The 230,686-nt window shown below is 57.9% G+C and carries 203 protein-coding genes, 1 tRNA gene and 1 pseudogene (2 of these 205 running past the window's edge); 78 read left to right on the forward strand and 127 right to left on the reverse strand.

Annotation, left to right across the window (positions count from 1 at the left end; genetic code table 11):
• A protein-coding gene (locus RBB49_RS09685; RefSeq protein WP_306142541.1) for a bifunctional diguanylate cyclase/phosphodiesterase crosses the window boundary here: on the forward strand, window positions 1-1,342 show its 3' portion. 686 nt of this gene lie to the left of the window's left edge; only the last 1,342 of its 2,028 coding nucleotides appear in the window; its start codon lies off the left edge, out of view; the stop codon is at window positions 1,340-1,342.
• A 38-nt stretch (window positions 1,343-1,380) separates the two neighbouring features.
• Here the strand turns inward: RBB49_RS09685 and RBB49_RS09690 are convergent, their stop codons facing one another.
• From RBB49_RS09690 to RBB49_RS09720, 7 genes are all read right to left on the reverse strand, one after another.
• The gene (locus RBB49_RS09690; protein ID WP_306142542.1) at window positions 1,381-3,012 is read right to left on the reverse strand and encodes an ABC transporter ATP-binding protein; all 1,632 of its coding nucleotides are present in this window, start codon (window positions 3,010-3,012) and stop codon (window positions 1,381-1,383) included.
• Window positions 3,005-4,216, reverse strand: coding sequence for an ABC transporter permease (locus tag RBB49_RS09695; protein ID WP_306142543.1), 1,212 nt, complete (start codon window positions 4,214-4,216; stop codon window positions 3,005-3,007). The genes RBB49_RS09690 and RBB49_RS09695 overlap by 8 nt, the downstream gene beginning before the upstream one ends.
• 3 nt (window positions 4,217-4,219) lie before the next feature.
• Window positions 4,220-5,341: a microcin C ABC transporter permease YejB gene (locus RBB49_RS09700; protein ID WP_306142544.1), complete on the reverse strand. Its 1,122-nt coding sequence runs from the start codon at window positions 5,339-5,341 to the stop codon at window positions 4,220-4,222.
• A 64-nt stretch (window positions 5,342-5,405) separates the two neighbouring features.
• Window positions 5,406-7,286, reverse strand: coding sequence for an extracellular solute-binding protein (locus RBB49_RS09705; RefSeq protein ID WP_306142545.1), 1,881 nt, complete (start codon window positions 7,284-7,286; stop codon window positions 5,406-5,408).
• Window positions 7,283-9,142 (reverse strand): extracellular solute-binding protein, encoded by a 1,860-nt coding sequence (locus tag RBB49_RS09710; RefSeq protein ID WP_306142546.1) that lies wholly within the window; start codon window positions 9,140-9,142, stop codon window positions 7,283-7,285. Before RBB49_RS09710 ends, RBB49_RS09705 begins: the two co-directional genes overlap by 4 nt.
• Window positions 9,143-9,277: 135 nt before the next feature.
• On the reverse strand, window positions 9,278-10,663 hold the full coding sequence (locus RBB49_RS09715; RefSeq protein WP_306142547.1) for a diguanylate cyclase: 1,386 nt from the start codon (window positions 10,661-10,663) through the stop codon (window positions 9,278-9,280).
• A 190-nt stretch (window positions 10,664-10,853) separates the two neighbouring features.
• Complete coding sequence (locus RBB49_RS09720; RefSeq protein ID WP_306142548.1) at window positions 10,854-11,405, reverse strand: cytochrome c family protein; 552 nt, start codon at window positions 11,403-11,405, stop codon at window positions 10,854-10,856.
• Window positions 11,406-11,589: 184 nt separating this feature from the next.
• Between RBB49_RS09720 and RBB49_RS09725 the strand changes: the two genes are divergently transcribed.
• Genes RBB49_RS09725 through RBB49_RS09735 form a run of 3 tightly spaced genes read left to right on the forward strand, consistent with a single transcriptional unit; the run spans window position 11,590 to window position 14,287 of the window.
• On the forward strand, window positions 11,590-12,333 hold the full coding sequence (locus RBB49_RS09725) for a 3-deoxy-manno-octulosonate cytidylyltransferase (RefSeq protein WP_306142549.1): 744 nt from the start codon (window positions 11,590-11,592) through the stop codon (window positions 12,331-12,333).
• Window positions 12,334-12,362: 29 nt separating this feature from the next.
• On the forward strand, window positions 12,363-13,253 hold the full coding sequence (locus tag RBB49_RS09730) for a prephenate dehydratase (RefSeq protein WP_306142550.1): 891 nt from the start codon (window positions 12,363-12,365) through the stop codon (window positions 13,251-13,253).
• Between the two features lie 32 nt (window positions 13,254-13,285).
• On the forward strand, window positions 13,286-14,287 hold the full coding sequence (locus tag RBB49_RS09735; protein WP_306142551.1) for an adenosine kinase: 1,002 nt from the start codon (window positions 13,286-13,288) through the stop codon (window positions 14,285-14,287).
• Window positions 14,288-14,344: 57 nt separating this feature from the next.
• On the opposite strand, the gene RBB49_RS09740 is transcribed toward RBB49_RS09735, so the two are convergent.
• From RBB49_RS09740 to RBB49_RS09760, 5 genes are all read right to left on the reverse strand, one after another.
• Window positions 14,345-14,965 carry a 2,3-bisphosphoglycerate-dependent phosphoglycerate mutase gene (locus RBB49_RS09740; RefSeq protein WP_306142552.1) on the reverse strand — a complete coding sequence of 207 codons (621 nt, stop codon included), beginning with the start codon at window positions 14,963-14,965 and terminating at the stop codon, window positions 14,345-14,347.
• A gap of 26 nt (window positions 14,966-14,991) precedes the next feature.
• The gene (gene dapB / locus RBB49_RS09745) at window positions 14,992-15,804 is read right to left on the reverse strand and encodes a 4-hydroxy-tetrahydrodipicolinate reductase (protein ID WP_306142553.1); all 813 of its coding nucleotides are present in this window, start codon (window positions 15,802-15,804) and stop codon (window positions 14,992-14,994) included.
• Between the two features lie 182 nt (window positions 15,805-15,986).
• Window positions 15,987-18,113: a polyribonucleotide nucleotidyltransferase gene (pnp, locus tag RBB49_RS09750; protein ID WP_306142554.1), complete on the reverse strand. Its 2,127-nt coding sequence runs from the start codon at window positions 18,111-18,113 to the stop codon at window positions 15,987-15,989.
• 337 nt (window positions 18,114-18,450) lie between these two features.
• Window positions 18,451-18,720 carry a 30S ribosomal protein S15 gene (gene rpsO, locus RBB49_RS09755; protein WP_306142555.1) on the reverse strand — a complete coding sequence of 90 codons (270 nt, stop codon included), beginning with the start codon at window positions 18,718-18,720 and terminating at the stop codon, window positions 18,451-18,453.
• Between the two features lie 244 nt (window positions 18,721-18,964).
• Window positions 18,965-19,318, reverse strand: coding sequence for a helix-turn-helix domain-containing protein (locus RBB49_RS09760; protein WP_306142556.1), 354 nt, complete (start codon window positions 19,316-19,318; stop codon window positions 18,965-18,967).
• 131 nt (window positions 19,319-19,449) lie between these two features.
• On the opposite strand from RBB49_RS09760, the gene RBB49_RS09765 reads away from it, so the two are divergent.
• Window positions 19,450-20,115, forward strand: a complete 666-nt coding sequence (locus RBB49_RS09765; RefSeq protein ID WP_306142557.1) for a phosphatase PAP2 family protein — start codon at window positions 19,450-19,452, stop codon at window positions 20,113-20,115.
• On the opposite strand, the gene truB is transcribed toward RBB49_RS09765, so the two are convergent.
• The 27 genes from truB to dnaK form a co-directional block, all read right to left on the reverse strand.
• A complete protein-coding gene (gene truB / locus RBB49_RS09770) occupies window positions 20,106-21,050 on the reverse strand; it encodes a tRNA pseudouridine(55) synthase TruB (protein ID WP_306142558.1) in 945 nt (314 codons plus the stop codon). The genes RBB49_RS09765 and truB overlap by 10 nt on opposite strands.
• A 196-nt stretch (window positions 21,051-21,246) precedes the next feature.
• A complete protein-coding gene (gene rbfA / locus RBB49_RS09775; RefSeq protein WP_306142559.1) occupies window positions 21,247-21,660 on the reverse strand; it encodes a 30S ribosome-binding factor RbfA in 414 nt (137 codons plus the stop codon).
• 102 nt (window positions 21,661-21,762) lie between these two features.
• Window positions 21,763-24,477 (reverse strand): translation initiation factor IF-2, encoded by a 2,715-nt coding sequence (infB, locus tag RBB49_RS09780; RefSeq protein ID WP_306142560.1) that lies wholly within the window; start codon window positions 24,475-24,477, stop codon window positions 21,763-21,765.
• A 29-nt stretch (window positions 24,478-24,506) separates the two neighbouring features.
• On the reverse strand, window positions 24,507-25,142 hold the full coding sequence (locus tag RBB49_RS09785; RefSeq protein WP_306142561.1) for an RNA-binding protein: 636 nt from the start codon (window positions 25,140-25,142) through the stop codon (window positions 24,507-24,509).
• A 90-nt stretch (window positions 25,143-25,232) separates the two neighbouring features.
• On the reverse strand, window positions 25,233-26,888 hold the full coding sequence (gene nusA / locus RBB49_RS09790) for a transcription termination factor NusA (RefSeq protein ID WP_306142562.1): 1,656 nt from the start codon (window positions 26,886-26,888) through the stop codon (window positions 25,233-25,235).
• Between the two features lie 71 nt (window positions 26,889-26,959).
• A complete protein-coding gene (gene rimP / locus RBB49_RS09795; RefSeq protein ID WP_306142563.1) occupies window positions 26,960-27,553 on the reverse strand; it encodes a ribosome maturation factor RimP in 594 nt (197 codons plus the stop codon).
• 288 nt (window positions 27,554-27,841) lie between these two features.
• Window positions 27,842-28,528, reverse strand: a complete 687-nt coding sequence (locus RBB49_RS09800; RefSeq protein ID WP_306142564.1) for a tRNA (guanosine(46)-N(7))-methyltransferase TrmB — start codon at window positions 28,526-28,528, stop codon at window positions 27,842-27,844.
• 88 nt (window positions 28,529-28,616) lie between these two features.
• Window positions 28,617-29,789, reverse strand: coding sequence for a methionine adenosyltransferase (metK, locus tag RBB49_RS09805; protein WP_306142565.1), 1,173 nt, complete (start codon window positions 29,787-29,789; stop codon window positions 28,617-28,619).
• 112 nt (window positions 29,790-29,901) lie between these two features.
• The gene (locus RBB49_RS09810) at window positions 29,902-30,306 is read right to left on the reverse strand and encodes a helix-turn-helix domain-containing protein (protein ID WP_306142566.1); all 405 of its coding nucleotides are present in this window, start codon (window positions 30,304-30,306) and stop codon (window positions 29,902-29,904) included.
• Window positions 30,307-30,496: 190 nt separating this feature from the next.
• Window positions 30,497-32,113, reverse strand: coding sequence for an apolipoprotein N-acyltransferase (lnt, locus tag RBB49_RS09815; protein ID WP_306142568.1), 1,617 nt, complete (start codon window positions 32,111-32,113; stop codon window positions 30,497-30,499).
• Window positions 32,114-32,458: 345 nt separating this feature from the next.
• Complete coding sequence (locus tag RBB49_RS09820) at window positions 32,459-33,655, reverse strand: hemolysin family protein (RefSeq protein WP_336623413.1); 1,197 nt, start codon at window positions 33,653-33,655, stop codon at window positions 32,459-32,461.
• A 39-nt stretch (window positions 33,656-33,694) separates the two neighbouring features.
• On the reverse strand, window positions 33,695-34,198 hold the full coding sequence (ybeY, locus tag RBB49_RS09825) for an rRNA maturation RNase YbeY (RefSeq protein WP_306142775.1): 504 nt from the start codon (window positions 34,196-34,198) through the stop codon (window positions 33,695-33,697).
• 23 nt (window positions 34,199-34,221) lie between these two features.
• The gene (locus RBB49_RS09830) at window positions 34,222-35,337 is read right to left on the reverse strand and encodes a PhoH family protein (protein ID WP_306142571.1); all 1,116 of its coding nucleotides are present in this window, start codon (window positions 35,335-35,337) and stop codon (window positions 34,222-34,224) included.
• Window positions 35,338-35,349: 12 nt separating this feature from the next.
• Complete coding sequence (gene miaB, locus RBB49_RS09835) at window positions 35,350-36,822, reverse strand: tRNA (N6-isopentenyl adenosine(37)-C2)-methylthiotransferase MiaB (protein ID WP_306142572.1); 1,473 nt, start codon at window positions 36,820-36,822, stop codon at window positions 35,350-35,352.
• Window positions 36,823-36,949: 127 nt separating this feature from the next.
• Entirely contained in the window at window positions 36,950-37,834 is an 885-nt protein-coding gene (locus RBB49_RS09840; protein WP_306142573.1) for a 1-acyl-sn-glycerol-3-phosphate acyltransferase, read from the reverse strand.
• Window positions 37,815-38,264: a Fur family transcriptional regulator gene (locus RBB49_RS09845; protein ID WP_306142574.1), complete on the reverse strand. Its 450-nt coding sequence runs from the start codon at window positions 38,262-38,264 to the stop codon at window positions 37,815-37,817. The genes RBB49_RS09840 and RBB49_RS09845 overlap by 20 nt, the downstream gene beginning before the upstream one ends.
• Before the next feature lie 45 nt (window positions 38,265-38,309).
• Window positions 38,310-38,798: a ribosomal protein S18-alanine N-acetyltransferase gene (gene rimI / locus RBB49_RS09850; RefSeq protein ID WP_306142575.1), complete on the reverse strand. Its 489-nt coding sequence runs from the start codon at window positions 38,796-38,798 to the stop codon at window positions 38,310-38,312.
• Window positions 38,795-39,472, reverse strand: a complete 678-nt coding sequence (gene tsaB / locus RBB49_RS09855) for a tRNA (adenosine(37)-N6)-threonylcarbamoyltransferase complex dimerization subunit type 1 TsaB (RefSeq protein ID WP_306142576.1) — start codon at window positions 39,470-39,472, stop codon at window positions 38,795-38,797. The genes rimI and tsaB overlap by 4 nt, the downstream gene beginning before the upstream one ends.
• A gap of 151 nt (window positions 39,473-39,623) precedes the next feature.
• Window positions 39,624-40,181 carry a NifU family protein gene (locus RBB49_RS09860; RefSeq protein ID WP_306142577.1) on the reverse strand — a complete coding sequence of 186 codons (558 nt, stop codon included), beginning with the start codon at window positions 40,179-40,181 and terminating at the stop codon, window positions 39,624-39,626.
• Between the two features lie 189 nt (window positions 40,182-40,370).
• Entirely contained in the window at window positions 40,371-40,865 is a 495-nt protein-coding gene (locus RBB49_RS09865) for a universal stress protein (protein WP_306142578.1), read from the reverse strand.
• A gap of 68 nt (window positions 40,866-40,933) precedes the next feature.
• A complete protein-coding gene (hslU, locus tag RBB49_RS09870; protein WP_306142579.1) occupies window positions 40,934-42,238 on the reverse strand; it encodes an ATP-dependent protease ATPase subunit HslU in 1,305 nt (434 codons plus the stop codon).
• 3 nt (window positions 42,239-42,241) lie between these two features.
• Window positions 42,242-42,760 carry a GNAT family N-acetyltransferase gene (locus tag RBB49_RS09875; RefSeq protein WP_306142580.1) on the reverse strand — a complete coding sequence of 173 codons (519 nt, stop codon included), beginning with the start codon at window positions 42,758-42,760 and terminating at the stop codon, window positions 42,242-42,244.
• A 6-nt stretch (window positions 42,761-42,766) separates the two neighbouring features.
• Window positions 42,767-43,327, reverse strand: a complete 561-nt coding sequence (hslV, locus tag RBB49_RS09880; protein ID WP_306142581.1) for an ATP-dependent protease subunit HslV — start codon at window positions 43,325-43,327, stop codon at window positions 42,767-42,769.
• 125 nt (window positions 43,328-43,452) lie between these two features.
• The gene (locus RBB49_RS09885) at window positions 43,453-44,034 is read right to left on the reverse strand and encodes an NADPH-dependent FMN reductase (protein ID WP_306142582.1); all 582 of its coding nucleotides are present in this window, start codon (window positions 44,032-44,034) and stop codon (window positions 43,453-43,455) included.
• Window positions 44,035-44,310: 276 nt separating this feature from the next.
• Entirely contained in the window at window positions 44,311-44,973 is a 663-nt protein-coding gene (locus tag RBB49_RS09890; RefSeq protein ID WP_306142583.1) for a class I SAM-dependent methyltransferase, read from the reverse strand.
• Between the two features lie 80 nt (window positions 44,974-45,053).
• Complete coding sequence (dnaJ, locus tag RBB49_RS09895) at window positions 45,054-46,181, reverse strand: molecular chaperone DnaJ (RefSeq protein WP_306142584.1); 1,128 nt, start codon at window positions 46,179-46,181, stop codon at window positions 45,054-45,056.
• Between the two features lie 164 nt (window positions 46,182-46,345).
• Window positions 46,346-48,268: a molecular chaperone DnaK gene (gene dnaK / locus RBB49_RS09900; RefSeq protein ID WP_306142585.1), complete on the reverse strand. Its 1,923-nt coding sequence runs from the start codon at window positions 48,266-48,268 to the stop codon at window positions 46,346-46,348.
• A gap of 336 nt (window positions 48,269-48,604) precedes the next feature.
• Here dnaK and RBB49_RS09905 point away from each other — a divergent pair, with 336 nt between their 5' ends.
• Both RBB49_RS09905 and RBB49_RS09910 read left to right on the forward strand, forming a co-directional pair.
• Window positions 48,605-49,420: a hypothetical protein gene (locus RBB49_RS09905; RefSeq protein ID WP_306142586.1), complete on the forward strand. Its 816-nt coding sequence runs from the start codon at window positions 48,605-48,607 to the stop codon at window positions 49,418-49,420.
• A gap of 22 nt (window positions 49,421-49,442) precedes the next feature.
• Window positions 49,443-50,069: an alpha-ketoglutarate-dependent dioxygenase AlkB gene (locus tag RBB49_RS09910; RefSeq protein ID WP_306142776.1), complete on the forward strand. Its 627-nt coding sequence runs from the start codon at window positions 49,443-49,445 to the stop codon at window positions 50,067-50,069.
• Between the two features lie 40 nt (window positions 50,070-50,109).
• On the opposite strand, the gene ubiB is transcribed toward RBB49_RS09910, so the two are convergent.
• Both ubiB and ubiE read right to left on the reverse strand, forming a co-directional pair.
• On the reverse strand, window positions 50,110-51,684 hold the full coding sequence (ubiB, locus tag RBB49_RS09915; RefSeq protein ID WP_306142587.1) for a 2-polyprenylphenol 6-hydroxylase: 1,575 nt from the start codon (window positions 51,682-51,684) through the stop codon (window positions 50,110-50,112).
• Between the two features lie 3 nt (window positions 51,685-51,687).
• Window positions 51,688-52,437 (reverse strand): bifunctional demethylmenaquinone methyltransferase/2-methoxy-6-polyprenyl-1,4-benzoquinol methylase UbiE, encoded by a 750-nt coding sequence (gene ubiE, locus RBB49_RS09920; RefSeq protein WP_306142777.1) that lies wholly within the window; start codon window positions 52,435-52,437, stop codon window positions 51,688-51,690.
• 214 nt (window positions 52,438-52,651) lie between these two features.
• Between ubiE and mutM the strand changes: the two genes are divergently transcribed.
• The 11 genes from mutM (at window position 52,652) to RBB49_RS09975 (ending at window position 64,856) form a co-directional block, all read left to right on the forward strand.
• On the forward strand, window positions 52,652-53,545 hold the full coding sequence (gene mutM / locus RBB49_RS09925; RefSeq protein WP_306142588.1) for a bifunctional DNA-formamidopyrimidine glycosylase/DNA-(apurinic or apyrimidinic site) lyase: 894 nt from the start codon (window positions 52,652-52,654) through the stop codon (window positions 53,543-53,545).
• Between the two features lie 114 nt (window positions 53,546-53,659).
• Window positions 53,660-54,433 (forward strand): enoyl-CoA hydratase, encoded by a 774-nt coding sequence (locus RBB49_RS09930; protein ID WP_306142589.1) that lies wholly within the window; start codon window positions 53,660-53,662, stop codon window positions 54,431-54,433.
• A gap of 176 nt (window positions 54,434-54,609) precedes the next feature.
• On the forward strand, window positions 54,610-54,876 hold the full coding sequence (rpsT, locus tag RBB49_RS09935) for a 30S ribosomal protein S20 (protein ID WP_306142591.1): 267 nt from the start codon (window positions 54,610-54,612) through the stop codon (window positions 54,874-54,876).
• A gap of 646 nt (window positions 54,877-55,522) precedes the next feature.
• The gene (locus RBB49_RS09940; protein WP_306142592.1) at window positions 55,523-55,963 is read left to right on the forward strand and encodes a rhodanese-like domain-containing protein; all 441 of its coding nucleotides are present in this window, start codon (window positions 55,523-55,525) and stop codon (window positions 55,961-55,963) included.
• Window positions 55,964-56,116: 153 nt separating this feature from the next.
• Entirely contained in the window at window positions 56,117-57,592 is a 1,476-nt protein-coding gene (dnaA, locus tag RBB49_RS09945; protein ID WP_306142594.1) for a chromosomal replication initiator protein DnaA, read from the forward strand.
• A gap of 169 nt (window positions 57,593-57,761) precedes the next feature.
• The gene (gene dnaN / locus RBB49_RS09950) at window positions 57,762-58,880 is read left to right on the forward strand and encodes a DNA polymerase III subunit beta (RefSeq protein ID WP_306142595.1); all 1,119 of its coding nucleotides are present in this window, start codon (window positions 57,762-57,764) and stop codon (window positions 58,878-58,880) included.
• Window positions 58,881-58,908: 28 nt separating this feature from the next.
• On the forward strand, window positions 58,909-60,057 hold the full coding sequence (gene recF, locus RBB49_RS09955; protein ID WP_306142596.1) for a DNA replication/repair protein RecF: 1,149 nt from the start codon (window positions 58,909-58,911) through the stop codon (window positions 60,055-60,057).
• 132 nt (window positions 60,058-60,189) lie between these two features.
• Entirely contained in the window at window positions 60,190-62,643 is a 2,454-nt protein-coding gene (gene gyrB, locus RBB49_RS09960; protein WP_306142597.1) for a DNA topoisomerase (ATP-hydrolyzing) subunit B, read from the forward strand.
• Window positions 62,644-63,077: 434 nt separating this feature from the next.
• Window positions 63,078-63,443, forward strand: a complete 366-nt coding sequence (locus RBB49_RS09965) for a hypothetical protein (RefSeq protein ID WP_306142598.1) — start codon at window positions 63,078-63,080, stop codon at window positions 63,441-63,443.
• A gap of 54 nt (window positions 63,444-63,497) precedes the next feature.
• The gene (locus RBB49_RS09970; protein WP_306142599.1) at window positions 63,498-64,229 is read left to right on the forward strand and encodes a HupE/UreJ family protein; all 732 of its coding nucleotides are present in this window, start codon (window positions 63,498-63,500) and stop codon (window positions 64,227-64,229) included.
• Window positions 64,230-64,241: 12 nt separating this feature from the next.
• Window positions 64,242-64,856, forward strand: a complete 615-nt coding sequence (locus RBB49_RS09975) for a transmembrane anchor protein (RefSeq protein ID WP_306142600.1) — start codon at window positions 64,242-64,244, stop codon at window positions 64,854-64,856.
• Window positions 64,857-64,926: 70 nt separating this feature from the next.
• Here the strand turns inward: RBB49_RS09975 and dmeF are convergent, their stop codons facing one another.
• The 4 genes from dmeF to RBB49_RS09995 all read right to left on the reverse strand — a co-directional run bounded on the left by dmeF (window position 64,927) and on the right by RBB49_RS09995 (window position 71,155).
• Complete coding sequence (dmeF, locus tag RBB49_RS09980) at window positions 64,927-65,952, reverse strand: CDF family Co(II)/Ni(II) efflux transporter DmeF (protein WP_306142601.1); 1,026 nt, start codon at window positions 65,950-65,952, stop codon at window positions 64,927-64,929.
• A gap of 327 nt (window positions 65,953-66,279) precedes the next feature.
• A complete protein-coding gene (locus RBB49_RS09985) occupies window positions 66,280-68,184 on the reverse strand; it encodes a caspase family protein (protein ID WP_306142602.1) in 1,905 nt (634 codons plus the stop codon).
• Window positions 68,185-68,384: 200 nt separating this feature from the next.
• Complete coding sequence (rrtA, locus tag RBB49_RS09990) at window positions 68,385-69,029, reverse strand: rhombosortase (RefSeq protein ID WP_306142603.1); 645 nt, start codon at window positions 69,027-69,029, stop codon at window positions 68,385-68,387.
• Window positions 69,029-71,155: a VIT and VWA domain-containing protein gene (locus RBB49_RS09995; RefSeq protein WP_306142604.1), complete on the reverse strand. Its 2,127-nt coding sequence runs from the start codon at window positions 71,153-71,155 to the stop codon at window positions 69,029-69,031. The genes rrtA and RBB49_RS09995 overlap by 1 nt, the downstream gene beginning before the upstream one ends.
• A gap of 138 nt (window positions 71,156-71,293) precedes the next feature.
• Between RBB49_RS09995 and RBB49_RS10000 the strand changes: the two genes are divergently transcribed.
• Window positions 71,294-71,890 (forward strand): TetR/AcrR family transcriptional regulator, encoded by a 597-nt coding sequence (locus RBB49_RS10000; protein ID WP_306142605.1) that lies wholly within the window; start codon window positions 71,294-71,296, stop codon window positions 71,888-71,890.
• Window positions 71,891-72,097: 207 nt separating this feature from the next.
• Here the strand turns inward: RBB49_RS10000 and RBB49_RS10005 are convergent, their stop codons facing one another.
• The 8 genes from RBB49_RS10005 to RBB49_RS10040 all read right to left on the reverse strand — a co-directional run bounded on the left by RBB49_RS10005 (window position 72,098) and on the right by RBB49_RS10040 (window position 81,495).
• Window positions 72,098-73,153 carry an ABC transporter ATP-binding protein gene (locus tag RBB49_RS10005; protein ID WP_306142606.1) on the reverse strand — a complete coding sequence of 352 codons (1,056 nt, stop codon included), beginning with the start codon at window positions 73,151-73,153 and terminating at the stop codon, window positions 72,098-72,100.
• An 18-nt stretch (window positions 73,154-73,171) separates the two neighbouring features.
• Window positions 73,172-74,014 (reverse strand): carbohydrate ABC transporter permease, encoded by an 843-nt coding sequence (locus tag RBB49_RS10010; RefSeq protein WP_306142607.1) that lies wholly within the window; start codon window positions 74,012-74,014, stop codon window positions 73,172-73,174.
• 8 nt (window positions 74,015-74,022) lie between these two features.
• A complete protein-coding gene (locus RBB49_RS10015; RefSeq protein ID WP_306142778.1) occupies window positions 74,023-74,886 on the reverse strand; it encodes a carbohydrate ABC transporter permease in 864 nt (287 codons plus the stop codon).
• Window positions 74,887-74,948: 62 nt separating this feature from the next.
• The gene (locus tag RBB49_RS10020; protein WP_306142608.1) at window positions 74,949-76,205 is read right to left on the reverse strand and encodes a sugar ABC transporter substrate-binding protein; all 1,257 of its coding nucleotides are present in this window, start codon (window positions 76,203-76,205) and stop codon (window positions 74,949-74,951) included.
• A gap of 37 nt (window positions 76,206-76,242) precedes the next feature.
• Complete coding sequence (locus RBB49_RS10025) at window positions 76,243-77,412, reverse strand: aminotransferase class I/II-fold pyridoxal phosphate-dependent enzyme (protein WP_306142609.1); 1,170 nt, start codon at window positions 77,410-77,412, stop codon at window positions 76,243-76,245.
• Window positions 77,405-78,133 carry a FadR/GntR family transcriptional regulator gene (locus RBB49_RS10030; protein WP_306142610.1) on the reverse strand — a complete coding sequence of 243 codons (729 nt, stop codon included), beginning with the start codon at window positions 78,131-78,133 and terminating at the stop codon, window positions 77,405-77,407. The genes RBB49_RS10025 and RBB49_RS10030 overlap by 8 nt, the downstream gene beginning before the upstream one ends.
• A 280-nt stretch (window positions 78,134-78,413) precedes the next feature.
• Window positions 78,414-79,208 (reverse strand): LuxR family transcriptional regulator, encoded by a 795-nt coding sequence (locus RBB49_RS10035; RefSeq protein WP_306142611.1) that lies wholly within the window; start codon window positions 79,206-79,208, stop codon window positions 78,414-78,416.
• A gap of 238 nt (window positions 79,209-79,446) precedes the next feature.
• Window positions 79,447-81,495, reverse strand: coding sequence for an EAL domain-containing protein (locus RBB49_RS10040; RefSeq protein WP_306142612.1), 2,049 nt, complete (start codon window positions 81,493-81,495; stop codon window positions 79,447-79,449).
• A gap of 392 nt (window positions 81,496-81,887) precedes the next feature.
• On the opposite strand from RBB49_RS10040, the gene RBB49_RS10045 reads away from it, so the two are divergent.
• Window positions 81,888-82,304, forward strand: a complete 417-nt coding sequence (locus RBB49_RS10045; RefSeq protein ID WP_306142613.1) for a septal ring lytic transglycosylase RlpA family protein — start codon at window positions 81,888-81,890, stop codon at window positions 82,302-82,304.
• 344 nt (window positions 82,305-82,648) lie between these two features.
• Here the strand turns inward: RBB49_RS10045 and RBB49_RS10050 are convergent, their stop codons facing one another.
• Entirely contained in the window at window positions 82,649-84,232 is a 1,584-nt protein-coding gene (locus RBB49_RS10050) for a cryptochrome/photolyase family protein (RefSeq protein WP_306142614.1), read from the reverse strand.
• A 298-nt stretch (window positions 84,233-84,530) separates the two neighbouring features.
• Between RBB49_RS10050 and RBB49_RS10055 the strand changes: the two genes are divergently transcribed.
• Both RBB49_RS10055 and RBB49_RS10060 read left to right on the forward strand, forming a co-directional pair.
• Window positions 84,531-84,607 (forward strand) — tRNA-Arg (locus tag RBB49_RS10055).
• Window positions 84,608-84,709: 102 nt separating this feature from the next.
• The gene (locus RBB49_RS10060; RefSeq protein WP_306142615.1) at window positions 84,710-85,777 is read left to right on the forward strand and encodes a tyrosine-type recombinase/integrase; all 1,068 of its coding nucleotides are present in this window, start codon (window positions 84,710-84,712) and stop codon (window positions 85,775-85,777) included.
• 79 nt (window positions 85,778-85,856) lie between these two features.
• Here RBB49_RS10060 and RBB49_RS10065 read toward each other — a convergent pair whose 3' ends face one another.
• The 7 genes from RBB49_RS10065 to RBB49_RS10095 form a co-directional block, all read right to left on the reverse strand.
• On the reverse strand, window positions 85,857-86,210 hold the full coding sequence (locus RBB49_RS10065) for an AlpA family transcriptional regulator (RefSeq protein WP_306142616.1): 354 nt from the start codon (window positions 86,208-86,210) through the stop codon (window positions 85,857-85,859).
• 1,283 nt (window positions 86,211-87,493) lie between these two features.
• Entirely contained in the window at window positions 87,494-87,907 is a 414-nt protein-coding gene (locus RBB49_RS10070; protein WP_306142617.1) for a hypothetical protein, read from the reverse strand.
• Window positions 87,908-87,978: 71 nt separating this feature from the next.
• The gene (locus RBB49_RS10075; RefSeq protein WP_306142618.1) at window positions 87,979-89,688 is read right to left on the reverse strand and encodes a hypothetical protein; all 1,710 of its coding nucleotides are present in this window, start codon (window positions 89,686-89,688) and stop codon (window positions 87,979-87,981) included.
• Entirely contained in the window at window positions 89,654-90,247 is a 594-nt protein-coding gene (locus RBB49_RS10080; RefSeq protein ID WP_306142619.1) for a hypothetical protein, read from the reverse strand. The genes RBB49_RS10075 and RBB49_RS10080 overlap by 35 nt, the downstream gene beginning before the upstream one ends.
• A gap of 287 nt (window positions 90,248-90,534) precedes the next feature.
• Window positions 90,535-91,488, reverse strand: coding sequence for a pentapeptide repeat-containing protein (locus RBB49_RS10085; protein ID WP_306142620.1), 954 nt, complete (start codon window positions 91,486-91,488; stop codon window positions 90,535-90,537).
• Window positions 91,466-91,858 carry a type II toxin-antitoxin system HigA family antitoxin gene (locus tag RBB49_RS10090; protein ID WP_306142621.1) on the reverse strand — a complete coding sequence of 131 codons (393 nt, stop codon included), beginning with the start codon at window positions 91,856-91,858 and terminating at the stop codon, window positions 91,466-91,468. The genes RBB49_RS10085 and RBB49_RS10090 overlap by 23 nt, the downstream gene beginning before the upstream one ends.
• 1,316 nt (window positions 91,859-93,174) lie before the next feature.
• Complete coding sequence (locus tag RBB49_RS10095; RefSeq protein ID WP_306142622.1) at window positions 93,175-93,804, reverse strand: hypothetical protein; 630 nt, start codon at window positions 93,802-93,804, stop codon at window positions 93,175-93,177.
• A 209-nt stretch (window positions 93,805-94,013) separates the two neighbouring features.
• Between RBB49_RS10095 and RBB49_RS10100 the strand changes: the two genes are divergently transcribed.
• Complete coding sequence (locus tag RBB49_RS10100; RefSeq protein WP_306142623.1) at window positions 94,014-95,372, forward strand: hypothetical protein; 1,359 nt, start codon at window positions 94,014-94,016, stop codon at window positions 95,370-95,372.
• Between the two features lie 156 nt (window positions 95,373-95,528).
• Here RBB49_RS10100 and RBB49_RS10105 read toward each other — a convergent pair whose 3' ends face one another.
• On the reverse strand, window positions 95,529-96,233 hold the full coding sequence (locus tag RBB49_RS10105; RefSeq protein WP_336623415.1) for a recombinase family protein: 705 nt from the start codon (window positions 96,231-96,233) through the stop codon (window positions 95,529-95,531).
• Between the two features lie 147 nt (window positions 96,234-96,380).
• On the reverse strand, window positions 96,381-96,836 hold the full coding sequence (locus RBB49_RS10110; RefSeq protein ID WP_306142624.1) for a hypothetical protein: 456 nt from the start codon (window positions 96,834-96,836) through the stop codon (window positions 96,381-96,383).
• Between the two features lie 104 nt (window positions 96,837-96,940).
• Here RBB49_RS10110 and RBB49_RS10115 point away from each other — a divergent pair, with 104 nt between their 5' ends.
• From RBB49_RS10115 to RBB49_RS10130, 4 genes are all read left to right on the forward strand, one after another.
• Complete coding sequence (locus tag RBB49_RS10115) at window positions 96,941-98,311, forward strand: exonuclease domain-containing protein (RefSeq protein WP_306142626.1); 1,371 nt, start codon at window positions 96,941-96,943, stop codon at window positions 98,309-98,311.
• Between the two features lie 345 nt (window positions 98,312-98,656).
• Window positions 98,657-99,334 (forward strand): VWA domain-containing protein, encoded by a 678-nt coding sequence (locus tag RBB49_RS10120; protein ID WP_306142627.1) that lies wholly within the window; start codon window positions 98,657-98,659, stop codon window positions 99,332-99,334.
• 4 nt (window positions 99,335-99,338) lie between these two features.
• Window positions 99,339-100,085, forward strand: a complete 747-nt coding sequence (locus tag RBB49_RS10125; RefSeq protein ID WP_306142628.1) for a PP2C family serine/threonine-protein phosphatase — start codon at window positions 99,339-99,341, stop codon at window positions 100,083-100,085.
• A gap of 2 nt (window positions 100,086-100,087) precedes the next feature.
• Window positions 100,088-102,265 (forward strand): helix-hairpin-helix domain-containing protein, encoded by a 2,178-nt coding sequence (locus tag RBB49_RS10130; RefSeq protein WP_306142629.1) that lies wholly within the window; start codon window positions 100,088-100,090, stop codon window positions 102,263-102,265.
• Window positions 102,266-102,563: 298 nt separating this feature from the next.
• On the opposite strand, the gene RBB49_RS10135 is transcribed toward RBB49_RS10130, so the two are convergent.
• Window positions 102,564-105,569, reverse strand: a complete 3,006-nt coding sequence (locus RBB49_RS10135) for a hypothetical protein (protein WP_306142630.1) — start codon at window positions 105,567-105,569, stop codon at window positions 102,564-102,566.
• 161 nt (window positions 105,570-105,730) lie between these two features.
• On the opposite strand from RBB49_RS10135, the gene RBB49_RS10140 reads away from it, so the two are divergent.
• Window positions 105,731-105,904 carry a hypothetical protein gene (locus tag RBB49_RS10140; RefSeq protein ID WP_306142631.1) on the forward strand — a complete coding sequence of 58 codons (174 nt, stop codon included), beginning with the start codon at window positions 105,731-105,733 and terminating at the stop codon, window positions 105,902-105,904.
• Between the two features lie 204 nt (window positions 105,905-106,108).
• Here the strand turns inward: RBB49_RS10140 and RBB49_RS10145 are convergent, their stop codons facing one another.
• The 4 genes from RBB49_RS10145 to RBB49_RS10160 form a co-directional block, all read right to left on the reverse strand.
• Entirely contained in the window at window positions 106,109-106,525 is a 417-nt protein-coding gene (locus tag RBB49_RS10145) for a hypothetical protein (protein ID WP_306142633.1), read from the reverse strand.
• 570 nt (window positions 106,526-107,095) lie between these two features.
• Window positions 107,096-107,227, reverse strand: a complete 132-nt coding sequence (locus RBB49_RS10150) for a hypothetical protein (protein WP_306142635.1) — start codon at window positions 107,225-107,227, stop codon at window positions 107,096-107,098.
• 117 nt (window positions 107,228-107,344) lie between these two features.
• Entirely contained in the window at window positions 107,345-108,277 is a 933-nt protein-coding gene (locus tag RBB49_RS10155; protein WP_306142636.1) for a hypothetical protein, read from the reverse strand.
• Between the two features lie 98 nt (window positions 108,278-108,375).
• Window positions 108,376-108,591 (reverse strand): helix-turn-helix domain-containing protein, encoded by a 216-nt coding sequence (locus tag RBB49_RS10160; protein WP_306142638.1) that lies wholly within the window; start codon window positions 108,589-108,591, stop codon window positions 108,376-108,378.
• A gap of 51 nt (window positions 108,592-108,642) precedes the next feature.
• Between RBB49_RS10160 and RBB49_RS10165 the strand changes: the two genes are divergently transcribed.
• Together RBB49_RS10165 and RBB49_RS10170 are read left to right on the forward strand one after the other, a co-directional pair.
• The gene (locus RBB49_RS10165) at window positions 108,643-109,128 is read left to right on the forward strand and encodes a helix-turn-helix domain-containing protein (protein ID WP_306142639.1); all 486 of its coding nucleotides are present in this window, start codon (window positions 108,643-108,645) and stop codon (window positions 109,126-109,128) included.
• Between the two features lie 229 nt (window positions 109,129-109,357).
• Window positions 109,358-109,921, forward strand: a complete 564-nt coding sequence (locus RBB49_RS10170) for a hypothetical protein (RefSeq protein WP_306142640.1) — start codon at window positions 109,358-109,360, stop codon at window positions 109,919-109,921.
• Between the two features lie 163 nt (window positions 109,922-110,084).
• On the opposite strand, the gene RBB49_RS28390 is transcribed toward RBB49_RS10170, so the two are convergent.
• Window positions 110,085-110,501 carry a thermonuclease family protein gene (locus tag RBB49_RS28390; protein WP_369293623.1) on the reverse strand — a complete coding sequence of 139 codons (417 nt, stop codon included), beginning with the start codon at window positions 110,499-110,501 and terminating at the stop codon, window positions 110,085-110,087.
• 248 nt (window positions 110,502-110,749) lie between these two features.
• Between RBB49_RS28390 and RBB49_RS28395 the strand changes: the two genes are divergently transcribed.
• Together RBB49_RS28395 and RBB49_RS10175 are read left to right on the forward strand one after the other, a co-directional pair.
• On the forward strand, window positions 110,750-110,830 hold the full coding sequence (locus RBB49_RS28395) for an excalibur calcium-binding domain-containing protein (protein WP_369293624.1): 81 nt from the start codon (window positions 110,750-110,752) through the stop codon (window positions 110,828-110,830).
• 768 nt (window positions 110,831-111,598) lie between these two features.
• Window positions 111,599-112,165 carry a hypothetical protein gene (locus RBB49_RS10175; RefSeq protein ID WP_306142641.1) on the forward strand — a complete coding sequence of 189 codons (567 nt, stop codon included), beginning with the start codon at window positions 111,599-111,601 and terminating at the stop codon, window positions 112,163-112,165.
• Between the two features lie 58 nt (window positions 112,166-112,223).
• Here RBB49_RS10175 and RBB49_RS10180 read toward each other — a convergent pair whose 3' ends face one another.
• From RBB49_RS10180 to RBB49_RS10240, 13 genes are all read right to left on the reverse strand, one after another.
• Entirely contained in the window at window positions 112,224-112,850 is a 627-nt protein-coding gene (locus RBB49_RS10180; protein ID WP_306142642.1) for a LysE family translocator, read from the reverse strand.
• Between the two features lie 118 nt (window positions 112,851-112,968).
• Window positions 112,969-113,880: a plasmid partitioning protein RepB C-terminal domain-containing protein gene (locus RBB49_RS10185; protein ID WP_306142643.1), complete on the reverse strand. Its 912-nt coding sequence runs from the start codon at window positions 113,878-113,880 to the stop codon at window positions 112,969-112,971.
• Window positions 113,877-114,764, reverse strand: coding sequence for a ParB/RepB/Spo0J family partition protein (locus RBB49_RS10190; RefSeq protein WP_306142644.1), 888 nt, complete (start codon window positions 114,762-114,764; stop codon window positions 113,877-113,879). The genes RBB49_RS10185 and RBB49_RS10190 overlap by 4 nt, the downstream gene beginning before the upstream one ends.
• Window positions 114,764-116,365 carry a recombinase family protein gene (locus RBB49_RS10195; RefSeq protein ID WP_306142645.1) on the reverse strand — a complete coding sequence of 534 codons (1,602 nt, stop codon included), beginning with the start codon at window positions 116,363-116,365 and terminating at the stop codon, window positions 114,764-114,766. The genes RBB49_RS10190 and RBB49_RS10195 overlap by 1 nt, the downstream gene beginning before the upstream one ends.
• Before the next feature lie 1,132 nt (window positions 116,366-117,497).
• Complete coding sequence (locus tag RBB49_RS10200) at window positions 117,498-118,025, reverse strand: 2,4'-dihydroxyacetophenone dioxygenase family protein (RefSeq protein WP_306142648.1); 528 nt, start codon at window positions 118,023-118,025, stop codon at window positions 117,498-117,500.
• A gap of 31 nt (window positions 118,026-118,056) precedes the next feature.
• On the reverse strand, window positions 118,057-118,758 hold the full coding sequence (locus RBB49_RS10205; protein ID WP_306142650.1) for an SDR family NAD(P)-dependent oxidoreductase: 702 nt from the start codon (window positions 118,756-118,758) through the stop codon (window positions 118,057-118,059).
• Complete coding sequence (locus tag RBB49_RS10210; protein WP_306142651.1) at window positions 118,755-119,678, reverse strand: sugar kinase; 924 nt, start codon at window positions 119,676-119,678, stop codon at window positions 118,755-118,757. Before RBB49_RS10210 ends, RBB49_RS10205 begins: the two co-directional genes overlap by 4 nt.
• A 61-nt stretch (window positions 119,679-119,739) precedes the next feature.
• Window positions 119,740-120,948, reverse strand: a complete 1,209-nt coding sequence (locus tag RBB49_RS10215) for an L-dopachrome tautomerase-related protein (RefSeq protein ID WP_306142652.1) — start codon at window positions 120,946-120,948, stop codon at window positions 119,740-119,742.
• A gap of 25 nt (window positions 120,949-120,973) precedes the next feature.
• On the reverse strand, window positions 120,974-121,624 hold the full coding sequence (locus RBB49_RS10220; protein ID WP_306142653.1) for an RraA family protein: 651 nt from the start codon (window positions 121,622-121,624) through the stop codon (window positions 120,974-120,976).
• A gap of 59 nt (window positions 121,625-121,683) precedes the next feature.
• Entirely contained in the window at window positions 121,684-122,676 is a 993-nt protein-coding gene (locus RBB49_RS10225) for a C-terminal binding protein (protein WP_306142654.1), read from the reverse strand.
• Window position 122,677: 1 nt separating this feature from the next.
• Window positions 122,678-123,691: a DctP family TRAP transporter solute-binding subunit gene (locus RBB49_RS10230; RefSeq protein ID WP_306142655.1), complete on the reverse strand. Its 1,014-nt coding sequence runs from the start codon at window positions 123,689-123,691 to the stop codon at window positions 122,678-122,680.
• A 17-nt stretch (window positions 123,692-123,708) separates the two neighbouring features.
• Window positions 123,709-124,995 (reverse strand): TRAP transporter large permease, encoded by a 1,287-nt coding sequence (locus tag RBB49_RS10235; RefSeq protein WP_306142656.1) that lies wholly within the window; start codon window positions 124,993-124,995, stop codon window positions 123,709-123,711.
• Window positions 124,995-125,501: a TRAP transporter small permease gene (locus tag RBB49_RS10240; protein WP_306142657.1), complete on the reverse strand. Its 507-nt coding sequence runs from the start codon at window positions 125,499-125,501 to the stop codon at window positions 124,995-124,997. Before RBB49_RS10240 ends, RBB49_RS10235 begins: the two co-directional genes overlap by 1 nt.
• Window positions 125,502-125,664: 163 nt before the next feature.
• On the opposite strand from RBB49_RS10240, the gene RBB49_RS10245 reads away from it, so the two are divergent.
• A complete protein-coding gene (locus RBB49_RS10245; RefSeq protein WP_306142658.1) occupies window positions 125,665-126,309 on the forward strand; it encodes a GntR family transcriptional regulator in 645 nt (214 codons plus the stop codon).
• Window positions 126,310-126,377: 68 nt separating this feature from the next.
• Here the strand turns inward: RBB49_RS10245 and RBB49_RS10250 are convergent, their stop codons facing one another.
• The 6 genes from RBB49_RS10250 to RBB49_RS10275 form a co-directional block, all read right to left on the reverse strand.
• Window positions 126,378-126,866, reverse strand: a complete 489-nt coding sequence (locus RBB49_RS10250) for a universal stress protein (RefSeq protein ID WP_306142660.1) — start codon at window positions 126,864-126,866, stop codon at window positions 126,378-126,380.
• A gap of 167 nt (window positions 126,867-127,033) precedes the next feature.
• Window positions 127,034-128,263, reverse strand: coding sequence for a M24 family metallopeptidase (locus RBB49_RS10255; protein WP_306142662.1), 1,230 nt, complete (start codon window positions 128,261-128,263; stop codon window positions 127,034-127,036).
• A gap of 203 nt (window positions 128,264-128,466) precedes the next feature.
• Window positions 128,467-129,321, reverse strand: coding sequence for an ABC transporter permease (locus RBB49_RS10260; RefSeq protein WP_306142663.1), 855 nt, complete (start codon window positions 129,319-129,321; stop codon window positions 128,467-128,469).
• A gap of 9 nt (window positions 129,322-129,330) precedes the next feature.
• Window positions 129,331-130,596: an ABC transporter permease gene (locus RBB49_RS10265; protein ID WP_306142664.1), complete on the reverse strand. Its 1,266-nt coding sequence runs from the start codon at window positions 130,594-130,596 to the stop codon at window positions 129,331-129,333.
• A gap of 69 nt (window positions 130,597-130,665) precedes the next feature.
• The gene (locus RBB49_RS10270) at window positions 130,666-131,766 is read right to left on the reverse strand and encodes an extracellular solute-binding protein (RefSeq protein ID WP_306142665.1); all 1,101 of its coding nucleotides are present in this window, start codon (window positions 131,764-131,766) and stop codon (window positions 130,666-130,668) included.
• Window positions 131,767-131,846: 80 nt separating this feature from the next.
• On the reverse strand, window positions 131,847-132,941 hold the full coding sequence (locus tag RBB49_RS10275; protein ID WP_306142666.1) for an ABC transporter ATP-binding protein: 1,095 nt from the start codon (window positions 132,939-132,941) through the stop codon (window positions 131,847-131,849).
• Window positions 132,942-133,432: 491 nt separating this feature from the next.
• On the opposite strand from RBB49_RS10275, the gene RBB49_RS10280 reads away from it, so the two are divergent.
• From RBB49_RS10280 to RBB49_RS10295, 4 genes are all read left to right on the forward strand, one after another.
• Window positions 133,433-134,311: a helix-turn-helix transcriptional regulator gene (locus RBB49_RS10280; RefSeq protein WP_306142667.1), complete on the forward strand. Its 879-nt coding sequence runs from the start codon at window positions 133,433-133,435 to the stop codon at window positions 134,309-134,311.
• Between the two features lie 19 nt (window positions 134,312-134,330).
• Window positions 134,331-134,795 (forward strand): tRNA (N6-threonylcarbamoyladenosine(37)-N6)-methyltransferase TrmO, encoded by a 465-nt coding sequence (gene tsaA, locus RBB49_RS10285; RefSeq protein ID WP_306142668.1) that lies wholly within the window; start codon window positions 134,331-134,333, stop codon window positions 134,793-134,795.
• 125 nt (window positions 134,796-134,920) lie between these two features.
• Window positions 134,921-137,032, forward strand: a complete 2,112-nt coding sequence (locus RBB49_RS10290) for a 3-hydroxyacyl-CoA dehydrogenase NAD-binding domain-containing protein (protein ID WP_306142669.1) — start codon at window positions 134,921-134,923, stop codon at window positions 137,030-137,032.
• Between the two features lie 92 nt (window positions 137,033-137,124).
• Window positions 137,125-138,687: a hypothetical protein gene (locus tag RBB49_RS10295; RefSeq protein WP_306142670.1), complete on the forward strand. Its 1,563-nt coding sequence runs from the start codon at window positions 137,125-137,127 to the stop codon at window positions 138,685-138,687.
• A 324-nt stretch (window positions 138,688-139,011) separates the two neighbouring features.
• On the opposite strand, the gene RBB49_RS10300 is transcribed toward RBB49_RS10295, so the two are convergent.
• From RBB49_RS10300 to RBB49_RS10325, 6 genes are all read right to left on the reverse strand, one after another.
• Window positions 139,012-140,040 carry a phosphotransferase family protein gene (locus tag RBB49_RS10300; protein WP_306142671.1) on the reverse strand — a complete coding sequence of 343 codons (1,029 nt, stop codon included), beginning with the start codon at window positions 140,038-140,040 and terminating at the stop codon, window positions 139,012-139,014.
• Window positions 140,041-140,228: 188 nt separating this feature from the next.
• A complete protein-coding gene (locus tag RBB49_RS10305; protein ID WP_306142672.1) occupies window positions 140,229-141,464 on the reverse strand; it encodes an acyl-CoA dehydrogenase family protein in 1,236 nt (411 codons plus the stop codon).
• 9 nt (window positions 141,465-141,473) lie between these two features.
• The gene (locus RBB49_RS10310; RefSeq protein WP_306142673.1) at window positions 141,474-142,457 is read right to left on the reverse strand and encodes a nitronate monooxygenase family protein; all 984 of its coding nucleotides are present in this window, start codon (window positions 142,455-142,457) and stop codon (window positions 141,474-141,476) included.
• Window positions 142,451-142,930: a MaoC family dehydratase gene (locus RBB49_RS10315; protein WP_306142780.1), complete on the reverse strand. Its 480-nt coding sequence runs from the start codon at window positions 142,928-142,930 to the stop codon at window positions 142,451-142,453. Before RBB49_RS10315 ends, RBB49_RS10310 begins: the two co-directional genes overlap by 7 nt.
• A 20-nt stretch (window positions 142,931-142,950) precedes the next feature.
• Window positions 142,951-143,772: an SDR family NAD(P)-dependent oxidoreductase gene (locus RBB49_RS10320; RefSeq protein ID WP_306142674.1), complete on the reverse strand. Its 822-nt coding sequence runs from the start codon at window positions 143,770-143,772 to the stop codon at window positions 142,951-142,953.
• Window positions 143,769-145,391, reverse strand: coding sequence for a long-chain fatty acid--CoA ligase (locus RBB49_RS10325; RefSeq protein ID WP_306142675.1), 1,623 nt, complete (start codon window positions 145,389-145,391; stop codon window positions 143,769-143,771). The genes RBB49_RS10320 and RBB49_RS10325 overlap by 4 nt, the downstream gene beginning before the upstream one ends.
• A 204-nt stretch (window positions 145,392-145,595) precedes the next feature.
• Here RBB49_RS10325 and RBB49_RS10330 point away from each other — a divergent pair, with 204 nt between their 5' ends.
• From RBB49_RS10330 to RBB49_RS10355, 6 genes are all read left to right on the forward strand, one after another.
• Window positions 145,596-146,543 (forward strand): glycosyltransferase family 2 protein, encoded by a 948-nt coding sequence (locus RBB49_RS10330; protein ID WP_306142676.1) that lies wholly within the window; start codon window positions 145,596-145,598, stop codon window positions 146,541-146,543.
• Window positions 146,533-147,597, forward strand: a complete 1,065-nt coding sequence (locus tag RBB49_RS10335; protein WP_306142677.1) for a glycosyltransferase — start codon at window positions 146,533-146,535, stop codon at window positions 147,595-147,597. The genes RBB49_RS10330 and RBB49_RS10335 overlap by 11 nt, the downstream gene beginning before the upstream one ends.
• 8 nt (window positions 147,598-147,605) lie before the next feature.
• A complete protein-coding gene (locus RBB49_RS10340; protein WP_306142678.1) occupies window positions 147,606-148,541 on the forward strand; it encodes a hypothetical protein in 936 nt (311 codons plus the stop codon).
• A 219-nt stretch (window positions 148,542-148,760) separates the two neighbouring features.
• Window positions 148,761-149,759, forward strand: a complete 999-nt coding sequence (gene pseB / locus RBB49_RS10345) for a UDP-N-acetylglucosamine 4,6-dehydratase (inverting) (RefSeq protein WP_306142679.1) — start codon at window positions 148,761-148,763, stop codon at window positions 149,757-149,759.
• A complete protein-coding gene (gene pseC / locus RBB49_RS10350) occupies window positions 149,759-150,925 on the forward strand; it encodes a UDP-4-amino-4,6-dideoxy-N-acetyl-beta-L-altrosamine transaminase (protein ID WP_306142680.1) in 1,167 nt (388 codons plus the stop codon). Before pseB ends, pseC begins: the two co-directional genes overlap by 1 nt.
• Window positions 150,909-151,886 carry an aldo/keto reductase gene (locus tag RBB49_RS10355; protein WP_306142681.1) on the forward strand — a complete coding sequence of 326 codons (978 nt, stop codon included), beginning with the start codon at window positions 150,909-150,911 and terminating at the stop codon, window positions 151,884-151,886. Before pseC ends, RBB49_RS10355 begins: the two co-directional genes overlap by 17 nt.
• A 31-nt stretch (window positions 151,887-151,917) precedes the next feature.
• On the opposite strand, the gene RBB49_RS10360 is transcribed toward RBB49_RS10355, so the two are convergent.
• The 6 genes from RBB49_RS10360 to RBB49_RS10385 all read right to left on the reverse strand — a co-directional run bounded on the left by RBB49_RS10360 (window position 151,918) and on the right by RBB49_RS10385 (window position 159,532).
• A complete protein-coding gene (locus RBB49_RS10360) occupies window positions 151,918-153,279 on the reverse strand; it encodes a surface carbohydrate biosynthesis protein (RefSeq protein ID WP_306142682.1) in 1,362 nt (453 codons plus the stop codon).
• A gap of 199 nt (window positions 153,280-153,478) precedes the next feature.
• On the reverse strand, window positions 153,479-154,546 hold the full coding sequence (gene pseI, locus RBB49_RS10365) for a pseudaminic acid synthase (RefSeq protein ID WP_306142683.1): 1,068 nt from the start codon (window positions 154,544-154,546) through the stop codon (window positions 153,479-153,481).
• Window positions 154,543-155,244, reverse strand: coding sequence for a methionyl-tRNA formyltransferase (locus tag RBB49_RS10370; RefSeq protein WP_306142684.1), 702 nt, complete (start codon window positions 155,242-155,244; stop codon window positions 154,543-154,545). The genes pseI and RBB49_RS10370 overlap by 4 nt, the downstream gene beginning before the upstream one ends.
• A gap of 6 nt (window positions 155,245-155,250) precedes the next feature.
• On the reverse strand, window positions 155,251-156,810 hold the full coding sequence (pseG, locus tag RBB49_RS10375) for a UDP-2,4-diacetamido-2,4,6-trideoxy-beta-L-altropyranose hydrolase (protein WP_306142685.1): 1,560 nt from the start codon (window positions 156,808-156,810) through the stop codon (window positions 155,251-155,253).
• Window positions 156,810-157,502, reverse strand: coding sequence for a PIG-L deacetylase family protein (locus tag RBB49_RS10380; RefSeq protein ID WP_306142686.1), 693 nt, complete (start codon window positions 157,500-157,502; stop codon window positions 156,810-156,812). Before RBB49_RS10380 ends, pseG begins: the two co-directional genes overlap by 1 nt.
• Before the next feature lie 2 nt (window positions 157,503-157,504).
• Window positions 157,505-159,532 (reverse strand): aminotransferase class III-fold pyridoxal phosphate-dependent enzyme, encoded by a 2,028-nt coding sequence (locus tag RBB49_RS10385; protein ID WP_306142687.1) that lies wholly within the window; start codon window positions 159,530-159,532, stop codon window positions 157,505-157,507.
• Window positions 159,533-160,185: 653 nt separating this feature from the next.
• Between RBB49_RS10385 and RBB49_RS10390 the strand changes: the two genes are divergently transcribed.
• Window positions 160,186-161,964: a hypothetical protein gene (locus RBB49_RS10390; protein ID WP_306142688.1), complete on the forward strand. Its 1,779-nt coding sequence runs from the start codon at window positions 160,186-160,188 to the stop codon at window positions 161,962-161,964.
• A 159-nt stretch (window positions 161,965-162,123) separates the two neighbouring features.
• On the opposite strand, the gene RBB49_RS10395 is transcribed toward RBB49_RS10390, so the two are convergent.
• Complete coding sequence (locus RBB49_RS10395; RefSeq protein ID WP_306142689.1) at window positions 162,124-162,750, reverse strand: GNAT family N-acetyltransferase; 627 nt, start codon at window positions 162,748-162,750, stop codon at window positions 162,124-162,126.
• Between the two features lie 156 nt (window positions 162,751-162,906).
• Here RBB49_RS10395 and wecB point away from each other — a divergent pair, with 156 nt between their 5' ends.
• The 6 genes and pseudogenes from wecB (at window position 162,907) to RBB49_RS10425 (ending at window position 167,281) form a co-directional block, all read left to right on the forward strand.
• On the forward strand, window positions 162,907-164,106 hold the full coding sequence (gene wecB / locus RBB49_RS10400; RefSeq protein ID WP_306142690.1) for a non-hydrolyzing UDP-N-acetylglucosamine 2-epimerase: 1,200 nt from the start codon (window positions 162,907-162,909) through the stop codon (window positions 164,104-164,106).
• Between the two features lie 134 nt (window positions 164,107-164,240).
• Window positions 164,241-165,590: a nucleotide sugar dehydrogenase gene (locus RBB49_RS10405; RefSeq protein WP_306142692.1), complete on the forward strand. Its 1,350-nt coding sequence runs from the start codon at window positions 164,241-164,243 to the stop codon at window positions 165,588-165,590.
• A 184-nt stretch (window positions 165,591-165,774) separates the two neighbouring features.
• Window positions 165,775-165,960, forward strand: a pseudogene (locus RBB49_RS10410) (Gfo/Idh/MocA family oxidoreductase); the annotation flags it as partial.
• A complete protein-coding gene (locus RBB49_RS10415; RefSeq protein WP_306142781.1) occupies window positions 165,946-166,575 on the forward strand; it encodes a Gfo/Idh/MocA family oxidoreductase in 630 nt (209 codons plus the stop codon). The pseudogene RBB49_RS10410 and the gene RBB49_RS10415, both read left to right, overlap by 15 nt.
• Window positions 166,562-166,795 (forward strand): hypothetical protein, encoded by a 234-nt coding sequence (locus tag RBB49_RS10420; protein WP_306142694.1) that lies wholly within the window; start codon window positions 166,562-166,564, stop codon window positions 166,793-166,795. Before RBB49_RS10415 ends, RBB49_RS10420 begins: the two co-directional genes overlap by 14 nt.
• Before the next feature lie 6 nt (window positions 166,796-166,801).
• Complete coding sequence (locus RBB49_RS10425; RefSeq protein ID WP_306142695.1) at window positions 166,802-167,281, forward strand: SGNH hydrolase domain-containing protein; 480 nt, start codon at window positions 166,802-166,804, stop codon at window positions 167,279-167,281.
• Window positions 167,282-167,287: 6 nt separating this feature from the next.
• On the opposite strand, the gene RBB49_RS10430 is transcribed toward RBB49_RS10425, so the two are convergent.
• From RBB49_RS10430 to RBB49_RS10450, 5 genes are read right to left on the reverse strand one after another with little or no spacing between them, the layout of a single operon-like run.
• Window positions 167,288-168,085, reverse strand: coding sequence for an FkbM family methyltransferase (locus RBB49_RS10430; protein WP_306142696.1), 798 nt, complete (start codon window positions 168,083-168,085; stop codon window positions 167,288-167,290).
• Window positions 168,069-169,178, reverse strand: a complete 1,110-nt coding sequence (locus RBB49_RS10435) for a glycosyltransferase family 2 protein (RefSeq protein ID WP_306142697.1) — start codon at window positions 169,176-169,178, stop codon at window positions 168,069-168,071. The genes RBB49_RS10430 and RBB49_RS10435 overlap by 17 nt, the downstream gene beginning before the upstream one ends.
• Entirely contained in the window at window positions 169,175-169,993 is an 819-nt protein-coding gene (locus RBB49_RS10440) for a sulfotransferase family 2 domain-containing protein (RefSeq protein ID WP_306142698.1), read from the reverse strand. Before RBB49_RS10440 ends, RBB49_RS10435 begins: the two co-directional genes overlap by 4 nt.
• Complete coding sequence (gene yegS, locus RBB49_RS10445; RefSeq protein ID WP_306142699.1) at window positions 169,990-170,907, reverse strand: lipid kinase YegS; 918 nt, start codon at window positions 170,905-170,907, stop codon at window positions 169,990-169,992. Before yegS ends, RBB49_RS10440 begins: the two co-directional genes overlap by 4 nt.
• A 35-nt stretch (window positions 170,908-170,942) precedes the next feature.
• Window positions 170,943-171,866, reverse strand: a complete 924-nt coding sequence (locus RBB49_RS10450; RefSeq protein WP_306142700.1) for a LysR substrate-binding domain-containing protein — start codon at window positions 171,864-171,866, stop codon at window positions 170,943-170,945.
• 174 nt (window positions 171,867-172,040) lie between these two features.
• Here RBB49_RS10450 and RBB49_RS10455 point away from each other — a divergent pair, with 174 nt between their 5' ends.
• Entirely contained in the window at window positions 172,041-173,258 is a 1,218-nt protein-coding gene (locus tag RBB49_RS10455) for an acyl-CoA dehydrogenase (RefSeq protein WP_306142701.1), read from the forward strand.
• A gap of 84 nt (window positions 173,259-173,342) precedes the next feature.
• Here RBB49_RS10455 and RBB49_RS10460 read toward each other — a convergent pair whose 3' ends face one another.
• Entirely contained in the window at window positions 173,343-174,404 is a 1,062-nt protein-coding gene (locus RBB49_RS10460) for an N-formylglutamate amidohydrolase (protein ID WP_306142702.1), read from the reverse strand.
• Between the two features lie 389 nt (window positions 174,405-174,793).
• Here RBB49_RS10460 and RBB49_RS10465 point away from each other — a divergent pair, with 389 nt between their 5' ends.
• Window positions 174,794-175,972 (forward strand): alanine--glyoxylate aminotransferase family protein, encoded by a 1,179-nt coding sequence (locus tag RBB49_RS10465; RefSeq protein WP_306142703.1) that lies wholly within the window; start codon window positions 174,794-174,796, stop codon window positions 175,970-175,972.
• A gap of 22 nt (window positions 175,973-175,994) precedes the next feature.
• Here the strand turns inward: RBB49_RS10465 and pap are convergent, their stop codons facing one another.
• The gene (pap, locus tag RBB49_RS10470; RefSeq protein ID WP_306142704.1) at window positions 175,995-177,461 is read right to left on the reverse strand and encodes a polyphosphate:AMP phosphotransferase; all 1,467 of its coding nucleotides are present in this window, start codon (window positions 177,459-177,461) and stop codon (window positions 175,995-175,997) included.
• A 236-nt stretch (window positions 177,462-177,697) separates the two neighbouring features.
• Here pap and RBB49_RS10475 point away from each other — a divergent pair, with 236 nt between their 5' ends.
• The 4 genes from RBB49_RS10475 (at window position 177,698) to RBB49_RS10490 (ending at window position 181,698) form a co-directional block, all read left to right on the forward strand.
• Window positions 177,698-179,746, forward strand: a complete 2,049-nt coding sequence (locus RBB49_RS10475; protein ID WP_306142705.1) for a bifunctional DedA family/phosphatase PAP2 family protein — start codon at window positions 177,698-177,700, stop codon at window positions 179,744-179,746.
• Between the two features lie 164 nt (window positions 179,747-179,910).
• Entirely contained in the window at window positions 179,911-180,339 is a 429-nt protein-coding gene (locus RBB49_RS10480; RefSeq protein WP_306142706.1) for a YeeE/YedE family protein, read from the forward strand.
• A gap of 1 nt (window position 180,340) precedes the next feature.
• Window positions 180,341-180,793, forward strand: coding sequence for a DUF6691 family protein (locus tag RBB49_RS10485; protein WP_306142707.1), 453 nt, complete (start codon window positions 180,341-180,343; stop codon window positions 180,791-180,793).
• Between the two features lie 11 nt (window positions 180,794-180,804).
• Entirely contained in the window at window positions 180,805-181,698 is an 894-nt protein-coding gene (locus RBB49_RS10490) for an MBL fold metallo-hydrolase (RefSeq protein WP_306142708.1), read from the forward strand.
• Between the two features lie 49 nt (window positions 181,699-181,747).
• On the opposite strand, the gene RBB49_RS10495 is transcribed toward RBB49_RS10490, so the two are convergent.
• On the reverse strand, window positions 181,748-182,233 hold the full coding sequence (locus RBB49_RS10495; protein ID WP_306142709.1) for a hypothetical protein: 486 nt from the start codon (window positions 182,231-182,233) through the stop codon (window positions 181,748-181,750).
• 130 nt (window positions 182,234-182,363) lie between these two features.
• Here RBB49_RS10495 and RBB49_RS10500 point away from each other — a divergent pair, with 130 nt between their 5' ends.
• From RBB49_RS10500 to RBB49_RS10510, 3 genes are all read left to right on the forward strand, one after another.
• A complete protein-coding gene (locus RBB49_RS10500; protein WP_306142710.1) occupies window positions 182,364-182,873 on the forward strand; it encodes an MmcB family DNA repair protein in 510 nt (169 codons plus the stop codon).
• Window positions 182,874-182,964: 91 nt separating this feature from the next.
• Window positions 182,965-184,524, forward strand: a complete 1,560-nt coding sequence (locus RBB49_RS10505) for a deoxyribodipyrimidine photo-lyase (RefSeq protein ID WP_306142711.1) — start codon at window positions 182,965-182,967, stop codon at window positions 184,522-184,524.
• Complete coding sequence (locus tag RBB49_RS10510) at window positions 184,521-184,682, forward strand: DUF2256 domain-containing protein (RefSeq protein WP_306142712.1); 162 nt, start codon at window positions 184,521-184,523, stop codon at window positions 184,680-184,682. Before RBB49_RS10505 ends, RBB49_RS10510 begins: the two co-directional genes overlap by 4 nt.
• A gap of 589 nt (window positions 184,683-185,271) precedes the next feature.
• Here the strand turns inward: RBB49_RS10510 and xylA are convergent.
• From xylA to xylF, 5 genes are all read right to left on the reverse strand, one after another.
• Complete coding sequence (gene xylA, locus RBB49_RS10515) at window positions 185,272-186,591, reverse strand: xylose isomerase (RefSeq protein WP_306142713.1); 1,320 nt, start codon at window positions 186,589-186,591, stop codon at window positions 185,272-185,274.
• A 10-nt stretch (window positions 186,592-186,601) separates the two neighbouring features.
• Window positions 186,602-188,053: a xylulokinase gene (gene xylB, locus RBB49_RS10520; protein ID WP_306142714.1), complete on the reverse strand. Its 1,452-nt coding sequence runs from the start codon at window positions 188,051-188,053 to the stop codon at window positions 186,602-186,604.
• A 113-nt stretch (window positions 188,054-188,166) separates the two neighbouring features.
• Entirely contained in the window at window positions 188,167-188,934 is a 768-nt protein-coding gene (locus RBB49_RS10525; RefSeq protein ID WP_306142782.1) for an ATP-binding cassette domain-containing protein, read from the reverse strand.
• A gap of 24 nt (window positions 188,935-188,958) precedes the next feature.
• On the reverse strand, window positions 188,959-190,254 hold the full coding sequence (locus tag RBB49_RS10530; protein ID WP_306142717.1) for a sugar ABC transporter permease: 1,296 nt from the start codon (window positions 190,252-190,254) through the stop codon (window positions 188,959-188,961).
• 125 nt (window positions 190,255-190,379) lie between these two features.
• A complete protein-coding gene (gene xylF / locus RBB49_RS10535) occupies window positions 190,380-191,411 on the reverse strand; it encodes a D-xylose ABC transporter substrate-binding protein (RefSeq protein ID WP_306142718.1) in 1,032 nt (343 codons plus the stop codon).
• A 268-nt stretch (window positions 191,412-191,679) separates the two neighbouring features.
• Between xylF and RBB49_RS10540 the strand changes: the two genes are divergently transcribed.
• The 8 genes from RBB49_RS10540 to RBB49_RS10575 all read left to right on the forward strand — a co-directional run bounded on the left by RBB49_RS10540 (window position 191,680) and on the right by RBB49_RS10575 (window position 201,574).
• Window positions 191,680-192,945, forward strand: coding sequence for an ROK family transcriptional regulator (locus RBB49_RS10540; protein ID WP_306142719.1), 1,266 nt, complete (start codon window positions 191,680-191,682; stop codon window positions 192,943-192,945).
• Window positions 192,942-194,369, forward strand: a complete 1,428-nt coding sequence (locus RBB49_RS10545; RefSeq protein ID WP_306142720.1) for a di-heme oxidoredictase family protein — start codon at window positions 192,942-192,944, stop codon at window positions 194,367-194,369. The genes RBB49_RS10540 and RBB49_RS10545 overlap by 4 nt, the downstream gene beginning before the upstream one ends.
• Entirely contained in the window at window positions 194,366-196,030 is a 1,665-nt protein-coding gene (locus RBB49_RS10550; protein ID WP_336623414.1) for a CRTAC1 family protein, read from the forward strand. Before RBB49_RS10545 ends, RBB49_RS10550 begins: the two co-directional genes overlap by 4 nt.
• A gap of 33 nt (window positions 196,031-196,063) precedes the next feature.
• Window positions 196,064-196,540 carry a cupin domain-containing protein gene (locus RBB49_RS10555; protein ID WP_306142721.1) on the forward strand — a complete coding sequence of 159 codons (477 nt, stop codon included), beginning with the start codon at window positions 196,064-196,066 and terminating at the stop codon, window positions 196,538-196,540.
• A 175-nt stretch (window positions 196,541-196,715) separates the two neighbouring features.
• Window positions 196,716-196,988 carry a hypothetical protein gene (locus RBB49_RS10560; RefSeq protein WP_306142722.1) on the forward strand — a complete coding sequence of 91 codons (273 nt, stop codon included), beginning with the start codon at window positions 196,716-196,718 and terminating at the stop codon, window positions 196,986-196,988.
• A gap of 249 nt (window positions 196,989-197,237) precedes the next feature.
• On the forward strand, window positions 197,238-198,587 hold the full coding sequence (locus RBB49_RS10565) for an NAD(P)-dependent oxidoreductase (protein WP_306142723.1): 1,350 nt from the start codon (window positions 197,238-197,240) through the stop codon (window positions 198,585-198,587).
• Between the two features lie 36 nt (window positions 198,588-198,623).
• Window positions 198,624-199,937 carry an NAD-dependent dihydropyrimidine dehydrogenase subunit PreA gene (preA, locus tag RBB49_RS10570; protein ID WP_306142724.1) on the forward strand — a complete coding sequence of 438 codons (1,314 nt, stop codon included), beginning with the start codon at window positions 198,624-198,626 and terminating at the stop codon, window positions 199,935-199,937.
• 125 nt (window positions 199,938-200,062) lie between these two features.
• Entirely contained in the window at window positions 200,063-201,574 is a 1,512-nt protein-coding gene (locus RBB49_RS10575) for a BCCT family transporter (RefSeq protein ID WP_306142725.1), read from the forward strand.
• Between the two features lie 100 nt (window positions 201,575-201,674).
• Here the strand turns inward: RBB49_RS10575 and RBB49_RS10580 are convergent, their stop codons facing one another.
• The 10 genes from RBB49_RS10580 to RBB49_RS10625 form a co-directional block, all read right to left on the reverse strand.
• Window positions 201,675-202,154: a DUF2269 domain-containing protein gene (locus tag RBB49_RS10580; RefSeq protein WP_306142726.1), complete on the reverse strand. Its 480-nt coding sequence runs from the start codon at window positions 202,152-202,154 to the stop codon at window positions 201,675-201,677.
• Window positions 202,154-203,452: an SDR family oxidoreductase gene (locus tag RBB49_RS10585; RefSeq protein WP_306142727.1), complete on the reverse strand. Its 1,299-nt coding sequence runs from the start codon at window positions 203,450-203,452 to the stop codon at window positions 202,154-202,156. Before RBB49_RS10585 ends, RBB49_RS10580 begins: the two co-directional genes overlap by 1 nt.
• A gap of 124 nt (window positions 203,453-203,576) precedes the next feature.
• A complete protein-coding gene (locus tag RBB49_RS10590; protein ID WP_306142728.1) occupies window positions 203,577-204,572 on the reverse strand; it encodes an ABC transporter substrate-binding protein in 996 nt (331 codons plus the stop codon).
• A 317-nt stretch (window positions 204,573-204,889) separates the two neighbouring features.
• Window positions 204,890-206,731, reverse strand: coding sequence for a V-type ATP synthase subunit A (locus RBB49_RS10595; protein WP_306142729.1), 1,842 nt, complete (start codon window positions 206,729-206,731; stop codon window positions 204,890-204,892).
• Complete coding sequence (locus RBB49_RS10600) at window positions 206,731-207,474, reverse strand: hypothetical protein (RefSeq protein WP_306142730.1); 744 nt, start codon at window positions 207,472-207,474, stop codon at window positions 206,731-206,733. The genes RBB49_RS10595 and RBB49_RS10600 overlap by 1 nt, the downstream gene beginning before the upstream one ends.
• A 2-nt stretch (window positions 207,475-207,476) precedes the next feature.
• Window positions 207,477-208,178: a hypothetical protein gene (locus RBB49_RS10605; protein WP_306142731.1), complete on the reverse strand. Its 702-nt coding sequence runs from the start codon at window positions 208,176-208,178 to the stop codon at window positions 207,477-207,479.
• Window positions 208,179-208,187: 9 nt separating this feature from the next.
• Window positions 208,188-208,637, reverse strand: a complete 450-nt coding sequence (locus tag RBB49_RS10610; RefSeq protein WP_306142732.1) for an ATP synthase subunit C — start codon at window positions 208,635-208,637, stop codon at window positions 208,188-208,190.
• The gene (locus RBB49_RS10615) at window positions 208,634-210,427 is read right to left on the reverse strand and encodes a V-type ATP synthase subunit I (protein ID WP_306142733.1); all 1,794 of its coding nucleotides are present in this window, start codon (window positions 210,425-210,427) and stop codon (window positions 208,634-208,636) included. Before RBB49_RS10615 ends, RBB49_RS10610 begins: the two co-directional genes overlap by 4 nt.
• Window positions 210,424-211,047, reverse strand: coding sequence for a V-type ATP synthase subunit D (locus RBB49_RS10620; protein WP_306142734.1), 624 nt, complete (start codon window positions 211,045-211,047; stop codon window positions 210,424-210,426). Before RBB49_RS10620 ends, RBB49_RS10615 begins: the two co-directional genes overlap by 4 nt.
• Complete coding sequence (locus RBB49_RS10625) at window positions 211,047-212,417, reverse strand: V-type ATP synthase subunit B (protein ID WP_306142735.1); 1,371 nt, start codon at window positions 212,415-212,417, stop codon at window positions 211,047-211,049. Before RBB49_RS10625 ends, RBB49_RS10620 begins: the two co-directional genes overlap by 1 nt.
• A 669-nt stretch (window positions 212,418-213,086) precedes the next feature.
• Between RBB49_RS10625 and RBB49_RS10630 the strand changes: the two genes are divergently transcribed.
• Window positions 213,087-214,874, forward strand: coding sequence for an ethylbenzene dehydrogenase-related protein (locus tag RBB49_RS10630; protein WP_306142736.1), 1,788 nt, complete (start codon window positions 213,087-213,089; stop codon window positions 214,872-214,874).
• A gap of 30 nt (window positions 214,875-214,904) precedes the next feature.
• A complete protein-coding gene (locus tag RBB49_RS10635; protein ID WP_306142737.1) occupies window positions 214,905-215,921 on the forward strand; it encodes a 2Fe-2S iron-sulfur cluster-binding protein in 1,017 nt (338 codons plus the stop codon).
• A gap of 65 nt (window positions 215,922-215,986) precedes the next feature.
• Here the strand turns inward: RBB49_RS10635 and RBB49_RS10640 are convergent, their stop codons facing one another.
• From RBB49_RS10640 to RBB49_RS10650, 3 genes are all read right to left on the reverse strand, one after another.
• A complete protein-coding gene (locus tag RBB49_RS10640; RefSeq protein WP_306142738.1) occupies window positions 215,987-218,878 on the reverse strand; it encodes an EAL domain-containing protein in 2,892 nt (963 codons plus the stop codon).
• Between the two features lie 14 nt (window positions 218,879-218,892).
• The gene (locus RBB49_RS10645) at window positions 218,893-219,696 is read right to left on the reverse strand and encodes a PstS family phosphate ABC transporter substrate-binding protein (RefSeq protein ID WP_306142739.1); all 804 of its coding nucleotides are present in this window, start codon (window positions 219,694-219,696) and stop codon (window positions 218,893-218,895) included.
• A gap of 375 nt (window positions 219,697-220,071) precedes the next feature.
• Entirely contained in the window at window positions 220,072-221,178 is a 1,107-nt protein-coding gene (locus RBB49_RS10650) for a LacI family DNA-binding transcriptional regulator (protein WP_306142740.1), read from the reverse strand.
• A 135-nt stretch (window positions 221,179-221,313) separates the two neighbouring features.
• On the opposite strand from RBB49_RS10650, the gene RBB49_RS10655 reads away from it, so the two are divergent.
• The 9 genes from RBB49_RS10655 to RBB49_RS10695 all read left to right on the forward strand — a co-directional run.
• Window positions 221,314-222,546: an ABC transporter substrate-binding protein gene (locus RBB49_RS10655; RefSeq protein WP_306142741.1), complete on the forward strand. Its 1,233-nt coding sequence runs from the start codon at window positions 221,314-221,316 to the stop codon at window positions 222,544-222,546.
• Window positions 222,547-222,681: 135 nt separating this feature from the next.
• Window positions 222,682-223,575: a carbohydrate ABC transporter permease gene (locus RBB49_RS10660; RefSeq protein ID WP_306142742.1), complete on the forward strand. Its 894-nt coding sequence runs from the start codon at window positions 222,682-222,684 to the stop codon at window positions 223,573-223,575.
• Between the two features lie 49 nt (window positions 223,576-223,624).
• Window positions 223,625-224,506: a carbohydrate ABC transporter permease gene (locus RBB49_RS10665; protein WP_306142785.1), complete on the forward strand. Its 882-nt coding sequence runs from the start codon at window positions 223,625-223,627 to the stop codon at window positions 224,504-224,506.
• Window positions 224,507-224,517: 11 nt separating this feature from the next.
• On the forward strand, window positions 224,518-225,612 hold the full coding sequence (locus tag RBB49_RS10670) for an ABC transporter ATP-binding protein (RefSeq protein ID WP_306142743.1): 1,095 nt from the start codon (window positions 224,518-224,520) through the stop codon (window positions 225,610-225,612).
• 31 nt (window positions 225,613-225,643) lie between these two features.
• The gene (locus RBB49_RS10675; protein ID WP_306142744.1) at window positions 225,644-226,390 is read left to right on the forward strand and encodes a sugar phosphate isomerase/epimerase; all 747 of its coding nucleotides are present in this window, start codon (window positions 225,644-225,646) and stop codon (window positions 226,388-226,390) included.
• Window positions 226,391-226,399: 9 nt separating this feature from the next.
• Window positions 226,400-227,521 (forward strand): Gfo/Idh/MocA family protein, encoded by a 1,122-nt coding sequence (locus RBB49_RS10680; RefSeq protein WP_306142745.1) that lies wholly within the window; start codon window positions 226,400-226,402, stop codon window positions 227,519-227,521.
• Window positions 227,522-227,532: 11 nt separating this feature from the next.
• The gene (gene mgrA / locus RBB49_RS10685; RefSeq protein WP_306142746.1) at window positions 227,533-228,579 is read left to right on the forward strand and encodes an L-glyceraldehyde 3-phosphate reductase; all 1,047 of its coding nucleotides are present in this window, start codon (window positions 227,533-227,535) and stop codon (window positions 228,577-228,579) included.
• On the forward strand, window positions 228,576-230,168 hold the full coding sequence (locus RBB49_RS10690) for a glycoside hydrolase family 43 protein (protein WP_306142747.1): 1,593 nt from the start codon (window positions 228,576-228,578) through the stop codon (window positions 230,166-230,168). The genes mgrA and RBB49_RS10690 overlap by 4 nt, the downstream gene beginning before the upstream one ends.
• 45 nt (window positions 230,169-230,213) lie before the next feature.
• Window positions 230,214-230,686, forward strand: partial view of a sugar phosphate isomerase/epimerase gene (locus tag RBB49_RS10695; protein ID WP_306142748.1) — the 5' portion only. 583 nt of this gene lie beyond the right edge of the window; 473 of the gene's 1,056 nt are visible here — the first part of the coding sequence; the start codon lies at window positions 230,214-230,216; its stop codon lies off the right edge, out of view.

Consider the following 230,686-nt stretch of genomic DNA (forward strand, 5'->3'; position numbering starts at 1 on the left):
GCAAAGGGAAGCCGAGGCCCATTCCAATTTCGTGCTTTCGCACGATTCCCTGACCGGCCTTGCGCGACGCTCGGTGTTCATGGACAGGCTGAAGGAATTGTGCGCCGGAGATCATGAGGCGGCCTTCTTTGTCGCCCTGATCGATCTTGATGAATTCAAGACAATCAACGACACCATGGGCCATGATGCCGGTGATGCATTGCTGGTCGCGGTCGGGACGAGGCTTAAACAGATTTCCATCGAAGGCGGCGGGCTGGCAGCCCGTCTGGGCGGCGACGAATTTGCGATGATCATGCCGCAGTCGGCGACATACCCGACCATGCATGCGCTCGGGTCAAGGCTCGTCGAATTCATCGGGTGCCAGGTCACGCACAATGGCTGCGCCATTCAGCCCAGTTCCTCCGTCGGTCTTTGCGTGTGTGTGCCCGGACGCATCCATGAGATTTCCGGATTGTTGAAACATACCGATGCGGCGCTTTACGCCGCAAAAAACGGCGGCAAGAACCGGTTCTGCCAGTTCAATGAAAGCATTCTTCAGGACCTGAAACGCCGGTCGCTTATCACCTCGGCGCTTCCACAGGCTATCAAACGCGACGAACTGGATGTCGTCTTTCAGCCCAAAGTCTGCCTTTCAAGCGGGAATCCTGTCGAATTCGAGACGCTGGCGCGCTGGAACCTGAACTCAAAGTCCGTGTGCCCAAGCGAATTTGTCCGGATCGCGGAGGAGACCGGCACCATTCTTGAGCTGGACCTTGCAACGCTCATGAACGGCGCACGCTTCGCTGTCGCGGCATCTTCCCGGACAGGTGCACCCGTGCGGATCAGTTCAAACATTTCCGCGCTCGGTTTCAGGACGCCTCACATCGCCGAGAAGATCGTCACCTGTGTGCGTCAAGCCAACCTTGCACCAGACCGTGTCACGATCGAAGTCACCGAGAGCGCTCTTGTCGAGAATATCGCATCGGCAAACGAAAGCCTGAGCAGCCTGCGCGCGAACGGTATCCGCGTTGCCCTGGACGATTTCGGCGCTGGCTACTCGTCCCTGCGGTACCTGCAACAACTGGTTTTCGACGAAATCAAGATCGACCGGTCCTTCCTTCAAGACATCGCGCAAGACAGTGAAAAGCATTTCCTGTTCGTCAAGATCGTGGAAATGGCGAAGGGTCTGAAGAAGGAAGTGGTCGTTGAGGGAATTGAAAGTCAGGCCCAGCTGAACCTGGCCGTTTCAACCGGCGCAGATCTCGGCCAGGGCTACTTTTTCTCAGAACCCCTGACCGAGACCGCCGCCCTTGCATATACCCAGCGCCTTGCCGACAAGCGTGCCGGTTCGAGGGCGGGCTGAATTTCCCGGGAAACGCAGGCAACGCTCCGCCCGAAAAATCAGGCGTTCACAACGCCTTCCGGTGCTGTTTCCAGACGGAAGGCCGCCGCCATCAAAGCTCGGGTATAGTCGGTCTTCGGTGCGTCGAATATCTGCTCGGAAGACCCGGATTCCACGACCTTGCCCTGCCGCATCACGATCACTTCATTTGCGAGCGCCCGCACCACCTTGAGATCGTGCGAGATAAACAGGTAGGCAAGCCCGTGCGCCTTCTGCAGATCCCGCAGGAGATCGACCACCTGGGCCTGCACGCTCATGTCAAGCGCGGAGGTCGGTTCGTCGAGCATGACGAATTTGGGTTCCAGAACCATTGCGCGCGCGATCGAGATGCGCTGACGCTGGCCGCCTGAAAACTCGTGCGGATACCGGTGCCGCATACCGGCCTCCAGCCCCACTTCAACAAGCGCCTGGGCGACTTTCCGATCCCTGTCCTCATAGGACATTTCCGGAAAATGGACCTGCAGCCCTTCACCGACAATGTCGGCAACGGACATGCGTGGCGACAAGGCACCGAAGGGATCCTGGAAAACGATCTGCATGTCGCGGCGCAGAGGCTTCATCTGCTTCCACGAGTTCTGCTGGATCTCGTCACCGTTGAACGAAATCCGGCCGGTCGACGAGATCATGCGCAGGATCGCAAGGCCCAGCGTTGTTTTGCCCGATCCGCTTTCGCCGACGATACCCAGTGTCTGACCCTGCCGGACCTCGATATCAATGCCGTCAACGGCCTTGATGTGATCGACTGTCTTGCGCAACAGGCCCCGCTTGACCGGGAACCAGACCTTCAGATCCTCCGCCTGCACAACAACCGGCTTCGACTTGTCCGTCTCCGGCGGCTCTCCCTTGGGCTCGGCGGCCAGAAGATGCTTGGTGTAGTCGTGCTGGGGATTGTCGAAGATTTCCGCAACCGGTCCATGTTCGACAATCTTGCCGTCCGTCATTACGCAGACACGGTCGGCGAACTTGCGCACAATTCCGAGATCGTGGGTGATGAACAGCATGGCCATGCCCTGCTGGCGCTGCAGCTTCTTCAAGAGCTCCAGGATCTGCGCCTGCACGGTCACGTCGAGCGCGGTCGTCGGTTCGTCGGCAATCAGAAGATCGGGTTCGTTGGCGAGTGCCATTGCGATCATGACACGCTGGCGCTGACCGCCAGACAACTGGTGCGGATAGGATTTGAGCCTTGTTTCCGCTTCGCGGATGCCGACCTGATTAAGCAGTTCCAGCACCCGCTGACGGGCCTGCGAATCTCCCATGCCCCGGTGAATTCGAAGAACTTCGGAAATCTGCTTTTCAACCGTGTGCAGCGGATTGAGCGAGGTCATCGGTTCCTGAAAGATCATCGAGACTTCATTGCCGCGGATCTTGCGCAACTCGTTGTCGCTTGCCTTCAGAAGGTCCTGGCCATTCATCAGGATTTCGCCCGTGGGGTGGGAGGCGGCCGGATAGGGCAGAAGTTTCAGGATCGAAAGCGCGGAAACGGATTTGCCGGAGCCACTCTCGCCAACGAGAGCGATTGTTTCGCCCTTGTCGATATCGAAAGAGATCCTGTCGACTGCGAGCGACTGACCTTTGCCCTGGGCGAAGGCGACCGACAGGTCCTTGACGGAAATAAGCGTGCGATCAGCCATTTGCGCCTCCCTGCGCAAGGCTCTTGCGCGGATCGAAGGCATCCCGGACCCCTTCACCGATGAAGATCAGCAGGCTGAGCATGATCGACAGCACGAAAAAGCCGGTGAGGCCAAGCCAGGGTGCCTGAAGATTGTTTTTGCCTTGGGCAAGAAGCTCGCCAAGCGAAGCGGACCCCGGCGGCAGTCCGAAGCCGAGAAAGTCGAGCGCCGTGAGCGTTGAAATCGAGCCATTCAGAATGAAAGGCATGAAGGTCAACGTTGCCACCATCGCGTTGGGCAGCAGATGCCGCCACATGATCACCGGGTTCGAGACGCCAAGGGCCCGCGCAGCAGATATGTATTCAAAATTCCGGCCGCGCAGAAACTCCGCGCGCACGACCCCCACAAGGGTCACCCAGGAGAATGCCAGCAAGATCCCGAACAAGGTCCAGAAGCCAGGCACCAGGAACGAGGACACGATCAGGATGAGGTAGAGCGTCGGCACCGCTGTCCAGATCTCGATGAACCGCTGGAACACGAGATCGACCCAGCCGCCGTAGTAGCCCTGAACCGCACCGGCGGCAATACCGATGACAGAAGACGCCAGCGTAAGCGCCAGGCCGAACAGCACCGAAATGCGGAACCCGTAGACCGTTCTGGCCAGCACATCGCGACCCTGGTCATCGGTTCCAAGCCAGTTCCAGTTGCCGACCACACAATTCGGGTCATCCGTCCCAAGCGGGTATCGGGCGCATCGCGTTTCCTTGTCCATGGTCCATGAGGGCGGTGCCGGCGCCGTCACCGGTATCTCACGGTTCACGGTCCTGTAGGAATAACGCAACGGCGGCCAGATCATCCAGCCGTGCTCGTTGATCAGGTCCTGAATGTAAGGGTCGCGATAGTCGGTCACCGGAAATGCGAGCGGGTCGTCATTGAACCTGTCTTCAGGATAGTCGACCAACGCGGGGACAAGCAGATCTCCCTTGAAGGAGATCAGGATGGGCCGGTCGTTGGTTAGGAATTCGGCCATCAAGGCCAGTACGAACAAGACGAGGAAGATCCAGAAGGACCAGTAGCCGCGCCGGTTGGCCTTGAAGTTTTCAAGGCGTCTCCGGTTGATCGGCGTTAGGCGCAGCTTTCTCGGCGGCGGAGCGGTTTCTTCCGGCAGCGGGTTGTAGACATCATAGCCAGCCCGTTCCAGATCGTTTTCAAGGCGGGAATCCATGCCTCAGACCTCCCGGCTTTCGAAGTCGATCCGTGGATCGATCCAGGTATAGGTCAGGTCCGAAATCAGGTTCACCAGCAGGCCCATGAGCGAGAAGATGTAGAGTGTGGCAAAAACAACTGCGTAGTCCCGATTGATGACAGATTCGAAGCCGAGCAAACCAAGACCGTCGAGCGAGAAAATCGTCTCGATCAGCAGCGATCCGGCGAAGAAGGACGAAATGAACGCACCCGGGAAACCCGCGACCACGATCAGCATAGCATTGCGGAAAACGTGACCGTACAGAACCTGGTGTTCCGTGAGTCCCTTGGATCTTGCGGTAACGACGTATTGTTTGCGGATCTCGTCGAGGAACGAGTTCTTGGTGAGCAGGGTCGTCGTTGCGAAAGCCGAGAGCACCATGGCCGTGAGCGGAAGCGCCAGGTGCCAGAAGTAATCTGCGATCCGCGCCGGCCAGGACAGGTCCGCCCAGTTGTCGGAAGTCAGACCGCGCAATGGAAACAAATCCCAGAAAGACCCTCCCGCGAACAGGACTATGAGCAACACAGCGAACAGGAAGCCGGGGATCGCGTAGGCGACGATGATGATACCGGATGTCCAGATATCGAACCTGCTGCCGTCCCTGACCGCCTTCCGTATCCCGAGCGGAATGGAAATCAGGTAGGAGATCAGGGTCATCCAGAGTCCGAGCGAGATCGAGACCGGCAGCTTCTCCTTGATGAGATCGATAATGCGGATGTCCCGGAAATAGCTTTCGCCAAAATCGAACCGGGCATAGTTCCAGAGCATGGCCAGGAACCGTTCGAGCGGCGGCCTGTCAAACCCGAACTGAGCCTCCAGTTCCTTGATGAACTCCGGATCGAGCCCCTGTGCGCCGCGATATTTGGACGTGACGCCGTCGGCCGCCGACCCGCTGCCGCCGGACGCGTCGTTGCCGGCACCGGCGAAATCGCCACCACCGCCGCTGATGCGGGAAGTCGCCGAAACATCGGTTCCCTGAAGCTGGGCAATAACCCTTTCAACCGGACCGCCGGGTGCAAACTGGATAATGACGAAGTTTATGGCCATGATCCCGACAAGGGTCGGTATCATCAGCAACAAACGGCGTAGGATATAGGCGCCCATGGGGTTATTTCGTTCCCTTTTTCTTTGGACTTATGAAGCGCACAGAACTTGCCACATTCAGAATCTAACCGGCTTTGCCGATTTTTTCCGCTTTTTCCTGGTCAATCCACCAGAGATCTTCCACCGGAAAGAAATAACGCGGCGTGACCTCCGGGTGTCCGAACATGTCCCATACCGCAACGTTATGCACAGGTTTAAACCACTGCGGCACCCAGTAATGGCCTGATCGGAGAACCCGATCGAGCGCACGTGCGGCCACAACCATTTCCGCACGGGTGTCGGCTTCCAGGGCCTTGTCGATCAACGCATCGACAACGGGGTCGGAAATTCCGGCGATATTAAAGGTTCCCGGCGTGCCCGCAGCCTCGGAGCCCCAGGACGTCCGGATGGACTCAGAAAGGGTTGCGTTCAGCGAATACCGGCGCGAACAAATGTCGAAGTCGTAGTCGTTCAGCCGCGACTGATACTGCGCCGCGTCGACGAGCCTGAAGGACGCATCGATCCCGAGCCTCTGAAGGTTCTTGAGGTAGGGATTGATAATGCGTTCAAACGCTTTTGTGTTGTTCAGGAATTCAATTGCAAAAGGCCTGCCGTCCGGCCCGAGCAACTTGCCGCCGCTTCGCGTGAAGCCTGCGTCCTGAAGCAACGCGCTCGCCTGGCGCAAGAGCGAGCGGTCCGCTCCCGACCCGTCGCTGACCGGTTGAAGGTAGGCTGTTTCGAAGACGCTTTCGGAAAGTTGGCTGCGATAGGGCTCAAGCAATGCCAGCTCATCATCGCCCGGCATCCCCTCGGCCTTCATGTCGGAGTTTTCGAAAAAGGACTCGGTCCTCTGATAAAGATCGTAGAACAGGTTCTTGTTCGACCACTCGAAATCGAATGCGTAACTGAGCGCGCGGCGAACGCGCGGGTCCTTGAACTTTTCGCGCCGCGTGTTGATGAACCAGCCCTGCGCACCAGAGGGACGCCCGTCCGGAAATTCCTTCTTGACCACGCGCTTGTCCTGCACCGCCGGGAAGTTGTATTCCGTCGCCCAGATCTTGGACGAGAACTCCTCCCGGTAGGTCATTTCCCCTTTCTTGAAGGCCTCAAAACCGATCTGGCGTTCTCGAAAGAATTCCACGCGCACAACGTCAAAGTTCTTTTGTCCCTTCAGGACCGGCAGGTCGTTGCCCCAATAGTCCTGCACGCGGTGATATTCGACAAAACGCCCGACGGCGTGCCTGCCAACCTTGAAGGGGCCGGAGGAAAGCGGTGAGGTCAGGGTGCTCTGCTTGAAGTCATAGGCGGTGTAATAGCGCTTGGAAAAAATCGGCAATCCGGCAACAAGAAGCGGCAATTGCCGGGACTGCTTGCCGGAGAATTGAAGCGCCACACGGTACTCGTCCAGAATTTCCGCGTCCTCAAGTTCCTGGATGTTCTGGCTGATCTGCGGATGTCCATCTCCCTTGAGAAGCATCAGCGAAAAGGCGACATCCTCCGCTGTCAGCTTCGACCCGTCGTGGAAGCGCGCTTCGGGCCGCAGGTTGAACGTATAGGTGTTGCCGTCCTCGGAGACTTCCACCGTTTCGGCCAGCAGACCGTACATGGCGTCCGGTTCGTCATAGGCACGCACCATCAGCGTGTCGAAGCACAGTTCCATGCGCGGCGGTGCATCACCCTTCAAGATGAAGGAATTGAAGGTGTTATAGGTCAGCGTGTTCTGATTGTAGTACCAGTAGGGAGCCTGGAAAATGAAGGTTCCGCCCTTCGGTGCGTCCGGGTTGGCATAGTCGAAATGCGTGAAATCGGGTCCGTATTTGAGATCGCCGAAGACCGAAAGTCCGTGCCGGGGACTTCCGGCGGACGCATGCGCGGTTCCGTGGACCAGAGGCAGCGAGGCCGTCACTGCCGCGGCTCCGGTCAGCTTGAGCAATTGCCTGCGCGAGGGGGTCGTGAACACGCTCATTGAATTGCCTTCGTTTCTTGCGCGAGTTTTTCGTCGTACCACCAGATGTCCGGAAACCCGGTGCTGAATTCCGGCATCTCCTCCGGATGCGCAAACCGGTTCCAGCGCGCCGTGCGCGTTTCGTCGGTATAGAATTGCGGAACGACAAAGTGATTCCAAAGAAGCACCCTGTCGAGCGCGTGGGTGGCCGCCACGAGCGTTTCCCGGTCCTCCGCAAAAATGACCTTGTCGATCAGTTTGTCGATCGCCGGGTTCTTGATGCCCATGTAGTTGGCGGAACTGGGATTGTCCGCGGCCTCGGATCCCCAGTATTCGCGTTGTTCGTTGCCGGGCGAGAGGGACTGTCCGATTGCCAGCGTCACCGCGTCAAAGTCGCGGCTTCGGATGCGATTGATGAATTGCGACGCATCGATCAGGCGAAGGACGGGCTTTATACCGATGGTTTCCAGGTTCTTGGCATAAGGCAGAAGCGTGCGTTCACTTGCCTTGTCCCGATAAATAAACTCGATCTCAAGTTGCTCGCCCGTCGCAGTGTTTATCATCTTGCGATCCTTGAGTTCATAGCCGGCATTGCGAAGCAGCTTGACTGCTTCCCGCAGGTTGGTGCGGACATTTCGCTGATTGCCGCCGACCGGGTTCTTGAATTCTTCGGTGAAGACCTCCGGGGGGACCATGTCCCTGACCTCCTCCAGAATCTCAAGTTCCCTGCCCTCCGGCAGCCCCGATGACGCGAGTTCGGTTCCGGCGAAATAGGAGTTGACCCGCTTCAACAGATTGGCGGAGACAATTTCGTTCGTTGTCTCGAAATCGAAGGCATAGTTCAACGCCCTGCGAAGATCCGGGTTCTGAAACTTGTCCCGGCGCAGGTTCAAAAAGAATCCCTGCATGACGCCCGATGACTTGTCGGGGAAAATTTCCTTGACCACACGGCCATCCTCGATGGCGGGGAAATTGTAGCGTTTCGCCCACTGGCTGGAACTGCGCTCCACGTGATAGTCGTATTGATCACCCTTGAAGGCTTCAAACCGAACGGCGTCGTCCAGAAACGAGATGTACCGGATTTCGTCAAAGTTACCGGTGCCGACCCGGATCGGCAGATCCTTGCCCCAGTAGTCGTCCACCCTTTCATAGGTCACATTTCTGTTCGGGGAGAAGTCCTTGATGCGATACTGGCCGGAGCCGAGTGGCGGTTCCAGCGTGCCTCGAGAGATATCCCGTTTTTCGCCTTTCTCGTTCGTTCCTTCCCACCAGTGTTTGGGCATGATGTACAGCTGGCCCATGATCTTGGGCAATTCACGGTTTCCGACGGAATCAAACGTGAACCGGACAGCATTCTCCCCGACCGCTTCAACGTCCGTGACGTTCTGATAGTAGAATTTTCGCTGAGGATTGAGCTCAATCGACTTCTCGAAGGACCACACTACGTCGTCAACCGTAACCGGCTTGCCGTCGTGCCACTTGGCATTCGGATTGAGACGGTACTCGACCCAGGAATAATCATCTGGAAACCGGACAGCATCTGCCAGTGTGCCATACTGGGCACTGATGTCGTCCTCGTCCAGCGAAGGCTCCATCAGGCTTTCGTAGATGTTGAAGATACCCGGGGCCGGATTTCCCTTGGTCAAGATAAAGTTGAACGTATCGAAACCGCCACTCGTGGCGAGCCTTACCGTCCCTCCTTTAGGAGCTTCGGGGTTCACATAATCGAAATGGACGGCGTCGGCGCCGTAGCCCGGCGTTCCGTTCAAGGCCGAGGCGTGCTGCCATTCAGGCTCTGCTGCTTCGGCCAGACTTGCCGGTATCGCTGCAAAAGAAACTACGCTTGCATATCCGACCGCTGCGGCCAGGGTATTCATTAGACGCCGTGCAAACACTATCGGTTTCTCCGTCCCGTTTCTGTTCCCCAGACCCGGATTTATAGGGTTACTTTGGAAACAGTGTAGGGATGAGCCGATCAAACGTCACGTGCTGGATGCCATTATGACAGAAATTTAACCGGCCTGGGGAACACCGCCCTTTGGCAGATTCGGCGCTGCCTGCTTCGATCTGGCCTTCTGTGCATACATGCGCCCGTCAGCGATACGCAACAGATCGCTTATCGTTGCGGCATCCATCGGATAGCTGGCGCTGCCAATGCTCGCCCGGATATCGATATGCGTCCCTGAAAACTCAAAGACGGCATTCACACGTTCCGCCAGCCGGGCCGTAAAGGTTTCCTTTTCCGCCTGGCGCATGCTTCCCGGGGTCAGCACGATGAACTCATCGCCACCCACACGCGCCACCGTATCGTATTCCCGTGTCTGGTTCTGAAGCCGCTGCCCGATCTCGATCAGAAGCTGGTCGCCAACGGAATGGCCATAATTGTCGTTCACCGGTTTGAACGCATCCAGATCGAGATAGAAGATCTCGAAACCGACACCGGAACGCTCGCACATGGCCGCCAGTTGCTGCATGCGCTCTTCAAGCAACCGCCTGTTGGCAAGCCCGGTCAGGGGATCGTGCAACGCAATCGATCGCGCGCGGTAAATCTCACTGATGAGCAGGAACGTCATGACACTGAAAACAAGCGCGAGAACACTGCCGACAAACTGCGTGATCCAAACTTGCTTGCCGGCGCTTTGCCAGCCGCCTTCCGGATAGGCCAGGAGTTCCCATGCCACGGCGCCCGGCAACACAAGCGGAACAGCGACCGGATCGCTCTCTTCAGGGATTTCGCTGCCATACAGCAAGGTTTCTGTTGAGCCGCCATCCGCCCTGGAAACCACGGAAACCCGTAAATCGTCCTGCACTGGCAGAATTCCTGCAAAAGACAGGAGCTTGTCTTCGTCCATCACAAGCGTCGCCACGCCCCAGTAACTGCGTTCGGCCAGAGGCTGGCTCGTGAATCCTGCCGGATAAACAGGAATGCGGATCAGCAGCGCCCGTCCGCCCTGCACAAGGTCGACCGGCCCCGAAATAACGATTTCCCGCGACCGCATCGCCTGTTCCACTGCGGGCCACTGTGCGGCATTTGACCGGTAGTCCAGACCGATCGCCGACTCGTTCGACGCGAGCGGATAAACGGCCTGCAGAACGTTTCCGGGCGCAATGCCTATCGACCGGATACTGGAATTTGTTTCAAGCAGTTCGGTCGCGATGTTGCGAAAGTCATCAGGTTCGAACGGATCGCCCTGAAATTCACCCAGAAAATCTCTCAGTCCCAGCCCGTGAGCGACCGCTCGGCTGATTTCCAGCTCCAGCTTCGCGCGGATGTCGCTCAACTCGGCGATAACGTCGCTCTTGTGGTGATAGACAAGCTCACCACGCACAAGCAGCCCGACGTAGCCCGTCAGGGCGATCCCGACAAAAAAGCAAAAAACGGCCGCAATGGAAGCCACCCAGGTCCCACTCGCCTTTAAAACAGATTTTAGATTCGGCCGTCTGCCCATTTGGATCCTGCCAGACGTCAACCCAACGTCTTCCTACAACGGAACCCAACCTTCGTTAATTTTTCATATAGCAACAAAAAAGCCGGGCTGGACAACCCGGCTCTTTTACCAATGAATCTGGTGTTACCGACCGCTGCGATCACTCGGCAGGCAGGGGCTTCGGTGCTCCGGACTGTTCGCGCATGTAAGCGATCATGTTCGCGCGCTCCTCGGGACGGCGCAGGCCGGCAAAGCCCATGGACGTGCCGTCGATGTATTTCTTGGGAGCGGCCAGGAAGTTGTCGAGCGCTTCGTAGGTCCACTCCGGATTTTCTTCGCCGTATGCCGACATCGCGGACGAGTAGCGGAAGCCGTCATGGCCACCGGGCTTGCGACCGACGACATCCCACAGCGCCGGACCGGACTTGTTTGCACCGCCATCATCGAAGGAATGGCAGGCCGCGCATTTCTTGGCGACATTGGCACCGTCCGAGGCAGATGCCGCAAGCAAGCGCTCGGAGATCGGAACAACATCCGGCTCCGCTTCCACGGTCGACGTCGCATCCTGTGCGGCTTCCACCACGATTTCATAACCGGGCTTACCGGGAATCGTCGGTTGGAAAATGACGTCGGAAACAATTCCAACACCCATGGTCAGAATCAGAACCATAAGTACCGCACCAGCGGCCTTGTTCAGTGTGAAGGAATCCATTCTCTCCGGCTCCAAGCTCATACGCGCGCAGGCTCCCGAAACACGGGACCCTTATCAGCTTTATGTAATTTCGCCGGAACCTACAAATTTTTTGACCTTGCTGTCCATAGCTTTAAAAGGGCAATTGATATGACAAACGGACGCGGCGGGCATTTTTTCCGAAAAAAATGCTCTGAGCCTCCAAATGGAGACACGATTGACAGCAGCACTGGTCATAATTCCCGCCCGCCTGGCAGCGACTCGCCTGCCGAACAAGGTGCTGGCGGACATATGCGGAAAGCCGATGATCGTCCGCGTCATGGAACAGGCGCAGGAAGCCGATATCGGCCCGGTTGCGGTTGCCTGCGACGACGTCACCATTGCCGAAGCCGTCAAGGATCATGGCGGACAGGCTGTGCTGACCCGCAAGGACCATGTCTCCGGCTCCGACCGCATTCACGAAGCCGCCCGCAGTCTCGATCCGGACAACCGCTATGATGTCGTGCTCAACGTTCAGGGCGACGTGCCCCAGATCGAGCCGGACGCCATCCGGGCAGCCTTTTCGCCTCTTCAGATCGCGGACGTGTCGATCGGCACGATCATGACGGAGATCACCCGTCCGGAGTTCCGCGATGATCCGAGCTTCGTGAAGGCGGTCACAACACCGAACGGTCACGGACATCACCGGGCGCTCTATTTCACACGGGCGACCGCTCCTACCGGAGACGGGCCGCTCTACCAGCATATCGGCATCTATGCCTATCGCAGGCGAGCGCTTGAGCGTTTCGTTGAGATGCCGCCTTCGCCGCTGGAGCTGCGCGAGAAACTCGAACAGCTGCGTGCGCTCGAAGCAGGCATGCGAATCGACATTTCCATCATTGACAGCGCCCCCATGGACGTGAACACACCTGAAGACCTGGAGCGGGCCCGCGCCGCGCTCCTGACCTGATGACCCCAACCGCCAGAACGCGAAAGACCATGACCGACAGAAAGAGAATTGTATTCCAGGGTGAAAATGGGGCGAACTCCCATATGGCCTGCAGAAGTGTCTACCCGGACTACGAGGCCATTCCCTGCGCGACATTCGAGGATTGTTTTTCGGCAATGGCGGACGGGTCGGCTGACCTTGCCATGATCCCCATCGAAAACTCCGTCGCCGGACGCGTCGCCGACATTCACCACCTGCTGCCCAAGTCCGATCTGCACATCATCGGCGAATATTTCATGCCCATCCGGTTTCAGCTGATGGCGCCCAAAGGTGCGTCCATCGACAAACTGGAGAAAGTGCAGAGCCATATCCATGCGCTCGGACAATGCCGCAACATCATCCGCGAACTCGGCCTGACGGCAGTGGTCGGCGGCGATACCGCCGGATCGGCGCGCCAGGTTGCCGACCTGAACGACCCGACCGTGGCTGCCTTCGCCCCGGAAATGGCCGCTGAAATCTATGGGCTCGACATTCTGCGCAGGGACGTGGAAGACGCCGCGCACAACACCACACGTTTCGTTATCCTCTCCAGGGAAAAGATGGAGGCCGCACACAACGGTCAGCCTGTCATCTCGACCTTCATTTTTCGCGTCCGCAACGTTCCGGCAGCGCTCTACAAGGCCCTCGGTGGATTTGCCACCAACGGCGTCAACATGACCAAGCTGGAATCCTATCAGCTGGAAGGCCAGTTCTTTGCGTCGATGTTCTATGCCGATGTCGAAGGCCACCCGGACGATCCGGCCGTCGGCCTCGCGCTTGAAGAACTCGCCTTCTTTTGCGCGGAACTGAACATTCTGGGCGTTTACAGGGCCAGCCCGTTCCGGGACAAGATCAAGGAACCGGAAGCCAACCGCGCGTTGCGCCCGAACCCGCATTCCTGACCCATCAGCAGCTTTCGCATTCAGAGGAATTCATGACCGAAACGAGATTTGATGCGCTTTGCATCGGCAACGCGATTTGCGACGTCTTTGCGCATGTCGAAGAGGACTTCCTGGTCCGCGAAAACCTTGTCAAAGGGTCGATGCGCCTGATCGACACGGACGAGGCCGTGAGGCTTTTCGACAAGATGGGGCAGACCGTCCGCATCTCCGGCGGCAGTGCGGGCAATACCGCGGCAGGCATTGCCTCGCTCGGAGGGAACCCTGCCTATTTCGGCAAGGTTGCCGAAGACGAACTGGGCGACAGCTACTCCCACGACATGAACGGCACGGGCGTCTATTTCAACACGCCGCGCCTCGTGGATGGCAATCCGACCGCGCGCTCCATGATCCTGATCACGCCGGACGGCGAGAGGACGATGAATACCTATCTCGGCGCCTGCGTTGAATTCGGTACCGGCGATGTCGACGAAGATGTCGTGGCGGCTTCTGCTGTCACCTACATGGAAGGCTATCTTTGGGATCCGGAGGAAGCGAAAAAAGCCTTCCTGAAGGCTGCCGAAGTCGCCCACGCCAATGGACGGAAAGTGGCGATTACCTTGTCGGATTCCTTCTGCGTCGACCGCTACCGGAGCGAATTTCAGGGGCTTTTGAAAGACAAGGTCGTGGACCTGATGTTCGCCAACGAGCACGAACTCAAGGCGCTTTACGAGACGGCGGATCTTGACACGGCCATTTCCGCGGCGCGGGACTCCGGCGCCCTGACCGCGCTGACGCTCGGCGAGAACGGAGCAATGGCGTTCGACAGCAACGAAACGGTCAAGGTTTCTGCGCAGGCCGTCAGCAATGTCGTTGACCTGACGGGTGCCGGCGATCTGTTCGCGTCCGGTTTCCTGTTCGGTCTGGCGCGCGAATACAAGCTCGGCGATGCTGCCGAACTCGGCTGCCTGTGCGCCGCCAACGTCATCAGCCATGTCGGTGCACGTCCGGAAAAACCGCTCAAGAACATCGCGGCGCAAAGCGGATTTGAAATCTGATCCAAAACAAAAAAGGCGGTCATGACGACCGCCTTTTTCCTTGAGACACTCGATTGCCTAGTCGGCGAGGTCCTGAACGCTGACCACGCCACCATTTTCGTCGAGACGGTAGACGATCGGCGTGCCCGTCCCCAGTTCCCGCTTCAGGATTTCCTCAGGGGTCAGGTCTTCCAGTTCCATGATCAAGGACCGGAGAGAATTGCCGTGCGCGGAAACCAGCGTGCGCTTGCCTTCCATGACCCGGGGCAGGATTTCCTGCTTGTAGTAAGGCAGCACCCGTTCCGCCGTCATCTTCAGGCTTTCGCCACCCGGTGGCGGCACGTCGTAGGACCGGCGCCAGATATGGACCTGTTCCTCGCCGAATTCCTGCCGGGCCTGGTCCTTGTTCATGCCGGTCAGATCGCCGTAGTCGCGCTCGTTCAGGGCCTGATCCTGAAGTGTTTCCAGGTCGGCCTGCCCGAGTTCGTCCAGGATGATGCCAAGGGTCTTTTGCGCACGTGACAGATCGGACGTGAACGCGATGTCGAACTCAAGCTTGAGATCTCTGAGCTGCTGGCCGGCCCGGTGTGCTTCCGCGACGCCCTGCTCGGTCAAGCCCGGATCCTTCCAGCCCGTGAACAGGTTCTTCAAATTCCATTCGCTCTGTCCATGCCGGACAAGCACAAGAAGGCGTTCCATGCCGTTCTCCTTAAACTGCGCAATCATTATGCGTTGAGGCCGAGCACGTCGGCCATCGAGTAAAACCCCGGTTTCTGGTCGTATCCCCAGAGCGCTGCCTTGACAGCGCCGCGGGCAAAAAGCTGGCGATCCTCCGCACGGTGAACCAGCTCTATGCGCTCGCCCTCGCCTGCGAACACCACCGAGTGCTCGCCAATTACCGATCCGCCGCGCAACGTGGCAAAACCGATGTCACCGGTCTTGCGGGGATCCATGATGCCGTCACGCGCACGCACCGCGTGGGAATTGAGGTCGATCCCGCGTCCCTCGGCAGCGGCCTGCCCAAGCAAAAGCGCCGTGCCGGATGGTGCGTCAACCTTGTGTTTGTGATGCATTTCAACGACTTCGATGTCGAAGTCCGAATCAAGGGCGGCAGCGGCGACGCGCACAAGGCTCGCCAGCAGGTTGACCCCGAGGCTCATGTTGCCGGACTTCACGATGCGTGCGTGGCGCGCGGCCGCCTTCAGCGGCTCGTCTTCGCCTTCGGCCCATCCGGTCGTTCCGATCACGTGAACGATCCGCGCCTGCGCGGCCAGTTCCGCAAACCAGAGACTGGCCGCCGGAGCGGTGAAATCCAGGACGCCGTCCGAACTGGCAAAGGCCGTCAGGGGATCATCCGTCACGGGAACGCCAAGCGGTCCGACACCGGCCAGTTCCCCTGCATCCTGGCCCAGAAACTCAGAACCCTCGCGTTCGATTGCGGCGACGACGGTTGCCCCGTCCTTCTCTGTCACGGCCTTTGTCAGCGCGCGGCCCATCCGGCCCCCGGCACCAACGACAACCAAGCGCATTTGCCCCATGTCGATCCTTTCATCCGATGTTCGAACGCGGGTATAGCAGCTTCCGCACCGGAGGCAAATCTGCGCGCCGGCATCTCCTGCCGTTCATCGGGACGTTTGTCCGGCAGCGCCGGTCACACCAAAACAAAACGCGCGAAAGACAGGGTCCTTCGCGCGTTTTCCGTTTCGAGATCGGGCCGGGTTTATTCGGCGCTTTCCTTCTCGATTTCCTTGCCGGTTTCCTGGTCGACCACTTTCATGGACAGGCGAACCTTGCCGCGCTCGTCAAAGCCCATGAGCTTGACCCAGACCTTGTCGCCTTCCTTGACGACGTCGGTCACCTTGCCGACCTTGCGCGGAGCCAGCTGCGAGATATGCACCAGGCCGTCCTTTGCGCCGAAGAAGTTGACGAAGGCACCGAAGTCGACGCACTTGACGACCGTTCCTTCGTAGATGACGCCGACTTCAGGCTCAGCCGCAATGGAGTTGATCCAGTTGACGGCTGCCTTGATCGCCTTGCCGTCGGAAGAAGCGATCTTGACCGTGCCGTCGTCCTCGATGTTGACCTTGGCACCGGTCTTTTCCACGATTTCGCGGATGACCTTGCCGCCCGAACCGATGACTTCACGGATCTTGTCGACCGGGATCTTCATCATTTCGATGCGCGGTGCGTGTTCGCCCAGTTCCGAGCGTGCTTCGGTGATGGCTTTCGCCATCTCGCCCAGAATGTGGATGCGGCCGCCCTTCGCCTGTTCCAGAGCGACCTTCATGATCTCTTCGGTAATACCGTCGATCTTGATGTCCATCTGAAGCGAGGTGATGCCGCCTTCGGTACCGGCAACCTTGAAGTCCATGTCGCCGAGGTGGTCTTCGTCGCCAAGGATGTCGGAGAGAACCGCGAAGCGCTCACCTTCCTTGATCAGACCCATCGCGATACCCGCAACCGGAGCCTTCAGCGGCACACCGGCATCCATAAGCGCCAGAGAGGTGCCACAGACGGTCGCCATGGAGGAGGAACCGTTGGATTCGGTGATCTCGGAGACAACGCGGAGCGTGTACGGGAAATCGTGGTGCTGCGGCAGCATCGGGTTGATCGCACGCCAGGCCAGCTTGCCGTGGCCGATCTCGCGCCGTCCGGGGGAGCCCATGCGTCCGGTTTCACCGACGGAATAAGGCGGGAAGTTGTAGTGCAGCATGAAGTGGGACTTCACCGTGCCTTCCAGCAGATCGATGAACTGTTCGTCTTCGCCTGTTCCCAGCGTAGCAACCACAAGACCCTGCGTCTCGCCGCGGGTGAACAGCGAGGAGCCGTGCGCGCGCGGCAGGATGCCGACTTCCGAAGAGATTGCACGGACGGTGGACAGATCACGTCCGTCGATGCGCGTGCCGGTGTCGAGGATGCCACCGCGAACAATTTCGGCTTCCAGTTTCTTGAACTGCTCGCCGAGGACGTTGGCTTCCGGAGCCTCGCCTTCCGCCGCGTTGGTGATCAGCGCTTCGACAACCTTTGCCTTGGCGACATCAACCGCGTTCTTGCGGTCGGTCTTGGAAGTGATCTTGTAGGCCGCAGACAGCTCTTCGCCAGCCAGGGACTTGACCTGATCAAAAAGCGCGGAATGATCCGGAATGGACAGTTCGCGCGGTTCCTTCGCAGCGGTCTCGGCCAGCTTGATGATCGCGTCGATCACGGTCTGGAAGCCCTTGTGACCGAACATCACCGCGCCGAGCATGATGTCTTCGTCCAGTTCCTTGGCTTCCGACTCCACCATCAGAACCGCATCGTTCGTGCCTGCAACAACGAGATCGAGCGCGCTTTCCGGCATGTCATCGACGGCCGGGTTCAAAACGTATTCGCCGTCGATGTAACCGACGCGTGCGCCGCCGATCGGGCCCATGAAGGGAACGCCGGACAGCGTCAGGGCAGCAGAGGCCGCGACCATTGCCAGGATGTCCGGAGCGTTTTCCATGTCATGGGACAGGACGGTGATCACGACCTGGGTGTCGTTCTTGTAGCCATCGGCAAAGAGCGGGCGGATCGGCCGGTCGATCAGACGGGAGGTGAGCGTCTCATGCTCCGACGGGCGGCCTTCGCGCTTGAAATAACCGCCCGGGATCTTACCGGCGGCAAACGCCTTTTCCTGGTAGTTCACGGTGAGCGGGAAAAAATCCTGTCCGGGCCGCGGCTCCTTTGCCGAGACAACGGTCGCCAGAACCTTGGTTTCGCCGTAGGTCGCCATGACGGCGCCGTCGGCTTGGCGAGCAACCTTGCCCGTTTCGAGCACGAGCGGCCGTCCGCCCCACTCGACTTCTACACGATGAATATCAAACATCATCTGTCCTTACGTAGTCGCCCACCCGCCGTTGCACTCCTTGCAACGCCATCGGACAGGCACATTCCCGGTCGGCCCCGGATGGGCCGGTTACCGGCGGACAGGTCACGGGCAAGACAACGGGCTGCTTTCCGTAGATCGGAACCGAAAGAAGCCGGCAATCCTGCCCCATGACTTGTCACGAGGTTTCTATAGAGTGTTTGCCATCAAATGGGAACGCACTCTATCAATGCGCGTTTGCGGGCCGTCAAACCGTCCATTTTAGGCATACGGCCGAAGACGCCCATAAGCAAAACGCGGCGGGAACCAGCCCACCGCGTTTCGTTTGTTCAAGACCTTAGCGGCGGATACCCAGACGCTCGATCAGCGTCTTGTAGCGCTCTTCGCTCTTGCCGCGCGTGTAGTCCAGAAGGGACCGGCGCTGCGCAACCATTTTCAGAAGACCGCGGCGGGAGTGGTTGTCCTTGCCATGGCCCTTGAAATGTTCGGTCAGGTTGTTGATGCGCTCTGTGAGGATCGCCACCTGGACTTCCGGAGAGCCGGTGTCGCCTTCCTTGGTCGCAAATTCCTTGATGAGCTCAGCTTTACGCTCTGCAGTAATCGACATCGCTCTTTCCTTTCAAAGAGGGGGGTCCGTTGACCGGACGCGTTGATGTGCCGGAGACCGGCCTGATCCGGATGTTTCCAGAGCCGAGATGTCGTTCAGCAAAGGATCCTTCCGGACGAATTGGGCCTCAGTGCCCAATGGCGGCGGTATATGGCAGAAAACAAAGGCAAAAGCCAGCGGAATCTTTCAGATGTTCGCCGGTAGACCATCGTCCGCTCCGGCTTCGAACCTTCTGCATTTCCAATCAGGACCGGCCCGTCTCTTCCGATGTATATATGTTCGCCTCGCCCCACGCCTTCATGGCCTCGATCACGGGCAGGACCGATCGTCCCTTATCAGTGAGTGCGTAGTCGACACGCGGCGGGACTTGCGGATAGACGGTCCGCGTCACCAGCCCGTCCGCCTCCAGTTCGCGCAATTGCTTGGTCAGCATCTGTTTGGTGACGTTCGGAATCGCCCGCTGCAGCGCACCAAAGCGGTCAACGCCGTTCACGATGCAGAAGATGATCACCGGTTTCCATTTCCCGCCAATCACCGAAAGGCACAGGGTGACGGGGCATTGCGCATCCGGATCGGGTGCCAATGGTATGATTTTCATGACTATCTCTATTTCTTGTGACTAGTTGCCACAAGGGAAGTTATGGCCATACTGCAAGGCCATCGTCAACCGATGGAGAAACTTCCCTGTTTGTCCGACCTTCAGACCTTGCACGCAAGGGCTCAGCCAGTATGCTTGCTAGCAAAAAAGCACCGTCTCTCGGGCGGCTTCTTCACATAGGACTGCTCAATCCCTGGCTGCCAATAAGTGTTGTTCTGTCCGCAGGCGTGACAGTCCTCCTCGCGAAAACAGGCGTTGATGCTGCCGTAAACCAGCTTGCGCGGCTTCAAGACCCGACGTTTTCCATTGCGTGGTCGGCTTTCCCGATGCTGGCAGGTTTTGCGGCTCCGGTGCTGATGCCGCTCGTTTGTGCCATGCGCGGGCACAAGGAAACCGCCAAGGCGACGCTGGCAGCCTTTTTGGTTGCGCTCATCGCCGTGTCGGTGCTGAAGGCGCTGACATCGAGAGTACATCCGGAAGCCCTCGTTCCGGTTTCCGTCCTGGCAAAGTCCCAGACCTTCAGTTTCGGCTTCTTTCAGTCCGGGCTCATGAGCGTCGTCGAGGGATGGCCATCCGGCCATGTTGCCACCAATGCAGCGGGCGCAATCGTGTTGGCGAGGCGGACAAACCATGCCCTAATTGCGCATTCATGCTGGATCTGGCTCGCATGGGTCGCCCTGGCCACCACGTTCGGGATCAGCGGTGATGTCCATTGGCTCTCGGATTCGCTGGCGGGGCTTCTCATCGCCTTTGCCGTCGCCTTGCCTCTTGCCCGGGCAGAAACACTTCAAAGATGAAACACCCGTGTCGGCTGGAAACGGCCCTTGTCGATCGATCCGATCGCAACAGGCACGTTCGCATGGCTGGCGAAAGCGACCTGTGAATTCAGAGGAGCCTCCCGGCCGCGCAGAAGTATCGCCATGCCCTTGCGAATCTTGGCCGCGTCCTCCAGCGAAACGGACACTTCGACCAGGGCATCCATCGCCTCGCGCACGGGCAGGACGAACTCCTCGACAAGTGCCTCGACGGCATCGCCTTCGTCCAGTTCCTCTGCAGCGCCGAGTATCTCGTCGAGGTCGACAAGGTCCTCTTCTCCGAACGGACCGACCAGAAGGCGGCGCAGTTCCGTCACATGGCCGCAGGTGCCGAGGCGGCGCCCGAGATCGCGTGCCAGGGCGCGTACATAGGTGCCCTTGCCGCACTCCGCCTCGAAGACGGCGCGATCCGCATCCGGGCAGTCCACCAGCTCCAGACGGTGAACGTCGATCGGACGCGCTGCCAGTTCCACCTCTTCGCCGTCCCTTGCAAGATCATAGGCGCGCTCTCCCGCGACCTTGATCGCGGAGAATTTCGGCGGTACCTGCATGATCGTGCCGGTGAAGTCGGCAAGAACGGCCGCGACGGCATCCGCATCGGGTCTGACGTCCGATGTCGCGATCACATCGCCCTCGGTGTCGTCAGTGTTTGTTTCCGCACCCCAGGTGACCTCGAACCGGTAAACCTTGCGCCCGTCCATCACGAAGGGAACGGTCTTGGTGGCTTCACCAAAGGCGACCGGTAACAGGCCGGATGCGCGCGGATCAAGCGTGCCGGCGTGGCCGACCTTCTGCGGCGAAAAGATCCGCTTGATCTTGCCAAGTGCCTCGTTGGAGGTGATCCCGTAGGGCTTGTCGAGAACAAGCCAGCCGTTGATGGCGTTCTTCTTCCGCTTGATCTGTTTCTGGCGTGCCATATCGAATTCGTTTGTTGAACAGCCAAGCTGGTGGATCTGTTACCACCCGCTTGTCACCCCGGTTCGAGCATCGCGAGAGACCGGGGTCCAGTAGTCCCGGTCTTCGCGACGTGTCAAAATTTCAAGTCAATGACTACTGGATCCCTGCCTGCGCAGGGATGACAAACAAAGAGTTTCAGTTGCGCTGCTGCCAAAATCAGTCCTCGCGGTTCTCATCCTTGCCGAGATCGCGCGAGACACCCGGCGAATGGAGCAGCGTGCCGATGCGGTCGTCGTCGTCGAAGCGGGTATCCAGAACGAAACGCAGATCCGGCATGTATTTCATGGTCAGACGCCGGGACACCTGTCCGCGCAGATACTTTGCGCTTCGGTTGAGCGCTTTTTCGACCCGTTCCGCATTCTTGCCGCCAAGCGGCATGACGAGGCAGGTCGCAAGCCTGAGGTCCGGCGTCATGCGGACTTCCGGAATGGTAACGATGGCACCATCCAGATCGGGGTCCGAAAACTCGCCGCGTGTGAAGATGTCGGACAGTTCCTTGCGCACCGTTTCGCCGACCTTCAACTGGCGCTGCGACGGTCCACGGCTGTCCTGAGCATTGTGTCTAGCCATTTGTGTTCCTGACCAGGGTCATCGTTGACCCTGAAAGTGGCAGCGCCGGCGCGATCCATCAGAATCCCGCCGGCGCTTCTGCCTGTATGTCTGTTCCGGCGGTTAGAGCGACCTTGCGATCTGCTCGACGCGGAAGCATTCGATGATGTCTCCGGGACGCATGTCCTGGTACTTGACGAAGTTCATGCCGCATTCCTGGCCGGATTCGACGGTCTTGACCTCGTCCTTGAAGCGCTTGAGCGTTCCGAGTTCGCCCTCGTGGATCACGACGTCGTCGCGGATCAGGCGCACATTCGCGCCGCGTTCCACGACCCCTTCGGTAACCAGACAGCCCGCGACCTTGCCGACCTTCGAGATGTGGAAGATCTCCTTGATCTCCGCATTTCCAAGGAAGGTTTCGCGGCGTTCGGGCGAAAGCAGGCCGGACATGGCCGCCTTGATGTCGTCGACCAGATCGTAGATCACGTTGTAGTAGCGGATCTCGATGCCGTCGCGGGACGCTGCCTCACGGGCCTGCTTGTTGGCGCGCACGTTAAAGCCCAGGATCGGGGCGTTGGACGCCGCCGCCAGCGTGATATCGCTTTCGGTGATGCCGCCGACACCCGACAGAAGGATGCGTGCGCCGACTTCGTCGGTACCCAGCTCGTTGAGCGCATGCGCAATGGCTTCCGCCGATCCCTGCACGTCCGCCTTCAGCACCAGCGGGAATTCCTTGCGGCCGGTTTCCTGCAGGCGGTTCATCATCTGCTCGAGCGACCCGCGCGCACCGGAAGCGACCACGGAGGCCTTCTCGCGGATCTGGCGCTGGCGGTAGTCCGTGATCTCACGGGCACGTGCCTCGTTGTCGACAACGGCAACAAGGTCACCGGCTGCAGGTGTTCCCTGGAACCCGAGAACCTCGACCGGTTTGGCCGGCCCGGCTTCCTTCACCTGATTGCCGTTTTCATCGAGCATCGCACGCACGCGGCCCCACTCGGACCCGGCGACCAGAATGTCACCCGGCTTGAGCGTCCCTTTCTGGACCAGAACGGTCGCAACCGGTCCGCGTCCGCGGTCGAGCTGTGCCTCGATGACGATGCCTTCGGCGGTCCGGTCCGGATTCGCCTTGAGCTCGAGAACCTCGGCCTGCAGCAGGATCATTTCCAGCAGCTTGTCGAGATTGGTGCCGTTGAGCGCGGAGACTTCCACGTCGATGACATCGCCACCCATGGATTCCGTCACGAGTTCTTCGCTCAGAAGCTCTGTGCGCACCCGGTTCGGATCAGCGCCCGGCTTGTCGGTCTTGTTGATCGCAACGATAATCGGAGCATCGGCCGCCTTGGCATGCGCGATCGCCTCTTTCGTCTGCGGCATGACGCCGTCATCGGCGGCAACAACAAGGATCACGATGTCGGTCGACTTGGCGCCGCGTGCCCGCATCTGCGAGAACGCCGCGTGGCCGGGCGTATCGATGAAGGTGATCTTCTGGCCGTCCTGATCGATCTGGTAGGCACCGATATGCTGGGTGATGCCCCCGGCTTCACCGGAGACCACCTTGGATTTGCGGATCGCGTCCAGAAGGGAGGTCTTGCCGTGATCGACGTGACCCATGATCGTCACCACCGGAGGGCGCGGCTGCAGCGATGCGGCGTCGTCTTCCGTGGTGAAGAGTCCCTCTTCAACATCGGCCTCGGAAACACGCTTGACCGTGTGTCCCATTTCCTCGGCAATCAGCTCCGCCGTGTCGGCATCGATAACGTCGTTGATCTTGAGCATCTGACCCTGCTTCATGAGAAGCTTGATCACGTCGACCGCGCGCTCTGCCATTCGGTTGGCGAGTTCCTGGATCGTGATCGCCTCGGGGAGGGTCACTTCGCGCGAAATCTTTTCACGCACGACCTGCTGCTGACCGCGCTTGGCCTTTTCCTGGCGGCGGCGCATGGAAGCCAGCGAACGTGCACGCTGCCCGTCGTCGCCGCCGGTTGCAGCGGAAATGGTCAGCTTCGAGCGGCGGCGGTCTTCGCCGGCCCGCGGACGCGCTGTCGGTGTCGGAGCCTGTTTCGGCCGCTTGACGGCCCTCAGACCCTTGTTTGAACGGTCTTCTTCGGCTGCCGGCTGCTGCTCGGGTTTGGCGCGCGGTGCCGGTGGAGCGGCCCGTTTGCCCATATCATCGAGATTGCGCGGCTTGCCTGCATTGGAAGCCGCAGCCCTGCGCGCCGGTTGCCGGTCTTCGGCAGGTGCAACATCGGCTCCGGCCTCCGGCCCGGCTGCGGCCTTGCTTTCCGCTGCCTTTGCATTTTCCTCGGCGAGGCGCGCCTCTTCGGCTTCGCGCTTGGCGCGCTCCTCGGCTTCGACCTTCGCGCGCGCTTCTTCGTCAGCCTTGCGCTGAGCGGCTTCGGCGGCCATGCGCTTTTCGTCTTCGACGCGCTGCTTGCGCTCCTCGACTTCCCGCTCCTTGGCCATCTGAAGCGCTGCGGCCCTTGCCGCCGCTTCTTCCTTGGTCAGGGTGCGCAGGACGTTGCCATTGCCCTTCTGACGCTGTCCGGAAGCTGCCCGGCGCGCCTGCTTTGCGGCTTGCGGATCAGGCTGCTGCGGCTTGCGCGGTGCTTCAGCCGGGCGGTCAAGGCGCTGTGTGGTCGGAGCCGGGGCTTCGGCTTTCGGTTCCTGCCCCGGAATAACAACACGGCGTTTCTTCTTCTCCACGACAACGGCTTTCGACCGGCCATGCGAGAAGGATTGCCGAACAGTTCCCTGATCGCCCCCGCCCCGCTTTAGGCCAAGCGTCTTGCCACGCTCAACGCTGATTGTCTTGTCGCCTGGATTTTTCGTATCGCTCATATTGCCTTCAGTCCTGCGCAACCGCCCTGCTATGCGTTGCTCTTTTCGTCACTTGCAGCGGAATAACCGCGAAAACGCTCCATGTCACGCACTCGTGCAAGAAAGTTTTCGCTCGCATGCCCCGCAAGCAGTGCAGCATGTATCACATTTGACCGGCCCAATGCCAAATCCAATTGGGTCGAATCGAACAAACGGACGATTTGGCACCCGTTTGCCAGTTCTTTGTTCCCGGCAACCACCGCTGCCAGTTTTCGCACCCCGTCCCCGGCAGCATCCGAGGCGTGGATCAGCCCGAGGACGGTGTCCCGCCGCAGGGCCGCTTCAACTTTCGCGTAGCCGGTCACAAGTTCACCGGCCTTGCGCGTCAGGGACAGCGCCTGAAGCGCCGACCTTTCAAAGAGCGCATCGACACGCTCCGAAAGACCCGGTTCCACCAGGGCCTCATCTTTGAACCCCCGGCCGAACACCTTCTTCCTGTTCTTTTCAGCAGCGGCGACAGTTTCTGCCGTTGCCGTTACCCAAACGCCGCGTCCCGGCAGCGTCCTCTTCAGGTCCGGCACCACCTGACCTTCCGGATCAAGCACGAACCGTATCAGCGAGCTTACGGGCCGAACCTCCCTGGTCACGGCACATTGCCGCTCGGTTGGTTCATTCTTCCTTGGCACGCTGCCACTCCTTCAAACCGACCGAACTTCATCAGACCGCAGTCGATGATCCTTCGCCCGGTCCCTGTTGCCGGAAGGCTACTGCCGTCCTCAGCCGTTCAGAATAGCACCGGCAGGCACTTCCTGTTCGGCCACTTCCTCAACTGCTTCAACGTCTTCCTCAACCTCTTCGGCCTCGGCGGACATGGCAGCAAGCTCTTCTTCCGTGATCCAGCCAGCTGCGAGCCGCGCCGCCATCACCACGTTTTCCGCTTCCGCGCGCGAGACATCAAATCCGGTCAACGCGCCGTCGAACCGCTTGGTCTCGCCGTCCTTGCGCTCGGTCCAGCCGACAAGGTCGTCGGCCGCGCAACCGGCAAGGTCTTCCATGGACTTGATATCGTCCTTGCCCAGCGCAACAAGCATCGCCGTGGTCAGGCCGTCAATGGCCCTCAGGTCATCGGACACACCAAGCTCGATCCGCTCCTCGTCAAGCTTTGCCTCCAGTTCGCCGAGGTAGTCGCGGGCGCGCGCCTGGATTTCAACGGCAGTTTCGTCGTCAAAGCCCTCGATCATGGAGATCTCCTCGATCTCCACGTAGGCAACTTCCTCAACAGAGGTGAAGCCCTCGGTCGCCAGCAACTGGCCGACCATTTCGTCCACGTTGAGCGCTTCCATGAAGAGCTGCGAGCGTTCCAGGAATTCCTTCTGGCGACGATCCGATTCTTCCTGCTCGGTCATGATGTCGATGGCCCAGCCGGTCAGCTGGGACGCAAGCCGCACATTCTGACCGCGGCGGCCGATCGCAAGCGACAGTTGGTCATCGGGAACGACAACTTCAATACGTTCCGCATCCTCATCAAGAACAACCTTGGCCACTTCGGCCGGCTGCAAGGCGTTGACGATGAAGGTCGCCGCTTCCTCGTTCCACGGGATGATGTCGATCTTTTCGCCCTGGAGTTCACCGACAACGGCCTGAACACGGCTGCCGCGCATACCAACGCAGGCGCCGACCGGGTCGATGGAGGTATCCTTTGAAATCACCGCGATCTTCGCGCGTGACCCCGGATCCCTGGCAACCGACTTGATTTCGATCACGCCGTCGTAGATTTCGGGCACTTCCTGCGCGAACAACTTGGCCATGAACTGGGGATGCGTGCGGGACAGAAAGATCTGCGGTCCGCGCTGTTCCCGGCGAACGTCGTAGATGAACGCCCGGATGCGGTCACCGGTCCGGAATATCTCGCGCGGGATCAACTCATCCCGCCGCACAATGCCTTCGCCGCGCCCCAGATCGACAATCACGTTGCCGTATTCGGCGCGTTTGACGACACCGTTGATGACCTCGCCAACACGATCCTTGTATTCCTCGTACTGGCGGTCGCGCTCGGCCTCGCGCACTTTCTGCACGATGACCTGTTTCGCGGATTGCGCGGCGATGCGGCCGAAATCGAGCGGCGGCAGCGGCTCGGCGATAAAGTCGCCAAGGCTTGCTTCCGGATTGCGCGCCTGGGCATCCTCAAGCGAAATTTCTGTCGAAACGTTCTCCACGACCTCCACGACCTGAAGCAGGCGCTGCAGGCGGATCTCGCCGGTTTTCGGATTGATCTCGGCACGTACTTCGGTTTCGGTGCCGTAGCGGGAGCGGGCAGCTTTCTGAATTGCGTCTTCCATCGCATTGATCACGATCATCCGGTCAATGGATTTTTCCCGGGCGACCGCATCAGCAATTTGCAGCAGTTCCAGCCGGTTTGCGCTGATTGCCATTTTCCACTCCTCTTGCGCCAGGTTCAGGTCCTGGTTTTTGGCGCGTGTCCATTCGCCGCCGAGCCGGAGGCTCAGTTGGGCGTGTTGTCCTGTGTCAGGCCTTCTTCCTGGCTTCTTGCTGCGAGAGCAGCTTTTTCCGCCTGAAGAGCCGCGGTTATCAAATCATCCGTGAGAACGAGCTTGGCTTCGCCGATGTTTTCCAGCGGCAACGACACCGTGTCGCTTTCGCCCGCGGGAACATCGGGAAGCCGTACCTTCGCGTTGCCGTTGTCGGTCCCGAGCAATGTTCCCCTGAACCGTTTGCGACCCTCCAGCATCACGGCCATGTCCACCTTGAGCTCGTGACCAGCCCAGCGGTCGAAATCGCCTGCACGCACCAGAGGGCGGTCGATGCCGGGTGACGAGACTTCCAGATGGTAGGCCCGGTTGATCGGGTCTTCCACATCCAGCGCCGGGGAGACGGTACGGCTGATCGTTTCACAATCTTCGACGGTCATCGTGCCGTCCGGGCGTTCTGCCATGATCTGCAACGTGCATCCGTTTGCAGCGCTGATCTTGGTGCGCACAAGACGATAGCCGAGATCCTCGATCACCGGCTCAACAATTGCGGCAACGCGGGCATCCAGGCCCTGTTCCGTAACTATTCTTGGTTCGTGTGCGCTCACACTTGGCTCCTGTTAAACCGTTTCCGGTCTTTCATCTCGGACGCGCCCGATTGTCGGTCTACATAAGGCTATCCTGCTTGGGTCTTTTGCCTCCGGCCCGGTACCTAAACAAAAAAGAGCGGGTCCCCGTCGGGCCCACTCTCAAATGCTCTGATAAAGCCGTTTGAGGTGAAACACCGGCTGTATAACGCCAAAGGCAGTCTGAGCGCAAGTGTCCGATCTCAAATCCGCAAAAGAACTTGGCCCGGAAAGCCGGGACGGCCGCGCAAGACCCGCTCACAAAGGCGTTCAGATCCGGCGGAAGGTGAGGTACCTGCCCGTACGTCCCTCGCGAATTGCCTTGGCCTCATAACGCGTCCCGGGCCAGCCCTGCCACGGTGTTTTCCAGTCGGCCGCCGTCTCGGCCAGCCATTCGAACCGGGCATGGTCGCGGCAGTGGCGCAGCGTCCAGTCGATATAGGTGTCGATATCGCTGGCAAACCGGAACTCGCTGCCAGGTTTCAGCACCCTTGCGTACCGGTCGAGATTGTCTTCATTGATGAAGCGCCGCTTCCAGTGCCGTTTCTTCGGCCAGGGATCCGGGTAGAGCTGGTAGGCAAGGTCCAGCGATGCCTGCGGAAGCCAGTCAAGAACATTGACGGCGTCGTCGTCGTAAAGGCGCACATTCGCCAAGCCTTCGTCAACGACGGCCGCAACCGCCTTCGCCATGCTGCCGACGAACGGCTCCACACCGATGAACCCCGTTTGCGGGTTGGTGCGGGCCCGGTGCAGCAAATGCTCGCCCCCGCCGAATCCGACCTCAAGGCAAACCTCGGTCACATCCCCTTCAAACAGGTCCTTCGTGTCCGCAGGAGCTGGCGAGCCGAGATCAAGCGCCAGACGGGGCAGCTCGTTCTCCATCAGCGCTTCACGGCGCGGGCTCAAAGGTTTGCCCTTGCGGCGGCCGAAAAAGGAACCTTCGTATCGATCGGTCATCGTTGCAGCAGCGGTGTCTTTACATGCACAAGACCGCCGGTTCGGGACCGGCGGCCTGAAATTTCAAACAGTAACGGACTGCCCGAACTTACCCGGCGAGCGGGCGCAGCGCGTCGACAAGATCCGTTTTTTCCCAGGTGAAGCCGCCGTCGGCATCCGGCTGACGCCCAAAGTGACCATAAGCAGCGGTCCGCTCGTAGATCGCGTTGTTCAGCTTCAGGTGTTCACGAATCCCGCGCGGGCTCAGGCCCATGACATCCCGAAGCGTGGTCTCCAATCTGGCTTCATCGCACCGACCGGTGCCGTGCAGATCGACATAGACCGACAGCGGCTCTGAGACGCCGATTGCGTAGGACAGCTGGATGGTGCAGCGGTCGGCCAGATCGGCCGCGACAACATTCTTCGCCAGATAGCGCGCGGCGTAAGCTGCGGACCGGTCAACCTTGGTGGGGTCCTTGCCGGAAAACGCACCGCCGCCATGGGGCGCTGCTCCGCCATACGTGTCGACGATGATCTTGCGCCCTGTGAGGCCGGCATCGCCGTCCGGGCCGCCGATCACAAAGGCGCCGGTGGGATTGACGTGCCACTCCGTCTCGCCGGTGATCCAGCCGTCGGGAAGCGCCGTGCGGATGTAAGGCTCGACAATGCGGCGAACGTCTTCCGATGTCAGAGCCGGATCCAGATGCTGGGTCGACAGAACGATCGACGTCGCCGCGACGGGTACGCCGTTTTCGTAGCGGACGGTGACCTGGCTTTTTGCATCCGGACCGAGAACCGGCTCCTTGCCGGATTTACGGGCATCGGCGAGCAGGCTCAGAATCTTGTGCGAATACAGGATCGGTGCCGGCATCAGTTCTTCGGTTTCCCGGCATGCATAGCCGAACATGATCCCCTGATCGCCTGCGCCTTCATCCTTGTTGCCACCTGCATCGACGCCCTGGGCGATATGGGCCGACTGACCATGAAGATGCACGGCAATATCGCAGTTTTCCCAATGAAAACCGTCCTGCTCATAGCCGATATCCTTGATGGCCATGCGCGCCAGATGGGCAATGTACTCATTGGTAATGCCTGCCGGGCCGCGGGTCTCGCCGGCAATCACGACACGATTGGTGGTGGCCAGCGTTTCGCAGGCCACGCGGGCTTCGGGCATTTCACGAAGATAAGCATCGACAACCGCATCGGAGATTCGGTCGCACACCTTGTCCGGATGTCCTTCTGAAACGGATTCGGACGTGAAAAGGTAGTTCTGACGTGCCATTGGCGATCGTCCTTCTGGGAATGAATATGAATGAAGCGGCGAATAAGTTCGCCGCTTCGAGTGCATCAATCTTTGAAGTTTTTCGTCACGTCAAGCGTGTTGTGCAAATTTGTTATTCATCGCCGGACAGAGAACGAACCAGATCAACGATCCGGCGTCTGACTTTGGGGTCTTCGATTCGCACGAATGCCTTGTTCAATGAAAGGCCCTCCGACGATGACAGGAAATCGACGACATAGGATGTCGGCTGTGTTTCGCCAAAGCCCTCTGCCTCTTCAGGCGTGCCCGGTGCGTCCTCGAAGAAGAAGGAAACCGGAACTTTCAGTATCGTCGCAATATGCTGCAACCGGCTGGCACCGATCCGGTTCGTGCCTTTTTCGTATTTCTGGATTTGCTGAAAGGTGATGCCGAGGCTTTCACCCAGTTTTTCCTGACTCATTCCAAGCATCATTCGCCTCAGGCGAACACGGCTACCAACGTGTATATCGATCGGATTTGGAGACTTTTTACTGGGCATGTACGTCGCTCTTTCTTCTTCTTGCGGCGAATGTCCGCTCATATCAGATCGTACAAGCTCCCTTAGATCCTCCCACAAGATCCAAGAGACTGAAGCAAGCCCGCAACCCCTAGCTTGTACATGAATCAGTCTTCAATCGACTGTTTCACGGTTGTATCACACTTCGATCACTCAACTCAAACAAAATTTATCAATCATAACGCGAGTGGCGGTTGTATTTTGCGAAAATTGCAAATCCGACAAGTGTTATTGAAATAATCAGTATCGGCACATCGCCAGAAACCTCATAGATAGTTGTGCCTAGTTGGCCCGGAAGGCCTGCATCTACGACACCTCGTTCAAAAACTGTCAATTCTTCGACAACGGCGCCATATCCATCTACGACAGCGGAAATGCCCGTATTTGCTGCCCTTACGAGCGGCAGTCCCGTTTCAATCGCGCGCATCCGCGCCTGTGCAAAGTGCTGGAACGGCCCTGGCGTGCGCCCGAACCATGCATCGTTGGTCACGTTCAACAAGAAGGAGGGTTCATCGGGCGTTGCAGAAACGACGCCTGGGAAAATCGCCTCATAGCAAATCAATGGTAGAAAACTGAAATCGTTGGTGGTGGAGAGTACACGCTGATGATAGCCGGCCTCAAATCCCTCAATCGGACCGGCAAGATTGGTAAAGCCGATGTTTTCCAAAAGAGCCTTGAAGGGGACATACTCGCCGAACGGTACGAGGCGTACCTTGTCATAAACACCCTTGACCGTGCCGTCGCTCCCCACGACGTAAACGCTGTTGAAGTACTCGGGTCCGGATGCGCCCGCTTCTAGTCTCACCGCCCCGGTCACAAGTTCGGTATCGGCGCCCAATGTCTGCCCGATGCGAAAGAGAGCGCCGGGCTCCTGTGTCAGGAGGAAGGGCAACGCCGATTCGGGCCAGACAACCAGCCTTTGCTGGCCGACACGCGCGTTGCCGCCGAGAGGCGCTTCAGTCATGTCGAGATAGGTCTGAAAAATCTCGTCCCTGAGTTCGGGCCGCCACTTGTCCTTTTGATCGATCGAGGGCTGTACGATCCTGATATCCAGGCTTGTATATTCGACGTCCGCCGTCGCGACCCGGTATATCCCGAAAGCGGAAACGGCAACGAAGGCAACGGCCGCGAGAGACACTGCGCGCACCTTTTGGCCAACCGGTTTTGCGTCGGCGAGCAATGCGGGCGCAGAGCAAATGGCGACGACGAGAAAGGTCAACCCGTAGATACCAACAAGACTCGCGGATTGCGCCAGGACCAGGCTGTCGGAAACGCCGTATCCGAAGGCATTCCAGGGGAACCCGGTCAACACGTGCCCCCTGACCCAGTCGGCAAGCGTCAAGCAGGCGGCGAGCAGCAGAATCCTGCGAAACTGATCCGTCCAGAACATGGCGGCAAGCGCGACACCGAGCGCTGTAAACAGGGCCAGTCCCGCCGGCATGGCGAGCACGGCAAACGGCAACAACCAGGCAAAGCGATCCGCCTCGACCAGGAACGCCGCCCCGATCCACCAGAGTCCTGCGAGAAAATACCCGAATCCGAAAAGCCAGCCGAGAACGAAACCTGTTCGAAAGCGCACGCCGTTGCGCCTTGCATCCGCTTCCAGAGCGCCATCCAGGATCCAGACAAAACACGGGAAAGTTATCAAAAGAACAGGGGATATCCCGAAAGGGGGAAGCGACAAGGCGCTGAGCGCTCCCAGGAGGATCGCCAGGAACCGGCGCTGCGACCCCCAGGCCAACAGGAACGTGTTCGGCAGAAAAGACAGTCGTTGTGTGAACCAGTGCATTGAATCCGAATCCCCAGGTGAGGACTGGAGATTCGACGGCTCACCGTGGGCCGGTCAAGTACAATTATGCAGGAACGGCCTAGGTGATGGACTCATAAATGAGACTGAAATGGCATGCGAAATGGCGAAATCCCGTTAGGAAGGGTGTGCGGAGCGGGCTGACTGCCCGGTCAAGCACCCTGACGCCACGGGGCGAAGCCATTTCCATGTCCTTCGGATTTGACCGGCTTGCGCCTCCTCCGCGTTGCGAAAGGCTTGAAAATGAAACACATTTCCTTCGCTTCCGCACCTTGACGAGAAGCAAGCCGCCTCAAACCCTTTCGGCCTCATTTATGAGTGCATCACCTAGCCTTCCAGCGTTGCCTGCTGTTCAGGCGCAGTATCTGCAGGCCCCGTCTGGGCGCTTTCCGCTTGTCCCGAACCGGGCTTTTTGGTTCGGCGGCGCAATTCCTGCGGGCGGGCTTCGGCACGCTTACGGCGGATCTTGAGACGTTTGATGCGCCTTGGATCGGCATCCATGACTTCAAACTCGAACCCCGGGACTTCGTCCGGGACGTACAGGAGCTCTCCTCGAACCGGGACCCGGCCAACCGCTACATATAGAAGTCCGCCGAGTGTATCGACGTCTTCCGATATCTCGCCGCCGGACAGTTTCGTTCCGAGAACCTCATCCAGGTCTTCGAGCGGTAGCCGCGGATCAGCTATCCAGACACCTTCGCCTGCAGTTGCGAGCATTTCCTCTTCGTCTTCATCGTGCTCGTCCTCAATGTCCCCCACCACTTCTTCCACCAGATCTTCCAGCGAAACGAGGCCGTCAGTGCCGCCATATTCGTCAATCACGAGCGCCATCTGGATCCGGCCAGCCTGCATCTTTGCCATGAGATCCGTTGCAGGCATGGACGGCGGTACGAACAGGAGGTTCCGCAGAAGGTCCGTCTCCTTCAATGTGACCGACAGATCAACACAGGACAGATCCAGGTTCTGTGTGTTGTGGCCCTTTCGAGCTGCGGCAGCTTGTTGAGGTTCAATTTCCGCGTTTGAAGCGTCAGTATTTTCCACAGTGGTTGTAAGGTCACGTTTTACACCCTGCTCGGCAATGAAAGCCATGAGGTCCTTGATGTGGACCATGCCGCGCGGATCGTCGAGCGAATCCTCGTACACGGGCATGCGGGAATGACCGCTCTTTTGGAACAGCTCCATCAACCGGCTAAGACTGGTATCCAGGTCAACCGCGTCAATGTCCGCACGCGGAATCATGACGTCATCCACGCGCAGTTCTCTCAGGCGCAGGATGTTTCCGAGCAAAAGACGCTCTTCGGGCGAGAAGGCCGTGTCGCCACTGCCATCCCTCGCCAGTTCATCTTCAAGATTTTCACGAAGGCTCGAAGACTGGCGCCCCAAGCGCAATACGCGTTTGAGATTTTCGAGAAAGGCCGCAGTGCGCTGCGGCTTCGTCTGTTGCGGATCTTCTCCGTCGGAAGACTGCCCGGAACTTGCGGTCTTGGACTCGCCCTCCGGACTTTGCGGTTCAACTGCGCTCATCATTTATCAATACAAGAACTTTGTGCCCCATGATGCCACCTAATTGCCTTCGACCACAAGAGGACTGCCAGCATAAGGATCATCAATGCTTAACGATGCAAGTATGGTTTTCTCAAGACCTTCCATCAACTCGGCCTCTTCATCCGTCTGATGATCATAGTCGAAAAGGTGAAGCAACCCATGAACAGTCAGATGGGAAAGATGGTCGGAGAAATCAACTCCCATGTCGCGTGCCTCGGATGAGATCGTCTCGAAGCCGAAGACAATGTCGCCCAGAAGCGGACCATACCTGTCGTCAACCGGGTCACTTCCGGGAAAGGAAAGTACATTAGTCGGTTTGTCCTTGTCTCTCCACTCCCCGTTCAGCTTGCGGATCGACGCGTCGTTGGTGAACAGCAGCGAGAGTTCACTGTTGTCCATGACCTGCAACTTTCCCTTCGATAGGGTCGCGCGGATTGCCGTTTCAGCCAGACGTGCCAACTCTTCCTCAGCCGGCCAGTCTCCTGCTTCCAGGGTCACATCGATCACAAATCCATCGGGCAGGGCAGAGGTCATATCCGGCTGTCTCAGGAGGTTGCCGCCTTGCGCGGTCCCGTAGCGGGTTCCTCGCGCTGCCGCTCGGCATAGCGCCGCTCCCGTGCCTCGGATTCCTGGCGGGATGCGTTGTCATAGGCGGTCACGATCCGTCCAACGAGTTCGTGGCGCACGACGTCGGTTTCGTTGAAGCGGACATGGGCAACCGCCGGTATGTCGGTCAACAGGCCCAGCGCCTCGCGCAATCCGGACTTCTGGCCCGCCGGCAGGTCGATCTGGCTCGGGTCCCCCGTCACGATCATCTTCGAGCCCTCGCCAAGACGCGTCAGGAACATCTTCATCTGCATGGACGTCGTGTTCTGCGCTTCATCGAGAAGAACCACGGCATTGGAGAGCGTCCGCCCGCGCATGAATGCCAGGGGTGCGACCTCGATCATCCCGGACTGGAGGCCCCTGTCCACCTTTTCCGCCGGCATCATCTCGTAGAGCGCGTCGTAGATCGGGCGCAGGTAGGGATCGACCTTGTCCTTCATTTCACCGGGCAGAAACCCGAGACGCTCGCCGGCTTCAACCGCCGGACGCGACAGGATCAGGCGCGCGACATCACCGCGCTCCAGGAGAGCGGCGGCGTAGGCGACGGCCAGAAAGGTCTTGCCGGTGCCGGCCGGGCCGGTTCCGAAAATGAGGTCGGCCCTGTCCATCGACCGGATATAGGCGTCCTGGGTCGGCGTACGCGCGACGATCGTCTTGCGGCGCGTGGCGATCTGCGCAAAAGCCAGCCGTGACTTCGGCTCAAGGGTCGGCAACGGCAACTGGGCTTCGGCGGCTGCGGCCATGCGCAATGCCCCGTCCACGTCTCCCGGGTGCACTTCCTGACCCTGAAGAAGCCGCTGATAGAGAGCTTCAAGCGCATTCCTGGCCTGCGAGCACCCGGCCTGCGAGCCTTTCAGGGTGACCTGATTTCCGCGGGCGATGGCATCGATCCCCAGCCGCTGCTCGATCAGGGCAAGGTTCTGGTCGAACTGGCCGAAGAGATCGCCAATCAGCCGATTGTCCTCGAACGCGAGGACGACGTGGGTTGCATCGGATGCCGGGGCAGCGGCTTGATCAGACTGTTTGCGTGAGGAAGAAGTACTCTCGCGCGTCAAATGACGTCTCCTTTAAGCCATCGCAGCCGTAACCGGCCGCGGATTTTCATGGCTATTCTGCCTGTCTATGATTTGTCCGAACAGCGAATTAGACCCGATCTTGACGATTTCCACCGCTTGTATGCTGCCGATGAGAGCTTCCGGTGCATCCAGTTGCACCGGCTGCAGCCAGGGCGACTTGCCAACAAGCTGGCCTTCATTGCGGCCCTTCTTTTCCAGAAGAACGTCGCAAACCATTCCCAGCCGGGTTTCGTTAAAGGTTTTCTGCTGGGCGCTCACGAGCGCCTGAAGCTCTGCAAGCCGCGCGGACTTGACCTCCTCCGGAACCTGGTTTTCCATCGTCGCACCCGGCGTGCCCGGGCGCTGACTGTACTTGAAAGAAAACGCAGAGCCGTAGCCGACGCGCCTGATCAGGTCCATCGTGTCCTCGAAATCCCGATCCGTCTCGTCCGGGAAACCGACGATGAAATCGCCCGACAGGGCAATCTCCGGAGAAGCGTCCCTGATCCGGTCGATCAAACGGAAGTAATCGTCCCGGGTATGCCGGCGGTTCATCGCTTTCAGGATCTTGTCGGATCCGGATTGCACCGGCAGGTGCAGGTACGGCATCAGGCTCTTCAGGTCCCGGTGCGCGTCGATCAGATCGTCATCCATGTCGCGTGGATGGCTGGTGGTGTAGCGAAGCCGGTCCAGCCCGTCGATCTCCGAAAGCCGGCGCAACAGCCGGCCGAGACCCCAGCTCGATCCGTCCGTAGCTTCTCCATGATAGGCGTTTACGTTCTGCCCCAGCAGCGTGACTTCGCGCACACCCGCCGCAGCCATGCGTTCGGCCTCCGACAGGATCTGCTCGACGGAACGCGATACTTCCGCCCCCCGGGTGTAGGGCACGACACAGAACGTACAGAACTTGTCACAGCCTTCCTGAACCGTCAGGAAGGCAGAAGGTGCGCGTTTCAGGACCTGGGTTTGTGCACGTTCGGACAGGTGCCCGAATTTTGCATCGATGTCGAATTCGGTCTCGACAACCTTCTCGCCCGACCGTGCCTTGTCCAGAAGTCCGGGCAACTGGTGATAACTCTGCGGTCCGACCACGAGATCGACGATCGGCGCACGCCTCGATATTTCTTCGCCTTCCGCCTGAGCGACACAGCCCGCGACGCCGACCATCATGTCCTTGCCGGACTTTGCGCGCTCTTCCTTGACCTTGCGGATACGCCCAAGCTCGGAATAGACCTTTTCGGCTGCCTTTTCTCGAATGTGGCAGGTATTGAGGATCACGAGGTCGGCATCTTCAAGCGTGTTGGTGGCCTCAAAGCCCTCCGGCCCCAAAACGTCGGTCATGCGCTCGCTGTCATAGACATTCATCTGGCAACCATAGGTGCGGACAAACACCTTGCGTGTGTTGCCACCGGCAGCCGGTCTGGCGCTGTTTTCGGAAACGGTGTTTCCGTTGGTTTCCTGATCTTGTTCAGGGCGGCTTGTCATTCGCTTCTCGTCGCCTCGCTCACGCGGCAGATATGTCCAGGTGGTCTTTTGTCCGGGCTTCTCGCCCGGCCGCCGGCCAGCTTAACGGAGCTGACGCAGCCTTAACAGGACTGCCGTATAACGGCATTCAATTTCCGGCGCCAGCATTAACGGGTTTTTCGTCGTTTGAGAAGAACACAGGCTCTTCAGCCGCATCCGCTTCTATTCTCTCAACCGGCTTCTGCAGCAGGGAGGCGATCGTCAGAGCGCGCACCTCATACTCCAGTTCCCTGGTCAGGGCCTTGCGGTCGGTGTCCTTGTCAACGAGGACAGGCTCCCCCCAGGTCACAATGACGTCCAGCGCGCCACGTGTGAAAATTCCCCACAAATGGCCCGGCAACTCCATGTCGCCGTACCAGGCGACGTGAGGGCGATGCGCACGCCCCATGGGAAGACCATAGAAACCCTGATAGGCGAGCGAGAGCGGCTGAACCCAGACAGTCGCCCCGTCCTCCTCACCAAGCGCACGGGTTGCGGCACCCAGCAGGGCGGAGCGGAACGGCAGGACACAATTGCCATCGTTCGAGGTGCCTTCCGCAAACAGCACCATCGCATCTCCGGCGGCCATGCGCTCGGCGATCTCATCTGCCGCCTGACCCGTTTCCGTTCGCCTGGTCCGGTTCACGAATACGGTGCGCTGCAGCCTGGCCAGAAGGCCGAAGACCGGCCAGCCCGAGACCTCGGACTTGGCAATGAAAGACAGCGGGATCAGCGACCCCAGCACCGTGATGTCGACCCAGGATGCATGATTTGCGGTGATGAGCAGCGGTCTGTCCCTGGCCGGCTGCCCGATCTGACGGACCTTTATGCCAACGAGACGGCTCGCGATCCTGTGCCAGATCCGGGGCAGGGTTTCCTGGCTGCGAAGACCGAATTTGATCGACACCCACTGAAGCGGTATCAGGACCAGCGAGACAAGCGTGAGAACGGCAATGATGCAGACGGCCTTGACCTCAGCCATCGCCTTTTTCATCCCGGGATGGCTCCAGCGGAACGCCATATAGCTCGAGCCGGTGATCAACAAGTTTGTAGCCGAGCTTTCTGGCGATGAATTCCTGCAGGGCCTCGATTTCCTCGTTGCGGAATTCGATGACCTGACCGCTGCGCAGATCAATCAGATGATCATGATGTTCGTCAGGCACGGTTTCGTAGCGCGAGCGTCCGTCCCTGAAGTCGTGCCGTTCGATCATGCCGGCATCTTCGAACAGCTTCACCGTACGATATACGGTGGAAATCGAAATGCCCGGATCAATTGCGACCGAGCGGCGGTAGAGTTCTTCAACGTCGGGATGCTCGTCGGATGCTGCCTCGATCACCGTTGCGATGACGCGGCGCTGTTCGGTCATGCGCATGCCCTTTGCAACACACATTTCCGCCAGCGTTGTTTGCCGCTCGTCCGTCATTTCGTCGCCGCCTGATGATTGATCGGATTTTTCGTAGCACAGCGCTTAACGAAGATCGATCCGCATGACAAGCGCTGTCCCGTCACCTTCGCTGCCGCCGTAGTATCCCTTCCGCTGTCCAACCTCCCGGAAACCCAGCCCCCTGTAAAGCAGAAGTGCGGCCTCGTTGGATGCATCGACTTCCAGAAACAGATGGCTGCACCTGTCCGCGTAGAGCCGGAACAGACCCGCCTCCATCAGTTTCTTTCCGATCCCGCGGCCGCGTTGCCGCGGGTGAACCGCAACCGTGATCACCTCGGCTTCGTCAGCTGCCGTGCGCAGGATGAGAAAACCGAGCGGCGCACGCGTGCCGTACGGGCTGGCGCGGCGGGCAACGAGAATCGTAACGCCGTCCTGCGCCTTCATCCGGGCAAGTTCCTCGGCATTCCATTTGTTGGGAAACGAAGCAGCGTGGATTTCGGCAATCTTCGGCAGATCTTCGTCCAGCGCCACTTCCACGACCGGCGGCTGGGTCCAGAACCACCAGAAACTCATTGCCGTTCAATCCTTCCCCTGGTCTGCGGTGTCGCATCGGGCGGCCGCAGGTAAAGCGGCGATGGTGAAGCCGTGACCGGATCGGCCAGAAGTCCGAGTTCCGCAACATCCCGAATTCCGGGAAACCCCGCCCGGGAGATGATCTGCTCGCCCGGCAGGTCAAGCTCCGACGCGACGCGTTCTGCCGCCGAGCCCGCCAACCTTATGCATTTCGGCATGGTGGCCGCAAGATCGGAGATCGTGCGAACGGAGGCCTCGCCGGTTTTCTCGCCGGACGAATCGAATTCCTGGCAATAGACTTCGTCGCCCTTTCCCGTGAGCGCGACCAGAAGCGGCGCGCCTCCGTCCCTGGGAGCGGACGCCCGCGCAATCGCCGCAAGCGTTGTGATTCCCACAACCGGCTTGCCGAGAACGAGACCGAAGCCGCGCGCCACGGCCAGGCCGACACGAAGACCTGTGAAGCTGCCTGGACCGATTGTCACGACGACACGGTCAAGATCGGAAAAAGCGGTGGATGTTTCGGCCATGACTTCGCCGATCATGTCCATCAGACGCTCCGCATGACCCCGGCCGATTTCTTCGCCGAAGGCCTCAAAGCAGGCACTGTCGCTGCCGTCGTCAAGAACCGCGGCAGCGCAATTGGCCAGAGCTGTATCGATCGCCAGTACACGCATACCCAATGCACCTAACCCGCCCCAAGAGCGAAGTCGAGCCGAGCTTTGGACCTAATCCCAATTGCGGGCTTGCGTTGTGCCAGGATTGCTGAAACACAAATAAAAAACCCGGCTTAAGAGCCGGGTCTTTGATATTATAGGGAAATTCGGTTCAGATCGGACGAACTTCCTCAACTTCCGGCACGAAATGGCGCAGCAGGTTCTGAATACCGTGCTGTAGTGTCGCAGTGGAGGACGGGCAGCCGGCGCAGGCGCCGCGCATCGACAGATAGACAATGCCTTCCTTGAAGCCCTTGAAGGTGATGTCACCGCCATCCTGCGCCACCGCCGGGCGCACACGCGTTTCCAGCAGCTCCTTGATCGTCTTCACCGTGTCCTCAGTGCCTTCATCAAAGAACTCGCCTTCCTCGATGTCCTCGACCTGGCCCGCTGCCATGACCGGCTGACCGGACATGAACTGCTCCATGATCACGCCGAGAATGGCGGGTTTCATGTGTTGCCAGTCCGTGTCGTCCTTGGTCACGGTTACGAAATCATGGCCGAAGAAAACCGCGGCCACTCCCGGCACATCAAACAGTCGCTCGGCCAGGGGCGATGCACCGGCATCCGCCTTGGACCGGAAATCATAGGTTCCTTCCTGCAGGACAACGCGGCCCGGGAGGAATTTAAGCGTGGCCGGATTCGGCGTCGCTTCGGTCTGAATGAACATTTTTCTTGTCCTTGCGTTTCAACAACGCGTCCGTTTCGACAGATGCCCTGCGCCTCAACCTCATCGCAAAACACCGATAGGTTCTTTTAACCCATCCGGAGTCAGTTTGGAATAGTTAAAAACTAGATAGGTCTTCAACACGCGGGATCAAGTTCAGGCGTCACTTTTTCACCGCGAGACCGGTTTCCATCAGGCAAGCGCCGCGATCGAATCGTCGTCCAGATTTCCGGGAACGATCGTGACCGGTATGGGGAACGTTCCTGCCGACTTGCCCGCGATGGAAGAGACCAGCGGTCCCGGTCCTTCCGAACCGGTGCTCGCGGCAAGCACAAGAATCGCGATATCCGCATCGGCCTCGATCAACTCGAGGATTTCTTCGGATTTCGAGCCTTCCCGAACGACCGTCTCCGGTTCCGTTCTTGCCACCGAGCGCACGCGTTCGGCTGTTTTTGCGAGCGTTGCTTCAGCCTCTTCCAGCGCTTCAGCGCGCATGATGTCTTCGACGCCAAGCCAGTGCTGGAAGTCTCCCGGTGCAATCACAAAGCAAAGCGTCACGACACCGCCGGTCCGTGCTGCCCGTTTCGCCGCATAGACAATTGCCCTGTCGCACTCGGGCGTTTCGTCGACCACGACCAGAAACTTCCGGCGATGGCCTTCCTCGTTGCTTTTCCGAATAGCTACCATGGCTGCATGCTGCCACTCGTGCGCGCGCATCGCAAGCGGTGAAATACCCGCTTGCGACAAAGGCCCGTTTACAGAATGAATTTCGAGAGGTCGACGTTCTTGGCAAGATCGCCAATATTTTCCTTCACGAAATCAGCTGTAATTTCAACAGTTTCACCCGAACGATCGGGTGCCGTAAAGGAAATCTCATCGAGAATGCGTTCCATCACGGTCTGAAGACGGCGCGCGCCGATGTTTTCAACAGAAGCGTTGAGATCAACGGCAACGGATGCAATTTCGTCAATGGCATCGTCGGTGAAGGCAAGCGTGACCTCTTCGGTTTCCATGAGTGCCACATATTGCTTGATCAGGCTGGCTTCCGGCTCCGTCAGGATTGCCTTGAAGTCATCCTTGTTCAGCGCCCTGAGCTCGACGCGGATCGGCAGCCGGCCCTGCAATTCGGGCAGAAGGTCCGACGGTTTCGCGACGTGAAACGCGCCGGAGGCGATGAACAGAATGTGGTCCGTCTTGACCGGACCGTGTTTCGTGGACACCACCGTGCCCTCGATCAAGGGGAGCAGGTCCCGCTGTACGCCCTCGCGCGACACATCCGCGCCGGCCCGGCCTTCGCGTGCACAGATCTTGTCGATCTCGTCCAGGAAGACAATGCCCGAGTTCTCGACAAGCGCAATCGCCTCTTCGACAACCTTGTCCTCATCGAGCAGCTTGTCCGATTCCTCGTTGATCAGCAGCTGGTAGCTGTCACTCACGGTCGTCCGCTTGGTCTTGGTCTGGCCGCCGAAGGCCTTGCCGAGAAGATCGGACATGTTCATGACGCCGACACTTGCGCCGGGCATGCCCGGCAGGTCGAAACTCGGCATCTGCGCCTGGGCGCGGACTTCAACCTCGATTTCCTTGTCGTCCATCTCGCCTTCGCGCAGTTTCGCGCGGAAACTTTCGCGGGTTGCCGGGCTTGCGTTTGCCCCGACCAGCGCATCCAGGACACGCTCCTCGGCGAGAACGTGCGCCTTGGCCTTGACCTCTTCGCGCTTCTTGTCGCGGATCAGGGTAATGCCGGCTTCCACAAGGTCGCGAACAATCTGTTCGACGTCGCGGCCGACATAGCCGACCTCCGTGAACTTCGTTGCCTCGACCTTGGTAAAGGGCGCGTTCGCCAGTTTCGCGAGGCGGCGCGATATTTCCGTTTTGCCAACGCCGGTCGGGCCGATCATGAGGATGTTCTTGGGCAGAACTTCCTCACGCATCTGTCCCTGCAGTTGCTGACGGCGCCAACGGTTGCGAAGGGCAATCGCGACGGCGCGCTTTGCGTCCTTCTGGCCGACAATGTAGCGATCGAGTTCAGAAACGATCTCACGCGGAGAAAAATCCGTCATTTTTTATGACATGCCTTCCGTGTTCTTGAATTCCATTAACAAGCTGTCGCCGGTTTTTCCGACAAGTTCGGGGATCACTTCAAACCCGGCCTTGCGGTAACACCCGACTGCACGTTCATTGGCCGGATCCGGATCGATCAGGATACGGCTGTAACCTTCCTCAAGGAGCATCCGGACAAAGGCCCGCAACGCGTCCGTTCCCAAACCGGCCGACAGATCTTCCTGCAATCCGATCGACAGGTCCACGCCGACAGCTTCTTCCGGCAACAGCGCCAGCCAGGGATACTCAGCGGCATAATCCGTATTCTGCTGGTCCTTTATGAACCAGACCTGGATGAACCCCTTGTCGCTGCCGTCCTTCTGAAAGATGTAGGGGCGCGTCGTGTCGCGTCCCTGCACCATGTCCTCGATGTACCGCAGTTCCGTCGCCGGGTCGCCCCACCACTTGCGCCAGTGCGGCCCTTCCAGCCAGCCAGCCAGCAACGAAAGGTCTTCCTCCAGAACGGGTCGGAACGAAATCACGGCTGTCTATCCGGCCGTATCGAGCGTTTCCACCGTGATGCTTTCATTGGTGTAAACGCAGATCTCGGCTGCCACCGCCATCGCCTTTCGGGCGATCGTCTCGGCGTCATAGTCCGTATCGGCCAGTGCCCGGCCCGCCGCCAGGGCGTAGTTGCCCCCGGAACCGATACCCATCACGCCGCCTTCCGGTTCCAGCACATCGCCGGTCCCGGTCAGGACAAGTGAGACGTTCTTGTCGGCTACCAGCATCATCGCTTCCAGGCGGCGCAGATAGCGGTCCGTCCGCCAGTCCTTGGCCAGTTCGACACAGGCGCGCATCAGCTGGCCCGGGTATTGTTCCAGTTTCGCTTCCAGGCGCTCGAACAAGGTGAAGGCGTCGGCAGTCGCACCCGCAAATCCGGCGATCACTTCGCCCTTTGCAAGCGGCCGCACCTTGCGTGCGGAGTGCTTGATGACCGTCTGGCCGAGTGACACCTGGCCATCACCGGCGATCACCACCTTGCCGCCCTTGCGCACCATCATGATCGTCGTCCCGTGCCACTGGGCCGGTTCGCGCGTTTCGCTCATTCATTCCTCTTGGGTTTGTTAAGCTTCTTCGTTGTTTTCAATGCTGCCGCCCTATGTAGGCGGCCTTTTGGTCTTTTCCAAGAAATCAATTCATCTCAACGGAGGCCGCTCTCTTCCGGGAGACATCAGAGCGAATGCGATATTTCCACTCTGGTCATTCTCAGGAGTGCTTCGATAAGCTTGTCGAGCTGGCCGCTGACCCGGTCCTCGGTCAACTCGTCCTTGTCGTCAAAGGCAACCGAGGCCTTGGGCACGGACACCATCTGCGGCAGCACGAATGCACCCAGCCCCACTTCCAGGATGGTACGCATGCCGATGAGACCACGCAGGCCCCCAAAGCCACCGGGCGACGCAGCACCAAGAGCGAACACCTTGTTCCTGTAGGGCTCGCCAGGCTCCTTGACGCGGCTGATCCAGTCGAGCGTGTTTTTCAGGAGCGGCGTGATGCCGGCATTGTATTCCGGGCACGCGAGAAACACCCCGTCGTGGCCGACAAAGAGACGATGCAGCCGTTTGGCATTTTCAGGCACGCCGTTGTCCGCCTCGTGATCGCCGTCATAGATCGGCAGCGGGTATTCCTTGAGCGAAAGATGCGTCACATCGGCATCGAGGATCGACAACCGCTTTGCGACCAGCGCCGCCAGCTTGGTGTTGTGTGACCCGCCGCGGACCGAACCTGAACAGACAATTATCCTCGGATTGCGCATCAAGAGACCCTTTTCGAACAGGAGTGGCCTAGGAGACCACCTTGATATGGCAAACCGTGAGCGCTTATCCAGCCTTTCCACCCGAAAAGCTGCCGCAAAGGGCGCGCATTGCGCCACCTCGGCATTTTGCGGACCCGATCGCCGTGGTCTTCGCCCATTTCGGCAAGCAGCTCCGCCTGCAACTGTTTCATGCAGTCGACAAGGCGGCTCAGGCAAGCCATGTCGATGGTGCCGATCGCAATCGGGGTGCGGTGCCGAAAACCAGCGTTGGTGTGCTCAATGCCCTTTTCTGTACACCCAGACGCGCGCAGGGGGCAGGTTTTTCCAGATCCATTCCGATGTATGGACGGACACGGCCCGGCTTTCGGGCGTAACGGGCATGACGAGGCCGTAGGAAAACTGAATGAACGGAGCACCGGGTTTCAGCAAAGTCAGTGCTTCCCTCAAGAGTTTCCTGCGAACAGCCTCCGGGCGGGTGAGCAGCGGAAGGGAAGACACGATGCCATCAAGCGAATGACCGGTGTGTTTCTCGTCTGAAAGAAAGCCTCCAGCGGAGCTGAGCGTTTCTTCAAGTGCGTAGGCATCGCCCTGCAGGACCGGGAGGCCCGGGTACCGGTGGCTCAGCATTTCGCAGAATTCGGCGCTGTACTCAATCAGGTTCAGTTGGCCGTGCGAAAAACCGCGTTCGAACAACGCCCGTGTCACCGCACCGGTTCCCGGTCCGAGTTCGACGACGCGCGTGTGTGGGCGGGGGACAAGATAGGACGCCATTTTCGCGGCAAGGTCGGGACCAGACGGAGCAACAGCCCCGGTTCTCAGGGGGTTTTGCGCCCAGGACCGTATGAATTTCATTTCGTCGAGGACCCTGGCACGAACGGCAGCAGCCTTGTCCAGTTTCTCGCGAAGACGCTCAACATGAATACTGTTGCGTTTCAGCATGTTACCTCACCGACCCCCAGAATCGGAATATAGAGCTGCCGGTAGGGAATTGCTATAGACAGGCGCACGGAATGCGTCGGTCAGGTGCCCAGGTTGTCGATAAAGTCCTTCACCTTGGAGAAAAACCCTGCGGATTCCGGGTGGTTTTCGCCCGAAGATTCTTTCTCGAATTCCGCAAGAAGTTCTCTCTGCCGGCGCGTCAGGTTTGTCGGTGTCTCGACCGTGACCTGAATGTACATGTCGCCATGCTGGCTGGACCGCATCACCGGCATGCCCTTGCCGCGCAGACGGAACTGCTTTCCGGTCTGCGTTCCTTCCGGAACCTTCACGCGGCTCGTGCTGCCCTGAACGGTCGGAACGTCGAACTGGCCGCCAAGGGTTGCGGTCGACATGGAGATCGGAACACGGCAGTAAAGGTCCGCCCCGTCGCGCTGGAACAGGTCATGCGGCTTGATGGAGAGGAAGATATAGAGATCGCCCGCGGGGCCGCCGCGCACGCCAGCTTCGCCTTCTCCGGCAAGGCGGATGCGGGTGCCGTCCTCGATGCCGGCGGGAATGTTTACCGACAGGGTCCGTTCCTGTGTTTTCCGGCCGGTGCCGCTGCAACTTTCGCAAGGGTCGGTGATCACCTGTCCCTTGCCCTGACATGTCGGACAGGTGCGTTCCAGCGTGAAGAAGCCCTGTGCCGCGCGCACCCGGCCGGAGCCGCCGCAGGTCCGGCAGGTCGTCGGGCTTGTACCCGGTTTGGCACCGGACCCGGAACAGGTGTCGCAGGTGACGCTGGTCGGCACCTCGATCTCGACCGTCTTTCCGGTAAAGGCATCTTCCAGGGTGATGTCCAGATTGTAGCGCAGGTCGGCGCCGCGTTCCCGGCCGCCGGACCGGCGGCCGCCTCCCATGCCGAAGAATTCTTCGAAGATATCGGACATGGTGGATGAGAAGTCGTGTGCACCGGCACCGCCGCCGCCGCCAAAACCGCCATTTTCAAAAGCTGCATGACCGAAGCGGTCATAAGCGGCACGTTTCTGACCGTCCTTCAGGGTGTCGTAGGCTTCGTTGACTTCCTTGAACCTGGCTTCGGCCTCGCCGTCACCGGGGTTCCTGTCGGGGTGATACTGCATTGCCATCTTGCGGTAAGCGCTCTTCAGCGCTTTTTCGTCCGCGTCGCGTGATACGCCCAGCACCTCATAGAAATCACGTTTGGACATCAAGATCTCTCGGTCTTGTTGTTGCGCCGATGGCTGCCAGGATCATTGCGGCGCCAATTACGGCGAAAGCGCCGGACACGAGCGTCCGAAATATCGGACAGACCTGCGACCGGCGCCAAAATTGAACAGCCAGCCGGAGCACCGGCTGGCTGCTGTTTCGTGGTTTAAGCGGACTTCTTGTCGTCTTCGTCTTTGACTTCTTCGAAATCCGCGTCGACAACGTCGTCTTCGGCTTCAGAGGCTGCTTCCTCGCTGCCTCCGTCTTCCGCCTCGGCGTCGGCCTGGGCTGCCTGATACATGGCCTCGCCCAACTTCATCGATGCTTCGGCGAGCGCCTGCGTCTTGGCCTTGATGTCTTCAAGGTCTTCGCCTTCAAGCGCGGACTTCAGGGCTGCAAGAGCGCTTTCGATCGCAGACTTGTCCTCTTCGGAAACCTTGTCGCCGTAATCCGAAAGCGACTTCTCGGTGGAGTGCACGAGAGACTCGCCCTGGTTCTTGGCTTCAACCAGTTCCTTGCGCTTCTTGTCTTCATCCGCGTGCGATTCAGCATCCTTGATCATCTGATCGATGTCGCTGTCGCTGAGACCACCGGAGGCCTGGATACGGATCTGCTGTTCCTTGCCGGTGCCCTTGTCCTTGGCGGACACGTTGACGATACCGTTGGCATCGATGTCGAAGGTGACCTCGATCTGCGGCACGCCGCGCGGCGCCGGGGGGAGACCGACCAGGTCGAACTGGCCGAGGACCTTGTTGTCCGCCGCCATTTCACGCTCACCCTGGAAGACCCGGATCGTCACTGCCGTCTGGTTGTCTTCAGCGGTAGAAAACACCTGGCTCTTCTTGGTCGGGATCGTCGTGTTGCGGTCGATCAGGCGGGTGAAGACACCACCAAGCGTCTCGATACCCAGCGACAGCGGGGTCACGTCGAGAAGCAGAACGTCCTTGACGTCGCCCTGCAGGACACCGGCCTGGATCGCTGCGCCCATGGCGACAACTTCATCCGGGTTCACACCCTTGTGCGGGTCCTTGCCGAAGAAGGTCTTCACGGTTTCCTGGATCTTCGGCATACGGGTCATGCCGCCGACCAGAACCACTTCGTCGATTTCACCGGCAGCAAGACCTGCGTCTTTCAGGGCCGCTTTCATCGGGGCAATGGTCCGTTTGACCAGATCTTCCACGAGCGACTCGAACTTTGCACGGGTCAGCTTGAGCGTCAGGTGTTTCGGACCCGATGCATCGGCCGTGATGAAGGGCAGGTTGATTTCAGTCTGGGACGAGGACGACAGTTCGATCTTGGCCTTTTCCGCAGCTTCCTTCAGACGCTGCAGAGCAAGCTTGTCGTTTTTCAGATCGATGCCCTGGTCCTTCTTGAATTCGGCCGCGAGATAGTCGACCAGAACCATGTCGAAGTCTTCACCACCGAGGAAGGTGTCGCCGTTGGTGGACTTCACTTCGAAGACACCGTCGCCGATTTCCAGGATGGAGACGTCGAACGTGCCACCACCAAGGTCGTAAACCGCGATGGTCTTGCCGTCGTTCTTTTCCAGACCGTAGGCAAGCGCTGCCGCAGTCGGCTCGTTGATGATGCGCAGAACCTCAAGACCGGCGATCTTGCCGGCATCCTTGGTGGCCTGACGCTGGGCGTCGTTGAAATACGCCGGAACGGTGATGACCGCCTGGGTCACCGTTTCACCGAGATAGCTCTCGGCCGTTTCCTTCATCTTCTGCAGGATGAAGGCGGAGACCTGCGACGGCGAATACTTGTCGCCGTTGGCTTCCACCCACGCGTCGCCGTTGTCGGCCTTGACGATTTCGAACGGGACGAGCTTCTTGTCCTTGTCAACCGTCGGGTCGTCATAGCGGCGCCCGATCAGGCGCTTGACAGCGAACAGCGTGTTTGTGGGATTTGTAACCGCCTGGCGCTTCGCGGGCTGGCCAACCAACCGCTCACCGTCGTCGGAGAACGCCACCATCGAAGGTGTGGTGCGCGCGCCTTCTGCGTTTTCGATAACTTTGGAATCCTTGCCGTCCATGACGGCGACGCACGAGTTGGTCGTGCCGAGGTCGATACCAATGACCTTTGCCATATGTGCCTCTCTTTCTAGCAAACCGGATAGACCCATGAAGGCGTCAGTCCGGCTCCTCTCACTTGGGTTCCGGGAGGTCCCGGACAATGCGCCAGAGCGAATGCTCGGGATTTGGCGCAAAGCTTGACCGCTATATAGGTGGATGAAACATTACCTGCAAGACATGTGAGCGATGACAATGCCCTGTGCTGGTGGATAAATCCGCCGGATGGTTACTTCGCGTGCCCAGATCGCAATCAGGCACCTCCATCCATGTGTTCCGTCCCGGTTTGCAATTGGTTCAGCCTTTCGCCCTAAGGTCGCGGTGAAGACCCTTACCGCTCCCGAGGAGGCCCCGTGCAAGACCCTGAGCTGTGGAAGCGCATAAGCGAATGTCATCCCGACGATGTGGAAGCCGATTTTCCGTTCTCAAAGCGCCTTGCGCGGGACAACCGCTGGACCCATGACTTTGCCCTGAACGTGATCAAAGAATATCAGCGCTTTGCTTATCTCTGCCGGCTGAAGTCCGGCATGGTGACGCCGAGCGACGAGGTTGACCAGGCCTGGCACCTGCACCTGACATATACGCGTCATTACTGGGGCGCATTCAAAGACGCGCTGGGTGGCGCTCTGCACCACATGCCGACCAAGGGTGGCGCCGGACAGGCTGCCCTCTTCCGGGAGGCCTATGAGAAATCCCTGGATCTCTACCGGACTGAATTCGGCTCAGAGCCGCCGGCCGATATCTGGCCGCCCGCCGACATCCGCTTCGGCAAGGCCCCCCACTTTCAGCGGATCAACACGCAGGATGTCTGGATCCTTCAAAAACCGGCCGCGCCGCGATGGGTTTTGCGAATTGCCCGGCAATTGAGATCCGTTCCCGCGCGTGCCTATGGTGCGCTTGTCTCCCTTATTGCGCTTCTGTTCGGCACCGGGCTCGCCTTTGCCCATGGCCAGCCGGCCGGCGACACTTTTCTCGAGAAGATGCGCAACATGGTCTGGCACTGGGCGAGCGAGCACACCGCATGGTTCGTGATCGCGATCGTCGTCCTCATCATCGCGATCCGGGCCATTCTCAACAAGGCATCGGGAAATGCGTCCGGCTGCGGCGCAGGCTGCGGTGCCGGAGATGGCGGCGGCGGTGGGTCCGGCTGCGGAGGCTGCGGCGACTGAGGAACTCCTGTATGAAGACAGCATGCAGGATATTCCGATCAATGGCCTGACCGGCCTTTCCTATCTCCCGGGTTATTTCGACCGCGAAGTGCAGCAAGATCTTCTTGAAGAGATCCGCGCGCTTGTCGCGGACGCCCCACTCTATCAGCCCGTGATGCCGAAGACGGGCAAACCGTTCTCGGTCCGGATGAGCAATTGCGGACCGCTTGGCTGGGTCTCGGATATCAACGGCTACCGCTATCAATCCACGCACCCGGACACCGGAGAAGCGTGGCCTGATATACCACCCGTTCTGATGTCACTTTGGCGCGATCTGGCGCCACAGGCGCCACTTCCCGAAGCCTGCCTGATCAATTTTTACGAGACGGGAGCAAAGATGGGGCTGCATCAGGACCGGGACGAAAAAACCTTCGACGCGCCGGTCGTATCGGTCTCTCTCGGCGACACGGCAACCTTCCGGGTCGGCGGGCTCAAGCGAAACGATCCGACCAGATCCTTCCGCCTGCAATCCGGCGACGTTGTGGTTCTGGGCGGCGATGCCCGCCTCGCCTTTCACGGCATCGACCGGGTTCTGAAAGGAACGTCCACGCTGTTGAAGAACGGCGGACGGATCAACCTGACCCTGAGGCGGGTGACGCGGCCGGCTTGACGACGCCTGCCCTGCATCCGGTTATCCGGCGGTTTACCGCTCAGATCGCGAGATAGGTCAGAACCAGCGCGCAGGCGGCAATCACCCAGAGGGCAACACGTCCGGAGCGTGTGTGCCGCGCTTCCGCCCGGCCGATGGCCTCTGCGGTCTGGGCGTCGAAACGCAATCCGTCACGGGTCATGTTTTCCAGGGCCTCGGACATGTGGCCGATCCGATCAGCAAAGATCGGCAGGTCGTTCGCGGCTCTTGTGAGCGCGGACACGACATCGCCGGCATCGCGCAGCTTGCCAACCGGTCCCAGATGTTCCTTGATCCAGTTGCCGACAACCGGCTCGGCCGTCCGCCACATGTCGAGATTCGGATTGAGCGAACGCGCCACCCCTTCGACCACGACCATGGTTTTCTGCAGCATGATCAACTGCGTCTGGGTGCGCATATCGAACAGCTCGGTCACCTCGAACAGCTGGGTCAAAAGCCGCGCCATGGAAATCTCGCTGGCGTCATGACCGTGAATGGGCTCGCCGATCGCCCGGATCGCCTGAGCGAACATGTCGACGTCCTGGTTTGACGGGACATAACCGGCCTCGAAATGCACCTCCGCAACGCGCCGGTAATCGCGCGTGATGAAGCCGAACAGGATCTCGGCCAGGAACCTGCGCTCGCGCTTGTTCAGCCGGCCGGTGATGCCGAAATCAACCGCGACCAGCGTGCCGTCTTCCTGAACGAACAGATTGCCCTGATGCATATCGGCATGAAAGAAGCCGTCGCGCAGGGTATGACGAAGGAAACTCTGGATCACGGCGGCACCCAGTGCCTCCAGGTCATGACCGTCCTCGATCAGGCCGTCGACATCCGACATCTTGCGGCCGTCGATCCATTCCATCGTCAGGACGCCCTTTGCCGTTTCCAGCCATTCCACGGAGGGAACGCGAAAACCCGGGTCGTTTGCCGTGTTTTCCGCCATTTCCGAAAGCGCCGCCGCTTCCAGGCGGAAGTCCATCTCGATGGCGACCGACTGGGCAAGCGTGTCGACCACAGCGACCGGACGCAGGCGGCGGGAGGGCGCGTGAAAGCGTTCGGCAAGACGCGCGACAAGATAGTAGCTTTCCAGATCTCGCTGGAACCGTCGCGAGACGCCGGGCCGCAACACCTTGACCGCAACCTTCTTCCGCGTGCCGTCGCTGCGTTGGATGACAGCGGGATGCACCTGCGCAATGGATGCGGCCGCAACGGCCTCGCCGAACTCGGCAAAAATCTCGTCAACCGGATGCCCGAGCTGTTCGGCAATCGCCGCCCTGGCGTCCTCGTGATCGAAGGCGGGCAACCGGTCCTGCAGCGCGGAGAGTTCGCGCGCAGCGTCCTTGCCGACGACATCGGCGCGTGTCGCCAGGAACTGGCCCAGTTTCACATAAGACGGGCCCAGCTTGTTGAGCGCATCCGACAGGCGAAGCTCGGCGCTCTTGTCCTTGACGGCACGCCGTTCAAGCAGGCGCGCAAGTGCGATACCCAGACGTGGTCCAGGCGGCAGGTCCGGCAGGGAGACCAGGCCGAAAACGCCCTCGCGCGCCATCACGAACCCGGCCCGCACGAGGCGGAAGAAAGGCATCACCGGCATAAGTCAGAATTTCCAGCCGTGATGCAGGGCCGCGATACCGCCTGAGTAGTTCCGGTATCCGACGCGCTCGAAACCGGCATCCCGGATCATGTCCGCAAACCTTTCCTGGCTTGGAAACTTTCGGATCGATTCAACAAGATACTGATAAGGGTCGGCATCGCCGGTCACCCATCTGCCGATCGGCGGGATCGCGTTGAAGGAGAAGGCGTCATAGACCTTGTCGAGACCCGGCACGTCGACCTCGGAGAACTCAAGGCAGAGGAACCGTCCGCCGCGTTTGAGAACCCGGCGGGCCTCGCGCAGCGCCCTGGGAATGTCCGGCACGTTGCGGATCCCGAACGCGATCGTGTAGGCATCGAAGCATTTGTCCGGAAAGGGGAGCTCTTCGGCATTGCCCTGAGAAAAGGTGATCAGGTCCTCAAGTCCCGCCTTTGCGGCCCGGTCCCGCCCGACGGACAACATGGAGTCGTTGATGTCGCAGACGACGGCAGTCACGGCCTCGTTCGACTTGCGCACGACGCGGGTGGCAATGTCACCCGTCCCTCCGGCCACGTCCAGCAGGCGCCAGCCTGACTGCGGCGTCTTCGGCGGTGCCAGATAGGACACCATTGCGTCTTTCCAGACCCTGTGAAATCCGCCGGACATCAGATCGTTCATCAGGTCGTAGCGTTCCGCCACCTTGTGAAAGACATCGTCGACCAACAGCTGCTTCTGCCCTTCGGCGACCTTGGAAAACCCGAAGCTGGTCGGCATGTCCTCCGGCGACCGGCCGGGGCCTCCCGCTTGCCTGTTAGCCTGTTGCGTCATGAATGCGCCTCCTGGCGGGTGCTGTCTCGAATTTGCTTCAAATCGCGCCGGACAATAGTACAAGCACTTAACAAGCGCTATCTTTCCCGGACACGAAAAGCCATTTGCCGCAGGGCTATAGCGCGCAACAGACGAAGACACCAGTGGGAGACATTCGCAAATGCCCGAATTGCCGGAGGTCGAAACGGTCAAACGGGGTCTGGCGCCAACCTTCGAAGGGGCTCAGATCGTGTCGGTCGACCAGAATCGACCGGATCTCAGATTTGCGTTTCCGGACGGGTTCGTGTCCCGCCTCACCGGGCAAACCGTCTCCGCGCTGTCCCGGCGCTCGAAATATCTGCTTGCGGATATCGACAGCGGCGACGTCCTGGTCATGCATCTTGGCATGTCAGGGTCGTTCCGGATTGAAAACGGTGTCCTGGACGAAACGCCCGGAGCCTTCGAACACGCGCGAAACAGGGATACCAAGCACGATCACGTGGTGTTTCACCTGGAAGGCCCGACCCGCGAGCGCGCGCGCATCATCTATAATGACCCGCGCAGATTTGGTTTCATGGATCTTGTTCCGCGCGAACACCTGGCCGACCACCCCCTGTTCCGGGATCTCGGGCTGGAGCCGCTCGGCAACGACCTGAGCGGCGATGCGCTGGCACGGCTGTTCAAGTACCGGAAGACACCGTTGAAGGCCGCCCTTCTCAATCAGAAACTCATTGCAGGCCTCGGCAACATATATGTGTGTGAGGCGCTGTGGCGCAGCGGGCTGAGCCCGCTCCGGCCCGCCGGATCGCTTGTGACAAAAACCGGCAAACCCACTAAAAAGGCAAACCTTCTTGCGGCCAACATCCGGGAAACGCTGCACGACGCCATCAAGGCAGGCGGCTCTTCCCTGCGCGATCATGCCCGGACCGACGGGACGCTCGGGTATTTCCAGCACTCCTTTGCCGTTTACGGCCGCGAGGGGGAGCCCTGCCGGACCAACGGCTGCAGGGGCACCGTCAGCCGTATCGTCCAGTCCAACCGCTCGACGTTCCACTGCCCGTCCTGCCAGACCTGACCAGCGCAAACGCGCGCGCAACCTTCCACCTTTTGCCAACCTTGCCAGACCGGCCCCGGGTCGGTTAGGCATGTCGCGTAACACTGACAGGTGCTGGCACTGGGAGCAGGCGAAATGGGATACAAGAACATCCGTGTCGAAAAACGTGGCAAGGTCGGCCTTATCACGCTCGACAGGCCGAAAGCCTTGAATGCGCTGAATTCGGAACTGATTGCCGAACTTGGTACCGCACTCGACGGCTTCGATGAGGACGAACGCATCGGCTGCGTTGTCGTTACCGGCTCGGAAAAAGCCTTTGCCGCCGGCGCCGATATCAAGGAAATGCTGCCGCACGACTTCTCGTCCGCCTATCAGACAGACCTGATCACGCCGTTCGACCGGGTGTCGCGGAACCGCAAACCGATCATCGCCGCCGTTGCCGGATATGCACTTGGCGGGGGATGCGAACTGGCGATGCTGTGCGATTTCATCATTGCGGCCGATACAGCAAAGTTTGGCCAGCCCGAGATTACGCTGGGTGTGATCCCCGGTGCCGGCGGCACACAGCGGCTGACGCGCTTCGTCGGCAAGTCGAAGGCCATGGAAATGGTGCTGACGGGACGCATGATGGACGCCGAGGAAGCTGAACGCAGCGGCCTCGTCAGCCGGATCGTTCCGGCAGATGACCTCCTGGAGGAGGCGCTGAAGGTGGCCGAGAAAATCGCCGAGTTTTCTCTGCCCGTCGTCATGATGGCAAAGGAAAGCGTCGACCGGGCCTACGAAACAACGCTTTCGGAAGGCGTCCGCTTCGAACGCCGTGTCTTCCAGGCGATGTTTGCACTTGAGGATCAGAAAGAGGGAATGACCGCGTTTTCGGAGAAGCGCGCGCCCCAGTTCCGCAACAAATAATCTTGGCAGTTGCCTGGATAAAGCCGTTGACGGCGGCTCAAAGCGCGATTATAAGCAGCGCCCAATCGGTGGCGGTCTTCCGCCGCCTTTGTTTTTTGATCGGGTCTTAACGCCGATGCGCTTGGATCCCGATCGCCACCGGACACTAGTCCCAATTACCGATCAGGATTGAGCCCATGGCCAACACACCATCGGCCAAGAAGGCGGCCCGCAAGATTGCCCGCCGGACGGCCACGAACAAAGCACGCCGCAGCCGTGTGCGCACCTACCTGCGCCAGGTTGAAGAAGCAATCGCTTCCGGCGACCAGGCAGCGGCAAGCGAAGCCTTCAAGGCAGCCCAGCCGGAAATCATGCGCGCCGCATCCAAGGGCGTCATGCACGCCAATACGGCGTCCCGGAAGGTTTCCAGGCTCAACGCTCGCATCAAGGCACTCAGCGCCTGAATCGCAGCGTCATCAGAGCGTTAAAAAGACCCGGCAGCGATGCCGGGTTTTTTTTAGCCATGCAATTTTGTGGATGACTTCTTTTTGCATTTTTCGCGTTCCCTATCGTGAATTTTACCAGCCAACACGCTGACATAAAAATTTGTTTTTAATCAATATGTTACAGACATGTAGGAATCAGAAAACTCAATCGAACCGGATTCGATACGAGTCAATAGATCCTATTTGAAAATTTTTTTGAAATGGCGGTTTTTGGATTGTGACAGTGCGCTCAAGGGCAAAAAGTTATTGCCGCAAAAAGCATTTGCCGCTTCACCCACAACAGGCAAAAAATCTCTGACGTTGGGGCAAAATCGAGGCTTTTCCGGAAATCGTCAAAAGTCGCTGTTGCCCCCTCTGAATCCGTCTGTATATTAGGGACACGGCTGGCGACGAAGACCAGCATTGAACGTAAAAACGGTGCTTGGAACGAACATGAATAAGTCTAAACGATGTATAGCTGAGCACGCGGTTTCCAGATCGTGGATTGGATACATGTATGTATTCGATTCACAGGGTTCTTAGTTCATTTCCGAACTGACTCTCAACTTCGACATTGTTGGCAATACTTTAAGTCGATAGCACTTTGCTATCGGAGGGGGCATCTTTGCAAAGCGTGGGTGGTTACGCTGGAAACGTAACGTCGCAAGAGGCGTTTGACGCACTCTCCGGGCATGCTGATGCAGTACTCGTTGACGTGCGCACGCAGGCCGAATGGTCCTTTGTCGGCGTGCCGGATCTCCGCCCGATCGAGAAGGAAGCGATGCTGGTGGAGTGGCAGAGCTTTCCCTCTTCCGGGCCGAATCCCGGGTTCGCAAATGCAGTCGCGAACCACCTTTCGAAAAAAGGGCTTGACCTGAACGCCCCAATCTATTTCTTGTGCCGCTCCGGTGCCCGGAGCCAGGCGGCAGCAATAGCCCTGACCCAAGCCGGGTACACACAGTGTTTCAACATCTCTGACGGGTTTGAAGGGCCGCTGGACGCGGATCGTCATCGCGGCACACAGTCCGGCTGGAAGGCCGCCGGGTTGCCCTGGATTCAGAGTTAGTTTCCCTTCGATATGACGGGAAGCGGCGGCAGGCGTGAAACTGCCGCCAACGAAATAACCGTCCCAAAAGGGACAAAATAAGGCTGCAAAAGCAGCAAGGCGTCGAAGATCGGCTGTGGCGGACCGGTCTTCATGAAACAGGAGGCAAATGATATGCAGGTTCAGGAGGCCGGTGGCTCCGAACATTGGAAGCGGGTAAAGAAACAGCTTCGCGCCGAATTGGGCGATGACGTTTTTACCAGCTGGTTTGCACGCGTGGACCTTGAGGAACACCAGGACGGCACGGTGCGGCTGTCTGTTCCGACCCGGTTCCTGAAGCAATGGATTCAAAACAACTACAATGACCAGCTTATGGGTCTTTGGCAGCGTGAATGCGACAACGTTCATCGCATTGAGCTGACGGTGCGGGGCGCGATCCGCCCCCGGCAGACCCCGGTTGCACAGCCAGGCCTGGCGGCTCCGAGCGGTGTCAAAGCCATCAGTGCCGACGGCCGGGCAGACACGCTCGGCGACGCGTCGCAGGTGACGCGCGCTCAAGCGGCGACAGCGGCGCTTGGACGCGGCGACACCAGTGCCGACAGTGCGCGCGACGTGCTGCAGGGCGCTGCGCTTGACCCGAAATACACGTTCGAAACATTTGTCGAGGGCGAGTCGAACAATCTGGCTCTCGCGGCGGCACGGCAGGTCGCCGCCGGCGGCACCGTCACGTTCAACCCGCTTTATCTTCATGCGTCAGTCGGGCTTGGCAAAACCCACCTGATGCAGGCGGTCGCCGCCAAGGCGCGGGCGAACGGACACAAGGTGCTTTACCTCACGGCCGAACACTTCATGTACAAGTTCGTGGCGGCGCTGAAATCCCAGTCGGCACTGGCCTTCAAGGACACGTTGCGCACGATCGACCTGCTGCTGATCGACGACATGCAGTTCCTGCACGGAAAGCAGGTCCAGCAGGAGTTCTGCCATACTCTCAATGCGCTCATTGACGGCGCCCGGCAGGTCATCGTGGCTGCCGACCGTGCACCTTCCGAGCTCGACACCCTAGACGACCGCGTGCGGTCCCGCCTCTCGGGCGGCCTGGTTGTCGGCATACAGGAGCCGGATTTCACGCTTCGCCGCAACATCCTGCTTTCCCGCGTCGAGACAGCGCAAAAATCCTATCCGCAATTCGCCGTGCCCGACAGCGTTCTGGACTATGTCGCCCGCCACGTTGCGTCCTCCGGCCGGGACCTTGAAGGCGCGCTCAACCGCCTGATCGCGCATAACCAGCTGACCAATCAGCCGATCACGCAGGAAATGGCTGAAATGACCCTGCGCGACCTGGTGCGGTCCAGCGAACCGCGCCGCGTCAAGATCGAGGACATCCAGCGCGTCGTCTCCAAGCATTACAACGTTACCAAGGCAGATCTCCTGTCCGCCCGCCGCACCCGGACGATCGTGCGTCCGCGGCAGATCGCCATGTATCTGGCAAAGGTGATGACCCCCCGGTCGCTGCCCGAAATCGGACGCCGGTTCGGAAACAGGGACCACACAACGGTGCTTCACGCGGTGCGCAAGATCGAGGAACTGGCGCGGGCGGACTATGCCCTGGCCCAGGAGCTCGAGCTGCTGAAACGCATGCTGGACGCCTGACCGCATCACTGCACGATTTTCAGTCGAAATCGGGGGCGTTCCGCGTGGACGCCCCCTTGCTTTTGACGACGGTTAAGGGCAGTGTCTTCCCCCCGCTCCCGGTGGGAGCGCACATGTCCAGATTGGTCGGGCGAATTGGCCCGACATTTCACGAGCACGGAAGAAGCGTATGAAAGCGACCCTCGAGCGGACCGATCTCCTCAAGTCCCTGACGCACGTTCACCGGGTGGTCGAGCGGCGTAACACCATTCCCATCCTGTCCAACGTCCTCCTGCGCGCCGACGGAAACGCGATCAATCTCAAGGCGACCGACCTGGATCTCGAGATTGTCGAATCCGTACCGGCCATGGTTGAAATGCCCGGCGCGACGACTGTTCCCGCTCACATGTTCTACGACATCGTCCGCAAGCTGCCGGAGGGGTCGCAGGTTGTCCTTGAGACCACGGGCGACAACGCGACGCTGGAAATACGGGCGGGCCGTTCGAAATTCACGCTGCAGATGCTGCCGGAGACCGATTTCCCGGACCTGACCGCCGGCGACTTCAGCCACGGCTTCGCGCTCGGTGCGGCCGATATCCGCAAGCTGATCGACACCACGCAATTCGCGATCTCGACCGAGGAAACCCGGTATTATCTCAACGGGATCTACCTGCACACCGTCGATGCCGCAAACGGCCAGCAGTTTCGCGCCGTGGCGACAGACGGGCACCGTCTGGCGCAGGCCGAAGTCATCGCTCCGCAGGGCGCTTCCGGGATGCCCGGGATCATCGTGCCGCGGAAGACGGTCGGCGAAATGCAGAAACTGCTGGAAGACCCGGAAGCGAACGTTCAGATCGAACTGTCGGAAACCAAGATCCGGATCACCACCGGGTCCATTATCCTCACGTCGAAGCTGATCGACGGCACGTTTCCGGACTACGGGCGGGTCATTCCGCAGAACAACGACAAGGAAATGCGGGTCGACCGGGACGAGTTCAAGGAGGCGGTCGATCGTGTTTCGACGATTTCCTCCGAGCGCGGGCGCGCAGTCAAACTGTCGCTCGACGAAGGCCGGATGGTCCTGACCGTCAACAACCCGGATTCGGGCAGCGCAACCGAGGAACTGGCGGTCGAATACGACGCAGAGCCGCTCGAAATCGGCTTCAATTCCCGCTACCTGCTCGACATCGCAAATCAGCTTGGCAGCGACACAGCCCTGTTCCGCCTTGCCGATTCAGGTTCGCCGACACTGATCCAGGACAATACGGTCGAAGACTGCCTGTTCGTCCTCATGCCAATGCGTGTCTGATCCCGGGAACGGAAGCGGAAGCTGAACGATGAGCGCATTCAGGACGGCGAGAGTGACACGCCTGTCCCTGACCGACTTCCGCAACCATGAAAGACTGTCGCTTGATGTCGCCTCGACCATGGTTGCGCTTGTCGGTGCCAACGGGGCCGGCAAAACCAACGTGCTGGAAGCCGTCTCCTTTCTGACAGCAGGCCGCGGCCTGCGCCGCGCAACGCTCGCGGACATTGCCCGGACCCCGGGTCCGGGCAGTTGGAGCGTTGTCGCGACAGTTGAACTCGACGGACTGGAAACGAAGCTTGGCACAGGACTTGTCGAAGGCGCGAGCGGACGGAAGGTCCGCATTGACGGCGAGGATGTGCGCGGCTCGGAGACGCTGCTGGACTATGTGCGCGTGCTCTGGCTGGTGCCCGCCATGGACGGCCTTTTCACCGGCCCGGGCTCGGACCGGCGCCGGTTCCTCGACCGGCTGACGCTGTCGGTCGACCCCGGCCACGGGCGCCGGGTCAGCAACTTTGAAACGGCCTTGCGCCAGAGGAACAAGCTCCTGGAACAGGGGGGGACGGAGACTTTCCTCACGGCCCTGGAACAGCAGGTCGCGGAGCTGGGCACGGCCGTCTCCATCGCCCGCCAGGAAACGGTTGATCTTCTGGCCCAGACGGTTGCCGAGCAGAAAACGCAGAGCCAACCGTTTCCGCACGCTTCGCTTGACCTGGACGGGGCGTTCGAGCGCGACACGGCCGGAATGAACGCGGCGGACCGTGAAGAGCATTACCGCGCTTTGCTGGCAAACGGGCGGGCAAGAGACCGCGCGGCCGGACGCACGCTCAACGGCCCGCATCTCAGCGACCTCAAGGTCCGTCATGCGGCCAAGGACATGCCCGCCGCGCTCGCCTCCACGGGAGAACAGAAGGCACTCCTGATCGGGCTGATCCTCGCCCATTGCGAACTCACCGCAAAGGTCAGCGGCATGACGCCCCTTCTGCTCCTTGACGAGGTCGCCGCGCATCTCGATCCGGACAGGCGGGCGGCCCTCTTTTCCAAGCTCGTCCTGCTGGGCGGGCAGGTCTTCATGACGGGCACCGACCAGTCCCTCTTCGAAGCCCTGCCGGCGGAGGCCCAGATCCTTGAAATCGGCAGTGGCGAAGCCCGGCAGATCACACCTGCTCCAACCTCATAAAACCGCCTGAATCTTGTGGTTTTCCACCATAATCGTTTCGCTGGCTTCACCATGGGCCGCGTGCGGTTGAACACCCCGGGGAACCCCGTATAACGGGGTGATAACAGACAAACCGATTGGTGATTGATTCGCATGAGCGACACGTCCACGTCAGAGCCTATTCCGACCCCTGAAACCGACAACGGTGCCGAATATGGAGCGGACTCCATCAAGGTCCTCAAGGGGCTTGATGCAGTGCGCAAGCGCCCGGGCATGTATATCGGCGACACGGATGACGGATCCGGCCTGCACCACATGGTCTACGAGGTGGTCGACAACGCCATCGACGAAGCGCTGGCCGGGCATGCCGACCACGTGACGGTGACGCTCAACCCGGACGGTTCCGTGACCGTGTCCGACAACGGCCGCGGCATCCCGACCGACCTTCACCCCGAAGAGGGCGTGTCAGCAGCCGAGGTCATCATGACCCAGTTGCACGCGGGCGGGAAGTTCGACCAGAATTCCTACAAGGTTTCCGGCGGTCTGCACGGTGTCGGCGTTTCGGTGGTGAACGCGCTCTCGACCCGGCTCGATCTCAGGATCTGGCGCGACGACAAAGAACATTTCATGAGTTTCGCCCATGGCGAGGCACAGGGATCGCTTGCAGTGGTCGGACCGGCCAACGGCAAGAAGGGGACGGAAGTCACGTTCCTGCCTTCGCCCGAAACCTTCAGCAAGACGGAATTCGATTTCAACACGCTTGAGCACCGCCTGCGCGAACTGGCGTTTCTGAACTCCGGTGCGCGCATCATCCTGACGGACAAGCGCGGCGTTGAAGATGTTGTCGAGGAACTCTTTTACGAGGGCGGTCTCGAGGCTTTCGTGCGCTATCTCGACCGGGCCAAGCACCCGCTGATCGAAGACCCGATCACGATGAAGGCCGAGAAGGACGGCATCACCGTGGAAGCGGCCATGTGGTGGAACGACAGCTACCATGAGCAGGTTCTGTGTTTTACCAACAACATTCCGCAGCGCGATGGCGGCACGCACCTTGCCGGGTTTCGCGCAGCCTTGACGCGCCAGGTGACCGGCTATGCGGAAGCGACCGGCCTGATGAAAAAGGAAAAGGTCTCGCTGTCCGGCGACGACTGCCGCGAAGGCCTGACCTGCGTCCTCTCCGTGAAGGTGCCCGATCCCAAATTCTCCTCGCAGACCAAGGACAAGCTGGTTTCCTCGGAGGTCCGGCCCGTTGTGGAGAACCTGATCGCGCAGACGCTCAATGACTGGCTGGAAGAAAACCCGGCTCCGGCCAAGGCGATTGTCTCCAAGGTCGTCGAGGCGGCCTCGGCACGCGAGGCGGCCCGCAAGGCGCGCGAACTGACGCGGCGCAAGGGAGCGCTCGACGTTGCTTCCCTGCCCGGCAAACTCGCGGACTGCCAGGAACGGGATGCGTCCAAGGCCGAACTCTTCCTGGTGGAGGGTGACTCGGCGGGCGGCTCGGCCAAGCAGGGCCGGCACAGGGAAAACCAGGCAGTGCTGCCGCTGCGCGGCAAGATCCTCAACGTGGAACGCGCCCGCTTCGACAAGATGCTTTCCTCCAACGAAATCGGCACGCTGATCACCGCGCTCGGCACCGGGATCGGCAAGGAAGAGTTCAATATCGAGAAGCTTCGCTACCACAAGATCATCATCATGACCGATGCGGATGTCGACGGCGCCCACATCCGGACGCTGCTGCTGACCTTCTTCTTCCGGCAGATGCCCGAACTCATCGACAACGGCTATGTCTATATCGCGCAGCCGCCGCTCTACAAGGTGAAGCGCGGCCAGTCCGAGCAATACCTCAAGGATCAGCCCGCCCTGGAAGACTACCTGATCGCGCAGGGCCTCGACGAGGCATCGCTCACGCTTGCAAACGGTGAGGTCCGCACGGGGCAGGATCTTCACAACGTCGTTGAAGGCGCGCGCAAGATCGCCGAAATCTTCGACGGCCTGCATTCACGCTATAATCGCGATGTCGTCGAGCAGGCCGCTATCGCGGGTGCGTTGAATACCGAAATCCTGAACGACCGTGCCAAGGCCGAAGAGGCTGCCGCCTATATCGCCCGCCGCATGGACATCCTTGCCGATGAATTCGAACGCGGCTGGACAGGCGTTGCCCAGGACGACGGCAGCCTGGTCTTCCGGCGCACGGTGCGCGGTGTCGAGGAAGCCGCGACGATCGACGCGGCTTTGCTCGACAGCGCCGATGCACGCAGGCTCGCCGCCTATGCGGACCATCTCAACGAGGTTTACGGCAAGGCGGCGGTGCTGCGCCGCAAGGACGTGCCGACCGAGATCCGCGGCCCCAGGGCCCTGCTCGATCATGTCTACAGCTTCGGCCAGAAGGGCATTTCGCTGCAGCGCTACAAGGGTCTGGGAGAAATGAACCCGGAACAGCTCTGGGAAACGACACTCGACCCGAATGTCCGCTCCCTGCTTCAGGTGAAAATCAAGGAGGCGGACGACGCCGACGACATCTTCACCAAGCTTATGGGCGACGAAGTGGAGCCGCGCCGGGAATTCATCCAGGACAACGCGCTGAGCGTGGCGAACCTGGATATCTGATCCTTGTCGGGAAGCGCATAAAGTTTCGCCGCGCGCGTAAAATTTCGCGAGGCGGCGAAGCGGTTTCCATCTGAATTCATAAATTAAAATAACTCAGGCGGAAACAAACACCCTGCCTAAATTGCCGCGGCATGAGTTTCCCCTCGACAAGGATCGAGATTTCGGATTTCCAATCGATCCGGAAATCGGGCTCCTGCCAATGCACGCTGTTCGCTGAACAAGCGCCGGGTTCGGCCCGAAGCGGGCCTTGAACCCTCCGTCAACGGACACCCGTTTGCGCCGCATTCCGATCTTTGAGAGCAACTTTGCCTAGTCTTGAAAGCCCTTGGGTCTTGCAAACGCCTGTCGTTTGGCCATATTTCGCGTTCACTAAGAGATGCTTGTTGTGCAGCTGATTCAATCGCTGACATCCCGGGATGAACAGGAAACGGTTTTTGGTCCGATTGACGGTGACAAAGAAGCTGGTCTGGCGAAGGTTCCTGACGGGCGTTGTTTGCATGTGCTTGTGTGTCTGGACCACTGTTCCGTCCGCGTCTCATACGCCGAAGATCCTGGAAACCGTCCAGGAACATCTCCAGTTGATTGAAGACCACGGCCATTCCCACGGGTTCGAAATCGATCTGCTTTGGGCCATGCACGGCCATCAGCACGACCTTGCGGACCATGACCACAACACTGCCGTGCTGGTGAAGTCCGGCCCGAAATCACCGCATGTGTTTGATACCTCGTCCTGGCGGCTGCCTGTCAGCGACGCGAAATCCGCGCTCACATCCCCGCCGAAACGTCCTCCAAGGGGCTAACAGATCGCCCGGTTCGGGCTCGCCAGAAATCTGTTACTCACTTGGAAGGACCTAATGAAGTCTTGTTCAATCACGGGGCACACCAGGCTGTCGCACGCCTTTGCTGTCGCCCTTTCACTCCTGCTTCTGTGTTTTGCCGCAGGCATCCAGACAGCTGCCGCGCATGATGTAACCCCGGGCGACGCGGGCTACATCCAGGAGATCTGGGGTGTTCACATCATCCCGTTCATCTATCTCGGGGCCAAGCACATGGTCACCGGATATGACCACATTCTGTTCCTGTTGGGGGTCGTCTTCTTTCTCTACAAGATGAAGGATGTGGCCATTTATGTGAGCCTTTTTGCACTCGGCCATTCAATCACCATGCTGCTCGGCGTGTGGTATGGCTGGGGCATCAACGCCTACATCATTGATGCAATCATCGGCCTGTCAGTGGTCTACAAGGCGCTCGACAACCTCGGCGCCTTCCAGACATGGCTGGGTTTCCAGCCGAACACCAAGGCCGCAACGTTCATCTTCGGATTGTTCCACGGGACAGGCCTAGCCTCCAAGATTCTGGAATACAAGATCTCGCCGGATGGCCTCCTGGCCAATCTGCTCGCCTTCAACGTCGGCGTTGAGGTTGGACAGCTTCTCGCCCTGTTCGTGATCCTCATTGTCATGGGATACTGGCGTAAAAGCCCAAACTTCATGCATCAGGCCAAGATCGCGAATATCATCATGGTTTTCCTCGGCGTGCTGCTGACCTATCAGCAGATCGCCGGTTACATCGCCAGCACGGCATGATTGGAGAGAGCAATGTACAACGCACCCCAACCCAAACTCGAAGACCTGCCGAGCAACCGGCAGCTCCGCCGCATGTCGATCATTGCCGCCATCGGTGCCACTGCGATTGGCGTCATGGTCTACCTCCCTGCTGAATATGGCATCGACCCGACGGGCGTCGGCAATATTCTCGGTCTCACCGAAATGGGTGAGATCAAGCAACAACTGGCGGACGAAGCGGCCGAAGACGAAAAGCTGCATGGCGCGGAAGGTTCGTCGTCGCTCATTGACGATGTCTTTGGCCTGTTCGTCTCGACAGCACACGCGCAAGGGGCGTGGACCGACGAGGTGACCTTCACGCTTGAACCCGGTGCCTACACCGAAATCAAGGCCACCATGGAGAAAGGCGCGACGCTGACCTACGCATGGACGGCCGAAGGCGGACGGATCAACTTTGATCTGCACGCCCATGCAGGCGGCGAGAATGTCACCTACGAAAAAGGCCGCGGCCAGACCTCCGGCGAAGGCAGCTTCGAGACACCCTTCGCAGGGGACCATGGCTGGTTCTGGCGGAACCGCGACAAGACAGCAGTCTCGGTGACGCTGAAGCTGCGCGGCGACTACAGCGGCATCGTTCGTAGCGACTAGGGACAATGCCACGCGCCTGTTTCGGCGGATGCGTGGCACATCCCTGATTTGTTCGAATGTGTTGAGGCCGTCAGGCCGCCTGCCGTAACGCCCCGCAGCGGTGCACTTCCAGGCTGACATGCACGATGCCAAGGTTGTCCGGGATCAGAGCCTTGTAATGGCTCGGGCTCTGGGGATTGTCACTGACAATCACGATCTCGGCGGCATACTGGCTTTGCCCGATTGACCAAACGTGAATATCAGCGATCCGGTCGCTGTCATCGGCGAGCAGGGATTTGCGCAGTTTCTCGACCTTCGGTTCCTCCGCCTGCCAGTCCAGCAGCACCTTCGCCGACATGCGCAGCAGCCCCAGGGACCAGTGAGCCACCAGTGCAGCCCCGATGATACCCATGATCGGGTCCAGCCATGCGGCACCGGCATATTTGCCCGCCAGCAATGCGATGATCGCGAGCAAGGATGTCAGCGCGTCGGCGAGGACATGAAGGTAAGCAGCCCTCAGATTATGATCCTTGTGGAGTTCAGAGGCCGTCTCATCTTCATCGTGATGATGGTGGTGGTGGTCATGCCCATGGTGGTGATGGTCGTGATGATGCCCATGCCCGTGTCCGTGTCCGTGATCGTGATCGTGATGATGATGAGGCGTAGAAGCTAGGAGCCAGGCGCTCGCGCCGTTTACGGCAAGACCCAGCACAGCCACGAGGATCGCCTGGTCGAAGCTGATCGCGACCGGATTGAAAAGGCGTTCACCGCTTTCCACTGCCATCACGACAGCAAACCCGCCAAGGAGTATGGCGCTTGCAAACGCCGCCAGGCTGTTGACCTTCCCTGTTCCGAACGAGAACCGCCGGTCACTTGCATGCCGCCGGGCATAAACATAAGCGGCGACGCTGATCCCCAGGGCAGCGGCATGGCTTGCCATGTGAAGACCGTCTGCCAGCAACGCCATGGAGCCGTAGTAAAGCCCGGCAATAATCTCCACGACCATGAAGACGGCTGTCACAAGCACGATGATCAGCGTCCGCCGTTCACCCGGGCGCGCCTTGTCCTGCCCGAAAACATGGTCGTGGGTCCAGGACGACATGTCGTGTTTGTGCATTTGAGATTTCTCCCGTGATTCGTTCGAACAAGGCTATGACGACGCCAATCCCACGCCACTTCAGGCGATCTGGAGATCCCTAGCACAAAAGCGGGAAACCTGCCCTTCTGAACGAAGTACGAAGCCGACATCCGCATGCACCGCACCCAATGCCCGCTCCCTGCCCACCCTGTGAATTCGATGCCTTGCACGACCGGCCCTTTTCCGCGCTGGCGAGACGTTTTGCGCGCCGGTGTGTTGCTCACCTCAAGGGTGGACCAACGATGCCGGAGCGTAAAACGGCCGGACCAAACGAGCGAGGCAACATCTTCTTGGATTTCGCGTGGCTTACTGATCCGCGTATTGAAAAAGCGCCTGAAGCGACCGGTCCCCGATTTTGCCGTCAATTTTACCCTGATAGGTTCCGGCCGCTTTCAGCCGGCGTTGAACCGCCTTGTTGAAAGAAAGCGGGTAGTCTGCCGACCTGGTCAGAAACCAGTATTCCGCCTCTATCCTGCCACCGGACCTGAGCGCCTTCATGAGCCAATCGACGGCGATCTCTTTCTGCTCGCTCTTGAAAGTGCCGTTCAGGTATTGAAGGGCCAGTTCCCGCATCGCGATCACGTCGTCTGCCGCTGCGGCCTGTTCAAGCAACTGCCGGGCCCGCTCGGTGTCTTTGTCTCCACCGCGCCCTTCAAGATACATCCATGCGAGATTGGTTGCCGCGATACCGGAATCGTCCGAATTCAGCGCGCGCAGGTACCAGAAACGGGCCTTGTCATCATTCCGGTCAACGCCTTCGCCCCTGTCATAGGCCCCGGCGACGTAAAACGCCGCCTCCGGATTTCCGGCCTCGGCCGCCTTTTGAAACCACTGGAAGGCCTTGATCTCATCATAGTCGACGAGATTTCCTTCGGTATACAAATGTGCAAGGTGGTTCATGGCTTCGGCATTGCCCCGGCTGGCGGACTTGTTGAGTAACCGCAGCGATTCTTCCGGCTGCCATTCAACGCCCTTGCCGAGTTCATAGGCAACGGCCAGCTCGATCATGGCATTCGTGTTGTTGAGTTCCGCGGATTGCCTGTATTGGCGTGCAGCCTCGGGTTCATTGCCGGCGCGATCGAGAACCTTGCCGTAGAGCAATCGGAGCAAGGCAGAGTTTGGAAAAAGCGCCACCGCGTCATAGCAGGCCTGCTCCGCGCCATCGGGCACACCAAGCCCCAGGTCAGTGTCTTCAACGATCAGGCACGCTTTGACCGATGACGACCTTGACTGGAGGGCCTTGGCATCCTGGTTGTCTGAAACGGAGGGATGCCTGTGACCAAGGGTCCTGTTCAGGAGTTCCAGAGCAGCTTTCGCGAACTGGCCGTTCGGATAGCGTTCCAGGTAGAGGCGGACTTCGTCCGGATTGTCGCCGTATCTGACGGCTTCCCAAAGGGCTTGTTCGCTCGACGCAAGTTCCACCGGGCCCCGATCGGCCGGCCTGAAGGTGAAATCCACGACCAAAGACGAGTTTTCCCAGGGGATTTGCGCGCCTTCGGTGGTTTCAATCACATCTGTCCTGACCCGCCTCAGCATGCGAGCAACATCCAGATTGGGTGTGGAGATATGGTTCAGTAGCGCCTTGGTGAAAGGGCTGTTTCCGTCCGTCCCGTCAAGCGCGACATTTCCGGGCTCCGTCGCATAGGCGATCAAGGTTCCAGGTCCGGAATCAACCCGGGCGAGGCCTTGTCCGACCTCAACCGATCTCGTGCCCATCGAGCGGGCGAGACCTGCCGTGAACGGGTTGTTGCGGCAGGCGTCGAGCAGAATGATCCTGGTTTTTGCCGAACCTTCCATCTGTTTCAAAAGCGACTTGACGGCGATCAGTTCAACATTGATGTCGCTCTCTTCCTGGAGATTGGCATCCGCCGGCACCAGATAGTTTTCGCCGGCCACCTGAATACCGTGTCCGGCATAGAAGAACAGCGCAACATCAGCCCCTTCAAGAGACCTGGAAAATGTCCGGATCGCTTCCTGAAATCCGGAACGCTGCAGGTTTTCCTCCAGATGAACTTCAAAATCGAGATTTCGCAGGGCTTCGCCCAGTTTCCGGGCGTCATTGACCGGATTTTCCAGCGCTCCCGCCCAGGTATACGCCCCGTTCCCGACGATCAGAGCAACACGCTTTTCGGCATGCGCGGAAATTGTGAAAAGCAGGAATATGAAAAAAAAGCACAGGGATCGTAACGCGTTGCCGCTCCTGAAAAACACTCGACCACTCCTTCGGAAAGGCTTCGTTGATAATTTCTACAAACAAGTGCGCTGGCGAAATCAAGTTCTCGAGCGCTGCTGCCACAGCAAGCCGGAGGGCCAGCGTTACGATTTAAGCTTCTTTACTTTAGGGAAGCAAGATTGCGGCTGGTCCCGCTGATCGGACAGGACCGGTGTGCGGGCCTCCGTTCCCGGCGCGCTCACTCCGTCCGGGCAGCACCGGCATAAGACCGGCTCAGTCTGCGCCGCGTTTTTTCAGACAAATCGAAGACAAGAAGCAGCATACCCGCGGCGATGCCAGTCAGGTGCGCTCCAACATGAGGTGGCCACTCAAGACCGCTGGAAAAGACAGAGCCAAACAAAGCCTCATATCCGGTCTTTGCGGCCAGGAGAAAGAGGCCTAAAAGCCATAGCCGGCTGCGTGTTTCGCGCCACATCGCAATCATCGTGACCACGAAGAGGGCATTCAGGATTGCCGACAGGCCGCAATAGAACTGCGTCTTGGGATCCCCAAAAAACAGGGCGCAAGAAATCAGGCCCGCGGAAAAAACGAAGCATCCCCAGAACAGCCTGCACGCACCACCGTGCGGAGACGTCTCATAGAGCAACCCAAGCGCGATCAGGGCCCCGGCATTCATGACCAGATGCTGGTGGTCGAGGTGAGCGAAGTGGCCCGTCGCCAAACGCCAGAATTCTCCGTTTGCTATGAGCTCCCGATCATAGATGAAGGCCTCGGGTTGTCCGCCGAACACGGCGAAGAGCACCAGGCTTGCCGCAGCCAGGGCGACGGAAACCCATGGCAGCCGTGAGCCGCCATGGGTGAAAGAGGGAAGAATGCCGGTCATCATGCAGCCCGGCGGCGCATCTTGAGACCGAAGGTCAACGCAGACAGTGCCAGCAACAGCCCCAGGATACCCAGCGATCCGGAGCCACCGCCACCCGAATGGCTTGGCTGGTTCCCCTTGAACATCGGCTTGTTCGTGTCCACGCGGGTCGATTTTACCGGTTTCGCCTTCCGTTGCTGCCGGGCAGCCTGTTCAGTGGCAAGACGCTTTTTGTTGGTCTGGTCAATCGCAAGTTCTTCAAACCGCGCCTCCTCGACGATCAGCATCGAGGTGTAGGGCGACAGAATACCGTATTCCTTGGATGTATCGACAATGGACGTCTTGAGGTCCGGGCTCGGGCCAAGAAGAGCGATCGTTTGCATGTCATGTTCGATTTGCGCATAGCCCCACATGCGTTCGATTTCGGGGTTGCGGTCAGCTGTTTCGGGAAAGGTGAAACTGGTTTCGTAGCTGACAGGCGCGCCTGAGATTTCGCCGGTCAGCCTGAGCGAAGCCTCGCCATTTCCCCAATAGTGGCCAAAGAGAACCAGTTGCTCACCGCGATAGAGCGACGGATTGTTGCGCCGCCTGATATCGTTGATGCGCAGGGAACCTTCCTTGTTCGTCAGATCCAGTTTCAGGCCGTGGAGCGCTTCGTGCGTGACCTTAGAAGTTGCCTGCAGCAGGGTGCCGACAATGTCGTCAGAATTTGAAACCCTGACAGCGAAGCCGCCTGAAGCATCTGTCATCGGTTGAAGCAAGGGCGCATTGGCACTGTTGCCCATGATCGCGGTGAACAGGCGGACATCTTTTTGCTGCGTCAGTTCCAGAAATTTCCTGGTTTCCGTGGTGCCTACATTTGCAACACCATCAGTCACCAGAACGATGGCGCTTGTCCGGTCGGAATCCAGGGCATCGAGACCTTCCTTGAGCCCGGCATAAAGGTTGGTGCTGCCACCCGATTGCACGCCGCGGATACGATCCAGCACCTGTTTCACCTTTTCGGGGGATGCGGGGGTAAAGCCGTTTGTCAGCTCATCTGTTCCGTCGTTGAAAAAGATGATCCGGAAGCGGTCTTCGGGCCTGAGCTTGCCGAGCGCCTTCGCGACGCCTTCACTCAGCGTTGCGATCTTGCCCCCCATGGACCCGGACCGGTCCAGAACAAAAACCCAGTCGCGCCCTTCGGTAATGGGCTGCAGATCCATGCCGGGCGTCAAGGTCAACATGAAGGTCCCGCGTCCGGAGGGGTCCGCCCTGTAAGGCACCAGATCAACGCGCGCCGGCTGATCCTGCGCTTGCCGCCAATAAACGACGATGTCCTGATCCAGCGTCACCGGGGTCCGAAGTGCCGATGCCGGGTTTTCGCCGATGCCGGCGTCCTCGATGGCGGACACGCCTTGCGAACCCGGATCCGCAACCGGCGCCAGATCATCGGCCAATTCGGAATTGCTCATGTGAACACGCCAGCTGCCATCCTGCTCCTGAGCAATTCGAGCGCCCGGATGCCTGGGCAGGCGAACGGCATCGACCGGATAGTCGGTCCTCAGGTGCAAATCAAAACTGAACGTTCCCGTGACGGTTTGCTTGGCAGTCCAGAAGGCGAGCTTTTCTTCGTCAACGCCACCGTCCTCGAGCGGATAGAGGTACCGCCCAATTCCCGTGTCGAGTTTTGCAGGTTGGATATAAGTGAACCGGATATCAACATTGTCGTTGCCGCGCACAGGCCAGACACTGATGTCAAAGGTCTTGTAGTCATCCTGCTCCGCAACGCCCGTGTTCCGGCCTGCCTGTTTCTCGCTTTGATAGATCTGGCGCGCCTTTTCCTTCTCGACGACCTCGGCCGTTACCGGCTGTCCGTCAATCCAGTAGGTAAACTCGGACACAGCCGCCTTGTGCGGGACCGGAAACGAATAGGTCGCTTCCTTGTCGCTCGCATGCGGGTTGCTGAAGGTTTGGTTGACCGTGGTCATCACGTATCCGTCTTCCACCACCACGCTCACCTTGTGCGTGAGAAGATCCAGCGACTGCGATTGATCAGATGGGGTGAGAAGGCCAACAGCATTTGCCGGCGTTACAGCCGAAACGCTCAGGCAGAGCCCTGCAGCAAATGCCGATGCGGCACACCAGTCTCTTGAGATCCGAACCATTTTGAATGCTCCCGTTCGTGAGGACTAGAAGTGAAAAACTGATAATTGATCAGTGCTCATTTAAATAAATTGATCGCCGATCAATTTCAAGATAAAATATGAACAGTGTTCATTTTTTGCTGTTTTCCGGAGAAGTGCATGGCCCGGCGGTCCGATCACACGCGGGAGGAATTGTGGCGACTTGCTATCGACGCATCAAAGAAAATTGTTGAAATTGAGGGGCTTAGAGGCCTTCGCGCTCGGCAGATCGCACGAGACATCGGCTACACGATTGGAACCTTGTACAATCTGTTTGACGATCTCGATGACCTCATCATGCATATGAATGGGGAAACCCTGGATCAGCTCATGGAGGAATGTTCAAAGGTCGAACTCACGCAAGACCCGAATATGGACCTTGAGCGACTGGTGCATTGCTACCTGAACTTCACGCATGAGAACGCAAAACTCTGGAACGCTGTTTTTGAGCATAAACTGCCCGAGGGCCGGCCCGTACCAGACTGGTTTTCGGACAAGGTTTCCAGGCTTCTCCACCTGATCGAGTGCGCGCTTGCGCCCATTTTGACAGGGCGAAGCGATGCTGAAATTCACCAGCATGCGCGCATTTTGTGGATGAGCCTTTTCGGCATGACGGTCCTTGAGGGTTCAGGCCGGCTGCAGGAAGGTGAAACGTCGTTGACGCTGGCAAGGACGTTGATCAAGACCTATGTCCACGGCTTGCAAAGAGAACCGTAAGCGATGTGAGCGATCGCTTCACACCTGTTGTTTGAATTCGGTGCATCCTGAAACAGAACGCGGATCCATCGGAAAGGAATGCAGCCGGCACCCGCTGAGCCAACTTCCGCCCGGTTGCGGTTCAGATGCAGACGGTGAGCCCGTCAGGACGGCTTGCACCAATCGGCAATCGCCGGTTTTCTTATGCCATTTCCAGAACGTCTTGTCTTAAAGCCGTTGGCCTTCAACTCCGAACAGATGTGACTTTTCCAGATCGACCGCGATATTGACGGCCTCCCCGGCCCTGAGCGGATAATGCCCGTGCTGGCGAACCAGAACCGGCCCGACACCGGGCACGTTTGCGTGGATGTTGGTATCCGACCCCAGATGTTCCACAAGTTCGGCAACGCCTTTCATGTGGGCGGCGTCTTCCGCGACAACATCAAGATGTTCCGGACGCACGCCGAGCTCATGTGCCCGGCGCCGTTCCTGTTCGGACCCGACCTTCAGCAGGGTTCCGTCCTTAAGCTTTACGCCGTTCTCCGCCTGATCGATGCCAAGAATATTCATTGTCGGCGAGCCGATGAATTGCGCCACGAACTTGTTGGACGGCCGCTCGTAGAGATCAAGCGGTGTTCCCACCTGCTGGATGTCGCCGGCATTCAGGACAACGATCCGGTCCGCCAGCGTCAGGGCTTCAACCTGGTCGTGGGTGACGTAGATCATGGTCGCGTTCAGCCGCTGGTGGAGACGCGCGATTTCAAGGCGCATTTCCACGCGCAAGGCCGCGTCGAGGTTGGACAGTGGCTCATCGAACAGGAACGCGCTCGGGTCGCGGACAATCGCCCGTCCCATCGCCACCCTCTGACGCTGGCCACCCGACAGGGCCCGGGGAAGACGTTCGGTCAGGGAAGACAGGCCGAGTGTTCTCGCGGCATCGGCGATCTTCCGGCTGCGTTCCTCTTTCTGCGCCTTGCGGATCTCAAGCGAAAAGCCCATGTTGCGCGCGACATCCATATGCGGATAAAGCGCATAGGACTGAAACACCATTGCCATGTCCCGGTCGCGCGGGGGCACCTCGTTCATGCGACGGCCGTCGACCTGAAACTCCCCGCCGGTGATCGGTTCAAGCCCTGCAATCATGCGCAGAAGTGTCGACTTGCCGCAGCCGGACGGTCCGACCAGGACAATGAATTCTCCGTCCTCGATCGTCAGGTTGACGTCCCTCAGGACCTCGACCGAACCGTAGGATTTGGCGATATTGTTCAACTCGATGCGTGCCACATCGTCCTCCCTGGGGTGTCAGCCCTTCACGGCTCCGGTTGTCAGGCCCTGGACCAGGTACCGCTGGATAAAGATGAAGAAGAGACAGGACGGCACCAGCGCGAGCACGCCCGCAGCCATCATCTGCCCCCAGTCCACGGAGAACTTGGACACGAAGGTCAAGAGCCCCACGGGGAATGTCATTGCGTCGTTGGAGTTGATCAGCATCAGTGCGAACAGGAGTTCGCTCCAGGCCGCTGTAAAGATGAAGCCGAGCGTTGCCCCCAGTCCCGGCAGCGTCAGCGGCAGCACGATCTTGCGCAAGGCCTCGAAACGCGTGCAGCCGTCGATCATGCCCGCCTCTTCAAGATCCTTCGGGATGCCGTCAAAGAAGGACTGCATCAGGAAGGTTGCAAACGGGATGTTGAAGGCGGTGTAGACGATGATGAGGCTCGTCAGCGAATTGAGCAGGCCGAGCGTTGCGACGATCTTGTAGATCGGTGCGATGATCATCAGCAGGGGAAACATCTGCGTGATCAGCATGAGCGCGATGATCAGCCGCTTGCCGCGGAAGTCGAACCTGGAAAAGGCGTAGCCCGCGGCAGCCGCGATCATCGTGGTGATCGCGGCGGTCCCGAGCGACACGATCAGGCTGTTGCGGAAATAGGCGACAAAGTCCGTTTGCAACAGGACCGTCTGAAAGTTTTCAAACGTGAACCTGCTCGGAACGAGTGCCGTGCCTTCGCTGAATATCAGCTTGTCGGGGGTGACCGCGATCTTGGCGAGCCAGTAGAGCGGAAACAGGGCAAAGGCAACGTAAAGCGCCAGGGCAAGGTACTTTCCGGCGACCGCCCACGGCGATGTCTGACGCAGAGCATTCATGGCGGCCCTCAGATCTTGACGAGCTTGCGGCGGAGGACGAGCAGGACGGCCGCGTAGATCAACAGCAGGCCAAGCAGCGCAACCGCAATCGCGGAGGCATAACCGAAATCGAGTTTCCTGAACGCGGTCGTGAAGATGTAGGTGGACAGGATCTGCGTCGAGTTGGCGGGCCCGCCGCCCGTCATGACGAAGATCAGATCCGCGAAATTCGCAATCCAGATCGTGCGCAGCATCACGGTGATGGCAATCATCGGCGCAAGAAACGGCAGTGTGATCTTGGTGAACATCTGCCAGGCCGATGCCCCGTCAATCTCCGCGGCTTCATAAAGTTCACCGGGGATTGACTGCAGGGCCGCCAGGAGCGTGATCGCGAAAAACGGAATGCCGAACCAGACATTTGCGGTGATCGGCCCCCACATCGCCAGATTTGGATCACCGAGAATGTTGAACGGTTCGGACAGGATGCCGAGCGCGGCCAGCCAATGCGGCAGGGGCCCGATCGTCGGATTGAACAGCCATGCCCAGGTCAGCGCGGACAGGAATGTCGGCACGGCCCAGGGCAGGAACACCAGCGCCTGGACAAGCCGCTTGCCATGGAAACGGGTGTTCAGCAGAAGCGCCAGCCCGAGCCCCAGGAAAAACTGGAAGGTGATCGAACCGAGCGTCCACCAGAATGTGTTTGTCAGGGCCAGCCAGAATTTCCTGTCGCTCCAAAGCGCCTGGAAATTCTCAAAGCCGACCCAGCCGGTCTGAAACGGACGCAGCAGGTTGACCGCCTGAAAGGCATAGGAAATGCCGATGACCAGTGGAACCAGCATCACCAGGGCAATCACGATGACGGCCGGCGACAGGTAGAGGTAGGGCTCCACCATGTAACGGAGGTAAAAGGAACCGCGCGCCCGGTTGTCCCCGGGCGCGTTGTCAGCCTGAGCTGTCATTGAGCTGCTTTCCAACGGCCGTATTCATCGGTCAGGAATTCAGCCCATTGATCGGCGACTTCCTGCGCACTGATCTGGCCAAGCAGAGCTTCCTGGCTGGTTTCCAGTGCGATGGAATCCGCGAAATAGCCGAACTGTTCCAGATAGGTCGGCATGACGGTCGGAATGTACTGCTCGCCATTGAGCGTCTCGAACCAGCCGGCGAACTGCTCCGTCTTGAAGTGCGGGTCCTGTTCCGCGCCTTCGTGGATCGGAATGACACCGACGCGCTTTGCCCAGGTCTTGTTGGCTTCCGGATTGGAAAGATGCGCGATCAGTTTCCAGGAAAGATCCTCGTCCTTCGTGGTGTCGAACATCGCCCATCCGGCAAACCCGATGGTCGGGAACGCCTTGCCGCCCGGACCGACCGGCATGGGAACGACCGCAAAGTCTTCCGCGTCCATGCGTTCGGCCACGGCAATCAGCGCGTCGGGATCCTGATCAAGGAACGCACAGGTGCCGGAATAGAACCCTGCCACGATCTCGTTGAAACCCCAGCTCACCGCATCCTTGGGAGCATAGCCGTTCTGGTAAAGATCGATCAGGAACTGGATGCCTTCGACCGACCCCGGCTGGTTCAGAGTGCTCTTGCCTTCTTCGTCGAAGAAGGTGTTGTCGCCGTTCATGGTCGCCGCCATCATGATCCAGCCGTTCAGACCACCCGGACCGCCGCGCAGGCAATAGCCGTATTTGCCGTCGAGTTCGGAGACCGCCCTGGACGCCGCCATGAATTCTTCCATGGTCTTCGGCGGTCCTTCGACACCCGCTTCCTCAAGCAGCTTCTTGTTGTAGAACAGAGCGCGCAGATAGAAGCCATACGGGATCATCCGTACGGTCTTGCCGTCGGTCTGCCTGCCCATGTCGATGGTCTTCTGGGTCAGCGTGTTGCCGTGCTCCCAACCGGCAATCTTGTCGTTCAGATTGACCAGCCTGTCCTTGTAGATGCCCGCCCAGCGATCCGGCATTTCAACGACGTCGGGAATGTCGCCGCCGGCAACCATGGTCGCGAATTTCTCGAACGCCTGGCCCCAGGGCAGTGACACGATTTCCACTTCCGTGCCGGGATTTGCCGCTTCGAATTCGTCCACCAGTCCCTGCAGGACCTGCGTACGTTCCGGGCTGGTGATCACTTCCACCAGCTTCAATGTTTCAGCATGAGCTGACGTTGCCGCCAGAACAGCTAACGCACTGAGTGCGCTCAACAGCTTTTTCATCTCTCCACCTCTTTTGAGTTCAGTTGTTAGGCACGCCTTATTTTTCTTTGGCGCTTAGACTGAGAGCCGCATCAAAGTCAGCCCAAAGGTCGATGGGATCTTCGAGGCCGAGACTCAGCCGGACGATCCGGCCCGAAACCCCGAAGCGTTGCAGGGAGTTCTCTTCCCCGGATTGGTTGAGTGCGATTTGCGTCGGCAGGACCAGGCTTTCAAACCCGCCCCAGCTGACGCCGAGCCGGAACAGCTTCAAAGCATCCGCGAAATCCGGAATGCTGACGCTGTCATCAAGCTCGACGGAGAGCAGCCCGGACCTTCCGGTCAGCCCCGGCACCGTGTTGGGGCCCGGAGACCGAACCTTTTTGACGAGTCGATGTCCGGAGAGGTTGTCAACGAACCGGTCCGCCGCCGACTGATGCTGCCGCATGCGCGCGCCGAGTGTCCGCAGTCCCCGGGTCAGCAGAAAGGCCTCGAAGGGTGCGAGTTTGCCGCCGAGAAGGGAGAGAGACAGATCACGGATCTTTCCGATCAGTTCGCCACTTGAAATGACGACACCTGCGACCGTATCGGAGTGCCCCGAGAGATATTTCGACGCCGAATGAAGAACGATATCGACGCCCAGCGTCAGCGGACGCTGAAAGACCGGGGTCGCCCAGGAATTGTCGATCACCGTGAGCGTCCCGTGCCGTCTGGCGTGGGCAGCAACCCGTGGAAGATCCATTGCCTCAAAGACAACCGTGTTCGGACTTTCAAGATAGGCGAGCCTGACCCCGTCAAGCAGATCCGGATCATTCTCGAAATCCGCGACCGGATGATAGGTGATCTCCACCCCGAAAGGTCTCAGCAGGCGCTCGAAGAACCTGTAGGCGTCCGGATAGACATGCTCGACGCAGGCGATGCGGTCACCCGGCCTGACCAGCGCCAGCACGGTGGAGGAAATTGCCGCCATCCCGGATGCAAAACCGACCGCCGCCTCGCCTTCCTCCGCGGCGGCAATCATGCCCTCGAAGGCCGCGACCGTCGGGTTCTGAACCCGGCTGTACAGGGGATCATCGGAGCGTCCGGCCATCCGGTCTTCGAATGCCTTGTAGCTGTCGAACGCGAACAGGGACGTCTGCACGATCGGCGGGACAACCGCTCCTCCCGCCCCTTCGGCAACGCTCGCAAGCAGGGTTTCGATCGAATAGTCGCCGGGGCGCCGTTCAGTCATTGCATGCCTCGGCGATTTGCAGGGTTTCGGCACACACCATGTCGATGATGCGTTCCGTGAACTCGACCGCCCGGTCCTCGTCGCCGGCAATGACGGCATCGGCCAGCGGCCTGTGCAGCGGGATTGAATCCTGACCCAGATGCGGCTTGCCGAAGGGCGTTTCGTATATGTCGTGAAAGCACTTCAGGATCTGGTCGATAATCTGTTCGAAGAGCGGGTTTCCGGTCGCTGCATGGATCGCCTTGTGAAAGCGATGGTCGGCGGGGCGCCAGTCTTCTCCGGCCTCATAAACGGCAATCAGTTCGGCGGCGCGCGCATTGATCACCCGGCGCTGGTCCGTCGTCGCGAGCCGCGTCGCCAGGCGAACGGCCTCGATCTCGAGCGGGCGGCGAACCTGCTGCATCCGGATCAGGCTTTCGGCTTCATGCTTGATCGTCAACGCCACCCGCAGGGTGTTGCGGGACATTTCGCCAATCAGCCTGGTTCCTGCGCCCTTGTTCCGGCTGACGACACCCATGCTCTCCCAGGTTTTCAGCGTTTCGCGGATGGTCGATCTGCCGAAGCCCAGCCGGCGCACCAGTTCCAGTTCCGGAGGCAGCCGGTCGCCGACCTGAAGGCCCTCGTCCTCGATCAGCTTGATGAGCGCGTGGGGCACGTCCCGGGGCTCTTCAGCGGACTGGTCTTCGGAAGCGCGTTTTTTGACCGGAGTTTTTTCCACCATGGACCGATGTCGACCTTTCCCTTGTCTGACCGAACCATATCACTTTGTCTGACATTGTAAACATTATGTCTGACAAAGTTTCAATCTGGAAGGGAGACGCGTTCTGACGCACCAGGCTTTCAGGATACGGAACGCTTGAGGAAGCACGGCAAAGGAGTGACGCCGTTTCGCGGCCCGGCGTGCAACCTTGTGCGTAGGCACAAGACAGGGTTGAACCCCTGTCCGGTCATGCTCGGCAGGCAGTGGCCGCGGCACCTACGGCCTGGCCATCTGTTTGCGATCAGGTGAGATTGCCTTCGGGAAGATTCCCCCTTAGGCGGGCTTTTGCTTCCGTGGCTTTCGGCGCGATCAGGCCGCGTTCATAGGCGATTGCGACGATGTGGGTCTTGTTGGTCGCATTCAGCTTCCGGGAAATGGAGGCAAAATAACCTGCAATCGTCGTTTCGGAGACGCCCAGGACCAATCCGCATTCGAGATTGGTCTTGCCGACAGCCGCCAGTTCGACGCACTCGATCTCGCGGGGCGTCAGGTCTTTGGTTTTCCAGTTCGCCGCCAGAAGCAGATGAAGGTGGCCGAAGGCATAGTGGCACAGGAGATGAAGCATCGCCGTTTCCCCGCTTGTCGGCAGAGGCCGCTCGCCCATGAAGGCAATGGCGCCTTTCCGGCCGACATTGTCGTAGCATGGCAGGAAGACGCCGCGCGGCACCTTGTGCTTCACGAAAAGCTCCCTGATGAACTCCGTTTGCTCTTCAGGCCGTTGCAACGGCAGGTGTTCAACGTCGTACTCAACCGGCTTCCGGTCCTTGCGCAAAGCCGCCATGACCGGGCTGTTTTCCAGCAATCTGTGCCGGTCATACTCTGCAACGAGGTCGGCGGATACGTTGGTTGCAACGAAGGCGGACCGGATCAGGCGATCCTGCTCGTCCGGCAGAAACACCACACCATAGTTGGTAAAGTCCAGGGCGGTTGCCGTTTCCTTCAGCAGGGAGAAGAGCTCATGCGGCGTTTCCAGACGGGTCACCCTCTCGTAGCAAGAGACGATAAACTCCGAGTGTTTGCACAAATTTTCCGGCATGCCAGCCCCGGTTCACGATACAACCCATTTGCAACTGATACATGTATTTCCCGATGACTTGAATCTGCAAAAATACCCTCAGTATTTTTACAAGACCATGCGGAATTGCGGCCCCTTCTTGCAGCAAGTTCAATTCGCCATAGAAAAGAACGTCTTACGGAAAATCAAAAAAAGACATGCGCGCCGTGCGTTGGCGCGTGGCATGAAAGTTAAAGCACTTGTGCCTCGGCAGCACAAATCAGCATCGGATTTCGATCCAGGGGGCCGGGCGCCCGAAATGGAACCCCTGTGCCGCCTCGATGTCCAGCGTGCGGAGCAGCCCGGCCTGGGCAGGCGTCTCGATGTGTTTTGCAACCACCTTCATTCCCAGCTTGCGCGCCGCCCCGATCAGACCGCTCAGGATCGCCGCCCTGGCGGGCTCGCGAAGCACCTGACGCGTCAGGCCGGCCTCCAGCTTCAGCCACTCGACGCGCATGCCGGGCAAGCGCGACAGCACCGGCCAGTGTCCGGCAAAGTCGTCAATGGCCGTCTGACATCCGAACTCTGAAACGAAACCGAAAAAGGATTCCACGGTCGACGGCTCCCGCAGGAAGTCCTTTTCCGCAATCTCCAGGCACAAGCGCGACGCCAGCAGCGGATTGACCGACAGGCGGCTGTGCAGGCTGTCGCGGAAACCCGGATCACGCGCGGATTCCGCAGAGACATTCATGGTCAAAAGAGACCTGTTGGCACTGCGTTCGGCCGCATCAAGCACCCTGTCGAGGGTCCAGGCATCGACCTGGGCGATGAATCCCGACCGTTCGGCCGCGGAAATCCAGGCGCGTGAGGACAACCCCTTCGCGCGCTCACCCTGAAGGCGCAACAACACCTCGTGCCCGCAGATCTCATTGGTCTTAAGCGACACGATCGGCATGGCGTAGAGAACCAGCTCCTTGCCGCAGAAGCTCTCCGGCTCCGGCAAGTTGTCCTGTTCCTCCAGTTCGTTGGCCGCGTCGCCCGCATCGTCCGCGCATAACTGAACCGATCGTCCTCCACCACGCTTGCCACGCAGGCAAGCCGTGTCGGCAAGAGCCAGCAATGCGCTGGCATCCTTGTTTTTCTGCAACGTCTCGCTGTCGGCATAGGCAACGCCGACAGATCCGGAGATGGTGAAGACACGGTCCTTGATTTCAAGCCGGATCCTGCCGAACCCTTCCAGGATCCTTTCGGCATATTCGTGGGCGGTTTCCCGGCTCGTGACCGGCAACATCGCCGCAAATTCATCACCACCGATCCGGGCGACCGTTCCCAGTTCGCCAAGTGTCAGCTTCAGGCAGGATGCAACACGCAACAACATGTCGTCGCCCGCGTCATGCCCACCCAGATCATTGACTTTCTTGAACTCGTCAAGGTCGATGTAGTAGACGGCCAGACCAGTCTCGCCGTCTGCGCGGATGTGCGCCAGCTCGCGTTTCAGTGCGCGCGTGAAGGCACGCCGGTTTTCCAGCCCTGTGAGGGGGTCCTCATATGCAAGACGCTTGTTCTCCGCAATTTCGGCGGGATTTTCGACGTTTCGCCTGACGATGGCCATACAGGCGATTTCATCCGGGCTGCCATCATGGCCGCCCGGCAATGCGATCAGCCTGACCTCGCTGACCTGCGACCCGCCGGGGGACATGTCGCGCGAAGATGCTGCCGTTTCGGGAATGTGCAATGTGTGGGGAAGTGACTGCCGCGCCTCTTCAAGCGCCTGCTTCAAGCCATCCAGATCCTGCGCGCCGCCCGTTTTCTCCAGCAGCGTCAGCGCCATGTCCTCATGGCTCTCGGCGCCGGCAAAATAAAGTATCTCGTCTGGAAAATGCGCAAGAACGCTGCTGTCGGAGACCTCACGCCCCACCGTTTTCTCTGGTTCTGATGCGTTGACGCCTGACGGGTTAAAGGTGCCGTGCCACTGCTCCTGACCCTCGTTTGCGGTCTCGAACTGGACCAGGACCGCCTCGCGACCCTTTTGGAGAAAGACATGGGAGGTGCACATGAAATGACTGCAAAAAACCGCTCCCGACCTGAGCCTTACTTCCCCGCTTATTTCTGCCGGCAATCCGCCAAAGGCAACCGCCAGCACCCGTTCGAAGCGCGCGCTGCTTTCGTCCGACATAAAGTCCTGAAACCGGCCGGGCACGCCCGAAAGACCCCGCAGTTGGAGGCCGTTTTCAAACGCCTTGTTGCAGGCCAGGATGCCGCCATCCCTTGCGACATAGGCAGCCGCAAAGGGCAACACTTCCAACAGCGAAGTGTGAAAGGCGGACAATATTTTGCTCTGCGAGAGACCGGAATGATCCTTCCGGTCTGCCGCCAACCGATGGCTGATTTGCACCAGACAACCCTTTCAACAATGTCTTTTACACTGACGCCTTCTGAAATACTCGTGCGTCACCCCTGAAAATTATTACCACAGTTTAACCGTTAAACTTGCCTAAGCAAAACAACTCACAGATCTTAAAAATTTTATGGTTAATATTAATTTTACCAATAACTTTCAAATTTATTTCAAATTTATATTTCTCTCTACTCGTATTATCCTAAATTGCTGAATTTGCCTTATTTTGATCACTGCTTTGACGTAGGGGAACGCGCCGGCGGGCCGAGAGCCCGATTTACAAATTCGTAAAAAATAATTCCGGCGACAGGACGAGGTTTGCCATGTTTACCATTTCTGCACGGGTCTTGCGCCCGCTGGTTGCGCTGAGTGTTGCCTCACCGCTGCTTCTTTTTTCCACCTCCGCACAGGCAAATGATGCCTTTCAGCAATGCGGAAAAGCCTCCTGGTACAAACTGGGGGGAACCACGGCCAGCGGAGAGCGCGCCAACCCTCAGGGCCTCACGGCTGCGCACCGGACGTTGCCGTTTGGCACTCTGGTCGACGTGACCAACCTGTCGAATGGCAAGACGGTCACGGTTCGGATCAATGACCGCGGCCCGTTTGCAAAAGGCCGCGTGATCGATGTGACCCTGGCGGCGGCCAAGCAGCTCGGTTTCGTACAAAAGGGCATTACGAAGGTGCGCGTAACCGGTGCCGACGCGCCGAATAGCGCCATTCCTAAGCAGAAATGCCAGTGAGAACGTGTGATTGGCGTGTTTCCGACAGTGCCGGACCGCTCTGGATTTGACAACAAGACCACGCTAGCCATCTGAAAAATAATGGATTTTTTCCTGTCCCGGAGCATCACTGCCCGACTCAGTATGAATAACGATCAGTCGCATTAGAGTGAATCAAAAAATAAAATATTTTACGGTAATGACATTACATTGAGATGTCGCTAGAGTTGCCGCCGTGGTCGATGGGGCCACGTGCACAGTAACTTTATTCGCGCAGTCTCACGGCTGCGCGTTTTTTTTGTCTGCCCCGAAAAACTGGCGCTTGCCTGGCTTTCGACCGGCTTGCCGGGTGAGCCGGAAAAGCCCTAGAGGCGTTCATTGCGGTCGAGCCTGCCAAGAAATGCCGCGGCGCTCTCCCGATAGGCCTGCTTCTTGTCCGGTGCCATCCTGTTCCAGGTGGCATAGGGCTGCCCCAACCTGGGGTTTCCTTTCAGGACATCGTGATTGCGGTCCAGAAAATCCCAGTAGAGCGCGTTGAAGGGACACGCACCTTTTTCCGTCTTGAGACGAACGTCGTAGGAACAGGTCGCGCAGTGGTCCGACATCTTGTTGATGTAGTTGCCGCCGGACACATACGGCTTGGAGGCAAGCAGCCCGCCATCGGCGAACTGGCTCATGCCGACCGTGTTGGGAAGCTCGACCCATTCATACGCATCCGCATAAACGGCCAGGTACCATTCATGCACTTCGTGCGGATCGATGCCGGCCAGAAGGGCAAAATTTCCGGTGACCATCAGGCGCTGGATATGGTGTGCATAGGCCTCCTCGATCGTCTGACCGATCGCTTCGGAAAGACAGCGCATATCCGTCTCGCCGGTCCAGTAGAACCTGGGCAGCTGGCGTGACGCACCGAACGCGTTGGAGGCGGCATAGTCCGGCATTTTCAGCCAGTAGATCCCGCGCACATATTCCCGCCAGCCGAGAATCTGGCGAATGTAACCCTCGGCCGCATTCAGCGGCGCCCTGCCCTGCCGCCACGCCGCCTCGACCTTGCGGCAGAGATCGAGCGGGTCCAGAAGGCCGGCATTGAGATAGGCGGAGATGACCGAGTGATAGAGGAATTTCTCGCCGGTCAGCATCGCATCCTGGTAGGTGCCGAAATCGGCGAGTGCGTCTTCCAGAAAGCGGTCAAAGGCAGCCTCGGCATCGCGCCGGGTGACCGCGAACCAGAAGGGCTCAAGCGTGCCGATGTGATCGGCAAAGCGCGTTTCGACCAGTTCAATGACCTCACGGGTGATCTCATCCGGTGACCAACGTGCCGGCTGCGGCATGAACAGATCCCCGCGTGCGGGCTTGCGGTTGTCGGCGTCATAGTTCCATTTGCCGCCGGCCGGCTTGCCAGCGTCCATCAGAAGACCGGTCTTCAGGCGCATCTCCCGGTAGAAATGCTCCATCCGCAATTGCTTGCGCCCCGCGGCCCAGACCCTGAAACCGGCTTGTGAAACAATGAAGCGCGTGTCTTCGCGCGTCTCGACCGGAACACCTGTCAGCGATTGCCAGGAGGCGATGTCCTCCCGAACGCGCCACTCGCCCGGCTCGGTGACGACAACCATCCCGGGCTCTGTCTTGGCGCAGGCCCGCGCGACCTCGGCGCGGAAACTGCCCGTGTTGGCATCATCGTCTAGCTTGACATAGTCCACCTGCCAGCCGTCTTCGCGCAGCTCCTGTGCAAAATGGCGCATGGCGGAGAACAGGAACGCGATCTTCTTCTTGTGGTGGCGGACATAAGTCGCCTCTTCGCGCACCTCCACCATCAGGATGCGGTCGAGATCCCTGTCGGCGCCGCGCAGGCTGGAAATGCTGGGGGTCAGCTGGTCGCCCAGAATGGGAATGAGATGCCGGCAGCCGGTCTCCGTCGTCATGTGCGCCCGGGGTTTTGAAACGGTCATGCCTCCTATACGCACCGACGCGCCGTTGCTATCACATGGCACGCTGCTCCAGACGAAATTTCTGCGCCAGCCAGCGCGGGTCTGCACGAGATCGCACAGTTTCGGACAAACCTGGCAAACCCCGGCAAATAGGGACCAACCCGGGTAAGCCCGGGCAAAGCCGCATGCCGCTGTGCACCCGAGCCGGTCCGTGCCTCATTATATCTTGTCGGATTTTCCAAAAAGCCGTTGCCCGCGCGAAGCGGATCTTGTATCAGAACGCTCTATCCACCGCGCACCTTGCTCGCGCGCATGGCACGCACCCGTAGCTCAGCTGGATAGAGCGCTGCCCTCCGAAGGCAGAGGCCAGAGGTTCGAATCCTCTCGGGTGCGCCAGATTTTTCCAATTTTTACAGGTTGTTATAGCTTCCACTCAAACCTAGATTACTTGGCTGGCCTACTAATGGCACACATTTGGCACAGTTAAAGGTAAGAGTATTGGCAACCATCAGACAAAAGGCACCGGGCCAGTGGCACGTCCAAATCAGAAAGCGCGGGTTCCCAACACAGACACAAACATTTCGCACCAAGCGAGACGCTCAAAACTGGGCCAATGAAATTGAGACCGAGATTTATCGCGGACGTTTTCGAGATCAACGAGTAGGAAGAGCGCTCACCTTTGGTGCTTTGATAAACATCTATCTGGATGAAGTAACGGATCATCGCCCTAGTGAGGCGTCAAAAGTTTCCGAGCGTTTGCGACTTGAACGCTTCCTAAGAGAGGAACGTAAGCTTTGCGCATACGATGTCAGACATCTACAGCCAGAGCATTTCGACGAATACAAAAAACAACGTTTGAACGCCCCCTCTCCTCGAAAAGGGCGCAAAAAAATTTCGGCCAGTACCGTTAAGCGCGAACTCACTCTTCTCAAACGCGTTATCGACTACAAGAAACGGGAACTTGGCATTCAGATTAATCCGGTCAACACCACCGATGTGGCGCGACCAGCGGTAAATGATGAGCGTGATGTTCGATTGGAACGCGCACAAATCCGCCGCTTGTTAGAAGAGTGCTATGCAGCGAGAAACAAGTTTCTTGGCCCTTTCGTAGAACTCGCGCTGGAAACCGGTTCTCGCCGAAGCAACTTACTTCGCTTGAAGTGGGACGATCTCGACCTCGCCAAGAGAAAGATCACTCTTCGAGCCATCAAGAATAGTCGAAGCCCGGAAGAAATCAAAGATCATGTTACAGGTTTATCACCAAGAGCAATAGAGATCCTTGAGTCTCTACCCAAAACTGATGCTTTCGTTTTCCCGGTTAGTAGTGACTCAATCCGAAAGGCTTTTGAGCGAGCCAGAGAGCGAGCAGGTGTCCCCCACTTCTGGCTACATGACACGCGGCACGAACGAATTTCAAATCTTATCGAAGAAGGATGGTCCATCGTTCAAGTAATGGCATTAACGGGCCATAGGGACGTAAAATCGCTTAAACGATACGCAAACCTGCAACCAAATTTCATTGCAGATGAACTGGAAAAGTTGCATTCGCGCCGTGCTTCTGAGTAGTTAGGTTAATTCTTTCGCAATGCTATCGTTTACTTAGCAGCAACGGTGCGACTTCAGATTCTGGAAAGCCTAAGTCGCATCATTCTGCTAATTGTTGGGCAGACAATTCATCAACATACCTTCTCATTGCTTCTTGCGTAAAACAAGTACGCTTGCCGCGCTTAACGGGTTTCGGTCCCTGACCTTTGTGAACCAAGTCTCGCAAGGCTTGTTCGGACATTGAAAGAAGCTTAGCAGCTTCGGAGAAATTCAATAGCATACGCTCATTTAACGGTACGTCGTTTGTGCCCGTATTGGAATGGTGTCTTGAATCGCAAATCCATGTTGGTAGCTGATCATTTCCTACAAGATACGTTACTTTTAACTTGCCTTGCGATGCCGCCAATATTGTTCTAGGGTCAAGACAGGGATAATAAAACTCATTTTTATACATCTACATTACTCCAGTATTATTCACTTTGACATGTAGATTATACTGACCACAATTCAACAAAGTTCGAAAGCATATTTCAACGCTAGGTAAACCGTGGTGCTGGGAGAGTGGACCGTGATAAAGGCGTTGATGTCTTCGTCGCTCCACGCAATGTGACCTGCGCTATTTGTCTTTATGTTCTTCACCAATCGAGTCGGATTGCGATCATGCAAACCATAATCGATCACGAATTCGAAGACTTGCCTTAGCACATTCTGCATTCCATTCGCCGCTTCTGGCCTATCAAGCATCTCATCTCAGCGCATCAATAAGTGCTTCGGCTCAAGACTTTTGAATGGCTTGTCACCATCGTTGTTTCGCTCAAAGAAGCGGTCGAGGATTTGTCTTCATACACACCTGGTACGCGTTGCATGGGAACGAAAAGCGGCGGACTAGCAATATTGCGCTACCAACGCTCTGAGCATTTCGAGCCTGGCCTTTTTTGGCGTTTCTTCCGGCTCGGGACCTTTCAGGCGCCCATGCGTGCTAGCCGATAGCCTTCCAGAAACTCCGGGGAGCATTCAGGCCCTCGGAGCCGAAGTTTGCGGCCATTGCGACGGTAATTTAGGCGAACATTGCCATGTCTGTCACATTCACTTCAATTCAGTTTTCATGGCGGCCCTCAGTTGTCCCAGGGGTTGCCATCATTGGGAGCTGAAAGATGATCCAACGTCTTATCAAGCGCATTGATATCCGAGACGGTCCGGAACCATAAGCGGATTGAGGCGGGCATGATCTTGTCTTTGCTCAGCGTGTCGAACATAGACGCACTTACGCGAATGTATTGGGCCACTTTGGTTCTGGAGAGTCCTCGTCGAGGTCCGGAGGGCTTTGAGGACTGGGCTGATGCGTCGCTCATCCGGCCAGGCTTTGTTGGCATCAGCAAGACTGGAAACAGCCTGGGTAAAGACCGTATCGGAAGTGCCTTTGGGGAAAGTGTAACGAGATGGTGTCAATCAAAGCCTCCTTTAAGGCCCTAACCGTGGTTACCACCCGTCTTCAGGGAGAAGCCCAATCATTGGGATATCGTATTTCAAATAGACGTAGATGGGACAGTTTTGGAATTCAACACACTGGGGCGAAATCTCGCAAAGACATTCACTATGTCAAAAGAATAAACGGAGAAAGCTATAGTTTTTCATGAGATTTACTCTTGGTGCCTCATAAAAAAGTGCATTTGGCTGGATCATCGTGATGTGGCTTTTCACAATTACTAAATTCGATAAGCCACGGACCGAGGACGATCAAAAACTGCTTTTCAACACCGGCCATGCCAAGTGAAATGAAGCAATGGATGTTGCCGCATAAAACACTGTAGCCATGCTAACAATTCTCGGTAGAAGCCAGACATGCACAACCTGCTTAATGCCTGATTCTTCGCCTAAGACCTTGAGGCTTGACGCAAGTTCGCGGCTTTGAAATACACCCCAAAAGGAAATGATTGCAAATCCAGCGCCCAAACCACCAGGCACAAGCAACGCAGGAGCGATTTTTTCAAAGTCTGCTTCTGAACCGAGTGCGTAACTGATCATGCCGCCGGAAATTGCTGCGAAAAGAGTTGTCGCCTCGATCATCAGCCGGACATAGAAGCGCCACAGATCGACCAGCCGCCAATATTCATCATAGAGGCGATCGGTCTCGCCGTGTAGTCGTGACACTCTTGGCTCCTTGTCTGGGAACGCTATCGCAGGTTTCATTCTTTGCACAGAAAGCCATCGTTTTTCCGACTTCAATCAGGTTGGGGAAATGGAAGAAACCAAGTCCTGCAAAACCTGTAATGCAGAAAGCGCAACACCTCGGGCAAACCACGCTGTGGGTAGAAGATAATAAAGGCCAGAAGCACGACGGGATCGTCGCGCAGCTGATCGGGTATGTTTGGGGTCATCGTTTCCGATGCATCGCGTTGCAATTTGCTCCACTCATATCTATGAGGCAATTGCTTGGATAGATTCTTGCCGTTGTCCGCTCGCCAAAGTCCGTATTCCCATTTTTGCGCCGGAACAAAGCTGTTGTGCATCAATCGAGTCATGTCTGGCCAAACTGACTTGGCGCGTGACTTTAAATTTGTCCGAACGAAGCAGTGCAGCAAACCTTCCGCAAAGTAGGAAGACTTTGATTGGACCTCGCTCGCCAAGTTTTTAGAACTTGAGCCTAGCACTCCAATCAACTGAGAACGGATGCAGTCCTCAAGGTTATGATAAGGGGAAGGCGCATACCCACCTTCAAATTTCAAGTTTTGAGCGGTTATCCATTGTATTATGGCCAAAAACTCCAAATTCGGCTGGTTTGTCGCATCTCTCATACGCCACGCTACCACATTGGCAAATACCTGTGGTATTGCGGCTTCTCCCCAAATCTCTAGCCTCGTTACACCGTGTTTCGTTAGCAACGAAATGGTTCGTTTCTGTTCTTCACGCAGACAGACGCTAGGTACATCCTGCTTCTCGTCAATTCTGAGAAGCGACAGCAGAGAGAGTGTTTTCAGCGCCCTAGCGTTCCAGAGAATTCTGTCTGAAATGCTACCTCCTTGTAAATATACTTGGTTCAGGTCTTTTTTTTCGTCCTCTGAACCCGCTTCGAGATTTTCAATTCTTTCTCTAACCTCTTCAAGTAGGTCGATTATGGAGGAAAACATCGCTATCCGAGCGGTTTCATAAGCTCTTAAACTGTCCCCTACTAGTTTATAGCCGTATCGATCCAAAGCACAGGCGTATGCAGCCAAGAGTGAAACCCAAGCTGCAACAACAGCGTTGTGGTTTGAGGAACTGACGTAGTTTCTGATGGCAAAGGAAACAAACAGCGACGCTGCAAGCATTGATCTCACAAAAGCGGGTTTCTTCGTGCTGCTTCGCTTTTTGGATATTGCCAGAATTCGGTCAAGTGATTTCGATATTAATGCGAGGTCGGGCTGATCCTTTCCATCAACATTGTACATTCGAATAAGATTCTCGTGCACAGAGAAGTCGTCTGGCCAGAAATTTCCCGAATGAGCTATTGCCCAGCGCAGCAACTGACCACGGGATAATATCTTCAACCGTGTGTTTGTATGAAAACCACGGAATTCAAGGTCCTGATTTATATCATCAATTGTACGTTGGACTTCTTCTTCAACTTCACCATTTGTTACCAAATAGCACCGATGGGGCGTTCCTGGCACTCCTGGGTAGGTTATGCGTTGCTCAATCAGTTCAGTCAGTTGTGGTCGAATTTCGCGGAACTGCGATTGGGTCAACCGACTACCCGGGTTCCCCTTTAACTGAAAACAACAGGGCACGCCGTCCGGTCCAACAGTGATAACGTCTTTGCCAAACTCTATTGGCATGTGTCGCGTAGAATGAATTACGGTATGGCCTTCACCGACCAACATCTGAAGGAACGCCGCTTGGTAACCCCGTTCACCAATACTATCCAACCAATGTTCGATTAGCTTCTCTATCACGCCATTCCAGCCTCTTCTTCTCGATGATTTCCTTCTGCTTCCTTTCGAACTCGGGTCTCTTGGGATCGCTCATCAACTCTTCAATCTTAGGTCTCATAGAAGGGCTAATCACCATTGTTGGCATGCTCGGCTTTCCGTCTTCATCAAAGTCAATTTGAACTTTTTCGAGAGCCTCCAGTATCGTCTCAAACGAAAGTGGATTTCCTTTCCAATCAATAATATTGCCCGTTTTCTTTGTTGTTTGATCAATCACCTCAAAGAACATCGTTGCCTGATGGCTAGCCAACGCTTCCGCAACAGGAACAAAGTACTTAAGGATTTCATCGAAAGTCGAATACAGAATTTTGTTCGAAGGAATTCTTGATGTTGCTGAGAACTCACGAAAATCGGTATCGTCATTTTCTCCATCCGGACGAATTATGGCTGACTGATCTCCTTCAAATACCCGGTGTCGGGGAACTTCACCTATTCCTGGAGACCTGACCTTGGTTTCATGTTCGACGAATCTACTGACCAATTCTTCGATTTCATTTTCTAGCTGCGGAATAGTTTCTTGCACTATCTTGCCTTCTAATCACTGTAACAAGCTGGACTAAGTGTGTTAAGTTGAGAATATACTTTTAGTTGTGAAAAGTCAGCATGCCTTTGGGAGCAAACTGGGCATGACTGTTGGGACGTGACGCCTCGCTTAACTTTGTTTTTTTTAGGCTGCAATACATCGCAACAAGATCGTCCTATCGGCACTAGAGGCAGTCTCCCAATTCCTTGGCTCCAGCTTCTCGAAATCGATCGTTTCTGATGCGCTCGAAAAACTCTTTTCAATGCCGATGAAATAAGAAAGCTGATCTATTTTTTTGGTAGTAGGACAGTCTGATCTACCAAACCCCACATGTTGAATAGAAAAAGCCCAAGCATGCCATACTTGGCTATCTGAACGAATATGGAGATAAGGTGCAGATTTCTGTAACCTAAAAGGCCACCAAATCTAGGTGTTATTCTCGACCGATCTTCCGACAGTGCAAGCGAAGCGACTTTCATCGTTAGTAGAAAGCGGACACAGTTGTAGATTATGGAATAAAATATGAATGCTGTGGCAATCCAGCCTTCACGATAGCCTAAAAGCACCTGCCATACCGCGTATTCTGTACACAAAGAGCCTTCTTGGCCGCATAGGGCGTTGTTTCCCAAATTTGCGAGATAGTAGTTCATTGCCAGGCTTGCATAAGCTTCAGCGAGCAAACTGAGCATAAAGATAATTGGGGGGAACAGTGAAAGTAATAGTCTTAAACCCGTATACTCAAAGCGGAGCGAAGTCCATTTGTCAATTCTATCGCCTGAAAATACTGCGCCGTAAACACTTGTCTGATCGGGTGTAAAATTAACAGCATCCCCCAAATCAGCACGATCAAAAACTGAAAAGCTAAGTTTTGCATTGGTGAATATACTTTTGTAGAATTTCGCACCAGTAGCCGTAACTCGCTCCATATTTGCGCCTGTAAAGTCCGCAGAGGTAGCGTCAGCACCGTCTAATTCGGCACCAAAAAGATCGCAACTATCAATAAATGAGCAACCAATCAGGGTTGATTTAATAAACTTCGTCTGCCGAAATATACATCGTTCGAAAGTCAACCCGGAGATAACAGCGCCAGTGAAATCTACGCTTGAGAAGTCACATTCGCTGAAAGTCGCTTCCTCAGGTGCCTTGGTTTCTTTAAGGTCTTCACCTCTGAAACTGAGGCCGCTTACTGTTCCAGTAGCGGCCTCAAAACTAGACTTATTAGCCTTGGGCTTGTCGCTCATCGTCTTGCGTCCGAGTTCCAAAAAGGACTTCGAAAGGAATCTGTAACTCGGTGTGGAACGCTCTCATTGCGCTAAGGGTTAAGGGACGCCTTCCCTGCAAAAACTCTGTGATGCGTCCGCGTCCAATGCCAGTTCGACGCGCCAAATCAATCCGTCTCAGCTCGCGCTGCTCCATTCGGAATATGATTGCTTCGACAGGGCTCGCTTCGGGTATTGGAAAAGCTTTCTCTTCGTAGTCCTCGATTAGCAAGGCCAGCGCATCCATGAGCGCTGTGTCTTCTTCTCGATCCGCAATGATTAGAGCTTCGAGACGCCGCAGAGCTTTTGCGTGCTGCTCTGCATTCTCGATCACATGGACAACGGAAGTCATATCAATTCACCTGTTGTACGATCAGCTGGCCATTTCCCTTGAAGCCGACAATAGCGTCTATCGAGCTGCCTGATGCTCGTAATGGGAAGTTCCAGTGAATGTGGTCTTGGCTGCTTGCATTAGCGAAACTGGCTATCACATCACCTGGACCGAGCCAGCTTGCACTACGCACGATGCTGAGCCATGCTCGTAGCTCTCGTGCCTTCGAAGAATTCGGAGAGACATTAATCACTCCTTGGATCAAGTTTGTTCCTGTCACTCTCATTATATAGCATGCTCCCATCGCGGGATCAAGAAAAAGTTCCCATTTTGGGATCAAAACACTAAATTGATGAAAGACCCCCTGTTCCCTCGGCATGAAAATAAGGACTTTTTCAAGTCAATCAACCACTGCGTTTAGCAGACGAAATCTCCACCAAACCGAGGAAACTCCAGGATGGTTATGTGATGGACCTAAAGACTGGGGGTGCTGAATAAGGCTCTACAGCAACTGCGTATTACGTTATTAAGACTTTATTTATATTACTGCATCTAATTTGTAAGAATGAGCAAAACGGTTATCTCTGTCCGACTGTCAGAAGAACGACTTAGCGATCTGGACAGCATTTGCAGCCAACTTAAAACAAATCGATCTCAGGCGATTGATATGGCTATTCGACTGTTGCCAAACTTAATTGGTGAAAACAGCGAATTCGTTTATCGGCCGTATTGGGAAGTGGGAAAAAACAAGGAGAAATGACGTTATCAAACTTAAAAAAACCATTAGCACTCATAGTAACAACGTGCTGAAAAATTGCTGTTCACTTTCATAAAGGCAGCGAAATAGACTCGCGAGTCAGCGAGAGACGAGCTACGTTGACTTTGTAAGTGATTCGTTTGATTCGGTTTTTCTTAGGATCGTTCGGCGAAGCGCCTACAAAACAACGGGAGACTACCTCCACGACCAAGCTTCGGTAGTCCCCCTAAATGCATCAAACCATCGATTCGAAAGGCTTGACTATGAAGGACACTAACAGTTTTCCACGAACATGTAAGCCAGAACTTCCTAAAAATGCTTTGGAATTTGAGCATGTAGGATGGGGGCGTTTCAAAGGACGTGCCCAAGGTGTAGTGGCTGTTTCTGGCCTTGTCGGGGTGATATTAGCGATTTGTAGTTTGATATATATTGCAACAACTTAGTTTTCTGCAATATATGGAGATAAAAAATGTATAATGTAATTACTCAAGTGTAATTTTAACGAATTACACTTGAGTAATCAGAATTTCATCTTACCATACAATACAGAAAACACAGTACCATTCTCTGAATCCTAAGATCACCAAAGACTCGGAAGGAAATTAGCAATAACGGCTTGAGAGATGTCTAGTGTCGGCATCGCGAGCAAAAAGAAGCCAATAGAGCCGGTAACGAGTGACACACAGCGCGCTACACGGTGTGTGTGCATTTCTCCCGTCCACCACTCTCGTGCGAGGAAGCTGATGTAATCGCCACGCTGTGAGAACATTTGCGAGCGAACATCTGGCCGATATCCGGAAACCAAAGGTTTTTTTGCACGGGTCTGGCCTTGCACTATCCAAAATAACGAAAGCCTTGGCTGCCAGTGATCCGATAGTACATCTCGCTCCATTCTCGAAAGCTCATGAACACTGTAGCGCTCAGTTACCCGGGCTGAAAATTCAATATCCCCCTTCGCAAGCTTCAATATTTCCGGAGAAAATACTCGGAAAATGAAGTTTGAAATCATCAAAAGCAAACTACCGATGAAAACCAGCTTCATTTTCGTCAAGCTAGTTAGAAAAAATGGTGTGGATGCGTCTGATTCTGCTCCTGCTATCATCCTAAAAGACGAAATTTCTGCAAATTGATCATTAAAAAGTATAATGTAACCAACTAAAGGAATTAGCATAATGACTTTTGTTAAGTCATTATTAGCAATTAATTCCACCGATTGCCACTGAGTATACTTCCAATCAGAATGAAAATGAATCAAGGTTTTCTATACCTCTGTGCTGGCCGCTTCTGATCAACAATCGATCCGCGACATGTTGCTTTGATTCGCGCGTTGGTTTCCAGAAATAATTTTAATGTAAGCTTGACGAACTGAGGCCGTGAATGTCTATTTGAGAAAATCAATTATAGGTTGAGTATTCTTGAATGACATACAATCTGCCGGACTATTTGAGCCAAGGCGAAGCGGCGCGTTTGTTCCCTGTTCTATCAACTACTTCAAAGGAAGGTCGCACAACATCAATTGTGCTGGCCTGCATGGTTCAGATTGAGGAACTGGGAGCCGCGCTCCTACACTCTATTGGTCAAAAGCGTGGAAAGCGTGCTCAAGTACAAGCGTACACTGAAGTCGTTTTCAAGAACCAATCCAAGACGGCCAAGGATCGCCCGGATGGGCTCATCCTTCTCAAAGTCGGCTCCCGGGAATGGAGAGCTTTGGTTGAAACAAAGGTCGGGAACAATGCCCTCGATGCCGATCAGATTGAAAGATACCGAGCTTTAGCAAAAGACAACGATATCGACTGCGTTATCACGATATCCAATCAGTTTGCGACTACACCTACCGCACACCCCGTAGAAGAAGTCAGGAAAAGCAGATCTAAGCTGCCCGTATACCATTGGTCCTGGATGCACGTGGTCACTACTGCGGAGTTGCTGATCAGAAATGAACAGGTCAAGGACCCCGACCAACTATTGCTGCTGAATGAATTGCGGCGTTTCCTTAATCACGAAAGCGCTGGCGTGCAAGGCTTCCATAAGATGCCCAAAGAGTGGGGAGATCTCAATAAACTGGTGTCATCTGGCGGGGTAATACCTGCGCGTTCTCCCGAAGCACAGGTTGTGCTTGACGCCTGGCATCAGGAAACTCGTGATCTTTCTCTCATTCTCAGTCGCTTGGTTGAAACATCCGTAAGTGAAAAACTTCCACGAAAACACATCAATGATCCGGGGCAACGCAAGAGAGACGAACTGCTAACGCTCCGCGAGCGAAACCAACTTCGGTGCACGTTGGATGTTCCAAATACTGCTTCCCCAATCGAGGTCACAGCGGATCTGAAGCGCAGATGCGTTGACGTTGGAATGACCTTGCGTGCTCCAGAAGACAAGAAGTCAACAAAAGCACGCCTTAATTGGCTCTTGCGTCAGATAAAGGTCGATAATGTGGAAGGGCTTCACATACGCTTGCTTTGGCCTGGCGCTAGTGAACCAACCCAGCACTTAGTCGCGGATTTGCGTGAAGACATTGAAATCTGCCAAGAAGGCAAGAACCACCTGGTTGCTCACGGGTTCCATGTCTTCTTATCAAAACGCCTAGGTGGGCGCTTTACTCAACAAGTCAACTTCATTTCCGATTTGGAGGAAATCGTCCCAATGTTTTACGGCGAAATAGGTGCGAACCTGTCCGTTTGGAAGAAAGCCGCGCCACGGATAAATCAGGAAAAACCAACCGCTGAGGACGTGTCGATAGATGCGATTGCAGAAGATGCGGAAGAATTCGTAAACTGACTTCAGCGGTTAAAGGGGTTCTCTTCAACCAAACCAACGAGTGCGAGCCGTTGTAGAAATCTTGTCCGATAAATGGATTGGTTGATAACGCTCAATGCGAACCAACCGTTCCTACGTGCATACCTGCTACGATTCCGCGATGAAAAACTAGGAGTTTTAAAGTCCCCAACGCAACAACGCTTGTTCAACGCCCTCAGCATCATCCCTGATCCGCATTACAGCTTGCCGGGATAAACCAACCTGCCGCGCAATCGCACTTATGTTTATGCCGCTTGAAAGCAGGCCGTTGACCGTCCTGACAGATTGTCTATCGAATGTTGGTTTCCGTCCGGGATATTTTCGCGGATCATTTTTTGCAGCTTTGATACCGGCCTTCTGAGCAACCTTCTGAGCCTCCGCCTGAGCTTCTGCGGTTGCAGCCAAGAAACCGATCAAAGCATCGCGTACAGCCTGTTGAACGGGATCGTCCGTGGCACCGTCGAATTTCATATTGTTGATGATCGTATGGATGGTCACGCCGGATCGGATGAACTGTCTGATCACGTCCGTCACGTCTTCATAATTCCGACCCAGGCGATCAACCCATCGAACGACCAAGTGATCGCCATGACGAAGCTTATCAAATAAACGGCGGCCTTCGGGCCGATCTAGAAGTTTGTGCTGAATTCCGGATACGCCATGATCGGCGATGATTTCATCGAAAACGAAACCGGCTGCTTCAGCCTGTTCAACCTGATGATCCAGGACTTGTTCGATGGTCGATACGCGTGCGTAGAAGAATGTCGCTATGGAAGCCTCCGAGATGTCATTAAGGGTATTGTTATCTAATACCGAGTCGGTTGAACGATTACTACCCTTGATGACACCGTTTTCGGAGAATTATCCGGAACTGCTACCTGTCAGTTACGGTATAGCCATATGGACAAGCGGAGGTGTGGTTTGGTTTGTTTGAGCCGCGCGTCGAGCCACCCCGATGTGAACCGTGTCTCTTGTGCGGATATCAAAAAATCACGCTAACTCGTCTGCCAAAGGGGAATTCCAAAACACCTCGTTTTGATCGGTAAACTTGTCCGCACCATCAACCGGTTCTCCCCAAAGCCTGGACCCGAGTTGAATCATTAACTCGCCCAAGCCAATGCCACGATATGGTCTTCCAACCGATAAGCGCTCCGCAATAACCTGGCCGCAGTATTCCGAAAAGGCCGCCATCGCCGCAGGAATGTGCGGATTATCAGCATCTAAAATAACGATCTCCCACCAGCCGTTGCGTGCTGCATCTGAATAACTGCGAACATCGTGGTTAGGAGTCAGCCAGTGATCGACTGGCATGTCGCCTGGGAAATAGCTGGAGGTTACAATGTACGGATGTTCCATTGGATCGAACACTGTGTTTGATGGCTTCAATGCCTCATTTATTTGTCGCCGGATATTTTTGATCTTCTTGGCTGTAATTTTTTGGGACATGAACAAAACTCCTCTTTCATAAGTATTTAGGGAAAGAGGTCAGACTCGTGCGCACCCGCCAATTTGCTGGACGAGTCGGCGGAGACCATCACTGGGAGAGCAGTATGAGTTTTGCTTTCTATGATTTTGAAACAACAGGAACGAGTCCTGCATTCGATCAGCCAACACAGTTTGCTGCGATCTTGACGAATGATGATCTTGAACCTTTGAAGCGCATCGATGTTCGATGCCGTTTGTCACCGCACATTCTTCCTGCACCTTGGGCGTTAGCGGTCACAGGTGTGACGCCGGATATACTAACCAATCCGAATTTGCCGACGTGGTTCGAGTTTGTTCAGACGCTTTCGGCTTTGATCAACCAATGGGGGCCAGCAACCTGGACCGGATACAACAACATCACTTTCGATGAAGAAGTGCTGCGCCAGTCGCTGTATCAAAACCTGCATCCGTCGTCGTACCTGACCCAGATGGGGGGCAATGACCGCCTTGATGTCATGAAGTTGGTTTACGCCACCTGGAACTTGGAACCGGATGCATTGGTTTGGCCCACGGATGATAGTGGTCGGCAATCCTTCAAGCTCGATCAAATGGCCCCTGCAAATGGATTTGCGCATCACGATGCCCACAATGCCCTCGGAGATGTTGAAGCGACCATATATATTGCCAGCCTGATCCGCGATCGTGCTCCTGATGTCTGGGAACAATCACTTCGAAACCGGTCCAAACAAAAGGTATCGGAACTGCTACAAAGCGGTCACCCGCTACGTCTGATTGAACGCTTTGGTGCTACTCCACCGCGATCCTACATCGGCGCTTATGCAGGCAGCAGTACATCGAATCCAAACTCCGTTGGTTTCCTCGATCTTGATCAGGTTGACCCAAGTGAACTGCTTCTGGCTGATGACGATGTGATCGTTAAAGCAGTGGACAGGACGCCCAAGCTAGTCAGGACTGTAGCGGTGAACAAAGTACCGAATCTGTTCGAGATGGATCAGATTGATCCTGTGATCACGAATCGCGCCATGCGATTGGCGGAAATGACCGATCTACGCGAACGCATCGGCAACGCAATAGCCGCCAGGTTCGCCAACAGAGAAGCCCCTGTCCATGTTGAAGAGCAAATCTACGCAGAATTTTACAGCTCGACGGATCAGCGGCTATTAAAACATTTCCAGACGACATCATGGGAAGAGCGCGTTGATGTTTTAACACGACTAAACGATCAACGTGCACGGCAACTTGGTCGGCGATTGATCTTCTTGAATCGTCCCGACTTGCTGGACGCAGCTATGGTCAAGAGTATGGCGGTAGCAATTCGAGACCGTTGGGAAACTCTCGACGATGTTCCATGGACGACGTTTTCTGAAGTTGAAAAGCAGTTATTCGAGATTGAGGAAGCTGGTGCCATGACCACAGAAGAAGTTGGACGATTGCGTGCCTACTTCGACAATTTACGTGAAGGGAGACGCAACTAAACCCTACAAACATGACAAGTGCATGATCAAGTTGTCATATCAGCGCTGCGAAGAAAGGCGGGTTCAAGTTCATCCAAAACGTTGTTGCGATGCGCTCAACTTAAAGCTCGGGCGACCCCCGGAACTTTATTGTATTTGCTCGAATGCTAGTATGATGCCGAAAGCTGGCTAGGTAGAGTTGGGGTCACAACTCACGACGGAATTGCCCAACGGGTACTTTGTAGACCTTGACGATGTTTCTCGACAAAAGGACACCGAAGTACCGAATTGAAGGTTGCTTCGAAAAAATATATACCTATAGTTGTAAATCTAGCTAATTGACAGTTCTCACACTTAGAGAAAACCATGGATGAATTCGAGCAACAACCGTTCAGCGATGCGGAATTTGCGGAAAATCCGGAACAGCGTTGCCCGGTAATTCTGCTACTGGACACCTCTTATTCAATGAGTGGCGCGCCAATATCAGAATTGAACGAAGGTCTGGCCACCTTTCGGCAGGAACTTATGAACGATCCCATGGCCGCAAAACGCGTGGAATTGGCAATGGTCACTTTTGGGCCAGTGGAGATTAAGTCCGACTTCGTTACTGTGGATCATTTCTATCCTGAAACGCTGATTGCGGACAATGCGACCCCAATGGGCGAAGCTATTGTAACGGGGCTCGACATGCTCCGACAACGCAAGGACCGCTACCGCGAGAACGGTGTCAAATACTACCGACCATGGGTATTTCTAATTACCGATGGTGCTCCGACCGACGCTTGGCAGGAAGCGAAGCAGCGCATCCACCAAGGCGAAGAGCGTAAGGAATTCATGTTTTATGCCGTGGGGGTGGAGCAGGCTGACATGAATGTGCTTGGCCAGATTGCCACCCGTCAACCGCTCAAGTTAAAAGGGCTGGCTTTCAAGGAGTTGTTCCAGTGGCTCTCCAGTTCGCTTAGCGCTGTATCGCAGTCCAACCCCGGCGATGCCGTTCCGCTCGACAACCCGACTGCCCCGGATGGTTGGGCCGTAGCGGGTTGATCCTATGGAATGGCGGTGGGCGTCAGCGTCCGTAATCGGGACGTCGCACATGCGAAATGGTGACAGACTGCAAGATGCCTACGCCGTTGCCGAAATTAGCGATGGCGGCATACTTGCTGTGGTTTCGGATGGTGCGGGCAGTGCGATGTTCGGCGCATATGGCGCGTGGCTCACTTGCCGTTTTCTCTCCGTTCGATTTCGAGAATGGGTACGCGCCAATCCAGACCTGCCATCCGATGAAGAATTAGCGGACTGGATAGATGAACTTCGGGACCGAATATCAGCGATAGCAACCCAGCGTGAATCTACGTCTCGACAATTCGCTGCAACACTGGCGGCAATCGCTATCACGTCAGATGAAACTGTCACGATGCACATTGGCGATAGCGCTGTTGTGGGGCGGAAAGGCAACGAATGGGATGTGCTGTGCTGGCCTGAGAACGGCGAGTATGCGTCAAGCACCTACTTCGTCACTGACGATCCGGAGCCGCGCCTGAGGATCAGCCGCCGCCCTCGTGAACACGACGCATTCGCTCTATTCTCCGATGGTGTTGGCGATCTGGCCTTGTCGCATCTGGAACAGAACGCGCATCCCCGGTTCTTTGATCCTATGTTCCGCCCGGTTGATTCTGCATCGGGCGAGGGACGGCTTGTCGAGCTATCGGCGAAGCTGGCCACATACCTCGCTGGACCTTCGGTCTGCGAACGCACCGATGATGACAAGACGCTCATCCTCATATCCGGGGGCTGACCGTGCAAGAAATCGTAATCGGCAAGGATCAGTTTTCGATTGGAGAATTGATCGGCAAGGGTGGCGAGGGAGAAGTCTTCACCATCAAAGGTCGATCTGGGCAAGCTGTCAAAATATATAACTCTAGCCTGCGCACCCAACGTGAAGACAAGGTGCGGGCGATGGTGAGCGAAGGCCTTGCCGTGAAGACCGACCTTGTAGCGTACCCAGGCGAAGTGGTGACAGACCGTCGCGGCAACTTTGTGGGCTTCGTTATGCGTCTGGTGTCAGGCTATCGCCCGTTGCATGAGCTCTACACCCCGAAGTCTCGCCAGCGCCATTTCCCGATAGCGGATTATCGGTTCATCGTGCATGTGGCAATCAACGTCGTGCGCGCTGTTGGGAAGGTGCACCAGACCGGTTGTGTCATAGGCGACTTGAACCATTCCGGTGTCCTAGTGGCTCAGGATGGGACTGTTGCCCTAATTGACGCGGATAGCTTCCAATTCAGCCTGAACGGCAAGTCCTATCCCTGTGTCGTTGGGGTTCCTGATTTCACACCGCCCGAGTTGCACCGGAAGAACCTCGCATCCGTTCGGCGCATCATAGAACACGACAACTTTGGCCTCGCGGTTGCGATCTTCCACCTTTTGTTCATGGGCCGTCACCCCTATGCCGGTCGTTACAACGGCCCAGACATTTCCATGGGCGACGCCATTGCTCAAAACCGGTTCGCCTTTTCGCTCGCCCGCCGAGCAGCAACACAAACGGCCCCACCACCGGGTGCGCCGACGCTCGACACATTCCCGGATGTTGTCGCCCGTGCATTCGAGAACGCATTTGGGCTGACACCAGGCGCGCGTCCGAGTACGCTGGACTGGATTCACGCACTAAAGACGCTCGAAGGCTCACTGAGCCGCTGTAGCAAAGTCAAGACGCACTACTACCCCAGCGCTGCCGGGGGGTGCGTCTGGTGCAAGCTGACGTCCAATAGCGGCTTTGACATGTTCCCGGATCTGACCGCAGCGGAACCAAGTATCCCGACCGATCCGCGGGGCACGGAACAGGCAATCCGGGAGATTCAGGCCTTTCGCGTCCCGACGGCTGCGGACTTGCTGCACTTAGCGGCTGCGCCGCGTAGTGCCAGCAATGCGTTGCGCGAAGCTAGGAGCGGTAAACGGGGACGGGCGCTCTTGGGTTTACTCTTGATGGGCGGTGCAGTTGCAGGGTTCTTCTACGCCGCCCCCGTGTGGTTTTTATGGATCGGACTGGCAATCTGGGGGTGGGTAACCTTCTCTGATCGTGAAGTTGAAAGCAGCCCATTTTATCAGGCCTTCAAAGATGCCGATGGACGGGTACAGCGCGAGCTTGATGGTTTTGTGCAGCGCAACGGCATGACCGAGGTTCTGCGGGTGTACAGCAATTTGGACGCAGCAATCTCCACTTATAAGGGCCATGACGATGCGTTTGCCCGTGAAATCATGGTGTTGAAGTCCAACCGGGAATCTCGCCAACGGCAGGCCTATCTCGACAAGTTCTCCATCCGGCGGGCGAATATCTCCGGTATCGGTCCAGCGAAAACGGCAACGTTGATCTCTTTTGGGATCGAGACCGCCGCCGACGTGCACCGCTCTGCCGTTCTACGAGTGCCGGGGTTTGGTGACGTGATGACCAGCAAACTAGTGTCTTGGCGACGCGGACATGAGAGCCGGTTTAAATATGACAGGACGCCAAATGCTCAGGATGTCGCAGATGAAAGGGCATTGCGCGGGCGGTTCACGGCAGAAAAGGCAAAGTTGGAATCCACTATCCGTAACGGGCTGGCTACCCTAAGGAGCGCCAAAACCCGACTGGACGCATTGCCAGCAAAAGCGAGAAGCGACAGATCACTGACCGACGCGCTGACGGCCCGAGCTCAAGCCGAACAAGACCTGCGCGATTTGGGGGTATCGGTTCCGGCTTCCAATGTGGCACTGACCTTAACACAAGCATCACGATCTGTGCCACAACCGCCTAACCCACCCCGCGCTAACACGCCAACGCCGCAGTCGCCACGCGTGACGGTTTTGTCAGGCAAACCAAGCTGTCCGCGTTGTGGTGCCTCCATGATACGCAGAAAAGCGCGGCGAGGTCGGAATGCAGGCGGACAATTCTGGGGTTGTTCTCGGTATCCGCATTGCAAGGGCACACGCAACATCTGATCGGAATTCACGTTAGGTGGATGAACGGACGCAAACATCTGGAGCAGACTTGGTGTGTGTTGCATAAACGTTAGCAAAGCCAAAATTTGGCCAAACCAATACCGACAGGGGGGAAAAAAGCGAAGCCTAATAGTAACTTCTATTAGGTTTGAGCATTTCATCCCCTAAATCACGAGCGAAGCGATTGAATTTACCCACCATTCTGCGGAGCGCAGCGAGCGAGATGGTGTCCAGGACCTCGTGAGGGATTTGTGAGCGCCTGTGGCGCGATCAAATCCGCATGAGGGCCGACGAGGATCTAGGTAGAATACGGCAAAAGCCGGAAGTTGTATCGATCATAACCAATGCCCTCGATTCCTTCGCAGGACAATTTGTTGATGTCCCGAAACAGGCTTGGCTTGATGAACACTGCATGCATCGATTCAGTTTGGCCGGGCACATACCGGAAGCCTAGGTTGCGGCCAAGGTCTTGATAGATCTTGTCACGAAATGAAACCGCAATTGGATTGGCAATATCGAATGCAACACCCAGAACGTTCAGCCGTTCGAATTCGTTGACCGATGGATATGTTGCGAATGTTGCGATGCGTTTCCCTACAAGATCATTACGTCCTCTGGCCGCGACATGCGTCATCGTTGTTCCCGGTTCAAACTTGTCTTTCGCATTACCAAGTTTGTCGGAGATTACATGATCCCATCCATTGGCCAGTAGCTCTTCGGCAAGTTCAACGACCGATTGATCCGATTTCTCGAAATCACCCGTCTGCTTTCTGGGACCACGTACCCGTTCTTCTAAAACAAGATCAACCGTATCTCGTTGCAAATGCGGGGTGTTGGTCAGATTGATGATTGTAATCTTGTCAGCGTTTGAAGCTGTTTGATTGATTGCCTTCGCAATCAGCCGGGGAAGGTCTTCTGTGGTCAAAATGATAACGGGGCACCCGAGCGACCGGAACCAGCGCAGCGACTTTGAATAGTAGGCGTTACCATGAGTTACAGCATAGATATTCTTATCGGAACGTCCTTTCCCGAACGGGATGGTTTCAGTATCGACTGCGAACCGATCTTCTGCCTTGAAATTCAGCCGAACAATCGCATCACAGTCTTCAAAACCGAAGTCTTTCCGGGAGACGCCGGTTTTCTGGAGTGTCACGCCATATGCATGTGTGCGTTCAGAAAGGGTAGCGTCGTCCCAGCCTTTTCCTGATGGTTTTTTGCATTGTTCGCGAACACTAGCGGCAAACAAAACGATCTCTTCATCATACACGACGACCAAATCGTTCCACGAAACTTCATCAAATATCACCCGGTAGGGCAACATTTGATCCGCGTACGGTTTTGCCTCGTCCGGATCAAATTCGTCTTGAAACTCAGGATGCAGGAAAGCCCGTGTGTAAAGAGCATGCGGCCATACCTTTAGTAGATCATGAACCATGAAGACAAACGCGTCCGATTGGAACCGCGCGGTGCCATCTTCACACTTCCACAGCTCATCCCGAAGCACTTTCATTCGTGCATAGACGTGGGGCTGGATAGCCTGGATCGCCTCAATCAATGAACGGTATTCATGGTCGCCAGCGTCTCTTGTGGTAAGGGCGGTCTGCTCTGGAAACTGCTCAAGTGCTTCATGATAAATCTTTGATATCGACGGCAGGACGATCGCATTCGCAGGGCTGTCCGGCATGTGGAGAAGCTCGTCGCGCTTTTCATGGAGTTGCAAATAGCTTGAACAGGAAACAACCGTGAAGCCTTTGGTTAATTCCGGTGTATCACCTCTGGCAACGGCATTCTGGTATCGCACCGCATCTTCATCCCATCGAAGTTCCATTGCGCTGTTGAGCAGTGCGTAGGTCTTGCCCAATCCCTCTGGTGCCTGAACCAGAGTCAATCCGGAGAAGTCTGAAACGCAGCGGAGTATCCTCCCGGCCTCGTTGCGGGCACTTTCCTTATCTGTCGCTTTTGCTGCAAACCGTCTGGGTCCTATCATTCGATCTCTTAACCTGCGGGACTGATGTGAAACGAATTCTGAAGAGTCTTCTGGAAAGAGCAGGTCGAGGGTTTCGTCCAAGGACAGATCGTTTGGAAGGAATACATCGCCAGCAGGAGCACCCCGACCGGCGAGTATCAACCGTCGAAAGTCACCCTGAACCATTGTAGACGGGTGGATGTCATGAACATCGTTTCTGAAGAACAGAATATTATGGATGCCGTCAAATTGTATCTCGACGGGTTCTGGAAATCCGGAACCCCACTGATCGGCAAGGTAAGTTTTGAGCTTATCGATGACGGCTGAACGCGCATCGCATCTGACGGCCCTATTGCTGGGACGCCGTTGAGAATCCCGCATAAGCGGGGCAACTTTGTTGTATTTATTGATACTGAATAGCGGTGCGTTCTTTGCCCCACGTGGTACCGAATTGTTAATTCGTTCTTGAACAACGGTCTGGACGACCTGATCACCCACGTGGAAGCCATGGATGTTTCCAGACTTGGAGATCGTTCTCACTCCCCATGGTGACCGGCGTTTCTGGACCAAACTTCGTAGGCGTGTGTCAAAGGTGATATTGGTATCGAGCTTGTCCGTTATGACTTCGGCCACATCCGCCCATGCCATGCGATATAGCGGTCCCAGAGCCTCATCCGGCACATCACCCGACCAGAGGGTTTTGATGGGTTTGGTGGTGTTTTGGGAAAGCTCTTTGGACAGATGTCGGATATCCCACACCGTATGGATATGAAGGCTTTTATGTCCGGAAAACACGACACAATAGCCGCGATAATCCGGATACTTCGACAAGGCACTGTGAACCTTGGCAAACGAACAATTCTCCGGTTTGCCTGCGAACCAATCCAGTTGCATCTCAAGGTCCGCCCCGTCTAGACCGTCATACTCGTAGGTCAAACAAAGCCAACCGGCATTCACGATCCGCTGTCCAGGTGGTGTACCGCCGGATGATTTCCCCGGTATACGTTTATTTTGATCGTACTCACCTTCACCAAGCGGATTGCAGAACAGTGTCGATTGTTGTTGGATCGCATCCCAATCGAAATCCCCATTGTCCTTTTCGCAGTCATCCAACATTTTCATCAAATCGAAATGCATGAACGCCCCCTTTTCTCGTTTGAACAAATGAGGGAAGCCTTCAGTCTCCTCGTTCCTAAAACGGTCAAATGTCTCGATGAGGTATTTTTCAGCCAAATCATTCGAATAACGATTTTGGGCGCGTTCAAGCTGCTTCTTGTGCTTTGGCGAAATGGCAAGTTCGTTTATGTCACGCCGTCTTGGCGAATTTCTGTTTTTCATAGGGTAATCTCCGTCCGCTGGCGCGACTCGGAATGCTTCGACGCCATGTCAGACTCTATTTATCCAGCAGCCTTGGGATGCTTGTCCGGTTCGGCGATCAAACCCTTCATGTCGAATTGCGAGCGACCCTAAATACCTGTGTAACCGCAGGAGATCGCATCATGCAGACCACCAGACACACCATCCGGAATATCGACCCACAGCTACTGCTGGAAGCACGAATTCTTGCACTTCAAACCGACCAGCGGCTCGGAGACATCGTAAACCAAGCGCTGGATTGTTTTATCGAAGACGCCACCTCTGGTCCTCAAGAAGAAGACCGGGAGGAGGCGTGATCCTGTGTAAAGACCAGACTAGAAACGCATCGGTTTGGATGACACTACACGTCATTGGCCGTTTCGATTGGTGTCTCTGGGTGGGCTATATGGCTCACTTCCGATGGTCTGTGCATTCACGGATGTCCCTAATTGGGATAATTTCCAATTTGGAGAACCACCCAAAAGGGTATCACGACGCGAGTGCTTACTTTCTGCATTCGATCAGAAGTCGCGCAGGTAACTAAGATTGATGGCGTCCCAAGCGTTTTGCAGCTCTTTGAAGGCGTCGTACTGCGATGCAATTGCATCGAAGTTGGACGGCCCTTCGTAGGTTTCAGCATCGGTGGTGCCTGACTCGTTGAACTTGTTAACCGCATCCGCAACCAAAACAATAATATTGTCCTCGATTTGGAGGATGTTGTCTTCAACGGAACAACTGATATCCAGTTCAATCGCCTCGCCCACGGATATCACTCCATCAACTACTTCGACATGCGTTTCGAGATTGTCGATAAAGGCAGCGGGGCTTGGGTATTCACTGAAAATACGAGCATATGCCTCGCATAGTCCACCATGGGTATGATGCTCTAATCTGCCAAGTGGTGGTTCTACGTTAGTGTGTTGTTTAACGCTATTCATAATATTTGTCCATTCAGGTTGTAGATTGCGCGAAAACTGAACCCTTTGTCGAAAGTATTCTCGGCAACAAATGCGATTAGATTTTCCATCGCATAGAAAAATATGGTCTATAAATCTCATTATGCAATAAATATTAAAACTATTTTCAAAATTTTATTTTATTCTTCAAGAATATTCAAATATTAGTATTATTTTTTGTTCTTCAAAAATGAATTTTATTTAGAAACTTCTCTAAAAATCATCAATTTGTCTTATTTTTATGCTGCGCTCACGAAGTGAAACTATGCCGATGCCATTCCGCTCAAGTGCTGGGGTTAGAATTTCACGGTGGCAGAATCCTGCGAAAACCGCGACCTGGCGGAATTCCATCGCGAGTGGAAGCAGGTCCTCCATGTCGGCACCTGCCTATTCGCGTCTCTCCTGAACACCAAGCAGATAAGGTTCGCCCGCCACCTGACAGTCTGTGACGAATTCTGTGCCTTCTGCGGATTGTCTCGGTTCGATAAGCCTGCAAGTGGTCTCCGTCCGGTAAACCGTCCCGTCTTCAATTAAAATTCCACCGGGATGGAGTTACTGGGCAATTCGGTGACCCGAACTGGGTGGATCCGTTCCTTCCGGGTAATACAGACCGTCGAAACCATCCGTCGCACCGGCACCGGTGGTGACCAGCATCGCGACTGCGAAAACGATAAGATTCTTCAAGAATCATCCCAATCAGCACTCTTGAACACTCACCCCCACCAACGAAATCGGCCATAGCGCAATTGCAACCAAAAATTTTATCAATGCGAAGCGTGGTCTTTGGTTGCAATTCGCCTATCAGGACAAATCATCCGTTTGAACGGTAATCCACTGTTCGAGCATCAGCCGACCGCGTTCATCGAGTTCATTGCGTTGTTCCAGCGGCAGCAGGACGTATTCGTCATATTCGACCCCGACGAAGTGCAGCTTTGCGTCCATATAAATCCGCATACAGATCAATTCGTGTGAACTGGACAGCTTCTCTTGCGGATCACTCTTCAGGCATTCTAGGTGCCTGCCGATGACGTGTAGTCTTTCAGTGAGGAGATCAACGCCAGAATCCTGTTGCCCATGACTGACACGGATCTCTTCTCGGTTATGTGCAACAGAATTCCCACTTTTTCCGAGATATTCATTCAGGCGTTTTTCGCCTTGGTCCCGCATCACCTGCTGTTCGGCAACACTGCCATCCTGGTATTCTCGAAGCGTTACACCGGCGAAATACGCATAGGTCTCCATCTTGATCGCCGTGCATTGAGGACCGGTTTTTTCCTCGCCGCTACACGTAAGGTAGCGGTCCACGACATATTCGGTGGCCCCGTCAACGTCACCGACAAATCTGGTTTGATCATCCTTTGCTTCGATAAACTGTTCAGCGGTCAGTTGATCATATCCACGCCGTTCGTCTTCGAGTTTCATCCGGGTATCAACCGGTTCTGCTGACGCCGAACGCCTTATGCCATACCGGCTGCAATCCGGACCGTTCGAGCAAGGGAAGGCGGCAAGATACCCCTCATACCCACCGTAATGGTCCTTCAATCGTTCATGTATCTCTAGACAGCGATCATGCGTGGGTATCGGATCAGCGTTACAGACGATCATTTGTTGGCGGAGTTCTGCGACCTGATCCTCTGACAGTTCATCTGCATGTGCCGCACCCGCGATAAGCAGCAGCACCGGAATTATCATGATTTTCATGATGCTGAATGTGGGAAAAGAAACTGTCTTCATATTCGTGATCCTTCCTTTGTCTTTTGATTGATCGCGACTTCCTGGTCCCTTTCCCCACGTGTTTTGAAGACCGTCCTGTCGATAATCACTTCACTGTCTTATCCGCCGGATTTTTTCTCGTTCCCTTCCAGTTGAATGAGATCGGCGACCCCGACCTGACCGCTCGTGGCGTCCACGATGGATTGAAGCGTTTTCCTGGAAGCGATGACCTTTCCGTCCCTGGCACGCAGCACCGTTGCTGCGCTTACTCCGGCCTTTCTGGCGAAGTCCCGGAGGCTAAGATCATGCAACGATAGGTAGTCATCGAGTTTCATGTCATGTTACATATCACGAAACATAAAAATTTCACAATGAGAAAAATATCAATGTTTGCGAAGCTCTTAAAACTGTTGCACGATGTGAAACACACCTGCTGTTTTCGGATTCATCGCATGGAACTTAAAGAGCGTCTTCAACAGGCGAGAAAACACTCTGGCAAGAGTATGGATCAAGTCGCCCAGGACCTCGGGTTATCCAGAATTCAAGTCTGGCGGATGGAGAAGAATGCTGAAGCTATTACTGTCAAGCGGCTGCAAGAACTGGCCGCTGTGTACGGACGACCCATCCAATCGTTCTTCGACGACAAGGTGGAAATTTCCGAATCCGAAATCAGCTATCAGATCATCGGCATAGCGATTGAGGCGGTCGAGGCTGTTGCATCTAAGATGGATGAAAGACCAAGCACGGAAGCGTTCAGAGCAGCAGCAATCGCTGTGATTAGAGCACAGCAGAAACGCTGGGCGGAGAATCCTAACCTACGTTTCAAACCGGAGGAGTTTACTGTTTTTATTGAAAGAGAATTGAACAGCTGAGCAGCTTACGGGTGATTTTTTAGATGCGATTGAGATGACTTTTGCACCCGAATTTTTTGCAATTCATTATTTTGAGTGGCCAAAATTGCACGTCGAATGGCATCAAAAGACAATCAAATCAAACGAAGACTTATTAGATAAAGCGCGGGAAACAGAGGAGATGCAAACTTCATCTGAAGGTGGCTTCCCAATGTTGAATTAAAAAGCGTGATTTGATTGGAAAAGCAAAATGAAAAAGCTGATCGCAATCCTATTTGTATTCGCATTTGCTGCGCCAGCAATCGCAGAGGAAAAAAAGCCTACTGAACCAGATTACGTAAACGAATACTATACTCTGGACGTTTATCGTGTCTTGGGTAAATATGCGATATTCAAGGATCCGCGCGAAGGTGTCTGCTTGCTTAGGTTTTGGCACTCCGAAAAGCTCATTACAATAGAAACCAATTTGGAAATACAAGGCGAACGCGGCGTGTCACTGTCTTTCTGGACAGATGCGGAAAAATTTGATGATAAGGACTGGAACGAAGATGAAATGGTGATGGCTATCGACGGCACCTTGAAGTTCATACCCAGTCTCTATCGCTCTTCGGAAGATGGATTTGGTGCAAATTTCTTCTTTTCCCTAGAAAAAGTAGAAGATTTTGTTGCGCCATTCAGATCTGGAAGTAAGCTCGTCGTAAATTTCCCAGAGGTATTTATTGGGGTTATACCGCTGACTGGAACAAATAAAGCTATGAATACTCTTGAGAAATGTCAGTCCGAACTTGATGAGGCTTTAAAACTGAAGCCCTGATTTTGAAAATAAACCCCGGATTAATTCGAGCTAGAATGGAGCAGATCAGGGATCGCCACGCAACCATACGTTGGATTTGCAAACGGCTTCCGAGTAAAATGGTTGAATACTCCAGGAATGCTAATGCAATTTGCAATTAAGGCAAATACCCGCAACCGTCACCTCACCGCACGCATTTTGCGTCACCGACATAGTAGCGGCCGGAGTATTTCGGCCACGCACAGGCAAGACCGGACTTGATCAAGGCCATGGCAATATCTGTTTCGCCAACGAAGCACTGAGCTACGAACCGTTCTCCTGATTTGCGGCGTGATCGACCATCACAAGGTGTTCCCGACCCCACCACCTTGCAACGCACGGCTTTTCCGTTGACTAGGCCCTTTGTGAACCTGGTTGCTTCCTGATAGTTCCTTTGACCTCTTTCCGGAGTGTCAACACCGCATAGCCGTATACGAACAAGCGGACGGCTTAATTGGAATGTGTCGCCGTCGATCACGCGAGATACAGAGCTTTCCCATTCCTGTGCTGTGGCACTGAAGGCTAAGAGACAAAAACATACTGCAAAAACAATCCTTACCATTCCAAACTCATTCCATTCTTCAAAAACTGCTACCTAAGCATAGGTTGTATTATAATCATTTTACACGCAATTTCTAACTAATCAGGGAGATTGCGATAGTGAGCCGTTTATTTTTGTCCTTCGCACTTTTGGCAGCATCTGTAGTCGCGACGAATTCCCAATCAGGCTGTCACCCAAGTTATGATCCATGCGTACCAATCGCGAGCGACGTTGATTGTGCCGGTGGCCGGGGAAACGGACCCGTTTATGTGCGTGGCCCAATTCGAGTAATTGGCCCTGATGTTTACCGTTTGGATCGTGATGGTGACGGTATCGCTTGCGAACGTTGAGTCACCCTCAAGTAGTATCTATTTGGTGCTGTCCGGGTGCCGGTACGAGAAGCCATTCGGCTGCTTCTCGTGTTCGCTCTAGGTTTCAAGTGCTTTTTTTGTCACCCGAATGTGAAGGTGAACTGTTTCCCACTCAGGTTACCTGAACCCGTCCCCCTGGTTCCTGTTGATACGAACCGGAATGGTCCGCTGGAGCCATCACTACAATTAAACGTGCCTTCTCCGTCGCGCCTTGTGACGTAAACAAATGTTCCCGTGCATGTCCGGCCTTTGCTGCTCGTAATCTCCAGCGTTCCACCACCGTCGAGGTAACCAGTCGCTTTTCCTGTGAAAGTTTCTGATCCGTCTGTTGCCTGGCCTCTGATGCCCAGGGTCATTGAACAACCAGCACAGAGAATTCCAATAAGTGATAGCCCTGCGATTTTCTTGATTATCATGCCGTTAGTCTCGCTCCGATTCTATCTTTTGAAACCATGCTTGGCGTTGCAGATTTCAACCGCAGCCTAGAATGGATATTCGTGAGCGATTTATGCAGTTTGCGCAGTAACTTGGATTTATTCAGCGTGGTACGACTGGAATTGAGCAAATTCTGTTCTCAGTTAGCGCCAATACCCAACCCATAGCGAACACTCGCTGCGATGCAAAGCGTAGGCATCTGCTGGAGAATACTGCACTATTCGCGTAGGGTGTTGAAGTGCGAGTTTTGCTCGACTCATCCCCTGGATTCTGATTGTCTTTGGGCCTGTCTCACCCTAAAGCAGACAATAAATGCTGTTTGCTCTTTCTATCGCTTTCGCCTACGCGCTTACCAATATCGATGGCCTCTTTGCCTTCTTCGCAATCGCGACGTCAGGAAGGTACAGGCAGGCTCTGATCGGTTTCCTGTTTGCGCAGATGCTGGTCGTTACCGGGGCATATGTTGCCGGTGCGGGCGTGACTTTCTTTACACCGCACGCGCTTGGTTATCTCGGCATTGTGCCTCTATCCCTCGGTGTTTGGGAAGTTTGGAGAAACATGTCTCGCTGCGGAGACGACGCGGACGCACTAAAGGCAGCACACTCAATCTTCAGCGCCACCGTGATCTTTGTTGCGCTAAGCGCCGATACGTTCATCTTAGTTGCTGCTTTTTTCGCCGATACAGCCGCAGTGCTTGACCGGCACGTCTTTACAGGCGCTATTGTCGCAATAATGGGTCTTGTCATCGCTGGCACCGTGTTGACCAAAAGCATTGGAAGCAACCAAAAAGTCCGGAGGTTTTTCGAAACCCTTTCACCTTTCGTGATGATCGGCGCCGGGATTTACATCCTTCTCGACACAGCAACGGATACCTACTAAGGGAGACCGCTGAGCAAGACTTTCGCAAGACCGTTGGTCATTCAAACAATCTGACCTGTTACCGCTCCTGCAATGCCAAGCGGGCGCCAAGCGCGCAATAAATTCCACCAACGATTTTGCCTTGCCATTTCACCACTGCCGGGTGTTTCTTAAGGAAACTACCGAGTCTGCCAGCCCCGACAGCGAAGATCACGGTACTAAATAGGCCAAGCAGTACGAAGATTGTACCAAGCGCAGTGAGCTGAAGCATGACCGAACCGTTTTCCGGTTTAACGAACTGTGGCAGGAAAGCCAGAAAGAACAACGCTGTTTTTGGGTTCAGAACCTCCGCGATGATGGCCTGGTTGAACGCCTTTTTTGCCGTTATTGGTGAGCTACCGCGAGCAAGGTCCAGAGATGTCTTGTCAAGGATGGCGACAATGCCGAGATATAAGAGATAACCGGCCCCTGCGTATTTGATGACGCTGAAAAGAAGCGCTGATGTCGCAATTATGGCCGATACACCGATGATCGCCATGAAGGTGTGTACAACGTCCCCGGCAGCTATCCCTGCTCCGGTTGCAATTCCAGCTTTTGTTCCCGAACTCGTCGCTCGCGCCACAGTCAGTAGTGTTGCCGGTCCGGGTATGAACACGAACCCCAAGACAATTGCGACATACGCAATCAGCGTCGCTGTATCGATCATGAAAGTCTCCAGACTAACGGGCGAATTGATGTTAATTGCGCGTTGCGTCGAGAACAAGAATTGATGCATCGGCCTCGAATTGGAGCGCCCTGTATCGTTCGTTTGAGTGGGCTGTTGCTTAGTTTGGAGAATTCAACTTTGTAGTTTCGTCGGTTTCAGAGATTTTCTGAAACTCGGTCAACAACTCGGGGAAACTCTGGGCGAGATAGCGAACCACTCGCGCATTCTCTATCAAACGCTTCACATATCCAGTCGCAATCACCAAATCGAGATGGTCCTGACCATAAGTTTCCTCAAGCAGATGAAACTCACGATCTAGTTGGGCAGACTCTTGCTCCATACGCGTGATTTGTTCGTCGGTGAGTCCGTTTACTGTCTTCGGCTTTGCGGTCTCTACTAACTGAGAAGTAGGGGTCGCTCCAACGAGCGACTGCGCGTATGGATATGAAAATTTGTTCATCGCAATCATGAGTTGGGCAGCCTCGATCTGCCTCAGCGGCTTCATTTTCCGCAACTCCCTGAAGGTGTTTATCGGGACATGCTTGTCTTTCAAAAGTTCCGCCACTTCGGCACAGATCCCTTCAAGTAGTTTGCGTTTCTGTTTGATGTTCTTGATATTTACATTCAACACACGCGCCAGAACCGCTTCTGAGACTCCTTTTTCGATCGCTTTCAGGATCATTTGATGTTCTTGGATGGTAGCGAGTCGATTAACCCGCTTGTTGTACGTGTAAGCTTCATCATCCGTTGCGATCAAACAATCAACTTCCTCATGTCCAAGTTCCTTCAAGACCGACATTCTCATATGTCCGTCCAACAGCAGGTAGTTCCCTCTTTCAGCGCGATCCGGGACAACAACCGGAGGCTCAGCCAAACCTGAATAGAAGATCGAGGAACGTATCTGACCGTATTTCTTGGACTTCTTTATCCTGTCCGAGACAATCCTTAGGGGTGTGATGCTGGAGATGGATAACCTTATAGATTCACGATGAAACGCCAGTTTGATCAATGGAACTTTTTTATGGTTCATCGCGTCAGCTCCTGACGCTCCATCCGATTGGCAAGCTTTTTTGGTATTGTGTCTAGTTGCTCGGATTTAAGCAGGTCAAGGAAACCTTCGTTCGTCAGAAGTTCCTTCAACGCGTGTGCAATGAACATCAGACGACTGCGCGTAGCATCTGCTTTTCGAATTAGGAGTTTTTTGCGATCAGTGTCTTCACGATATGCACGGACCAACGCCTCGGACGTGATTTTTCGCTTTCGCTTCACGCCGCTCAGGAGAGCCTTGCCTCGAAGGTTCCGGCTCTCAATGACTTTCTTAGCGATTAGAAGCTTACGTCCTCTAAGAATGTTGTTTTCATAAGCGTTTTGAAGAGCATCTTGAATTCCGTCGTCATCAGCGTCAACAATCTCAACTGCGACACTGATTGGAATATGTCCTGCTTCAACGGAACGAAGTAGACGCTGTTCACCTTGACGAATAAGTTTTCCGATACCCCTTACATACTCAGTTGAAAGCCCTGTCTTACTGGCAATTTCGGTCTCGCTGTAGCCCCTTTCGTTCATACCTTCTATGTCACGAACCAAGTCGATTGCTTGGTGCTGCCGACGCGCGCAGTTTTCAACCAAGCTCTTCACTAAGCTTGTTTGAGTGTCTACCTGAATGACGATCGCGGGTATTTCCGTCTGTCCTAACTGTTTGAAAGCCTCAAGCCTGCCCTGCCCGCACACCAGTTGGTAACGCGCTTCTGATTCCTCTTCCGTCTTAGAAACGGTAATGGGCCGCTTTAAACCCACATCTCGAATGCTCGAAATGATTTCTCTAAAAATTTTCTTGTTACGCACCCGAGGGTTTAGGATGGAGATCCTGTGAATGGGAACCAGCTCGATTTGAAGTGTTTCTGCGTCTGGCATCATGCAGCCTCGTGAATTGAGAGGCGTTCCGCCAAAGCAAATAGTGGGCTCAGCGTTTCAAATCGATAGGCATCAATCCAAATCCCATTGTCTTCAGAAAGCCTCAGAGTTTCGGCTTCAACATCAAACGTTGGGAGGATGAGGTAATCCTTCGCACTGGCGTTTTCACTATTCATCCGTACCGCGATCGTAAGGTCTGGATATAGGCTCCGATCAAGCCGCACTTTCCAACGCAATGAACCTGCATTCGTTTGAAAGCAGCGACTGATCGCAAGCGAAGCTGTAAATTCCTGGTTTATCGTCAGAAGATCTGTAATCTCGTCTCTGGAGACAGTTCCTCCAGCCTTCTCAATCCCTGAGATAGTCTCATCGACCGTATCAGGGTAGCGCCGCCGCAGAGCCCTGTTTACTTCGATGTAGCGATAGTCTCTTTCTGGAGTGTATCCGATCAGCTTGTACGCTTTCAGCAGCCCGCCAAATCGATGGCTAAAGGCTTGGCTCGATGGACAGTCGGGCGTTTCATCGATTATCAATCCAGAAAGTACGCCTGTCCGTTCATAGACAGATCTCAACTGATCAAGCATCTCGTCATTGGTTAGATGATGTGAGCGGGCTTCAATAATTGCACGGGCTGCATCGAAGGCTCGATGATCAACGATCGCCTCGAAAGCATGGTCGGCGCGAACTAGCATCGACGCATCATTTTTAAGACGATGCTGCTTGAGCTTGAACGAAACGTGGTTCCAGACATTGTTGCCGATGTACTTTTCGTTGATGAGAATTTGATGCACGGTGCCCCTGGTCCAAGGGCGGTCAAGGTCTGTGGTGACGCCTCGTTGGTTTAGCTGCTGGGCGATCGCTGTTTCATCCAATCCGTCCACCACGAACCGCTGATAGATCCACCTGACAATTGCGACTTCCTCTGAAGGCCCTGGAACGAGCACAACCCTATCGGTTTGGATACTTTTCCTTTCTCCGCGCTTTAGAAGACCTTTTGGTCGGCCGTGCTCATCTCTGAGCTCGCGGCGCAGACCAAATCCAGCCATTCCACCTTGTCGATAACCCATTTCAATGAGACGGCATTGCCCAGCGAACACTTTGACGGAGAGTTCTCGGCTGTACTCCGCTGCCATTCGTCGTTTGACGACCTTTTGTACATCGGATCCGATACTGCCGTCATTTTCGAACTGCTCTGCGCAGTATTCCACCTGAACACCTGCTCGGCGACATCGATATTCGTAGAACGCACTTTCGTCTGCATCTTGAAACCGCCCCCAACGACTGATGTCGTAGACTAGGATTACCGAAAAATTTGCGTTGCCGCTTTCAATATCCAAGATCAACTGGCTGAGTCCGTCGCGGCCTTCAATGTTTAGACCACTTCGCCCGGAGTCGGTGTAAGTGCGGACGATCTTGAGACCACGCTTGTTTGCATACCGGCTGATTACTTCGGCTTGGTTTTCTGTCGAATACCTCTGATGTTCGGTAGACATGCGAACATATTCGGCGGCGTGCGTGCTCGCTTCGTCACGCTCACCATCTTTACTCCCATCGATGTCCTCTCTCGAACCCATCTTCCAGCCGTCACGCGCAGATGCCACAGACGAGTTTTTGCTGCTTAATCAGCTACAGCAAAAACTCCGCGAAAATTATATCTGGAGAGGGGATGCAACATGTCGCCGAAAATGCGCAACAACTTGCATGCTGGTTCAATCGAACAACTGAGCTCAGAGGCTTATGCCGCTATTATTTCAACCGCCCTACGTAGGGATCTTGGAGGGACTCATAGAGCCGTAAAGACAGTGCGTCGGTGGACCGGTGCTGGCGAACGCACTGTTACCAACTGGCTTGCAGCGGAGCATGGGCCAAGCGCGCCTCACCTAGCCATGCTCTCCCATCATTCTGACGCGGTTCTGGAGGCGTTTTTGATCATGGCCGGAAGAGAACGAGTAATTGTTGACCTTGAGGTATCTCGATTCAGGAAGGTTCTCCTAGCCACACTAAAGCAACTGGAAAATGCAATGAACTAACAACGACCAAGTGCGGTCCGCTGCCGTGTTGATACATAAGCTTTTCTGATCATTGACATTTCGGCCGGGTCCGAGGCAGCGGGTGCGCTCTTAGATCGATTCGGTGGTGCTCATCTGTTTGACGCCGAAGGAACTGTGAAGACAACCGATAAGACCGCTGGAAATCAGCGATGCTTGTTTGGCACAAATTTGGCACAATAGTGAGCGAGATCAAGCGACACTGAGCGAGATATTTTTCCATAAATGTCTATTATTCTTGATATATTATACTTGTTTGTAGAATAATTACTGCCCTCCGAAGGCAGAGGCCAGAGGTTCGAATCCTCTCGGGTGCGCCAGAATTTCAAGTCAGCTTGAGTTAACGGACCGAAGCGGAACAGCGTCGTCCATCGGGGCTTTTGTGGAAAGTCGTGGTTGGGCTGTCCATGGACAGCACGGGCACAATTGAACCCGCAGGCCCGGTGCCGCAAGCGAGCGTCAGCGATTTGCGGGTCTCTCACCTTCGAGATGAGACCGTGGGTTCACACGTGATCGATAAGGACCGCACAGACTGCGCAGGGGGACGTTGATGGCGCTTGAAGCTTCGAAGAAGCCCGCACCGTTTCGTCAGCCGCCATCCTCTACCCTGCGCGCTGACTTCAAGGGTGCGTCGCCGTTCAAGTTCAACACCCGGTGTCGCGTCCGCTATTCCAGCATCCACCCCTTACCGCAGGAACTGGTCCACGTAGTCCTCGCCCAGGCCGACGTCGGCGTAGTGCTGGCGGCACATGTCGATCTTGGTGAAGACGTCCTCATAGCCGAGCGGTTTGCCGTAGGGGTCGACGTAATACATGATGCCGTTGACCTGAAAGAGGGTGATCATCTCCTCGACATCATCCGGCACGACAAGCGTGTGGGTTTCGCCCGGGGGCTCGTAGACATAGCCGCCGGCCTCGGCGACCCAGTCATGCTCCAGATAATGCCAGCGCCCCTTGATGACGTAACCATGCACGGGATTGGGGTGGCGGTGGCGCGACAGGACGCCGGATTTGCGCACCCGCAAGAGATTGACCCAGTAGCCCTGGCTCCTGTTGAGACAGAGCGGACGGAACCAGACGTTTTCCGTCTGGGGCACCCAGACGCGCTCGTCCTCCGGGATCGCCGACGGCACCACGATCTCCGCCTGCGCGTCCCTGGGAAACGGCAGCTGATACGGGATCCGCGGGTTCTCGTCTTTTGCGTCTAGGGGCATCTAAGTTCCTCTCCTCTTTTACCTGTTCCTGTCAGACGGCGGAATAGCCACCATCGACCGGGTAGACCGCACCCGTCACGAATTTTGCCTTGCCGCTCAAGAGCCAGGCGACCAGCGCGCCGACTTCCTGCGGCTGCCCCCAGCGGCCCAGCGGCGTGCGGGCAAGGATCGTGCGCTCGCGCTCGGACTGCTCCCGCAGGCCGGCGGTCATTTCCGTCTCGATCCATCCGGGCGCAACGGCGTTGACCCTGATACCGTCCTCTGCCCATTTCGCGGCCAGTGCCTTGGTCAGTTGCGCAACGCCGCCCTTGGAAGCGGAATAGGCGGGCACCAGCGGACCGCCGAAATAGCTGAGCATCGAAGCCGTGTTGACGATGGCCCCGCCCGAGCGCTCCAGAAGCGGCCTGGCCGCCAGGCACATGCGCATCGTGCCGGTCAGGTTCACATCGATCACCTTGCAGAAAGTCTCGATTTCGTATTCCGCCTCGCGCAGCAGGATCCCCGCGCAATTCACGAGGCCATCGAGCCGGTCATGGGTGCCGACAAGCTCTGCAATCTGGGCGTCATCTGTGACATCAAGCGCGACGGCAGTCAGGTTCTCAAGCGCCGGGCAAGCGGCAACCTCGGCCTCGGTAACTCCGGTGGCGGTAACCGCCCAGCCTTCGTCCAGCAGTGTCTGCACAACTCCGAAGCCGATACCGCGCGTTCCACCTGTCACCAAGGCCTGTTTCATGCCGCCTGCCCCTCCCTCATGAACCGCAGCACGTCCCGGCGCCTCGGCATGGGAGCGACGGCCCCGTAGCCTTGGGTCGACAGCGCGGCGGCGGCGTTTGCATAGCTGGCCGCCTCGTAAGGATCGCGGCCGGCCGCCATCTCGGCAAGAAAGGCTCCGTCGAACGTGTCGCCGGCGGCGGTCGCATCGACCGGGGACACCGGTTGACCCGGAACGCGCCTGCGTTCGTCCCTTAGCGCGATCAGCGTGCCGTCCTTGCCAAGTGTCAGCGCCACGATCTCACAGCCCAGATCAAGATAAAAGTCCGCAATCGCGTCCGGGTCAGTGAAGCCCGTCAGTTGGACGGCATCTTCCAGACCGGGCAGGGCAATATGGGCCTTGGCCATGGCCGCGTGGGTCACGGCCCGCGCGCGTTCCAGGGGCCAGAGATTGAGGCGCAGATTGGTGTCATAGGACACCCAGCCGCCGGCGTTCCGGCACAGGTCCATGGCGGCAAAGACGGCATCGGCGGCATTGGCGGAGATCGCCTGGCTGATGCCGGAGACATGCAGGATGCGGGCTCCGGCAATATAGTCTTCGGGCAGATCCGCAGGTGTCATCCGGCTCGCCGCGGACCCCTTGCGCCGATAGGTGAATGTATGGCCGTTGTCGTTGTGGCTGACAAAATAGATGCCGGTCGGTGCCTCCGGGTCCTGTACCACCCTTGAGGTATCAACACCTTCCGATTGCCAGAGCTGCAGGAATTCATCGGCAAATGCGTCCCTGCCGACCCGGGTCAGGTAGCCGACGGATGCGCCCTGGCGCGCAGCGGCAATCGCGGCGTTGGAGGTATCACCGCCATGCCCTTTCAAAAAGCGCCCGTCCGCCTGTTCGTTGAACTCCAGCATCGGCTCGCCGAGACAAATGATGTCGGGTTGCATGTTCCTTGCCTTTTCCGTTTCGGGGCACCGGCCACGCCCGTCAAAGCGTGGCCAGGGACGCTTATTGGGCTGTGTAGCTTTGGCCGACGCCGGGTATGCGCCAGATCCTGAAATTCGGGATCTCCGGATCTTCGAAATTCATCTCGCCATCCACCCAGACGTGCAGGTGGTTCGAGACGACATAAAGCGATCCGTCAGGCCCCCAGGCGAGCGTATCCGGCCAGTTCATTTCCGGGTGATGAACGAAACGGCTCACCTGACCGGTCGATTCATCGAATTTCATGAGACCGTCGAGCGACAGGGCCGTCATGTAAATGTTGCCGGCGTTGTCCGCGGTCATGCCATCCGTGTTCGACGGAAGGGACGTTTCCACGCGCACCGCGTTTTCGATCACCGTCTCGTTTGTTTGAAAGTCACGGAGGATTTCCGTGGGCAGGGAGTAGAGCTTGTTGCCCGTCAGATTGGTCCAGTAGACGGTCTTCTTGTCACCGGAAAGCGCAATTCCATCGGCACCGGTCTGCATGCCGCCGTTCTTCAGAACGGGCCGGTCATCGATGTTGAAGAAGAAATTGGGTTCATTGTTGGTAAACTTGTGCTGATCCAGAATACGGCGCACCGTGTTGGTGTTGCTGTCATAGACGATCAGCCCGCCATGAAGCGGATCACAGAAGATGCCGCTGTCGGCGATGTAGGCGACGCCCGTATCATTGTCCACGGCCAGATCATTCAGGAAGGAGCACTGCCTGTCCGCCTCGTCAGCGGTGAAGACGTATCGCTGGATCTCCTTGCCTGCCTTGATGTCCCAGAGGACAAGCTTGGCGTCACCGTCTTCAAACGGAGGGCCGGCAACGTGACCCTGGTCGAGGATCCACATGACGTCATTGCGATCAATCTCAAAGCCAAGAACCGCCTTCAGACCGGCCGCGTTGGCAATGTCGTTCATGTCCTCGCTCGGATAGGGCTCCAGTTCCCAGGTGTCGCCGTTCCTGACGAGTTTGGAGAGCGTTGACGGGATTTCTTTTCCGGCCCACCGCGCTGTTGAAACGTAGATGTTGCCGTTGCTGTCGACCTTGGCGCCCTGCACGAGCGCCTGTCCGAAAATTGCGCTGTTTTCCCAGGCCGACCTGATGTCTTCGGAAACCACCCTGTAGGGCAGGCTGTTCCATTCGGCGACGATTTCCGGCCGGGGCATGTCCTTGGCGAACGCGCCACCGAGCCCCAGGAAGACGGCCATGATCGCGGGCAGAGCCGCAAGTCCTGTCTGTGTCATTTGAAGTGTCCCCACTCTTTCAGCGTCAGATCCGGCCGTATTTCGCGAGGCCTTCGCGCAGGGACCCCGCCTGCATGATCAGCTTCGCCTGCTCGGCCTCGCGAATGTCGATTTCGCGCGCCATTTCAAGAATTTCCTCTGCCTGCGCGATGGGAACGACCACGACGCCGTCGATATCGCCGACGATGATGTCGCCCGGATGCACGATCACGTCGCCCAGGGGGACAGCGACATTGGCAGCCAGCGTCTTGTGGCGGCCAAGTGTCGTTCCGGGAGACGAGGACCGGGCGAAGATCTGGAAGTCGTAGTCGCGGCGGATTTCCGTGATGTCGCGCACGGCACCATCGAGGACAGCGCCCTCGTGCTTGTTGGCGACGGCACCGGCGGTCATCAGCCCGCCCCACACCGCCACGTTGGCATCGCCGGCGATCGAGATCACGATGACGGAGCCCGGTTCGGATTCATCAATGGCATCCAGGGCGTGCTGCGGCGGCACGAATTCGTCGGTCGGGCCCTCAAGCACCGTGACCGCCGGACCGACAATCTTGTCCTCGTTGATGCGCGGCTTGATGGCCTGATCCAGATAGCCCTTGCGGCCGGTGATCTTGTCGACCGCATCGGCGACCGACGCTGTCGCGGTCTCGCGGAAACCCGCGACCAGTTCCTTAAGTTCCATTTCCGGTACTCCTGATTGAACCCGTTCTTGAACGGCATTTGCGTGTTTCATTTTCCGGCTCACCACCTGTTGACCCAGTTGGCCGGGGGCGCTCCCTCCAGGACGCGCACCAGCTCGGCACCGGCGCGTCGCTGCAACTCGCCGACGGACGCTTCCGAATACCAGCCGCAATGGTCGCTCAGCACCGTGTTCGGCGCTCCGAGGAGAGGGCTGCCGGGTGCCGGTGGCTCTGCTTCGAAAACATCGATGCCCGCGCCGAACACATTGCCCGCATGCAACGCCTCCGCGAGGGCCTTCTCATCGATCAGGCCGCCACGCGAAGCGTTCAGAACAACGGCGTTTTCCTTCATCAGACCGATGCGACGGGCATCGATGATGTTACGTGTGGCCTCGGTCAGCGGGGTGTGCAGGCTGACGACGTCGGCCTGACGGCAGAGGCTGTCGAGATCGGTTGCCTCAACGTCCCAGGCGGCACGTGTCTTGGCGTCGAGATAGGGATCGCTAACCAGCACGCGGGAAAATCCGAGCGCACGGAACCGTGTGCAGGCGGCGCGGGCGATCCGGCCGAAGCCGATCAGGCCTATGGTCGCATTGCGATGACCGGGAACCGGGCTCTTCTGACCGACGCCCCACAGGCCCGCCCGCACTTCGGCATCCCGGGTCACAATTCGTCTTGCGACAGCCAGGTAAAGGGCAATGACATGGTCGCTGACTTCATTCTCCGCGCCATAATCGGGAATGTTGGCAACGTGGATACGGCGCTCCGTTGCGGTCTTGAGATCGACATTGTCGACACCGACGCCGTATCTCAGAATGAGCTTCAGGCCCGGAACGTCGGAATAGAGCGCGGGGTCGATGCGGCGCTCACGTGTGAGCACCGCAAAGACATTCTTGTCGGCAAGGGCGGAGAGCGCATCCTCGCCGGCCGGAACCGGCAGAACCCGTGCCCCAAAGGGCTGGATCGCCGCCTCTTCCAGCGCATAGTCCGCGTAGCCGGGCTCCAGCACGGCGGCAAACGGCGTCTCAGGTGTGGTTACGGTCTCCGCCCGCATGTCACCGGTTCCGGTACTGCGCCACGGCGGCGTCGAGCTTGCCAGGCCATTCCTCGCCGATTTCGCCGACGATGTATTCACGCACGGCCGGCTGCGCCAGTTCGCGGAACTTGGCTTTCTGCTCCGGGCTGACAGGTACGACCTCCAGACCCTTCTCGCCGAGAATTGTCGCGGCGTTGGCGTCCTGAGCCGCTGTCATGCCGCGATGAATGATCTTGGAGATTTCAATGCACTGGCCGACGGCGGCTTTTTCGGCGTCGGTGAGGCTCTCATAAAAATCGTCGTTGATCATGTAGGCGTGCCAGGAGAAGACGTGCCCGTCGAGGGAGACGTATTTCTGGTGCTGATAAAGCGACGCGTTGACGATGTTGGTGACACCGTTTTCCTGACCGTCGACAACACCCTGCTGCAAGGCGCCGGGCAGTTCCGGCCAGGGCACGGGGGTCGCCGAGGCGCCGAGAGATTCCACCAGACGGGTCCAGACCGGGGCGGTCATAACCCGCATCTTCAGACCCTTCATGTCCTCCGGTTCGGCAACCGGAACCTTGGAGTTGGTAAAGTTGCGCACGCCATTATCGGCAAGACCCAGGACACGGATGCCTGTCTTTGCGCGCATGTCCTCGAACATTTCCGCGCCGAAGTCACCGTCAACCACGGACCAGGCCATGGCCTGATCATCGAAGAGATACGGCATGGCAAAGACCGCGAAGGGTTTGTAGACGCCGGATATCGGGCCGTCATGCACAACGCCGAGCTGGATGGTGCCCAGTTGAAGGCCCTCGATGACCTGCCCGCCATCACCCAGCTGGGAGGCCGGATAGACCTGAACGTCTATGGACCCGGCCGTCTTGCCTTCCACGCAGGTTTCGAAGGCGAGCGCAGCCGCATGTTTGGGCGACGACATGTCAGCCGCCTGGAAATGTGCGTATTTCAGCTCTTTCGCCGAAGCCGCACCGGCGGCGGAAACGATGGCCAAGGCGGCCGTTGCGCCCAGAAGTCGAGATGTCAGTTTCATGGTATTCCTCCCGTTTGCTAACTGGATAGTCCGAAGAAGCGAGGTAACGCGGTGCTGAGTGCCGGTACGAGAATGACCAGCAGCAGGACCGCCATTTCCGCCGCGAGAAGTGGAAGAACGGCGCGGGACAGGCCTTCGATCCTGAGACGGCCAACCGTCGCGATGACAAAGAGCACGGGGCCGACCGGCGGCGTGATCATGCCGATGGTGAGGTTGAGGACGAGCATCATGGCGAATTGCAGCGGGTCGATGCCGAACTGCGCCGCGATCGGGCCGAGCACCGGCGTCAGAATGATCAGGGCCGGAAGCGTGTCGATGAACAGACCGCAGATCAGTGCAAAGCCGGCAAGCAGAAAAAGAACGGTCAAGCGGTCCGATGTCAGGCCCGCGATCGCAGCCGCCAGGCTTTGCGGAATTTGCAGATAGGTCAGCAGCCAGCCGAACACGGATGCCATTGCAACAATCAAAAGCACCGATGACGTCGTGACGCTTGCCCTGATTAGCACGGTGTAGAGTTTCTGCATGTTGAGCGAGCGCATGACGAGACCGAGGAGAAGCGCGTAGGCCGTCGCGACCGCACCGGCCTCGGTCGGCGTGAAGATGCCACCGAGGATTCCACCAAGGATGATCAGCGGCATGAGGAGCGCAGGCCCGGCGGCAAACGCGCTTCTGGCAACCTCCGGCACGGCGGCACGGCTCTCGCGTCCCCGGTATCCCTTCCTGATCGAAACAAGATGGTTGGCGACGGCTAGCGCCAGCCCCAGCATCAGCCCGGGGACGATCCCGGCCAGGAACAGCCCGGACACGGTTACGCGGTTGTCGGAAATCGCGAAAATGACCATCAGGATGGAGGGCGGAATGATCGGTCCGATCGTTGCCGTGGCCGCCGACAGGGCACCGGCATAGTTGGCCTCGTATCCGGCCTTGCGCATCATGCGCATAACGATGGCCGATGGCCCGGCCGCGTCCGCGAGCGCCGATCCGGAGATGCCTGCAAAAAGCATGGACACCAGGACATTGACATGCCCCAGGCCGCCGCGGATATGCCCGACCAGATCGTTGGCGAAGCGCAGCAGGGCCGCCGTCAGGCCGCAGGCTGTCATCAGCTCAGAGGCCAGGATGAAAAAGGGAACTGCCATCAGCGGAAAAGAATTGATCCCGCCGAACATGCGCTGAGGGATCAGCAGCGGGTTGAGACTGCCGTCGATCAGGATTGCCGCGGTCGAGGCGACACCCATCGTGAACACGACCGGAAGGCCGAGGGCCAGGGTCAGGAAAAACAGGAGGATCAGGGTCTTGGCCATCAGGACGCATCCTCCTGGTCGTCAAGCGCGGCTTCCGGCTCAAATTCGCCTGCTACGAAGCGCCGGCACACGAAGGCGAGATGGCAGAGAAACAGGAAGCAACCGAACGGAATGGCCATGTAGGGAATGCCGCGCGAGATGCCGGTCGCCATGGTTTCCTTGTTCCAGCCGAATTCCACGAACTGGAGGCCGAACCAGAAGATCAGGCCCATGAAGACCGCCATCACCACGACCGCGCCCCAGCGGATGGGGGTCTTGAGACCGGGCGGCAGAAGCGCGACAAAAAGATCGATCTCGACCAGGCGGCCGCTTCTGAGCGCAAGGCCCGCGCCGGCAAAGACGCCGAAGATCATCAGGAACCGGGCGACTTCCTCGCCCCAGGCGAGTGAGCTTCCGAAAAGATACCGGCCGGCGACATTCGTGATCACGATGAGGAAAACCGCAGCGAGCGCCGCCGCGACCAGAGCGCGGTTGACTGCAATCAGGATGCGCTCGAGCCGCGCCATCTGTCCCCTCCCGTAAATCCCGGCTCGCCATCCATCCCGAGGCCGGTCCGTTGTCTTTCTTCACAACTGGCATACTGGCATACAGTATGTCAATAACAAAAATACTGTACACAAAACACCGGTGCGCGCTATAAGCCGGTTGGACCGGAGGAAACGAAGACGCATGCTGAAAATCGAGCGACCCAAATCATTTGCGGAACAGGTGTCCGATGTGCTGCGCGCGCAGATCATCAGCGGCGAGCGCGACATGGGGGAAGCGCTGTCGGAAACGAAGATCGCCAAGGAACTCGGCGTCAGCCGAACGCCGGTGCGGGAAGCGTTCGCGCGTCTGGAGCTGGAGGGGCTGGTTCATACCGAACCGCAGCGGGGCACGTTCGTTTTCACGCTCGACCGTTGCGCCCTCGTCGATATTTGCGACGTCCGCGTCTGCCTGGAAACCGCCGCCCTGCGCAAGGCCATGGAGCGCGATCCGGACGGTCTGGTCAAGAGCCTCGCGGACATCACCAAAAAGATGACGAAAGCCCGCAAGAAGGCGGACGACCGGCTGTATCTGAGCCTCGACACGGAGTTTCACCAGAAGCTGTTCGATCACGCGCAGAACATGTTCCTGAACGACGCGTTCCAGACGATCGCGGCGAAAATGGCCTGCCTCAGAAACAAGCTGGGCAATCACCCGGATCACATGGAAAAATCCTACGGTGAACACATCCGGATCTGCGAGTTGCTTGCGGCGGGAAAGACAGACGACGCCAGTGAGGTGATGATCAGCCACATCGGCCGCAAGGAAGGCTCCTACTGGAACAATTGACGGAAGCGCCGTGCGGTCAGGGGGTTTTGAAATGAGACCGACACAACCCGCATCTGTTTTTCCGCGCTCTATTTCACCGAGATGCAGGTGCAGCTTGCGCGGCTGAAGACGTCCTGGGAGACGCTGCCGAAGGTCGAGCTATCCGACGGCGAGACGCCGCGGGCGCCCATGACGATCGTGGCGGCCTCTAACTCCTTCTGCACCTTGACGATTGCGTCGGCCGGCTTTCCGGACAGGATCGGCAGGGTTTCGAAATTGACACCATGGCCCCGGGCCTTTTCAGCGGCGTGATCAAGGATGATCTGGCCGATCTTGTGGAGGATCTTGTCCGGGGCCGGGCCGAGATTGGCCGAGACCGCCTTGTTCAGGATCTTGTGCAGCGGCGCGTCGAACTGGCCGGAAACATCCAGCGCCATCAGATCGCTAGCATCCTTGCCTCTCAGCAAAACATGGCAGATCAGCAGCCGTCCCTGATATTTCGCCGCCAGATCCGAGGCAATGCGCAGCGCCTTTATCGAGTGAACGGACCCGTCCACCGGGATCAGGATCTTGTGCATGTCGTCTCCACCCTCGCCATGCCCGATAGCTTAGGCAAAACGGGGCAGATGTGAAGACTTGGGTGAATAGCGAACGTATACTGAAATGGCTTTGACCATAGACAAAAGAACCGGAGCGCTCACGCACCCCGGTTCTCATCTCGCCACTGCCTTGACACCGTCCCGCCTCAGCGCGCCGGAAGGATGTTGTGCTCGGGGCCGAAGGGGAAGCCGGTGATGTTGTCCGCGCCGGTCTCGCCAACGATCAGTATGTCGTGCTCCCGGTAGCCGCCGGCACCCGGAAGACCTTCCGGGATCATGATCATCGGCTCCATGGAAACCACCATACCCGGCTCCAGGACCGTTTCCACGTCCTCGCGCAGTTCCACCGAGGCTTCTCGGCCATAGTAATGGCTGAGAACCCCAAAGGAGTGACCGTAACCGAAACTGCGGAACTTCAGGAGATCGTGGCTGCGGTAGATGTCGTTGAGCGCGGCGGCGATGTCGCAGCAGCGCGCGCCCGGCCGGATCAGCTTCAGGCCTTCCCGGTGCACATGGCAGTTGATCTCCCAGAGCCGCAGGTGCTCGTCGGAGGCATATTCGCAAAAGAGCGTGCGCTCCAGCGCGGTGTAGTAGCCGAAGATCATCGGGAAGCAGTTGAGACTGAGGATATCACCTGCTTCAACCGCCTTGTTGGTGACCGGGTTGTGGGCGCCGTCCGTGTTGATGCCGGACTGGAACCAGGTCCAGGTGTCCATGAGCTCAACGAAGGGAAACGACCTGCCGATTTCCCGGATCATGGCGTTGGTCGATGCAATCGCGACCTCGTGCTCGGTGACGCCCGCCTGAACAGCCTCGGCAACGGTGGCACCGCCGATGTCGCAAATGCGCGCGCCCTCGCGGATGAGGACGTGCTCCTCCGCACTCTTGATCGTGCGCTGTGTCATGGCATCGGCCGCAACATCCACAAAGTCCACGCCCGGGAACGCGGCCTCGAGGGTCTTCAGCAAATCCAGCGAGACATGGTCGAACTCGATGCCGATGCGGCGCACAGGCGCGTTCGGCCAGCCGATGAGCGACTGGACGGCGTAAAAGAAATTGTCGCGGCGCCAGTCGGTGTAGATCAGCGTGTCGCCATGGGTCCGGCGCCAGGGTTGACCGCCGTCGATGCCGGCGGCAACCGTGGTTGCCTTGTCCTGCGTGACGACGAGGCCGTATTTGCGGCCGAACTGGCAATAGAGAAAGCCGGAGTAGTAACAGATGTTGTGATAGGAGGTCATGAGGACGGCATCGATGCCGCGATCCGCCATCAGCTTGCGCAAATTGGCCTGACGCCGGTCCATCTCTTCAGCGGAGAAAGGCGAAAAACTCTTTTCGCCGTTGTTCATTTCGTAAATGCGGATCATGTCGTCGCTCATGGAAGATCTCCTTTCCCGATGTGAGCCGGTTCCGTTTTTCGTTCATTTCCGGGGCCTGAAACGCAAAACGGGCCGGCTTCCCGAAAAGAAGCCGGCCCGCCAGGCCCAAATCCAAATTGTCTTGCAACCGGGAGACCCTCTCGTCTCCACCCGGTGGCTGGCGTTCCGCCACCGGCACATATGGTGAGCTGCGGGGCTGTTACTTAGCCCGGTGTCAAACCTCTAAGCCTTTCCGACCGCCGGCGCAAGAGTTCCAGCACCGTCAGCAGCGCGATCGAGATCGCCACCATGAGCGAGGCGACCGCCAGGATGGTCGGCGAGATCTGTTCGCGCAGGCCGGTGAACATCTGCCAGGGCAGTGTCTTCTGCCCGGCAGAGCCGAGGAACAGGACCACGACCACTTCGTCGAACGAGGTGATGAAGGCGAACAGGGCACCGGAGACGACGCCCGGAACGATCAGCGGCATCTGCACCTTGAAGAAGGTGGTGACCGGGTTGGCACCGAGGCTCGCTGACGCGCGCACAAGCGACCGGTCGAAGCCGACCAGGGTCGCCGTCACCGTGATGATCACGAAGGGCGTGCCGAGCGCCGCGTGGGCCAGAACGACGCCCCAATAGGTGCCCTGCAGACCGATCCGGGAATAGAAGAAATACATGCCCGCCGCGGAAATGATCAGCGGCACGATCATCGGCGAGATCAGGATCGCCATGATCGCCGGCTTGTAGGGCACGTGCGACTGGGACAGGCCAACGGCGGCAACCGTTCCGAAGGCGGTTGCCAGAAGCGTTGCAACGGGTGCGATCAGCACCGAATTGACGAGCGCCTGCTGCCAGTCCGGGTTGGTGAAGAAGTCGTTGTAGTGCTTGAACGAATAGCCCGCCGGGTCGAAGGACAGCATCTCCTTGGTGAAGGTGAAGAAGTCCTGCGCGTTGAAACTCAGCGGCAGGATCACCAGGATCGGGAAGATCAGGAAAAAGAAGATCAGTCCGCAAATGACCCGGAACGTGTAGAACCACGTTCTCTGCAAGGGGGACGCATAGGGTGGTAGTGCGCTCATGTCGTCCTCCTATCCGAGCTTCACGTTGTCGATGCCGACAATCTTGTCGTAGACGACGAAGAGAACGAGCACCGCGACCAGGAGCAGGGTTCCGAGCGATGCCGCCAGGCCCCAGTTGAGCGACGACGAAATGTGATAGGCGATCCGGTTGGAAATGAAGATGCCCGACGTGCCGCCGACCAGCTCCGGCGTAATGTAGTAGCCGATCGACAGGATGAAGACGAGAATGGCGCCGGCGCCGATCCCTGGAACGGATTGCGGGAAATAGACCCGCCAGAAGGCGGTCCAGTCATTCGCGCCAAGGCTCTTGGCCGCGCGGACATAACTGGGCGAAATCGTCTTCATTACCGAATAGAGCGGCAGGATCATGAACGGCAGCAGGATGTGTGTCATGGCGATGATCGTGCCTGTCTGGTTGTTGATCATCACCAGACGGCCGGCATCGTCGATCAGCCGTGTCCAGACAAGGAAGTCGTTGATGACGCCCTGTTGCTGCAGCAGCACCTTCCAGGCCGATGTCCGCACCAGAAGACTGGTCCAGAACGGCAGCAGGACGAGGATCATCAGCAGGTTTGAGGTTCGCAGCGGCAGGGACGCGAGCAGAAATGCGATCGGGTATCCCAGAAGCAGGCACGACAGGGTGATCACGATCGACAGGAACAGTGTCCGCCCGAACAGGAACATGTAGATCTGCTGGTCTTCCGGTTTCATTTCGATGCCTTCTGCACCACGTTTGGCGTCAAAGGCGTTCAGGAAATAGCCGTCGGTGTAGCGCGGCGAAAACTGTTGCAGGACCTGCCAGGTCGCGACATCGCCCCATTTCTTGTCCGCACCGATGAACTGGTCCTTGAAAGGGCCGTCCTCGTCCATGCGCTTGATGCGGCGGCCAGTCTTGCGGAACAGGCTGGAAATCCCGCTCTGTTCATAGTTGAGGCGGGAGCCGAGCCGGGTGTGCGTCTTCTGGTCCACGGCGATGACCATGTCATCGTAAAGCGCGGCGAAGACCACTTCGTCGGGTGCTTCCCCGGAGGCCGGGTCCCACTTGCTGAGTTCGATAACCGTCTTCGGAAGCGTGTCGGCGACAATGCCGTTTTCGACGGAGCGGAACAGCATGTCGACGATCGGGGCGACAAAGGTGATCAGCACGAAAATCAGCAAGGGTGCGATCAGCAGGAAGGCGCGCAGTTTTTCGCGGCGCAATGCACGCCTGAGCGCGGCTTTAAGCGGCTTTCCGTCCTGTGTCGTCAGAACCTGACCGTCGGTGGTATCGCTCATGAAACAGTCTTCCGGTATCAGAAAAATCAGCCCGGGCGGAAGGATCCGCCCGGGCCGGAGCCTAATGGCTTACTGTGCGAGCCAAGCCTGGAACTTGGCGTCGATGTCGTCGCGATAGTCAGCCCACCACTCGTAGTTATAGAGGAAGGTGTTCTTCGCGTTGTTCGGGTCGGTCGGCATGTGCGGAGCCATGTCGATGCCGAGCGTTGCGTGCTGACCGACGAGCGGTGCAGAGGACTTGCGGGCCGGGCCGTAGGAGATGAACTTCGCCTGGTCGGCCAGACGCTGCGTGTCCGTCGCGTATTTGACGAGTTTCTTCACCTCGGCGAGACGGTCTTCGGGCAGACCGGTCGGGATGATCCAACCGTCAAGATCGAACACCTGTGCGTCCCACAGCATCTTGACCGGCTGTTTCTGCTCTTCGATCAGGGCAAACAGGCGGCCGTTGTAGGTGGAGCCGATCACGACTTCCTTGTCGGCAAGAAGCTGCGGTGTTTCAGCACCGGCAGACCACCAGACAACGTTGTCCTTGATCGTGTCGAGCTTTGCGAACGCGCGGTTCTGACCTTCTTCGGTCTCCAGCACGTTGTAGACTTCTTCCTTCGGAACGCCGTCACACAGCAGAGCCCATTCCATGTTGTTGATCGGGCGCTTTTCCAGGGACCGCTTGCCCGGGAAGGTTTCCAGATCGAACACGTCGCAAATCTCGGCCGGCTCCTTGCCGCCCCACTCGTCAACGTCCGAACGGAAGCCGAAGGTGGTGGAATAAACGATCTGCGGGATGAAGCACTCGGACACCAGAAGGTCACCGAAATCTTCAGATGCCGGAGTTCCGTCCGGCGCAGCTGCAAGAACGGTGTCCGGGTCGATTTCCATCGCCAGGCCTTCGTCGCAGAGGCGGATTGCGTCAGAAGCAACCACGTCCACGAGGTCCCAGGTCACATTGCCGGCTTCGTTCATGGCGCGAAGCTTGGCGACCGCCTCAGCGGAGGATTCGTCCCAGATCACGGTGATGTCGGGATTTTCCGCCGTGTAAGGATCAGTGTAGGCATTCTTCTGGGACGCCTGGTAAGCGCCGCCCCAGGAGACGAGCGTGAGGTCCGTGGCAAGCGCCGAGCTGCCGGCAAATGCCAGTGCAGTTCCTGCCAGAATTAAAGTCTTGAGCTTCATTTTAGCTAGCTCCCTCTTTTAGGATTGAACGGATTTTTCCGTCGTTGTCGCGGGCGGACTGCAGCATCCGCCGCGCGAATTTAGGCAACCGCGTCGAGCGCCTTGCAGTCGTTAAGTGCCCATCCAACCTGGACGGTTTCACCGACATGCAGCTTGCGCCGCTCTCCCCGGTTGCGAACTTTGACGATGAACTCGTCATTGCCAGCCACGTTCATGCGAACGCGGATATGGTCTCCCAAATAGATCAGTTCCTCGATCCGGCCATTGACCAGATTGTCCATCGAGTCATGCGTGTCGAATTCAACGCGCTCCGGACGCAGCGACAAAGTGGTCCTGTCACCCACTGCGGACACGTTCACCCTGTCGGCTTTCAGCTGTGTTCCGTCGTCAAGTTCGACGAGGCATTCCTCGCCTTCGATGCCGACGACCTTGCCACTGAGCTTGTTGTTCTCGCCAATGAACTGCGCCACGAACGAGTTCTGAGGATCCTCGTAAAGGTCATCAGGCGTGGACAATTGCTGGATGACGCCATCGTTGAAAACCGCGACGCGGTCGGACATCGTCAGCGCTTCGGTCTGGTCATGAGTGACGTAGACGACTGTCACGCCCAGATTTTCGTGGATGTGCTTGATTTCATACTGCATCTGCTCGCGCAGCTGCTTGTCGAGCGCGCCGAGCGGTTCGTCCATCAGAACGAGTTCGGGATCAAACACGAGGGCGCGGGCCACCGCGACGCGCTGCTGCTGGCCGCCGGACAATTGCGCCGGGCGTCGATTACCGAACGCACCAAGCTCGACCATGTCGAGCGCCCTCTGCACCTTCTGCTCCTGCTCGGCTTTCGGAACATTCCGGACCTGAAGCGGAAACGCCAGGTTTTCGGCCACCGACATATGCGGGAAGAGCGCATAGTTCTGAAACACCATGCCGATGCCCCGCTTGTGCGGCGGGACGTTGTTGATCGGACGGTCATTCAGGTAGATTTCACCATGGGTGGCAGGTTCGAAACCGGCCAGCATCATAAGACAGGTGGTCTTGCCGGAACCGGAGGGCCCAAGCATTGTCAGAAATTCGCCGGGCGGAATATCGAGATTGAGGTTTTTTACGACCAGGGATTCCCCGTCATAGCTCTTCTGAACGCTGTCATACTTAACAGCAGCGCCCCTTGCATTCGCCATATTGTCCCCAAATCCGGTTCTATCGTTATTATGGATCGCCTGGCAAATCTTGAGGTAACGATCGTTACCGCTCAGGAATTCGTCAAACCATCGCGGCTAGAAAAACAAAAAAGAAGCTTCTTTGAAAGGGGCCTGTGAAAAAAAATGGATATTTTTTATTCATGCTCCGACTGAATATTTTGCAGCACAGAGGGATGCGGGAAAATACACCCGAAACTACGGGTTCAGCGGAAAGAAAATCTTCTCTCCGACCGGTTTCAACGCATTGCGGCGGCTTTCAGTCTTTCCGCCGTTAGCGAACTATCGTCTTTATCTTCAGGCTGGGAAACCCTACAAACGTCGCAGAATGACACCGATACGACCGCCAGGCGTGCAAAGTGGCTTGCATCACAGAGGGCTTCTCACCGCAAAACCCCGACTTTTCCATTGCCCGCATCTCTTGAACGCACCGGCAACTCTCGTCTACGCTCCCCGAAAATGCAGGATTAGCCTTGTCCGACGCCGAGAAAAACGATCCGCTTTTTCTGACCACGAAAGAGGTCGCCGATCTTCTGCGCGTGAAGGAACGCAAGGTATACGACCTTGCCGCGGCCAACGAGATTCCGCATCGACGGATCACCGGCAAACTCCTGTTTCCCGCACAGGCCCTCAGAAGCTGGATTGACGGCGAGGACGGGACGGACACACCGGACAGACCCAACGTTCTGGCAGGATCCCACGATCCGCTGCTGGACTGGGCCATCCGTGCATCCGGGTGCGGTCTTGCGACGCTGTGCAATGGCAGCCGGGACGGTCTGGAACAATTTGCTTCCGGCAGCGCTCTTGCCGCCGGCCTGCATTTGCCGGACGACAACGGCTGGAACGTTTCCGCCGTATCGGCTTGCGGCAGCCAGAATTGCGTTCTCATCGGCTGGGCTGTGCGCAAGCGCGGCCTGCTGGTGTCGAACGAAGTTGCAAGCCGGATCGAAACGGTGTCGGACCTCAAGGGACGGCGTGTTGCGCAACGCCAGGCCGGTGCCGGCGCGGCCCTGCTCTTTGAGAACCTGTTGAAGGATGCCGGTCTTTCCGAGAGCGATCTGATCCTTTGCAAGGACCGGGCGCACACGGAAAGCGACGCGGCTGCCGCCGTTGCCACGGGAGAGGCTGATGCCGCGCTCGGCATCGAGGCGATGGCCCGGCGGTTCAAGCTTTCGTTTCTGCCGCTGGCCGACGAGAATTACGATCTCCTGATCGACCGCAGATCCTATTTCACCGAACCGGTGCAAATGCTCATCGCCTTCGCCCGGACACCCGAATTCCTGGAAAAAGCCGAGGCTCTCGGCGGCTATGACCTTGCGGACCTGGGAACGGTCCGCTGGCTTTCCGACTGATCCATCGAGGAACTTCTCCATGAGCGACATCCGCCCCCACGAAATCATGGTGCCGACATCCGATCCCGATGATGCCCGGCTTCGTTTCATCGGGCGCATTCACACGCCCTGGACCGACAGAAAGGACTGCCCGCGCCAGGGCAAACAGGATGGCCCGGAATGCCGGATCGAAGTGTTCGAGCCCTGGGTGCCGGCGCTCAAGGGGATCGAGGACTACGACCAGATCGAAGTGCTTTACTGGCTCGACAGATCCCGGCGAGACCTGGTTGTGCAGAACCCCGGACACACGGACAAGACCTTCGGAACCTTTGCACTGCGCTCTCCCGTTCGCCCGAATCCGATCGGCACGGTCGGTGCGAAACTGATCAGCGTCGAGGGGCCGAACCTGATCGTGCGCGGGCTGGACTGCATGAACGGAACACCGCTGATCGACCTGAAGCCCGACCGCTGTGCCTTCTCGCCGAAGGCGGCACCGAAGGACTAGGGCAGATCTCCTGCCATTCCAATCCGGCACCTCTCCATTCTGTTTCGTCGGCTTGACAAGCCCCTCCCGGAATTGAACATTCCAGCGCAATTCCGCTCGCCCCGAGCGGCTTTCTGGAGGAAGCAATGCAATCAGGATCTCAGACCGGCAGCACCGGTATCAACGACGTCGTGTCGATTGAACGACAGGGTCCGATCGCGCTTGTCGCATTGAACAATCCACCCGTGAACGCGGCCTCTCATGCGGTGCGGTCGGGGGTCTGGAATGCCATCGAGACCCTTCAGGAAGACGCGGATGTCAAGGTGATTGCCTTGTATGGCGAGGGCCGGACCTTCATAGCGGGTGCCGATATCCGCGAATTCGGCAAACCGCCGCAAGACCCCTGGCTGCCGGATCTTTGCAACTTCATCGAAGACAGCAAGACCCCCGTTGTCTGTGTTCTTCACGGAACGACGCTCGGCGGCGGACTGGAAGTCGCGCTCGCAAGTCACGTTCGTGTCGCGCTGCCGGGCACAAGGGTCGGGCTGCCTGAAGTCACGCTTGGCATTCTGCCCGGTGCGGGCGGAACCCAGCGCGCGCCGCGCCTTGCGGGCATCCCCGCCTCCCTTGAGCTGATCACGAGCGGCAAACCGATCCCGGCCGAAACGGCGCTTGACCAGGGTCTGATCGACCGGATCAGTGCCGGGTCGCCACGCGAGGTCGCCATTGCCGCTGCAGAAGACCTTCTCGGCGGCAAGCTGCAGGCAAGACGCACCTGCGACCTGCCTGTTGAAGAAGACGCAGATGCCGTTGCCGCCATGCGCGCAAAGCTCTCCAAGACCCAGCCGCTGCTCTTCTCGCCGCACAAGTGCGTCGACGCCGTGGAGGCCAGCCGATTGCCGCGGGAGGAAGGTCTGAAGGAAGAGCGCCGTCTCTTCAACGAATGCATGGACAGCCCGCAGCGGGCCGGCCTGATCCATGCCTTTTTCGCCGAGCGCGCGGTCGCCAAAGTTCCGGAAGCGTCCGCAAAGCCACGGGACGTTCACAAGATCGGTGTCATCGGCGGCGGCACGATGGGCTCAGGGATCGCGACTGCCGCGCTTCTTGCCGGGTTCAATGTCACGATGACGGAAAGGGATCAGGCCGGTCTTGACCGGGGCATAGCGACGATCACGTCCAATCTCGACGGGGCGGTGAAGCGCGGCAAGCTGACATCGGACGCCCGTGAGACAATCCTGTCGGAAAAGCTGTCGGCGGCAACGGAGCTCAACGCTCTTTCTGATGCTGATCTGATCATCGAGGCCGTGTTCGAGGACATGGGCGTCAAACGCGAGATCTTTGCAACGCTGGACAAGGTGGCCAAGCCCGGTGCCGTGCTGGCGTCAAACACCTCCTATCTCGATATCAACCAGATCGCGGAAGCAACAAGCCGGCCGGAAGACGTCGTCGGCCTGCATTTCTTCTCGCCCGCGCACATCATGCGGCTCATGGAAGTCGTCGTTGCCGGCAAGACCGGATCAGATGCAGTCGCTACCGGCTTCGCCCTGGCCAAGAAGCTGAAGAAGATCGCGGTGCGCTCCGGCGTCTGCGACGGTTTCATCGGCAACCGCATCATGACCTTCTACAAGAAGGCAGCCGACTACATGATGATGGACGGCGCGTCTCCGGAGGAGATCGACATGGCGATCACCGGTTTCGGCTTCGCCATGGGTCCGTACCAGGTTGCCGACCTTGCCGGGCTCGATATCAGCTGGGCGGCCAACAAGCGCCGCGCGGCGACGCGCCCCGCAGAGGAACGCTATATCCCGATTGCCGACGAGATTTGCGAAAAGGGCTGGTTCGGCCGCAAGACCGGGCAAGGGTTTTATGTCTACGATACCGACGGCACGCGCCCGAACCCGGAGGCGCTCGCGATCATCGAGGCGGAACGCGCCAAGGCCGGCGTGACACCGCGCTCGTTTTCCGGGGACGAGATCGTCAGCCGCTTCGTGACGGCTATGATCCTGGAAGCAACCCGCGTCCTGGAAGAAGGCATCGCGCTGCGGCCCGTCGATATCGACGCGGTGTTCCTGTTCGGCTACGGCTTCCCGCGCTTTCGCGGCGGACCAATGCACACGGCCGACCAGATCGGCGCGGCGGAACTGGTCAGGCGGATCGAGACCTACGCAAAGGAAGACAGCTATTACTGGCAGGTACCGGCCTTGCTGCGAAAGCTCGCCGAGGCCGGCGGCACGTTTGCGGAGATGAACGAGAGCTGAGGCTCAGAGCACGGCTCACGTCTTCGCCGGGCTTTGCTTACGTAGCGTTTTGCAGGCATGATGGACCTCTTCATAAAACTTTGAGGTGCATCATGGCCAAGTACCTGCGTCTGCGCAGCGGCGTCGCGCCGCTTATTTTGTTCGTTACTCTCGCGCTTTCATTCCCTGGTTCGGCACAAACCACCTATCTCAATGACAGGAACTCATTCGACATCGCCTGGACGACGCTCACCGACGAAATCGGCGACAGCGACCTTCTTTGGCTGCGGGTCGAGCCCGACAGTTTCTCGGTCATTGCCGCCACAGGCCGGGACGGCGAAGAGTTCAATCTCTGGTCGGTGCGGCGAAACAGCCGCGATCCGGGTTCCGTGGACAAACTCCACGGACCGATGCATATCGCCGACGGGCCGAAGTTTGTCGTCTCGCCCGAGCGTTTCAGCCAGGCAGAGCTGCAGATCTCGAAGCTGTGGACCATTTTGAGGGCCGCACCGGACAACCTGCCGACGAAAAAGCCGGGAGCAGTGACTGCAGCGGCTGCCTCGCTCGGTCCGGTCCTTGGCCAGTCCCACTGGGGTGTGAAATGGAATATCTCGGTCAGAAGCGACCGTGAGCACGGCCAGGTTTATGCTCTGGCCGACGGCCGGTTCGACGGCGCAGATATCAGTCACACCGAGCGCGGCCGCACGATGAACCTGCGGACCCAGTCCGACTGGCCCTTCGACGCGGCCGAACAGCGCTTTGCCGAGGTTATCGGTACGGGTGAACATGTCTTTGAAATCAATGTTCTGACCCATGGCGTCGAAATCGATGCCGTATCACCGAGCGACCCGGCATCGGTTCAGGACTACCGCTGGAACGGCGGCAGCTTTCGACGCGGCATCGGCGGCAAGCCGGTTTCCATGTACACCTTGACGGGCCGCAGCCAGCCATTTTCCATCACGAAGAGTGGGCTCGCCCGCCTGCCGCAGATCCTCGATGCGGCGCGTGCCGAGGCGCCGGCCGGCTGGAGCCATATTGACGGCGTTGAAGCAACCAGACCTCCTCCGGCAGGCAAGGAATCTGGCGTCCTGTGGGAAATCAGGTTCCAGGACGCCTCGGGTGGACGCGAAAAGGTGGTGGTGCGCGTGCGTCCCGACGCCAGCATCTATTCGGTGGCCTTGCCGGAAAGTCTGCGCGCCTTTGACAGCTACCTGTCAATCAAGGGCATGTCCGATGCCTTCGTTCAGTTTCAGGGCACGCTCGGCACGGACGTGAAGTTCTTTGAAATGACGTTCCGCGAGGATAGAGCCAGCATTGTGCTGCCCGATCCCGAAGCCACCGGCAACGTGGTGGAATACACGCTCGGCAACAGCGGCGTATCACGCGGCTTTTCGCGGCCGCGGATCATGGAAAACGACGCGGACCTGATCACTTTCACGCAAGCTGCCGGATTTCACCCTCAATTGGTTACCGATGTTCCGGCAATGCTGATCAAGGCCTTCAAGGTCGAAAATGCCGAGGTGTTCATGATCAAGCTCTGGAACGGTGCGCCGTTTTACAAAGACCCCAACGGCGCCCTTTTCCTGCAGATGCGCGTCGGCGTTCCGCCGCAGCACAACAACAGCGGACACGCGGTGTTCCGATATGACGGCGAATATGTCGACGGCGGGCGTTAGCGATGTGTGATGCCTTTACAGGTCATGCCATGGCTTGACCATGGCATCCATGCCGTTGCCTTTCCGTTGTGCGGGTGTTTTCACGCGGTCGCGCAAGGGTATGGATTGCCAGATCAAGTCTGGCATTGACCCCAGGTGGATGTCTTGCCGCTTTCGCGGCCTCCCTTCGCCTCATAAAACCAGCCTCATCCTGAGGAAGCGCGTGCGCGCTGTCTCGAAGGATGGCCTGCAAATGAAGTGCTCATCGGCCCATCCTTCGAGGTTTCGCCTTGCGACGCGCCTCAGGATCAGGTGGTTCGAACAAGACGCTCAAGCGATTTTTCCTCAGACGGATCTGGCCGCCTCCAATCCGCCTGCTGCATAGTCCGGCACGCTCGCGCCGAGCCGCAAGCCCAGGTCGGGGTTGGACGCATTGCCGTCGAGGGCGCGTTTCTTGACGCCCTGGAGGATGGCCCCCATGCGGAAAAAGGCAAACGCGAGGTAAAAGCCGAAGCCCGGGATTCCAGGCAGTCCCGCACGTTCGCAATAGGCATCGATGAACGCCTGATCCTCGGGAATACCGAGCGGGGCCCGGTCGACGCCAGCCAGACCGCGCCCTTCCGCGCCCGGCGGGCGCTGCCATTGCATGACGAGTGCGGCAAGATCGGCGAAGGGGTGCCCGATGGTCGAGAGCTCCCAGTCGAGCACCGCCACACAGTCCGGCCCATCTTGCGCGAAGAGCAGATTGTCGATCCTGTAGTCGCCATGAACCAGCGTGCGACGGCCATCGTCGTCCGGCACGTTCCTGTCGAGCCAGCCGATCAGTTCGTCCATTGCTGCAATCGTCCCGGTCTCGCTTGCCCGGTACTGCTTTGTCCACCGGTCGATCTGGCGCCTGTAGTAGTTGCCCTGTGGCCCGAAGTCCGAGAGGCCGCGTGCGTCAAGGTCCACCCGGTGGATGGCAGCGAGCACCCGGTTCATGTCGGCGTAGATACGGGCGCGAAGGGACATGTCCAGACCGGGAAGCCTCGGGTCATCGAAGTTCCGGCCGCGCACCAGCTCCATGACATAGAAGGCGGACCCGATGACGTCCTCGTCCTCACACAGCACGTGCATACGGGCAACGGGCACATCCGACCCGGCAAGGGCTTTCTGGACCCGGAACTCGCGGTCGACCGCGTGCGCGGATTTCAGAAGAACACCGGGCGGCTTGCGGCGCAGAACATAGTCGCCCGAGGCGGCGCTCAAACGGAACGTCGGATTGGACTGGCCGCGATTGAACTTTTCCGCCCGGACCGGGCCGGCAAAACCGGAAAAGTTCTCCTGCAGCCAGTTGCCAAGACGCTCCAGATCAAGATCAGCGGCGCCGGTCATTTGTTCTCACACCCTCCCCTGACCATCGACTTCATCCTGAGGAGCGTGCCGAAGGCGCGCGTCTCGAAGGATGGGCCATACACGCAGGAGCAAGTGGCCCATCCTTCGAGACAGCGCTGTGCGCTTCCTCAGGATGAGGCCAGTGTTGAAAGAGCCCCCTTTGCTCGCGCAAGTCGGACCGATCATCTTCAGACCTTGTCGTTGGTGTATTTTCTCAATTCCGTACGCGCGACCTGGCGCCTGTGGACGGCGTCCGGGCCATCGGCGAAGCGAAGCGTTCTCAAATGCGTCCACATGGCGGCGAGCGGGAAGTCCTGACTGATTCCGGCCGCGCCGTGGACCTGCATTGCCTCGTCGACAACCTTCAGCGCAGTCAATGGCGCGATCACCTTGATCTTGCTGATCCAGGGCTGGGCCGCACGTGTGCCCTGCGTGTCCATCATCCAGGCCGCCTTGAGACACAGAAGCCGCGCCATTTCGATTTCCATGCGGGCATCGGCGATGATGTCGTAATTGGCTCCCAGATCCGTCAGTTTCTTTCCGAATGCCTCTCGCTGCATCGCCCGTTTGCATAAGAATTCCAGGGCCATTTCGGCCTGTCCGATCGCCCGCATGCAGTGGTGGATACGGCCCGGGCCGAGACGTCCTTGTGCGACTTCGAAGCCACGGCCCTCGCCGAGCACAAGGTCCTCAGCCGGCACACGGACATTGGTGAAGCGGATGTGCATATGCCCGTGCGGGGCATCATCCGCACCGAACACCTGCATCGGCCGAAGCACCTTAATGCCCTCGGCATCGCTCGGGATCAGAAACATGGAATGGCGGCTGTGCTTGTGCGCCGACGGATCGGAACAGGCCATGACGATGTAAAGCCGGCAGCGCGGATCGCCGGCGCCGGTCGCCCACCATTTCTCGCCGTTGAGAACCCATGCATCGCCGTCTCGCTCGGCACTCAGCGCAATGTTGGTCGCGTCGGAAGAAGCGACGCCTGGTTCGCTCATCAGGTAGGCGGAACGGATCGTTCCTTCCAGAAGCGGCTTCAGCCAGCGCTCCTTGTGTTCGGAGGTTCCGTAGCGCTCCAGAACTTCCATGTTGCCGGTATCGGGCGCATTGCAGTTGAACACTTCGGCGGCGATGCCGACCTTGCCCATCTCCTCCGCAAGGTAGGCATATTCGACCGTTGTCAGGCCGAAGCCCTTCTCACTATCCGTCAGCCAGAAATTCCAGAGACCCCGTTCCTTCGCCTTCGCCTTGAGGTGATCCAGAATTTCAAGCTGGCGCGGCGTGTGCTGAAAACGGTCGCCGGAAGGATGCCTGCCGACTTCATGATGAAACTCGATGTCCAGCGGCGCGATCTCGGTTTCGACCATCTGCCGGACCTGTTCGATCAGCGGCCGTACCCGCTCGGTTATGCCCAGATCCATGACGTCTCCCTAAATGATGTCTCTCGCGTGCTTGCACGCGGTCAGATATTCCCGTTCCAGGCGGTCGACCACGGCGGAGGCAGGCCCGACCGACTTGATCGTGCCAATGCCCTGTCCCGCACCCCAGAGTTCCCGCCAGGCTTTCGGCAGCGGGCTGTCGTCCGGCATGACGCTGACGTCCCATTCCGCCGGCAGGTTGTCCGGGTCGAGACCGGCGCGCGACAGGGAGCCTTTCAGATAGTTGGCCGGATGCCCGGTAAACAGCGACGACGTCATGACGTCCTCCGCCGCGCCGGCGACCATCATGTCCTTGTAGACCCGGTCGGCGTTGGCTTCGTCCGTTGCTACGAAAGGCGAACCGACATAGCCGAAATCAGCACCCAGCACCCGCGCGGCCAGAAGCGCCTCACCCGTCGACACAGCCCCGGCAAGCAGCAACGGGCCATCGAACCATTCCCGGATCTCGCGAACGAGCGCGAATGGCGATTGCGGCCCTCCATGGCCACCTGCCCCGGCTGCGACGGCGATCAGTCCATCGGCGCCCTTCCCGATCGCCTTTTTCGCGTAGGTGTTGTTGATGACGTCGTGCAGGGCGATACCGCCACAGGAATGTGCCGCCTCGTTCACTTCGACCCGCGCGCCCATGGAGGTGATCCAGACGGGCACCTTCCACTTCGCGCAGATCTCAACATCCCGTTCCAGCCTTTCATTGGACCGGTGCACGATCTGGTTGACGGCAAACGGTGCAGCCGGTCTGTCGGGATTGGCCTGGTTGTGCCTGTCGAGCGTTTCGGTGATCTCCTTGAGCCAGAGCTCGAGCATCACCGGCCCGCCCGGTTCGTCGCGCGCGTTCAGCGCGGGAAAGCTGCCGATGATCCCGGCCTTGCACTGCGCAATCACGAGTGCCGGGCAGGACACGATGAACAGCGGAGCTGCAATTGCCGGCAGCCGTAAATCCTGCAACACAGGTGGAAGCGATCGCGCCTTCAGCATGCCGTCTGCCTTTCCCCGCTTTCGGCCAGATAGAACCTGTTGAGCCACGCGGCCTTGAGCGCCGGACGTTTCTCGCCGTCGATCTCGACCGTTGCCTGCCAGTTGAGATCCACCTCGCCGGGCTTCGCTTCGGCAACGCTTGAAAGCACGAAGCGGCCCCGGACCTTCTGCCCCGCCTTCACCGGGTGCAGAAACCGGACCCGGTCGAAACCGTAATTGATGCCCATGCGTGCTTCCGCGACCCTGGGCTGCGCCTCCAGCGCCATGGCGGAGAGCAGCGACAGGGTCAGAAAGCCATGGGCGATGGTCCCGCCGAAGGGGGTCTGCGATGCCTTTTCAGGATCGATGTGAATGAACTGATGGTCCTCCGTCACGTCCGCAAAGGCGTCGATCCGCGCCTGATCGACAGGGTACCAGGACGAAACACCGACCTCGTTGCCGACCAGGCGTTTCAGTTCCTCAACCGACAGCATGCGCGCTGCTTCACCTGCGCTCACTCATAGGCCTCCTGAAACAGGTCCGGCCCGGTTTCGACATTGATGCCGCCGCTGATCGGAAGAATGGCGCCGGTCACATAAGCCCCACCCCGGCCGCACAGGTATTGCAAGGCAGCCGCGATATCTTCCGGGCGGCCGACCCGGCCAAGCGGAACCTGGGCACCCACCCTTTCCCTGACATCTTCGTCAGCGGTTGCGAAGGCGGTCATCTTGCTGACGAACGGACCCGGTGCAAGCGCATTGACCGTGATACGCCTGCCGGCGAGTTCCTTGGCAAGGATCTTCGTGAGGTGATGAACAGCTGCCTTGGAAGCGGCATAGCTATAAGCGCGGTCGCCATGCGGCAGCTCACCCATCACCGAGCCGACATTGACGACACGGGCCGGGTCGTCATCGGTTGCCGCCTGCTCCAGAAGCGGAAACAGTTTCTGGGTCAGGTGGAAAAGCCCGGTGACGTTGAGCTGCAGCACGCGGTCCCAGGCGAAATACGGAAATTCGCCAAGCGGCATGCCCCAGCTGGTGCCGGCGTTGTTCATCAGGATGTTCAGGCCGTCGCAGCGATTGCCGATTTCGGCGCTGAGCGCGTCGATCCCCTCCTCGCTCGCAACGTCGCCGCCGAACCCTTCTGCGCTGCCGCCGTAACCGGCGGCGTTCAGTTCATCGGCGGCCGCGCGGCAGGCGTCTTCCTTTCGGCTGGCGATCATGACCCGCGCCCCGGCCGCCATCAGGCCCTCGACCGCCATGCGGCCGATTCCCGTTGCGCCTCCGGTCACGAGCGCCGTTTTACCGGCAAGGCCAAAGAGGTTGTCCGGCGTCATAAACCACCCTCGGCATGCTGCTTTCTGAGCGTCAGTTTGGACACCTTGCCGGTCGCCGTCAGCGGCAGTTGCTCAACAAAGACGATTTCGTCGGGAACCTGCCACTTGGCGAGCCTGTCCGCCAATAACGCCAACAGGTCATCCTCCTGCGGCTGTGCGTCCTCGCGCGGCACGACCACCAGCAGGGGACGTTCGTCCCATTTGGGATCTGGTACGGCAATCACCGCGCAGTTGGCCACATCGGGATGCGACATGACGATGTTTTCAAGATCGAGCGAGCTGATCCATTCGCCGCCGGACTTGATCAGGTCCTTCGAGCGGTCGGTGATCTTCAGGAAGCCCTGCGGATCGATCACCGCAATATCGCCGGTGCAGAACCACCCGTCCCTATCGAAAACGGGCGTGGACGCCTCCGGGTCCTCGAAATAGCCGGAGGTGATCGTATTGCCGCGCACGTAAAGATGCCCCTGAGATACACCGTCGTGGGGCATGCGGTTGCCGGCATCATCAACGATTTTCATCTCCACGCCAAAGACACCGCGTCCCTGAGACTGTTTGCGGTCAATGCGCTGTTCCTGCGGCAGGTCCGCCATGTCCGGGGGCAGATTGCACTGGGTTCCGAGCGGGCTCATCTCGGTCATGCCCCAGGCATGACAGACATTCACGCCCTTGGTTTCGAATGCCTCGATCAGCGTCCGCGGTGCGGCAGAACCGCCGATGACGACGTCGCCGAACCCGTCAGGCAGCCGGCCGCGCTGGTTGATCTCGTTCATCAGACCGAGCCAGACGGTCGGCACGCCCCATGCGGAGAAGACCTTCTCCGTGTCGAGGAGATCGAACAGGCTTTTTCCGTCCAGCGCGCCGCCCGGAAAAATCAGGCTCGCTCCCGACAGCGGGGCGGCATAGGGCAACCCCCAGGCGTTGACGTGAAACAGTGGTACCACCGGCAGGATCCGGGTTCCCTCCTGCAGGACCTTCGGGATCGTGATGCAGAGCGTGAATGCGTGCAGCAGGGTTGAGCGATGCGAAAACAGGGTGCCCTTCGGGTTTCCCGTTGTTCCTGACGTGTAGCAAAGGCCGGCTGCCTGGTTCTCGTCGAAATCCGGCCAGTCGATCTCCTGCGGCTGACCGTCCAGCAGTTCTTCATAGCAAAGCGCGCCCTCAAGCGATGTCTCGGGCATGTGCGCCCTGTCCGTCATGATGACGACGCGCAGATCTTCCGGAAAATGCGCGCGCAGCTTTTCGATGATCGGGACAAAGGTCGTGTCGCAGAACAGGATCCTGTCCTTGGCGTGGTTGACGATGTAGATCATCTGCTCCGCAGACAACCGCGGGTTGATGGTGTGGCAGACAGCACCGATGCCGGAGATCGCGTAATAAAGTTCGAAATGCCGGTAACCGTTCCAGGCAAGCGTCGCGATCCTGTCGCCGGGGTTTACACCGAGCTTGTTAAGCCCGTGGGCCAGTTGCGCGACACGGTGCGCCGTCTCGCGATAGGTCGTACGATGGATATCGCCTTCCGTTCGCACGGAAACAAGTTCGCCATTCGGATAGTTGGCCGCGGCAAAGGTGATGATGTCCGCAATCTTCAGCGGACGGTGCATCATCTGTCCCTTCATTTGTGTCCTCCCAAACACCGTTGCATTTTTGCAATCGCTCAAAGGGTTAGAGCTATGGTCCGTTCCCTAAACCGTAGCGCGCATGCGGCCTTCTGGAAAGCCGGGTTTGCGGAAATCCTTTGACAGCACGCGTGTGTTGCGCCAAACCCCTGCTCGAGCCGCGACACTGCCGACATTTGCCGACCTGAGGATCGAATTTATCAAATGGCCCAGAAACTGGTCATCGCCGTCTGCACGGCGCAGCGTCCGAACATGCTCAAGGCGTGTCTCAACAGCCTCGACAAGCTGATCCGGCCGGAGGGAACAGAGCTTTGCGTTGTTGTTGTTGAAAACGATGCCGTGCCGTTTTTCACGGGCGAGGCCGCGACGGAAGCGAAGGCGGCATTCGGCATTCCGGTCTATTTCTATCATGAGCCGCGCAGGGGCATTCCCTTTGCCCGCAACACGGCCCTGGAGGCCGCGCTAGAACACGGTCCGGACTGGGTCGCCCTTATCGACGACGATGAACGGGCGGAACCGGACTGGATCGAAAAGCTTTTGAGCGCCTGCAAGACCTTCGATGCGGAGGTTGCCAACGGCCCGGTGCGGCGCATTTATGAAAAGCCGGCACCGCACTGGTGGAAATCGCAGCTCCTGAAGCCCCGTCCTACCGGAACCGAAATCACCGAAGCGCCGACCAACAATGTTCTTATCAGTGCCCGCATCCTGCGAAAGGACGGGCTGGGCCTTAGGTTTGACGAGCGGCTGACCTTTGGCAGCGAGGACATCGACTTTTTCCGCCGGACCCACGCAGCCGGCGCCAGGATGATCTGGGTTGACGATGCCTTTGTCGAGGAAGACATCCCGGCATCGCGGGTGACGACCAAGAGGCTGTTGAGCCGGATGCACATGGCGGCAACGTCCGGTGCGTTCAACATCGTCTTACGGGAAGGCAGAGGCAAGGCCGCGCTGCATTTCATTCCGAAAAGCGCACGGCGCATGTTCTTCGGGTTGCTGGCCACGGTCACCGGCTTCCTTATGAAACCGCTTGCAAAACAACGCGGTGAGAAACTCTACTACTACGGTCTCATCCGACTGATGAAGGGCTCGGGCAACCTGCGCGGCCTGTTCGGCCGGGCGCACAATTACTATGACGTGATCGATGGCAACTGATCCAGCTACAACTCAGCGGAAACTGGCGCATATTCACCTTGGCGTCGACGGCGGCGCGGAGAAATTCTTCGTGCGCCTGTCGCGTGCCCTGGCGAAACGCGGCGTGGAACAAATCGCCTTCATCCGGCACGACAGGCCCTGGCGGGATGAACTTGCCGAGCACTGCGAGGTGCACGAACTGAAGTTCAGCCGCTCACATTTCAAGCGTCACTTCATTCGATGGGGAATTGCCCGCGACATCAGGAATTTTGGTGCGAAGACAACCCTCGGGTGGATGAGCCCGGCGAGCAAGTGGTTGCCGAAACCCGGCCCCGATATGCGCACCTTCCTGCGCCTCGGCGACTTTCCGGACGGTTTCCACACCTATGGCAATGTCGAGGATCTGATCGGCAACACGCCTGAAATCGTCCGCCAGGCAGTCGAGGCCGGCTGGCCCGCCGACAGGGCGCACATGATCAGCAACTTCGTGGATCCCCTGCCGGACAGCCTCCAGCCTGTCAGCCGCGCGGAATTCGATACACCGGAGGACGCGGCCGTTCTGATTGCGCTTGGACGGTTCGTTGAACGCAAGCGGTTCGACCTGATTATCAGGGCACTCGCCCAGCTGCCCGAGACCGTTCATGCCTGGCTGATCGGCGACGGCGAACTTCAGGAGGACATGCAACGCCTCGCGCGCGACCTGGGCGTTGAAAACAGAACGCATTTCCTCGGCTGGCAGCGCGACCCCTCGCCTTTCCTGAGTGCAGCCGACATCCTTGTCTGCCCGTCTGACGAGGAGCCGCTCGGAAACGTGGTTCTGGAGGGATGGAACGCGGATCTGCCCGTCGTTGCAACAGCCTCTCAGGGACCAGGCTGGCTGATCGAACACGGCAAGACGGGGCTCCTGTCGGCCTGTGGCGATGCAGACGGGTTGGCGGGGTCGATTTATCTCCTCGTTTCGAACGAAAGTGAGAAAACCACGCTAACGGTCAATGCCCGGACGACACTTGCCGAGCGCTTCACGATCGAAGCAATAAGCAATCAGTATCTACAGCAATTCGGATTGCAGCATTGAAGTGGAAAATGGATACGTATTCGGACAGATATGAAAGGATTACGCTTCATATCGGAGCTCATCGAACAGGCTCCTCGTCCGTACAAGCTGCTTTGCACATCGCCCGGGCGGATCTCGCGCAATCGGGCCTGGATATCGTTGCGCCACAAGTCGCCGATGCGCGTCACGTAACCGACCACAGGCCTTTGTTGAACCGTTACCTTGCTGCATACGACAAGCAACGCCAGAAATCGTTTGCGGGACGAATTCTGTCCGCACCTTCGCTCAGAAAAACCACACGTATGTATCTCGAGCAGACATCCGGACAAAACAAAGAGCTGCTCTGGTCCGATGAAAACATCCTTGGCCGGGCGGTTGAGGCGTCTGCGCCAGGTGTTCTTTATCCCGAAGTACGGGGCAGACTGGAAGCTCTGGAGCGCCTGGCAGGACGGAACGTTGATCGTGTGATTTTGACCATCCGAACCTATGATGAGTTTCTGGTTTCTTATGAAGCCATGCGGCAAGCCTATGGAGATGGCGGAATTGGGTTCGACAATCTTGAGAGTTGGAGCACCAGAAACCTTCAGGGATGGACAAGCGTCGTGGACGCAGTCCAGGAGGTCTTCGGCAACGCCTCGATCGAAATCTGCTTCTTTTCGAAATTTCTGGTCTCAGAGCGTTTCAACAAGCTAACGGGGCGAAAACTCTCTGAGAAACACGCCGCCGAGGCAAACGACCTTGTGAACATTGCACCGACGAAAGAAGCGCTGCACGCACTGTCATCGCTGAAGACGTCAAACGCTCTGACCAAGCAAGAGATTGACCAATTGCTTCTTGACCATAGAAACGGTCATAGATTTCAATCTAAAGAAATTTTCTCTTCGGATTTTCTTGATTTTTTACAAAGCCAATATTTGGAAGACACTCAAGAAATATTACGCATTCCCGGTCTTGTAACCGAATAATTTTCATTGGCTGGACTTGCGAGAAGTATTTGATTACTGCAGACCAAACGCATTGAGCACTGCGTTGCGCGTCATGCCTTGACAGAAATTTGTTTTTGATCCAGCAGACGGCGCAGATGTGCTTCGAAAACCTTGCACTCAATTGTTCTCGAAGAAATCTCGACATAGGGTGGGACCCTCTCCAAGTCTCTCAGACACACGAACAGGCCACGAAATTCAATGCTGAATGGTTCAAATATTCTCGTCACCGGGGGAACCGGTTCCTTCGGACACACGTTTGTCCGCATGACATTGGAACGCTTTGATCCGCAGAGAATTATCATTCTATCTCGTGACGAGATGAAGCAGTGGGAAATGGCAAAGCTGTTTCAGGACGACAGCCGCGTGAGATTTTTCATAGGCGATGTCCGGGACCGGGAGCGCCTCTACCGTGCCATGAACCGTGTGGATTACGTGGTCCACGCGGCCGCCAGCAAAATCGTCCCCACTGCAGAATACAATCCCTTTGAGTGCGTCAAGACGAACATCAACGGTGCCATGAACGTCATTGACGCGGCGATCGACAATGGCGTCAAACGCGTCGTGGCACTTTCCACCGACAAGGCATCCAGCCCGGTCAATCTCTACGGTGCCACCAAACTTGCATCAGACAAACTCTTCGTCGCAGGAAACTCCTATGCGGGTGGAGACGACACGCGGTTTTCTGTGGTTCGCTATGGCAATGTCATGGGGTCGCGGGGATCTGTGATTCCGTTCTTCATGTCGATCCGCAATGAAGGGTCCCTGCCAATCACCGATGAACGCATGACGCGTTTCATGATCACGCTCGATCAAGGTGTCGAACTCGTCTGGCGCGCGTTTGAAGACATGGTAGGCGGCGAAATCTACGTCAAGAAAATACCTTCGATGAAGGTGACCGATATCGCAAAGGTTATCGCGCCACAGGCCAAACTGAAAATCGTTGGAATCCGCCCGGGTGAAAAACTTCACGAGCAGATGGTGGGCGTCGAAGATGCGCATTTCACTTACGAATACGACGGCTTCTTCAAGATCCTGCCAAGCATACACAAGTGGGATACCACATCCGAGCGCATCAAGGACGGAACAAAGGTCGCAGAGGATTTCCTCTATGCAAGCGACAATAATCCAGAGTGGATGTCCGGCGACGAACTGCAGAACTGGATCGATCAGAACCTGTCAAAGATCGGAAAAATCTGATGCTCCCCTACGGACGGCAATCGGTCGATGACGATGACATCGCAGCCGTCGTTTCGGTGTTGAAGTCGGATTTTCTCACGCAAGGACCCGTGGTTCCGGCGTTCGAGAACGCGGTTGCCAAAAAAGTCGAAGCCGGGTTTGGCGTTGCCGCCAACTCTGCAACGTCTGCGCTGCATGTTGCGGTTCAATCCCTGGGGGTCGGCCCCGGTGACAGGGTGTGGACCTCGCCAATCACATTCGTCGCATCCGCGAACTGCGCCCGGTATTGCGGCGCTGACGTCGATTTCGTCGATATCGACCCGAACACGTTCAACATGTCCGCCGACGCCCTTGAGCACAAGCTCAAAGATGCCGAACGTAACTCGACGCTGCCCAAGGTCATCGTTCCGGTTCATATGTGCGGTCAGTCACCTGACATGCAGCGGATCGCAGGTCTTGCGAAAACCTACGGGATAAGGATTGTTGAAGATGCCAGCCATGCGATCGGCGCTCGCTATCTGAATGAGCCGGTCGGTCGTTGCAGGTTCAGCGACATAACCGTGTTCAGCTTTCACCCGGTCAAGATCATAACCTCCGGCGAAGGCGGCCTGGCGGTCACAAACGACCCGTCCCTTGCTGAAAAAATGTCCCGTCTCAGAAGCCACGGCATTACCAGAGACGCTGAAAAGATGACCAGGCCCGCCGATGGCCCCTGGTACTACCAGCAGCTGGAATTGGGTTTCAATTACCGGATGACCGAGCTGCAGGCAGCTTTGGGCATCAGTCAGCTCGAAAAACTGGATCACTTTGTCGCGCGCCGTCACGAACTCGCAAGACGATACGATGAGCGGCTGGAGGCCTTGCCACTCGTCAGACCGCATCAGAACGAAGACAGCTTTTCAGCTTTTCATCTTTATATCGTGCGTCTGAAGACCGACGATGCGGATCTTCACAGGACTGTTTTCGAGAAGCTGCGCGAACAGGGGATAGGTGTAAACCTGCACTACATTCCCGTTCACCTACAGCCTTACTACGAAGCCCTGGGATTTCGGCACGGGGATTATCCGGAAGCAGAACGGTACTACCGGCAGGCGATCACGCTGCCCTTGTTTCCCGGAATGAGCGAACAGGATCAGGACGACGTCATAAGGGTTCTGAAGGCAACCTGCGATGAATGCGGTCTCTGAGTTGCCGGGCGTGCGCAAAACCAAAGAAAGCGGCGGCACTGCCGACAAACTCGTTCTTGGAACAGCGCAACTCGGACTTGACTACGGTATTGCCAGCGCCCGCGCCCCCGACAGGGCGGAAAGCATCGAAATCATTCATACCGCCATTGCCGGCGGCGTCCGGACCCTTGATACAGCACGGGCTTACGGCAGAAGCGAAGACGTTATCGGTGCTGCCTTGGCAGACTACGATTGCCCTGATTGTCAGATTGTCACCAAGCTCAGCCCGCTTGGCGAAATCCAGGAAAACGCAGACGCAGCGACTGCGAGGTCGGCAGCGGAATCGAGCCTCGAGCAATCGTCGCACGCTCTGCGAAAATCTCACCTCGATACCGTTCTTTTTCATCGGGTCTCACACGTGCAGGCATGGAATGCATCTGTCTTCAACCTGGCAAGAGACTGGCAAAGCTCCGGCCGAATAGGGTCGATCGGCGCTTCGGTTCAATCGGTCGACGAACTCGAGACCGTGCTCGATATAGACGAAATTTCGCATATCCAGATGCCCTACAACATGCTGGACCGGCGATGGAATACGGCGATCGAAAGGATCAAGGCCGAGCAGGAAACTCGAAACCTGACAATTCACATCAGAAGTGTCTTCTTGCAGGGTCTCCTGATGAGCAGCGAGGCTGCCCTTTGGCGGCGCGCGCATGTCCACGACCCATCGCCGATCGTGGAATGGCTCGAATCCTTGTGCAGAAACCTTGGTCAGCGCGATATCGCAAGCCTCTGTCTTTCCTGGGCACGCGCGCATAACTGGGTTCAAGGCGTGGTCGTGGGATGTGACAATCTCGATCAGCTTCGCGACAATCTGGACATGTTCAGCGACAAAGAACTATCGCAGGATGACTTGCTTCAGATCCGAAAGAGCTGTCCGGATGTCGCTGAAGAAACGCTAAATCCCGCCATGTGGACTAACTGATGCGGTGCGCAACAGCGAGGTTTTTGTAAACCTAACCGTCTTTCGAGATCAGGAACATGTTTCCCGACAGCATTGTCACTCCGACAGGACTGGTAATCGATCCCGCGGCGCGAATCTGTTCGACTTTCTCGACGATGTCCTGCTTGCGCATCTCGGGAAACTTATGGCCCAGGCTGGTTTTGGATTTCTTGCCTGTCCATTTTTTCAGATTGTCTTTCAAACTCCTGAATCGTTGTCTCAGGACAACCTTGTTCCAGTCATTAGGTTCTGACGGAACATCCTTGTGGAGCTCTTCCCAGCAATCGATCATCATATCCGCCGCGAACACTCCGTTCCTGCAGCAGACCCGCTCTTCGACGAGCGCAACGTCCTTCGGATGAGGCTTGTATGGCGTGTTGTCACTTGTTTCCAAGACTTTGCGCAGCGCGTCAGCAAGTTCAGTCCTCGTCTGCACGCTTGTGCCGACCGAGTTCGGAATTTCCCGAGGATACTGTTGCTTGACGGGTTTGAAGGTCAGGACCGGCACCTGTGAAACCGTCGCTTCCATTGCCGTTGTGCAACCGTTGTGCATGACCGCCAGCGCATCATGCACCCATGGAGTGATCGACCCGGAGCGTGTTACCTTTACATTGTCAAAGCCCGGATCAAGCATCGCTTTCCAGCTCTCGGGACGCTCAATGGGATGCGGCCGCAAAACGATATCAATGTCGGGAAATTCTTGGGCCAGGTGCTCTATTGCCTTCACGAACTCATACATGAGAACAACGGTTTCTGACGCCATGTAATAGCGTCTTTTTTCGTAGTTCGGATCGCGTTCAAAATAACCGGCATTCCGCTCGAAACGGATAAGATCCCAGAAATTTCTGTAGTTGTTCAAGACCCCGAAATTTGAAGACACCAGCAGATAGGGCTTCCTTGGCATGTCGCCCGGCCTTGTTGAATATTCCTTCCCCTCCGGACGCCAGAGGTCAACCCTCGGAGAGCCGGTCATACGCATCAGGTGCGCATGATCGGCGTAGGTGCTTTTCAGCTGATTGAAATCCTGAGGTCCCCAGCAAAACACTGCGTCTGCCAGACCAAGCATTTCCTCCGAATAGCGCAGTCTTGCAAACCGTTCATAGCTTGCATCGATGAGACCGCCCTCTTCGTCAATGCTCGTGATCAAAAAGCCGGCCGCCTTCAAGGCGGAATGCAATTCGATTTTCTGTTTGCTCGGCGTCAGGCTCTTGGTGTGATAAATCCCGGGGGCGAGCCTGTATCGTCTCCTGAGCCGGTCAATCTGTTTTTCCTCACCGATCAAAACCTGATGACCACGCTCGGCCGCCTTCACAGCAAGCAGAAGCTTGCTGTCCATTTCCCGAACGGCGACCTCTAGATTCATGTAAATGTTCATTTCCGCTGCGGTATCCTGCGGCTAGGTGATGGACCCTGGAACGGGCTTGTTCGCCCGGACGATCTCTCTACTTCGGGAACATGATCGCGTCCGGCATCCCGCATCCCGGATCTGGTCTTGCCGGATTTTCGTCCACTGAATCCCCTCCTGCGCAAAGGCGAAGTCGCCACAGAGGCAACTTGCTTCGCCGGCATAACGCTCAGTCTTGTTCGAACTGGTCCCACTGCAATGGCGTGCCTCTTGAGATGTCCTGCACCGCCACCTTTCCCAGAACGTCATCCAGGTGCTTGGGTGCGAGACCGTGCCCGGGCCGAATACAACGTATGTTGTCGCCTGTCAGCTTTTCGCCTTTCGCAATGTCCTTGACGACAAAGATCGAGCGGCGGAACTGTATGTTTTTCTCTTCACTTGATTTCCGGCTATAGCCCGGTTGTCCGATCGCCTTGTGCGCGATCGCCGTGTCGGTGACGAGCGCCTCCAACTCCCGGGGTTCAAGAGAAAAGGCCGAATCGACACCGCCGTCGCTTCTGGCCAGTGTGAAGTGCTTTTCGACAACACAGGCGCCCAGCGAAACGGCGGCGACAGAGACGGCTGTCCCGAGCGAATGGTCTGACAAGCCGACGAGGCATCCGAAGCGGTTGCGAAGCTCGGCAACGGTTGCAACATTCGAATCCTCAAACGGCGTTGGATAGCCCGAGATGCAATGCAAAAGCACCAGGTCTTCACATCCGGCCGACTTTGCGGCATCGACCGCTTCGCCGATCTCCGTTTCGTTCGCCATGCCGGTTGACATGATCATCGGCTTTCCGGCCCTTGCGACGCGTCTGATCAGCGGCAGGTCAACGAGCTCGAAAGACGCGATCTTGTAGGCCGGCACCTCAAGCGTTTCCAGAAAATCGACTGCACTCTCGTCGAACGGGGTTGAAAAGATCAAGATCCCGAGTTCCCGCGCTCTTTCGAACAGCGGCTGGTGCCATTCCCAGGGCGTCGCCGCTTCCTGGTAGAGTTCGTAGAGCTGACGGCCGCCCCAAAGGCCTCCTTCGATCATGAACTCCGGCCGGTCACAATCGATTGTCATAGTGTCGGCAGTGTAGGTCTGCAGCTTAACGGCGTGAGCACCCGCGCGATGAGCCTCGTCAAGTATCTGGAGCGCCCGTGCAATGTCGCCGTTATGGTTCCCTGATAGCTCGGCAATGACAAAAGGCGGGTGTTCATCACCGATGAACCTGTCCCCTATCTTGATCTGGAGCTTTGCCTTGTCGCTCACTTGCACTCACTTCTCCTTCGTTCCTTCAGGATGACTTTTGCTGTCAAATGCTCGCCATCGAACTCGGCCCCGGAAAACTCAAGACGCAGTCCCCCTGCATCCAAAAAGGCTGACGGATAGCCCTCAGCGTCCAGCATTCTAATAATATCATAAGCTTCTTCGAGCGAGCTCACATTCGCCAGGGTGCCGTCTTCCGGCTTTCGTCTGTTGAAAAAAGTCGGCTGTCCCTGCTGCGGTTGAGGGACCGGCTTTTGCAATGCAATCTCCTCAATCATCCGTGCCGCAATCGGCACCAACCGCTCAAAGACTTCGCTTGCGGTTCCTTCAAGCGACAGTGGCGATTTCAGATAAACGGGACCTGCGTCCAGTTCCTCCACGCATTTCAGTGCGGAAACCATCGTCTCCTTGTGGCCACTCAGAATGAGATTCTGCAAGGGACTTCCGCCACGTCCATAGGGCAGATCGGTCATGTGAAAAATAATGCAGTCGAAGGCGTCATATATTTCTTTTTCGATCCGCGACGACCAATGCAATACAAAAATATACTCAGGCCGTATTTCTTTGATCGTTTCTATTTCAAATTCGCCAGAGCCCAGAAAAACCGTCTCCTGGCGCAGACTTTCCGGCAAACAGTCATAAACACGTCGACCCCATTGCTTGGAGGAAACGACGACAAATCTGGCGGGTATTTTCTGCATCGCTGATCAAACTGCTGTCTTGTGGTTTGGCATTGTGAACCTGTGCACTTCACGTGCCTCGTCGAATGTTTCCGAAAACGCGGCTGTCTTTCGAAAAGCCCCAAGCGATGCCGTGTTCCCGGCCTTCACTTCTCCGGTTATGCGTTTCACCTGAGGTAAGTGACGTGTTTCCTCGAGCATTTTTTCAAGGAGGAGCTTTCCGTAGCCGCGCCCCCGAAACAGGCTGTCTATGCTGAAATCGACCAGGTATTCGCACGCGTGTGGCTCAAGACGCAACTGGCCGACAGGCAACCCCGACTTCGAAAGCAGAACCCAGAGATGACAGGCCGGATCCGCCAGTTTCCGATCGTACCACGCCGAATGTGTCTCCCACTCAATCCGATCACTGCTGAACGCATTCTTGCGCACGGACGGGTCGTTTGCCCAGAGATAAAACAACTTCTTGTGGTCTTGCCTCGCGGGCGTCAGGCGCAAGTGATCTCTGCCGGGCGGGACAAGGTATTCCGCGACCCTGTCGGCACCGAAGGCGTCGGTCAGTTCCCGCGATCTTAAGGACATGTCCGCGTTCTTGTCCTGGTCGGAAACCGCCTGCAGCAAAACCTGCCGAAGACCTTCATCGGTGATCGTGCGCCAATCGCCGGCGTAGTAAATCAGGCCCGCCTTGTTCAATTCATCGGCCAGAGGAAGCTGGTTCTCAGCGATCGATGTAACAACAGCAGGCAAGCCAAGCGCGCATCGTTCCCAACTCGAGGTTCCGCCGGCCCCCAGCGCCAGATCAGCCTCCGCCAGGAGCGGTGCCAAACTCTTCAATTCCTTATGTATCTTGGTTCCCGGTCGCTTTGCGCAAAGCTCTTCAACGCTCGCAGAGTGCCGGTTCGTCGCCCCAAGCACAACGTTGACTTTCAAATCCGCAAAGGGCACCTGCGAGAGGACGCGCACGGCACGCGCCGTCTCGTTGGACTGGTCGGATCCGCCATAGAAAACAACGATGCGTTTCACAGGGGTGGCGTCGGGCCTTTCCGGACGCAATTGCCGATAGTCCTTTTGCAGCAGCGCATATCTCGGACCAAAAAGTTTCAAACATTCCTCTGGAACGAGTTCCGCATAGCGATCTTTCCCAGAGGCGAAAAAGGTCTGGTCCAGCAGCAAGTCGCAGTCATGTGGCCTGTCGGCTAAATCATCGATTACCGCAATTTTTCCGGCGGCGGCACGCAGCGCCCTTTCCCAGTCTCGATCGAGCGCGTAGTGGTCCACGATGAGCCAGTCGACTTGTTTGTCGACCGCCTGAAGCGTCTGCTCAGCGTCCCTTTCAATCGTCACGCCCAACCAGTGAGAATGCGCGTGCGGACCCGCGGCGCCGGTTCCCGTTTCCGGCGCGCTGAACTCCAGCGCTTTCACGTGGAAGCCTCTTGCGCGAATACTGTTGGCCATGTGGCCGACATGTTGCCGCGTGATGAAGCTGCACTCCGCGCCAAGATCGGACAGACGGTCGGCGAGGGTCAGGCACCTCACCACATGTCCTGTTCCGATCATGGACGACGCATCCACACGAAAGGCGATCTTCATCAAAGCAGCTCTCGTCCCAGCATAAAGGCTTCCGCAGCTTTGAAGCCGGCCGTCGCCCCCCGCCATCTGGCAAGATGCTCATTCGCCTCAATCGATCTCGCGTGCGGCCACGGACGCATCTCCATGGCATAGGCCTTGAGCGCCTCTATCTTTCGCGGAAGTGTTTCGCTGATATCGACAAAACTCGTCGGCTGAAAGGACGGTGCGCTGCCAGGTGTCTGCCATTCGGTGCTGGAAGCAACTTCAAAGAAGTAGATTTTCCTGACATCTCGCCCGGGCTGCGGTCTGCAGGCAGTTACGACGGCCTGGTGCGCGATGCGGTGATCCGCATTCACGTCACCTGCGTGATGCGTGTAAATGCTATCAGGCCTGAATTCGTCGATGACCTTCTCCAGTGTCTGGGTGACCTCGATCAGGGGAACCGTATCCAGCCTGTTGTCCGGAAAGTCGAAAAAGAGAGGATCCTCCGCCCCCAGAATGCGACAGGCCGTCTGAGCCGCTTTTCGGCGTTCGGTCAACTCAGGTTGCCGGATCTCACCTCCGGCACTTCTGGCGCCGACCCCATCGGCGAAAAACATGACTGTTACCGCCGCCCCTGCATCGCTAAGGCGCGCAATCGTGCCGCCACATCCCAATACTTCATCATCCGGATGTGCCGCGACAACCAGGACCCTGTTTTGCGAAGATTGCATTCTCAATTCAACCTTTTGAAGCCGGCACTACAGACCGGCCCTTCCAGAAGATCATCGATGGAGCGTCCATCCTCGCACCGGCGAATGGTGGCGAAAATGTCATCAAGATGCTGAAAATACTCCGCGACAACCTGTTCCGTATGTTCAGTACAGACATATACCGCGTTCGAGGCCAGAAAGCCGCGCTTCAACATTTCCTGCGTAATGTAGGTTTTGTACTTGAGCCAGTTCGCCGACCCGATGCTGAAGCTGGTAAGCGCCGGCAAACCGCTGACAGATACCGGCAACCCATGCTGCTTTCCAAGCTGGACCCAACGCTCGCTGATTTCGGTGCCCGTCGAAGTGATCATCTCCCATGATCGCATCGCCTCCATCACTTCGAGCGTCTTGAGCCCGGCACTGGGTCCTATTCTTTCCGTCCAGAACGTGCTGCTGATGAACGTCGATTGGGCAGCCTCCATGACCTCCCGTCGTCCGATCGCCGCAGTAATCGCATAGCCATTACCCAGCGCTTTGCCGAACATGGCCATATCGGGTTCCACACCGAACTTCTTGTGCAGCCCGCCGAACGTTTCCCGGAAACCTGACGTGCATTCATCGAAGACCAGAACAATATTATGCTCAGAGGCCAGTTGCCTGACCTTGTGCAGAAATCCGTCTTCCGGCCCGCGATTTCGCGAGACTTCCATCTTGATCACGCCAATGTCGTGTTGTTCGACCAGGGCCTTGAGGCGGGGAAAATCGTTGTACTCGAAGGTCAGGATACTGCCGGCAAGGTCTCTGGGAACTCCCTTCGGCTCCAATCCGGGCAGCAAGTGGCCATCCAACTCCTTGTCGTTTGAAAGGTTTGCGGCAAGGTACCAGTCATGCCAGCCGTGATAACCACAGATTGCCACCTTGTCCCGCCCGGAGGCTGCGCGCGCGATGCGTATGGCGATTGCGTTCGCCTCGCCACCGGACCGGGCGAAACGGACCATGTCCGCCCAGGGGTGAAGTTCGACAAGTCGTTCTGCAAGCCAAACCTCCTCCGGGCAGTTCAAGGTCGACATGTTCCCGGCCTGGACGGTTTCCATCACCGCAGCATCGATTTCGGCGTTCCCGTATCCGAGCGTGTTTGTACCAATGCCCATGATTGACATATCGACATATTCACGACCATCAAGATCCCAAACCCGGCAGCCCTTTGCCTTGCTGAAATAAGCCGGCCAGTGCTCCGGCAGGAACATGTCGGGCCGCTTTGAAAGAAGCATGTTGCCGCCCGGGATGACGCGTTTGGCGCGTTGCCAGAGTTTTTGTCCGTCGCCCATGCTTGCTCCCTCATTGCGCCCATATTGACTGTTCAATTGAAACAGTCCCGGGTTGTCGTTTTTCAAGGCAAGGATTTCTTGCCAACCGAAATGCGCCCCATTCGGGAAACTCTCAAAAATCCTTGAGACGAGTTCGTAGTCTTCAGGTTCGTCCACGGTCCAACGCTCGGAAGAAAAGTCTTCGCTTGCAGCAACATTCCCTGTCTTAAAATCAGGCTCCTGCCGGAGATAAGGCGTTACGTGCTCGCGCTGAAATTCATCCGATGCATTTCGCCAGGCTTTTGCAAGCGCCTCGAATTGGACCACCTCGACATCCAGGCCATCGGGAAACGTCGGTGGGCTGACGTTGCTTGTATAGTCGTTCCGTTCGGCGCTGTGAAGCGACAATACCTGATCCACAACGCCGGCATCGACCAGCGGACAATCTCCCGTGATGCGAACAATCGTGTCTGCATTGTTTTGGCGCGCCGCCTGATAGTAGCGGTCCAGCACATCCGATTCAGAGCCGCGAAAGACTGCAATCCCCAACCCCTCGACATGAGCTGCCAATTCATCGTTTTCGGGTGACGACGACGTCGCCAGAACAATCTTGTCGACGCCGCGGGCCAGGCTGAGGCGATCGATCAAATGATCGATCATGGGCCGGTCATGAATTGGCAGCATGACTTTTTTCGGCAGGCGTGTCGAACCCATGCGTGCCTGAATGATGGCGACAGTCGTCAATTACGAGCTCCTCGTGCGTGAAGGGTAACGGTATCTGCAAACGATCGGCGGTTTCTCAACATGAATGACGCGCTTGAGACCCAATGCGCGGCAGCACGTGTTGATAGACTTTTCCCGGATAGTCGGCAACGTTCGAAGGCACGGAGACATGCTCTTGCCGCTCAAATCGCTCACCGAATCCGTTTGCTGCAAACGGATGGAATAGCCGGACGCATCACAGAGTGGCGTATGGTCAGCGCTCATCCAGCCAAATACACCGCGCCTCGCATGTCCGTCTCGACGGCAAAAGTTGATTTGGTCTCATTGCAAGGTGCGGCGAGACACACTCTCGCTCAAAATTTTGCTTTGACTGTATTTGAGCCTTCCGGAGGCGGACTTACGCATCTCTATTTTTACTTAATGAATATTTCATTCTATTCATTTTCTCAAATATTCACACGCCAACAGTTACAACTTGACACCCTCAAGGCGCACCACTATTCCCAAATACTGAATAATTCAAGAGAGATATCATGCGCCTTACTTTTTCGGCCACTCAAGATTACTCTGAGCTCCACGGGTCCGTGCCGATCGGGAATCGTGAATTCGGGCCACAAAGACGCGCAATAATCTATGGTGATGTCTACGGGTCTGCGGTGGAAGGCAGCTCCCAGATGCGCGACGCAACCGTCGATGCAATTCTGGAGGCGGCGGAAGACATGCACCGGCTCGAAGCCACGCTCAGAACGGCGCTGGGCAGCTTTTTCGTCGTTGTGCAAGACACGGGATCGTCGCCGGCAAAGCTGGAGCTTGCCGCATCGCCGGGATCCGCCGGTTTTTACTTCGTCATTGCAGACAACAAGCTGGAAGTCGCAACCGACGAGCGGTCTTTGTTTGAAGACTTTGCCCGAGCTGAAAACCTGATGGATGATGCGCTTGCAAACATGCTTGTTTGCCATCAGGGCCTCGCGCGCACGCCATACGGTTCTCTGTTTTCAAACATCCACCGCTGCTTGCCCGGCGGCACGATCAGCTGGTGGGGTGGCGAAGACTGGAAGCCGCGTTTTTTCGTCGTGCCGGAAAATGACGATGTAACGACGCGTTCCCTTTCGGAGGAAAGTGCCGAGGCGTTTGGCGATGTTCTCGAACGCTCCCTTTCCATCACAATAGAAACCGCCGGCGACGGGCGAGATCTGGCGCTGGCGACGTCGGGCGGCATCGACAGTTCCGTCCTCCTGGCTGCATTGTGCAAGCTTGGTAAATCTTTCACTCCCTTCCACTATCCGTATTCGGCAGGCGATCAGCCCGACCTCAAGCTGGCGAGCATCGTTTGCGACCGTCTTGGCGTACCGCTGACAATCGTGGAGCGTGAGGAACTGGACATTGATCATGCGCGGGCGCATGGCCAGGCGGGCTTCGGCACAGTCATTGCCCCCTACAAGGCGGACTTCGGGTTCAAGGATTTCCAACCCAGCGACAAGCCCACGCTTGAGATCAACGGGCAAAATGCCGATACGCTCTACTTTGTCGATACATTTACCAAGAGTTCAAGACACACCGGCTGGCTGCGCTTTCGCAGAGACTTGCGCACGATGCCGAACCGCATCCTGCTGTCCCATTCGTACCTGAATGGTCGGCCGGCACCTGCCTGGCTTCAGATGCCCCCTTTCAAGGTCAACGATACCGCGCGAAATGGCGGTTTCGTTGATTTCATAAAGGGCACGATCTGCAGCACCAGGGAGCACACGCCCGGCTTTTACGACCCTTCGCCGGAAGCGGACGCGGATCCCGTCGCTGCGATGGTCATCGAACATCGCCGCGAACGAATCCTTGAACCTTACCTTAAGGCCTTCGGCATTGACGTGAATGACCGTGGTGCGTGGCCGGAAACCGGTGACAAGGCCATGCGTCTGCTGCGCATGGCCAAATGGTTCAGGTTCGTTCAGAACGTCCATGCCAATTATTCGAACTTCCAGACACATCATCAACGCATCAAGCATCTGCCTTACTCCCAGGGCCGCTTGTCGCAGATCCTGCTGGAGCAACGACTGGACCTTCCGGACATGTTCTTCGTGAAGCGCATGCTCCGCAAATACTTCAGACAGGCCGCAGGATTTACCTACAGCGCGGTCATTGATGAAATGCGCGATGGCCGTTCGAAACCGATACCGGATCCAGAAAAACGCGAAAGACAAGTACGCGCGGAAGAAAGGCGGCCGAAGTTCGAGCAGACGGCGCCGAACATCATTGCAGAACGCCTTGCAACGATCATCGACGCCAAGAGGATGTATCTTTGCGACCTGGCCAGAAACCCGGCGCTGCGTGATCGTCTTCAGCTTGACTACAAGAGGCTTCTGGGTGAAGCGCCCATCGAAGACCGTGCGCAGCTCATGGAAGTTACCCGCCTCGTGAATCTCGAGCTCTGGCTCAAGTCTGCCTTGTCGGAAGATTGACTTCATAGGCAGGATGCGAGCAGTTCATCGCCTGACTGAAGACAAAAACCGTTCAGAAGAAGTCGGTACCAGGACGCCATTCTGGGCTCACGGTATCCGTCCGAAACAGCCTGCGTTTCCACATTTGCGATGGGTGTGGATCCAACCTGGCCCCAAAAACTAAGACGTGCCGCTTCGCGAGCGCATGTCCATTTCATCGCGGATATCATATTCAGGATCCAGATAAACGCCGCTCATGGCACTCCGCAGGTCTTCGTATTCTTCAGACAGCAGGGCGAACTGCACGACGTCAACATAGCCCTCAGGAAGCCGCCGTGCCTGTCGGGCCGTGCCTTCCATTTTCACACCCAACCGCCGGTTGGAGGCCAAAGACGCCGTGTTGGGTGCGAGCACGCCTGTCCAAAGCCTGTTCAGACGCAGGCCCCGAAAACCGTATTCAAAGAGCATTGCAAGCATTTCTGTCCCATAGCCCTGCCCACGGACGGAAACGTCTCCAAGCAATCGGCCATAGGTTGCCTGACTGTCGCGTTCTCTGATGCTGCTCAGACGAACGTTGCCGATATACCTGTCGTCGGACCTCGTGCAGACCGCCATCAGGTGATCGCCTGCACGCCGGTTCGATTCAATATAGGAGCGCAAATCGTCTTCGGTCTGGTTCAACGGTGCATCCAGATGGGGCCGGTCTTGCTCCGCATTTATCCACTCCAGCCAACCGCGATGAATATCGTCCTCGGTTACAGGGCGCAGATAAAGGCGCATGCCAATCGGGAAGCGTTGTTCATTCATTTTTTGGTCCCCTTGTCCTCGTCGAAAGGTTCATCTGCGACAGCTCGCATTTGTTGCCAGATACCGGCTCAGTTCAAGTGCATCACGGCAGACAGCCGCCTATTCCAAAAGAATAAAGCTCGGCCCCAAAAGGCAGGATGTATATCTGAGCCATGCTTGTATCCGGTTGTTGGATATGCAATTTGTCGCGAGCGAAAGCATCGCGAAGATTTATTAGGTTTCCCGCGATTTGGAGTATCTCTTTTGCCCAGCATATTGAGTGTCGTCGGCGCGCGCCCCCAATTCGTCAAGGCCGCTGTGGTCTCAAAGGCGTTTGCGTCCATTGGCGTTGACGAAGCCGTAGTGCACACCGGTCAACACTATGACGATGCCATGAGCGGGCGGTTTCTTTCGCAGCTGGGAATGGACAACATCGCGATCAATCTGACCGTCGGATCCGGAAATCATTCCCTGCAGACCGCGGGTATCATGACCGGTCTGCAGGAATATCTTGATACCCAGGCAAGCCTCCCAAAGGCGATTGTTGTGTACGGAGACACGAATTCAACGATCGCCGCCAGTCTCGTGGCTGCAAAACTCGGCGTTCCCATCATGCACGTCGAAGCCGGTTTGCGCAGTTATAACCGGGCGATGCCTGAAGAAATCAACCGGGTGATGACCGATCACGTCTCCGAACTGCTTTTCTGTTCGTCGGAGACCGGTGTCGAGAACCTTCGAAAGGAAGGCATCGTCAGGAACGTTTTCAATGTCGGCGATGTCATGCGCGACGGTTTTCTCGTCTATCGGGATATTGCTCGGGACCTGGCAGCTCAGGGGAAAATCACGCGTCCCCCTATCGACGCGCCGTTTTGCCTGGCCACAATCCACCGCCCCAGCAACACCGATCGTCCTGAGCGACTGCAAACCGTTATCTCGTCCCTTGGCAAGTTGGAGAAAACGGTGATCTGGCCGGTACATCCGCGCAACCGTTCGGCGTTGAAAAACATGAACATCCCGGACAACCTCAACTGTATCGATCCTGTCGGCTATCTGGAAATGCTGCTGTTGCTGGATGCATGCGATGCCGTCCTGACCGATTCAGGTGGATTGCAAAAAGAAGCACATTGGGCAAAACGGCCGTGCATAACCCTGCGTGACGAAACCGAGTGGACGGAAACACTCGAAGGGGGATGGAACCAGCTTCCAAATCCGGCACAAGATGACGTAGCAGCGCTCGCCGGACGCTCCCCGGGCGCGCCTTGGCGGCTGCTCTACGGTGATGGCAATGCCGCGATGAAAATCGCAAACACAAATTCCGAACATCTGCACCTGAATCGAGGCCCTGCCATTGGCAGCAAACATCGCAGCGTAGTCTGACAAACAGAACTCAACCCCAATATCTGCCTTTGCCACTGAAGCATGCTTGTGTGTTCCCACGCGCATGGTTCATAAGTCAGGCGAAGTGAGCGGAGCGATTATCCTTTTATCTGAACTTGAGATTCGAGACTTCCATGACACCGTCCGAGCGAGATGCACGCGCTGAAAAGCTGATAGAGCGCATTGAACACCGAGACTACCAGATCGGGATCCTTGGGCTCGGGTATGTCGGATTGCCGCTGGCGCTTGCGGCCGTAAACGCTGGCTTTCGTGTATTGGGTTTTGACATCAACGAAAACCGTGTTGCCCAGCTCAATGAAGGGAATTCCGGAATCGAGCACATTGACGATCAAGCGATCGAGACGGCAATAAGCAACAACATGTTCCGAGCAACGAGCACGTTTTCAGAGCTTCGCGAGCCGGACGCAATCCTGATCGCTGTTCCAACACCCCTCAACAAACAGCGTGAACCTGACCTGTCCTATGTCGAGAACAGCGCTCGAGCGATCTCACAGCACCTCAGAACGGGGCAGTTGGTGGTCCTGGAGTCGACCACCTGGCCTGGAACCACGGCCGAACGCGTCAAGCCAATCCTTGAAGAAAGCGGAATGGTTTGCGGGCAGGATTTCTTCCTGGCCTATTCCCCGGAACGCGAGGACCCGGGCAACACGGCATACGACACCCGGTCCATTCCGAAAGTCGTCGGTGCTGACGAAGCATCTTCCCTTTCGCTTGTCCGCGCGCTTTACGAATCGCTCGTCAGTTCTGTCGTGCCCGTCGCCAGCGCGTCCACCGCAGAAGCCGTGAAACTGACAGAGAACATTTTCAGGTCGGTGAACATCGCTCTTGTTAACGAACTCAAGGTGATATTCGACAAGATGGATATCGATGTCTGGGAAGTCATCGAAGCCGCCAAAAGCAAGCCCTTCGGTTACATGCCGTTTTATCCCGGCCCCGGGCTTGGCGGTCACTGTATTCCGATCGATCCATTCTACCTGACCTGGAAGGCTCGCGAGTTTGAGATCTCGACCCATTTCATCGAATTGGCAGGCGAAATCAACACGGCCATGCCCCACTATGTTGTAGGCCGGCTCGCCGCAGAGCTCGACAGACGCTTTTCCAAGGGGTTAAACGGTTCGACGGTCCTGATCGCCGGAATGGCATACAAAAAGAATGTCGACGACATACGCGAAAGTCCGGCTCTCAAACTGACGGATCTCCTTCAGTCGCGTGGTGCGAAAGTGGACTATCACGATCCGCATATTCCGGTCATACCAGCAACGCGCGCCTATCCGTACCTGGAGGGAACGAAATCGCAACCCTTCACGGCTGACGTGATAAAGCGCTACGATTCCATCGTGATCGCAACAGATCACGACGAAGTCGATTGGTCACTTCTCGCAGGAAACGCGAAGCTCGTCATTGACACTCGCAACGTGTGCCAACGCAACGATATTGTTGGCGACTGGATTGTTAAGGCATGAACTCATGACTTTGAAAAATTTCGCTTTGATCGGTGCAGCCGGAATCGTGGCGCCAAGACATCTGAAGGCAACCCACGACATTGGTGGGACCCTCCAGTCCGCCCTGGATCTTTCAGATTCGGTTGGCATCATCGACAGATAGTTTCCGAACGCCCAGTTCTTCACCGAGTTTGAACAATTCGACCGATGCCTTGATGTGCTTCGCCGCCGCGGCAGCGAAACCGACTACATGTCCATCTGTTCACCGAACTATCTTCATGACGCCCACATACGCGTTGCGCTTCGGTCGGGATGCGACGCGATCTGTGAAAAGCCCCTGGTGCTCAATCCGTCGGACATCGACGCGCTCAGTGAAATGGAAGTTGAAACCGGCCGCCGGATCTACTCCATCCTGCAATTGCGGCTCCATCCTTCAATCATCGCGTTGCGCGAGCAGATCATCAGGCAGGCGAACACAACACCTCATCAAGTCGAGTTGACCTACATCACCTCTCGCGGATCCTGGTACCACTCCTCCTGGAAAGGAGACGAGAGTAAATCCGGAGGAATAGACACAAATATCGGCGTGCACCTGTTCGATATGTTGAGCTATGTGTTTGGCGACCTGAAGGGGTTCACGGTGCACCACCGCTCGGCCAGCAGCGCGACAGGTTTTCTGGAATACGAACGCGCTCATGTTCGTTGGTTTCTATCAATTGATGCCAATAACCTTCCACCAGAGATCGAGCCCCAGAAGAGAACGTTCCGGTCGATCACGGTGGATGGAAATGAAATCGAATTTTCGAACGGCTTTACCGAACTGCACACTGACAGCTACAGGCACATCCTTTCCGGGAATGGTTTCGGCCTCGCAGAAGTGCGGCCTAGCATCCAAACGGTCGCGGCAATACGGACAGCACCGATCGTGACGTCTGGCGGAGACCATCGTCCGTATCTTCCCAGAATTCTAAGCAATGCAGAAAGGCTGCAAGATGCACGGGTCTGAATTATGTGAACTCCCGGAGCTGCCGGGTGTCAAAGTGCATGAGAGCGCCTATGTCGATTTGCCAACACAAATAGGAGCCGGCCCCCGGATTTGGCACTTTGCGCATGTTCTGAAAGAGTGCGATATCGGCCGCGACTGCAATCTGGGCCAGAATGTCATGGTTGGTCCGGAAGTCCGGATCGGAAACAGGTGCAAGATCCAGAACAATGTCAGCCTTTAAAAGGGCGTGGAACTGGCAGACGACGTGTTTTTCGGGCCAAGCTGTGTGTTCACGAACGTCATCGCGACGACGAAGGTGGGCGAGATCACGCTTGAAGAATTCATGCGCGGAACTCAGACAACGATTGACAGGCTGAGCGCAAGCGGCAGGAAAGTTTACTACGTGAGCGAAAATCCTGAGCTCAAGATACACGCGAAATATTGCCTGGAGCGACCCTATCGTGACGCGCATGAGCAATGCGGCCTCCAGAAGAGCGATGTCATGGCGCGGCAAGAGGTCTATTTGTCGGCACTTGGCCAATTGAAAAACGCGAGACTGATCGAGAGTATCGATGCGTTCTGCCCGACCGATCAGTGCGTCTTGTACGATGACGACGCACTCCTTTACGCAGACGACGATCACCTGTCCGTCAGAGGCAGCGGCTTTTTGTTCGAGAACGTCATTCGCCCGATCCTGATACCCGGGATCGACCAGGACAGAAAGTAGAAAGACTTATCTTGCGACCCTGTCGAGGTAGAACGTTTTTCCCATAACACGGCGCGTTTCAAGCCCCTTGTCGCTGAGAAAATCGAGCAGCTTGGCGACCTCGTCATGACCGACAATTGTCGGATGCATTTCGACAATAATCTTGGACACGCCGTCCAGGCTGCAATTCCTCAAAAGCTCAAGTTCAGCTCCTTCGACGTCCATTACGATGACAGTCGGCTGATATGCAGCAACCACGTCAGACATAGCGTCCGCCTGGAGTTTTGTCTTGCTTCCAAGGTTACGATCGATCATCGACGATGAAAGCACGTTCTCCGAAACAAAGAAGTCCGTTGTGCCCGCTTCGACGGATACAAGCCTGTTTCTCAGGTTGGGCTGCAGACGGTTGAGCGCATAATTCTTCTCGATGACGCGCTGCATTTGCGGATTCGGCTCATAAGAAAGAACGTTTTCAGGCCCACAGATCTTGGCGCAAACCAGACTGATGAACCCTATGCCTGCACCGAGCTCCAGGACCCTGTCGGTCGGCTTGACCGCAGCACTGACAAGCAGGTACTCCGGCGTTTCATATCTCTTTTGCAGCAACTGTTTCCTGATGGAAGCAGGCACAAATTCCCGTTCAGCGGTCAGACGGACGCCTTCGATCGTGATCTCGCGGAGATTGAGCTTACGTCTTACCTTGTAAGCAATTTTTCGCCCAAAGTCGGCCAACATCGCCAAGCTCACCTTTCGCATCGCTATCTGTCTGCCTGAGCCAGATTTTCGTAGATCCTGATCAGGACGAAGTTTATCCCTGCCGATCAAATCGACCGAAGTCTCGCAGCAATCCGTGGTCAATAAGGGAACGTATCCCAGAGAACAAGACACTTTGCGAAGTATACAACCCCTCATCCATCAGGCGGGTCATCTGAGTGTTGTAGTCCCGATAATGTCCCGCATCGTCGGTGTGCTGTTTTCGGGCGATCGCCTCGGTCACCTTGCTCTGAAAATCGTCGAGATATTTGAAGTGGAGCAGAGCGCCCCACTCAGGCGCAACGCTGATCTGCTTGTCAATCCCGTGCACACCGCCGGAGAACTTGAAATCGCTGCGCCATTTGATCAGGGGAATTTTGCTCTGAACGGCGGCGGTGTCCGGAAGTGCATCCTTTACCAGCTTGAACAGCAAGTGATCAACGAAACGTCCGGCGGCTGTCTCGGGCGCGTGCGCACGAATTGAGAAAACCCGGCGAAGCAGTGCCCTGTCCAGAAAGGTTTCCGAACGCTTGGCATCCTGGTGAAACAGCCGCTCCCGCGTTCCGCCAAACAAATGCCGGGACGGCGACTTGTACCGTTTCCGGTGGCTTCCCTTGAGCGGACAGTAGCGGTAGCCGGTCCCGTCGAAATAGGGGCTCGCCTCCAGGAAACTGTCACCAGCCCTGTATTTCAGGTCCTTCAAGGGCCCTTTCGGGTACATGTCGACCATGGGGCAAAACAGTGCCCGGTGGTCATTGTCATCAAGCACGCGCACCAGTTCGTCGATCGACCGGTCCGGCCAGCCGGGATAAACAAAGAGCTCATCGACATCAGGAAAGATAACCCAGCGGTCTTCCAGGTAACGCTCACAGATCAGCTGGCGCCAGTCCGACTTGTAGTCCCTGTAGGGCTTTTCCGTCCCGATGACACTCACGTCGGCGCATCCGGACAATATTGCGCGCGTGCCGTCCGCCGAGTTGTTGTCTATGACGATGAAGTGGGCGATGCCGAGCGCGCGATAATGTTCCAGAAAATACGGAAACCGGAGAGCCTCGTTGTAGGCCAGTATCACCGCAACCACCCCATCGCCCGGGATGGTCAGGTCATGCACATCCGGTGATGCAAACGCTTCGTCCAGACGGCTTTCGATGGAAACCTGCGTCATGAAACGGTTTCCGCCTGCGCCCGGTCCTGCGCGTAGAGGGTGTTCCGAACGGCACCGGTGTCAAAGTCGAAGCCAAAGTGATCGATGTCGGCAGCGTACCAATCCGCAATAACCTGTCTCGTTTTCTCGGTGTAAAGGTCGCGATAATCGGTACCGGACACCTTGCTCACGTTTCTTGGTTTGAGCTCACTCTCAAGCGACAGGTAGCGCCCCATCTCTTCGGTCAGATTCTCCTGCCGCAGGACATCAACCTCAATGCGGTTTTGCTCGTCCGTCAGATAGTCGATCTGCGGATACCAGCCCCTGATGGCGCGGTGCCAGAAGTAGTCCTCGCCACCCCAGGCGTGGCGCTCTTCAAGAAATGCCTCGAAGCCCGTCCGGTCATAGCTGAGATCGGCCTGTTTCCCATTGCCCCGGGTCTGCAAGGCAAATTTGAACCGCGAGACGGTACGGGACCACGGATTGCGAACGACCGCGAAGGCAATCGTGGCCTTCCTGACCGAGATATCCACGTCCCGATACCGGGCGTGTTCGTACCCCGGCTGCGCCCCCATGGCCTGCATGTGCCGTTTCAATCCATCGGCGTAGCCCTTGCTCTTGAGCCGTCGCCGGTTGGCGAGCACGATCCGGCTCTTGAGCTGGGTGTCATGCCGAATGGCCATGCCGCCGTTTTTGGGAATGTGAATCAGGAGATGTTTCCTGGGCACCAGCCCAAGACGCGCAGGAGCGAATTTGACGAGGTTCTTGAGCTGGTACTCATCCATGATCGGGTCTGGATCTTCTTTGATGTCTGGCGGCCGTTCCGGTGCGCTCACCGACGCATGTCAATCAGGTGCTGCCTTATCCCAATCTTCCAGTCCTGTCCATTCATGGGCTCGCCATCCAGATTGAACTGAACCGATTTCTCCGTCCTGATGTCAACGTCACGCACCCTGCGCTGGATAATGCTGTGCCTGATGCCGTCGACGCCGCTCTCCAGCAGCGTCGACAGCAGATCCGGTACCATTCCCGACTTGGGGAAAGGGATGATCGTGAGATCGAGAAAACCGTCGTCCAGCTTGGCACGCGGGCAAAGCCGGATGCCGCCACCGGCGCGGCGGCCGTTGCCGATGGCGAGCGCGATAAAGGCTCCCTCCCAGACGAAATCCTCTGCCTCTATCCGGCCTTCGCATGCCGACAGTTCGGAAAAGCGGTGCAGACCCGTGAAAAGGTAGGCCGCGCCTCCCAGCACCCGTTTCAGGTTCGGATCGGTCTGTGATGTCACCTGCGTTCCAAAACCGCCTGTCGCCATGTTGACGAAACAGCATCCGTTGACCTCGCCGACATCCATGGGCTTGGCGCTCGCCCTTGCAGCAAAGCGCAGGCAGGCGGATACATCGGCCGGATCGAGGCGGATATGCCGGGCGAAGTCATTGGCGGTTCCGAGCGGCAATACGGCAAAGGCAAATGGCGGTCTGTCTCCGTCACCCATTTCATGCAACACCGTATCGACCACTTCGTGGATCGTACCGTCGCCGCCGCCGCTGACCAGCGTGTCGATCCTTTCCGAGGCATGATCGGCAAGCGCTTCCCGCGCAAGGCGCGCGGTATCACCGGCTTCGTAGGTCACCCGCACGGAGACGTCGTGACCCATGTCGCGCACCGCGCCGATTGCGGCGCGGATGTCGCTCCGGCCTGCGGACTTCCCGTTCAGGATCACCCGCAGATGCTGTTTGTCAGTGTTTCTCATTTTTCAGGTCACGTTGCACTTGGTTGGCAAGGAGGTCATTCGGGAAGCATGGTTTCCCGTGTTACCCGAGCGGTTTCGGCCTCTTCCGTCAACCATTTCCGGAACGCCGAAACAACGGGCCGCATTGTTCGGCCCTCGGGATAGACAAAGTAGTAGGCCGTCTGCTGATCGAGCGAGAGGTCGAAGAGGCGGACGAGACGGCCGGACGCCAACTCGTCCTCGATAAAGAGCTTCGGCATCAGGGCAGCGCCGGCGTGATGGATCGCCGCTTCCGATATCATGACGAATTGTTCGAAACGTGCCCCCTGAAAGGCCGTATCCGTCTCAACGCCCGCAAGATCGAACCATTGCCGCCACGCCAGCGGCCGCGTTGCCAGTTGCAGGCGCGGGACGCGCGCCAGATCCTGAGGCGCGCGGATATCATGGCGTTCCTTGAAGATACGCGAGGCAACGGGAACCACCTCTTCGGCAAAGAGCCTTTCCGCGATCGCACCGGCCCAGACCGGGTCCCCGTGATGGATGGCTCCGTCGAAAGGCTGTTCGTCGAAATCGAACGGCTGCAGGCGCACACTCAGGTTGAGACCCGCATCCGGGTATCTGCGCCCGAATTCCGCAAGGCGCGGCGCCAGCCAGCGCGTTCCGAATGTCGGCAATACGGCCAGATTCAGAACGTCTGCGCTGCCGGCGTAGGACATCACCTGCCGTGTCGCCAATGTCATCTGTTCAAGAGCACCGCGAATATCGTGCAGATAGATACGCCCGGCATCGGTGAGGACGATGCGCTGACGGACCCTTCGGAAAAGCTCCACGCCGAGCCTGGTTTCCAGATGCCGCACCTGCTTGGAAATCGCACCTTGCGTCAGGTGAAGCTCTTCGGCTGCGCGCGTGAAACTCAAATGGCGCGCCGCGCATTCAAATGCGATCAGCGTGTCGGCCGAAGGGATAAAGGCGCGTTTCATTCAAAATCTCTGTTCATTCCATTTTGTCATGAATGTTGAACCAGGTTTCGCTTTTATGCAAACGCAAAAGAAGACAAACTGGCGAAACCAGAATGATCTAAGGCTGCACCGTGATCTCAAGGACTGCGCGCGGCCAATGTCACGATCGCCGGCGTCCGGCACAGGAGACGACCCATGAATGCACCCGTACAGATCAAATCCAGCCCATCCGGGGGTGGAGCCTTCGACTGGCAGGACCCCTTTCATCTTCGCGACCAGTTGCAGGAAGACGAGCAGCTCATCCAGGATACGGCCCGCGCCTACGCCCAGGAAAAGCTGCTTCCGCGCGTAATCGATGCCTATCGCGAAGAGACGACCGACCGGGCCATCTTCAATGAAATGGGCGAGCTCGGACTGCTCGGCGTCACCCTGCCGGAAGACTACGGTTGTGCAGGCGCGTCCTACGTGTCTTACGGCGTTGTCGCACGCGAGATCGAGCGGGTCGATTCCGGCTACCGCTCCATGATGAGCGTGCAATCCTCGCTCGTCATGTATCCCATTTACGCCTATGGCTCTGAAGAACAGCGGCAGAAATACCTGCCGAAACTGGCAAGCGGCGAATATGTCGGCTGTTTCGGCCTCACAGAGCCCGATGCGGGCTCCGATCCGGCGGGCATGCGCACCCGTGCGATCAAGACCGATGGCGGTTACCGCCTCACCGGCAGCAAGATGTGGATCTCGAATGCCCCGATTGCCGATGTCTTCGTTGTCTGGGCCAAGTCCGAGGCCCATGATGGCGCCATCCGGGGTTTCGTTCTGGACAAGGGCATGAAGGGTCTGAGCGCGCCCAAGGTCGGCGGCAAGCTCTCGCTGCGCGCCTCGATCACGGGCGAAATCGTCATGGACGACGTGGAAGTGGGCGAAGACGCGCTCCTGCCGAACGTGTCGGGACTGAAAGGTCCGTTCGGCTGTCTCAATCGTGCCCGCTACGGCATCGCCTGGGGCACAATGGGCGCGGCGGAAGACTGCTGGACGCGTGCGCGCCAGTACGGTCTGGAGCGCGAACAGTTCGGCCGGCCACTTGCCCAGACGCAGCTGTTCCAGAAAAAACTGGCGGACATGCAGACAGAAATCGCGCTGGGTCTGCAGGCAGCTCACCGGGTCGGACAGCTTTTCGATGCCGGGCAGGTGTCGCCCGAGATGATCTCGATCATCAAGCGCAACAACTGCGGCAAGGCGCTTGATATCGCGCGTCAGGCGCGGGACATGCATGGCGGCAACGGCATCCAGGAAGAGTACCATGTGATGCGTCACAGCCAGAACCTTGAGACCGTCAATACCTACGAAGGCACGCATGACATTCATGCGCTGATCCTCGGACGCGCACAGACCGGGCTTCAGGCCTTCTTTTGATCTGAACGCGAAACAAGAAAAGCGCGGGCAATGCCCGCGCTGTCTGTTCTGGTGCCAGCCATTGCGCGCGAGCGCCGGCGGTGCTTACTCGGCAACGAGCAGCGTGACAGGCTTGTCGTTTTCAGATGAAGCTTCCCGTGTCTCGGCCGGGCCGGATCCGCTGTCAGGTTCAGTCTGTGCAGGTTCCGTGTCGGCCCCGTCGGAAGACACAGGGTCCTCTTCAAAGGATGCCGCATCATCATCCGCGGCGTCCGAAACAGGCGCTTCGTCTTCCTCGGGAATGCTCGGCGGTGATGCTTCTTCCCGCGCGGCCTGAACCGGAGGGTCCTCTACCGATTTCCGTTTTCGGTCCCGGCCCGCTTCTTCCGCCCAGTCGGTCAGGCTGGAAAAACAATCCGACAGCACCTCTTGCAGCCGCGTGGCCTTGCCCTTGTCCGGCTCGAACGGGGGCGATTCATGACGCAAATAGGCGCGCTGCGCGATCAACAGAGTCAATCCGTGCACCCCGCGCTCGGGTCTGCCGAACGCCTCGACAATGAAGCCGCCTCTGGTCTGGGCGTCAACGCCCAGGTCCAGACCTTTCAATCCACTGAGCATGCCAACGAACAGGTTGCGCAGATCGGCATCGCAGGCAGCACCGTCGGCAGTGCCGATACTCAACTCGGGAAGTTCCTCGGCCGTCACACCCTTGATGTGCGAGCGCATGGACTGGCAGTCGACCAAGACGACGGTTCCGTGCTTGCGCATCAACCTGTCTACCTGCTGCCTCAAAGCCTTGTGGAAGGGTGCATGAAACAGCAGGACGCGTTGTTCGATCTCGGTTGGCCCCGGCTCCTCACCGTCCTGGTAAATATTTTTGCCATCGAGCGTTGTTGCCGGACATAACGCAGCCAGGGGATCAAAGGCAGCCGCCAAGGGCGTCGCCGGATCCTTGTCAACGTCGATCACATAGCGCGAAATCGACGATCTCAGAACTGTCAGGCCAAGATCCGCGCTGAACCCGAAAAGCCTTTCCAGACGCCACGACAGGTCGGCCTGAAGGCGGCCGGTGGCGTTGAACCGTGCGGACACGGGTTTTGGTACGTCCGTGCCGCTATTGGGCAGGCACAGGATGAGCGGGCTTTGTCCTTCTTCCACCAAAATCATGCTGCAACGCCTAACCGACGATACCAGTTCACCGCTAACTTGAAGAATTTACTTAACGGAAACAAGACATTTTCTTCGTTTTGCATGGCAACTGACTTGCAAATCTGCACAGTTTCAACCTTGCAATGCACAAGAAATCTACACCAGGTGGCGTTAACATAACCCTAGCCGATGTCGTTTTGATGGACGGCAACCAAAACGCGGCCTCGCCGACGAACAACAGGAACGGCCCTCCCGTCTGATGATTTCGCAACACCACGGCACCGATCGGCCCCGGCTCTCTTGACCTTTGAGAGGGAGCAGGCAATTTTCTGTCCGTTGCCCCACCGCAGGGTTTCGACATAGCGGCATCTGCCTGCATGTCCCCGCATTTCGCAAAAGGAAACCGAATGCCACTTCGCCACGGCAAAGAATTTCTGATGATTCCCGGACCGACCAATGTTCCGGAGGAAGTGCTCAGGGCAATGCACAGGCCCGCCGTCGACATCTACGAAGGCCCGCTGCTTGAAACGACCGACTATTGCCTGCACAGCCTCAAGCGGCTGTTCCGCACAGAGGGCAGAACCTATATCTACGCTGCAAACGGTCACGGGGCCTGGGATGCCGCGCTTTGCAACACCTTGAAACGTGGCGACAAGATCCTCGTCCTGGAGTCCGGAAGATTTGCGCTCGGCTGGGGCGAGGCTGCGGAAATCATGGGACTTGAGGCCGAAATTCTGGCCGGAGCCTGGGACAGAAGCGTCGACCCGGGAAAACTGGAAGACCGGCTCAGGCAGGACAAGAACCACGACATTGCGGCCATCCTGGTGGTTCAGGTCGATACGGCTTCCGGTGTCTGGAACGATATCCCGGCCCTGAGGAAGGCCATCGATGCCACGGGACACCCGGCTCTCTTCATGGTCGATACGATCGCATCCCTCGGGTGCATGCCTTTCGAAATGGACGCCTGGGGTGTCGACGTGGCCCTGACAGGATCGCAGAAGGGCCTCATGTGCCCGCCCGGGCTGTCCTTTGTCGCCGCCGGCCCGAAGGCGGACAAGGCACACGAAACTGCCGAGCTCAGAACAAATTACACCGACTGGACTTTCCGGCAGGGCCCGGAGCATTACCAGAAATATTGCGGGACGCCGCCGGAGCACCTTCTCTACGCGTTTCAGAAAGCCGCGGAGATCCTCTTCGACGAAGGCCTTGAACAGGCTTGGCACCGGCACGCCCTGCTGGGGGAGGCAACCCGCAGGGCCATTGCCCGATGGTCGGAGGCCGGCGCGGTCAACTTCAACATCAGCGAACCGCATGCGCGCTCCAACAGCGTCTCGGTGGTCCGGCTGGAAGAGGGTCACGCCGACGCGCTGCGCGAATTCACCAAAACCGTCTGCGGCGTCACGATTGGCGGGACGATCGGCGAGATTTCCGGCAAGGGCGTCCGCATTGCCCACATGGGTCACGTCAACGCGGTCATGCTGCTGGGAACGCTGTCGGCAATCGAACTCGGCTTCGAACGGCTGTCCATTCCCTACGGCAAGGGCGGAGTACAGGCAGCCATCGACTATCTTGCCGGTGCCCTCTAAGAGTCAGCCTGTCCCGAAAGGATCAGAGCTTTTCCTCAAGACGCTCGCAAATCGTCTTGAGCACCTCGATGCGCGCATGACGCTTGTTTTCGGAGGACACCAGTGTCCAGGGCGCGTAGTGGGTCGAGGTCCGGTCGACCATGTCGCCAGCCGCTATCGCATACTGGTCCCATTTCAGCCGGTTGCGCCAATCCTCATCGGTGATCTTGTGCTGCTTGTAGGCCGTGTCTTCCCTGGCCTTGAAACGCCTGAGCTGCTCGTCTTCTGAAATCGCAAGCCAGAACTTGCAGACGATGTAACCGAAATCAGTGAGTTCCTGCTCGAACTCGTTGATTTCGTTGTAGGCCCGGAGCCAGTCGTCGTGTCCGGCGAACCCCTCGACCCTTTCAACCAGAACACGTTCGTACCAGGAACGGTCGAAGAAGGCGAAATGCCCCTTGCGCGGCACGCGGCGCCAGAAGCGCCACAGGTACGGCCGTGCCTTTTCCTCGTCCGACGGGGCGGAAATCGGATGCACCTTGTAGATGCGCGGGTCAAGCGGCCGGATCACACGGCGGATCGCGCCGCCCTTGCCGGCGGCATCATTGCCCTGAAACACCAGAACCACGCCGGTCTTCGACATGGACTTGCGATCGGAAAGCTCCGATAGCCGGTCCTGGTACTCCCGCCGTTTTTGCTCGTATTCCGGTTTGTCGAGAGACGCCGTCAGGTCGATGTTGTCGACGGCGGATTCCTTTTGGATGCCACCGACAACCGGCGGCGCGGCAATGGATTCCGCCTCGCCGTCCTCCAGTTTCAGGCTCATGTTGCGGGCGACCGTCTGTGCCAGGGCCGCATCGCGATACTCGGCGTCCTGCGAGGGAATGACGAACCAGGGCGCATATCCCTTGCTTGTCTCCAGGACGATCTTTTCGCCGGCCTCGCTTGCCTTCTTGTGATGCTTGAGTGCCGCCCAGTCCGCGAGCACGTGGCGCGCGCTGTTTTTCTTTTCAATGTTCTTCAAGCGTTCCTTCTGCACGTCCTTCGGCAGGTAGAACCAGAATTTCAGGATAAGGATGTCCTCTTTGGACAGCATCTCCTCGAACCTGCGAATGCGCACAAGTGCCTTCTCGAAGGCGTCTTCATCTATTTTCTTGTAGATCCAGTCTCTCAGGACGGCCTGATACCAGCTTCCGAACACGATTGCCGTTTCGCCCTTTGCGGGCAGGTCGCGCCAGTAGCGCCACAGCGGTGGACGAAGACGGGCTTCGTCGGTGGGTTCGCCATAGGCGTTGCAGACCAGGTGCCGGGCGTCCATCCAGCCATAAAGCCGGGCCACTGCCTCGCCCTTGCCGGCGCCATCAAGACCGTCCACAAGGATCAGCGTCGAAAAGGGCTGCTTTTCGATCATCGGCAGTTGGGCTGCCAGAAGCTGTTCCCTGAGTTCAGGTTCCAGCTTCTTGAACTCCTTTTTGGTCATTTTTTGCGGCAGGCGGGCAGATTCGAACATCGGCGGCTCCAGAAAAAGCGTACGGGGAGCATCTTGTCCCAGCCGACGCCAAAAGGCCATGCGCAAATCAATCCTGGCCTGAATACCGGCAACGGCACTTTTTACTGTTGGTTGTGAAGAGCGGCACTTATATGAGACAGCGGATGTTTTTCCGTGAGCGATTCCATGTTGAAATCGGGACCGGAAAGACAGACAAGCTTCAAGATGTTGATTTTCAGTCAGACTGACAGGCGTCCGTGACAGACTTTATAGACCCCGTTCTGACCTTCATTGCCGAAAACCCGGGGCTGGCGGGTCTGATCTGTTTTCTTGCCGCCATGGGGGAAGCGCTTTTTATCATCGGGCTGTTCGTGCCAACGACCGTTGTTCTGGTTGGTGCGGGAACCCTTGTGGGTCTTGGAAAGCTCGATCCGGTGCCGCTTTTCATCTGGACAACACTCGGGGCGACGGCGGGCGATGCCATCTCCTACTGGATCGGCTACCGCTTCAAGGACAAGATCAAGAGCATGTGGCCGCTGAACAAGTACGAGCACATGATCGTCAGCGGTGAAAAATTCTTCGAGCGCCACGGCGGAAAGAGCGTGTTCTTTGGCCGTTTCGTGCCGGGCGTCAAGTCCGTGGTTCCCGGAATTGCCGGGATGGCCGGCATGAATTTCACCCGTTTTTCGGTGGTGAACGTGACATCCGCCTTTGCCTGGACGATTGCCCATATGGGTCCGGGCATCATTGCCGGGTCCGCGCTCAATGCGATCGGTCAGATCAGCGGGCGGCTTGCCCTTGTCCTCGGCGCGCTGCTCCTGATCATCTTCCTCATCGTGATGCTCGGGCGCTGGCTTATCCTGATCATCCTGCCGCTCTTTCCAAATGCACATGCCGCGATCGTGTCCTGGTTTGCGAAACGGCCGGGCCGGGTCTCCCAGTGGATCGCGCGCAATTTCGATCCGGCGCATCCGCGCTCCGCGGGCATGCTTGCGTCCGCCATCCTGCTGCTGATTACAATGCCGGCGTTTTTCTGGATCGTTGGAGAAGTATCGCCGGGCGAGCCGATGGTGCGCGCGGACCTGGCGATCCTGAACTTCTTCGACAGTGTGCGATCCACGGCCGGCGACAAGATCATGGTCTTCTTTACCATGCTGGGAGACGGTGTCGTCGTCACGGCGGTGACCGTCGTCGTCGCGGCCTATCTCTTTGGCCGCAAGGCGTGGCGGCGGGGCATCGGCTTCATCATCGCCATGGCCGGGACAGCCATGTTTGTACCGCTGTTCAAGCTCATCCTGCACCGCTCCCGTCCGATCGAACTCTACGCCGGCGCCGATGCCTACAGCTTTCCGAGCGGTCACGCCACGTTGACCGCCGTTCTCTTCGGTATCAGCGCTGTTCTGATCGCGCATGATCTCAACCGCTGGCTCAAGGCGACCGTGTTCACGGTGTCCGCAACGCTTGTCATCACCATCGGTTTCTCGCGGATCTACCTCGGCGCGCACTGGATGTCGGACGTGCTCGCCGGCCTGTTGTTCGGAACCGCGATGGTGTCCGCCTTTGCCTTTGTCTTCGGTCCGATCCACAACGAGAAAATCGGGCGGGCGACGCTCGCCGCGCTTGTCGTCACCACACTGACCATCTTCGGCGGCTGGCATATCTGGTCAGCATTCAATCAGGCGCTCATAACCTATCAGCCGAGGGTCCACACCGAAATGCTGACGGCATCCAAGTGGCGCGACGGGGAATGGCGGTCGCTTCCGGACAGGCGCATCGAACTCAATGGTGACCGCGAGGAACCGCTCGTGATCCAGTATGCCGGACCCCTGGACGCATTTGCCGCGGTCGCGGAAAAGGACGGCTGGCAGATCCCGCCGAAGTGGAACCTGACAACGGCGGGCGGCTTTGTCGAAGGTCAGACACCGCCGGACTCGCTGCCCATCCTGCCGAGAACCCAGAACGGCCGGCAGCCGGATCTTGTTCTCATCCACAAGGACCTGGATGAGGAAAAAGGCGGGCGCTGGGTGCTACGGCTATGGCCGAGCCTTTACCAGGTCTACGACGATGGCAGCCTGCAGCCGCTGTTCCTCGGAAGCGTTGTTCACGAGAACATCCTCAGACCGATGGGCGAGTTCTCCGGCCCAAGAACAGATCTTTTTTCTCCCCCCGATTCGGAAAACCCGGCGCTGCAAATCCCCGGCGCTATCGCCAAAACACGCGCGGACGGTACCAAGGTCATCCTGGGTCTCATCGACCGGCCCCACTCCGCCGGGACGGATACCCAGAAAGCCGGACCGAAACAGTAGGCTGCTGATCAGCTTGCAAGCGGCAGTTTCGCCGCTCGGGGCGTACCCAGCAAACATTCGACCCGTCCCTGGCGCTCCGGCTGCCCGCCGCCAAGCCTGAAAAGGACTTGAACCCAAGCCAATATATTCATATATTCGAAAATATAAGATTAAAAGGGCAGGACATGACTGAATTCACGCCTCTTCAAAGCCTGGCAGGAGGTCTCCTGATCGGGTTCGCCGCGGTCGCCCTGATGGCAACGCTTGGCCGCATTGCCGGTATCAGCGGCGTCGTCAACGGCCTTCTGACGCTCAAGCTGAACCAGGACTGGGCCTGGCGGGCAGCTTTCGCCGCCGGGATGGTGCTCAGCCCGCTGGTCTTTCTCGGGCTGACGGGCCGGCTTCCTGAAATCAGCGTACCATCGTCGCCCACGCTTCTGATCGCCGGCGGATTTCTGATCGGGGCCGGGGTCACCTTCGGGTCCGGCTGCACCAGCGGACATGGTGTCTGCGGCATGTCGCGCCTTTCGATCCGGTCAATCGTTGCCACGCTGACCTTCATGGCAACGGCGGGCGTCACCGTTTTCCTGATCCGGCACGTAATTGGAGGCTGATATGCTCAGAGTTCTTTCCGCCTTTGCCATTGGTCTCGTTTTCGGCACCGGAATTCTGGTTTCCGGCATGGGCAATCCGGCCAAGGTTCTGAATTTCTTCGACGTTGCCGGGACCTGGGACCCAAGCCTTGCCTTTGTGATGGGCGGCGCGCTTGTGGTCACCGCGATCGGCTACCGGCTGGTTTTCCGGATGCACGAACCGCTGTTTGCAACAGGGTTCTCCCTGCCGACCCGGCAGGATCTCGACATGAAACTTCTCGGGGGGTCCGCGGTCTTCGGCATCGGCTGGGGCATGAGCGGTTTCTGCCCGGGAGGACTTGTGCCGGTGCTTGGAATCGGGCTTGGGATCGGATTGACCGGGCCGCTTCTCACCGCAGCAGCCATTGCCGCCGGCATGCTCGCGGCACGGTGGACAAGCCGACTGGTTTCCAGCGGGCAACCTGCAAGCGCTTGAAGGAGAGAGACATGCCGGGTTCCAATTACCCCGTCGACATGGACATAAGGCCCGATGTGAAGGCGTTCTTCGATCCGGCGACAAACACGATCAGCTACGTGGTCAGGGATCCGTCCTCAAAGGCCTGCGCCGTCGTCGACAGCGTCATGGATATCGATATCGCAGCCGGCCGCATCACCTATGACAACGCAAACGAGATCATCGCCTATATCGAGGAAAACGGGCTTGAGCTCGAATGGCTGATCGAAACACATGTCCATGCCGACCATCTCTCCGGAGCGCCCTACATCCAGCAGAAACTTGGCGGCAAACTGGGTATCGGCGACCAGATCACCGTCATCCAGGAAACCTTCGGCAAGGTTTTCAACGAGGGCACGGAATTCCAGCGCGACGGCAGCCAGTTCGACCGGCTGTTTCAGGACGGCGACACCTACCGGATCGGAGAGATGACCGCCTTTGCCATGGCCACACCCGGCCACACGCCGGCCTGCATGGTGCACGTGATGGGCAACGCCGCCTTTGCCGGCGATACGCTGTTCATGCCCGATGGCGGTTCGGCGCGCGCGGATTTCCCCGGCGGCGACGCGGCGATGCTGTACGATTCCATCCAGAAGGTCCTGTCCCTGCCGGAGGACATGCGCCTGTTCATGTGTCACGACTACGGCCCGAACGGGCGGGACATTCAGTGGGAAACGACCGTTGGCGACGAAAAGACCCACAACATCCATGTCGGCGGCGGCAAGACCCGGGAAGAGTTCGTGAAGTTCCGCACCGAACGCGATGCCCAGCTCTCCATGCCCAAGCTCATCATTCCGTCCATCCAGGTCAACATGCGCGCAGGCAAGCTGCCGCCTGCCGATGACAGCGGAAAGACCTTCCTGAAAGTGCCTGTGAACGCGCTTTGAGCGTCGCTAAGCGGACGAAGCTCACTGCAATCGCGGCCTTGCCGAAGGCTTATTCGTCTGCTGCCTTCAGCACCGGCGTGATCTTCTCGCAAAAGCGGAACCGGACCGGTGGACGCTCGCCCTCCTGAACCAGGAGACCGCCCGTTCCGCGCGGCTGTACCGTGACAAGTTCGATCGACTCCGCGCCGCTGTTCAGCAGGCAATTGATCGCTGCACGTTGGGTGTCCCTGCCACCAAGCTCGGCTCCATAGACCTGGCAGATACGGTCCGGCATTTCCCAGAGGCCGCGATAAATCGCGAGCGCACTGCCCGGCGCGCTCCGGTCGATACTCTGCGGTGGGCAATCGCTCAGATCCCGGACCCAGATACCTTGCGCGAAATCGGCAAAGCGCAGATCGAGCGTCCGTCCTTGCAGCAAAGGCGCGGATTTGGGAACCTGAACCTTCAGATCTCCCTTGGCCGCGAAGCCGGTTGCCGATGGCAAAGTCAGCAGTGCGGCAAGGAGCACGCCCCGCCCAAGATATCTCAAATACATTGCCCCTCCTGGCCTGACTGTCACCAGCATACCCACGTGGCCCGTATCCGGAAACAGTCAAAGTGCCGGGTCACGCCCTGTTTAAAACACAGCTCTTGCAAAATGTGAACAAAGATGGAACAAATTCCGCATGACACAGGAAACGAAACCTGCGGCCGGACGCCTCCAGCTGGACGATCCCCTCGTCGACGGCCGCCAGTCGGAAACGGCTCTCAAGGTCTGGCGCGGAACCGCCCGGCTGATGCGCCAGCTCGACTTTTCCTGCCTGCCGGAAGTTACGCTCGCCTCTTCCCGGCGGGCCGACCTGCTTGCGCTCGGCCCGAAACACCAGCTCTGGATTGTCGAGGTCAAGTCTTCGGTCGCCGACTTCCGCGCGGACAACAAATGGCCGGACTACCGGCAACACTGCGACCGGCTGTTTTTTGCAACCCACCCCGATGTGCCGCTTGATATCTTTCCGGAAGAGGCCGGTCTTATCGTCTCGGACGGGTTCGGAGCGGAGATCCTGCGCGACGCTCCGGAACACAAGCTGGCCGCGGCGACACGAAAGTCGGTGACCCATCGCTTTGCCCGCCACGCCGCGAACCGGCTGCACGATCTTTCCGACCCGGACGGGAAGCGCTTTTTCGAAGGCCTTTGACTGCCTGGGCGCCACGGGAAATCAGCCGGCGATCCGTTGTTCTAGCTGTGCGTAGAAGGAATGTCGCAACTCACCTTAGGCGGATGCAATCGTGGTCGCAGACATGCAGGTCGTCTGGTTCAAAAAAGATCTTCGCGTACAGGATCACGCTCCCCTCAAACGCGCCAGCCTGCGCGGCGGGCCCGTTCTTCCGCTCTATGTCTTCGAACCGGACTTCTGGCGGCAGCCGGACGCCTCGGGACGGCATTTTTCTTTCCTTGCGGAGTGCCTTGAAGACCTGCGGCAGGACCTCGCCCGCCTCGGTCAGACCCTGATTATCCGAACCGGTGACGTGACCGACATTCTGGGGGCGCTCTCCAGGGAACGTCCGATCGAAAGACTCTGGTCCCACGAGGAAACCGGCAATGCCTGGACGTTCGAGCGCGACAAGCGCGTTGCCGGGTGGTGCCGTTCGAAGGGCATCGCATGGACCGAATGCCGGCAGACAGGTGTCCTGCGCGGGTTGAAAAACCGCGATGGCTGGGCCCGCAAATGGGACACCTTCATGGCCGAGGCGCCGGTTGAACCGCCGCAGCTGACACCGCTCACAGGGATTGATCCGGGCAACGTTCCAGCTCCCGGCGAGCTTGGACTAGCCGATGACCCCTGTCCCGGACGCCAAAGCGGCGGCCGCACCAAGGCCCTGTCCACGCTGGAGAGCTTTCTGTTCTCCCGCGGCAAGACCTACCGCGCCGCCATGTCGACACCCGTGCGCGCTTTCAATGCCTGTTCAAGACTGTCTCCCCACCTGACGTTCGGCACTCTGTCGATGCGCGAGACCGCGCAGGCGGCCTGGGCACGGCAGCGCCAGTTGAAGGAAAGCCTGTTTCCCGGCCGCAGCACCTGGCAAGCTTCCATGCGGTCGTTCTCCGGCCGTCTGCACTGGCATTGCCATTTCATGCAGAAACTCGAAGATGAGACACGTCTGGAGCATCACAATCTGCACGGTGCCTATGACGGATTGCGTCCGTCCGCGCCGGACCTGACGCGCCTCAGAGCCTGGGAGGCAGGCGAAACCGGCCTGCCATTCGTTGACGCCTGCATGCGCTGCCTGAGAGACACAGGCTGGATGAATTTTCGCATGCGGGCCATGCTGATTGCGGTTTCCAGCTACCACCTCTGGCTCGACTGGCGCGCACCCGGTGAGCACCTGGCACGGCTCTTCACCGATTATGAGCCCGGCATTCACTGGCCGCAGGTGCAAATGCAATCCGGGACTACCGGCATCAACACGATCCGCATCTACAATCCGGTGAAACAGGGCCTTGACCAGGACCCCGACGGCACCTTCGTGCGCATGTGGGTCCCGGAACTTGCGAACCTGGACGGCCAGAATGTTCATGAACCCTGGAAGGCGGACGGCGCAGGGAAAATCCTTGGGAAATCCTACCCCTTCCCGATTGTCGATTACCTGAGCGCGGCAAAGGAGGCACGCGAGAAGGTCTGGGCCATCCGGAAAGGACAGGCCTTTCGCGGCAAATCTGCGGACATCCAGGAGAAACACGGTAGCCGAAAAAGCGGCATAGCCATGCGCGGGCAGGAGCGCACGCGCCGCCGCACGCGCCGGAACCGCTCGTCCGACCAGGCAGACCTCTTCGAGATCCCAACATGAAGATGCGCAAGAAATCCGACTTGCCGCAAAAGACCTGTCCGGCCTGCGGACGTCCGTTCACCTGGCGCAAGAAATGGGAGCGGGTCTGGGACGACGTGCGGTTCTGCTCAGGCAGGTGCCGGCGCCAGCGCGGACAGCAAAAGCCACCCACGGCGTGAATGGCTGAGAGCGATCTTCCACCTTGGCATCCATGCCGCCGCAGCACCATTCGATGACCTTCCCGGTTCGAGAGCGAGCGCCATGTTTCGGTCTGACGCAAAGCCGGGATACGGATTTGTTCTTGTTGTTTGTCGTCCCGGTTTGGTGCGTAAGCGGCAAGACCGGGATCCAGTACGCCGTATGGCTGGCGGTTGGAGGAAAGCGGAGAAACAAGAGGGTACTGGCTTGCGGCCTTCCGCTGCGCTTCAGCCGGAATGACAACTCATTGACAGAGGATCGCCTTACGAGAACCACCCCGGGCTAAATCGAAATGCAAACGGCATGGATTGCAGGGTCAAGCCCTGCAATGACTACCGGTTAGAGAGGTGTCCAACGCAAAATAATCACACGCGGTCATGCCATGGCTCGACCATGGCATCCATGCCGTTGCAGCACCACTCGATGACCTTCCCGGTTCGAGAGCAACCGGAAGAGGTAACCCGGGCAACAGAGTCATGCCGTGGCATGACCTGTGCTGCGGTATTCCCGATTTGTCACAGCGGCATCCCGATTTGCCGCGAGAGCGGCAAACCGGGGTGGTGTGAGACGTCAGACGAACAGGTTCACGAGGCTTTCCAGATATTCCTGACGGCCGGATTTCGGCTGAGGCTCCAGATCGGCTCCGTGGACACGGTCCGCCAGGGCCTCAAGCGACGAGCCGCCGTTCAGGATTTCCGCGTTTTCCGGTTTTTGCCAGCCCTGGTAGCGATCGTCGACGAAGCCCTTCAACCGGCCGTCCTCGATCATGGCTGCCGCTGCCTTGAGGCCGCGCGCGATGGCGTCCGCCGATCCGACATGGGCCTGGATCAGGTCGACCGGGTCCAGCGACTGGCGGCGCAGCTTGGCATCGAAGTTGGTGCCGCCCGTGGTGAAACCGCCGTCCATCAGGATCTCGTAATAGGCAAGTGCCAGCTCAGGCACGTTCATGCCGAAATGGTCAGTGTCCCAGCCGCACTGGTAGTCGTTCCGGTTCATGTCGACGGATCCCAGAATTCCGAAGGAACGCGCCATGTGCAGTTCATGCTCGAAGGAATGGCCGGCCAGGATCGCATGGCCCTGCTCGATGTTCATCTTGACTTCGTTTTCAAGGCCATAAGCCTGGAGGAAACCGTAGACCGTCGCAACATCGTAGTCGTACTGGTGCTTGCTCGGTTCCTGCGGCTTCGGCTCGATCAGGATGGTGCCGGTGAAGCCGATCTTGTGCTTGTATTCCACGACCATGTTGAGGAACCGGCCGAGCTGATCAAGCTCCTGTTTGGCATTGGTGTTGAGAAGCGTCTCGTAGCCTTCGCGGCCACCCCAGAGCACGTAGTTCTGACCCTTCAGGCGATAGGTGACGTCCATGGCGTTCTTCACCTGGGCAGCGGCGTAGGCGAAGACGTCCGGATCCGGGTTGGTCGCGGCACCGCCCATGAACCGGCGGTTGGAGAACATGTTTGCCGTTCCCCAGAGCAGACCGATGCCCGTGTCGGCCATCTTTGCTTCGAAGATATCGGCAATGGCATTCACGTTGGCATTGCTTTCGGCCAGCGTCGCGCCTTCCGGTGCAATGTCACGGTCGTGGAAGGTGAAAAACGGCATTCCGAGGATCTGGAACATTTCGAAGGCGACATCCGCCTTGAACCGGGCCTGATCCATCGGATCACCGCCCGGGGCCATCCACGGACGCATGAAGGTTTCACCGCCGAACGGGTCACCGCCCGGCCAGCAGAAATTGTGCCAGTAGCAGACGGCAAGGCGCAGATGGTCTTCCATCCGCTTGCCAAGAACGACCTCGTCCTTGTTGTAGTGCCGGTAGGTCAGCGGATCGCGGCTGTCTGGTCCGGAATATTGAATAGGCTGCAGATCGCCAAAGAACCCAGTGCTCATGTCTTGCTCCTCAGAAGCCGGCTTGCTTGAATGCCGGGTAAAGTTTGCGCCAGCGCCCGTAGGCCTCGGCATAGTGTTCGTTTAAGGCTGGGACCGGATCTATGCTCGTCTTGAGCGCCGGTTTGCCGAATATCCCGTCCGTTGAGCCGTTTGCGGCGGCCTGCCCGAGGCGCGCGGCGCCCAGTGATGCACCGAAATCGCCATCCACCGGCACATCAACGGTCACATTCAGGAGACTGGCAATAATCTCCAGCCACGTCTGCGACCTCGATCCGCCGCCCACGGCAAGCACGCGATCAATTTTCGTACCAGCCACGCTCAGCGCATCCAGACAGTCCTTCAGCGCGAAGGCGACCCCGTCGAGAACGGCATGGGTCAGCACGGCGTCATCGGTCTCGTGCGAGATGCCGGCGAACCCGGCACGTATATCGACGTCGTTGTGCGGCGTGCGTTCACCGCCAAGGTAGGGAAGGAACGATACCGCGGATGGACCGGACACGCGTCCAAGCGCCTGTGTCAGCTCGCCCGGCGATTTCTTCACGATACCGGAAAGCCAGTTGAGACTGTCCGTCGCCGAGAGGATCACGCCCATCTGGTGCCAGGTTTGCGGCACGGCGTGGCAGAAGGCATGAACCGCACCACCGACATTCGGGGAAAACCGGTCATTGGTCACGAACAGGACACCGGAGGTTCCGAGCGAAACGAATGCGGACCCGGGATCGACCGCGCCGACGCCGCAGGCAGATGCCGCGTTGTCGCCACCGCCACCCGCGACCACCGGCGGCGTCGCAAACCCCCAACGCGCACTCAGATCCGGTTTCAGCGTTCCGGAGCTCTCCGAGCCTTCCACGAGCCGGGGCATTTTGCTGCGGTCGAGACCGGTTGCGGCGAGCAAGTCGTCGCTCCAGTCGCGCCTGGCGACATCCAGCCACAGCGTTCCGGCACTGTCGGACATGTCGCCCACATAGTCGCCGGTCAGCTTGAAGCGCACATAGTCCTTGGGAAGGAGGACCATCTCCGTCTTGGCGAAGACCTCAGGTTCGTTTTCGCGAACCCACTGCAGCTTGGGAGCGGTGAAACCGGGCATGACAAGATTGCCGCCGAGGGTCTGGAATTTCGGTTCGCTGCGTGTGAGTTCCTCGCACTGCTTGCCCGAGCGGCCGTCATTCCACAAGATGCAGGGGCGCAGGGGCCGGCCTTCGCGGTCAAGCAACACAGCGCCGTGCATATGCCCGGAGAGACCGATGCCCCTGACCGCTGCCAGCGCATCAGGAGCCTCAACTTTCAGGGCATCAAGCACGTTTTCGCAGGCGCGCCACCAGCTGTCGGGATCCTGTTCGGACCAGCCGGGATGCGGGCGCTCGACCGTTAGGTCAGAGGTCGCCGAGGCGATCAGGGATTGATCCTCCCCGAGCAGAATGGCTTTGACGGAACTTGTGCCGACGTCGAGACCGATAAACATGAGGTGCGTTCCTCAGAATTCGCCCAAAGGAAAGCCGGTCCCCGACATGAGGTCACGGCTCCAAAATACATGAATGCAACCAGTCTGCGCGCTTCTGCGCAGACTGGTCCGGTTTAGCTTGCTGCTTCTTCTTCCACAAGAGCGCCGGGACCCGGCGTTGCGCCGGGAGGGCACTTGCCGAGAATGATCATGCCCAGGACGTCATCGTCCGTGACGTCCGTTGTTTTCGCGGTGCCCACCAGCTGACCGTTTTTCATCACGGCAAGGCGGTCGCAGAGAGCGAAGACATCATGAATGTCGTGGCTGATCAGGAAAATGCCGAGCCCCTGCTTCTTCAGCTCCTCGATCAGTTCCGCCACCATCTGCGTCTCGTGCACGCCGAGCGCCGCGGTGGGTTCGTCCATGATCAGGATCTTGGCATTGAAGTAGACCGCGCGCGCAATGGCAACCGACTGGCGCTGACCGCCGGACAGGGCCTTCACCGGTGCGTGGAACTTCTTGAAGTTGGGGTTGAGCTTGCCCATGATCTTGCGGGTTTCCGCTTCCATGGCATCGTCATCCACGAACCCGAAGGGCGTCGTCAGCTCACGGCCGAGGAAGAGGTTCGAAGCCGCATCGAGATTGTCCGCCAGAGCAAGCGTCTGGTAGATCGTCTCGATGTTGTAGGAGCGGGCATCCCTCGGCGAGTGGATATGCGCCTCCTCGCCATTGATCAGGATCTGGCCGCTGTCCGCCTTGTAGGCTCCGGACAGGATCTTGATCAAGGTCGACTTGCCCGCGCCGTTGTGGCCCAGAAGGCCAACGACTTCACCCGGGAAAAGATCGACCGTGACGTGATCGACGGCGTGCACCCCGCCAAAGGAGATGCACATGTCCTTCATTTCTACGAGAGGTGTTGCCATGTCTTACTCTCCCGTGCGTTTGCGGTAGATGATGTCGACCAGAACGGCCACGACCAGAACGACGCCGACCACGATGTTCTGAAGCGGTGCGTCAACGCCGACCATTGCCATGCCGGATTGCAGCGACTGCATGATCAGGGCCCCGAGGATCGCGCCGTAGATCGTGCCGACGCCACCTGCGAGCGCCGTCCCGCCGATCACGGCCGCCGCGATCACGCGGAGCTCATCGAGTGTGCCGATATCGTTGGTCGAAAACCCGAGGCGGGCGGAAGCAACGGCCCCGGCGAGCGCGCACAGGCCGCCCATGATCGCGAAGATCTTGACTGTCAGGAAACGCGTGTTGATGCCCGAAAGCTCTGCCGCATCCGGGTTGCCACCCGTTGCGAAGATGTACCGGCCCAGGCGCGTCCGGCGGGCAACAACCGTCATGGCCACCGCCACGAGGATCAGGAGCACGACCGAATAGGGAATGCCGTAGCCGACCTCAAGCCCTTCAGGCATGGTTTCACCAACAGCCTCGAACATCCGTTTCAGGCGCGCCTGCGGTATGTGATAGGCGTTCAGGATCGCGACAAAACCGAGTATGGCAACCGTCGTGATTGCGCCAAGGACAAGCTCGGCCCATACGGGTTTGACCGGAAAGCCATGCGAGGCGCGGCGGCGGCGCGAAGCGACCTGCAGCCACAACACGATGCCGACCGCTAGAAGACCGAAGACCCAGGAGGCGGTCTCGCCCATTGTTCCGCCGATGCCGCCGAGCATCGTGAAGGTCTCGTTCAACGGGCCGATTGTCTGGCCGGACGTGATGAACCAGGCCACGTTCCGCCAGACCAGCAGACCGCCAAGCGTGACGATGAAGGCCGGAATGCCGAGGTAGCCGATCATCCAGCCCTGGAAGGCCCCGATCGCAACGCCGACACAGATCCCGGCAATCAGTGCAAGAACCCAGATCGCCGGATGACCAAGCCCGAGCACATCCGGATGCGCCAGGAGATCGGTCTGCACCACCGCCATGACGGCGGCAACGGTTGCCAGAAGGGAACCAACCGACAGATCAATGTGACGGGTGACGATAACAAACACCATGCCTGTCGCCATGATGGCGACGGAGACGGTCTGGATCGTCAGATTGAAGATATTGCGCGGCGTCAGGAAGCGGCCGTCGGTGAACACGTTGAAAACGAGGCAAAGGACAACAAAGGCCCCGATCATTCCCAATAGCCGCGTGTCGAGCTGCAGTGCCGCAAACAAGTTTCGGGCCGCCGGGCGGTTTGAGCCGGGCAGAGCGGTGTCGGACATAAAGGTAACTCCTGCTTGGAGACCAGTTCGCGTTTGCCGGGTGGTCTGCCCGGGGCGCTCTTCAGCCGCGCCCAGCCATTTGCGGCCCCGATCCTACGTCCGGGGCCGCGCTTTCGGCAAGTCTATCAGTTACAGGGAGCCGGTCCGCCGGACACGCCCTGACACAGATCTTCCTTGGAGATCCAGCCTGCATCGACAACAGCGCTCAGGTTGTCCTTTGTGATCGGAAGCGGCGCAAGGAACTTGGCGGTCAATTCCGTGCCACCGGGTGACGTCCAGCTGCCGGCACCGTCAACGGCCGACATTTCCGAACCGCCGGCAAGAGCGACGGCGATTTCACCGGCAGCCTTGCCGAGTTCACGCGCGTCCTTCCAGACGGACACGGTCTGCGTGCCCTTGGCAACGCGGTTCAGGGCAGCGTGGTCGCCATCCTGGCCGGAGACCGGAATGCCTTCCATGCCCTGTGCGGTCAATGCGGCCACAACACCGCCGGCAGTGCCGTCGTTGGAGGCAACCACGGCATCGACACCGTTGTCGTTTGCCGTCAGGATCTGCTCCATGTTGCGCTGTGCGTTCGCCGGCAGCCAGCCGTCGGTATAGGCCTCGCCGACAATCTTGATGTCGCCGGAATCAAGCGCTGCCTGCAGGACTTCCTGCTGACCGCCGCGGAGGAAGTCCGCGTTCGGATCGGTCGGGGACCCCTTGATCATGACGTAGTTGCCCTTCGGCTGCGCTGCGAGAACAGCAGCGGCCTGCATGCGGCCGACTTCGACGTTGTCGAAAGTCAGGTAGAAGGCGCGGGAGTCGTCGATCAGGCGGTCGTAGCCTACGACCGGGATGCCTTCATCGGCGGCAGCCTGGACAGCCGGGCCGATTGCCTGTGCGTCCTGCGCCAGGATGATCAGCGCCGTTGCGCCCTGTGCGATCAGAGCTTCAACGTCGGAGAGCTGCTTGGCGGAAGAGCTCTGCGCATCGGCGGAAATGTATTTCGCACCGGCCGCATCCAGAGCGCCCTTGATGGCTGCTTCGTCGGTCTTCCAGCGTTCTTCCTGGAAATTCGACCAGCTCACGCCGACAACAATGTCATCTGCCTGGGCGGCGGTAAGAGCGGTCGCGGACAAAAGGGCGCCCGCCAGCAAAGTGGTAATTTTACGCATCGCGATGTTTCCTCCAGTTGGCCCGGCATGCGTGTCAGCCGAGCCGAAAAATGCACTTGGTCAGCCGGCACTTTGTTGCAGTGCCGCATATGGGACAGCCTTGTTGTTATTTTTTTTGGTGCCCGAAAAAAAGTTGCAGGAAAGCGTTGCTCCTGTCAACATGGTTTTGCAAAACTCTGTTCGAAGAGGCTATAAATTGTCGGCGAAACAGAGAAAAACCGGGAGAAACCCGGGGCAGAGGAAACATCTTAGGAAGAGCTGAGCGAGCATGACACGCAAGGCGGACCGGGACCAGATCCGGCGGCAAAATCGAAGTATTGTACTCCAGGCGCTGCGCAGAAGCGGTCCGATGGCGCGGATCGATCTCGGCCAGATCACCCGCCTGAGCCCCGCAACCGTGACCGCGATCACCTCCGATCTTCTGGATCAGGGACTGATCGTCAGTCTGGAGAGCGAAGAACCCAAGGCGCCGCAGGCGCGCGGACGCCCGAGAACCCTCCTGAAACTGTCTCCAGGAGCCGTTTTCATCATCTGCGCACGCCTTTCGGTGAACAATATCGACCTTTCGCTGGTCAATTTTGCGGGCGAAGTCGTCCTGGACAGGCGGATCAAGTTCGACAGCACGTCCGCGGACGCAACCAGTTTTCCGCAAACCTTCATTGTGGCAATCCGGGGGTTCCTCGACGAGGCAGGGGTCGATCCTGCCCATGTCTGCGAGATCGGTGTCGCGGCGCAGGGGGTTGTCGAGACGGAAACGGGACAGGTTGCCTGGAGCCCGGCCTTTGCCGGGCGCGGTATTCCGGTGGTCGCGCCACTGCAGGACGCGTTTGGCGCCGAGTGTTACATTTCCAACGACACCAACATGATAACCGAGGCCCTGCATTGGTCGGACCCCAACCGCTACAGCGGCACCTTTGCCGTGATCATGCTGGATTACGGGGTCGGCATGGGGCTCTATCTCAATAACCAGCTGTTCTCCGGCGCCAGCGGAACCGCGGCCGAGTTCGGTCACGCGAATCACATCCCGGGGGGCGCCCTGTGCCGCTGCGGCAAACGCGGCTGCCTGGAAGCCTACCTGTCGGACTATGCCCTGATCCGGGCCGCAAGCCACCTTCCCGAAGACACCGACCCGGTCAGCATAAAAGCAGGGGTGCGCGGCCTCGCGCAGCTTCTGGAGCGCGCGGGCAACGGTGACCAGGATGCCCTCAGGGCCTTTCAGGATGCAGGCCGGGTCCTCGGCTTCGGAATTGCCCGGGTCATCGCGATGATTGATCCAAAACGGCTGGTTCTCACTGGAGCGGCCGTCCGTGCCTTTTCCTACATGGAAAAGTCGATGTGGGATGGGCTTGAAGAAGCGCTTGTTGCGGATCTGCGGAACAATTTCTCGCTTGATGTCATGCCGTGGAACGAGGACTTCATTCGCAGCGGCCTGATCGCGCAATCGATGGAGCGTCTGGACAAGGATTTTCTAGGCAAGGCCTCGTCGCGCGGCACGACGACCGGACGCACAGACAGCCAGGAGGTATCGGCGTGACGGGCCCATCGAGACTTGCCTTGACGGCGGCCCTTGCCGGGCTGATCTGGCACGTGCCTGCTCAGGCGGACCCTGACCTTCCGCCCTGGAGCGAAAAGGCGATCCAAGAAGACATCGACATCAACCAGCTGGCAAGATCCGGCCAGGACCCCATCCCCGTGCTGCAACCGCTCGGGGAACATCTCTTCTCCGCCAAGTTCACCAGCCTTGACGGAGCAGGCCGCCCGGATGCGACCGGGGCCATCGTTCCAACCAAGGTCCGCCGCCAGTCACATCTCACGTTCCAGCGGCTTGCCGGACCCGATGCCAATGCATGTGCATCGTGCCACAACGAACCGGTTGTCGGAGGTGCCGGGTCGTTCACGGCCAACGTGTTCGTATCGGAGGGCTTTGAAAGCGCGGATTTCGATACGATCGACCCGCAGTTTTCAAACGAGCGCAATACCAACGCGATCCAGGGTGCCGGCCTGATCGAACTGCTTGCGCGGGAAATGACGCGCGAGCTTCGCGCGCAACGACGGGAGGCGTTGAAGACGGCGCGTGCCAGCGGCGAGCCGGAAACGGTTCCGCTCGCCACCAAGGATGTTTCATTCGGCAGCATCACCGCCTATCCTGACGGCACGCTGGATGTTGCCGCGCTTGACGGTGTCGATGATGACCTGACAATCCGGCCCTTCAGCCAGAAGGGCGTGTTTGCCTCGCTGCGCCAGTTCACCGTCAACGCCATGAATGCGCATCACGGGATCCAGCCGAGCGAGCGGTTCGGCCCGATGTGGACCGGTACCGACGACTTCGACGCCGACGGGTTCACCGCCGAGATGTCGGCCGGGCAGATTTCCGCGCTTGTGGCTTGGCAGGCTACGTTACCGGCACCGACGCGCAGGGAAGATCTGCCCGAGATCTGGAAGAGCGCCGGCGCAAAGGGCGAGCGCACATTCGGCGAGATCGGATGCGCCGCGTGCCACAAGCCCGCCCTGCCACTGGACTCACTGGTCTTCCACGACCCCGGGCCCTACGACACCGCCGGAACACTCCGCCAGAGCGACATGGACGAACCGCTTGCCCTCGATCTTGCATCCCTCGACTGGGTGCAGTCACTGCCAAGGGATGACGAAGGGCGGGTACTGGTTCCTCTTTTCGGCGACCTCAAGCGCCACCGGATCGCGGATGCGCAGAACGATACGTTCGGCAACGAACTGCTGGCGCAGAGATTCGTGGCGAGGGATGTCTTAATCACGGCTGAGCTTTGGGGCATCGGCAGTACGGCGCCCTACGGGCATCGCGGTGATCTTACCACGCTTGACGAGGCCATCCTGGCGCATGGCGGGGCTGCAAAGGCCAGCCGCGACGCCTATGCCGGTCTTGCCGAAAGCGAACGGCAATCGGTGATCGCGTTTCTGCGCAGCCTGGAGATCGCACCATGAACCGCGCTGGTTTTCGACTCAGGGCCTTTCTGGCGCTCACCGCCTGCACGGTGATGACACTCCCCTCCAGGGCAGACGACACGCAAGCGTCCGCTGCCCCTGTTCCGCAGTTTGCCGAAGAAGCGCAACGGGCAGGAATCGACCACAGCTACGACGGCGCATGGGAGTATTTCGTCGGCGGCGGTTCCGCGATCTTCGACTGCAACGGCGACCGGCGGCCGGATCTCTTCGTGGCCGGGGGCAAAAATCCTGCTCAGCTTTTCATGAACCAGAGCCCGACCGGCGGCGCGTTTCAATTCACACCCGTCGACACCCAGGTTGACGGCAAGAGCATGACAAAAGTGCTCGGAGCCTATCCGCTCGATCTCGACAATGACGACATCCTCGATCTGGTTCTCCTGCGGCTGGGCGAAAACCTCCTGTTGAAGGGAAAGGGCGACTGCACATTCGAAGTCGCCAACCGGGCGCTTGCGTTCCAGGGCGGACGCGAATGGACAACCGCCTTTTCGGCAACCTATGAAGCCGGGCTCGATTTTCCGACACTTGCCTTCGGAAACTACGTGGATCGCTCGCAGCCCGGCGCGCCCTGGGGCACCTGTCACGACAATTTCCTGTTCCGTCCGGAACAGGACGGCAACAGTGCACTTTCCTATCCGGAGCCCGTACGCCTTTCCCCCGGCTACTGTGCACTATCGATCCTCTTCACCGACTGGAATCGGTCCGGGGAACCGTCCTTGCGGGTCTCAAACGATCGCCACTATTACCGCGGCGGCCAGGAACAGCTCTGGGCCGTTCCTTCGAACCGTCCGCCGCGCCCGTACCGCAAGACGGACGGCTGGCAGCACCTGAAAATCTGGGGCATGGGCATCGCCTCCGTCGATCTGGATGTGGACGGTTTTCCGGAATACGCGCTCACCAGCATGGGCGACACAAAGCTTCAGAAACTGGATGTGGAAACGGATGAAACCGTTCCCGTCTACCAGGATATCGCCTTCGACCTCGGCGTCACCGCGCACCGCCCCTATTCCGGCGAGGATCTGAAACCCTCGACCGGCTGGCACTCGGAGTTTCAGGACGTCAACAATGACGGACTGTGGGATCTCTTCATTGCAAAGGGCAATGTCGAGGCAATGCCGGATTTCGCGGCTTTCGATCCGGACAATCTCCTGATCGGTCAATGGACCGGAAAATTTGTCGAAGCAGGCGATCTTGCCGGCATCGGCCTGGACCGCAGGGGACGCGGTGCAGGACTGGCCGACTTCAATTCAGACGGTCTGCTCGATCTCGTGGTGGTCAACAGGGCCGCACCGGTCAGCCTGTTCCGCAATCTCGGACTGGGAACGCAAGCCTCCCCACGCCCGCTCGGCAACTGGCTTGCCATCGACGTCCGTCAACCAGGCAAGGTCAACACGCGCGCGGTTGGCGCGAAAATCAGCGTCAAGACCGGCAACCGTACAGTGGTAAAGGACATTCAGGTTGGAGGCGGACACGCCTCCGGGCAGATGGGGTTTGTCCATTTCGGCCTGGGTGTCGCGGAAAGAGCAAATATCAGGATCAAGTGGCCGGACGGCGACTGGAGCCACGCCTACCGCGTCTTTGCCAACGGTCACGTGATTATCGAGCGCGGCGCGGAAAAGGCCAGGCTCTGGTACCCGGAGTGAGTGCCGTCCGCGCAAGGGCCAAAGGAACGTCCGATGGACTTCAGCTTCTTTCACTCCAGATTTGCCACGACCGGTGACGATCGGCCCGTGCTGGCCATACCCGAAATCGGACTGAAGCTGCGGGTTCGCATGACGCCCGGACAAAGCAACGGTGCCATGAGCATCATCGAGACCGAGAATGCACCCGGTTTCGGACCTCCGCTTCATCGCCACCGGGAAACGGAAATCTTCCGCGTGCTTGAAGGCAGATATCTCTACGAAATAGACAGCAAACGGTTTTACGCCGAAGCAGGGGACGTTGTGACGATCCCGGGCGGCAGCGCACACGCCTTCCGCAATGAGAGCGACAAGCCGGCCCGGCAATTCATCGTCATCTGCCCCGCCCTTGATGCAACGGGCTTTTTTACCGGTCTCGGCGAGGTGATGAGGCAAGGGCATCCGGATACGGATGCGCTCAATCTATTCAGCCGCACGTGGCAGGTCGAGTTTCTCGGTCCGCCCTTGAAATAAAACTTTCTTTCCTGTGAACAAACCGAAATGAACCATGCGGGGAAACCGCGGTTCAGCGCATTGGCCACATTCCGCGCTATTGTTTCAAGGTGCAATGTGGTCGGCGGACAATTGCAATCGGGTCTGTGGGCAGGAACCCGCGTTGCAATGTGCTCCGCTGAAAGTGGGTAGCAAAATGATCATCGGTTTTCTGGGCGGTGCCATTCTCTATGGCGCGGTTACACTTGTGTTCCTGATTTTCCTGACGGCGGATCTGGTGGATGACTTCCAGGACACGCATATTCGTCTGGCCAGGGTCTTTTTCGTGTCCGTGTTCTGGCCTGTGAGCCTTCTGGTCGTCGCTGCACGTTTATTGCACTCCCGTCTTGCCGCTGTGCCGCTTGCGTTCGCCAACCTGCGAAACCGGACCGCTTCGCGGCCGCTGCACCAAACGGTGTCGTCGACTTAAGCTGGAAATCGTTTCACCCTCTCTTTGGATTTTTGTCTATTTCGACTCCATGCCTTCTGTGTGTGCAGGTCGAAATATTGCCCTAACCGCCTGTGATCAAAGCGGTTTATTTCTGACTTTTCTTCTCAAGTTTATAATTGTTCTAAAAAAATTTGACTAACTGTTCAAATTTTTGCCCAATACCCCCAGAGCTTCCTCAAAAGAAGGAAGCCAAACCGACACATGATCGCCAACCTTCCGGAGATCGACATGACCCAGACCAAAGCCGGCCCGGACATAGCCGCCGGACGCCTGCACCAGGATGCATACGCGGAAAACTTCAGCGATCTGCACCCGCTGCTCGAAACGCACGAAGCCCAGGTTGAAGCCGACCGCTGCTATTTCTGCTACGACGCACCCTGCATGCAGGCTTGCCCGACGAGCATCGACATCCCCCAATTCATCCGCCAGATCTCGACCGGAAATCCGGACGGATCGGCCAAGACGATTTTCGAGCAGAACATTCTTGGCGGCATGTGCGCCCGCGTCTGCCCGACAGAAACGCTCTGTGAGCAGGTTTGCGTACGCGAAGTCGCTGAAGGCAAACCGGTGAAGATTGGCCAGCTGCAACGCTACGCAACGGATCACTACATGTCCGGGCATGACGAAACGCCATTCACGCGGGCGGCTTCGACAGGCAAGAAAGTTGCCGTCGTGGGCGCCGGCCCGGCGGGCCTTTCCTGTGCGCACAGGCTGGCGGTCCACGGCCACGATGTCACGCTGTTCGACGCCCGCGACAAGGCCGGCGGGCTGAACGAATACGGGATTGCGTCCTATAAATCGGTCGACAATTTCGCTGCGCGCGAAGTCGAGTTCATTCTCACCATCGGCGGCATCGACCTGAATACAGGCATGCGTCTGGGCGACAATCTCGATCTTGCCGAACTGCGGGCAACACATGATGCCGTTTTCCTGGCGATCGGTCTTGGTGGCGTCAACGCGCTCGGCAAGGACAACGAAAGCCGCGGCGGCGTCCTGAATGCAGTCGACTACATCTCCGATATCCGGCAGGCCGATGATCTTGGGCGGTTGCCGGTCGGACGCCATGTGGTGGTGATCGGCGGAGGCATGACGGCGGTCGATATAGCCGTTCAAAAGAAGCTTCTCGGCGCTGAAGACGTGACGATCGTCTACCGGCGTGACCAGGACCGCATGAACGCATCGAAGTTCGAACAGGATCTTGCCCAGACCTCCGGTGTGAAGATCCTGACCAATGCCCAGCCGCATGCGCTTTCGGTCGAAGACGGGCATATCAGTTCAATCGAGCTTGAGCGGACGACGACCGGCGAAGACGGCTCGCTTCAGGGGACCGGCGAAATCCTGTCGCTGCGCGCCGACATGGTTTTCAAGGCCGTCGGACAGACACTGGTCCAGGACGATCTCGACGCCTCGCTTTCTCTTGAAAAGGGCCGGATCGTGGTCGGTGCAGACCGCAGGACAAACCTTGGCGACGTCTGGGCCGGTGGCGACTGCGTGCTCGGAGGTGAAGACCTGACCGTCACCGCCGTCGAAGACGGAAAAGTTGCCGCGGAAAGCATCAACGCCGCGTTGAGCGCGTGAGCATCGCACGGCATTTCGAATTGAGAGGAGAAGCAGATGGCTGACCTTCGTACAGATTTTATCGGAATCAAATCACCCAATCCGTTCTGGCTGGCTTCGGCGCCACCGACGGACAAGGAATACAACGTCGTGCGTGCTTTCAAGGCCGGCTGGGGTGGCGTGGTCTGGAAGACTCTTGGAGAAGACCCGGCAGTCGTCAATGTCAACGGCCCGCGCTACGGTGCCATTCACGGCAAGGACCGCCAACTGATCGGCCTCAACAATATCGAGCTGATCACGGACCGCCCCCTTGAGATCAATCTTCAGGAGATCAAGAGGGTCAAACGCGACTGGCCGGACCGGGCTCTTGTCGTGTCGCTGATGGTGCCCTGCGAGGAGCAGAACTGGATTGACATCCTCAAACGCGTCGAGGAAACGGAAGCCGACGGCGTGGAACTAAATTTCGGCTGTCCGCACGGGATGAGCGAGCGCGGCATGGGCTCCGCCGTAGGCCAGGTGCCCGAATACATCGAGATGGTCACCCGCTGGGTCAAAAAACATTCGCGCATGCCCTGCATCGTGAAACTGACGCCGAACATCACCGATGTGCGTAAACCGGCACGGGCCGCAAAGGAAGGCGGTGCCGACGCGGTTTCGCTGATCAACACCATCAACTCCATTATGGGTGTCGATCTTGACGAAATGGCGCCGTCACCGTCGGTCGACGGCAAGGGTGCACATGGCGGCTATTGCGGCCCCGCGGTCAAGCCGATCGCGCTCAACATGGTTGCCGAAATCGCACGCGATCCAGAGACACACGGGCTGCCGATTTCGGGTATTGGCGGTGTAACCGAGTGGAAGGATGCCGCCGAGTTCATGGCGCTCGGTGCCGGTTCCGTTCAGGTCTGCACCGCGGCCATGACCTACGGTTTCAAGGTTGTCGAGGACATGATCGAAGGCCTCAGCGACTGGATGGACCGGAAGGGGTACACGTCCGTCGACCAGTTCATCGGCAGCGCGGTTCCAAATGTGTCGGACTGGCAGTTTCTCAACCTGAACTACATCGCCAAGGCAAAGATCGATCAGGATCTCTGCATCAAGTGCGGGCGTTGCCACATCGCCTGCGAAGACACATCGCACCAGGCGATCACAAGCATGGTCAACGGCGAGCGCCGCTTCGAGGTGATCGACGAGGAATGCGTCGGGTGTAACCTGTGCGTCAATGTCTGCCCGGTGGAGAACTGCATCACCATGGAGCCGATGGCTGCCGGCAGCATCGACCCGCGCACGAAGAAACCGGTCGAGAAGGACTATGCCAACTGGACCACGCATCCGAACAATCCGATGGCGGTCAAGGACGCGGCGGAATAAATCCACCCAACAAGTTCACGGCGCAGGCGAGCCACCGGTTCGCCTGCGCTTTGTCGTTTGTTGCAAGATTGAAGTCTGCCGGTCGTCCCATTAGCCTAGCTTGCGTTTAGTCAGGGTGGGCCTTCATGAACGATTCGCGTGTTCTCCTCGCAGCCTCGATCGGCCTTTGCGCCGTCATCGGTATCTGGGGCGTGGCCGATCCTGCCAGCCTGCAGTCAATTGCCAAGGAAATCGTCGATCAGTATTTCATCAGCCGCGGCTGGTTCGTGATGCTGTCGGTCACGATCATGCTGCTGTTCTGTCTCGGCCTCACCGTAACGAAATTCGGCGATATCCGTCTTGGCGCGGACACGGACAGGCCCGAATATTCGACGCCCACCTGGATTGCGATGCTGTTTGCTGCGGGAATGGGCGTCGGACTGCTGTTCTGGGCCGTGGCCGAACCGCTCACACATTACTACCTCGCCAGCCAGGCAATCCCGGCCCCGATCGCCGCTGAACAGGCGCTGCTGGCCTCGAATTTCAACTGGGGTATTCATGCCTGGGCGATCTACGGCACAACCGCACTGACGATTGCCTATTTCAGCTTCCGGCGCGGGACGCCGATGCTGGTCAGCGCGCCGGTCAAGAACCTGTTTCCGGGAGAAACATGGGCGAACGCAGTCGGCTGGTTTTCCGATTTCATGGCAATCGCCGCGATTGCCATCGGCGTCGGTGGATCAGTTGCCATGGGTGTCTTTCAGGTCGCCGACGGCGTCACCGTTCTTTTCGGAGGCGGGGCAACGCCATCCTATCTGGTCTGGGGTGTTTTCCTGGTCATGATCGCGGCCTATATCCCACCGCTGCTGGTCGATCTCGGCAGCGGCATGGCGAAACTCTCCAACATCGCGATGGGCCTTGCGATCGCGCTGGTCGCCTACACGATCATTCTCGGGCCGTCCGAATTTCTGCTCAACTCGGTCGTCAGCGGGATTGGTATGTATGTCGCCGAGGTGATCCCGCGCGGCCTGCAGACCTTCACGTTCTTCGGTGACGAGACCACACAGTGGTTCCGCGACTGGACGCTGACCTACATGGTCTGGTGGATCGCCTGGGGACCGTTTGTCGGCGTGTTCGTCGCTCGCATTTCAAAGGGCCGCACGATCCGGGAATTCGTGTTGGGGGTGCTGATCGGGCCGACGCTGTTTTCAACGATTTGGTTCGGTGCCTTCGGCGGTGTCGGCCTCTATGAAACACTCAACGGCCAGGGCGAACTGCTTGCACTCACGCAGACCAATGTCGAGCGCATGACGTTCGCGCTGCTCGACCGGCTGCCCTTCGCGACACTCACAACTGTTGCGACAATCGCCGCCGCGTTCCTGTTCATCGTCACGAGCGTGGTAAGCGCTGCCTTCGTGCTCGGCATGTTTTCAACCGGTGGCAATCCAGATCCGAGTGCAAAGGTCCGGGTCATCTGGGGTGGGCTGCTGGGAATCCTCGGTGCCGCCATGATCCTGTCCGGCTCGATGAATGCGGTCAAAACCCTGATCGCGCTCGGTGCGCTGCCGTTCGTGTTCATTACCGTGCTTTTGATGGTGTGCCTGACAAAGGCACTCCTGCAGGACAGCAAGAAGGAGCTGGACAATGCTGATCGGTGATCCCGTCGATACTTTTTTGAATCTGGGCACCTTTGCCTTTATCGGTGCCATGGTCTGGATCCTTATGCGCCGGCCTTCCGGCTGAGGTCCCGGAGACCTTTCAAAGCCAGCCGGACAGGTCAGGGCGGGTCAGCATCAGCCAGACTATGGCAAGAACGGAAGCAAAGGCCGGGAAACCGAAGGCGAACCAGATCCGGTAAAGCCTGTGATACGCATCGGGAAGCGCCTCCCCGCTGCGGGCAGCGATCACGGCGAGATTGCGCATCCGCAACTGGATCAGGACCACGGGCAACCAGAAAACACCGACAATCACATAAAGGCACAATGACAGGAGAACCCAGCCTTCGGTGAGCGGCCAGCCGATCTCGCGCGTCAGCAGATACCCGGTAACGGGCTGAAGGACCGCGGCCGTTGCGGTGAAGACCGTGTCGGCCAGCACGACAATCCCTGCAACATGCGCAATCAGAGCCGGATTGCCGGACCGGTTGGACATGACCATGAAGAAGGCGATGCCTGCGCCCGTGCCGAGCAGAACGCAGGCGCCGATCACATGCGCGAACCGGAGCAGTTCGTACCACATCACCGGTCCTCCAGAACGAGCGGGACGATGAGTGCAAGCATGATGGCCGGCAGAACCTTGACGAAGACCCCGAGCGGGTCCAGCCAGAGATGCGGTGTCAGCAGTGTTCCTGCGCCCAGATAACCGAAGGAGACCGCGATCATCCCAAAACATGCGAGCTTGGTCCAGCGCCGGAAGAGGACACCGATACCCAGGATCAGATCGATGATCGATCCGCCGATAACCGCCGTTGCCGCAAGAGACTGGGAAACACCCTGATCTGTGAGGACGGCTTTGGCAGCCTTTAGCGAAACAAGGCCGATAGCGCCCGACAGGATCCAGAACAGCGACAGGCATCCGATCGCAAGCGGCAGCAAAAGGTAAAGCCGAGCGAAACTGCGTTCCTGTGCCGTTGCCGGCAGATGCTCCAGTGTCTCGCTGAGGGACCTGAAGGCCTGACCTCCGACGTTCTTCCAGACCGCCGGGTCGCCGGTAATGCCGCCCTGGAGCGACAACAGCGCATTCGTTCTGAGCGGTGAGCGCCAGCCGAGCCATCCAAGAGCATCCGCGATCCTGCCGGCGAGCCTGACCGACCAATCCGGCAGCGTCAGCCTGTACCGCCAGGCCGGATATCCCAGCCAGCGGCGGACAGCCTGCGTCAGTTCCGCGAAAGTCTGCCCCCCATCCTCGGTAAGGTCGGCCACAAAACGGCTGCCGAGCCTCCCGTCCGCAGTCTCGGCAACGGCCGCGGCCAGATCTTCAACGTCGACTGTCCTGATCACCGCTTTCGGCACGATCATGGTCTGAACCAGGGGGAAGGCGGCGGCGGCCCGCAACAAGGCTGTGCCGCCATAGGCCTGCGCACCGACAACCAGAACAGGACGCAGGACGATCCAGTCAATATCGGACGCCATGAGGATGGCATCGCCGCGCGCCTTGCTGCGGAAGAAGTCGGTTGGAGCGTCCTCTGCAACACCGGCGGCCGAAATCTGCACGAACCTTGTCTCGCTGCCCGCCAGAGCCTCGCAGATGCTCCGGATCGCCGTTTCGTGGATGGCCGCCAGGTTGTCGCGCGCGCCATCCTGCAGGGCGCCCGATGCATTGACGACAACGTCTGCTCCCTGAAGGAGACGTTTCCAGTCACCTGGAGAAACCTCCGCGATGTCCCTGAATACCCATTCGATACCGGGTGGCATTTTCGCTGCCGCTTCCCGGGAACGGCCGATGCCCGTGACGGAGAAGCCCTGGCTCCGCAGCGCCTTTACGCAAGCCGCCCCGATGAAGCCGTAGGCACCGAGTACAACAGCTGTCTTCTTCATCCGCATTGCCCCCACGGCGGTATGTGCAGGATCATTCAGCTGCACGGATGACCTTTTTAATGCAAAAAGGCCGCCAGGGCAGGCGGCCTTTTCGTCGCTGATGTCAGGTTTTCTTAAAACCGTCTCAGAGCTTGTCCGTCACTGCCGTGGACGTTGCGCCTTCCGGCTCCTTGGTGATAACCGGGTCGGAGCCGCCGGCAAGCAGCGACTTGACCGTGCGATCATACGCACTCATGTCCAGCTTGCCGTCGGACCCATCGACCAGCTTGATGATCTCACCAACCATGCGGATCTGGTGTTTTTCGGTCTGGGCACCCGTGGCATCGTTTTCCAGAACGATTTCCGCAGCTTCCTCCGGGTTTTCAGCCGCGTAAGCCCAGCCTTTCATGGATGCGCGCACGAAACGGGCCAGCTTGTCGACCATCTCCGGATCTTCCAGGCTGTCTTCCAGAACGTAGAGCCCGTCTTCCAAAGTCGCGACGCCCTGGTCTTCGTATTTGAAGACAACGAGTTCGTCTTCCGGAATGCCCGCGTCGATCACCTGCCAATACTCGTTGTAGGTCATGGTCGAGATGCAGTCCGCCTGCTTCTGCAGGATCGGATCAACGTTGAAGCCCTGCTTGAGAACCGTCACTCCGCCATCGCTGCCATCCGTCGGAATGCCAAGCTGGCTCATCCAGGACAGAAACGGATACTCGTTGCCGAAGAACCAGACACCGAGCGTCTTGCCCTTGAAGTCGTCCGGCGATGCAATTCCGGTGTCCTTGCGGCAGGTCAGCATCATGCCCGACTTCTTGAACGGCTGTGCGATGTTGACGAGCGGCACGCCCTTCTCACGCGAAGCCAGTGCCGACGGCATCCAGTCGATGATCACGTCAGCACCACCGCCGGCGATCACCTGCGGCGGCGCAATGTCCGGGCCGCCCGGCTTGATGGTCACATCAAGCCCTTCCTCGTCATAAAATCCCTTGTCTTTTGCAACGTAGTAACCTGCAAACTGGCCTTGAGTGACCCACTTGAGCTGCAAAGTCAGCTCGTCCGCCGCCTGGGCCGCACCTGAAATCAGGCCTGCTCCCAATGCAGATACAAGCGCAAGACTTTTCAACGTCTTCATTGCCATTCCCCTACTGGTTATGGACCCTGCTCATGTGGCCGGATCCTTCTCTGGTTTTGTGTACCTCTGCAAGCCGCCTGTACGAACGGGTCCCAACCGGTCTCCCGGGCTGCAGCAAATTGGCCAATATCGACCGTAGGGGCATTTTGCCTTCTCGACAATCGATCTGACCAAATGGTCAAGAAAATTTAGAAAGCTGCCGCACCAATGGTCAAGGTTATTTTTTGGTCAAGCCCCATTTCCATGCAGTTTTGCACGCCAGACGCCATGATGCCCGCATCCATCCGTCGTTTGGCAAGCACATGCCCGTCTCCGACCGATCATCATGCAGACGCATCAAGAGCGCCGGGCGCTTCGTGCAGCAGAGCCTCGATACGCCCGCGCAGGTCTTCGCGTTCATTGCTGCCATCCGCGGAGTAGTTGAGGTTCTTGAAGAGGGAGGTCTGCTCGGTGAAGAACTTTCGGACGGCGTCCTTGTCCTCGAAGGCAAACTCGGTGGTCGCGATCGTGTAGACAAGGTTGAAGGTCTCCTGCTGACGGGTCAGCGGCGCGGAGACATCGACGTCGTCGAAAGCATCCTGCTGCAGATAGACCATGTCGAGGAAAAGCGCCTTCTGCTGCAGGACAAAGTCCTCCGTGGATACACCCTCCTCGCCGGTGACCTGCATCATGCGGGTGATCTCATCTCCCTTGCGCAGCAGGTCAATCATCTCCTCGACCTTCGGCACCCAGTCGGGACCGATGTTGTCCGCGTACCAGTCTCCGAGTTGCGTATGATAGCGGGACCAGGAGAGCAGAGGATCGACCGCAGGATAAAAGCGCTTGTAGGCGCGTTCCGACGAAAGCCCGAGGAAAGTCTTGACGGTGCCGAGCGTTGACTGGGTGACCGGCTCCTCGAAATTGCCACCTGCGGGCGAAACGGTTCCGATCATGGTCAGGCTGCCGGTATCGCCGGTGGCCGTCTTCAGGACGCCGGCGCGCTCGTAGATACCCTTGATCGAGGAATCGAGATAGGCGGGGAACGCCTCTTCGCCCGGAATCTCTTCAAGTCGTCCGGAGGTCTCGCGCATCGCCTGGGCCCATCGCGACGTGCTGTCCGCGATCAGAAGGACGTCATATCCCATCTGCCGGTAGTATTCGCCCAGCGTGATGCCGGTATAGATGGACGCCTCGCGTGCCGCCACCGGCATGGACGAGGTGTTGCAGATGATCACGGTCCGGTCCATCAGCGTGCCGTCGCCCGAGGGGTCAGGCTGATGCGGGAACTCGGTAATGGTTTCCACGACCTCACCCGCACGCTCGCCGCAGGCGACAACAATCACGATGTTGACCGCAGAGAACCGGGAGATCAGGGATTGCAGAACCGTCTTTCCCGCGCCGAACGGGCCGGGAATGCAGCCCATCCCGCCGCGGGCAATCGGGAAGAACGTGTCGATCAGGCGCAGGGTCGTGATGAGCGGTTCGCTCGGATAGAGACGCTCGCTCTGTCCGGCCTTGACCAGACCTTCGGGAATCGCGCGCCGTACTGGCCAGTGCTGAACCATGGTCAGGTCGCGGGTTTCGCCGCGATCGTTCTTGAGCGTGACGACAATCTCGCTGATCGTGAAGGTGCCTTCGCGAATGCGCTCCACGGACCAGTTGCCACGCAGGGAAAAGGGGACCATCACCTTGTGCTCAAAGCGGCCTTCGGGAACGGTGCCCAGCGTATCGCCCGCCTTGACCGGATCGCCGGCCTTCACCTTGGGTTCAAAGGCCCATTTCCTGTTCTCATCGAGCACGTTGGTCAACACGCCGCGCGGCAGGAAGAACCCGTGTTCAGCGGCAATGTTGGCGAGCGGGTTCTGCAGGCCGTCAAAAACGGTGCTCAGCAGACCCGGGCCGAGGGCCACCGACAGCATTTCCCCACTCTGGATGACCTTGTCGCCAACCCTGACGCCGGACGTGCTTTCAAAGACCTGCGCCTCCGCCGACTTGCCGCGCACACGCAGCACCTCGGCCTTGAGATACTCGCGCGGCTTGCCGTCACGCTCGGGTCCATGCGGAATGATGTAGACCACTTCGTTCTTGATCAGCGGCGCATTCTCAAGCGGTGCAAGCGTTACAAGATCATCCTGCACAGCGATGACCTGGGCTGTCGGTTCCGGAAGCTGGACATGGCTTGTCATCAAGAGGCTCCCTCTAGAGATGGTGTTCTGTCTGAAAGAAAATCACTGCCCCCGGCAATCGGTTCAGGCGTTTCATTGCCGCGCAGCGCTGCCGAGACGAGCGCCTGCAATCGGGTCCTTGCGGCTTCTTCACCGTAGCGGGACCAGCGTTCGACAATCACCCAGCGCAGCACGTAGATGGCCACGGCCTCGAAATCGAACTCATGCAGCGCGCCATAGTGATCGAGTTGCCGGAAAACCTCGGTCAGGGTCAGCCGTTCCAGGGCGATGTGATCTCCGGCGCGCATCAGTCGGTGCGCCTCCGCGATCCAGGACATGAAATGACCCAGGCCGAAAGCCGGGTCGCTCCAATTGGACTTGATGCGGCCACACCAGCGCCCGTACCCCCACGCGGCTATGTCACCGGCGGTTTCCTGTCCTGCATGCCGACGCCGCAAAGCCGCGATCAGCGTGCGGGTTTCCATGCGCGTACCGACGAGATGCTGCAGATCCGGATAATCCCTGAGGTCTTCCATGACCTGTTTCGCCCGCGCGATGACCTCGACGTCCTCGTCGTATTTCGCGACACCAGCCCAGGCCGTGATCTCGACCAGTTCCCTCAGCAGGCGCGCGTGCTCGTCTTCGAGCATCGACAGCCGCTGCTTCAACCGGAACTGCGAAATCGGCACTTCTTTCCGCGTGAACAGTTTGCCCAGGTGCGGAAAGCTTGTGACGAGCGAAATATACTGGTGCGGACGGGACATGATTACCTGAGCACCCCTTCCATGACAGCGCGCAGGCGTGGCTGTAGGTGCCGCTTCAACAGGGTGGCGATCGCCTCTTCGGTGAGATCGATCGAGACGTTTCGATCCGTCAGCTTCACCTTGATCCCGTCAAAGCCGGGGGCCGTCGAGAAAGTGACCCCGTCGCGCAAGGCCTCTCCTGCCAGGGCAATGACAAAATGCGTCAGTGTTCCGGGCTCGACCGCCTCCGGCGACTGCTTCAATTCCTCGAAGGTGACCACCTTTTCCGGCAATACGATTTCCATGGGTTCCGTATCGACGACCGAAGCGTTGTCCTTGGCATTGCCCGCCATTGCCAGAATGAGTTTTTCCAGGAACTGCTCGTCCCCGAGCGTCGTGCCGACGAGCCGTCCGGCTTCCTGCTGGATCCTGTCGCCCAGTTCGTTCCTGAGGCTCAGGACCAGATCGCGGGCCGCGACCTTGAGGCCGTCTTCTGTTGCGGCCTTTTCCCTGGCCGCCTCGGCCCTGGCATCGGCGAGCAGCGCATCGGCACGTTTTTGCGCCTCCGACACGATCTCGTCCGCCTTGGCCCTGGCCTTGGACAGGATTTCGTCGCCCTCGGACTGGCCGGCGGAAACGCCTTCCGACTTCAACCGGTCTATCAGGGCCTGAACGCCCGCGCCGGCCGCGTTTTCAAGATCTGCCGATCCGTTTTCCTTGGACATGACAGCCTCCTAACTCGGGATCGAACCGGCCAGAACCAGCGCAAAGACCAGCGCGAAAACCGAGAAACCCTCCAGCACCGCTGCCGGTGCCAGCGATATCCCGAAGATTTCCGGCTTCGCCTTGGACGCGTGGATCGCCGAAGCGAGAACCTCGCCCTGGCGGATACCGGTGATCATCATCGTGAATCCCGACAGGACGCCGATCCCGAACAGGGCCGCCCCATTCGCGGCATCGACACTCGATTGCTGCAGCGAGAACATGATGACGATGCCGTAGATCACCTGAGACGACGGCATGAGCGAGACACCGATGAACCGGCCGTAACCGCCGTCACTGTCCAGCATCGCGCCAATGGCGGCACTGCCGCCGAGCGCGCACCCCCAGGCACTGCCGATCGCGCCGAGCGCCACCGGCGCGTAAAGTCCGAACCAACCGAGAGCCACAACGAATTCGTTCACAGGCGTGTCTCCTCTTTCTTGAAAGACCGGAAGGGCTTGCCTTCGTCTTTCAGACCCCAATTGAAAAACTCAATGACATTCAGACGCAGTCCGTGGACGCAGCCGGCAATCAGGCCGAGCCCGATGTTGATGGCGTGGCCGATGGCCAGAACCAGGATGGCGATCAGAATGCCGATCCCCGGCACGGCCTGGTTCAGCTGCCCGGACAGCGAATTGATGGTTTCCGCGAGCGATGCAGCCGCAAGGCCGAGCGCAAACAGACGCATGTAGCTCAGAACGTCGGAAAAGATGTTCACGATGCGGGCGAGCGCCGCCAGACCATCGAAAAGCCGCAGCCCCCCGGACTTGACCGAGTCCACCTTGCGGTCACTGCCGAAGAAACCGACCATAAGCAGTCCGGCGACGACGGCAGCCGGGCCGAGAGTGGCCAGCATGGTCTCCTGACCGAGGAAGGTGGCAAGCCCTCCAAGCGCCACAAGACACCAGCCCAAAGGCTGGAAACGGCCGCTCGGTGTCGTTTCGTGAACAGCGCGCATAAGGTTGGCAAGAACGATGTGAACGACACCGATCGTCAGCGTGATTTTCATCATCGTGTCGACGTCCTTCAGGTTCATGACCTTGAGATGCCCGAGAAAACTTCCAGGGGGCGGCGCGATGCCGAAATAACTCCCCGTTGCGACGCCGAAGGCCGTTGTCGAAATCATGAGCCAGGCGGACATGCGGAACATCCGCAGCCCCAGCGGAGATCCCGTAAACCGCCGGCGGAACAGAAAGAGCAGAAGCAGGAGCAGCAATCCGTAGCCTGCATCGGTCATGATCATGCCGAAGAACAGGATGAATGATACGTAGACGATGGCGGACGGGTCCCAGTCCCGGTAGCCGGGGGTCTGGTAGAACTCGACCAGGTCCTCCCCGCCTTCCATCGGCCGGGCGTTTTCGAGCAGCGTTGGCGGCTTGTCCGCGTCTGAGACGTCGTCAAACAGCGCCGCCAGGCCGAGCGTATCGGCGAGATCCTGGATCTCATCCCTCTGGTCCTTGCGCGCCCAGGCCTGCATCACGAACAGCCGTTCGCTGTCGGCCGTCTCGAGCGCCGCACGTCGCCGGCGCGACTGGTCGCGTGCAGCAGCCAGATTCCGGGCCAGCAGGAAGCGCCATTTCGTCAGAAGCTGCCGCTCGAGTTCCAGTTCCTCAAGCGCGACAGCTGCCCGTTCGTAGCGGCGCCTGAGCTGCGACAGCGACAAAGCGCCCACATGCACACGCGGCACCGGCATGGCGCCGGCCGGCGGTTCGTCCGGAGAAAGCAGAACGACATATGCCCGGTACTTGTCCCGGTGGACGATTTCCATGACCTTGCCGGCCGGGTGGACCTGCTTCAGCTTGCCGGCAGGCACAACGTAGAACCACAGCCTGTTGTCGCCGATTTCCGTCAGTTCGGAAAAGCTGAATTCACCCCACGGTTCGACGTCCCTGATCCGGCGGTCAAGCTGTTCGAGCCGGTCCCGGCATTCCTTGAGCGACTTGCGATTGGACAAAGCCTCGGAGACCACTTCTTCCAGATCGAAATCATCCGGTTCGGTCACCGGACGGCGCTGGACGGGACACTCCAGCAGCCAGCGCAGGGCTTCGGAGGATTCGCGCCCGAGCCCGGCCGGAACGGCTTCGAGTTCCTTTTGCGCGGAACTCAGCGGGATCAGGTGCAGCATGCCGAACGACTGGGCCGCTTCCAGCACCTTTTCCTTGTCGTCGAGAATGCCGACCAGACTGACCTTTGCAAGCGGAACGATGGTCACAGCTCTGCCATCCTTTCTTGCGCGCTCCGGGCCGCCGTCTTGCGCTTGGAGATCTTGGCGCGCACGACCGCATCCCGTTCTGCGTCGGCAAGCGCCATGCGGATCTTCTTGATATTCTGTTCCGCTTTCGGGATCAGGACCTTTTCGAACAGGTTGACCCTTCTGGAAATGACGGCTTCGGCCTCGACGAGCTTCTCGATCCGTTCGCGCGCAACATCCCGTTCCAGGTTCAGGCGCAACAGATCCTTCATGCCGTCGACATACGGATCGACCCAGTGCGGCCGGGCGAGCAGCGAATAGGGCCTGGTTTCAATGTCGATGTCCTCCAGAACCGGCAGAATGGTGCCCGACAGGTTCTGTTCGCCTCGCTCCGCTTCCTTGAGCGTCACCAGTCCCTCAAGGGGAACATGCGTGTTGGCGATCATCGGAAGGGACGCGGCCAGATCGACGAACCGCTGCTCATAGTCCCGCTCGAGCCGGGCAAGGGTCTCCTTTGCCTTGGCGCGCTCGGCCATGATCTGCAGGCGCTTCAGTTCCAGAGACGGCAGGAAACGCCTGTACTCGGCAAGCTGGGTGCTTTCCCGGGCAAGCGAGGACTTGTTCAGCGCAAGCTTTGCCATCAGGCGACCGCCTCGTCATCGGTATTGGCGATCTGTGCCGTCCTGCCCGGAAAATACTTGTCGATCAGACCCTGCTTCATCAACAGCTGTTCCGGTTCAAAGCACTCGGCGAGCGTCTGCCAGCACAGATCCAGCGCCTCCTCAAGTGGCCTGGACACCTCAATGTCCATGAACCGCTTGCGGAAGAGCGCTCCGAATTTGAGCAGCTGACGGTCGTAATCGGATAATTCGAACGCCATGGACTGTTTCTGTTCCGCGTCGCGTGCCCCGGAATAGAAGCGGATCATCGTGTTCATGATCTGGTTGTGGTCTTCGCGGGTGACCTTTCCGATCACGTGCTGCTTCAAGCGGGACAGCGAGCCGAAAGGATCAATGACGCCGCTGTGCAGATAGAACTGGCCCTCGGTAATGTAACCGGTGTTGTCAGGCACCGGATGCGTGACATCGTTGCCGGGCATCGTGGTCACGGTCAGGATCGTCACGGAGCCCGATCCTTTGAAATCACACGCCTTTTCGTATCGCCGCGCAAGCTGGGAGTAGAGGTCTCCCGGGTAACCCCGGTTTGCCGGCACCCGCTCCATGGCGATGGAAACTTCCTTCATGGCATCGGCGAAGGCGGTCATGTCCGTCAACAGGACCAGGACGCGCTTGCCTTCCTCAACCGCGAATTTTTCTGCAACAGCCAGGGCCATGTCCGGCACCTGCAGACGCTCCACGACAGGATCGGACGCCTGGTTGATGAACATCACCGTGCGTGGAAAGACGCCAGCGTCCTCGAACTGCTTCCTGAAGAAGGCGTAGTCGTCGAAAATCAGCCCAAGACCGCCGAAGACGACAATGTCGGCATCCGCCTGAATTCCTATCCGCGCCAGGAACGGGTTGTAAGGCTCACCGGAGACCGAAAAGATCGGGATCTTCTGGCTCTCGACAAGGCAATTGAAGATATCGATCATCGGCACGTCCGTACGGATCATACGCGATGCAAGAACACGCTTCATCGGATTGGCCGACGGACCGCCAATCGGCACGGTGGGGTCGCTTGACAAATCCGGCCCCTGATCGATCGGATGGCCCGCACCGTCAAACACGCGGCCCAGAATGTTATCGGAATAGGTGACTTTTGCCGCTTCGCCGAGAAACCGGACGGACGCGTTGTTGGCAAGACCCTTGGTGCCGGAATTGACCTGAAGCGACACCATGTCGGCGTCGATGTTGATCACCTGGGCAAGCGACGAAGTCCCGTCGCCTGTTTCCACCAGGGCGAGATCCCCAAGACAAGGCCGCCCCTCCGACTCGCTGTTGGATGAGGAAACCTGTATCCGAATGATGTCGCCTACAATATCGACAATGCGGGTGTGAGAGACGAGCATTGTTACTCCCCGAATGCGAAAGGCATCTGGACTTAATTATTCATGGCGGATGTCTGCAGACGGATCCGACGACACCCAGTAACAACATCTTAGGCACCATTCCCGCTCCGATACAACCGAACGGTAGCGAAACAACGCGGCTTCGATATCAACTGGAACGAAGTTAAGTGACAAAGGACAACACGCGTATGACCTGGATCATTTCCGCGCCGGTTTTTGTGCGCTGCCAGTCTCTTTTCCGGCGCTGCCTCTGGCAGCCTATCGGCATGAAACAACGATAGACAAAAGCCGCAGCGCGGGCCATCGCGACCGACATTCGCAGGTCTTTGCCTGGCCTTGCCTTAGCCAGTAAATAAGGTGAAGACCGATTTGGTCGCAGAAAAATGGATGTATTCAAGCGCTTCTCACCGCTTCACTCGTCAATTTTCCAGAAACAAATACAACCTGACCCACAATTATTGGTTATTGCTTCCCATACGTAATTTATGAACTGAATCAATGCATTCATTAAATTTCAAAATGCATAAATCTGGGCACGCTGGCCATTTTTCTATTTCTTTTTTTGTTAAATTAATGTTCTGTTAACTTGCTGCTAAAGAAAAAAATGAGTTTTGCTCGAATTCGGATGTTTTCGGAATTCTTGCTATTACTGCGTGTGTGGAGAGCAAATTGACGGACCAAGCAAACGACCAAAGTCTGAAACTTACCCCGCCACCAAGCTCGACAGAACGCAAGTTTACAAGTCCGCACCGCGGCCGGAGCGGCCAGTCATCCAATGGTCACGAAGACAACAAAGCGGTCGTGCGCAGCGACCTCGGCACGATCCTGCTGCACTGGACCCTCGTCATTGCCATCGTCACCAGCCTCGTGACCGGACTGCGCCTGTCTGCGGATGCCGAAGGCGCCTGGTTCTCGAAACTTTTCGAACCGATCCTGCCTCAAGGCGAGATCTGGACGTGGCACTATCTCTCCGCTGTCTTCGTTCTGGCGCTGATTTTCGCTTACGCGGCCTACATGTCCGCAGCACGGCTGAAGCGGCGGATCTCATCCAAGAAGATCGTCGTCCTGTCCCTTCCCGCAAGCAACAAGCTGCGCATCGCCGCGGTGAACGTGATCGCCTACTGGCTGCTTTTCGGCGCCATTCTCACGCTGACCGCAACAGGCGTCCTTCTCTATCTCGGACATGGCGGCCTTTGGGTGACTGTGCACTACGTTTCGGCACTGACCGTCATGGGCTACATCGTGGTGCATGTCGTCCTGCACTATTTTTACGGCGGCGTCGCCCAGTTGCTGCGCCTGTTCAGACCTCAACCGCTGAGATACTTCGCCGGCATGGGCCGTTACCCGCTGCTGAAGTCGCTGGCGCTCGGGGCTGTGGTGATCGCAGGCGCCGTAGCACTCGACCTCGGCACCCGCGGGGATCTTTACGTCTCACAGGCATCGGCGCTGCCGAAGCTTGACGGTGTTCTCGACGACGCCGCGTGGCAAGACGCACGTCCGGTATTCGTGCGCACCCACCAGGGTGCAGGACTGGAAGGAACGGGCGAATCCACAGTCGAGGTGCGCGCGGCGCAGGTCGGCGACAAGATTGCCTTTGCATTCCGCTGGGAGGATGCAAACCGCTCCTTGAAAAGACATCCGCTCATCAAGACCGAAGACGGCTGGCGCATGCTCAACAACCGGGCCGACATCTCCGACGAAACGGCCTATTACGAGGACAAATTCTCGGTCGCTTTCTCAAAAACGGATGCGTTTGGCGGCGGCGATTCCACTCACATGGGCCCCAAGCCTCTGGGCGACAAACCGGCTTCCCTGCACAAGCGGGGCCTGCATTACACGACGGACGGCAGCCTCATCGACGTCTGGCAGTGGAAGGCGTCGCGCGGCGGCATGCTGGGCAAGGTGGACGACATGTGGTTCGGCACGCCACTTGAACCGAGCGAGGCCCAGGTCGCCGGCAAGAAGCGCTACAGCGCCGGATATGGAGCAGACGAGGGAAAGTCCTTCTACGTCTACAACTACAAGAAACAGTCCGGCTCCGACTATCAGGGCACGGTGGACGTCCTGCGCCTTCCCGTCGACTTCAAGAAGACAGCTGCTCTGATGGGCCACCTCGACATGGAGATCGAAGCAACGGATGACGAGGGCTCTCAGTGGTGGATGTTCGACAACGAGAGCGTTCCTTATTCAGAGGAAAAAGACGCCGAGATCCCGGTCGACACCGTCATTCCAGGCGTTCTGATCACGGGTGAATATCTCGGCAGCCGCGCCGACCTCGACGGTGGCGCCAAATGGCAGGACGGCTACTGGACGCTGGAAGTGATCCGGGACATGGACACGGGCAACCACCAGGACCTGCCCATGGAAGACGGCCTGTTTGTCTGGCTCTCGGTCTTCGACCACAACCAGACCCGGCACACCCGCCATTCGCGGCCGGTTCGCCTGACATTCAACTGACAAAGCAACGCATCAGCACGGACACCCCTCATGTCGAAAAGCACCTGCACCGTTACCATCAACGGAAAGAAGATAAAGGCGAATGTCGGTGATACCCTGATTGACGCAGGCCTTGGCGGGCGTCTGGTTCTGCCGCATGACTGTTGTTCGGGCCAATGCGAAACCTGCCGCGTGCGCGTGCTGAACGGTAATGTCGATGCCTTCGGCACGGAAGAAAAGAGCACGGTCCTCGGCTGTCTCGCGGTTCTGGAAGGCGATGCGGAGATCTCGTATGACCCCGTGCCGATCGTCAAGACCGTCAAAGGCACGGTAGCGAATATCCGGAAAATCAAGGACGACTATCTCGAGGTCCGGGTCAAGACGGTCAAGCCCGTGACCTGGTTGCCGGGCCAATACCTGCGGGCGACGTTTTCCGGCTACCCGGCGCGGGACTACAGCCCGACCACTCCGCTCAATCTCGATGCGGAAGAAGACGTCATCGTCTTTCACATCAAGGTCTATCCCAACAGCATCGTCTCCTCGAAGCTCGGTACGGAGATTGCGCCCGGACACAAGGTCAAGCTGCGTGGCCCCTTCGGCAACGGTTTTCTGCGGCGGCAGCCTGAGCCGATCGTTCTCACGTCGACAGGAACAGGGTTTGCCCCCATCTGGTCGATTGCCGTGGCAGCCATTCTGGGCCAGCCCGACAGGGATATCAGGCTGATCGTCGGTTCCAGGACGCGGGACGGTCTTTACATGCGAGACGCCATCCGCTGGCTTCGCAACCAGGGCATTTCCGTGACGCTGACGGCGAGCGACGGCGACGGTGACACTGTCATGGCCTCCAGACCCTACGAACTTCTTGGAGAACTGACGGCTGATCACGTGATCTATTCCGCAGGCGCGCCCTCACATGTCGAGGCAACTCGGGATGTCGCCCGCGACGCAGGCGCAACCTTCTATGCGGACCCGTTCTTCGTGGCCGAGGAAAGCAGCAATCTCAAATTGCTGGCGTCGTCCCTGCTGCGCAAGGCCAAGATGCCATTTGCCGCTGCTGCAGCCGGATGATCAGGGAGCCCGGATCCGCACACAAGCGCAGCCGCGCCTGATCGTCCGTTCCGGCTTGCGCGGACCTATTGCGCGGCTGTGGAGATAACGTCCCGGCATTCGAACAGTAGTTCTTCCAGGTCCGATACGGGCATCGGATGACCAAGGAAATATCCCTGTGCGTCCGTGCAGCCGATGTCCTTCAGCATTTCAAGCAAGAGCTCGGTTTCAACGCCTTCCGCCGTTGTCGTCATGTCGAGGTTTTTCGCCAGGTCTATGACCGCCTTGACGATTGAAACGGATTCGTCCGAGTACGCCATGGACCTGACGAAGGACTGGTCGATCTTGATCTTGTCGAACGGGAATCTCCGCAGGTAGCTCAGCGACGAATAGCCGGTTCCGAAATCGTCCATCGAGATCTTCACACCAAGCAGTTTCGCCTGGTGCAAGGCATCGAGAATTTCCTCGGATTCAATCAGGAGAACGCTTTCCGTGACTTCCAGTTCAAGTCGGTCCGCCCTCAGGTCGGACTTCGTGAGCGCACTGATCAGGACCGGGCCGAAGGAATGACCCCTCAACTGGCGCGGCGACAGATTGACCGCAACCCGCAGGTGATCGGGCCACAGCGCTGCCTGCCGGCAGGCCTCGTTCAGAACCCATTCGCCAAGGGGAACGATCAGCCCGGTATCTTCGGCCAGAGGAATGAACTCCATCGGCGGAACCATTCCGCGTTCCGGATGACGCCAGCGCACCAGTGCCTCGAAACCGGTGACCGTGTGATTTGCCAACGAATATTGCGGCTGGAAGTAGAGCTCGAGCTGTCCGTTCGAAATTGCGTGCCGCAGATCCGTGATCAGCTCTCTTCGTTCGTTGACCGCGGTCCCCATTTCCGCTTCGAAGAAGCGGTGCGTGTTCCGTCCGTCCTCTTTTGCCTGGTAAAGAGCAAGGTCTGCCTGCTTGAAGAGTTCATCGGCGGGGACCGCTGCCCCCTGTGAAACGGAAATGCCGACACTGACCCCGATGACGATTTCATGATCGGCAACCTGGAACGGCTTGGACAGTTCCCAGATGACCGATTGGGCCAATTCGTCGATCGCATAGAGGTCGGCGGGAAGGTTCGTCAGAATTGCAAACTCGTCGCCGCCGAGCCGCACAACGAGTTCGCGTTCGCTGATCAGTTCCCGCAGACGTTCGGCCACCTGGCGAAGCAATTCGTCACCGATCGGATGGCCGAGGGAATCGTTGACCGTCTTGAATTCATCAAGGTCCAGACACAGGATGCCGAACTCGCCGCCTTGAACCTGCTGACGATTGAGCAGCGCTTCCAGCTGATCCTTGAACTCTATCCTGTTCGGCAACTGGGTGAGCATGTCATGGCGTGCGAGGAAGGCTAGGCGGTCACGCGCTTCCTGGCGTTCGGTAATGTCCTCGGAGATCGCGACCCAGCCGCCGTCGCACAACGGCTGCCGCGTCGTGAGAACGATCCGCCCAGAACGGATCTTGACCATTTCCGTGCTTTGCGTCGCGCCTTTCGAACGAACAAGGGAAAAACTGAGCGTTGAAGGTACGGGTGCCTCCGTCTCGACCAGTTCCACATCGAGCACGTCCGCAATTTCAGCGGACGTCATTCCCGGTCTGACAGTATCCGCGTCCAGTTCAAACAATTCCGCGTAGCGTTGGTTGGAAACGATCAGTTTCCCCTTGGAATCGAACATGCACAGGCCGTGAGACATATTGTTCAGTGCCGCATCGAACAAGACGTTCTGCTCTCTCAGCTTGGCTTCCTGCGATCTCAGGATGGAATTCTTCTCGTGCACCCGGACCCGCAAGGCGTCCCGTTCCTTCACGGACCTCTGCAACGAGACAACCGATCTCGCAATGTCTCCGACTTCGTCAAGCCGTTCGGTTCCGACCACCTGGTTCTCAAAGTCTCCCGCCGCGATACCGGACAGGACACGGGTGATCTTGGTCAAGGGCCAGGTGATCTGCCGGGACAAGAGGAAAGCGACCGCGGCAAAGGCGACGAGGGCCAGGAGGCCAAACAGGAACAGGCGCTTGAGAAGCTTGGCTTCTTCTTCCGTGCCGATCCTGGTGAGTTCGTTCTGCGTTTCGGTCAACTGCTCGATCGGCAGCAACGCGCAGATCGAGATCGGACTGATGGGTATGCCGCACTTGATGACATTGCTGCCATTCGACGTGATGTTGAGATTGTCAGGCGATCGCTCTATGTCGCTGATCCTGCCGTCGAAGCTCGCTCTGGAGATGATCTCGCCATCATGGACGACGGCCAGGCCGAATGCGTTGATATCGGTCAGGTTGGTCAGCATGGGCTCTGTTTCACGCAGCCAGCGCTGTGCGAGAAGACCGCCAATGACGTATCCGAACTCGTCGTAAACAGGTACGAAGATCACTTGCGATACGGCGTTCACGTTTCTGCCGGGGACAAAAACCTGCGACTCGTCCTTCGGCAGAACACCGGAATATGTGATCGAGTCACCCGGCATGCTTTCGTTAAGCGAGCGCTCGATTTCGCTGAAGAAGGTCAGTGACGGCAGTTTCGATCCGAGTGAAACCAGATCGCTTTCGTAGGACGATGCCCCGATGACACGCGCCTTTTCGTCAAGAACGACGATACCGTCAATGTCGTCGAGTTCGGCAATCGGACCCAGCAATTCCGACATGGCGACATTGTTGCGCGATTCGATCGCCTTGCCGATATTGGGATCGGCCGCAATAGCGCTGACCCTGCGCACCCTGTCCTCAAACAGAAACTCCAGCCGTTTTCCCGCCAGCTTGACGTCGGCCGTCAGCATTTCCAGCAGGCGGGATTGTGACAGCTTCAACAATTCTCCCTGTTGCCGGGTCATGCTGTCCTCAAGCTGATAGGCCACCAGGCCGATCAGACCGGCAAAGGCACACAGCGCTGTGAACACAGCGCCGTATGTGAAATGCCAGAACAGTGAGGAGTGCCGTATCATGTTCGCTTAGCGCATCAATTGGTTACAGGAACGCCGCCGTAGTTCTTTATCAATGCATGTGCCTTTTCCGACCGGCTGAAGTCGACAAAGGCTTCCATTTCGTCATCCATAGTCCCGTCCTTGTAGATCAGGGCCAGCGTCACAGCGCTTGGATAGCTGTCATCGGTTGGATGGTGGCCGTCGACCTTGAGAACCGAAAGACCGGATTCCAACGGCCGCGAGTACGGTCCGAACGCGATCGCACCTTCCACGTTCATCGCGGTGTTGATCGCGTCCTGCGTTGTCACCGCCGTCTTTGAACGGGCCGAAAACTTCAGATCCTTCCAGCCGGGCATCGACCCGCGCAGCACCTGAAGCGTGCTGTCGGCATCTTCGCGCCTGACGAGCTTGACGCGCAGATCAGCGCCGCCAAGTTCCGACCAGTTCGTAATCTCACCCGAATAGAGTTTCACCAGATCCGCGCTCGAAAGCGCAGAGACTCCCGAGGACGGGTGCGTGAAGACGGCACTCGGGATTTTCGCGATCGGTATGTAGATCAGGCCGGAGCCGACTTCGCTTTCCTTCAAAGGCCTTGCAACGCGTCCGAGCCGCTCCGCCCCGGAACTGACCGCGGCGATACCGCCGCCGGATCCGATACTCGGCGGAATGGAGAGTTCGATTTCCGGATGCTGCCCCGCGAAACCCTCGCCGATCTCACGCAGCATTTCCAGTCCATCACCCGTGCCGACAACATTCAGGCCAGCATCCGCCGCGGCACCACCGGTGTGGAAAAACATCATGCCCAGCGACACTGCCAAGCCAAAAACTGATCTTCTCATTCAGGCCACCCACATTAATTTTGGCAATCAAGATGCGCTCGCCAAGTTAATTAAGAGCTAAAGTACCGATAATTTTTACAATTGGCATGTTGTCAGATTTAATGAATGCAATAAATACGAAGGCCAATACAACTTGAATACAACTTTACAATGTGAACTATTTTACCTTGGGTAATATTTTCCTAGTCACCTTTGCAATCTGCAATCAAGGACAATTTGGAAAGATTCCAGACAAAGCCGGCGCGCCACAGTTTTCGTCTGAAACCGCAAATACAACCGGCGATGAAACCTACCGGAAATGCGGGAAAATCGCAGAACGGGCCGAAATCCGGGCTGAAGGAACCGTTGAGAGACTGCTTCAACAACCTGTGGTGATCATTCAGGCGAACCGGCCGGCACCTCTGTCGGCGGTGCCGTGCTCTCGCGGACGACAAGGTCAACACCGACCACGACCGGCTTCAGTCGGTCGGCGCGTGCCGTTGTCTTCGGATCAATGCATTCCAGCAGCAGTGAGGCCGCCTTTGTGCCCAGTGCCCGCCGATCCTGACGGATCGTGGTCAGGGCCGGAACGTAAAAGTCGGACAGTTCGATATCGTCGAAACCAACGACCGACATATCTTCAGGGACGTTCAATCCGCGCGCTTCGAGGGTCGACATGAGGCCGAATGCCACCTGGTCGGACGCACAGAACACAGCGGTCGGCCGTTCAGCGAGATCCAGAATTTTCAGCGCGGCGCTGCGACCCGATTCAAGCGAAAAATCTCCACGCACGATCCATTCGTCGCGGACCGGGAGTTCAAGGCGGGCACGCTCCTCCAGCATGCCCTGCCGCCGCGCATGGGTCAGGACATTGTCACCCGGCCCGGTCACATGCGCGATCTTCCGGTGTCCGAGTTCATAAAGGTGCCGAACCGCCAGGCGCGCGCCTTCGATATTGTCGCTTCTTACCGACGGCAGACCCGCACTGTGAACCCATTCGCAGGCAAACACGATCTTGTCGGCAACACCGTTTGTTCGGAATTGCTCAAGTTCCGAGTCAGGCAGCGACCCGTCCAGACAGATGACACCATCGATCTGCGAATTCAAAAAATGGTCCACCAGGAATTCACCCGCCGTGACGAGGTTCTGGGTATCTGCAATCAGGACGGACATGTCGTTTTCGCCGAGCCGCTGGTTGATGCCGGCCAGGATCTGCGAAAAAAACGGATTGCCAAGATTTGGAACAAGAACAAGGATCGCGCCCGCCTGGCGCGTCCTGAGCGTGCGCGCAGCCTTGTTCACGCGATAGCCCGTTGCACGGATGGCCGCGAAGACGCTATCACGTGTGGCCTCGGTCAGGAGTTCCGGATTGCTCAACGCACGGCTCACGGTCGCGGTCGACACGCCCGCGACCCCGGCAACGTCGCGAATACGGACGTTTTTCTGCAGAACCGACTTGCCCGGACCGTTTGTTTTGTCTTTGCGCACATTCCGGGTTGACATCAGACCGTTTCCCTAGAATTATAAATGTAATCGATTACATGAGAATGATACACCAAAATGTAATCGATTACAAAATGAGGCGGAAGCCACATTCAGAGATCAATCGAACAATTTCCGGTTCGGTGGGAGGAGAACATGAAAGCACTACGCGTAATCTTTGCCGCATCCACGGCCCTTTGTGCGGCCACTGCCGCTCACGCGACAGATCTTGAAGTCACGCATTGGTGGACATCCGGCGGCGAGGCTGCTGCCGTTGCCGAGTTTGCCAAGGCATTCGATGCGACCGGCAACAAATGGGTTGACGGTGCAATCGCCGGTTCGGGCGGCACCGCCCGGCCGATCATGATCAGCCGTATCACAGGCGGCGACCCGATGGGGGCAACCCAGTTCAACCATGGCCGCCAGGCGGAAGAACTGGTCGAAGCCGGTCTGATGCGCGACTTGAGCGACATTGCCTCGGAAGGCAACTGGGCCGAGATTGTCCGCCCTTCCAGCCTGCTGGACAGCTGCACGCTCGACGGCAAGATCTATTGCGTTCCGGTCAATATCCACTCCCAGCAGTGGCTCTGGCTGAACAATTCCGTGTTTGAAAACGCCGGACTTGCTGTCCCGACAAACTGGGACGAATACGTCGCGGCCGCGCCGAAACTCGAGGAAGCCGGTATCGTGCCGCTGGCGATGGGACAACAGCCCTGGCAGACAACGCTGGCATTCCAGGTTCTCCTCGTCGCTCTCGCCGGCCCCGAGGCCTACACAGCCGTGTTCGGAGGCAAAGACGCAGACCTCGCCGGCGGTCCGGAGATGGCAAAAGTGTTCGCAGCGGCTGACAAGGCCCGCGACATGGCGAAAAACTCCAATGTCCAGAACTGGAATGATGCCACCAACATGGTCATCACCGGCAAGGCCGCCGGTCAGATCATGGGCGACTGGGCTCAGGGCGAGTTTGCCGTCGCCGAGCAGGTGGCCGGCAAGGACTACACCTGTCTGCCGGGCCTCGGTGTCAACGAAGTCATCATGACTGGCGGGGATGCGTTCTATTTCCCCAAGGTCGACGATGCCGACGTAACGGCAGCGCAGGGTGAACTTGCCAAGGTGATGATCTCTCCCGAAACGCAGGTTGCGTTCAACCTGAAAAAGGGATCGCTGCCGGTGCGCGGCGATGTGGACCTCAATGCGGCCAATGACTGCATGCGCAAGGGTCTCGACATCCTGGCCGGCGGCAACATCATCCAGGCACCGGACCAGCTGCTTTCGGCAGACAGTCTGACCCAGGTCAACGACCTGTTCGTCGAGTTCTTCAACAATCCGGGCATGTCGGCTGAGGACGCGCAGAAACAGTTCGCGTCCATCATCAGCAGCGCCGACTGATCCGGCAGGCCTCCGCCACCCGGACAGTCGTCGTCAACGCTCGACCGGGCGGCGTCCTCCAGCCCTGCGCGCAGACTTGCGCGCAGGGACTCCCTGGTGCGCGCCGGATGATCTCTTCGACAAGGACACAACGCCATGGCTGCAGCAACCGGCCCGACAAGATGGCACAAGAACCTGAGTGCCAAAGTGGCCGCGATCCCGATGATAACAACCGCGCTCGTTGTCTTCATCGGGGGAACCGCCTGGACGGTTCTCTACTCTTTCACCAGCTCGAAACTTCTGCCGAAGGAGAAATTCGTCGGCTTCGCCCAATACGAACGCTTGTGGAATAGCAGCAAGTGGCTGATCTCCATCGAGAATCTTGCGATCTATGGTGCGTTTTCGCTGGTGTTCTCGCTATTGATCGGTTTTGTCCTGGCGGCGCTTCTGGACCAGAAGATCCGCTTCGAAGACACGTTCCGCACGATCCTGCTCTATCCGTTCGCGCTCAGCTTCATCGTTACCGGGCTGGCCTGGCAATGGATCCTCAATCCGGACTTCGGCGTACAGCAAGTGGTGCGCAATCTCGGCTGGGACTCCTTTTCCTTCGATCCGCTCTACGATCCGGAGATTGTCATCTACGGCATTCTCATTGCCGGCCTGTGGCAGGGAACGGGCCTGATCATGTGCCTCATGCTGGCCGGCCTGCGCGGAATTGACGAGGACATCTGGAAGGCGGCCAAGATCGACGGCATCCCGATGTGGAAGACCTATGTCTTCATCGTCATTCCGATGATGCGCGGCATCTTCATCACGGCCATCGTGCTGATCGCATCGGGCATCATCAAGGTCTACGATCTCGTCGTCGCCCAGACCGGGGGCGGTCCGGGGATCGCTTCCGAAGTCCCCGCGAAATATGTCTATGACGCCATGTTCCTGTCGCAGAACCTCGGGCAGGGCTTTGCCGCATCTACGATGATGCTGCTCTCCGTGATCATTATCGTCGTGCCTTGGGCCTATCTCGAATTCGGAGGGAAACGCCGTGGGTAACGTCACCAGAACCGCCGCCGAAATCCAGCTCGCATCCGCTCGGCCGGAGATGACCGGACCGCGCGGACGCAAACCGCGCAAGGCTCTGTCCCGCCGCAACATCATGATCTACGGCACGCTGATCATCGTGTCGCTCTACTACCTGCTGCCGCTTTACGTGATGATCGTCACGTCGCTGAAAGGCATGCCGGAAATCCGTCTTGGGAACATTTTCTCACCCCCCGTGGAAATCACGTTCCAGCCCTGGGTGAAGGCGTGGGCCGAAGCCTGCACGGGTCTCAATTGCGACGGGCTGTCCCGCGGGTTCTTCAATTCCGTCAGGATCCTGATCCCCTCCGTCCTCCTGTCCATCGCGATCGCATCCGTCAACGGCTATGCGCTTGCGAACTGGCGCTTCAAGGGCTCGGAAACCTTCTTTACAATCCTGATTGTGGGTGCCTTCATTCCCTATCAGGTGATGATCTATCCGATCGTGATCATGCTGCGTGAAATCGGTCTCTACGGCAGCCTGACGGGCCTCGTGATCGTGCACACGATTTTCGGCATGCCGATCCTCACGCTCCTGTTCCGGAACTACTTCGCGTCGGTGCCGCAGGAACTTTTCAAGGCGGCCCGCGTCGACGGTGCCGGTTTCTGGGGCATCTATTTCCGGATCATGGTGCCCATGAGCCTGCCGATCTTCGTCGTCGCAATGATCCTGCAGGTGACCGGCATCTGGAACGACTTCCTGTTCGGTGTCATCTACACCAAGCCGGATCTCTATCCGATGACGGTTCAGCTCAACAACATCGTCAACTCCACGCAGGGCGTGAAGGAATACAACGTCAACATGGCGGCGACGATCCTGACCGGACTTGTTCCGCTCACCATCTATTTCATCTCCGGCAAACTCTTTGTCCGCGGCATTGCCGCTGGCGCCGTGAAAGGCTGAAGAGGCGTTCCATGGAAAACAATCTCAGCATCTCCATCAAGAACCTGGCGCTCAGCTTCGGCGCCCTGGACGTTCTGAAGGATCTCAATCTCGATGTCGGGCGCGGCGAGTTCCTCGTGCTGCTCGGGTCTTCGGGCTGCGGCAAGTCCACCTTGCTCAACTGCATCGCCGGGCTTCTGGATGTTTCGGACGGCCAGATCTTCATTGGCGGCCGCAATGTCACCTGGGAAGAGCCGTCGCAACGGGGCATCGGCATGGTGTTCCAGAGCTATGCGCTTTACCCGCAGATGACCGTTGCCGGCAATCTCAGCTTCGGCCTCAAGAATGCAGGCCTGCCCAAGGCGGAGATCGAGGAACGGGTGAACCGCGCCGCGAAGATCCTCCAGATCGAACCGTTGCTGAAGCGCAAGCCTGCCGCTCTTTCCGGCGGACAGCGGCAGCGTGCGGCGATCGGCCGGGCGCTGGTGCGCGATGCCGATGTGTTCCTGTTCGACGAACCGCTTTCCAATCTCGATGCAAAGCTGCGGGCCGACCTCAGGGTCGAGATCAAGCAGCTCCATCAGAAGCTGAGCAACACGATGATCTACGTCACCCACGACCAGATCGAAGCCATGACGCTCGCCGACCGCATCGCGATCATGCGCGGCGGCCAGATCCTTCAGCTGGCAACGCCGAACGAGATTTATAACCGGCCGGCGAACAAATATGTCGCCGAGTTCATCGGTTCCCCCACCATGAACTTCTTCGATGGCGAGATCATCGCCGGAGACGGGCTGCGCTTTTCCTCAGGCGATCAGGCGTTTCCGCTTGAAGGCTACAGCTTTCAGGATGCGACCCCGGTCCAGGGACCCGCATGGTTCGGGATCCGTCCGGAACACATGAGCACCGGCCAGGAAGCGGAAACATCCAAAATCCGCCTGGACGGACGGATCGAACTGGTCGAACCGCTCGGATCGGACACGCTGGCGCGGGTTTCGGCCGACGGCCGCTCGCTCTGGGTTCGCATGGACGGACAGGCAAGCGTGCGCGACGGCGACAGCATTGCGATCGGCTTTGACCCCGAACGCGCCAATCTCTTCGACAAGACATCCGAAAACAGACTTTAAAAAAAACTCTCCAACCTTCAGGACACCCGTCATGGACGTTTCTTTTCAACTCTACTCCGCACGCAACTTCACGCCGTGGGACAAGGTGCTCGAAAATCTTTCCGGCCTCGGCTACACGCAAGTGGAAGGCTTCGGCGGCAATTATGAAGATGCTGCCGCGTTCAAGGACCTGCTCGACAAGAACGGACTGGCAATGCCGTCCGGGCATTTCTTCCCGCTGGAGCAGTTTACCGACGATCTCGGCCGCGTCATTGAAACGGCGAAGACACTCGGCATGGAGCGCTTGTTCTGTCCGGCGCTTCCGCCGGAGCAGCGTGTCACAAATGCGGACGCGTGGGTCAGCGTCGGTCAGAACCTGGAGACTATCGGCAAGAAACTGCGCGATGCCGGGCTTCGCTTCGGCTGGCACAACCACGATTTCGAATTTATTGCCTGCACCGACGGGCGGCTACCGATGGACATCCTGCTCGAAAGCGCACCATCGATCGAATGGGAAGCCGATATTGCCTGGATCGTCCGCGGCGGCCAGGACCCGCTCACCTGGATCGACCGATATGCGGACCGCATCACGACCGCCCATGTCAAGGACATTGCACCGGAAGGCGCATGCACCGACGAGGACGGCTGGGCCGATGTCGGCCATGGCGTCATGGACTGGCCGGGCCTCACGGCTGCCCTGCGCAAAGCCGGCGTCGACCTTTTCGTGATGGAACACGACAACCCGTCCGACGTCGAGCGTTTCGCAAGCCGTTCGATCGAAGCATTCCGGAAATTCTAAGGATCAGACATGACAGACAAGCTTGGTATCGGCATCCTGGGATGCGGAAACATCTCCGCTGCCTATATGCGTCTGGCCCCCCTCTTCAAGGGGATCGAAATACGTGCCTGTGCCGACCTCAGCGAGGACGCGGCAAAGGCGCGCGCAGAAGAGTTCAACCTCAGGGCTGAAACCGTGGACGGTCTCCTGTCAGCCAGCGACATCGACATCATCGTCAACCTGACCGTGCCTGCCGCACATTACGAGGTCTCCGGCAACATTTTGAAGGCCGGGAAACACGTCTACTCGGAAAAACCGTTCGTATTGAGCGTCGACGAAGGTCAGACCCTTCAGAAGCTGGCCACGGAAAAAGGGCTGCGCGTGGGCTCCGCGCCCGACACTTTCCTGGGCGGCGCACACCAGCTGGCCAGGCATCTGGTTGACAGCGGTGCCGTTGGCGCCGTCACGTCGGGAACCTGCTTCGTGCAGAGCCCGGGCATGGAAATGTGGCATCCGAACCCGGACTTCTTCTTCAAGCCGGGTGGCGGTCCGATCCTGGATCTCGGCCCCTATTACATTTCAAACCTTGTTCAGCTGCTGGGTCCGGTGAAACGCGTCACGGCCATGAGTTCCTCCGGCTCGGAATACCGCACGATCACCTCTCAGCCGCGTCACGGCGAAAAGATCAAGGTCGAGACCCCGACGACAATCCACGCCGTCATGCAGTTCCAATCCGGAGCACAGGTGACCTATTGTGCCAGCTGGGATGTCTGGCAACACGGCCATTCCAACATGGAGCTCTACGGCCGCGACGGCACATTGCACGTTCCGGACCCGAACTTTTTCGGCGGGGAAATCCGCATGACCGCCAGGGACAGTTTCGTGACGGTGTCCGAAGACTGGAAACATCCGTTCTCCGTCGCCAATGACGGATCGCACGCCAACTACCGGGCAGCGGGTCTTGCGGACATGGCGCTTGCCATTCTTCAGAACCGGCCACACCGGTGTTCGCTGGAGTTTTCGCTGCATGTCGTGGATGTGATGACATCTATTCTCGCTTCCGGCGCGACAGGTGAGTACAAGGATATTCTCACCACATGCGACCGGCCCGAGGCTCTTGGACCCAAGGCGGCGCAAGATCTCTTGGCGTAATAGGAACCTTCATGACCTGGCAAGCATCGCAAGCACGTTATGACACCATGGAATACCGCCGCTGCGGGAGATCCGGCCTGAAACTGCCGGTGATCTCGCTCGGACTCTGGCACAATTTCGGAGGCGACACGGCCCATACAAGGAAACGCGACATTGCGCGCACCGCCTTCGATCAGGGCATCACACACTTTGACCTTGCCAACAATTACGGCCCGCCACCGGGGTCGGCGGAAGAAGCCTTCGGCGATATCCTGAAAACGGACTTCGCGCCTTATCGCGACGAACTGATCATCTCGTCCAAGGCTGGCTACGGAATGTGGCCGGGTCCCTATGGGGAATGGGGCAGCCGGAAATACCTGATCGCCTCCTGCGATCAATCCCTGAAGCGGATGGGGCTCGACTATGTCGACATCTTCTATTCGCACCGCTTCGATCCGGACACGCCGCTGGAAGAGACCATGATGGCGCTTGACCACATCGTCCGGTCCGGGCGGGCGCTCTATGTCGGCATCTCGTCCTACAACTCCAAACGGACCCGGGAAGCGGCCGCGATCCTGAAGGATCTCGGCACACCTTGCCTGATCCATCAGCCAAGCTACTCGATGATCAACCGTTGGGTCGAAGAGGACGGTCTTCTCGACACGCTAGACGATCTCGGTATCGGCTCCATCGCGTTCACGCCGCTGGCGCAGGGCATGCTGACGAACAAGTATCTCAAGGGCATTCCGGAAGGCAGCAGGGCAACACAGGGCAAGTCGCTCCGGAACGAGTTTCTGAGCGAGGAAACGCTCACCGCGATCCGTGCGCTCAACGCGATTGCAGAACGGCGCGGGCAGACACTCGCCCAGATGGCGCTCGCGTGGGTCCTGCGCAACGGGCGCGTCACCACGGCCCTTATCGGTGCAAGCCGTCCCGAACAGGTGGTCGACTGTGCGGCGGTGGTCAACAACATGGCATTCACCGAAGCAGAGTTACAGGAGATCGAAGAGACGACTGTCGACGCGAATGTCAATCTTTGGGCGGCCTCCTCCGAGCGTCCGGGACCGTCGCGCAAATGATTACGAATCCGATCCTGCCAGGGTTCAATCCGGACCCTTCGATCTGCCGCGTGGGCAATGACTATTTCATCGCCACCTCGACATTCGAATGGTATCCGGGCGTCCAGATCCACAAGTCGAAGGATCTGGTGAACTGGAAACTGGCAGGCCGGCCTTTGAACCGGGCAAAGCAGCTCGACATGCGCGGCAACCCGGACAGCGGCGGTATCTGGGCACCCTGCCTGAGTCATGCGGACGGATGGTTCTGGCTGGTCTATACCGATGTCAAACGGCTGGATGGCAATTTCAAGGATGCGCACAACTATGTCGTGACATCCGCGTCCATCGACGGGCCCTGGAGCGATCCGATCTATCTGTCCTCGCACGGGTTCGACCCGTCCCTGTTTCACGATGACGATGGCCGGAGGTGGTACCTGGTCCTCCAGTGGAACCACATCTCCAGTTCGGTCGGGGGCAAGCCGAAATCCTCCGCCTTTGACGGTATCCTGCTGCAGGAATGGTCCGAAAAAGACGGGCTGATCGGACAACCGAAAAAGATCTTCTCCGGCAGCTCTCTCGGTCTGACGGAAGGGCCGCACCTCTTCAAGCGCAATGGCTGGTATTATCTCACCGTTGCAGAAGGCGGCACCGGATACAATCACGCGGTCACCATGGCAAGGTCCCGCACGATCGATGGCCCTTACGAGCTGCATCCCGACACGCATGTGATCACCGCAAAGGATGCCCCGGACTGGCCGCTGCAACGAGCCGGACACGGCCAGATCGTCGAGACGCCCGATGGCCAGACCTATCACACACATCTTTGCTCGCGTCCCTTGCCCGGACGCTTCTCGCCCATGGGCCGCGAGACGGGATTGCAAAAATGTGTCTGGAAGGACGACTGGTTATTCCTTGCAGATGACGGCCCGCTGCCTCAGGTCGAGGTCACCGGTCCCGGCAACGCGACGCTGCGGCCGCCCCAGAAACTGGAACGGGTTTTCAACGGCACCATCCTGCCGGAGGAATTCCAGTGGCTCAGGACACCCTACCCCGAGCGCTTGTTCTCGCTGACCGGAACGACCCTGCGTCTCATCGGGCGGGAAAGCATCGGCAGCTGGAATGAGCAGGCACTTGTTGCGCGAAGACAGGAACACCACCGCTACCGTGCGGAGACCACGCTGACATCATTCGAACCGGACACCTATCAGCAGGCCGCCGGACTGACGACCTATTACAACAGGCACAAGTTTCACCTGCTTGCCGTCAGCCGGAGCGAAGAACTGGGCCGCTGCCTGATGCTGATGTCCTGTCCCGGCGACTGGCCCGATGGACGCATGACCTTCCCGGCAGAGTTTGTCCCGATCGAAGATGGTCCCGTTGATCTTGCCGTTGATATCGATGGCGCGCGTCAACAGTTCTACTGGCGCCAGGAGGGCGACTGGCGGCCCGCCGGTCCGGAGCTTGATGCGAGCATCATTTCGGACGAAGGTGGCCGTGGCGAACATGCATCCTTTACCGGCGCATTCGTGGGCATGCTCGCGTTTGACATTACCGGCGGAGGCAGGACGGCGGAATTCGAACGCTTCACATATGCACCTGAAGGAACCTGACAGCGAAGAAACGCTGCCTGTTCAAGACCAACTGGGAGGACAAGAATGGCAGGACTGATCAAGGGCCCCGCAATTTTCCTGGCGCAATTCGGCGGTGACGCAACGCCCTTCAACTCTCTGCCCGCCATTGCCAAATGGGCAGCGGACCTCGGGTACAAGGGTATCCAGATACCGACATTCGACAGCCGGCTTTTCGATCTCGACAGGGCGGCCGAAAGCCAGACCTATTGCGACGAAATCAAGGGTATCTGCGCCGACGCGGGCGTCGAGATCACCGAATTGTCGACCCACCTGCAGGGCCAGCTGGTCGCTGTTCATCCGGCCTACGACCTTGCTTTTGACGGCTTTGCCCCGGCGCATCTTCACGGCAATCCGGCGGGACGCCAGGCATGGGCGGTCGATCAGATGAAGAAGGCGGCGGTCGCCAGCCGCAGTCTGGGTCTCGACGCCTCCGTCAGCTTTACCGGCTCACTGGCGTTTCCTTACCTCTATCCCTGGCCGCAGCGCCCGGCCGGCCT

Origin of the sequence: Roseibium sp. MMSF_3412 (assembly GCF_030733265.1) — a bacterium.
Lineage (GTDB): Bacteria > Pseudomonadota > Alphaproteobacteria > Rhizobiales > Stappiaceae > Roseibium.

Bases quoted from the DNA above. Each gene is read 5' to 3' on its own strand.
- rbfA (WP_306142559.1), bottom strand. From the start codon at position 21,660: ATGGCTAGACACAATGCTCAGGACAGCCGTGGACCGTCGCAGCGCCAG.
- truB (WP_306142558.1), bottom strand. From the start codon at position 21,050: ATGGCACGCCAGAAACAGATCAAGCGGAAGAAGAACGCCATCAACGGC.
- RBB49_RS09700 (WP_306142544.1), bottom strand. From the start codon at position 5,341: ATGGGCGCCTATATCCTACGCCGTTTGTTGCTGATGATACCGACCCTT.
- RBB49_RS10125 (WP_306142628.1), top strand. From the start codon at position 99,339: ATGGAATGGCGGTGGGCGTCAGCGTCCGTAATCGGGACGTCGCACATG.
- RBB49_RS10585 (WP_306142727.1), bottom strand. From the start codon at position 203,452: ATGAAGAAGACAGCTGTTGTACTCGGTGCCTACGGCTTCATCGGGGCG.
- RBB49_RS10500 (WP_306142710.1), top strand. From the start codon at position 182,364: ATGACACAGGAAACGAAACCTGCGGCCGGACGCCTCCAGCTGGACGAT.
- RBB49_RS10405 (WP_306142692.1), top strand. From the start codon at position 164,241: ATGACACCGTCCGAGCGAGATGCACGCGCTGAAAAGCTGATAGAGCGC.
- RBB49_RS10210 (WP_306142651.1), bottom strand. From the start codon at position 119,678: ATGCAACCCGACATCATTTGTCTCGGCGAGCCGATGCTGGAGTTCAAC.
- RBB49_RS10185 (WP_306142643.1), bottom strand. From the start codon at position 113,880: ATGAACCATAAAAAAGTTCCATTGATCAAACTGGCGTTTCATCGTGAA.
- rpsO (WP_306142555.1), bottom strand. From the start codon at position 18,720: ATGTCGATTACTGCAGAGCGTAAAGCTGAGCTCATCAAGGAATTTGCG.
- gyrB (WP_306142597.1), top strand. From the start codon at position 60,190: ATGAGCGACACGTCCACGTCAGAGCCTATTCCGACCCCTGAAACCGAC.
- RBB49_RS10590 (WP_306142728.1), bottom strand. From the start codon at position 204,572: ATGGCAATGAAGACGTTGAAAAGTCTTGCGCTTGTATCTGCATTGGGA.
- RBB49_RS09765 (WP_306142557.1), top strand. From the start codon at position 19,450: ATGCTTGCTAGCAAAAAAGCACCGTCTCTCGGGCGGCTTCTTCACATA.
- ubiE (WP_306142777.1), bottom strand. From the start codon at position 52,437: ATGCCGACCAGCTTCGGGTTTTCCAAGGTCGCCGAAGGGCAGAAGCAG.
- RBB49_RS10465 (WP_306142703.1), top strand. From the start codon at position 174,794: ATGCCACTTCGCCACGGCAAAGAATTTCTGATGATTCCCGGACCGACC.
- RBB49_RS10035 (WP_306142611.1), bottom strand. From the start codon at position 79,208: ATGCCGGAAAATTTGTGCAAACACTCGGAGTTTATCGTCTCTTGCTAC.
- RBB49_RS10645 (WP_306142739.1), bottom strand. From the start codon at position 219,696: ATGAGAAGATCAGTTTTTGGCTTGGCAGTGTCGCTGGGCATGATGTTT.
- RBB49_RS10550 (WP_336623414.1), top strand. From the start codon at position 194,366: ATGAACCGCGCTGGTTTTCGACTCAGGGCCTTTCTGGCGCTCACCGCC.
- RBB49_RS10200 (WP_306142648.1), bottom strand. From the start codon at position 118,025: ATGCCCCTAGACGCAAAAGACGAGAACCCGCGGATCCCGTATCAGCTG.
- RBB49_RS10655 (WP_306142741.1), top strand. From the start codon at position 221,314: ATGAAAGCACTACGCGTAATCTTTGCCGCATCCACGGCCCTTTGTGCG.
- pnp (WP_306142554.1), bottom strand. From the start codon at position 18,113: ATGTTTGATATTCATCGTGTAGAAGTCGAGTGGGGCGGACGGCCGCTC.
- xylA (WP_306142713.1), bottom strand. From the start codon at position 186,591: ATGAGCACTGGGTTCTTTGGCGATCTGCAGCCTATTCAATATTCCGGA.
- RBB49_RS10310 (WP_306142673.1), bottom strand. From the start codon at position 142,457: ATGCTGAAGGCGCGATCGCTTCCACCTGTGTTGCAGGATTTACGGCTG.
- RBB49_RS09840 (WP_306142573.1), bottom strand. From the start codon at position 37,834: ATGAAAAAGGCGATGGCTGAGGTCAAGGCCGTCTGCATCATTGCCGTT.
- tsaA (WP_306142668.1), top strand. From the start codon at position 134,331: ATGAGCGACATCCGCCCCCACGAAATCATGGTGCCGACATCCGATCCC.
- RBB49_RS09690 (WP_306142542.1), bottom strand. From the start codon at position 3,012: ATGGCTGATCGCACGCTTATTTCCGTCAAGGACCTGTCGGTCGCCTTC.
- RBB49_RS10455 (WP_306142701.1), top strand. From the start codon at position 172,041: ATGAATGCACCCGTACAGATCAAATCCAGCCCATCCGGGGGTGGAGCC.
- RBB49_RS10330 (WP_306142676.1), top strand. From the start codon at position 145,596: ATGGCCCAGAAACTGGTCATCGCCGTCTGCACGGCGCAGCGTCCGAAC.
- RBB49_RS09800 (WP_306142564.1), bottom strand. From the start codon at position 28,528: ATGACCGATCGATACGAAGGTTCCTTTTTCGGCCGCCGCAAGGGCAAA.
- RBB49_RS10380 (WP_306142686.1), bottom strand. From the start codon at position 157,502: ATGCAATCTTCGCAAAACAGGGTCCTGGTTGTCGCGGCACATCCGGAT.
- infB (WP_306142560.1), bottom strand. From the start codon at position 24,477: ATGAGCGATACGAAAAATCCAGGCGACAAGACAATCAGCGTTGAGCGT.
- RBB49_RS10265 (WP_306142664.1), bottom strand. From the start codon at position 130,596: ATGAGCGATACCACCGACGGTCAGGTTCTGACGACACAGGACGGAAAG.
- RBB49_RS10620 (WP_306142734.1), bottom strand. From the start codon at position 211,047: ATGGCAAAGCTTGCGCTGAACAAGTCCTCGCTTGCCCGGGAAAGCACC.
- RBB49_RS09695 (WP_306142543.1), bottom strand. From the start codon at position 4,216: ATGGATTCCCGCCTTGAAAACGATCTGGAACGGGCTGGCTATGATGTC.
- RBB49_RS10245 (WP_306142658.1), top strand. From the start codon at position 125,665: ATGCTGAAAATCGAGCGACCCAAATCATTTGCGGAACAGGTGTCCGAT.
- RBB49_RS10690 (WP_306142747.1), top strand. From the start codon at position 228,576: ATGATTACGAATCCGATCCTGCCAGGGTTCAATCCGGACCCTTCGATC.
- RBB49_RS10355 (WP_306142681.1), top strand. From the start codon at position 150,909: ATGAATGCGGTCTCTGAGTTGCCGGGCGTGCGCAAAACCAAAGAAAGC.
- dnaJ (WP_306142584.1), bottom strand. From the start codon at position 46,181: ATGTCCAAACGTGATTTCTATGAGGTGCTGGGCGTATCACGCGACGCG.
- RBB49_RS10340 (WP_306142678.1), top strand. From the start codon at position 147,606: ATGGATACGTATTCGGACAGATATGAAAGGATTACGCTTCATATCGGA.
- RBB49_RS10115 (WP_306142626.1), top strand. From the start codon at position 96,941: ATGAGTTTTGCTTTCTATGATTTTGAAACAACAGGAACGAGTCCTGCA.
- RBB49_RS10050 (WP_306142614.1), bottom strand. From the start codon at position 84,232: ATGACCGTTTCAAAACCCCGGGCGCACATGACGACGGAGACCGGCTGC.
- RBB49_RS10100 (WP_306142623.1), top strand. From the start codon at position 94,014: ATGACATACAATCTGCCGGACTATTTGAGCCAAGGCGAAGCGGCGCGT.
- RBB49_RS09865 (WP_306142578.1), bottom strand. From the start codon at position 40,865: ATGGTAGCTATTCGGAAAAGCAACGAGGAAGGCCATCGCCGGAAGTTT.
- RBB49_RS09730 (WP_306142550.1), top strand. From the start codon at position 12,363: ATGACCGACAGAAAGAGAATTGTATTCCAGGGTGAAAATGGGGCGAAC.
- RBB49_RS10625 (WP_306142735.1), bottom strand. From the start codon at position 212,417: ATGCTCGTCTCTCACACCCGCATTGTCGATATTGTAGGCGACATCATT.
- RBB49_RS10320 (WP_306142674.1), bottom strand. From the start codon at position 143,772: ATGACGCCGGACAACCTCTTTGGCCTTGCCGGTAAAACGGCGCTCGTG.
- RBB49_RS09720 (WP_306142548.1), bottom strand. From the start codon at position 11,405: ATGGATTCCTTCACACTGAACAAGGCCGCTGGTGCGGTACTTATGGTT.
- RBB49_RS09845 (WP_306142574.1), bottom strand. From the start codon at position 38,264: ATGACGGACGAGCGGCAAACAACGCTGGCGGAAATGTGTGTTGCAAAG.
- RBB49_RS10140 (WP_306142631.1), top strand. From the start codon at position 105,731: ATGCAGACCACCAGACACACCATCCGGAATATCGACCCACAGCTACTG.
- RBB49_RS10145 (WP_306142633.1), bottom strand. From the start codon at position 106,525: ATGAATAGCGTTAAACAACACACTAACGTAGAACCACCACTTGGCAGA.
- RBB49_RS28390 (WP_369293623.1), bottom strand. From the start codon at position 110,501: ATGGTAAGGATTGTTTTTGCAGTATGTTTTTGTCTCTTAGCCTTCAGT.
- yegS (WP_306142699.1), bottom strand. From the start codon at position 170,907: ATGAGAAACACTGACAAACAGCATCTGCGGGTGATCCTGAACGGGAAG.
- RBB49_RS10030 (WP_306142610.1), bottom strand. From the start codon at position 78,133: ATGGTGGAAAAAACTCCGGTCAAAAAACGCGCTTCCGAAGACCAGTCC.
- RBB49_RS10495 (WP_306142709.1), bottom strand. From the start codon at position 182,233: ATGTATTTGAGATATCTTGGGCGGGGCGTGCTCCTTGCCGCACTGCTG.
- RBB49_RS10575 (WP_306142725.1), top strand. From the start codon at position 200,063: ATGAACGATTCGCGTGTTCTCCTCGCAGCCTCGATCGGCCTTTGCGCC.
- RBB49_RS10295 (WP_306142670.1), top strand. From the start codon at position 137,125: ATGGCCAAGTACCTGCGTCTGCGCAGCGGCGTCGCGCCGCTTATTTTG.
- RBB49_RS10600 (WP_306142730.1), bottom strand. From the start codon at position 207,474: ATGTCCCGTCCGCACCAGTATATTTCGCTCGTCACAAGCTTTCCGCAC.
- RBB49_RS10015 (WP_306142778.1), bottom strand. From the start codon at position 74,886: ATGGTGGAGCCCTACCTCTACCTGTCGCCGGCCGTCATCGTGATTGCC.
- RBB49_RS09890 (WP_306142583.1), bottom strand. From the start codon at position 44,973: ATGCTGAAACGCAACAGTATTCATGTTGAGCGTCTTCGCGAGAAACTG.
- RBB49_RS10255 (WP_306142662.1), bottom strand. From the start codon at position 128,263: ATGAGCGACGACATGATCCGCATTTACGAAATGAACAACGGCGAAAAG.
- RBB49_RS10225 (WP_306142654.1), bottom strand. From the start codon at position 122,676: ATGCGGGCGGAGACCGTAACCACACCTGAGACGCCGTTTGCCGCCGTG.
- RBB49_RS10480 (WP_306142706.1), top strand. From the start codon at position 179,911: ATGACTGAATTCACGCCTCTTCAAAGCCTGGCAGGAGGTCTCCTGATC.
- RBB49_RS10595 (WP_306142729.1), bottom strand. From the start codon at position 206,731: ATGACAAGCCATGTCCAGCTTCCGGAACCGACAGCCCAGGTCATCGCT.
- pseB (WP_306142679.1), top strand. From the start codon at position 148,761: ATGCTGAATGGTTCAAATATTCTCGTCACCGGGGGAACCGGTTCCTTC.
- RBB49_RS10660 (WP_306142742.1), top strand. From the start codon at position 222,682: ATGGCTGCAGCAACCGGCCCGACAAGATGGCACAAGAACCTGAGTGCC.
- RBB49_RS10170 (WP_306142640.1), top strand. From the start codon at position 109,358: ATGAAAAAGCTGATCGCAATCCTATTTGTATTCGCATTTGCTGCGCCA.
- RBB49_RS09930 (WP_306142589.1), top strand. From the start codon at position 53,660: ATGGGATACAAGAACATCCGTGTCGAAAAACGTGGCAAGGTCGGCCTT.
- RBB49_RS10360 (WP_306142682.1), bottom strand. From the start codon at position 153,279: ATGAACATTTACATGAATCTAGAGGTCGCCGTTCGGGAAATGGACAGC.
- RBB49_RS10240 (WP_306142657.1), bottom strand. From the start codon at position 125,501: ATGGCGCGGCTCGAGCGCATCCTGATTGCAGTCAACCGCGCTCTGGTC.
- tsaB (WP_306142576.1), bottom strand. From the start codon at position 39,472: ATGCGTGTACTGGCGATCGATACAGCTCTGGCCAATTGCGCTGCCGCG.
- RBB49_RS10395 (WP_306142689.1), bottom strand. From the start codon at position 162,750: ATGAATGAACAACGCTTCCCGATTGGCATGCGCCTTTATCTGCGCCCT.
- xylB (WP_306142714.1), bottom strand. From the start codon at position 188,053: ATGTTTATCGGTCTCGACGTCGGCACAAGTTCCGTCAAAGCCATTCTG.
- RBB49_RS10415 (WP_306142781.1), top strand. From the start codon at position 165,946: ATGGAAGTTGAAACCGGCCGCCGGATCTACTCCATCCTGCAATTGCGG.
- RBB49_RS10230 (WP_306142655.1), bottom strand. From the start codon at position 123,691: ATGAAACTGACATCTCGACTTCTGGGCGCAACGGCCGCCTTGGCCATC.
- RBB49_RS09705 (WP_306142545.1), bottom strand. From the start codon at position 7,286: ATGAGCGTGTTCACGACCCCCTCGCGCAGGCAATTGCTCAAGCTGACC.
- RBB49_RS09995 (WP_306142604.1), bottom strand. From the start codon at position 71,155: ATGGTTCGGATCTCAAGAGACTGGTGTGCCGCATCGGCATTTGCTGCA.
- RBB49_RS10045 (WP_306142613.1), top strand. From the start codon at position 81,888: ATGTTTACCATTTCTGCACGGGTCTTGCGCCCGCTGGTTGCGCTGAGT.
- RBB49_RS10675 (WP_306142744.1), top strand. From the start codon at position 225,644: ATGGACGTTTCTTTTCAACTCTACTCCGCACGCAACTTCACGCCGTGG.
- dnaA (WP_306142594.1), top strand. From the start codon at position 56,117: ATGCAGGTTCAGGAGGCCGGTGGCTCCGAACATTGGAAGCGGGTAAAG.
- RBB49_RS10275 (WP_306142666.1), bottom strand. From the start codon at position 132,941: ATGGCGAATGCAAGGGGCGCTGCTGTTAAGTATGACAGCGTTCAGAAG.
- RBB49_RS10120 (WP_306142627.1), top strand. From the start codon at position 98,657: ATGGATGAATTCGAGCAACAACCGTTCAGCGATGCGGAATTTGCGGAA.
- RBB49_RS10325 (WP_306142675.1), bottom strand. From the start codon at position 145,391: ATGAAGGGACAGATGATGCACCGTCCGCTGAAGATTGCGGACATCATC.
- RBB49_RS10370 (WP_306142684.1), bottom strand. From the start codon at position 155,244: ATGCAGAAAATACCCGCCAGATTTGTCGTCGTTTCCTCCAAGCAATGG.
- RBB49_RS10025 (WP_306142609.1), bottom strand. From the start codon at position 77,412: ATGACTGAACGGCGCCCCGGCGACTATTCGATCGAAACCCTGCTTGCG.
- RBB49_RS09760 (WP_306142556.1), bottom strand. From the start codon at position 19,318: ATGAAAATCATACCATTGGCACCCGATCCGGATGCGCAATGCCCCGTC.
- RBB49_RS10220 (WP_306142653.1), bottom strand. From the start codon at position 121,624: ATGGAACTTAAGGAACTGGTCGCGGGTTTCCGCGAGACCGCGACAGCG.
- RBB49_RS10020 (WP_306142608.1), bottom strand. From the start codon at position 76,205: ATGAAAAAGCTGTTGAGCGCACTCAGTGCGTTAGCTGTTCTGGCGGCA.
- RBB49_RS09735 (WP_306142551.1), top strand. From the start codon at position 13,286: ATGACCGAAACGAGATTTGATGCGCTTTGCATCGGCAACGCGATTTGC.
- pseC (WP_306142680.1), top strand. From the start codon at position 149,759: ATGCTCCCCTACGGACGGCAATCGGTCGATGACGATGACATCGCAGCC.
- RBB49_RS10010 (WP_306142607.1), bottom strand. From the start codon at position 74,014: ATGAATGCTCTGCGTCAGACATCGCCGTGGGCGGTCGCCGGAAAGTAC.
- RBB49_RS10260 (WP_306142663.1), bottom strand. From the start codon at position 129,321: ATGAGCGCACTACCACCCTATGCGTCCCCCTTGCAGAGAACGTGGTTC.
- RBB49_RS10560 (WP_306142722.1), top strand. From the start codon at position 196,716: ATGATCATCGGTTTTCTGGGCGGTGCCATTCTCTATGGCGCGGTTACA.
- recF (WP_306142596.1), top strand. From the start codon at position 58,909: ATGAGCGCATTCAGGACGGCGAGAGTGACACGCCTGTCCCTGACCGAC.
- RBB49_RS09710 (WP_306142546.1), bottom strand. From the start codon at position 9,142: ATGAATACCCTGGCCGCAGCGGTCGGATATGCAAGCGTAGTTTCTTTT.
- RBB49_RS10190 (WP_306142644.1), bottom strand. From the start codon at position 114,764: ATGCCAGACGCAGAAACACTTCAAATCGAGCTGGTTCCCATTCACAGG.
- RBB49_RS09810 (WP_306142566.1), bottom strand. From the start codon at position 30,306: ATGCCCAGTAAAAAGTCTCCAAATCCGATCGATATACACGTTGGTAGC.
- RBB49_RS10335 (WP_306142677.1), top strand. From the start codon at position 146,533: ATGGCAACTGATCCAGCTACAACTCAGCGGAAACTGGCGCATATTCAC.
- hslV (WP_306142581.1), bottom strand. From the start codon at position 43,327: ATGAGCGAAACGCGCGAACCGGCCCAGTGGCACGGGACGACGATCATG.
- RBB49_RS10065 (WP_306142616.1), bottom strand. From the start codon at position 86,210: ATGTATAAAAATGAGTTTTATTATCCCTGTCTTGACCCTAGAACAATA.
- RBB49_RS10435 (WP_306142697.1), bottom strand. From the start codon at position 169,178: ATGACGCAGGTTTCCATCGAAAGCCGTCTGGACGAAGCGTTTGCATCA.
- RBB49_RS09740 (WP_306142552.1), bottom strand. From the start codon at position 14,965: ATGGAACGCCTTCTTGTGCTTGTCCGGCATGGACAGAGCGAATGGAAT.
- RBB49_RS10580 (WP_306142726.1), bottom strand. From the start codon at position 202,154: ATGTGGTACGAACTGCTCCGGTTCGCGCATGTGATCGGCGCCTGCGTT.
- RBB49_RS10155 (WP_306142636.1), bottom strand. From the start codon at position 108,277: ATGAAGACAGTTTCTTTTCCCACATTCAGCATCATGAAAATCATGATA.
- RBB49_RS10270 (WP_306142665.1), bottom strand. From the start codon at position 131,766: ATGAAGCTCAAGACTTTAATTCTGGCAGGAACTGCACTGGCATTTGCC.
- RBB49_RS09975 (WP_306142600.1), top strand. From the start codon at position 64,242: ATGTACAACGCACCCCAACCCAAACTCGAAGACCTGCCGAGCAACCGG.
- dnaN (WP_306142595.1), top strand. From the start codon at position 57,762: ATGAAAGCGACCCTCGAGCGGACCGATCTCCTCAAGTCCCTGACGCAC.
- RBB49_RS10490 (WP_306142708.1), top strand. From the start codon at position 180,805: ATGCCGGGTTCCAATTACCCCGTCGACATGGACATAAGGCCCGATGTG.
- RBB49_RS10085 (WP_306142620.1), bottom strand. From the start codon at position 91,488: ATGAGCGACAAGCCCAAGGCTAATAAGTCTAGTTTTGAGGCCGCTACT.
- rrtA (WP_306142603.1), bottom strand. From the start codon at position 69,029: ATGACCGGCATTCTTCCCTCTTTCACCCATGGCGGCTCACGGCTGCCA.
- rpsT (WP_306142591.1), top strand. From the start codon at position 54,610: ATGGCCAACACACCATCGGCCAAGAAGGCGGCCCGCAAGATTGCCCGC.
- RBB49_RS10680 (WP_306142745.1), top strand. From the start codon at position 226,400: ATGACAGACAAGCTTGGTATCGGCATCCTGGGATGCGGAAACATCTCC.
- mgrA (WP_306142746.1), top strand. From the start codon at position 227,533: ATGACCTGGCAAGCATCGCAAGCACGTTATGACACCATGGAATACCGC.
- preA (WP_306142724.1), top strand. From the start codon at position 198,624: ATGGCTGACCTTCGTACAGATTTTATCGGAATCAAATCACCCAATCCG.
- RBB49_RS10110 (WP_306142624.1), bottom strand. From the start codon at position 96,836: ATGTCCCAAAAAATTACAGCCAAGAAGATCAAAAATATCCGGCGACAA.
- RBB49_RS10165 (WP_306142639.1), top strand. From the start codon at position 108,643: ATGTTTGCGAAGCTCTTAAAACTGTTGCACGATGTGAAACACACCTGC.
- RBB49_RS09820 (WP_336623413.1), bottom strand. From the start codon at position 33,655: ATGAGCGCAGTTGAACCGCAAAGTCCGGAGGGCGAGTCCAAGACCGCA.
- RBB49_RS10420 (WP_306142694.1), top strand. From the start codon at position 166,562: ATGCACGGGTCTGAATTATGTGAACTCCCGGAGCTGCCGGGTGTCAAA.
- RBB49_RS09910 (WP_306142776.1), top strand. From the start codon at position 49,443: ATGCAGGATATTCCGATCAATGGCCTGACCGGCCTTTCCTATCTCCCG.
- RBB49_RS10635 (WP_306142737.1), top strand. From the start codon at position 214,905: ATGTCGAAAAGCACCTGCACCGTTACCATCAACGGAAAGAAGATAAAG.
- RBB49_RS10315 (WP_306142780.1), bottom strand. From the start codon at position 142,930: ATGCTGTCGGTTGAGGAACTGAAACGCCTGGTCGGCAACGAGGTCGGT.
- RBB49_RS10290 (WP_306142669.1), top strand. From the start codon at position 134,921: ATGCAATCAGGATCTCAGACCGGCAGCACCGGTATCAACGACGTCGTG.
- RBB49_RS10390 (WP_306142688.1), top strand. From the start codon at position 160,186: ATGCGCGACGCAACCGTCGATGCAATTCTGGAGGCGGCGGAAGACATG.
- dmeF (WP_306142601.1), bottom strand. From the start codon at position 65,952: ATGCACAAACACGACATGTCGTCCTGGACCCACGACCATGTTTTCGGG.
- RBB49_RS10540 (WP_306142719.1), top strand. From the start codon at position 191,680: ATGACACGCAAGGCGGACCGGGACCAGATCCGGCGGCAAAATCGAAGT.
- RBB49_RS09860 (WP_306142577.1), bottom strand. From the start codon at position 40,181: ATGTTCATTCAGACCGAAGCGACGCCGAATCCGGCCACGCTTAAATTC.
- nusA (WP_306142562.1), bottom strand. From the start codon at position 26,888: ATGGCAATCAGCGCAAACCGGCTGGAACTGCTGCAAATTGCTGATGCG.
- mutM (WP_306142588.1), top strand. From the start codon at position 52,652: ATGCCCGAATTGCCGGAGGTCGAAACGGTCAAACGGGGTCTGGCGCCA.
- RBB49_RS10000 (WP_306142605.1), top strand. From the start codon at position 71,294: ATGGCCCGGCGGTCCGATCACACGCGGGAGGAATTGTGGCGACTTGCT.
- RBB49_RS10215 (WP_306142652.1), bottom strand. From the start codon at position 120,948: ATGACACAGACAGGACTTGCGGCTCTGCCCGCGATCATGGCCGTCTTC.
- RBB49_RS09725 (WP_306142549.1), top strand. From the start codon at position 11,590: ATGGAGACACGATTGACAGCAGCACTGGTCATAATTCCCGCCCGCCTG.
- ubiB (WP_306142587.1), bottom strand. From the start codon at position 51,684: ATGCCGGTGATGCCTTTCTTCCGCCTCGTGCGGGCCGGGTTCGTGATG.
- RBB49_RS10555 (WP_306142721.1), top strand. From the start codon at position 196,064: ATGGACTTCAGCTTCTTTCACTCCAGATTTGCCACGACCGGTGACGAT.
- RBB49_RS10530 (WP_306142717.1), bottom strand. From the start codon at position 190,254: ATGTCCGACACCGCTCTGCCCGGCTCAAACCGCCCGGCGGCCCGAAAC.
- RBB49_RS10090 (WP_306142621.1), bottom strand. From the start codon at position 91,858: ATGACTTCCGTTGTCCATGTGATCGAGAATGCAGAGCAGCACGCAAAA.
- RBB49_RS10460 (WP_306142702.1), bottom strand. From the start codon at position 174,404: ATGATTTTGGTGGAAGAAGGACAAAGCCCGCTCATCCTGTGCCTGCCC.
- lnt (WP_306142568.1), bottom strand. From the start codon at position 32,113: ATGCACTGGTTCACACAACGACTGTCTTTTCTGCCGAACACGTTCCTG.
- RBB49_RS10650 (WP_306142740.1), bottom strand. From the start codon at position 221,178: ATGTCAACCCGGAATGTGCGCAAAGACAAAACAAACGGTCCGGGCAAG.
- hslU (WP_306142579.1), bottom strand. From the start codon at position 42,238: ATGACGGATTTTTCTCCGCGTGAGATCGTTTCTGAACTCGATCGCTAC.
- dnaK (WP_306142585.1), bottom strand. From the start codon at position 48,268: ATGGCAAAGGTCATTGGTATCGACCTCGGCACGACCAACTCGTGCGTC.
- RBB49_RS10605 (WP_306142731.1), bottom strand. From the start codon at position 208,178: ATGTCCAAGGAAAACGGATCGGCAGATCTTGAAAACGCGGCCGGCGCG.
- RBB49_RS10300 (WP_306142671.1), bottom strand. From the start codon at position 140,040: ATGACCGGCGCCGCTGATCTTGATCTGGAGCGTCTTGGCAACTGGCTG.
- RBB49_RS10670 (WP_306142743.1), top strand. From the start codon at position 224,518: ATGGAAAACAATCTCAGCATCTCCATCAAGAACCTGGCGCTCAGCTTC.
- xylF (WP_306142718.1), bottom strand. From the start codon at position 191,411: ATGCGTAAAATTACCACTTTGCTGGCGGGCGCCCTTTTGTCCGCGACC.
- RBB49_RS10205 (WP_306142650.1), bottom strand. From the start codon at position 118,758: ATGAAACAGGCCTTGGTGACAGGTGGAACGCGCGGTATCGGCTTCGGA.
- RBB49_RS09970 (WP_306142599.1), top strand. From the start codon at position 63,498: ATGAAGTCTTGTTCAATCACGGGGCACACCAGGCTGTCGCACGCCTTT.
- miaB (WP_306142572.1), bottom strand. From the start codon at position 36,822: ATGACAAGCCGCCCTGAACAAGATCAGGAAACCAACGGAAACACCGTT.
- RBB49_RS10305 (WP_306142672.1), bottom strand. From the start codon at position 141,464: ATGGATCTGGGCATAACCGAGCGGGTACGGCCGCTGATCGAACAGGTC.
- RBB49_RS10135 (WP_306142630.1), bottom strand. From the start codon at position 105,569: ATGAAAAACAGAAATTCGCCAAGACGGCGTGACATAAACGAACTTGCC.
- RBB49_RS10235 (WP_306142656.1), bottom strand. From the start codon at position 124,995: ATGGCCAAGACCCTGATCCTCCTGTTTTTCCTGACCCTGGCCCTCGGC.
- RBB49_RS10250 (WP_306142660.1), bottom strand. From the start codon at position 126,866: ATGCACAAGATCCTGATCCCGGTGGACGGGTCCGTTCACTCGATAAAG.
- RBB49_RS10510 (WP_306142712.1), top strand. From the start codon at position 184,521: ATGAAGATGCGCAAGAAATCCGACTTGCCGCAAAAGACCTGTCCGGCC.
- RBB49_RS10160 (WP_306142638.1), bottom strand. From the start codon at position 108,591: ATGAAACTCGATGACTACCTATCGTTGCATGATCTTAGCCTCCGGGAC.
- rimI (WP_306142575.1), bottom strand. From the start codon at position 38,798: ATGAGTTTCTGGTGGTTCTGGACCCAGCCGCCGGTCGTGGAAGTGGCG.
- RBB49_RS10640 (WP_306142738.1), bottom strand. From the start codon at position 218,878: ATGATACGGCACTCCTCACTGTTCTGGCATTTCACATACGGCGCTGTG.
- RBB49_RS10175 (WP_306142641.1), top strand. From the start codon at position 111,599: ATGCTGTTTGCTCTTTCTATCGCTTTCGCCTACGCGCTTACCAATATC.
- RBB49_RS09885 (WP_306142582.1), bottom strand. From the start codon at position 44,034: ATGCGCAATCCGAGGATAATTGTCTGTTCAGGTTCGGTCCGCGGCGGG.
- dapB (WP_306142553.1), bottom strand. From the start codon at position 15,804: ATGGGGCAAATGCGCTTGGTTGTCGTTGGTGCCGGGGGCCGGATGGGC.
- RBB49_RS10565 (WP_306142723.1), top strand. From the start codon at position 197,238: ATGACCCAGACCAAAGCCGGCCCGGACATAGCCGCCGGACGCCTGCAC.
- RBB49_RS10450 (WP_306142700.1), bottom strand. From the start codon at position 171,866: ATGAAACGCGCCTTTATCCCTTCGGCCGACACGCTGATCGCATTTGAA.
- RBB49_RS10180 (WP_306142642.1), bottom strand. From the start codon at position 112,850: ATGATCGATACAGCGACGCTGATTGCGTATGTCGCAATTGTCTTGGGG.
- pap (WP_306142704.1), bottom strand. From the start codon at position 177,461: ATGTTCGAATCTGCCCGCCTGCCGCAAAAAATGACCAAAAAGGAGTTC.
- RBB49_RS10485 (WP_306142707.1), top strand. From the start codon at position 180,341: ATGCTCAGAGTTCTTTCCGCCTTTGCCATTGGTCTCGTTTTCGGCACC.
- pseG (WP_306142685.1), bottom strand. From the start codon at position 156,810: ATGAAGATCGCCTTTCGTGTGGATGCGTCGTCCATGATCGGAACAGGA.
- metK (WP_306142565.1), bottom strand. From the start codon at position 29,789: ATGGCACGTCAGAACTACCTTTTCACGTCCGAATCCGTTTCAGAAGGA.
- RBB49_RS10665 (WP_306142785.1), top strand. From the start codon at position 223,625: ATGACCGGACCGCGCGGACGCAAACCGCGCAAGGCTCTGTCCCGCCGC.
- RBB49_RS10525 (WP_306142782.1), bottom strand. From the start codon at position 188,934: ATGAAGGACATGTGCATCTCCTTTGGCGGGGTGCACGCCGTCGATCAC.